159 protein-coding genes, 4 tRNA genes and 3 pseudogenes are annotated in these 181526 nt (G+C 41.0%); 95 read left to right on the forward strand and 71 right to left on the reverse strand.

What is annotated here, in order from left to right; all coding sequences use genetic code 11:
* The 7 genes and pseudogenes from BP549_RS09925 to BP549_RS09955 form a co-directional block, all read right to left on the reverse strand.
* Positions 1-703, reverse strand: a pseudogene (locus tag BP549_RS09925) (hypothetical protein); the annotation flags it as partial.
* Between the two features lie 48 nt (positions 704-751).
* Positions 752-1618: an ABC transporter ATP-binding protein gene (locus tag BP549_RS09930; protein ID WP_292376084.1), complete on the reverse strand. Its 867-nt coding sequence runs from the start codon at positions 1616-1618 to the stop codon at positions 752-754.
* A 272-nt stretch (positions 1619-1890) separates the two neighbouring features.
* On the reverse strand, positions 1891-3105 hold the full coding sequence (locus tag BP549_RS09935; RefSeq protein ID WP_292380268.1) for an ABC transporter permease: 1215 nt from the start codon (positions 3103-3105) through the stop codon (positions 1891-1893).
* 42 nt (positions 3106-3147) lie between these two features.
* Positions 3148-4389 carry a COG1361 S-layer family protein gene (locus tag BP549_RS09940; protein WP_292380270.1) on the reverse strand — a complete coding sequence of 414 codons (1242 nt, stop codon included), beginning with the start codon at positions 4387-4389 and terminating at the stop codon, positions 3148-3150.
* Positions 4390-4541: 152 nt separating this feature from the next.
* Positions 4542-5108 carry an ATP-binding cassette domain-containing protein gene (locus BP549_RS09945; RefSeq protein WP_292380272.1) on the reverse strand — a complete coding sequence of 189 codons (567 nt, stop codon included), beginning with the start codon at positions 5106-5108 and terminating at the stop codon, positions 4542-4544.
* Between the two features lie 3620 nt (positions 5109-8728).
* The gene (locus tag BP549_RS09950; protein ID WP_292376312.1) at positions 8729-9562 is read right to left on the reverse strand and encodes an ABC transporter permease; all 834 of its coding nucleotides are present in this window, start codon (positions 9560-9562) and stop codon (positions 8729-8731) included.
* A complete protein-coding gene (locus tag BP549_RS09955; protein WP_292376314.1) occupies positions 9559-10548 on the reverse strand; it encodes an ATP-binding cassette domain-containing protein in 990 nt (329 codons plus the stop codon). The genes BP549_RS09950 and BP549_RS09955 overlap by 4 nt, the downstream gene beginning before the upstream one ends.
* An 834-nt stretch (positions 10549-11382) precedes the next feature.
* Between BP549_RS09955 and BP549_RS09960 the strand changes: the two genes are divergently transcribed.
* Entirely contained in the window at positions 11383-11592 is a 210-nt protein-coding gene (locus BP549_RS09960; RefSeq protein WP_292380275.1) for a DUF1059 domain-containing protein, read from the forward strand.
* 218 nt (positions 11593-11810) lie between these two features.
* On the opposite strand, the gene BP549_RS15795 is transcribed toward BP549_RS09960, so the two are convergent.
* Both BP549_RS15795 and BP549_RS15800 read right to left on the reverse strand, forming a co-directional pair.
* Positions 11811-12029: a tryptophan-rich sensory protein gene (locus BP549_RS15795; RefSeq protein WP_349682379.1), complete on the reverse strand. Its 219-nt coding sequence runs from the start codon at positions 12027-12029 to the stop codon at positions 11811-11813.
* Positions 12014-12079, reverse strand: a complete 66-nt coding sequence (locus BP549_RS15800) for a hypothetical protein (RefSeq protein ID WP_349682380.1) — start codon at positions 12077-12079, stop codon at positions 12014-12016. The genes BP549_RS15795 and BP549_RS15800 overlap by 16 nt, the downstream gene beginning before the upstream one ends.
* 625 nt (positions 12080-12704) lie before the next feature.
* Here BP549_RS15800 and glnA point away from each other — a divergent pair.
* The 5 genes from glnA to BP549_RS09985 all read left to right on the forward strand — a co-directional run bounded on the left by glnA (position 12705) and on the right by BP549_RS09985 (position 19174).
* Complete coding sequence (glnA, locus tag BP549_RS09965; RefSeq protein ID WP_292380276.1) at positions 12705-14048, forward strand: type I glutamate--ammonia ligase; 1344 nt, start codon at positions 12705-12707, stop codon at positions 14046-14048.
* Between the two features lie 775 nt (positions 14049-14823).
* Entirely contained in the window at positions 14824-15876 is a 1053-nt protein-coding gene (locus BP549_RS09970) for a class II glutamine amidotransferase (protein ID WP_292380278.1), read from the forward strand.
* Complete coding sequence (locus tag BP549_RS09975) at positions 15873-17384, forward strand: glutamate synthase-related protein (protein WP_292376320.1); 1512 nt, start codon at positions 15873-15875, stop codon at positions 17382-17384. Before BP549_RS09970 ends, BP549_RS09975 begins: the two co-directional genes overlap by 4 nt.
* A gap of 5 nt (positions 17385-17389) precedes the next feature.
* Positions 17390-18133 carry a hypothetical protein gene (locus tag BP549_RS09980; RefSeq protein WP_292380280.1) on the forward strand — a complete coding sequence of 248 codons (744 nt, stop codon included), beginning with the start codon at positions 17390-17392 and terminating at the stop codon, positions 18131-18133.
* A gap of 6 nt (positions 18134-18139) precedes the next feature.
* Positions 18140-19174, forward strand: a complete 1035-nt coding sequence (locus tag BP549_RS09985) for a Coenzyme F420 hydrogenase/dehydrogenase, beta subunit C-terminal domain (protein ID WP_292376323.1) — start codon at positions 18140-18142, stop codon at positions 19172-19174.
* A 746-nt stretch (positions 19175-19920) separates the two neighbouring features.
* On the opposite strand, the gene BP549_RS09990 is transcribed toward BP549_RS09985, so the two are convergent.
* Positions 19921-20517, reverse strand: coding sequence for a hypothetical protein (locus tag BP549_RS09990; RefSeq protein ID WP_292380283.1), 597 nt, complete (start codon positions 20515-20517; stop codon positions 19921-19923).
* A 328-nt stretch (positions 20518-20845) separates the two neighbouring features.
* On the opposite strand from BP549_RS09990, the gene BP549_RS09995 reads away from it, so the two are divergent.
* Both BP549_RS09995 and BP549_RS10000 read left to right on the forward strand, forming a co-directional pair.
* Positions 20846-21307: a peptidase domain-containing protein gene (locus tag BP549_RS09995; protein ID WP_292380286.1), complete on the forward strand. Its 462-nt coding sequence runs from the start codon at positions 20846-20848 to the stop codon at positions 21305-21307.
* A gap of 63 nt (positions 21308-21370) precedes the next feature.
* Positions 21371-22072 carry a winged helix-turn-helix transcriptional regulator gene (locus BP549_RS10000; protein WP_292380289.1) on the forward strand — a complete coding sequence of 234 codons (702 nt, stop codon included), beginning with the start codon at positions 21371-21373 and terminating at the stop codon, positions 22070-22072.
* 241 nt (positions 22073-22313) lie between these two features.
* Here BP549_RS10000 and BP549_RS10005 read toward each other — a convergent pair whose 3' ends face one another.
* The 5 genes and pseudogenes from BP549_RS10005 to BP549_RS10020 all read right to left on the reverse strand — a co-directional run bounded on the left by BP549_RS10005 (position 22314) and on the right by BP549_RS10020 (position 25716).
* The gene (locus BP549_RS10005) at positions 22314-23120 is read right to left on the reverse strand and encodes a M24 family metallopeptidase (RefSeq protein WP_349681029.1); all 807 of its coding nucleotides are present in this window, start codon (positions 23118-23120) and stop codon (positions 22314-22316) included.
* 295 nt (positions 23121-23415) lie between these two features.
* Positions 23416-23793 (reverse strand): UPF0228 family protein, encoded by a 378-nt coding sequence (locus BP549_RS15885; protein WP_349681030.1) that lies wholly within the window; start codon positions 23791-23793, stop codon positions 23416-23418.
* A gap of 69 nt (positions 23794-23862) precedes the next feature.
* Positions 23863-24471, reverse strand: a pseudogene (locus BP549_RS15890) (UPF0228 family protein); the annotation flags it as partial.
* Between the two features lie 30 nt (positions 24472-24501).
* A complete protein-coding gene (locus BP549_RS10015; protein WP_292380293.1) occupies positions 24502-24954 on the reverse strand; it encodes a C39 family peptidase in 453 nt (150 codons plus the stop codon).
* A 117-nt stretch (positions 24955-25071) separates the two neighbouring features.
* Positions 25072-25716 carry a hypothetical protein gene (locus tag BP549_RS10020; protein WP_292380297.1) on the reverse strand — a complete coding sequence of 215 codons (645 nt, stop codon included), beginning with the start codon at positions 25714-25716 and terminating at the stop codon, positions 25072-25074.
* Positions 25717-26049: 333 nt separating this feature from the next.
* On the opposite strand from BP549_RS10020, the gene BP549_RS10025 reads away from it, so the two are divergent.
* On the forward strand, positions 26050-27810 hold the full coding sequence (locus BP549_RS10025; RefSeq protein WP_292380299.1) for a M28 family metallopeptidase: 1761 nt from the start codon (positions 26050-26052) through the stop codon (positions 27808-27810).
* A 246-nt stretch (positions 27811-28056) separates the two neighbouring features.
* Positions 28057-28806: a winged helix-turn-helix transcriptional regulator gene (locus tag BP549_RS10030; protein WP_292380301.1), complete on the forward strand. Its 750-nt coding sequence runs from the start codon at positions 28057-28059 to the stop codon at positions 28804-28806.
* A 179-nt stretch (positions 28807-28985) separates the two neighbouring features.
* Here BP549_RS10030 and BP549_RS10035 read toward each other — a convergent pair whose 3' ends face one another.
* Entirely contained in the window at positions 28986-29750 is a 765-nt protein-coding gene (locus BP549_RS10035; protein WP_292380792.1) for a M24 family metallopeptidase, read from the reverse strand.
* A gap of 6 nt (positions 29751-29756) precedes the next feature.
* Positions 29757-30119 carry an aminopeptidase P family N-terminal domain-containing protein gene (locus tag BP549_RS10040; protein ID WP_292380304.1) on the reverse strand — a complete coding sequence of 121 codons (363 nt, stop codon included), beginning with the start codon at positions 30117-30119 and terminating at the stop codon, positions 29757-29759.
* A gap of 389 nt (positions 30120-30508) precedes the next feature.
* Between BP549_RS10040 and BP549_RS10045 the strand changes: the two genes are divergently transcribed.
* From BP549_RS10045 to hdrB, 4 genes are all read left to right on the forward strand, one after another.
* Positions 30509-31048 carry a DUF2284 domain-containing protein gene (locus BP549_RS10045; RefSeq protein WP_292380306.1) on the forward strand — a complete coding sequence of 180 codons (540 nt, stop codon included), beginning with the start codon at positions 30509-30511 and terminating at the stop codon, positions 31046-31048.
* Positions 31049-31360: 312 nt separating this feature from the next.
* Positions 31361-32068 (forward strand): NADPH-dependent F420 reductase, encoded by a 708-nt coding sequence (gene npdG, locus BP549_RS10050; RefSeq protein WP_292380309.1) that lies wholly within the window; start codon positions 31361-31363, stop codon positions 32066-32068.
* Positions 32069-32560: 492 nt separating this feature from the next.
* Entirely contained in the window at positions 32561-33046 is a 486-nt protein-coding gene (gene hdrC, locus BP549_RS10055; protein WP_292376345.1) for a CoB--CoM heterodisulfide reductase subunit C, read from the forward strand.
* An 11-nt stretch (positions 33047-33057) separates the two neighbouring features.
* Positions 33058-33960 (forward strand): CoB--CoM heterodisulfide reductase subunit B, encoded by a 903-nt coding sequence (gene hdrB / locus BP549_RS10060; RefSeq protein WP_292380311.1) that lies wholly within the window; start codon positions 33058-33060, stop codon positions 33958-33960.
* 117 nt (positions 33961-34077) lie between these two features.
* On the opposite strand, the gene BP549_RS10065 is transcribed toward hdrB, so the two are convergent.
* Together BP549_RS10065 and BP549_RS10070 are read right to left on the reverse strand one after the other, a co-directional pair.
* Entirely contained in the window at positions 34078-34527 is a 450-nt protein-coding gene (locus tag BP549_RS10065) for a DUF1284 domain-containing protein (RefSeq protein WP_292376350.1), read from the reverse strand.
* A gap of 38 nt (positions 34528-34565) precedes the next feature.
* Positions 34566-35099 carry a DUF1847 domain-containing protein gene (locus tag BP549_RS10070; RefSeq protein ID WP_292376352.1) on the reverse strand — a complete coding sequence of 178 codons (534 nt, stop codon included), beginning with the start codon at positions 35097-35099 and terminating at the stop codon, positions 34566-34568.
* Positions 35100-35336: 237 nt separating this feature from the next.
* Here BP549_RS10070 and BP549_RS10075 point away from each other — a divergent pair, with 237 nt between their 5' ends.
* From BP549_RS10075 to BP549_RS10090, 4 genes are all read left to right on the forward strand, one after another.
* Entirely contained in the window at positions 35337-35675 is a 339-nt protein-coding gene (locus tag BP549_RS10075) for a DUF134 domain-containing protein (RefSeq protein WP_292376354.1), read from the forward strand.
* A 55-nt stretch (positions 35676-35730) separates the two neighbouring features.
* The gene (locus BP549_RS10080; RefSeq protein ID WP_292376356.1) at positions 35731-36573 is read left to right on the forward strand and encodes an Mrp/NBP35 family ATP-binding protein; all 843 of its coding nucleotides are present in this window, start codon (positions 35731-35733) and stop codon (positions 36571-36573) included.
* A gap of 451 nt (positions 36574-37024) precedes the next feature.
* Positions 37025-37594 (forward strand): thioredoxin domain-containing protein, encoded by a 570-nt coding sequence (locus BP549_RS10085; protein ID WP_292376358.1) that lies wholly within the window; start codon positions 37025-37027, stop codon positions 37592-37594.
* A 118-nt stretch (positions 37595-37712) separates the two neighbouring features.
* Positions 37713-38363: a cytochrome c biogenesis CcdA family protein gene (locus tag BP549_RS10090; protein WP_292376360.1), complete on the forward strand. Its 651-nt coding sequence runs from the start codon at positions 37713-37715 to the stop codon at positions 38361-38363.
* Positions 38364-38454: 91 nt separating this feature from the next.
* On the opposite strand, the gene BP549_RS10095 is transcribed toward BP549_RS10090, so the two are convergent.
* The 9 genes from BP549_RS10095 to cbiT all read right to left on the reverse strand — a co-directional run bounded on the left by BP549_RS10095 (position 38455) and on the right by cbiT (position 45129).
* Positions 38455-39072, reverse strand: a complete 618-nt coding sequence (locus BP549_RS10095; RefSeq protein ID WP_292376362.1) for a methyltransferase family protein — start codon at positions 39070-39072, stop codon at positions 38455-38457.
* A gap of 708 nt (positions 39073-39780) precedes the next feature.
* Entirely contained in the window at positions 39781-40353 is a 573-nt protein-coding gene (locus BP549_RS10100; RefSeq protein WP_292380314.1) for a hypothetical protein, read from the reverse strand.
* Positions 40354-40644: 291 nt separating this feature from the next.
* Entirely contained in the window at positions 40645-41370 is a 726-nt protein-coding gene (locus BP549_RS10105) for a precorrin-8X methylmutase (RefSeq protein WP_292380317.1), read from the reverse strand.
* The gene (cobJ, locus tag BP549_RS10110) at positions 41360-42160 is read right to left on the reverse strand and encodes a precorrin-3B C(17)-methyltransferase (protein ID WP_292380320.1); all 801 of its coding nucleotides are present in this window, start codon (positions 42158-42160) and stop codon (positions 41360-41362) included. The genes BP549_RS10105 and cobJ overlap by 11 nt, the downstream gene beginning before the upstream one ends.
* A complete protein-coding gene (locus BP549_RS10115) occupies positions 42129-42482 on the reverse strand; it encodes a cobalamin biosynthesis protein (RefSeq protein WP_292380321.1) in 354 nt (117 codons plus the stop codon). Before BP549_RS10115 ends, cobJ begins: the two co-directional genes overlap by 32 nt.
* Before the next feature lie 78 nt (positions 42483-42560).
* Positions 42561-43055 carry a cobalamin biosynthesis protein CbiG gene (locus BP549_RS10120; RefSeq protein ID WP_292380323.1) on the reverse strand — a complete coding sequence of 165 codons (495 nt, stop codon included), beginning with the start codon at positions 43053-43055 and terminating at the stop codon, positions 42561-42563.
* Between the two features lie 47 nt (positions 43056-43102).
* Entirely contained in the window at positions 43103-43831 is a 729-nt protein-coding gene (locus BP549_RS10125; protein ID WP_292380326.1) for a cobalt-precorrin-4/precorrin-4 C(11)-methyltransferase, read from the reverse strand.
* Positions 43832-43905: 74 nt separating this feature from the next.
* A complete protein-coding gene (locus BP549_RS10130) occupies positions 43906-44514 on the reverse strand; it encodes a cobalt-factor II C(20)-methyltransferase (RefSeq protein WP_292376376.1) in 609 nt (202 codons plus the stop codon).
* Positions 44515-44574: 60 nt separating this feature from the next.
* Entirely contained in the window at positions 44575-45129 is a 555-nt protein-coding gene (gene cbiT / locus BP549_RS10135) for a precorrin-6Y C5,15-methyltransferase (decarboxylating) subunit CbiT (protein WP_292380328.1), read from the reverse strand.
* Between the two features lie 761 nt (positions 45130-45890).
* Here cbiT and BP549_RS10140 point away from each other — a divergent pair.
* Positions 45891-47219 carry a homocitrate synthase/isopropylmalate synthase family protein gene (locus tag BP549_RS10140; protein ID WP_292380795.1) on the forward strand — a complete coding sequence of 443 codons (1329 nt, stop codon included), beginning with the start codon at positions 45891-45893 and terminating at the stop codon, positions 47217-47219.
* Positions 47220-47242: 23 nt separating this feature from the next.
* Here BP549_RS10140 and BP549_RS10145 read toward each other — a convergent pair whose 3' ends face one another.
* Positions 47243-48271, reverse strand: coding sequence for an isocitrate/isopropylmalate dehydrogenase family protein (locus tag BP549_RS10145; protein WP_292376379.1), 1029 nt, complete (start codon positions 48269-48271; stop codon positions 47243-47245).
* 386 nt (positions 48272-48657) lie between these two features.
* On the opposite strand from BP549_RS10145, the gene BP549_RS10150 reads away from it, so the two are divergent.
* On the forward strand, positions 48658-49500 hold the full coding sequence (locus BP549_RS10150; protein ID WP_292380329.1) for a TatD family hydrolase: 843 nt from the start codon (positions 48658-48660) through the stop codon (positions 49498-49500).
* A gap of 329 nt (positions 49501-49829) precedes the next feature.
* On the opposite strand, the gene BP549_RS10155 is transcribed toward BP549_RS10150, so the two are convergent.
* The gene (locus BP549_RS10155) at positions 49830-50315 is read right to left on the reverse strand and encodes a multiprotein bridging factor aMBF1 (protein WP_292380331.1); all 486 of its coding nucleotides are present in this window, start codon (positions 50313-50315) and stop codon (positions 49830-49832) included.
* A 57-nt stretch (positions 50316-50372) separates the two neighbouring features.
* Here BP549_RS10155 and BP549_RS10160 point away from each other — a divergent pair, with 57 nt between their 5' ends.
* The 12 genes from BP549_RS10160 (at position 50373) to BP549_RS10215 (ending at position 61290) form a co-directional block, all read left to right on the forward strand.
* A complete protein-coding gene (locus BP549_RS10160) occupies positions 50373-51668 on the forward strand; it encodes a proteasome-activating nucleotidase (protein ID WP_292376385.1) in 1296 nt (431 codons plus the stop codon).
* A 190-nt stretch (positions 51669-51858) separates the two neighbouring features.
* The gene (locus tag BP549_RS10165; protein ID WP_292380334.1) at positions 51859-52443 is read left to right on the forward strand and encodes a DUF99 family protein; all 585 of its coding nucleotides are present in this window, start codon (positions 51859-51861) and stop codon (positions 52441-52443) included.
* Positions 52444-52790: 347 nt separating this feature from the next.
* On the forward strand, positions 52791-53918 hold the full coding sequence (ftsZ, locus tag BP549_RS10170; RefSeq protein WP_292376389.1) for a cell division protein FtsZ: 1128 nt from the start codon (positions 52791-52793) through the stop codon (positions 53916-53918).
* A 416-nt stretch (positions 53919-54334) separates the two neighbouring features.
* Positions 54335-54550, forward strand: coding sequence for a protein translocase SEC61 complex subunit gamma (locus tag BP549_RS10175; protein WP_292376391.1), 216 nt, complete (start codon positions 54335-54337; stop codon positions 54548-54550).
* Positions 54547-55005 (forward strand): transcription elongation factor Spt5, encoded by a 459-nt coding sequence (locus BP549_RS10180; RefSeq protein WP_292376393.1) that lies wholly within the window; start codon positions 54547-54549, stop codon positions 55003-55005. The genes BP549_RS10175 and BP549_RS10180 overlap by 4 nt, the downstream gene beginning before the upstream one ends.
* A 121-nt stretch (positions 55006-55126) precedes the next feature.
* Entirely contained in the window at positions 55127-55612 is a 486-nt protein-coding gene (locus tag BP549_RS10185; RefSeq protein WP_292376394.1) for a 50S ribosomal protein L11, read from the forward strand.
* Positions 55613-55855: 243 nt separating this feature from the next.
* Entirely contained in the window at positions 55856-56497 is a 642-nt protein-coding gene (locus BP549_RS10190; RefSeq protein WP_292376396.1) for a 50S ribosomal protein L1, read from the forward strand.
* Positions 56498-57535, forward strand: a complete 1038-nt coding sequence (locus tag BP549_RS10195) for a 50S ribosomal protein L10 (RefSeq protein ID WP_292380337.1) — start codon at positions 56498-56500, stop codon at positions 57533-57535.
* A gap of 36 nt (positions 57536-57571) precedes the next feature.
* Positions 57572-57886 (forward strand): 50S ribosomal protein P1, encoded by a 315-nt coding sequence (rpl12p, locus tag BP549_RS10200; protein ID WP_292376787.1) that lies wholly within the window; start codon positions 57572-57574, stop codon positions 57884-57886.
* Positions 57887-58952: 1066 nt separating this feature from the next.
* Positions 58953-59279: a hypothetical protein gene (locus BP549_RS10205; RefSeq protein ID WP_292380339.1), complete on the forward strand. Its 327-nt coding sequence runs from the start codon at positions 58953-58955 to the stop codon at positions 59277-59279.
* 282 nt (positions 59280-59561) lie between these two features.
* On the forward strand, positions 59562-60554 hold the full coding sequence (locus BP549_RS10210) for a radical SAM protein (protein WP_292380341.1): 993 nt from the start codon (positions 59562-59564) through the stop codon (positions 60552-60554).
* Positions 60555-61101: 547 nt separating this feature from the next.
* On the forward strand, positions 61102-61290 hold the full coding sequence (locus BP549_RS10215; RefSeq protein WP_292380344.1) for a YHS domain-containing protein: 189 nt from the start codon (positions 61102-61104) through the stop codon (positions 61288-61290).
* A 15-nt stretch (positions 61291-61305) separates the two neighbouring features.
* Here BP549_RS10215 and BP549_RS15895 read toward each other — a convergent pair whose 3' ends face one another.
* Both BP549_RS15895 and BP549_RS10220 read right to left on the reverse strand, forming a co-directional pair.
* Positions 61306-61413, reverse strand: coding sequence for a HEAT repeat domain-containing protein (locus BP549_RS15895; protein WP_394339077.1), 108 nt, complete (start codon positions 61411-61413; stop codon positions 61306-61308).
* Between the two features lie 113 nt (positions 61414-61526).
* Complete coding sequence (locus tag BP549_RS10220) at positions 61527-62315, reverse strand: SAM hydrolase/SAM-dependent halogenase family protein (protein WP_292380346.1); 789 nt, start codon at positions 62313-62315, stop codon at positions 61527-61529.
* Between the two features lie 89 nt (positions 62316-62404).
* On the opposite strand from BP549_RS10220, the gene BP549_RS10225 reads away from it, so the two are divergent.
* Complete coding sequence (locus BP549_RS10225) at positions 62405-62950, forward strand: DUF1616 domain-containing protein (RefSeq protein WP_292380797.1); 546 nt, start codon at positions 62405-62407, stop codon at positions 62948-62950.
* 347 nt (positions 62951-63297) lie between these two features.
* Here BP549_RS10225 and BP549_RS10230 read toward each other — a convergent pair whose 3' ends face one another.
* The 17 genes from BP549_RS10230 to BP549_RS10310 form a co-directional block, all read right to left on the reverse strand.
* Positions 63298-63792 (reverse strand): methylated-DNA--[protein]-cysteine S-methyltransferase, encoded by a 495-nt coding sequence (locus BP549_RS10230; protein ID WP_292380800.1) that lies wholly within the window; start codon positions 63790-63792, stop codon positions 63298-63300.
* A 240-nt stretch (positions 63793-64032) separates the two neighbouring features.
* Entirely contained in the window at positions 64033-64671 is a 639-nt protein-coding gene (locus tag BP549_RS10235) for a M3 family metallopeptidase (RefSeq protein WP_292380348.1), read from the reverse strand.
* Positions 64672-64974: 303 nt separating this feature from the next.
* Positions 64975-66261 (reverse strand): phosphomethylpyrimidine synthase ThiC, encoded by a 1287-nt coding sequence (gene thiC, locus BP549_RS10240; RefSeq protein ID WP_292376413.1) that lies wholly within the window; start codon positions 66259-66261, stop codon positions 64975-64977.
* A 641-nt stretch (positions 66262-66902) separates the two neighbouring features.
* Complete coding sequence (locus BP549_RS10245; RefSeq protein ID WP_292380350.1) at positions 66903-67712, reverse strand: hypothetical protein; 810 nt, start codon at positions 67710-67712, stop codon at positions 66903-66905.
* 13 nt (positions 67713-67725) lie between these two features.
* The gene (locus tag BP549_RS10250; RefSeq protein ID WP_292380353.1) at positions 67726-68019 is read right to left on the reverse strand and encodes a hypothetical protein; all 294 of its coding nucleotides are present in this window, start codon (positions 68017-68019) and stop codon (positions 67726-67728) included.
* A 407-nt stretch (positions 68020-68426) separates the two neighbouring features.
* Entirely contained in the window at positions 68427-68741 is a 315-nt protein-coding gene (locus tag BP549_RS10255; RefSeq protein ID WP_292376419.1) for a hypothetical protein, read from the reverse strand.
* 464 nt (positions 68742-69205) lie between these two features.
* Complete coding sequence (gene aglJ / locus BP549_RS10260; protein ID WP_292380801.1) at positions 69206-70123, reverse strand: S-layer glycoprotein N-glycosyltransferase AglJ; 918 nt, start codon at positions 70121-70123, stop codon at positions 69206-69208.
* 111 nt (positions 70124-70234) lie between these two features.
* Entirely contained in the window at positions 70235-70786 is a 552-nt protein-coding gene (locus tag BP549_RS10265; protein WP_292380354.1) for a TATA-box-binding protein, read from the reverse strand.
* Between the two features lie 185 nt (positions 70787-70971).
* Complete coding sequence (scpB, locus tag BP549_RS10270) at positions 70972-72096, reverse strand: SMC-Scp complex subunit ScpB (RefSeq protein ID WP_292380358.1); 1125 nt, start codon at positions 72094-72096, stop codon at positions 70972-70974.
* 123 nt (positions 72097-72219) lie between these two features.
* Positions 72220-73239: a segregation and condensation protein A gene (locus BP549_RS10275; protein WP_292380360.1), complete on the reverse strand. Its 1020-nt coding sequence runs from the start codon at positions 73237-73239 to the stop codon at positions 72220-72222.
* Complete coding sequence (gene smc / locus BP549_RS10280; RefSeq protein ID WP_292380363.1) at positions 73232-76759, reverse strand: chromosome segregation protein SMC; 3528 nt, start codon at positions 76757-76759, stop codon at positions 73232-73234. The genes BP549_RS10275 and smc overlap by 8 nt, the downstream gene beginning before the upstream one ends.
* 54 nt (positions 76760-76813) lie before the next feature.
* Positions 76814-77812 carry a hypothetical protein gene (locus tag BP549_RS10285; RefSeq protein WP_292380365.1) on the reverse strand — a complete coding sequence of 333 codons (999 nt, stop codon included), beginning with the start codon at positions 77810-77812 and terminating at the stop codon, positions 76814-76816.
* 643 nt (positions 77813-78455) lie between these two features.
* Positions 78456-78662: a hypothetical protein gene (locus tag BP549_RS10290; protein WP_292380804.1), complete on the reverse strand. Its 207-nt coding sequence runs from the start codon at positions 78660-78662 to the stop codon at positions 78456-78458.
* 224 nt (positions 78663-78886) lie between these two features.
* Positions 78887-80872, reverse strand: coding sequence for a ferrous iron transport protein B (gene feoB, locus BP549_RS10295; protein WP_292376433.1), 1986 nt, complete (start codon positions 80870-80872; stop codon positions 78887-78889).
* Positions 80873-80920: 48 nt separating this feature from the next.
* Complete coding sequence (locus tag BP549_RS10300; RefSeq protein WP_292380366.1) at positions 80921-81586, reverse strand: DtxR family transcriptional regulator; 666 nt, start codon at positions 81584-81586, stop codon at positions 80921-80923.
* 202 nt (positions 81587-81788) lie between these two features.
* Positions 81789-82268, reverse strand: a complete 480-nt coding sequence (locus BP549_RS10305) for an N-acetyltransferase (protein WP_292380367.1) — start codon at positions 82266-82268, stop codon at positions 81789-81791.
* A 239-nt stretch (positions 82269-82507) separates the two neighbouring features.
* Positions 82508-82582 (reverse strand) — tRNA-Arg (locus tag BP549_RS10310).
* Positions 82583-82812: 230 nt separating this feature from the next.
* On the opposite strand from BP549_RS10310, the gene bioB reads away from it, so the two are divergent.
* The 8 genes from bioB (at position 82813) to BP549_RS10350 (ending at position 90110) form a co-directional block, all read left to right on the forward strand.
* Positions 82813-83820, forward strand: coding sequence for a biotin synthase BioB (gene bioB, locus BP549_RS10315; RefSeq protein WP_292380370.1), 1008 nt, complete (start codon positions 82813-82815; stop codon positions 83818-83820).
* Entirely contained in the window at positions 83817-84371 is a 555-nt protein-coding gene (locus tag BP549_RS10320) for a biotin transporter BioY (RefSeq protein WP_292380372.1), read from the forward strand. Before bioB ends, BP549_RS10320 begins: the two co-directional genes overlap by 4 nt.
* Positions 84372-84412: 41 nt before the next feature.
* Positions 84413-85237 carry an energy-coupling factor transporter ATPase gene (locus BP549_RS10325; RefSeq protein ID WP_292380373.1) on the forward strand — a complete coding sequence of 275 codons (825 nt, stop codon included), beginning with the start codon at positions 84413-84415 and terminating at the stop codon, positions 85235-85237.
* Positions 85213-86076: an ATP-binding cassette domain-containing protein gene (locus BP549_RS10330; protein WP_292380374.1), complete on the forward strand. Its 864-nt coding sequence runs from the start codon at positions 85213-85215 to the stop codon at positions 86074-86076. The genes BP549_RS10325 and BP549_RS10330 overlap by 25 nt, the downstream gene beginning before the upstream one ends.
* On the forward strand, positions 86069-86842 hold the full coding sequence (locus BP549_RS10335) for an energy-coupling factor transporter transmembrane component T family protein (protein WP_292380378.1): 774 nt from the start codon (positions 86069-86071) through the stop codon (positions 86840-86842). The genes BP549_RS10330 and BP549_RS10335 overlap by 8 nt, the downstream gene beginning before the upstream one ends.
* 163 nt (positions 86843-87005) lie before the next feature.
* Positions 87006-87734: a PspC domain-containing protein gene (locus tag BP549_RS10340; RefSeq protein WP_292380379.1), complete on the forward strand. Its 729-nt coding sequence runs from the start codon at positions 87006-87008 to the stop codon at positions 87732-87734.
* A 456-nt stretch (positions 87735-88190) separates the two neighbouring features.
* On the forward strand, positions 88191-89354 hold the full coding sequence (locus BP549_RS10345) for a 4Fe-4S binding protein (RefSeq protein WP_292380381.1): 1164 nt from the start codon (positions 88191-88193) through the stop codon (positions 89352-89354).
* A gap of 147 nt (positions 89355-89501) precedes the next feature.
* A complete protein-coding gene (locus BP549_RS10350; protein WP_292376452.1) occupies positions 89502-90110 on the forward strand; it encodes a sulfite exporter TauE/SafE family protein in 609 nt (202 codons plus the stop codon).
* Between the two features lie 325 nt (positions 90111-90435).
* Here BP549_RS10350 and BP549_RS10355 read toward each other — a convergent pair.
* Positions 90436-90510: transfer RNA gene (locus tag BP549_RS10355), tRNA-Arg, on the reverse strand.
* Positions 90511-90861: 351 nt separating this feature from the next.
* Between BP549_RS10355 and ilvE the strand changes: the two genes are divergently transcribed.
* The 3 genes from ilvE (at position 90862) to BP549_RS10370 (ending at position 95582) form a co-directional block, all read left to right on the forward strand.
* Positions 90862-91740 (forward strand): branched-chain-amino-acid transaminase, encoded by an 879-nt coding sequence (ilvE, locus tag BP549_RS10360; RefSeq protein ID WP_292380383.1) that lies wholly within the window; start codon positions 90862-90864, stop codon positions 91738-91740.
* Positions 91741-92167: 427 nt separating this feature from the next.
* A complete protein-coding gene (locus tag BP549_RS10365; RefSeq protein WP_292380385.1) occupies positions 92168-94096 on the forward strand; it encodes a molybdopterin biosynthesis protein in 1929 nt (642 codons plus the stop codon).
* 391 nt (positions 94097-94487) lie between these two features.
* On the forward strand, positions 94488-95582 hold the full coding sequence (locus BP549_RS10370; RefSeq protein ID WP_292380388.1) for an OBG GTPase family GTP-binding protein: 1095 nt from the start codon (positions 94488-94490) through the stop codon (positions 95580-95582).
* Between the two features lie 59 nt (positions 95583-95641).
* Here BP549_RS10370 and BP549_RS10375 read toward each other — a convergent pair whose 3' ends face one another.
* Positions 95642-97753: a methyltransferase domain-containing protein gene (locus tag BP549_RS10375; RefSeq protein ID WP_292380391.1), complete on the reverse strand. Its 2112-nt coding sequence runs from the start codon at positions 97751-97753 to the stop codon at positions 95642-95644.
* A 189-nt stretch (positions 97754-97942) separates the two neighbouring features.
* Complete coding sequence (locus BP549_RS10380; protein ID WP_292380393.1) at positions 97943-99205, reverse strand: anion transporter; 1263 nt, start codon at positions 99203-99205, stop codon at positions 97943-97945.
* A 152-nt stretch (positions 99206-99357) separates the two neighbouring features.
* On the opposite strand from BP549_RS10380, the gene BP549_RS10385 reads away from it, so the two are divergent.
* From BP549_RS10385 to BP549_RS10395, 3 genes are all read left to right on the forward strand, one after another.
* Entirely contained in the window at positions 99358-99549 is a 192-nt protein-coding gene (locus BP549_RS10385; RefSeq protein ID WP_292376463.1) for a hypothetical protein, read from the forward strand.
* 1589 nt (positions 99550-101138) lie between these two features.
* Positions 101139-101211: transfer RNA gene (locus BP549_RS10390), tRNA-Gln, on the forward strand.
* A gap of 61 nt (positions 101212-101272) precedes the next feature.
* Positions 101273-101464 carry a hypothetical protein gene (locus BP549_RS10395; protein ID WP_292380395.1) on the forward strand — a complete coding sequence of 64 codons (192 nt, stop codon included), beginning with the start codon at positions 101273-101275 and terminating at the stop codon, positions 101462-101464.
* Positions 101465-101949: 485 nt separating this feature from the next.
* On the opposite strand, the gene BP549_RS10400 is transcribed toward BP549_RS10395, so the two are convergent.
* The 5 genes from BP549_RS10400 to BP549_RS10420 form a co-directional block, all read right to left on the reverse strand.
* The gene (locus tag BP549_RS10400; RefSeq protein ID WP_292376467.1) at positions 101950-102582 is read right to left on the reverse strand and encodes a class I SAM-dependent methyltransferase; all 633 of its coding nucleotides are present in this window, start codon (positions 102580-102582) and stop codon (positions 101950-101952) included.
* A 30-nt stretch (positions 102583-102612) separates the two neighbouring features.
* Complete coding sequence (locus BP549_RS10405) at positions 102613-103458, reverse strand: AAA family ATPase (protein WP_292376470.1); 846 nt, start codon at positions 103456-103458, stop codon at positions 102613-102615.
* Between the two features lie 7 nt (positions 103459-103465).
* Positions 103466-104824 (reverse strand): nitrogenase component 1, encoded by a 1359-nt coding sequence (locus tag BP549_RS10410; protein ID WP_292380396.1) that lies wholly within the window; start codon positions 104822-104824, stop codon positions 103466-103468.
* Complete coding sequence (locus BP549_RS10415) at positions 104805-106232, reverse strand: nitrogenase component 1 (protein WP_292380397.1); 1428 nt, start codon at positions 106230-106232, stop codon at positions 104805-104807. Before BP549_RS10415 ends, BP549_RS10410 begins: the two co-directional genes overlap by 20 nt.
* Positions 106233-106919: 687 nt before the next feature.
* On the reverse strand, positions 106920-107162 hold the full coding sequence (locus BP549_RS10420) for a hypothetical protein (RefSeq protein ID WP_292376476.1): 243 nt from the start codon (positions 107160-107162) through the stop codon (positions 106920-106922).
* Positions 107163-108340: 1178 nt separating this feature from the next.
* On the opposite strand from BP549_RS10420, the gene BP549_RS10425 reads away from it, so the two are divergent.
* Entirely contained in the window at positions 108341-109912 is a 1572-nt protein-coding gene (locus BP549_RS10425; protein ID WP_292380399.1) for a PAS domain-containing protein, read from the forward strand.
* 64 nt (positions 109913-109976) lie between these two features.
* Complete coding sequence (locus tag BP549_RS10430) at positions 109977-110111, forward strand: hypothetical protein (RefSeq protein ID WP_292376480.1); 135 nt, start codon at positions 109977-109979, stop codon at positions 110109-110111.
* A gap of 448 nt (positions 110112-110559) precedes the next feature.
* Here BP549_RS10430 and BP549_RS10435 read toward each other — a convergent pair whose 3' ends face one another.
* Positions 110560-111813, reverse strand: coding sequence for an ABC transporter permease (locus BP549_RS10435; RefSeq protein WP_292380400.1), 1254 nt, complete (start codon positions 111811-111813; stop codon positions 110560-110562).
* Entirely contained in the window at positions 111806-112717 is a 912-nt protein-coding gene (locus BP549_RS10440; protein ID WP_292380403.1) for an ABC transporter ATP-binding protein, read from the reverse strand. The genes BP549_RS10435 and BP549_RS10440 overlap by 8 nt, the downstream gene beginning before the upstream one ends.
* 156 nt (positions 112718-112873) lie before the next feature.
* On the opposite strand from BP549_RS10440, the gene BP549_RS10445 reads away from it, so the two are divergent.
* A complete protein-coding gene (locus BP549_RS10445; RefSeq protein ID WP_292380407.1) occupies positions 112874-113545 on the forward strand; it encodes a RibD family protein in 672 nt (223 codons plus the stop codon).
* A 38-nt stretch (positions 113546-113583) separates the two neighbouring features.
* Here the strand turns inward: BP549_RS10445 and BP549_RS10450 are convergent, their stop codons facing one another.
* Both BP549_RS10450 and BP549_RS10455 read right to left on the reverse strand, forming a co-directional pair.
* A complete protein-coding gene (locus BP549_RS10450) occupies positions 113584-114126 on the reverse strand; it encodes a DUF6448 family protein (RefSeq protein WP_292376488.1) in 543 nt (180 codons plus the stop codon).
* 77 nt (positions 114127-114203) lie between these two features.
* Positions 114204-114842 carry a DUF6448 family protein gene (locus BP549_RS10455; RefSeq protein ID WP_292380408.1) on the reverse strand — a complete coding sequence of 213 codons (639 nt, stop codon included), beginning with the start codon at positions 114840-114842 and terminating at the stop codon, positions 114204-114206.
* Between the two features lie 442 nt (positions 114843-115284).
* Between BP549_RS10455 and BP549_RS10460 the strand changes: the two genes are divergently transcribed.
* The 6 genes from BP549_RS10460 (at position 115285) to BP549_RS10485 (ending at position 121470) form a co-directional block, all read left to right on the forward strand.
* Positions 115285-116106, forward strand: coding sequence for a TrmB family transcriptional regulator (locus BP549_RS10460; RefSeq protein WP_292376492.1), 822 nt, complete (start codon positions 115285-115287; stop codon positions 116104-116106).
* A gap of 564 nt (positions 116107-116670) precedes the next feature.
* The gene (locus tag BP549_RS10465; protein WP_292376494.1) at positions 116671-117009 is read left to right on the forward strand and encodes a cupin domain-containing protein; all 339 of its coding nucleotides are present in this window, start codon (positions 116671-116673) and stop codon (positions 117007-117009) included.
* A 125-nt stretch (positions 117010-117134) separates the two neighbouring features.
* Positions 117135-117557, forward strand: a complete 423-nt coding sequence (locus tag BP549_RS10470) for an ester cyclase (RefSeq protein ID WP_292380411.1) — start codon at positions 117135-117137, stop codon at positions 117555-117557.
* 575 nt (positions 117558-118132) lie between these two features.
* Complete coding sequence (locus BP549_RS10475; protein ID WP_292380413.1) at positions 118133-119557, forward strand: COG1361 S-layer family protein; 1425 nt, start codon at positions 118133-118135, stop codon at positions 119555-119557.
* A gap of 92 nt (positions 119558-119649) precedes the next feature.
* Positions 119650-120759, forward strand: a complete 1110-nt coding sequence (locus BP549_RS10480; protein ID WP_292380415.1) for an ABC transporter permease — start codon at positions 119650-119652, stop codon at positions 120757-120759.
* A gap of 21 nt (positions 120760-120780) precedes the next feature.
* Positions 120781-121470: an ABC transporter ATP-binding protein gene (locus BP549_RS10485; protein ID WP_292380417.1), complete on the forward strand. Its 690-nt coding sequence runs from the start codon at positions 120781-120783 to the stop codon at positions 121468-121470.
* A gap of 55 nt (positions 121471-121525) precedes the next feature.
* Here the strand turns inward: BP549_RS10485 and BP549_RS10490 are convergent.
* Positions 121526-122007, reverse strand: a pseudogene (locus BP549_RS10490) (hydroxylamine reductase); the annotation flags it as partial.
* A gap of 511 nt (positions 122008-122518) precedes the next feature.
* Here BP549_RS10490 and BP549_RS10495 point away from each other — a divergent pair.
* The 10 genes from BP549_RS10495 to BP549_RS10540 all read left to right on the forward strand — a co-directional run bounded on the left by BP549_RS10495 (position 122519) and on the right by BP549_RS10540 (position 131667).
* Positions 122519-124453 carry a proton-conducting transporter membrane subunit gene (locus tag BP549_RS10495; protein WP_292380419.1) on the forward strand — a complete coding sequence of 645 codons (1935 nt, stop codon included), beginning with the start codon at positions 122519-122521 and terminating at the stop codon, positions 124451-124453.
* The gene (locus BP549_RS10500) at positions 124450-125391 is read left to right on the forward strand and encodes a respiratory chain complex I subunit 1 family protein (RefSeq protein ID WP_292380422.1); all 942 of its coding nucleotides are present in this window, start codon (positions 124450-124452) and stop codon (positions 125389-125391) included. Before BP549_RS10495 ends, BP549_RS10500 begins: the two co-directional genes overlap by 4 nt.
* Complete coding sequence (locus BP549_RS10505; protein WP_292376507.1) at positions 125388-126086, forward strand: hydrogenase subunit; 699 nt, start codon at positions 125388-125390, stop codon at positions 126084-126086. Before BP549_RS10500 ends, BP549_RS10505 begins: the two co-directional genes overlap by 4 nt.
* Positions 126086-127561 (forward strand): proton-conducting transporter membrane subunit, encoded by a 1476-nt coding sequence (locus BP549_RS10510; protein WP_292380425.1) that lies wholly within the window; start codon positions 126086-126088, stop codon positions 127559-127561. The genes BP549_RS10505 and BP549_RS10510 overlap by 1 nt, the downstream gene beginning before the upstream one ends.
* Positions 127562-127576: 15 nt before the next feature.
* The gene (locus BP549_RS10515) at positions 127577-129253 is read left to right on the forward strand and encodes an NADH-quinone oxidoreductase subunit C (RefSeq protein WP_292380428.1); all 1677 of its coding nucleotides are present in this window, start codon (positions 127577-127579) and stop codon (positions 129251-129253) included.
* A 10-nt stretch (positions 129254-129263) separates the two neighbouring features.
* Complete coding sequence (locus BP549_RS10520) at positions 129264-129782, forward strand: NADH-quinone oxidoreductase subunit B family protein (RefSeq protein ID WP_292380430.1); 519 nt, start codon at positions 129264-129266, stop codon at positions 129780-129782.
* Between the two features lie 17 nt (positions 129783-129799).
* Complete coding sequence (locus BP549_RS10525; RefSeq protein ID WP_292380433.1) at positions 129800-130006, forward strand: hypothetical protein; 207 nt, start codon at positions 129800-129802, stop codon at positions 130004-130006.
* Positions 130006-130302 (forward strand): class I SAM-dependent methyltransferase, encoded by a 297-nt coding sequence (locus BP549_RS10530; protein WP_292380435.1) that lies wholly within the window; start codon positions 130006-130008, stop codon positions 130300-130302. The genes BP549_RS10525 and BP549_RS10530 overlap by 1 nt, the downstream gene beginning before the upstream one ends.
* Entirely contained in the window at positions 130303-130698 is a 396-nt protein-coding gene (locus tag BP549_RS10535; RefSeq protein WP_292380438.1) for a hypothetical protein, read from the forward strand.
* A 183-nt stretch (positions 130699-130881) separates the two neighbouring features.
* A complete protein-coding gene (locus BP549_RS10540) occupies positions 130882-131667 on the forward strand; it encodes a helix-turn-helix transcriptional regulator (RefSeq protein ID WP_292380440.1) in 786 nt (261 codons plus the stop codon).
* 46 nt (positions 131668-131713) lie between these two features.
* Here BP549_RS10540 and BP549_RS10545 read toward each other — a convergent pair whose 3' ends face one another.
* The 3 genes from BP549_RS10545 to BP549_RS10555 all read right to left on the reverse strand — a co-directional run bounded on the left by BP549_RS10545 (position 131714) and on the right by BP549_RS10555 (position 138427).
* Positions 131714-132088, reverse strand: coding sequence for a response regulator (locus tag BP549_RS10545; protein ID WP_292380806.1), 375 nt, complete (start codon positions 132086-132088; stop codon positions 131714-131716).
* A complete protein-coding gene (locus BP549_RS10550) occupies positions 132060-135152 on the reverse strand; it encodes a response regulator (RefSeq protein WP_292380443.1) in 3093 nt (1030 codons plus the stop codon). Before BP549_RS10550 ends, BP549_RS10545 begins: the two co-directional genes overlap by 29 nt.
* A 428-nt stretch (positions 135153-135580) precedes the next feature.
* Positions 135581-138427 carry a cation-translocating P-type ATPase gene (locus BP549_RS10555; RefSeq protein ID WP_292380445.1) on the reverse strand — a complete coding sequence of 949 codons (2847 nt, stop codon included), beginning with the start codon at positions 138425-138427 and terminating at the stop codon, positions 135581-135583.
* 709 nt (positions 138428-139136) lie between these two features.
* On the opposite strand from BP549_RS10555, the gene mtaA reads away from it, so the two are divergent.
* The 13 genes from mtaA (at position 139137) to BP549_RS10625 (ending at position 155690) form a co-directional block, all read left to right on the forward strand.
* Positions 139137-140156 (forward strand): methylcobamide:CoM methyltransferase MtaA, encoded by a 1020-nt coding sequence (gene mtaA, locus BP549_RS10560; protein WP_292380448.1) that lies wholly within the window; start codon positions 139137-139139, stop codon positions 140154-140156.
* Positions 140157-140467: 311 nt separating this feature from the next.
* Positions 140468-142087, forward strand: a complete 1620-nt coding sequence (locus tag BP549_RS10565; RefSeq protein WP_292380451.1) for a methylamine methyltransferase corrinoid protein reductive activase — start codon at positions 140468-140470, stop codon at positions 142085-142087.
* A 146-nt stretch (positions 142088-142233) separates the two neighbouring features.
* Complete coding sequence (locus BP549_RS10570; RefSeq protein WP_292376529.1) at positions 142234-143418, forward strand: GTP-binding protein; 1185 nt, start codon at positions 142234-142236, stop codon at positions 143416-143418.
* A 390-nt stretch (positions 143419-143808) separates the two neighbouring features.
* A complete protein-coding gene (locus BP549_RS10580; RefSeq protein WP_292376531.1) occupies positions 143809-144363 on the forward strand; it encodes a TATA-box-binding protein in 555 nt (184 codons plus the stop codon).
* Between the two features lie 747 nt (positions 144364-145110).
* Entirely contained in the window at positions 145111-145245 is a 135-nt protein-coding gene (locus BP549_RS10585; RefSeq protein WP_292376533.1) for a hypothetical protein, read from the forward strand.
* A 264-nt stretch (positions 145246-145509) separates the two neighbouring features.
* Positions 145510-146286, forward strand: coding sequence for a methanol--corrinoid protein MtaC (gene mtaC, locus BP549_RS10590; RefSeq protein ID WP_292380453.1), 777 nt, complete (start codon positions 145510-145512; stop codon positions 146284-146286).
* A gap of 13 nt (positions 146287-146299) precedes the next feature.
* Entirely contained in the window at positions 146300-147685 is a 1386-nt protein-coding gene (mtaB, locus tag BP549_RS10595; protein ID WP_292376536.1) for a methanol--corrinoid protein co-methyltransferase MtaB, read from the forward strand.
* Positions 147686-147739: 54 nt separating this feature from the next.
* Positions 147740-148324, forward strand: a complete 585-nt coding sequence (locus tag BP549_RS10600) for an acetate uptake transporter (RefSeq protein WP_292380455.1) — start codon at positions 147740-147742, stop codon at positions 148322-148324.
* A 459-nt stretch (positions 148325-148783) separates the two neighbouring features.
* Positions 148784-149116: a cation transporter gene (locus tag BP549_RS10605; protein WP_292380456.1), complete on the forward strand. Its 333-nt coding sequence runs from the start codon at positions 148784-148786 to the stop codon at positions 149114-149116.
* A 436-nt stretch (positions 149117-149552) separates the two neighbouring features.
* Positions 149553-151565 (forward strand): hydantoinase/oxoprolinase family protein, encoded by a 2013-nt coding sequence (locus tag BP549_RS10610; RefSeq protein ID WP_292380459.1) that lies wholly within the window; start codon positions 149553-149555, stop codon positions 151563-151565.
* Between the two features lie 153 nt (positions 151566-151718).
* A complete protein-coding gene (locus BP549_RS10615; protein ID WP_292380461.1) occupies positions 151719-153644 on the forward strand; it encodes a hydantoinase/oxoprolinase family protein in 1926 nt (641 codons plus the stop codon).
* Positions 153645-153781: 137 nt separating this feature from the next.
* The gene (locus tag BP549_RS10620) at positions 153782-154567 is read left to right on the forward strand and encodes a helix-turn-helix transcriptional regulator (protein ID WP_292376546.1); all 786 of its coding nucleotides are present in this window, start codon (positions 153782-153784) and stop codon (positions 154565-154567) included.
* Between the two features lie 334 nt (positions 154568-154901).
* The gene (locus BP549_RS10625) at positions 154902-155690 is read left to right on the forward strand and encodes a helix-turn-helix transcriptional regulator (protein ID WP_292380463.1); all 789 of its coding nucleotides are present in this window, start codon (positions 154902-154904) and stop codon (positions 155688-155690) included.
* 930 nt (positions 155691-156620) lie between these two features.
* On the opposite strand, the gene BP549_RS10630 is transcribed toward BP549_RS10625, so the two are convergent.
* A tRNA-Arg gene (locus BP549_RS10630) sits at positions 156621-156692 on the reverse strand.
* A 173-nt stretch (positions 156693-156865) separates the two neighbouring features.
* Here BP549_RS10630 and BP549_RS10635 point away from each other — a divergent pair.
* The 10 genes from BP549_RS10635 (at position 156866) to BP549_RS10680 (ending at position 168643) form a co-directional block, all read left to right on the forward strand.
* Complete coding sequence (locus tag BP549_RS10635) at positions 156866-158050, forward strand: redox-regulated ATPase YchF (protein WP_292380466.1); 1185 nt, start codon at positions 156866-156868, stop codon at positions 158048-158050.
* A gap of 136 nt (positions 158051-158186) precedes the next feature.
* Complete coding sequence (locus BP549_RS10640; protein ID WP_292380467.1) at positions 158187-158861, forward strand: undecaprenyl diphosphate synthase family protein; 675 nt, start codon at positions 158187-158189, stop codon at positions 158859-158861.
* A gap of 51 nt (positions 158862-158912) precedes the next feature.
* Positions 158913-159407 (forward strand): DUF5817 domain-containing protein, encoded by a 495-nt coding sequence (locus BP549_RS10645; protein ID WP_292376554.1) that lies wholly within the window; start codon positions 158913-158915, stop codon positions 159405-159407.
* Between the two features lie 465 nt (positions 159408-159872).
* Positions 159873-160844, forward strand: a complete 972-nt coding sequence (locus BP549_RS10650) for a DUF128 domain-containing protein (RefSeq protein ID WP_292376555.1) — start codon at positions 159873-159875, stop codon at positions 160842-160844.
* A gap of 9 nt (positions 160845-160853) precedes the next feature.
* Positions 160854-161516 (forward strand): MBL fold metallo-hydrolase, encoded by a 663-nt coding sequence (locus BP549_RS10655; protein ID WP_292376557.1) that lies wholly within the window; start codon positions 160854-160856, stop codon positions 161514-161516.
* Positions 161517-161853: 337 nt separating this feature from the next.
* Positions 161854-162597, forward strand: coding sequence for an ABC transporter ATP-binding protein (locus BP549_RS10660; RefSeq protein ID WP_292376559.1), 744 nt, complete (start codon positions 161854-161856; stop codon positions 162595-162597).
* Positions 162579-163802: a SufB/SufD family protein gene (locus BP549_RS10665; RefSeq protein ID WP_292380468.1), complete on the forward strand. Its 1224-nt coding sequence runs from the start codon at positions 162579-162581 to the stop codon at positions 163800-163802. Before BP549_RS10660 ends, BP549_RS10665 begins: the two co-directional genes overlap by 19 nt.
* A gap of 593 nt (positions 163803-164395) precedes the next feature.
* Positions 164396-164755 (forward strand): helix-turn-helix domain-containing protein, encoded by a 360-nt coding sequence (locus BP549_RS10670; RefSeq protein WP_292376563.1) that lies wholly within the window; start codon positions 164396-164398, stop codon positions 164753-164755.
* Positions 164756-164761: 6 nt separating this feature from the next.
* Positions 164762-165379 carry a 4Fe-4S binding protein gene (locus tag BP549_RS10675; protein WP_292376565.1) on the forward strand — a complete coding sequence of 206 codons (618 nt, stop codon included), beginning with the start codon at positions 164762-164764 and terminating at the stop codon, positions 165377-165379.
* 216 nt (positions 165380-165595) lie between these two features.
* Positions 165596-168643 (forward strand): FAD-binding and (Fe-S)-binding domain-containing protein, encoded by a 3048-nt coding sequence (locus BP549_RS10680; RefSeq protein WP_292380469.1) that lies wholly within the window; start codon positions 165596-165598, stop codon positions 168641-168643.
* A gap of 313 nt (positions 168644-168956) precedes the next feature.
* On the opposite strand, the gene BP549_RS10685 is transcribed toward BP549_RS10680, so the two are convergent.
* Complete coding sequence (locus BP549_RS10685; RefSeq protein ID WP_292380472.1) at positions 168957-169739, reverse strand: hypothetical protein; 783 nt, start codon at positions 169737-169739, stop codon at positions 168957-168959.
* Positions 169740-170002: 263 nt separating this feature from the next.
* On the opposite strand from BP549_RS10685, the gene BP549_RS10690 reads away from it, so the two are divergent.
* Entirely contained in the window at positions 170003-170584 is a 582-nt protein-coding gene (locus BP549_RS10690; protein WP_292376572.1) for a hypothetical protein, read from the forward strand.
* Positions 170585-170994: 410 nt separating this feature from the next.
* Here the strand turns inward: BP549_RS10690 and BP549_RS10695 are convergent, their stop codons facing one another.
* Positions 170995-172221: an MFS transporter gene (locus BP549_RS10695; protein WP_292380474.1), complete on the reverse strand. Its 1227-nt coding sequence runs from the start codon at positions 172219-172221 to the stop codon at positions 170995-170997.
* 432 nt (positions 172222-172653) lie between these two features.
* On the opposite strand from BP549_RS10695, the gene thsB reads away from it, so the two are divergent.
* The gene (gene thsB / locus BP549_RS10700; protein ID WP_292380477.1) at positions 172654-174282 is read left to right on the forward strand and encodes a thermosome subunit beta; all 1629 of its coding nucleotides are present in this window, start codon (positions 172654-172656) and stop codon (positions 174280-174282) included.
* A 293-nt stretch (positions 174283-174575) separates the two neighbouring features.
* On the opposite strand, the gene BP549_RS10705 is transcribed toward thsB, so the two are convergent.
* Positions 174576-174965, reverse strand: a complete 390-nt coding sequence (locus BP549_RS10705) for a DUF473 domain-containing protein (RefSeq protein ID WP_292376578.1) — start codon at positions 174963-174965, stop codon at positions 174576-174578.
* 4 nt (positions 174966-174969) lie between these two features.
* Positions 174970-175716, reverse strand: a complete 747-nt coding sequence (locus BP549_RS10710; protein WP_292380479.1) for a proteasome assembly chaperone family protein — start codon at positions 175714-175716, stop codon at positions 174970-174972.
* Between the two features lie 373 nt (positions 175717-176089).
* Between BP549_RS10710 and BP549_RS10715 the strand changes: the two genes are divergently transcribed.
* Positions 176090-176677: a pyruvate kinase alpha/beta domain-containing protein gene (locus tag BP549_RS10715; protein ID WP_292380480.1), complete on the forward strand. Its 588-nt coding sequence runs from the start codon at positions 176090-176092 to the stop codon at positions 176675-176677.
* A 396-nt stretch (positions 176678-177073) separates the two neighbouring features.
* Here BP549_RS10715 and BP549_RS10720 read toward each other — a convergent pair whose 3' ends face one another.
* Positions 177074-177481: a carboxymuconolactone decarboxylase family protein gene (locus tag BP549_RS10720; RefSeq protein ID WP_292380482.1), complete on the reverse strand. Its 408-nt coding sequence runs from the start codon at positions 177479-177481 to the stop codon at positions 177074-177076.
* Between the two features lie 249 nt (positions 177482-177730).
* On the opposite strand from BP549_RS10720, the gene tgtA reads away from it, so the two are divergent.
* From tgtA to BP549_RS10735, 3 genes are all read left to right on the forward strand, one after another.
* A complete protein-coding gene (gene tgtA / locus BP549_RS10725; RefSeq protein WP_292380484.1) occupies positions 177731-179203 on the forward strand; it encodes a tRNA guanosine(15) transglycosylase TgtA in 1473 nt (490 codons plus the stop codon).
* A 255-nt stretch (positions 179204-179458) separates the two neighbouring features.
* Entirely contained in the window at positions 179459-180400 is a 942-nt protein-coding gene (locus BP549_RS10730) for a UbiA prenyltransferase family protein (RefSeq protein ID WP_292380811.1), read from the forward strand.
* 15 nt (positions 180401-180415) lie between these two features.
* Positions 180416-181526: NAD(P)/FAD-dependent oxidoreductase (locus tag BP549_RS10735; RefSeq protein ID WP_292380487.1), on the forward strand; the 1111-nt coding region annotated here is incomplete at its 3' end.

Here is a 181526-nt window from a genome sequence, read left to right on the forward strand (position 1 = left end):
CATTGAAAGTAAGTTTGATGCTACCTCCAGGCCCCAGAAGACCCATATCTTCGTAAGGAGCGTCAAGAACAATTATTCCGTCAGATAAAGGTCTTAAAACAGCAGCCTGGATTCGGGCATTGGTATCAAAGTCACTCTCCCCAATAGTGACAGTAGGATTACTTGCAGTGTTCATGAGAGTTACAGTGATAGTGCCCCGGTCTCCGGGCATGAAAACTTCAGGGTCAGAAGTAACCTCCTTAAGCTCAACCGTACCTTTGCTGTCAAATGTTTCAGTACCTATTCGTATGTCAAAGCTTTTCTCACTCCAGGGACTATCTTTACCTGTTTTTGTCCGGATGTCAATGGAGCGGACCCCCTTCTGCGCACTTTTGTCTACAAAAAGGAAAAATTCCTTCGTAGCAGTTCTGCCAGGGGTGAGGACTCCGATATTTTTCACGGCATTTGCCTCGGAATCAAGAGAGAAGGGATATTGAGGTACAATTTGGATGTCGACATTGTCAGCTTTATCCCCTCCAATGTTCTCCACCTGGACAGTCAGGTTCAGATATTCTCCTATTTTTGCAGGGTAAGGATTTGTTTCGACTATTGTAACTTTCAGATTGGCACCCCCTACAGATGCAGAGGTAGGAGATGTAAACATCGAGGAAACCAAAAACAAAGATAATACAAGAGAGACAAGTGAACATTTGATTTTTGTCATTCTAATTCCACACCCCAATTTGCTTAAGTTCTAAAATACAAAAATGAGTTATTCCGTATTCTGAATGATCCCATCTTTTACGAGCACTATCCTGTCTGCGTGTCCTGCAATTTCAGGATCGTGAGTAATCATCACAATGGTTCTTCCTTTTTCGTTGAGTTTTCTAAACATATTTAGAATTTCACAGCCTGTCTTCGAATCCAGATTTCCAGTTGGCTCATCTGCAAGGAGGATTGCAGGGTCATTGATAAGAGCTCTGGCAATAGCAACTCTCTGAGATTGGCCACCTGAAAGCTCACCCGGCTTGTGGTGCATCCGATCTTCCAGACCCACGAGTTTAAGTAACGCCTTTGCTCTTTCATGAGCATCGACTCCGCTCCTTGTATTGGCATAGGTAGGAAGCTCGACATTTTCAAGAGCTGTAAGTCTGGGGATCAGGTTGAATGTCTGAAAAACAAAACCGATTTCTAACCCTCTGAGCCTAGCAACCTCCTTATCAGATAGTTTATTAATATCCAGACCTTTAATTATGATTCTCCCTTCCGTAGGCCTATCAAGAAAACCTATAAGATTCATAAGTGTGCTCTTCCCTGAGCCAGAGGGTCCCATTATAGCGAGGAATTCTCCCTCGCGCACTTTTAGATTGATATCATGAAGAATTGGGACCTCCAGATCTCCAAGAAAATAACTCTTTTTGAGATCAAGAACTTCAATAACGGGAGCTGATGTCCTATGTGTTTCATCACTCTGCAGATATCTAGAACGGCTCAACTCACATTTAAACGGCTCTTCGTTTGAATTAACTAGGTATTCTCCAGAGGGAAGTTCTCCTTCATGTCTGGAATTTTCGGTTCCGTTCTCCAAAATTGAATCTCTGGGAGCAGAAACATCTGCAATCGAAATCTTCATTTCCATATCCACCCCTCCGTTTTTCATAATACTCAGATTAATTCACAGTATCTGGTTACCATAAGATACAACCTATTCTGATTTTTATACTTAAATCACAACATTAGAGTGATTTTCCAGTGCACTAAATTCGATAAATAAATTTGTAGAGTTATTTATTAAGAAGTTACTTTGAAACTCTTTTCATCCAATCAATATCCAATTGAACTGGTAGAAGAAAGGATTGAAAAAGAAAAGGGTATTCTCCAGAGAGAATAGCCCTTTTACGAGACAAACTCTTATTCATATCTCAAGGCGTCCACAGGATTCATGCGTGCCGCTTTTCTTGCAGGGTATAAGCCAGCAGTTATCCCAACAAGAACCGAAACTGCAATCCCTATTTCAATTAATGTTAAGGGAAAAACCGGAGGAAGTTTAAGGGCGACTTCAAGAGCGTAAGCTCCCAGACCACCGATTGTAGTACCTACTATTCCCCCAAAGAAGCTGACCATTATAGACTCCAGTAAAAAAAGGAATAAAATATTGGAATTGTTATAACCTACAGATTTCATTATTCCAATTTCTCTGGTTCTTTCAGTTACGGTCACAAGCATAATATTCATGATTCCTATCGAGCCCACAAAGAGAGAGATTAGAGCGAGAGCAAGTAGAAAAGAACTCAAAGCGTCTCCTATTTTTCCAGTCTGCTCAAGAACTTCTTCCTGATTAAAGACGTAATAAGGTTTTAAGTCCTCATCGTCAATATCTCTTTCCGGAACCCCGAAATTCCTGGCTAATCTGCTATCAACGTCATCGGAAATGTCACGAATTTTTTCAGGGCTGTCTGCCATTGCAAGGAAAGCTCCGTAGTCATTTTCCCCGATCATCTCATTCATAGTGGAAACGGGAATGAAAACTGTCAAATCATAGTCACTGTCTTCACTCACAACAGTTGGCTTGGAATTTTTCAAGATTCCTTTTACTTTAAAACTCTTCTTCACAACCGTACCGTTTTCCTGTCGAAAAGCGATCTCTACATTGCTTCGATGGGAAATATTCTTACTGAATTCATCATTTGCAATATCGTATCCAAGAACAGCCGCAGCGCTATCTTTATCTGTCAGGAAAGTGCCCTCTTCCATCTGCAGACCCTGAATTTCCTGAAAATCTTTGTTAATTCCTGCAACATTGACGTTTTTAGTTTCAGAAAGATATGTGAGATCTCCACTCATTAATTTTCTTGGAGATACACCAGAAATTCCAGGCGTATTCTTAATGAGATTGTACTCATTATCAAAGAAAAGGTTTGGCTGCTCGCTGGCTGCAATAATAAAATTAGAGCCTACAGAAGAGATCTCATTAGTAAAAAACTGGTTAAAACTAGCACCAAGAGATACGTTAACAACTACTGCAGCTATCCCGATTACTATTCCCAATGTAGTGAGCGCAGATCTGAGCTTAGCACTTCCTATACTCCCTGACGCTATACGGGCTGCCTGTGCAAATTTTATCATATTTTACCCCCATAAATATGATATTAGTTGACTCTTTTCTGATTATTGCTTTCTTCTTCTGTAGAACAAGAAGGCTGCTGGAACAGCAATTACAATAAATCCACCTGTCAGCAAAGTTTTTGAGTTAGATTCATTAGAGCCCGAAGAACTTGCAAAGTTCAGGTTTCCGATAGTGTTTGCATGTCTATTGATTCCGTTATTGTAGTTTGCAGTGAGGCTCATGTTTATCCCTTCTTCCCTACTAACACTCCACGAATTTTCTTCCACAGCATTGAATTCGATGGTAAAAAGCTCGTCTGGATCCATTGGCCCTATGAAATATTCTGCAGGGTAAAATGTGATGCCTTCAGCTTCAGGTTTTATGCTTACCGAGTTAAAATCATTAGGATGGGTATTGGCTACATCAAATTCAATCGTAGATTTTCCATCCACCATTCTAAGTTCTTTGGAAGGGATTACCATTATGTTTGAAGAGTCGACCTTGAGAGGAATGTTCTTTCTGCTGTTGTAATCAAAGGAGTTACCCTCTATTGCAAGTTCAAGGTTATGAGTTCCCTCTGGAGCATCCTCTGTAACCTTAACATTGAAAGTAAGTTTGATGCTATCTCCAGGTCCCAGAAGACCCATATCTTCGTAAGGAGCATCAAGAACAACTATCCCATCAGATAAAGGTCTTAAAACAGCAGCCTGAATTCGGGCATTGGTATCAAAGTCACTCTCCCCAATAGTGACAGTAGGATTACTTGCAGTGTTCTTGAGAGTTACGGTGATAGTGCCCCGGTCTCCGGGCATGAAAACTTCGGGTTCAAAAGTAACCTCCTTAAGCTCAACCGTACCTTTGCTGTTAAATGTTTCAGTACCTATTCGTATGTCAAAGCTTTTCTCACTCCAGGGACTATCTTTACCTGTTTTTGTCCGGATGTCAATGGAACGGACCCCCTTCTGCGCACTTTTGTCTACGAAGAGGTGAAACTCTTTTGTAGCTGTCCTGCCAGGGGTGAGGACTCCGATATTTTTCACGGCATTTGCCTCGGAATCAAGAGAGAAGGGATATTGAGGCGCAATTTGGATGTCGACATTGTCAGCTTTATCCCCTCCGATGTTTTCCACCTGAACAGTCAGAGTTAGATATTCTCCTATTTTTGCAGGGTAAGGATTTGTTTCGACTATTGTAACTTTCAGATTGGCACCTCCAACAGATGCTGAAGCAGGAGTTACAAAAATCAAGGAAACAAAAAGTAAGGAAAAAAGAATTGTGATATTATTCCTCTTAATTATTTGCATATACTTCCACCTTCAATTGTATTGAATTATTTCATCTTTTACTGGGACAACTCTACCAGCATATTTCGCAATTTCAAGATCGTGCGTAACGATTACTACCATTCTTCCGTCTATATTCAAATTAAAAAGCATTCGAAAGATTTCATTTCCTGTTAAGCAGCAAGGTTTCTGGTTGGCCCATCCACAAGAAGGATCTCAAAGTCATTAATAAGTGTACACGCGATTGAGAACCTCTTGGACTGGACTCCTAAAAGTTCACTAGGTTTGTAACACATGCAGTTATGAAGTCTCATTATCTCAAGAAGCTCACTTACATGCCTCCTTGGATCAATACTGATTCTTGAATTAGCGAAGGTTGGGAGCAAAAAATTCTCAACGTCAGTTAGGTGAGAAAAATGATAGAAAGTCTGAAAAACAAAACGTATTTCAAGTCCCCGAAGGCAGACAAGCTCTTGATCTGACATTCTATTGAAATCCATTTTCCTTACAAGAATCTGCCCTTCAGTTATCCCGCCAAGTAAGCCTATAAGGTTCACAAGAGTATTTTTTCCAGAATCTAGTGAACCCATAGCAGCAAGAAATTCCCCGCTATCAATTTTAAAGTTGACATCTGAGAGAACGGGAATTCCCAGACTCTTAGATACATAGCTTTTCCTGACATTGAAAAACCCTATAATAGGAAATCTGTCCTCAGGTAAACTATTTTTGTTAATATCCATATCCCCCTTTCCCAAAGTTAATGAAATGTGATAGAAGGATTACATTGAATAATCCTAATGTTTTTATCATTATGTAAGACAGTCCATTTTAACTTATGCTTTGTTAATTTTCGACAAAAGATCCAATTTGAGGGCATATAATTATTGATTCCTGATTTTGGAGTAGGTATTTGAAATTCAATTTTCGGAGTTGACGCTCTACACACTGTTTTCAACTCTTCTATGGATTTACTACTTATAGAAAGTCATTCTTTTCCAAAAATTACTGTAAATATAGTCCACTAAAATATAGGCAGTAAAAACAGATAGCTATAGTAATTTTATGAGAGAAAAGCCATTTTTCAGAAAATTTATAATCTCACTCCGGGATTTATCTTCATAAATGTATACTGTTTTCTATATACAAATTTTCATGAAAGCTAATGGTAGACTTAAAATAGATGTACTAATCATTTTCAAAAATTTTTAAATTAAATAGGGATCTACTTTTGAATATTGATATTATAGTTAAAACAAGTTTTGAACTTTCACACGGAATGCAAGTCTAAAAAATATACATCTGTTTACGAAATCCTTACTCTAAACATTTAGGGACTATTATTCATAAGGATATGAAATTCTATTGAGCTTATATAATTTGGTATATATAGGTATATACAGTCACTGTTAGCTAAAATTTCAAACGGTAGATCTCGAAATAAGAAAAACACGATATATTAATCTTATGAAGTGGCTGACAGGGATAGTGAAAAATGTACCACATACATAAGAAAAAATTGGTTGAAAAATTATAAAATATGGAGGAAATAAACATGAGCTTTCCCAACATAGGCTTTACATTCAACTTTGGTCAGATGTTCACATTCATGAATAACATCTGCTTCTCATTCAGATTATGGTAAATGAGTATTCTAAAGTAGAAGTGCAAGAGGTTTCTGCAGGAAATGATTATAATTTCTATATTTCCCGATTGCAGAAGACCGGGGTATAACGGAAGACGAATAAACTCAGAAAAAGAATGGGGGAAACGATATGTTCTACAGCATTTACTACTCAAAGGTCTGCAGTTACTATGCGGCCGAATGCTTCAAATTCTTCTTCTACTGCTAATTAAGTGTAAGTAAAAGGTTTCTGTAGGGAATTGGCCATAAGGCCTTATATTTCCCGACTGCTGAAAGCCGAGGTATAAAGGAAGACGAATAAACTCAGAAAAAGAATGGGGGAAACGATATGTTCTACAGCATTTTCTACGAAAAGGTCTGCAGTTACTATGTGGCCGAATGCTTCAAATTCTTCTACTACTGCTAATTAAGTGTAAGTAAAAGGTTTCTGTAGGGAACTGGCCATAAGGCCTTATATTTCCCAACTACAGAAGACCGGGGTATAACGGGGGATGAATAAACTCAGAAAAAGAATGGAGGAAATGATATGTTCTACAGCATTTTCTACGAAAAAGTCTGCAAATACTATGCGGCTGAGTGCTTCAAATTCTTCTATTACTGCGATTAAGCAGTAATGCTGATGAAAAGATAACAATAACATACGAAGTTGCCTGAATTTCAGGCAACTTCATCTTTACAAAAGAAATACAAAATATTCACTTTTCTACTTCTTTTTTTATTTTCTTTATGTTTATTATGTTGAAGAGTTTTATAATTTTAAATATACTTTTTGAAATATGAGGAAAGGAACTGCGTAAAATTTAAAATTAGATCTAAAAAGCCCAAAGTTGAGATAATATAATATTTTTTTAAGCATTATGAATTCTCTGAAGGGATATTTACGCCATATAGATTAAAGTGGAAATTAAGAAACGAGATGTTTGAACATCTCATAAGATGTTGCAGCGAAAGATACTACTTCAAAATACTAAAAAACTATGATTTGTAAGGAGTTGTCGTTCTTTACATTATTTGTAAATTCATAATATAAGTTAATATTGATACTCCTATAAGACTTAATGTTGGAACATGTAGTTGCATATGTCGGTAGATAGTTTAATATAGTCTAATGTGATTATAAATATTCCAGTGGTCTGATTTAAAATCTTTAATATTCCTAAATCTTTTAGCTGGAAATCTTCAATATTGTTTACACTTACCTGCAGTTCCAAAGATAAATCTCTGAGAGTATAAAACTTGGGAGTATGATATAAGAAAGGATATCGCAGGGGGTTTGGCGAAAGCACATAATATTCGGAGTAATCCGTAAACCAACTTTAATTGTAGAGACTACATCAATTTGAATTTAAGAAATAGGAATTAAATAATAAAAATTTTGAAAGTAGAAGTAGAGAAGTGGAGGGACTTACAATGTATTACTATTTAAGTTATACAAAAATCACTATATTTATACAAATAATAAAGTTTAAGCTAATATATATTAGCGGCCAGGGTTTTGACGGCTTTAGAAGGTTCTATTGAAATAAATGTTATATATTAACTAGTAGGCCAGCATTTTGAGTGATATATTTATACAGGTCAGACTGCATGTTTAGGCAGCAGTGAACCTGTATATTTTTTTGCTAGCAAAAGTGGCTTGACTCATGCTATTTCTAGAGAAACTACTACAAAGATTAATCATACAAGTATAGAATTTCCGCCTAATAACTCCTTTATACGTCAACTTATCTCTTTTATCTGATATACAATAAAAGAGATAACGCCGGAAGAACAGAACTTTATGAATATTTAAAGGGATAATGAGTTATAAAGAATATGGAAAAACTTGAATTTCTAGGAGAAAGAGGCTCAAATCTCTGAAATGAAAAAGGTTAAGTTTTCAAATGAAAAAAGTTAATTTTTTGAAATAAAAAGAATTTTAAGATTTTAATAAAAGAAAATTACTGCTTCTAGAAGATTGTGTAGATAATCAGCAGGCTGAAAAAACAACTCGTGGCTATCTAAATATCGCGGCTATCTAACCGCGGGAAATGCTGAATACACGGATATCTTACCCATACACTCTTTCATTTTTTCGGTCTATAGATGTTTCCAGATTACTTCATGCTTTTACAACAACAAAGGCATAGAAAAGATCAATATAATCTCTAAAAAAGAAAAGGTTTAGGCCAAAAACTACTGTCTTCCTCCTTTTTCCGAGTTTTCCATGTCCCCAGTGATTTATCTGCCTTTTGACGTATAAGTAAAAGAATTCTGGTTTGAACTAGAGCTATAGTTTTGAAAAATGAATAACTATAACCAAAAGCTTTTTACTCCTATTTAGAAGGAAGGGGGAGTTAATGACTTATAAAAACAAAACAAGGATAAAAGGAGTCTTAAGTCCATGGTAGGTGGCTAAGGCTTACATCATATTTCCACTATATAAGTTGAAAAATAAGATTCAAAGCTCCATACATAGAAAACCGTTATTCACGTAGAATATAATATATTTAATAGAGTATTAATCGAGGAGTGAGCTCATAAAAAACCAAGACTATAAGCCAGAAGACTTTTTAAAATTGAAATTCAAGCATAAATATTTCAAGCTTTTTTATATTTACAAAAATAGAAGTTAAAAAAATAGGAAATTTGCCTGTAATAGGAAATTTACCTGTTAGACAGACGATCATAGTAATTACAGGACAAAAATTAAAAAGAAATAAGCAAAACTGAGCGTGCTTATATATCCACTTTATTAAACCTCCACAACGCAGTAGATAGCATTGCAAGGGCGAAGATAGTTAGACCCAAGAAACAGAAACCTATGTCGGCCGTTGTGTAAATATAATGAATTCCCATTACAGAGAAATCAGTCCCTAAAGCAAAATAGCGAATACCATTTGCTAGCAGGGTCAGCGGGTTAAACATTGAGAGAAACCTGAGGATGGAAGGGAAAGAGTTGATAGGATAAAGGGCACTACTTATAAAGAAAATGGGCATACTAAGCAAGGTAAGAATCGACTGCATTCCTTCAGGATTTTCAATGGTAATTGCAATAGAGCCTGATAGAAAAAGGAAGCCAAGAGTAAAGGTTGCTACCAGTAGCATGATGCCCACTATTGAGAAAAGAGTTTGAGTAAGAGTATATCCATTGAAGAAATCCATTCCTAGAAGTTTTCCGAACCCGATTATTATAAAAGTTTGAATAAAAGCCTTAGTCACAGCTGAAAGTCCAATCCCAAGAATGATATGAAACCTGGGAACCGGACTTGCAAGAGTTTCCCTCAATAAGCTGAATTTTTTATCAAACATAAGGGTAGTGCCCCCAAACAGACTGCTGAATAGCACATCCATTGCAATTATTCCCGCACCCATATAAGAGAAGTAGTTGACTACAGGGACACCAGATACGTTTGGAATAAGTGAAGTTAGTTGATCAAAACTGTCTGACATAGCAAGCCCGAAAAATGCTAGCCACATAATAGGTTGGACTAGTGAAGTGAAGAGAACAGATTTGAATCTAAAGAATTTAACCATCTCTCTCCAGTATATTGCACGAAACTCGAAGTTCATTTCGAGACCACCTCTAATTCCACTTCTTTTTCTTTTTCGATTTCATCTCCTTCTCTTAACCCATGCCCGGTGTAATGAACAAAAACGTCATCCATAGATGGTTTTTTAATATTTACGATTATAATTTCTATTCCCTCTCTTCGAATTATCTCCATAATTTGAGGAAGTACGTGAGTGACATCTTCATTAATCATGACTCTCAAGGACTTTGTATCTTCTGTGATGCTTTTTACCGAGCTGAGTGACTTTAAAACCTCCGCAGCAAGCTTATTGTCACTAGTTTCCAGATAAATAAGGTCTTTACCAAGTTTATTCTTTAATTCATCCGAGTTTCCAGTTACGATTATTTTTCCATGATCAATTATGCTTATTCTGTCACTCAATTGGTCTGCTTCTTCCATATAGTGTGTTGTCAGAAATATAGTAGTGCCTTCTCTCTTAATCTCTCTAAGGTACTCCCACATTCTCATTCTCGTCTGAATATCGAATCCTACAGTTGGCTCATCAAGGAAGAGGACAGCTGGTTTTGTCATCAATCCTCTTGCAAGCTCAAGTCTTCGCTTCATACCACCGCTCAGATTTTTTACCAGAGTATCCCTTTTACTTTCCAGATCTGTCAGTTTTAAGAGTTCATTGATTCGTTCTTTTCTTTCTTTTTTTGACATGGAATATATTTTACCATGATACTCCAGATTTTCGGATACGGTCATTTCATGATCAATACAAAGCATCTGGAAAACAATACCTATTGATCTTCTTACGGAATCTGATTCTTTTGCGACATCATATCCATTAACTCTGGCTTCGCCTCTCTGTATCTTCTTCAGTGTAGTAAGAATATTAATTACAGTACTCTTCCCAGCTCCATTTGGGCCAAGAAATGAGAAAATTTCTCCCTGTTTTACAGTAAAACTGATATTGTCAACAGCTTTTATAGAACCATATGAATGCTCAAGATTATTTACTTCTATGACGTTTCCGGTCATTCGTAAATCAACCCCTCTCCTCTACCGTATCGGATCACTCCCATGTACTAGATCCCAATATTAAACCCCTATATTGAAAGAGTATGGATTTAGTAAGTAATATGTTGAAAACTATTAAGTTTGGATAAATATCTTGATAGTTTTACACAAGTAGTTATGCCTCAGATGCTTTATATAAATAGGAAATAAAGTTTCTAAACTAACCTATGAGAACTCTTTATTTTTAGTTTAAAGATATTTAAAATGCTTGACAAATTGTACAATTTAATCTTGAATAATGAGTGGGAATTATTGAAAAAATATACACATACTTTTTCTATATTTTCCTCGAATAAGAAGGATGTACTTGCTTTTTCAGAATTGATCAATAGCTCATGTACATGCCCCGGTCTCGATTATTGAATATATCCCCAATAGCTTCTCTTTCTTTTGCAGTTATAATAATAACTTTTTATTACATAGAGAATAAAAGATAAAAGAATATAAAAAAGATATCTTTATATTATGGTATTTACTTTGAAATAATCGTAAATTAAACTAAAACTAGACCTAGTAGAAAAGATATAAAACTCTTGGTTGATGTCGTTTCTTTAAGGAGAAGATTTCTCATTATAGGAATTATTTGTCCATTTTAAGGGCTAATAGCATTTTTTCACATAAATATTTCTACCTCAAATACTTTCTATTGAGATTTTAATTAATAACAGATAGAAGAATGATTTACCGCAAAATAATTCTGAAAAACTTAAATTTATATCCTATTAATCTTTATTATAGTTTATTTAAATTAATAAAGACTATTTTTATTGAGATTTTTTGCGCAAAGGAGATACTATGAAGATAATAAAATGTGGCGATCTGGGGTTTAAGTGTAACTTTATGGCTGCTGGAAATGAACTAGAAGAAGTTGAAAATGCTATATTCGATCATATAGAAAAAGAGCATAAAAAAGAGTTTCAGAGTATGTCTGAAGATGACATTCTTCATCTGAAACACCGAATATCAACTCTTCTGGGAAGAAGTTGTGGCTGTGGAGCTCTGTGATACGAATAACACACGAGATTATACTTTGAAAAACGGAAGTTTATCCGTGGTCTCTAGGTAAACTTTCTTTACATCTTTTTTATTAATTAAGAATTTTACTCTAAAGAAAGTTAATTAGAAAGAGTGAAATAGGAGTTGATTGAGACAAAACAGTTTGAATAAATCATTTTTGAATAGTTCAAGGATTCAATAATGAATTAATTTCAAATCTTATGTCATTAACTCAAAATCCAGATATAGTAATTAAGCAGCGCAGCGAAGCTTTCGATAAAAGCATAATAAGGAGATTTTAGTTCAAAGAAGAGAAAAGACCAGAGAGCATTAAGGACTAACTGAATTCGAAAATAAGCATCCCTACTTTGACTTCCTATTCTTGCAGCCCTTTCACCCAGACCAGATAAAATGAAATTCCCATAAGTGTCTAGAGTATAACCCAGATCGGAAAGAAAACCTGAGAGGAAGGGTTAAAGACCGGCTTTTCCAGCAAAAGATACCAGTCCTTAAGAGACGATACTGTAAATATCGAACCTATTTCCCCTGCAAACTAGCAGAGCAATACAGAAACCAGGAGCTTGAACAGATTAACTCTTTGAACCATACCACAGACCCAGAAAATTATCCTTTACTCCAATTGTTATTAATATTGAGCCTATCCCAAAACTTAAAATTTGCTTCTTCGGTTTCCACATTTTAAGTGATCAATCGAGCTTCAAATCATGGAAGTAATCCAGGATAATTCTGATAATTGAGAATGAAAATGGGTTTTGGGATGAGCTCATTAAGTATTAATATTAAGGTTGAAAAAACTTAAAATCTTTATTCCTATATTTTATAACATTTTTGCATATACACACTGCCGGAAAGAAAAGACTCAAATTGTATTAACAAATCTACTCCTTTTGGAATTAGCTAATGAGCTTTATATGCATGAGATTAGAAATATACTCAACAACTTGGGAAGGGGCCCAAAATATTTATAAAGTTGGTGCAATTTACTAGATTAATTAACATTATTTAAAGAACAATTTTCAGAATGTACATACTGTTTGCGAAGCTATATATAATATTAAATAGGTAAAAGGATACCTAGTGCTCGATAGGATGGGAATCAAATGGTGCAGATAAAGAAGTGTATAACCAAAGAAGATGTAATAGAAACTGTAAATGAGAGAGACGTAAAGTTTATCCGGACTCAGTTTACGGATACACTAGGCATCATCAAAAGTTGGGCAATTCCTGTTGAACAGTTGGAAGAAGCTTTCGAAAGCGGGGTAATGTTTGACGGATCTTCGATCCAAGGCTTTACAAAGATTGAAGAATCGGACATGAAACTTGTGCTTGACCCGTCTACTTTCAGGATTCTTCCCTGGAGACCTGCAGCCGGTGCAGTAGCCAGGATCCTTGGAGACGTGTATCTTCCAGACGGCCGGCCGTTTGAAGGAGACCCCAGATACGTTCTTAAGAGCGCAATCAGAGAGGCCGAAAAAATGGGGTACTCAATGAATGTAGGTCCGGAACTAGAATTTTTCCTCTTCAAACTTGACGCAAACGGAAATCCGACCACAGAACTTACGGATCAGGGAGGATACTTCGATTTCTCACCCCTTGACCGTGCCCAGGATGTACGTAGAGATATTGACTATGCTCTCGAGCATATGGGATTCCAGATAGAAGCCTCTCACCATGAGGTCGCACCTTCTCAGCATGAGATTGACTTTAGATTCGGGGATGTACTGAGTACTGCAGACAATGTTATAACTTTCAAATATGTGGTAAAATCAATTGCATATCACAAAGGATATTATGCCACCTTTATGCCGAAACCCCTCTTCGGGGTAAACGGCTCAGGCATGCATACAAATCAGTCTCTTTTCAAGGATGGCAAGAATGCATTCTATGATCCAGATACTACAAATCAGCTTTCTCAAGAAGCAATGTACTATATTGGTGGCCTGTTGAAACATATTAAGGAATTTGCAGCCATTACAAATCCGGTTGTTAACTCCTATAAAAGAATTGTACCAGGGTATGAGGCACCAGTTTACCTCACATGGTCTGCAAAGAACAGAAGTTCATTGATCCGCATTCCTGCAACCCGTGGTAATGGGACAAGAGTTGAACTAAGATGCCCAGACCCGGCATGTAACCCTTATCTTGCCTTTGCCCTGATGCTCAGAGCTGGACTTGATGGGATAAAGAACAAGATTGATCCTGGAGGGCAGACTAACATGAACATATTCCATCTTACGGAGAAAGAGCGAGAGGAAAAAGGTATTTGTTCCTTGCCCGCAGACCTTAAAGCGGCAATTGATGAAATGAGAGGCAGCAAATTCGTAAAAGAAGTGCTTGGAGAACACGTTTTTAATCATTACCTCTGTGCCAAAGAGATGGAATGGAACGAATACAAAGCAATCGTTCATCCGTGGGAACTTGAGAAATATCTGCATATGCTGTAAGCATACAAAAAATCTTAAAACCTACACAAATATGGAAAAATCTACTTTGATAAAATTAAAAAGTAGATTCGTTCAGAAGACACGCCTTTTCCTGAGGCGTGTCCAGATTTTAGAAAAAGAACCCAGTAAATTAAATAAGAACTTTCTGATTCAAGCTGTTAATTCCGTAGAAATTTCTTTATTTTCTCTCAAAATTGACGCCTAAAGATTATTAATGTAAAAATACTTTCCTTGTCAATTCCAATATTCAATAGCATTACTTTTTTTCAAAAGGATTTACTGGATAGATATTGCAAGGAAATATCAAAGAAGGCCTGAAGGGGACAAAGGAGTAATCTGTTAAAAGTTAATGTCAAAAAATGTAGAAGAAAAGAGAAAAAATTAAAAGGTTAAAACGTCATGCTTAGAAAAATTATCTAAAGAACTCTTAACCGGATAAAAGAAACGTATATATATTGTCAAATAGGTACTAAATTACTTATTTCCCTTAGTGACGACCCTCTCAATGTATGTAAATAAAATAAAACCATGTATGGAAGCGTTCTATTCACTCACATTAATTAGATAATATAGATGAGACAAATTCGGATAAAGATTCTTAAATTATAGAAATTGATAAAGATTACCCCTTAAACCCAGTATATCAGCTGGCAAGTTTTTTGACCTAATTCTCAAAAATGAGCCACGGAAGTAATCCAGAAAATACCGATGGATACAGGAAATTACTGATTAAATTATATTACATTCATTCCTATCCGTTTTTAGAGTGATCAAAATGTGTGGAATAATAGGCTTTATAGACCGAACAAAGTCCAAAATGGACGGGTCGAGCATAAAAGCCGCCCTCAGCCTCATGAATGAAAGAGGTAGTGGAGACGGGGCAGGCTATGCTGCATACGGAATTTATCCAGAGTATGCAGATTACTATGCTCTTCATGTTTTCTTTGACAATCTAGGTGAACCAAAAAAGAAGGTTGATGAACTTCTCCAGCAAATGGGAGAAATTGTTCACCAGGAAGAAATCCCCACAACCCCGCAGCCTGGCATAAAGAAAGTACACATCCCATGGAGATATTTCTTTAAGCCTTCAGAAGACCTGATGGCAGGAAGAATGGCTTCTGAAAACGATGTTGTCACTTACATAGTCATGGAAGTAAATGCCAATGTAAAAGGGGCTACAATCTTTTCTTCCGGGAAAAATATGGGAGTCTTCAAAGCTTCTGGCTGGCCCGAAGATGTGGCAAACTTCTACAGGATTGAAGATTACAAGGGATACATCTGGCTTGGTCACAACCGTTATCCCACAAATACCCCGGGTTGGTGGGGAGGCGCTCATCCTTTCAACCTGCTTAACTGGTCAGTAGTACATAATGGAGAAATAACCTCATATGGTACAAACCAGCGTTATGTCGAAGGATACGGATACAATTGCTCCCTGTTCACTGATACCGAGGTTGTAGCCTATTTGTTTGACTTACTTGGTAGACAGCATGGACTTTCGCATGAAATGGTTGTCAAGGCTCTTGCTCCGCCTTTCTGGGATGAAATAGACAGGATGCCTGCAAAAGAAGCAGAGTTGAACAAGGCAGTTCGCCTTACCTACGGACCCGCTCTAATGAATGGACCCTTTGCAATTGTAGTCGGGACAGAGAATGGTATTGTTGGCTTTACTGACAGGATTAAACTTCGTCCTCTGGTAGTTGGTGAGAACGGGAACCGGCTCTACATATCCAGCGAAGAAGCCGCAATAAGAGTATATGACCCCGAAGTCAAGACCATATACACCCCTAGGGCAGGAGAACCAATTATAGGGAGGTTTATTGAATGACGCTTGGAAGTGTGCCCCCAAAATTTAAGGTCGATATCGATCGCTACCAGTGTATGGACTGCGGACGCTGTATTGAAAACTGTTCCTACGGTGTGTACAGAAGGGAAGGCAACAAAATCCTCATAGAATCAAGGAAATGTACAGGCTGCCTTCGCTGTGTTTCCATGTGTCCCAGGGACGCAATCATGCTTACGGAAAAACCTGTAGATTACCGTAGCCACCCTCTCTGGACCAGAGAGGCAAGAGAGGATATTATTAAACAGGCCCGCAGTGGAAAAATTATCCTTTCAGGAATGGGAAACGCCAGGGATTTGCCAGTTGTCTATGACCACCTTCTTCTTGACGCCTGTCAGGTCACAAACCCAAGCATTGACCCCCTGAGAGAACCTATGGAACTCAGGACTTACATAGGAAAGAAGCCATCCAAGCTCAAATTCAAGAAGACTGAGAGTGGAGACGTAGAACTGGAAACAAAACTCGCTCCAAACCTCAAGCTTAATACTCCGATAATGATTGGGCATATGAGTTTCGGAGCTATTAGCCTCAACGCCCAACTCAGTATGGCAAAGGCCGTAACAGAACTCGGAACTTATATGGGAACAGGAGAGGGAGGGCTCCATGAAGCTCTTTATCCTTATCAGGACCACATGATTGTCCAGGTTGCATCAGGCCGGTTTGGTGTAAACATTGATTATCTTGAAAGAGGCGCTGCCATTGAAATCAAGATTGGCCAGGGGGCAAAACCAGGTATAGGTGGACATCTGCCTGGAGAGAAAGTAAGTGAAGAAGTCTCAAAGACTCGCATGATCCCTGTTGGCAGTGATGCGATTAGTCCAGCACCTCATCATGATATTTACAGTATTGAAGACCTTGTTCAGCTCATTAGAAGCCTGAAAGAAGCAACCGAATGGAAGAAACCGGTCTTCGTTAAGATTGCAGCCGTGCATAACGTGGCTCCAATTGCTGCTGGTATTGCCCGCTCTTCTGCAGATGCGGTAGTGATTGATGGATTCCGCGGCGGGACTGGCGCAGCTCCCAAGGTCTTTAGGGACAATGTGGGAATTCCGATTGAAGTTGCAATCGCAAGCGTTGATCAGAAACTCAGAGAACAGGGCGTAAGAAATGAAATATCAATTATTGCAAGTGGCGGAATAAGGAACAGTGCAGACCTTGCCAAGTCAATTGCTCTCGGAGCAGATGCTGTTAATATCGGGACTGCTGCCCTTGTTGCTCTGGGCTGTAGAGTCTGCGGCAATTGCTACAGAAACCTTTGCCCGTGGGGTATTGCTACCCAGCGTCCAGATCTTGTGAGCAGGCTTGATCCTGAGAGAGGAGCAGTTCAGGTCTCAAATCTTATTAAGGGCTGGACTTACGAACTCAGTGAACTTATGGGTGCTGCGGGAATCAATAGTATAGAAAGTCTGCGTGGCAATAGAGACCGCCTGCGTGGATATATGCTGGATGAAGGAATGCTTAAAATCCTGGATGTACTGCCAGCAGGAGCCTGATTGAGATGAAGATGGTAAGAATTGATGCAAGAGGTATGCACTACACACCCTTAAACCAGAAAATCAGGGCTGCGGTTGCGGACGGAGCAGAGGAAATCGTACTCGACAACATACTCGGACAGCGCTTTATAGGAGACGGATTAAGAGGCAATGTCCGCATTATAATCAATGGGGTTCCCGGAGGAGATCTGGGAATGTTCATGAGCGGGCCAACCTGCATTGTACACGGAAATGCCGAACATGCTCCGGGCAATACAATGGACAGAGGAATGCTCGTAATTCACGGAAGCGCAGGAGATGCCGTTGCCCACAGCATGCGTGGAGGAAAAGTCTTTGTAAAGAATAACATTGGTTATCGGGGCGGCATCCACATGAAACAGTATGAAGTGGAAGCCAGACCTATACTCGTTGTGGGAGGCACAGCCCATTCCTTCCTTGGAGAATATATGGCAGGTGGTCTCGTACTCGTGTTCGGTATCGGCAAAGATAAAGCCATGACAGACAGGGGTATAGGAAGCGGAATCCATGGTGGAGAAATTATCATCCGTGGGGAAGTGGATGATTACCTACTTGGAATAGGAGCCAAGAAATTCAAGTTTACTGAAAGTGATCTTGAACGCATTGCTCCAATTATAAAGAGCTTCTGCGAGCAGTTTGGGTATGACGCCACAGATTTCCTGAACACCAACTACACAAAGATCGGACCTGCAAGCAGCCGGCCTTTCGCAAGCAAATACGTCTGGGAGTGATCAGAAATGGCAGAACAGAAACCAATCAGCAAAAGTTACCTTGACCTTAAGTCAAAAGTCTGGGACGAAGGCCTTTGCTCAGGCTGCGGGGCCTGCATTGCAGTCTGCCCTGCTGATGCCCTGTACTTCGAAACCGGCGGCGATTCCACACACCCGAAAAGCAATAATTACTGTAAAGCCGCTGTTGATGATGTGCCCTGCGGAGCCTGTTATGAGGTTTGCCCGAGACTTGACGAACAATCCTCAAGCCTGCTAGGAGACTACCTGGAGATTACTGCTGGGAAAGCCGAGTTTGAGATTCCTAGAAAGCAGAGTGGAGGAGCAGTCACAGCGATTCTTGCAAACGCCCTTGATACAGGCCTTGTAGATGCTGTAGTTACGGTTACGGAAGATCCCTGGACCCTTAAGCCACATTCAATGGTAATAACCAAAAGTGAAGCCCTTATAGGCCAGGCAGGAAGCCGTTACAACTGGTGGGTCCCTCTTGTTTCTTCTCTTAAGGAAGCAGTTGTAAACAGGAAGTACAGGAACATTGCAGTCGTTGGAGTTCCTTGCGTAGTTCAGGCAGTTCGCAAAATGCTTGAAACCGACCACCAGCTTGTGCAGCCATACAAGAAGTCTATTCGTTTCGTTTTAGGCCTTTTCTGTACGGAAAGCTTTGACTACGAAAAACTTATCGCAGGCAAGCTAAAAAGCGAATACGCCCTCGAACCCATGAAAGTTTGCCGCATTGATGTTAAGGGCAAGCTAGAAATCACCCTCAATGACGGAACGCAGTACATAATTCCCCTTACCGAACTTGAGGATACTATCCGTCCGGGCTGTGGTGTCTGTACGGACTTTACCGCCCTCAAAGCCGATATCTCGGCAGGTTCGGTCGGAAGCCCAGACGGATACACAACCCTTGTCATCCGTACCCTTGTTGGACAGCACCTTCTTGAAAGCGCGGTTGCCAACGGGAAACTGAGCGTAGGCGGGGAGGTCAGCCTTGGGATTATTGAAAAGCTTGCAAAGAAGAAGATGGCAAGAAAGCAGGAATAAGTCCGATAGGAATTTAAAGGATGAAACCCGAGTTTCATCTTTATTTATTCTTTTTTGTTAAGTGTGGTTTGAGGACTATTTAGTCCCAACTTATTAAATATTCTTCTGAACATGAATTTAACTCTGCGTTATTTCATTTGGAGTCACTAATCAGCAGAGTAATAACATATCCAATTTTATTGCTTTTTTGACGTAGGGATATTTCTCGATATTTGCTAAACTGAATTCAACGTATTTCTCTGGAGGGTCTGAAGTTTATTTGCATGAACATACACCAGGTTGATGAATCATTAAGAAGGAAATCAGACCTATTGCTAAAATTACAAAAGAAAAGTAAATTAAAAATTTTATAATCATTTTCATTTAAATATTCTTTTCACTTACATTATGAAAATAAATGTAGACAGTCGGCATCATTTTTCGTTAATTACATCATAAATCTTTTTTAACATCAATGCAATATAGAAAAGCAAAATAATATTAAGGATTGGGAATACAAACGATATGATCTCTTTAAAAATGTAAAGAAATGAAGTAGATGAAATCATTTACTCACTTCTCCTTTTAATCATCGTATGCAGTATTTGTACCGGAATAACCTGTCCCATCACTATCTAGGAACTCTCCCCAATATTGCCACTGCCATTTACCACTAACTCCGTTAGTATTTGATTGTACATAAAGTCCATTATATTCATACGTATCTTGGGCTTTGAAGTTCAAGTTAGGATCATAGAGTGTAAGGTCTACGTCACAGTTAACCCAATCATATAGATTGGAATCGATTTTATTCTATCTTCATTAGATCTTATGCTCCAGCTCCACCAATCATCACAGTCATTAGGAGGAGATATCCCACCAGCAAAGTTATAGGTCCGATATGTTGACGTTGGCGATAAATCTTCTGATTTATTGGTTTTGTTTATAGAGTTTTCAGAAGTTTCAGGCACTTCAACTATTAGGTTTATTTTGTTATGCTCTCCATCTAATTTATTTTTAAGAATTTCCTCCAAAACTTTTCCTTCCGCGTTGATAATATATCTGTTGTTAGATCTTTCTATCACATCTATATTTTGTAATTTATCGATTGCCTTATTATCCCATACCTGAACCATAACTCTATATACTTTATCAGGATTTTGCGTCACTTTTTCCAAGAGTCTGTTCATTATTTTTTGCTTAACTACTGCAGCCTCCTCATCAGACAATTTCCTTGGCGAGTCTTCATTACTTGTGATTTCAATATTCGTATCTACTTGCGCATTCACAGCTGGCACAAAAGCTATTCCCACCAGAAACATTACCAAGAGCAATGTTCCTATTCCTAACTTCTTAACTATCATTGTTTCACTCCTATTTATTTTCTAGGAGGCATAAACAGAAAAGCCTTAAGCACCCTTAAAACTAATATTTTCCTGCCTCCGGGCAATGTGGAGTTCGAATAAACCTTCCAGAGAGAATTTGAGCTCCACTGAACATCTTTTTAAATGTTCATATTTTTCTAGGAACTTACTTTTATAATTAATTTGTGACCAAATCATCCAACTGAAAGTATAATCAATTTAAATTTGGGTTTTTTAAAATTTAAGAAGTTATTTGCTACATAATTGGACAGTTTTGCCATAAAATTTAAGTAAGCTCTTTTGATACGTGTTAACAGGAGAGGTGAAAATGTCAAGAAAGATATTATTTATTGTATTGGCAACCTTGCTTTTTTTATCTGCCACTACAGCGACAGCAGCTGAAAATGTGGAAAAAGTGAAAGCTTCAAGCAACTATATCGTAACACCTTCACCTAGCATCGAAGTTGGAGTCATTGACAAAGATATAGGTATTCTGACAGTTTATGATACCATCAGTCAGGGAGAAATAAATATACATGAGAAAACAGTTGGCAGTGGTTTAAATCTCCTAATTGTGGATCTTAACTGGGGAGATTCAACTGACTCTCTTCGGCTTAAAATATATACCCCTAGTGGCAATGTATTGGGTACCTACTATGATAATGCAGATGGTACAACTGACGGTAGGATCCACCTGTATATTCAAAATTCAAATGGAATTGAAGCGGGGAATTGGAAGTATCAGGTATATGGGTATAAAGTCGCCGGAACAGAAAATTATACAATCTAAATTTGATCATGGAATTACTCAAATTATGCACCATCTATGTGGAAGATGAAATTACTTTTTATCTTGGTACTGAGTACCGCAGTAGGTACTACGAGTGCAGACACCGGAGGATATACCGTTGGTCCCTGCCCACCCGATGAAGAGCTCAAAAAATTGGGTGATGCTGTTGATATTAGCGGGGCAGACAGGACTCTTACTTTCTGGGAATTTCCATTGTCATTCAAAATAGCTTATATATTAGGATACCTGGTTGCTTTCGTTTCTTTTTTTAAATTAGTTCCTATAATTCTTGGTCAGATAAAGGGCCTAAATAAAGATGCCAATAAAAAGAAAATTATTAATTATGTGCTGAATGAGCCAGGGTGTACTCCATCTGAAATTTCAAGAAACCTGGAGATTAGCCTGGGATCTATAAGATATCAGATCAAAACACTCAAAGCTGAAGAGAGATTGACATTAACGAAGGAAGGAAAGTTCACAAGAGCCTTTCAAAATTCCAATGCTTTCACAAAAAACGATAAAATAATAATATCACATCTTAAAGGTAGTACAAGAAAACAGATACTACTTAACATTCTGGAAAATCCTGAGATTACGAATCAGGATATCTCAGAAAAGCTGAACTTAGACAAAAGCACTACTCACTGGCATATAAAAAAATTAAGGGAAGATGATGTTATTTTCTCTGAAGTAGAAGGCAAGTTTACTAAATATTTTGTGAATCCAGCTGTGGAGCCGGAGTTGCTGAAATGGCTCAAGATATAAGCGTTAAGCAGCCTTCTCTCAATGTTTGAAGAAAAAGAAAACTAGTAGCTGCAAGGGATACATTAATCTAGTGTCGCGTCAACAGTAAAATATCGTATAGAATCAATTTCATCTATTCAGACTAGTCAAATCTTTGAGGATTGACAAGACACTAGTCTATATTTATTCGTAAAGAGTTTGATTCCTCACTTTGCCAGTTTTCTATAACGGTTAAACATTGGCTTTATACAGGTTTAAATATTCAAAACACAGGAATCAAGCCAGGATTGTCACCGGTAATACACTCTCCGCCTTTAGAAGTTACTATAAAAGTGTTTTCAATACCTACCATTCCTATATTTTCAATTCCTTTTTTAGGTTCGAGAGCAAATACCATTCCTTCCTGGAGGGGCTCATCAAATCCTTCAGCAATCACAGATGTTTCATCGATTAGTAACCCAACCGCATGGCCTATGAATTTAACTTTGCGGTTGCCAAAACCCATGAAGTTCTGAAGAAATTCCGAATCGAGCTTATTCATTATGGTGGTGTAGATTTCCGAGGGGATCGCGCCGGGTTTTAACATTGAGACAGCTTCGTTTTGTATTTCCACACATTTATTATGGGCATCTATGGCATATTGTGGAAGCGAAGAACCAAACATATATGTGGTAGTTTTATCCGTGTTATAACCTTCAACCCCGCATCCGATATCAATGAATACCAGATCTCCTTTTTTCAGTTTTCTGTCACGGCTTCCGATAAGGGGAACCGCAGGGCTCATCCCGTAAATTCCGCCAGGCCCGTTAAAATAAGAAGGATAGATCGAGCTTTCACCGAAGCAGATATTTTCCAGGAACATCTCGGTATCGAACATGCCAAAGCGGCACAATCCGTAATGGCCTTCTTCGACCATAAATGAAAATAGTTCTATTGCCAGATCCGTTTCACTCATTCCTTCTCGCAGCATTTCAGGTACGAGATCTTCCAGCACATGCTGATGAATCCTGCCAGCTTCTCTTGTCAGCGAAAGCTCATATTCGCTTTTAATTGCTCGGACCGCGCAAATTAAGCAAAAACACTAAAGACAGAATATCAACCAGCTACTAATATACTATTAAAAAATTGAATACTATTAAAAAATTGAGATCATAAGACATTACAACTTGAATTCAGATTTTTTAAGCACATAAACTTCTATTGATGCCAAAATATACGCTTAACCTTAAACACACAAAACCGAGGCTTTAATTTTTAAAACCATGGTCGTTTGTTAAAGGTTTATTCCAGTAGTATTAAAAAATGTGTCTTCTATATATCAGAATCGAAGTATCAGTTTACAATGTTTTTCGGATAGGCTCTTATTAGGTACTACCGGAAGATATTATGGTCAATATCTTTTCATTCTTTTTAACCTCGTTTTCTATTCTTCTTTCATCGCTCTCCCAAATCCACTTCTTAGATCCATCCCCAAGAGTAATACAACACAGGACAGAGTTTTTCACTTGAAGATTATTTTTTTCCAGTATTTCAAGGAAATTTTCATCCTGAATAGCTTGTTCAGTTACCGTAATTATATAACTATTTCCTTTTTTGATATCATGGTTAAAATATATAGGATCAGTCCAATTTTCATCTTTTCTCAATTCATCTCTTACATCCATTCTTTTATCTGCGTCTACCGTTAGGTAGTACCTTTCTGGCTGAAGGTCAGAATTATATTCTATGGTGTTCATAGTCATGTTGTATTTTTCAAGAATGGCTTTAACTTCAGGCTCAGTGGTTCCATCTTCAAATTCAATCAATAAATGATATACTTTCGTATCTGGAGATGCAGTCAGCACCTTTTCATTCCTTTCAAGCTCATTTGCAATTTGGTATGCATCTTTCTCTGGAATACCACCACTCTTAGATTCATCTTCTAAACCAATATAACAATAGACGGATTTTTTCACTGGAAGATTGTTTTTTTCCAGTATTGCAAGGAAATTTTTATCCTGAATAGCTTGTTCCGTTACAGTCAATATATAATTACTTCCTTTTCTTACAGGGCTAGTCAAGTTTATATCATCTACCAATTCCTCTATATCTATTGTTTTATCTCTATCTAATATCATGTAGTACCTACTTGGCATAATATCAGAATTGTAATCTATGGTGTTTATAGTCATGTTGTAGTTTTCAAGAATGGCTTTAACTTCAGGCTCAGTAGTCCCCTCTTCAAATTCGATAAAAAAGCCAGCTACTTGTTTTTCTTGGAATGGCGTTTTTGCATCAACCGGTACCTTTGTGTCAACTGGTATTTTTGTATCAACAGGTGTTTTCATATTATCAGATGATGCGTCTACAAATAATCCCACGAGTATGACAAGAGCTAGAAATACAATAAAAACAGCAATTTCTTTGCTGATTTTACTCAAACTACCACCTTCTAAAAAAGATAAGGAGTTTTAATTCCTCACATATATACGATAATCTTCTGAACCAAAACCTTCCATAAAATAATAGCCATAATTTTCAGGTAGTGGATCATCGATTGCCAAATATCTATCCGGATAATCATTTAAATATCCACTACAAACTCTAGAGTGACTATCTTTTATACTTACAAATGGTCTATTATTATCAATTTCAGAAACCGCTTGATCAAACGTAAAAATTGTAACATATTTTGAATTAGGTTTATTTAATCCATTGGATGGTTTATAATAATTTAACTGGTTATTATTAATGACATTCCCGCCAGTAGTATAACCTGGGCCCATCTTCTGATATATATAATCTTGGGTATGAGTTACTCCATAGTATTTAGCAATCATTTGACCGCATGCTGGAGCGCAGTAATGATCATTTTCTTGCCCATACAAAGTAGTATCGAGATATTTACTTGTGCTTGTTGCCACTACTGTTAAGTCGTCACTAAGTTTCTTGATATCTTCTTCAGTGACTGGCAGATTAATATTAACTCCCTTATTAGTTGCTGCTTGTTCTATAGATTTAGTAAGCTCATTACTTTTTTGTCACTCTATTAAATTTTTGTCTATTTCATTTTCCGTAATCTGTTCATAGATTGAGCAAACTCCAGGTTTTGTTTCAGTTGCAGGTTCATCTGGTACCACATTAAGAGTATATGCATCTATAAATATCCTATATTCATCTCCTGTAGTCTTGTTTTTTACTACAGTCATTGCTCCTATTTTGGGATAGCTATATACAACCATTTTAGTTGATTCGATTTCTCCAGTTGGATATTTGTTTTTAGCAGTTTCTATTGACTTTTCCATAACTTCAGTCATGTTAAAGGGTATCGGGTTAAATTCGATAACTTGGATTGGCTGCCCCAGTGTTTTATTGGCACCAACGTCGATTTTACCTATTGTTTTATTATTTTCATGTACTGAAAATTGATAATACAATTTTTGACCATTTATATCATAAAGCTCCAGTGGTTTGGGATCAATAGATGCCCCTTTCCAGCTTCCAAACTTTTCTGTATCGGTTGCTATAAACCTTACCATTCGCGTATTTGCATGCTTAAAGGCTTCCTCTGCAGTTACGCTCTGACTGTTTTCTTCCTGTGCGTTAACAGTTGGTACTAACACCATACCAACCAGCAGTATTGCTAAAATTAGCATACCTATTCCTGAGTCATTTCTTGTTCTCATGCCTTTACCTCGTGTATTTTTACCCAGGAGGCAGGATCAGGCAAGCCTTAAATATTCACAAAGCTAATACTAAATCATGCCTCCGGGCAATGTGGAGTTCGAATAAACCTTCCAGAGAGAATTTGAGCTCCACCAAACATTAATTTTAATGTTCATATTTTGTTAGGAACTTACTTTTATAATTAATTTGTGACCAAATCATCCAACTGAAAGTATACGCAAATTTAAATTTAGATTGTTTTAAGATTTACAAAGCTATTACTCTGATAGTTAGATGATCTGGCCATAAAATTTAAGTGGACTCTTTTAATATGTGTTAATTGAGAATTAATAATGACAATCAGGACACTTTTTATCATATTGACAATTTTGTTTTTTCTATCTTCCTTCACGACAGCAACAACTGAAAATATAGACAAAGGAGAAACATCAAGCAACTATACCGTAACACCGTCATTTGATACTGAAATTGGACTAGCTAAAAAGAATGTAGACGCTCTGGCAGCCTACAGTTTTGATTCCAACATGCAATATAACAACACATCTATACCTTTTGATGTTTCTCAAACTAGACTTGAAAACTCAACTCGAACTATATCTTCTTTTGGAGAACGAAAAATTGGAAGTCAGAATGCTGCTGAAGCTTCCCTATTTATAAAAGATGAAATGGAAAAAGCAGGCCTGCAGGTTTCTCTGGACAATTTTTCCGCGAGGATACGTACACGGGACTTCAATTACTGGAACGTAAGCGGCACAAACGTAGTGGGAATTAAAGAAGGAAAAGCTCTTAAAGATGAGATTATTCTCGTAACCGCACATTATGATTCAAGAATAATTGTACCTCCAGAGTCAGGTTTGAAGGATATTTTTGATTCTGAGATAAGAAAGCCCTATCTCTGGCCAGTCTGGTCCGACACCTATGTTTGCGAATCGGCCAACGGAACCGGAGCGGATGACAATGCCGGAGGGGTTGCCTGCATGCTTGAACTTGCAAGGGTCTTGCAGAATGAATCATTTGACAGAACAATATATTTCATTGCTTTTTCTGGAGAAGAATACAATCTTCTTGGCAGCCAGGCCTGGGTAGAAGCCCATCCTGAGTTGAAAGATGATATTATTGCGGTTGTTAACGTGGATTGCGTGGGAAACGAACCTCTCTACGTGTGTTATCTCCCCCAGTATGCCTGGCTTAAAGATATTTTTGAAAACGAAGCAAAAAACTCAGAAATCAAAATTCAATCTGCGCTTATAGAAAGAGGAGATCATGAAATCTTTTGGGAAAACCACATCCCTGCAGTAGTCCTATGCCATCATAACTACGAAGGTCATGATAATTTCCACAAATTGAGTGATACAGTTGACAATATCGATTTTTCGGTTATCAGGAATGCAAGTACTCTGGCTGCCAGAAGTGTTATTTATCTTGCAGATCCAGATGAGAGTCAGGCTCCTCTCGTTAATGTTTCCAATCTGGAGGTTTCAGAAGCTTCATTTGAACTAACCTATAACGTCTCCGACCCCGAGAGTACTGTGGAAGTCTTTTTTGATAATCAGAGCCTGGGAAATCTCCGATCAGGCAGAACCTTTTCGCTTCCGGAAGGAGAACATACCATCAAAGTTCTGGCAACCGACCATTATGGGAATAGAGGTACTGAGAGCATAAATGTTGTAAATAAGGAAAATCAAAACAGAAGTTCTGAGCCTCATCATCAGGAAATAGAGAGCTCTGAGAACGAGGTAAATTATATAATTGGATATTCTCCAGAAAATTCCATGGACTCAAACAGGACTCTTTATTATTATCTGGATAATTTCGGGCCTCTGTACCCAGGGAATCTTTTGATTCTTACTCCCGGCAGTCATAATCTAAAAATATGGTCAGAAAATGAAAATGGAACTGTGTTTATGGAGAATAAAACTTCTGATTTTAGAAAATATTCCATTGAACGAGTCCAGATAGATAACCCATTCATGGATCGTAAAAATCCTCTTATCTTCATCTCAGGTGTATTTGTAAGTTTGACTATTATTGCGTTTTATGGGAAGCGGGTAAAAAGAAAATTATTGAATCTAAAAGGTTCTAAAGATGAATAAAAATAAAGGCTCCGTTCATACCAAAAAATTTTATTTATTCAACTTTTATAATGATATTTTTATTCTCAAAATCATGTTTTTAAGTCCTCTTACTTCAAATATTATCTTAAAACACTAATGGATTAACCTGTATATTCAAAATTCGAACGGGTTATATGGGAAATCTGGACTTATAAGAAGGTCTATGGGTACAGAGTGACTGGAACAGAAGCTTATATGATTTTAGAATTTAAACTTATAATAAAATTGTCAAAGTATGAGCCAGCTATGTGGAAGATAAATTTATTTTTTGTTTTGATCCTGAGTACTGTCACAGGTATAACCGGTGCAGACACCGGAGAATATACCGTTGGTCCCTGCCCATCCGATGAAGAACTTGAAAAACTGGGCGACGCTGTTGACATGAGCGGTGCTGACGTGACGTACTCATTCTGGGAATTTCCTTTGTCAATCAAAATCGCTTACATAATCGGGTATTTGACTGTTTTCTTTTCCTTTTTCAAACTGGCTCCCATAATTCTTGGTCAGATAAGGAGCCTAAGTAAAAATGTCAACAAAAAGAGAATTATTAATTATGTGCTGAATAAGCCAGGGTGTACTCCATCAGAAATTTCAAGAAACCTGGAAATTAGCCTGGGATCTATAAGATATCAGATCAAAACACTCAAAGCTGAAGATAAATTGATCTTAACGAGGGAAGGAAAGTTCACAAGAGCCTTTCAAAATTCCAACGCCTTCACAAAAAACGATAAAATAATTGTATCACATCTTAAAGGCAGTACAAGAAAACAGATACTACTTAACATTCTGGAAAATCCTGATATTACAAATCAGGAAATCTCAGAAAAGCTGAACTTAGACAAAAGCACTACTCACTGGCATATACAAAAATTAAGGGAAGACAATGTTATTTTCTCTGAAGTAGAAGGCAAGTTCACAAAATGTTTTGTGAATCCAGCTGTGGAGCCGGAGTTGCTGAAATGGCTCAAGTACTGAAACGGCTCAAATATAAACTTTGAGCAGCCTTTTCTTAATGTTTGAAAAAAAGAAAACTAGATAGCTGCAAGGGATACATTAATTATCTAGTCCATGTTTATTCGTAAAGAGTGTGACGCTTCATTTTGTCAGTTTTCTATGAATCAATTAAACCTTGGCTTTATACAGTATTTTAATAATTAAAACACAGGAATCAATCCCGGATTATCTCCTGTAATACACTCTCCGCCTTTAGAAGTTACTATAAAAGTATTTTCAATTCCTACTATTCCTACATTTTCAATTTCTTTTTTATGTGCGAGGACAAATACCATTCCTTCCTGAAGGGGTTCATCAAAGCCTTCTGCAATCACAGGCAGCTCATCAATTAGCAGTCCGACTCCATGTCCCAGGAATTTTACTTTACGATTTCCAAAACCCATAAAGCTCTGTAGGAATTCCGAATCGAGCTTATTCGTTATGTTAGTATAGATTTCCGAGGGAATCGCACCGGGTTTCAGCATTGATGCAGCTTCGTTCTGTATGTCCACGCATTTATTATGGGCATCTATGGCAGATTGCGGAAGTGAAGAACCAAACATGTATGTTGTTGTTTTATCCGTGTTATAGCCTTCAACCCCGCATCCGACGTCAATGAATACCAGATCTCCTTTCTTCAGCTTTCTGTCCCGGCTTCCAATCAAGGGAACCGCAGGACTCATTCCGTAAATTCCGCCAGGCCCGTTAAAATAAGAAGGATAAATAGAGCTTTCACCAAAACAGACATTTCCCAGGAACATCTCGGTATCGAACATTCCGAAACGACATAATCCGTCATGACCTTCTTCGACCATAACTGAAAATAGTTCGGTTGCCAGGTCTGTCTCACTCATTCCTTCCTGCAGCATTTCAGGTACAAGATCTTCCAGCACATGCTGATGAATCCTGCCGGCTTCTCTTGTCAGTGAAAGCTAATATTCGCTTTTAATTGCTCGGACCGCGCAAAATTGGGGATCTATCGGCTTGAAACTTTGAAAAGGAAAGTGTTTTCGAAATCTCTGGTATAAAGCCAGGGGAACAACCTCAGTTTCCAGATATACTGTATCCGGAAGCCCGCTTATGCTCTTTGCGGCATCACGAAAACTGTTCATAGATTCTATATTTGGAAATAAGGATTCATCCAAGGCTCTTTCATAGCTGCGGCGTACCCAGAGGGTTGTTTCTCCGTGTTTAGGGATGATCAGCATTCCATCCTGCATCGTCCCCGTAAAATAATAAAGATTAATTTTGCTGAAAACAACAGCCATTTCCCATTCGGGACTCGAAATATCCATTCATTTCCTAAAGTTTCTCATCCGGTTTTTCAGTTCAGTTAAAGGTACTTTTTTGATCATGGGAATCCCTTTACTAAGTTATCTGTTATCAATTATAGAAGTGTAACCTATAATAGAAAACTTGGCATGAATTTATGGACAGATGTACATGATAAATAGATGTACATAGTAAACGTATATAATAATTTTATTTTTTCACAACGAAAATAACATTTTTCGCAGTGATTTGTTAAAAAACGATATTTTTTGCAGAGATTTTGTAAAAAGATAAAAAGTGACTCTTAGTAATGAAATCTAAGTTCATATCTCAAAAAGGAAGAAATAATTAGAAAGGAAACAAATTGAAAAGGAAAAAGTAAAAACAAAAGGCTTTTTGAAAAGGGGATATCATGTTAGGAAAATTCGAGGATCTTATCGAAAAGGCATCAGGAATGGGGCTCAAGGCTTATTTTGTGGATGCAGGAGATATTCCGGTTGAGAACAGGATTGCTCTAAAATGCGCTTACGGCTGTAGGGGTTACGGAAAGAGATTGAGCTGTCCGCCTAATGTTATGTCGGTTGAGGAGTTTAGAAAAATCATTGAAGAATATAATAGTGCGCTTCTACTTGTCGATGAACGTGATACTTCACAGGTGTCGGATGTCCTTGAAGCCTGGGGAGAAATTCGCAAGGACTCTTTCCATAAGATGTTAGAGCTTGAACAGGAAGCTTTCAGAGAAGGTTTCACTTTTGCACATCTCCTTAGACCCGGCTCATGCAACGAATGCTATACTTGTAATCTTGAAAAGTGCATAAAGCCGGAGTTGAGACGTTTTGCACCTGAAGCTGTAGGAATAAACCTTCAGAAAGCAATGGAAAAGGCAGGACTCGTACTTGAATTCTGCAATCCTGAGAAAACTGTATGTGTCGGAGTTTTACTTCTTGAATGAAATTCTAGTAAGGGTTCAGGTATGAAAAAACAAAACCAAAGAGAGAAAAAGATTAAAATTTTACCTTTTAATTTGGGGAAATACTCAAAGTAATTGTAAGAATTCTGAATAGAAATTTCGGACTGCCATAAATAATATCACAATTTAATTCGTTATCGTCGCCTAGTTCATTATCGTATTTAGTTTATTATCGTATTTAGTTTATTATGACCGTTCAATTCGCTATCCTAATTTAATTGCTGAAGACAGAAGTTATATTAACTCTTGGACAGATTTTATGGAAGATATAGAAAACTGGAGGTTTTGTTTAAATTGAATTCTGAAAAATTAAAAATAGCTGTTCTTGGAGGAACCGGAAACATAGGGGAGGGAATGGTGCTCAGACTAGCCCTTCAAAACCTTATGCCTGAAGGTGTAAAGAACGAAGTAATTATAGGTTCCAGATCCAAGGAAACTGCCAAAGAAGCCGCAAAACAAGCTTTATCCGAGCTTGAGAACTGCGGGTTTGATACATCTGGGATAACCATTACAGGAAACAGTAACCTTGAAGCTGCACAAGCAGCCAAAATAATAATTCCTACAATTCGTTTTGACTACGTTTTACCTCTGCTGAACGATATTCGTGAGGCTCTTGAAAACAAGATTTTGATCACTCCTGTAGTCCCGATGGTAAAAGAAGGAGACCTTTTTGTATATAAACCTCCGGAAGAAGGTTCAGCCGCTCTTGCAATTCAGAAAAATGTTCCGGCTTCTACAAAAGTTGTTGCAGCCTTCCACAATATCCCGGCAGGAAAATTGAGAGATGTTGTCAAGTGTAAGGCCGTACACCATGCACTGGTGTGCAGTGATGATGCTGAAGCAAAGAAGCTGGTAATTAAACTTACAGAGCATATGGGATGCCTTAAACCCCTGGATGGAGGCTCCCTTAAACAAGCAAGTACTATGGAATCACTTACACCACTACTGATTAATCTTGCAAAACTCAATGGACTTAAAGACCTCGGAATAAACTTCTCCTGATAAAACCTTGTAAAATAGCGACAGAAATAAAAGAAGAAGCAGCGAAGGGAAGATTTGGAATTTGGGAAAAGGAATATCCTTTTGAAAACTTATTTTTATATAATAGTAGGAATAATATATGTAAGCACAGATGGCACAGATTTTAAGGAAAAATGTGAAACAAGAATCTCTGCCTGAATGCAAAAAAAGAAACCTGAGAACTAATGCTTGCCTATCTGGATCCAAATTCTTTACCCCTGCTATTGAACTCTAGCAAATTTAGCTTATGTTAAATATTATGAGATTAATAGTCAACATGAGAAAAATCTGGAAGAAAAAAGCTGATTGAAGAATCTAGAAAAGGACTAATTACGGGAGAATTTGTCAGGAAATACCTGTTTATCGTAAAATCCAAAAATCGCTTTCAATTGCAGAGTTTTCTCTTGATTTCATTATTTTTGTTACCTTTCTTTTCTAAAAATGATGATCAACTAAATCAGACAGTGAACCTGTATGAATGAAAAATTGCCAAAAGTGTTAAAGGCTGCGGGACTTGACATACTTTCCTGCATGCAGTGTGGCACATGCACAGGTAGTTGTCCTTCAGGAAGGCAGACCGCGCTTAATACGCGAAGAATTCTTAGAGATGCACGCAAAAATAGGGTAGCAATTCTCTCCGATGATGCCCTCTGGCTCTGTACTACCTGTTATACCTGCCAAGAACGCTGCCCGCGTAATATACCAATTACCGAGGCCCTCCTGGAGCTCAGGAGACTTGCAATAAAAGAAGGTTTCATGCTTCCAGAACACAGGAAAATATCGGAAATGGTCGTGGAGTTCGGGCATGCAGTCCCTCTAGACAAAGAAACAAAGCAAAAGAGGGAAGAACTCGGGCTTGACCCAATACCTGAGACTGTCCAGAAGTATCCTGAAGCCCTACAAGAGCTAAGGAATCTTCTCAAAGCATGTAAATTTGACGAGATCGTGGCTCAAAAATAAGGAGGCAGAATATGGAAAAACTATCGCTATTTCTTGGATGCATTGTACCCAACCGATACCCAGGAATTGAAAAAGCAACTAAATTCTGCCTGGAGAAGCTTGATATAGACGTATCCGACCTGCCAGAAGCTTCATGCTGTCCTGCTCCAGGAGTCTTTAAGTCCTTTGATAAAGCAACCTGGCTTGCCCTTGCCAGTCGGAACATAGTTCTTTCGGAAAAACTAGAAAGGGATATTCTCACAGTCTGCAACGGTTGCTATGGCTCCCTGGCAGATGCTAATTTGGAGCTGAAAAAGGACCCTGAGTTAATGGCGTGCACAAACAGGTGCCTTAAAGAGATCGGCATGGAGTTCAAAGGTACTGTCGAAGTAAGACACATAATTGAATTCCTATATAAAGAAGTTGGGCCTGAAGAACTCAAGGAATATATCACAACCCCACTTGACCTTAATGTGGCACTGCATTACGGATGTCACCTAATTAAGCCTTCAAGAGATCGAAAACTTGGAGAAACAGAGGCTCCAGTTTTTTTTGATGAACTTGTTGAAGCTACAGGTGCAAAAAGCGTAGACTATACCGACAAAATGATGTGCTGCGGAGCAGGAGGAGGAGTACGCTCAGGCCATGCCGTCGAGTCCCTTAAGATGCTCGAGCATAAACTAGCCTGTATTAGGCAAGCAGGCGTTGACTGTATTGTTAATGCATGTCCTTTCTGCCACCTGCAATTTGACAGAGGACAGCTCGCAGTCAATGAAAAATTTGGAACAGATTACTCGATCCCTGTCCTTCACTATTCTCAGCTACTGGGCCTTGCTCTTGGTTTTTCCCCATACGAACTGGGAATAGAACAGAATGCAATTCAGAACATTGAGTTTCTTGCAAAGATATACGAGATCAGCGCAGGTTTAAGATAAAAGTCAGGTAAAAAAGTCTGAAATAAAAAATCTCGAGTAAAAATTAAAGATAAAAATAGTAAAAAGGAATTTACTTATTCATAAATCTGGAATTAAAGATATATATCTATCATTAATTTATCTGTTATCCTGCATATACCAGAGACACTTCTGTCTCCATTTGCAGGTTCCACAGACATCTTCAATGTCAGATGTGTTATTAAGTAGTGAATTGACTAACCTGAAGGCTTCATATGCCTTCATAATTGTTCCTTCTTTTATCTTTAATTTCTCCATAACAACAAGATCCATATTCCTGATCTCGCGAGAGCTATTTGACTCCTGCGCAGCGCATTCTCTTTTGCCTGGGCAGGAAGCACAGATTACATCACATTCAGATACCAGTTCCAGAAGTCTTGAAGGAAAAGCCTTTATGTCTGAAATTATGGCCCGCAGATTGGCCACAAAAACCGGGCTGTATCCATATCCTTGAAAACCCTGTATGCAGCAAAGGTGATGAGCTCTAATCTTCAGGCATTTAGATTCGGTTTTAGCATGAGACCCAGAGGTGTTCGATTTTTTGAGCATGTATTTCTCCAAGACTTGAACTCAAAGAGCAAAAGAATTCATTCAATAACATCGATTTTTGAATCAGCTAGCTGTGGTAATTCTTCAACAGGCAGTGCTATAGAAGGAGCTTCAGAGTATTTTGCAAAGAGGATGTCATAGCCTGTTTTAAGCCCCAGCATGATGTTGAGGTTCGTAAGGTCATCATTCAGGAGAAGAGCCTGGCCTATAGGATTGCAGACTGCTTCAAATTCCAGATTCTCGGATTTTTTAATTCCAAGACTAGCTTTTTCAAAACTGCAGACTTTACAGCAAACCGAAAATACCTCAAAATATCTAGAGAGAATATCATAAACCAGCCTGGCTTCTCGCTCATACTCAATACAGAAAGCGACGCCTATTTTTGTATACCCAAGCCTTTTTGCATAAATAGCTATCTCTTCTAGTTTTGTTCTTTTTACATTATCGGATTCAAGCCAAGCAGAAGTCTGGATTGATTTCAGATTGTCGCCTGTATACTCAAGCCCAGATTTAATGACAGAACAGTTTTTGCCTCTTGTACATTCCTTAATCCGGCATAACGCGCACTGCACACTTTTTTCTCCCGGGTTTTTAACATGAATAAGAAATTATAGTCACAGATAAGCTGTGAAGGTATAAATAATTCTACGAGGATTTTTGAAGAGACTTGCGCCTCAGGAAGCAAGCCTTTTTAAAAAAAGGCTTAACAGACAGTGACAGTTTTACTCATTTGTACATAAATATATATATCTTTCTGTTTAGAAAGAGAAATTGTTATATATTTATTCGGCAATGTGCATAAGTAACCCATGAAAAAATGCAGAGGAAGACCAAAGTGCCCGAGGCGTGTTGAGCAAACACCCGATATTACATATTTCAAGCCCAGAGGAGTCCCGCTGGCTGATCTTGAGGTTGTATCCATCACAGTAGAAGAGCTTGAGGCCCTGAGACTTGTAGATGTTGAAGGGCTCAAGCAGGAAGATGCAGCCATAAGGGTAGGAATATCAAGGAGAGCTTTCTGGGAAGATCTGAAAGCTGCAAGAATGAAAATCGCTTTTGCCCTTAGCACAGGAAAAGCGATAGAGATAAAGGGCGGTAACTATATCAGCGCTGAGATCCCTGACATTAATGAAGATGCTGACACATAAAAAAGAAATTTGAAAATCGGGAAAAAAATACGGAAATTTTACACAGGCGATAAAAATGACAGATAAGGTTCAACCACTTGAGAGCTTGTCGAAAAAGCCAGAAGAGCCAAAAATAGTAGTCAATCTCAGGCGCATCAAACGCAAGATCATGATAATGAGCGGGAAAGGAGGAGTAGGGAAAAGTACAGTCGCAGCAAATCTGGCTGCTGGGCTGGCTCTGCGCGGATACAGAGTTGGACTTCTGGACTGCGATATCCACGGCCCGACAATTCCTACAATTTTCGGAATAGAGTCTCAAAGACCTGATGTTAATGAAGAGGGCATTCTTCCAATCTCGGTACTTCCTAACCTTTCTATGATGTCTGTTGGCTTTCTTCTTGGAGACAAAGATTCTCCTATAATTTGGAGAGGCCCTGCCAAAATGGGAGCAATCAAACAATTCTTGGAAGAAGTTAGTTGGGGAGCACTTGATTTCCTGATTATAGACTTGCCCCCGGGAACAGGAGACGAACCCCTGAGTGTGGCCCAGCTGATTCCCAATTGTGACGGCTCAGTACTTGTTACAACCCCCCAGGACGTAGCCCTGATTAGCGTCCGAAAGTCAATTAAATTCTCTGAAAAACTCAAAGTGCCTATAATAGGGCTTGTTGACAATATGCATGGGCTTGTCTGCCCTCACTGCGGCAAGTCAATCGAGGTATTCGGAACTGGAGGCGTGGAAAAAGCTTCAAAAGACTTCAATATTCCGATTCTTGCCAGACTTCCTATTGAGCCCAAAGTCGCAGAAATGGAAGATAAAGGCACTGTTGTCCAGGGCCTACTTGACCACAGTACGGAATGGCAGAAGAACTTCGAAGCTGTTGTTACCGCAGTAGAAAAAACTCTGGGAGAGGATTAAGGAAAAATAAAAGGAAGAAAAGGTTTGAAAAATTCAAACGCTTCCTTGAGTATATAATTTTTCTTGATTGGTTAGCCAGTTTAGAGGCTAGCCTTTCTTTAATCAGTTAACCCTAGTAATTAATAATTGCTTGTTTTGAGATTTGTTCTTGTTTTATGTATTTTTCTATTATTTCTGTATTTACTTTCATTACCAGGTCATTAAGTATATATAATATATTTTTGACAGACCAAAAGTCTCTTAAACTAGATACATATTTTCTTTTCTTACAGTTAATTATTTGAGGTTTATAAGGAATTCTACTTTAGAATTCGGATTTTACAATCAACAGAAAACAAAGGTTATCTGTAAAAATAGAGGTTATTTGTGAGAAAAGAAAATTATTGCCACGTAACATAATTACTAAATAATATGCAAGATACTATAAAACAAAAAAATTAACGTTGAGAACATGAAGAAATTAGTTATACTATTGATTCTGCTTGCAGCTGTAATCTTTGCTGCGGGCTGTACTGAAGAAAGCCAGGGAAATTTCACAGATACCCAGGCAGTTCAGGAGAATTATAGCGTTGTCGAAGCAAATGAGTCTGAGCAGAACACAACCATCCAGGAAACCCAGCAAGAAAGTAATGTGGTTGAGGTGATCTCCCTTGAACAGATAAACGCATCCCTCGCGCAGGGGCCGGTTCTTTTGAAAATAGGGTCTAAACATTGTGGACCATGCCAGGCCATGAAGCCCATGCTTGAAGAACTTGCAACAGAATACGCAGGACGAGCCACCATTACGTCTATAGATATAACTGAGAGCCCTGATCTTGAAGCTTATTTTGAGATAGGATACGTCCCTGACACCTCTTTGGTCGTGGGTATCGAAGATGGTGATTATGTATACTTGCAAGAAAACGGAACAGTCACTAAGGATAGATTCCAGGCTAGAATTCAAGGACAAATGGAAAAAGAGGTGTATGAAAATCGTATAAACCTTGCCCTTCTCCAGGAAGGGAAAAAAACATCCAATTAAGGATTAATGGATAGAACTAACTTTTAAACTCATTAAGATTAAAGTTCAAATTTACAGTAAATCCCAGAGTTCTGGGAAAAAACTATAATAAATAAACTAAAAAAAGAAATTGAAAACCATGTATTATGAAGTTATTTCCCCTGTGGCTGCATTCGGAGCAGGAATTATCAGTGTCCTGTCCCCCTGCATCCTTCCCCTTCTGCCTGCTGTCCTGGCAACATCCGCAGGAAAAAACAGGTATAGACCCCTTGCAATAGTACTTGGAGTCTCAATATCCTTCACCATAATGGGAGTTGCAACCTCTGCCTTTGGGGCAGTATTCAATGCATATACAGATCAACTGAAGATTCTCGCAGAGATCTTGATTCTCATAATGGGCTTTGCACTACTCTTTGACATAAGCCTATTCAATTCATTTTCAAAATTTCCCCTTTTAGGAAAAATGAATGATGAAGGACCTGTTTCAGGCTTCTTGCTCGGCCTTTCCCTCGGGGTTCTCTGGATCCCTTGTGTAGGACCAATGCTAGGCTCGATCTTGACCATGGTAGCTTTAGAAGGGAATACTATTACGGGAGCACTTACCCTTTCAATTTATTCGCTTGGATTTGCGGTGCCAATGCTCTTGCTTGCGTACTCAGCGCACTTTTCCTCCTCAAAAATCCGGCTTATTTCAAAGTGGGATGTTATTTTCAAAAAAGGAGTGGGAATAGTACTCGTCTTGGTTGGATTATGGATGATTTACCAGAACCATTATCAGTGGTTTATTTAAAAAAGTCCATATACATAAGATTCGAAAATTAGGGCATAGATGCCAAAGTGTATTGATCTATGTCCCTAAAGACGCTAATTTATATTTGGAATCAGAGAATATAAGGAATAAACATCTTCGTCTTCTTTTTATATTCTAGATATTCATTACCGAACTCTTTTTCTATGTCAATTTCTTCTTTTTTTGCAAGCCTGTAATAAAGGACAAGAAGCAAAGAATAGAGTATTATAAGAGGCAAAGTCGCCCATTCCAACATCATTCCCAGGGTTATCATGAAAAATCCAGTATATTGAGGATGGCGAATATATTTATAAATGCCAGTTGTAACAAGCTTTCCCTGTCCTTCTTCCTTACTCCAGTAATTCTTATGAATTTGGTTCCAGCCTGACACGACCAGTGCAGCTCCGGTCAGTGATATGAGTATTCCTAAGTACATTCCCCAGAAGCCTATATACTGCACAAGCGTATGGCCCCATAAAACACCTTCTGGAAGCGTAATGCCAAAGAGCCATCCTATCGCGAACATGCTGAAAGGCACACCGAACATTTCAAGCGCAAATGCGACAACAAACGCTGCATAGACCCCAGCAGGCTTTATCTGGCTCTTTTTATAGAACGGTACAAATAAAAGAAACACCCCGTAGATGATTATCCACAGGCCAACTGCCCACCACATTCCAAAATGGGACCAGACATTTTCTGTTACCATTTTTCCACCTCTATTTATATTCAGAAGACTGCAGTAACATTTTCGAAGTGAAATTTACAGGTCAAGTTTATCTTTTTTTTAAAATCATGGCTCTCCTTTTAGATACCTTATTAGAAGTCGTATTGAGAATACTCTGGATAACAGAAGCCCATAAAATAGTGAATTTGCATCTGGAGAAAGAGGTATTCCGGCTTACACCATTGATATCATTTGTGTTACCTCTCTTTTTCCTTTTACGTCAACGTTTCATATGCCGTTTGCTTTCTTTGTATTTGTATGCCATAATTATAGGAGCGCAATTAGATGACATTATCTTACTTTGCTTACACTACATCATAATTTATAAATATTTTTGTTTTGTTTGAAAATAGCCATGAGATTGCAAATGAACTTACTAATCGTTTAGACATCCGAAAGGAGAATAAACCAAACTAAGAAGACTAATAGCCAACTAATGTTCATGAAAAAAGGAAGCGTGAAGGATTTTTAGCCCCATAGTAGTCAATTCATTAAACGTGAAGACTTTTGACGGCAGGTTAATTTCTTAATCCCCAGAGCTTTCGAAATACTTTAAAAAGTATATAAACAGACCATGACTTTAAAATAAAATTATTACAAAAAATTGTAGATGGAAATAAAAATATAAAAAAATTGATAGTAAAAGTAAAAGCCAAAGAGTTTAATTTTTTAATAATAATCATCATGTACTTATTTTTCCATACTCATATAGGCAGACTTGAAGTTAGATAGACTGGCAGAGGAACTTGTTTCAAGGCTCAAGCCGTCTATACTGGCTGTAGCTGAAGCCTCCCTAGAAGTTGAACTGTCACTACCCTTCCATATATAGTTTCCATTCCTTGAACTGTATGAAGAAGACCCTCTTGATATATCGCCCACACCAATCCAGTTAGCTTTGACAGCCAAAGTATCGGTTTCACCTGTATACCAGTTATTGACATCAATCTCTACCTCAGACAGGCTTGCAGAGTTGAGTTTTTTATCTATGCTGAAAACATCATCCTCTGTAAACATGTATCCCCATTGCTCGGACCAATAATCTGGTCCGTAAGTATAAGTTGATACATAGATATCAGTGCCATCATTGGTTTCAGTTACAGATAAGTATGTATAAGTAGTTGCATTGTCGTGTGTCTCATACCATTCTGCATATGCAGACGCACCATTATGTCTTTCTAGTGTCTTAGATTCCAGAGCTTCTACGCTCGTAGTCGTCGATAGTAAGACTACAAGAGTAAGTAACATTGAGAATAATTTTTTCATATAATCCCACCACAATTAATTTAATTTACACCTGTTTTAATTTTAATTGACATTTGGCTATTAAGATTCAAATTGGACTTTTTAAAGTTGTAATAAAAATAATGTTAAAGTACAAAAACACATAAGAAATTATTTTTAGAATTTGAAATACAAGTTAGTGAGAGGTGAGAAATTTATAGAAAAAGTATAGAATGAAAAAGATACTGGAAAATAAACCAGTTAACTGAAAAAACTCAAAATAAAAGATCAGGCAAAAAAATGTAAATGAAAAAATGAGAGAAAGTATTATTTTTAACTTTCTCTTGCGATTGCAACAAGCTCATTTACGCATGCAACCGCCATAGGAGTTCCGCCTCTTGTCCCGACACAGCTAATAGAAGGTACAGGAATTTTCAGATCTCGTACCATTTCCTTGGATTCAGCTGCATTTACAAAACCTACTGGCAGCCCGATAATAAGAGCTGGCCTCACACCTTTTTCTATGAGTTTGCAGACCATAATAAGCGCAGAAGGCGCATTTCCAATTGCAATAATACTCCCATCAAGCCGTTCCCGGGCAGCGAGGAAACCTGCTGATGTACGCGTAATTCCATATTTATTAGCGATTTCGGCATTTGGGTCTTCATCAAGCACGCAAATAATTTCAGATTTATGCCCTGCCTTTGTAATCCCGGCTTTTACCATATTAATATCCACAAAAATTGGGGCGCCCTTTTTAATCGCTTCCACGCCTGCAGGAATGGGATCATTCATGAAACGCATAATATCCGCCACAGAAGGATCTCCAGTAGCAATAACACAGCGCTGGCGGAAACGATCTTCAGGAGTTTTGTTACCGATGAGGTCCTGGATCATTGTCCGGCTTTTCATGTAAATGGCTTTGGCTTCTTCAGTTCTTGCCCCGGAATCCTTACAAATGCTTACAAGTTCGGGATCTACCTCAACCGTAAGCTCGGTAAACTCTTCAAGGTTATCGAGGCTTCCGGCCTTTTCATTAGCACTCTGTTCAATAGTCATACTTTTTGTGATACCCCCTGGGAGTGATTATGAAGTCCTTCTTTTGAGAGCTCCAGATTCTGGAATCTCCGTTTCCGATAAGGATCGTGGTGCTCATATCTACCCAATCTTCGTAGTCCATTACTTTTCCAAGAGTGGTTACGATTCTGTCCTCACCTTCTCCTCTCAGAGCGTTCTTCACAAGTCCCACAGGCACGGAATCGGCCTTGTAATGGCGGATAATTTCAATAGCTCTGGAAAAGTTAGACTGTCTCTTACGGCTCTTTGGGTTGTAGAGCGCCATAACAAAATCGGCTTCTGCAGCAAGATTAAGCCGTTTTTCAATGACATCCCAGGGAGTCAAGAGGTCGCTCAGGCTGATAACTGCAAAATCCGTTACAACAGGCGCGCCGAGCATACTTGCCCCAGCTAAAATTGCCGTGACTCCCGGAAGAACCTCTATATCAACTTCAAGCCCTTCATGTTCAGCAACCTCGAGCACGATGCCTGCCATGCCGTAGACATTAGTATCACCACCGCTGACCATGGCAACATTTGCAATTTTTGCAAGTTCTACCGCCTTTCTTGCTCTGTCTACTTCTTTACCCATATAGCTGCGGATTACTTCCTGGGTTCCGAGGAGGGTTGCTATCTGGTCCAGGTAAGTACCGTTTCCGAGCACATAATCGGCGTTAAGGATTACATCCCTGGCTCTGATCGTCATCTGTTCTACAGACCCCGGTCCGATCCCTACGATGTAAAGTTTTCCCTTAGTTGCCTTATCTTGCGATTGCGATTGTGACTCTGCCATAGATTTTCTTCCTGCAAATCAATTGTTTTTCTTCAGAAAGGGCCAGAGCAGCAGGTTCTGCAACCCCTTTTAACCCAAAACGGGAAGCCTGAGAGGCTGAAGGAGGATTGTAGCTGTTTAACATCTCGTCTGGCAAAAAATTCACCCGAATGCCGAGTGTCTCTCCCGCTTCCAGAAGCCCTTGTTCATTTTCTTTAAGTTTCGCAGAGGCTAAAGCCGTAATTTCTTCCAAACTCAGGCCGCACTCATCGAGAGCCTGTTTTACGGCTTCAATAACCTCTTCTTTTGTAACGCCCCTGCGAGTCCCGATTCCTATAATCATCCGTTATCTTCTCTGGTTATTAACGCAGTTCCTTGCCAGTAAATTCGCGTAAGTGCAGACCAGTAAACTCAAGCTCAATTACTGTTTACCTTCATTGTTGTCTTTGACTTCTACATTTTCCTGACATTTTCTTATCAGTACGGATACATCTTCATTTACAACAACAATTCTGGGCCCCTTAACCTCAAGAACCTCTATTTCCTTATCAAGGAGGGCACAGTTTACGGCTACAGTGGATTCTTTGTTGAAGATCTCGCAGCCTAACCTGTCAGCGATACTCTCGACTGAAGGTTTACCGTGAACTTCGGTCGCCGTAGTAAGCACAGGAACCGCTCCGAGTTCAGAAAGCTTTCGGGCAATTTCATTTGCGCCATGATGCCCCCCTAACAGAGGGATTGCGAAATTCAGGTTTGAATCAACTACGACCACAGCAGGGTCAGACCACTTATTATCGAGAAGGGGAGCAATATCCCTTACAACAATGCCTGTGGCAAAAACCGCAATTATTGCCCCATAGCTTTTAAAAGCCTTTTCGAATATGCCCTTTTCGTAAAGAAGCAGGTCTGCGTTCAAATGCTCTGCTATCCTTGCTGCAATCTTCCGATTCCGTTCAAAAGTGATTACAGCGGTTCCTGGGCTACTCCGTATAGGTAGGACCTCCTGTAGTTTTTAGGGTCAACAACCCCGCCGATAATTATCATTGCTGAACGCGTAATTCCTGCGTCTTTTACCTTATCTGCGATATCTTCCACAGTTCCGGTGATAACTTCTTCATCTTCCCAAGATGCATGAAATACTACTGCAACAGGCGTATCCTTGGGGCAGCGAACTTTTTCCATAATTTCCCTAATTTTCTGCGTACCAAGGAAAATTGCCATCGTAGTATTGTAAGCAGAAAGCTCGGGGATAAGGTCTTTTTCTAGGGTTTTTCCGGCAGGACGGGTAATAATGAGAGTGTCTGAAACTCCGTTAAGAGTCAACTGTGTACCGAGAGCGGCAGCGCTTGCAAAAACCGAGGAAACTCCAGCAACTCTTTCGACTTCAATATTGTACTTTCTAAGTTCTTCCATCTGCTCTATGACAGAGCCGTAAAGAGACGGATCTCCGCTGTGGAGACGAACAACGAACTTTCCTGCATCTACAGCATCTGCAATTATTTTAGTGGTCTCTTCGAGAGTTAACCCATAGCTGTCCACTGTTTCTCCCTTAGTGTAATTAAGAACCTCGGGGTTTACCAGAGATCCTGCATACATCACAAGGTCGGCTTTTTTGAGCATTTCACACCCGAGTACGGTAATTAGTTTTGGGTTTCCGGGTCCTGCTCCCACAAAATATACTTTCCTTTCCATCTGACCATTCCCTTTGCTTTCGTGTTTTATTCCAAATTATGTACTGAGTTCCGCAAATATTACATAGGGTAATTTTACTTCTTTCCGTAAATGATACTGAAATAGTTCCCCTTTTCCGGAATTTCGTCTTTGTTCCGGATTATAAGCTCGTTTTCAGAAAAGAGTCTTTCTGCAAAGATAAACTCCGTATATCCTTCAGTTTCAAGCTGTTTAACTATAGATTTCGGTTGCGTAGCCTTCAGGTGAATCTTATATCCGATCTCAGAACCGTCGCTGACCTCAAAAGAACTCTCAACCGCAACATCGGTTCTGGCAGCAAAGGAAGTGATCGAACTTATACCAGGAATGGTTGCAAGCTCAACGTCCGGATAATGTTTGCGCATAACCTTTTTGAGATGAGAAAACGTAGAGAAAAAGTTTGGATCACCTATAAGCCCGAAAGCTACAGTTCCCTTTCTTGCTTCTTCCGCCACTTTATCAGCATTTTCCTTCCAGAGAGAATTGAGAACTTCAATATCTCTTATCATGGGAAACTCAAGGATTTCGGCATCTGCGTAAGGAGCCACGAGATCTTTTGCCAGGCGGCCTGGTACATATACCTTATCGCTGTTTTTCAAAACGTTCACTGCTTTGAGGGTCAGAAGTTCAGGGTCTCCGGGACCAAGTCCTACTCCAATTAACATGCTATCGCTCCGTAGATTATAAAAATAAATATAAAGCAGATTTAAATTATAAGATTATTTTCATTTTTGCTTTTTTCCGACAACGATGTATACAGGGTTTTCAGGTTTGAACATTGTTTCTCCTGCAATTGGTGCACTTCTCGAAACCGAAATATGAACTACTTCATCAAAAATTCCGAGTTTTTTCATCGCCTCAATTGTCCTGACAACCGTTTCTATTCGGACGGCATTTACCACGATACTTCGAGCTTTTTTCTTGACAAGAGCCTCAAGAATGAAACCAATATTTTTTGTTCCGCCGACAAAAGCACAATCAATAAAATCAGTAAAATTTTCAGAATTTAGGATATCCGAGGCTTCTCCAGCTAAAATCGTGGCATTTTCTATATTGAAATTTTTAAAATTTGTTTCGGTAGCTCTCAGAGCTTCGTTTCGAGCATCTATAGCATAGATAGTCAAGTTTCGGGCAATCTTTGCTGCTTCAATCGAGACTGATCCCGTACCGCAACCTACATCTGCAAATCGATCTCCTTCCCGCAGCCCGAGTTTGGAAAGAGATACGGCAATGATTTCGGGTTTTGTCGGACCGCCGCTAACACTTACTATTTCGGACATGTTTTTCCTCGCGAATAAAGTAAGGTAAATAAACAATTTAAATTAAATATACACCGATATAATTTTAGTTTTATATTTAGGCCGCTTTAACAAAAGGCCAGAAGATACGGGTCATTAAATATCATTAAATAAGTTATGTACAAAGAATTGAAATTAGATTTTTTAGATTAACTCGATTATAAATATAACTTGTTGTAGATATACCTTATTACCGGCAAGAAGGGCAGGATAGGAAAGTAAACTTTCATGAAACTGTAAAAAAGCAAGTAAAACTTCTACAAGAAAACCTTAGACCAATTTCGTACACTAATTTTAAAAACCCTTTTTAGGAAGTATCCAGGAATTTTACAAAAGGAAAAGATAGCAATGTGTCCTGTCACTCTTGATACAGAATATAACAGATTATACATATAGCATAAATAACTCACATAATGAGTATTATATACATTGTATATATAAGAAGATACATTGGCTATTTTGAAAGAAAGAGATTTTAACTATAACGACATATAATAACCTAAATATCGGCATATAAAGTAAGATACAACTCTCAGTATAGAATGTAAGATGCCGCTTGAGGAACAGTCGTAAGTGCTCCCCAAAAGAGAGTTTTTAAACGAGAATTTAGAGTTCTTAGGTAAAGTATAACTTATTTTCTGACCTGTGTACCTGAAAGATATCTTTTTCACATAGAAACCCCGCAGTGAAAGCCCGCTCTCTCGATGCAGGGCCCTGCCGCCTGAAAGAAAGGAGGAAAAATGATGAAAGTTTACGAATCATATGAAGATCTGCCCAAATTAAAGCTGCCATATGGAAATGATATATACATAAGTGACAGCACTATCCGTGATGGTTCCCAGATGCCTGGGATTGTCCTGAGCAGAGAACACAAGCTTCAAATCTATGAGTATCTGCACGAGATAGGAATCGAAAAACTTGAAGCCTTCGTATTCAATAAAAGGGATAGAGATGCTGTAGATCGAATGCTTGATATAGGGTATGAGTTTCCCGAAGTCACAGGTTGGGCAAGAGCTTCAAGAACCGATATAGACAAAGTTCTCGAAGTAGACGGAATTAAAGAAACCGGTATTCTGATGTCTGTATCGGACACGCATATTTATTCTAAAATGAAGCTTTCAGGCAGAGCAGAAGCTGAAGAGAAATACCTGGACGCTCTACAGTATGCAGTGGATCATGGACTTCGCACACGGGCTCATCTTGAGGATATGACAAGAGCAGATAATTATGGTTTTGTTTTTCCTCTAGTTGAAAAAATTACGGAAATTGATCCTGATTGTATTATCCGGGTCTGCGACACTGTTGGATACGGAATGCCCTTCATTAGTATAGATGAGCCTTACGGAATCCCGAAAATTGTGCAGCACCTCAAAAAAGAAATCGGGGTAAAAAATATAGAAACTCACATTCACGATGATTATGGATTTGGGTCAGCAAGTTCTATTGCAGGTTTTTGGCATGGAGCTAACTGGACAAGTGTAACTTTCCTGGGTATAGGAGAGCGTGCAGGGAATAGCGAGATGGAAAAAATCCTGCTTTTCCTGGAAGATAGAGTAGAAGGCTTTAATAAGTATAACCTTGAACCGGTTACACGTTTTGCAGCATTCATGGAAAAAGAACTTGGCCTACGGGTTCCGAGAAACAAAGCTGTTGTAGGGAAGAATATTTTTGCCCATGAATCAGGAATACACGCCGCAGGCGTCCTCAAAAATCCCTTTAACTATGAACCTTATCCTCCAGAACTAGTAGGAGGAAAGCGGTTCCTGCTCATAGGTGACTCTTCAGGTCTGGAGGTTATCCGCTATAAAGTTCAAGAGACCTTAAATGATCTTCTTGATGTTGAAACTATTGTGGAAAAAGACGACCGCAGGCTTCTGCAAATCCAGAATGAAATCCAGAAACTTTATGATAATGAAGAAAGAGTTTCCTGTATATCGGATGAAGAGCTCCTTGCTTATGTGGAAAAATACTTCCTTTACCAGCCAATCTGCAACCTAACACATGCAGGTAGAGGAAAACTGAAAAATAAAGGAAAAATAGCTGATTCCGAGGAAGAAAAATTGAAGGAATGAAAAAGATTTCCTTCAATACGTTCTTATTTTAGAATTTCTGCCGTATACTTTGCAATCTCACCAGCCATCTGACTGAGTTTTGCATTGCCTCCGAGATCATAAGTTACATACTTACCTTCAGAGATTACGCGGTTTGTAGCCTTAAATATCGCTTCGGACTTTTCCTTTTCGCCAAGATAATCAAGCATCCATGCTCCTGCAAGTACGGTTGCGACAGGATTAACCTTGTCCTGGCCTGCATACTTTGGAGCTGAACCGTGAGCAGGCTCAAACATTGCGAAGGAATCACCTATATTGGCAGAGTAGATTAACCCAATGCTGCCTACGAGTGCCGAGCATTCCTCACTGATTACATCCATAAAGAGGTTTGTAGAAAGGAGAACCTTTTTATTGAAAATCTGTGGGTTCTTAATTAGCTGCTGGGCAATATTGTCAATGTGATAGGGCCAGATCTCAATGTCTGGATAGTTCTGCCCAACCTTTTCTACTTCTTCTAAGAAAGAACCACAGGTCAGTTTCAGAATATTGCTCTTATGGATTGGCACAACAGCGTCATAGCCTCTTCTTTTTGCTTCCTCAAAAGCATAGCTGGCAATCTTGCTGGATGCAGTGCGTGTAATTTTACGGATTGCAATTGAGACATCGTCTGTGAGCTGGATTTCCTCTCCAATGTAGAGGCCTTCTGTACCCTCGCGCACACAAACCATTTCCACATCTCCGAGAGGGGCACTTGTGTTAGGGAAAGTCTTGATTGGCCTGACATTTGCATAAAGATCATATTTTGTTCTTATAGATACGGCCACACTTCTTGGAGAGCCTATTCCTCCGGGCGTGGTTGTCGGCCCTTTAAAGCAGGCATCTGAACTGTCAAGGATTTCCCAGGTTTCATTCGGAACAAGGGAATTTCCTCCATGCTTTTCCCACCAACCGGCTCCTGCCTCACACATAACAAATTCGACATCTGTGCCAGCGGCTTCTGTAACTTTAAGCATTGCGTCTACAAGCTCGGGGCCTACCCCGTCACCTTTGATTACTGCTGCGGTTTTGCTCATAATTATCACCAGATCTTAGGGTTCGTATTTAAAGAACCGTAGCGACTGAAAATATAAAAGGGGAACTTTTCGAAAATTCGGTAAGAATAACTGGATCTTCCAGCGTACTCAACGTAAGGCTATATATTTCAAGTTTTGGGTAATTAATACTATGCCGAGCAATTCTAACGCGAGGTTGGGTATAAGACACAGATGCCTGCACACATGTATAAAAAATTGGATTCCATTTTCAGGAAGTATCATTCAAAAAGTGTTATTCTAAAAGTATCATTCCATACTTATCCGTAACTTTCGATAAAGAAATGCAAATCTGAGTCAAAACCGGAGACACTTCAAAGAATGTGAGCTTTGATCAAAACCGGAACTTTAACCTTTGAGGAGTGAAAATGCCTGCCAAAATTCCGATTACCGATAATCATATGCATATCGACCTTAGAGCTAGAGGACTTGAAGCAATAAAGGATTTCAAGAACTCCGGAGGAACTCATATAATTTTGGTCACCAAACCCAGTTGGTCGCTTGGAATAACGGTCAAAAAACCTGAAGATTACCTGAAGGTTTTTGATGAAACCATAGAAATCGCGTCAAAAATCAGGGAACTGGGAGTTGGAGCTTTTCCTGTACTTGGAGTCCATCCGGCAGAGATCTCAAGGCTTACCGAGTATATGGATCTGCAGAAAGCTACAGAGATCATGAAGACAGGTCTCGAACTTGCTTCAGGTTATGTGGAAAAAGGGCTCGCCGTAGGAATAAAGTCAGGGCGCCCTCATTACCCTGTGTCTACGGAAGTCTGGGAAGCTTCGAATGAGATAATGGAGTACGCTTTTTCCCTGGGAAAAGAACAGGATTGTGCGGTCCAGCTTCATACCGAAAGCGTAGGAGAGCCTGAACTCCAGGACATAGCAGAGAGAGCCAGAAAAACAGGAATTAAAATGTACAAAGTTGTCAAACATTACTCTCCACCTCTGGTAAAAACCTGTGAAGAACTTGGGCTTTTTCCGGGAGTGATATCGGCCAAAGGAGCAATCGAACAAGCGCTTGAGGAAGGTACACGGTTTATGATGGAAACAGATTACATCGATGATCCTGACAGACCAGGCGCAGTACTCGGCCCGAAAACAATTCCCAGAAGAACCATAAAGCTGATGGAAACGTACGGTGAAGAGCCTTTTTGGATAATTCATAAAGAAAATCCTGAAAAGGTATATGAAGTCGAAATTGATATTTAAAGGCGCCTTTCGGGGAAAATAAATCAGATGAAAAGAAATAGCATATGTTTAAAAAATAATAACTGAAAAAAGGTTTAAAACAAAGAGAAGGCTTAAAACAAAAAAGACCTAAAGCCGGAAAAAAGCACGTAAAAGTAGAGGGTGAAGGGATTAAGAAGACACCTTCGAATTAAACCCTCTGTCGTTTCCAGAAGGAGAGAACTGCCAGAAACCAGATGTTACTGCCGGAACATAACCTGCAGTTAAAATTCACCTTTTCGTATTCTACTTTGAAATTTGCTTCGTTATATCTGCTTTGAAATTTACTTTCTCGGCATCTACTTTGAAATTTACTTTCTTTTTATTTTCACTATATCTCCAAGGGTAGTATCTTTCTTAAGATGAGAAACTTCCTGTCCTGAGACCTCCACACGTTCAGTAAGTTTGATGTTAAGAGCATGTTCGAGTTTCTTTCGGACGGATTCCTCTGGTACGATTTCGCTGCGTTCGATCTTTTTGATCAAAGATACTTTTTCTTTGATACTTTCAGCTAGGTCTTCCTGAGACCAGCCTTTGGCTTCTCTGGCATCCCGGATAATCTGATCATAGTTATCCAGGAGTTCGTCTTTCAAAATATCGAAAAAATCCTTTTTTGGCCTATTTTCGGCTCGCGTTACCGTCCGAACCACCGGAGAGACTTTTCTTGATACGGGAGTCCGTTTATCAACGGGTTTACCGTAAGAGGCACATTTTTGGCAAACTTGGAGCTCGCTGTTATCAATTGTAATGCATATAGGCTTTCCGCGGATCTCTGCACCACATATTTCGCACTGCATATTGATCACTTCGAAAACGCTATATACGGTATGAACTTAAATATTATTCGGAGCTCCATGACGGAAAGTACCAGAAGTAAGGATGAAAGCATGCGCAGTCACCTTGGTAAGCCCGGACCTGTGTATGACGGAATCGAGCCTGGAGAGCTGGGGGAAGTAACTGAAAGCGTCCAGGACCGAATGAGGCAACTTGAAAGCCGAAACAGTTATCTGGAAGAGCAGTGCAGCCAGATTGAATCCGAAAAACGTTATCTGGAAAACCAGAAGATAAAATATGAACGGGAAATAAGAAAGCTGCAGTCTGAACTCGATCGGATGAAGACCTCTCCGCTCATCATTGGTACGGTCATTGATGTGATTAAGAATGATAGAATAATTGTCCGGAGCAGCAACGGACCTCAGTTTTTGGTTAACGTCTCACAATATATTGATGAGAAAAAACTGCTGCCAGGGGCAAAGGTTGCCCTTAACCAGCATACGCTTGCCATTGCCGAGGTTATTCCTTCAACGGAAGAGCCTTTTGTTGCTGCAATGGAAGTCCTCGAAAGCGTAGAAGTGGACTATGACCAGATCGGCGGTCTCGATGAGCAGATTCAGGAACTTCAGGAAGCAGTCGAGCTTCCTCTCATCGAGCCGGAAAGATTTGCCCGGATAGGTATTGAGCCTCCGAAGGGAGTGCTTCTTTATGGGCTTCCGGGAACAGGAAAAACTCTGCTTGCGAAAGCTGTGGCTCACAGAACTAATGCAACCTTTATTAGAGTTGTAGGTTCTGAGCTCGTGCAGAAATATATTGGGGACGGTTCCAAACTCGTAAGAGAAATCTTCGAGATGGCCCGGAAAAAAGCTCCGAGTATTATTTTCATTGATGAGTTGGACTCGATTGCTGCAAGGCGTTTGAATGAAACGACTGGAGCAGACCGTGAGGTTCAGAGGACGCTCATGCAGTTGCTGGCAGAGATGGATGGCTTTGATAAAAGAAGAAATATCAGGATTATTGCAGCAACAAACCGTCCTGATGTCCTTGATCCGGCAATTCTGAGACCAGGTCGTTTTGACAGGCTTGTCCATGTCCCAATGCCCGGGGTAGAAGCCAGAGGAAAGATTTTCAAAATCCACTGTGAGAGAATGACTCTTGCAGGAGACATCGACTTTAAAAGGCTTGCAAAAGCTACCGAAGGAATGAGTGGAGCAGACCTGAAGGCAATCGCCACTGAAGCAGGTATGTTTGCGGTGAGGAAAGACAAGGAACTGGTTGAGATGGAAGATTTCCTCGAGGCGGTCGAGAAGGTATCTATAGCTGCAGATACACAGAAGATGATGCCTGCCAGTCTTCCTGAAACTATGTTTGTGTAAAAAAATCACTGTTAAACCTAATGAAAAGCCCTTCAGGGGCTCATTTTTATCTTCGGCTTTTTTTACTTTGACTTGAGAGCTCAAGTTTTTTGCAGGAAAATTGAGGATTTTTTGGGAAAGGGGCTTTCATTGGAAAGCCTGTAAGGTAAACCCGACAAACTATTTTTGTAATCCAGACGTAAAAAGTACCGTGGATTCAGATTTTCATATCAAGCCAGAAATTCGAATTCTAGGTATAGATGATTCTGCGCTCCTCAGTGAAAAGGTGATGATAGTAGGGACTGTTTTTCGAGGAGGAGACTGGATTGACGGTGTCCTTCGTTCAGAGATTACAAAAGACGGGCTTGATGCTACTGATGTTATCTGCAAAATGATAAAGAAAAGTAAACATTACGGCCAAATAAGAGTAGTTATTCTCAACGGAATCACCTATGGAGGCTTTAACGTCGTCAATATACAGATGCTTTACAGGGAAACCGGAATCCCTGTAGTTGTAGTTATGCGGACCTATCCGGATTTTGAGAAAATCAAATCCGCCCTTAAATATTTTCCGGATGGAGAAGAGCGCTGGGCAATAATAAAGAGAGCAGGGAAAGTAGAAAAAATCTCAGGTGAAAAAAGTCCCATTTATGTCCAGAGAGCAGGCATAGGCCTGGAGACTGTAAAAAAGATTATCCGGCTCACATCGATCAGAAGCAATATTCCTGAACCTTTGAGGGTTGCGCATCTGATTGCGACAGGTATTATCCTGGGAGAGTCTAAAGGAAAAGCATAATTGTGCTCTAATAAAGAGAAAGGTAAAAATACAGAGACGGCTTCAGAAAAATAAAATAATAAAAAATAAACATTTTAGTTAAAGAAAATAAAAAAGATAAAGAATAAGTATAGTAATAAAACCGGATCATAATTATCTATAGAAAACCTAAGGCTAAGTAGGAAAATAGAAAAATTTGATAAAATTATTAAATAAATACAGTATAAGTTTAAAGACTGGAACAGGAAAACTATTAAATTGAAAACTGTATATGTGATGGTTAAAATACATGTGTTCCCTCTAAAAATACATTTATTCTTTACTACTAGTCATAAAAATTACCCCATAGAATGGAGGAAAACAGTAGCATGAGATCCATTGTGGAAGAAGCCCTTGCTCGATCTGCCCTGGAAGGACGCGCCGGGCAGAGAGAGTACTCAAATTTAGATTACTCTAACGTAATAGATTCAGATGTTGATTCTGAACTCGAAGAGATCCTCAGAAGCCTTAAAACAACTATCAAAGTGGTAGGTTGCGGAGGCGGTGGCTCAAACAGCATCCAGCGCATGATGGGTGAAGGAATACAGGGAGCGGACCTCGTTGCCTTGAATACCGATGCCCAGCACCTTCTTCATATCCGCTCCGGTAAAAAGATTCTTATCGGGAAAAAGAAAACCCGTGGACTTGGAGCTGGCAGTCTCCCCCAGATCGGAGAAGATGCTGCAGTCGAGAGTATCGATGAAATTAATAAAGTTGTCGAAGGCTCTGACATGGTCTTTATTACCGCAGGCCTCGGAGGAGGAACAGGCACGGGATCAGCACCTATAGTCGCTGAGGCCGCTAGAGATGCAGGAGCCCTTACAATCGCAGTCGTTACCCTACCCTTCAGTGTGGAAGGTCATGTACGCAGAACCAATGCAGAAGCCGGACTTGAACGCCTGAGAGATGTCGCAGACACAGTGATAGTAGTTCCCAACGATAAGTTGATCGAAGTAGTTCCGAGACTCCCGCTCCAGGCCGCCTTTAAAGTCTCAGATGAAGTTCTTATGAGAGCCGTAAAGGGCATAACCGAGCTGATCACAAAACCCGGACTTGTAAACCTCGACTTTGCAGATATTCGAACTGTTATGCAGAACGGAGGCGTTGCAATGATAGGGCTTGGAGAGTCCGACGGAGAAAACAAAGCTGTCGAATCCGTACAAAAAGCACTGCGTAGCCCTCTTCTTGATGTAGATATATCAGGTGCGACCTCTGCTCTTGTTAATGTGGTTGGAGGCCCTGACATGACAATTTCGGAAGCTGAGTCTGTCGTTCAGGAAGTTTACAGCCGGATAGACGCAAACGCCCGCCTGATCTGGGGTGCACAGGTTGATCCTGACCTCGAACAGACCGTACGTACCATGATCGTGGTTACAGGAGTAACATCTGCCCAGATTTATGGTCATGGAAATGACAAAGATATTACCTATAAATATGGAATTGATTTTGTAGAGTGATTATACCTGAGACAAAAGGGATTGAAATCATCGATTGGAGAAAAGTACTGTTTTCCTCTCTTTAAAATAAAAAAAGAGATAGGAATAAAAACCAATCGAAAACTATTTTTATGGTAAATGCCGTATGGTGCCGATACAATTCGACATCAAAAAAGAAATATTTCTACTGACGCGATTAACGCTTTGGAACAAATAGAAATCCAGCATCGAAATCTTTTTACGTTTTAAGAGTCGTGTCAGTGATATCTTCATATAATAGGAATTAATAATATAAACCGCCCGTTCCTTCCTTAAAATAAATCCAGAAATTCTATGTTTAAGAAGTATGAATTTCGGAAATGGAAAACCCATAGGAAGAACTCTAGGCAAAAATTAAAGAAAGATGAATAAAATAAAGAAAACCTGGATGTGAATTGATGGTAGAATCCACGTTTGAACCGAAAATAACTGCAGAAAGCGTTGGTCAGGTAATCCGGGCACACCTGAGAGTCCTGAAACTTACTAAAAAACCGTCCAGGGAAGAGTTCTTGACCATTGCCAAAGTTGCAGGTATTGGCATTCTGGCTGTGGGAGCAATAGGATTTATAGTATATGTACTGTTGACAATGTTGCCCCAGTGGGTGGCTCAATGAGTGAGGATTCCCAGATATTTGTAATCAAAACCACGGCAAACCAAGAAAGATCGGTTGCAACAGCCCTTGCCAGGGTTTCGAAAAAAGAGAAGCTGGATATAAGGGCAATTCTGGCTCCTGATGAGCTAAAAGGATATGTCCTAGTCGAAGCTCCTAAATCCGGAATCGTAGAACTGGCAATCCAGACTATTCCCCATGCGAGAGCTCTTGTGAAAGGGAGCTCTTCAATTGCTGAAATAGAGCATTTCCTTAAACCCAAACCAACAGTGACAGGGATCAAGGAAGGAGCAATAATTGAAGTCACTTCGGGACCCTTTAAAGGCGAGAAAGCCCGGGTTAAAAGGGTTGATGAAAGCCATGAGGAAATTACTGTAGAGCTGTTTGATGCTGTGGTTCCGATTCCCATCACGATTCGTGGCGATACTGTAAGGATACTGAAAAAAGAGAATGAGTGAAGTCACAGCGAGATGGAAAATACCGAAAATTCCAGCTTATTAATAAATACAATCACCAGTACTCAAAGTGGATCTAAACAGATCTGCAAACATTATACTTATTAAAACCGGTGAGACTCAGATGACAAGTATTGTTGAAGCACTTGTCCCCGGAGGAAAAGCAAATCCTGGACCACCTTTAGGTCCTGCGCTTGGTCCGCTTGGGGTCAATATAAAAGAAGTGGTCGAAAAGATCAATGAAAAAACCAGGGACTATAACGGTATGCAGGTTCCTGTAAAAGTAATTGTTGACGACAAGAAAAATGTCGAGATCGAAGTAGGTACTCCACCTACCGCGTCCCTGATCATGAAAGAGTTGGGGATTCAAAAAGGGTCAGGAAATGCAGGAAGCGAAGTTGTTGGAAACCTCAACGTTTCGCAAGTTGCAAAGATTGCCCGCATGAAAAAGGAAGATGTACTTTCCTATGATCTCAAGGCAACAATGAAAGAAGTAATGGGCACCTGTGTCCCTATGGGCGTGACCGTAGAGGGGGTTAAGGCTAAAGACAGCCAGAAGGCACTCGATCAGGGCAAGTTCGATGATGTGCTTGCCGGTGAGGAGTGGTAAACCTTCTCATCCCTTTACTGATTAATCCGAGATTTTTCTTATCACCAATAGTTTTAAATTGGATAGGACTAATAGCTCAAGAACCTTGCATATATCATTGCAATAAATAAAAAAAGGCAGTTATTAGTGGCTTATTATTAAGAATAACAGAATTCGGATTAATGGGAAAGCCCTAAGACCAACCGTAGTAAGCCGAAAAGGCTGCTTGGACATGTAAGTTCAAACACTACGGGGAGGAACAAGATGGCAGAAAAAAGCATACTGGAAGCTGTCAAGAAAGTACTTGAAGAGTCACCAAAGCGCAATTTCTCGGAAAGCGTAGACTTGGCGATTAACTTAAAGAATCTTGACATGAACCAACCAAAGAACAGAGTCGATGAAGAAGTAATTCTTCCTCACGGGCTCGGAAAAGAACTGAAGATCGGTGTTTTTGCAAAAGGTGATGTGGGCCTGAGAGCAAAGGCTGCCGGTGCTGCGTATGTTATTTCTGATGTTGAGCTCGATGAACTGGCGGCTGACAAAAACCAAGCCAGGACTCTTGCAAACGAATATGACCTTTTTATCGCAGAAACCCAGTTTATGCCAATAATTGGTAAGAATCTGGGTATTGTTCTTGGACCAAGAGGGAAAATGCCTATTCCGCTTTTACCTAACAAAGACATAGGCGAACTTATCCAGAGCAAACAAAATGCGGTTAGGTTGAGGTCAAAAGACAAGCTCACTTTCCACGTGCCTGTAGGCCGAAGGAATATGAATCCCGACGACCTTGCCGAAAACATTGAGACTATAGTGTCCAGACTGGAGCGTGTTCTGGACAAGGGCAGGCACAACCTGAGAACAGTCTATGTCACGACAACTATGGGAAAATCCGAAAGGGTGGTGTAAATGGCAGCGGAGAAACATCACACGGAGCACGTCCCAGAATGGAAAAAAGATGAGATAGAGAATATAAAAGAGCTCATCCGGTCCCATAAGGTCTTCGGAATGGTTGCGATTGAAGGCATTCTTGCAACCAAGATCCAGAAGATTCGCCGGGACCTTAAAGACGTTGCAGTGCTCAAGGTCTCAAGGAACACCCTTACTGAGCGGGCTTTAAACCAGCTTGGAGAAAGCATTCCCGAGATGAATAAATACCTTGACAAGCAGACTGCTCTGGTATTTACTAACGAAAGTCCCTTCAAGCTTTACAAAGTGCTCGAACAGACAAAAACCCCTTCTCCAATTAAAGGAGGCGCAATAGCTCCTGTGGATATAATTGTTCAGAAGGGACCTACCAGTTTCCCACCTGGTCCGATTCTCGGAGAACTCCAGAGTGCAGGAATTCCCGCTGCAATAGAAGCAGGGAAAGTTGCAGTAAGGGAAACGAAGGTTGTCTGTAAAGCAGGTGAGGCAGTCCCGCAAAAGCTCGCAACCATGCTTTCAAAGCTGGAGATATACCCTCTCATTGTAGGGCTGGACTTAAGAGCCGCCTATGACGATGGGACAATTTACGAGCCGGAACTCCTTGCAATTGACGAAAGCCAATACTTCTCTGATATTATCAGAGCAGCTCAGAACGCTTTCAATCTCTCTGTCAACACTGCATACCCGACAAGCGCAACAATCGGCACCCTGCTGGCAAAAGCCTTTGCAGAATCAAAGAACCTTGGTGTCAATGCTGTCGTGTTTGATTCCGGAGTCATGGACGCCTTGCTGGCAAAAGCCCATGTCCAAATGACATCCGTTGCATCCAAAGCCGCAGACAAAGATGCAAATGCCGTGGATGACCAACTGAGGGAAGTTCTCGGAGCAGCCGCAAGCTCAGCAGCCGCAGCAGCCAAGGCACCCGAGAAGAAAGAAGAAGTAAAGGAAGAAGAGGAAGAAGAGGAAGAAGACCACTCCGAAGAAGACGGAATGGCTGGTCTCGGTGCCCTTTTCGGATAAACAAATTTACGATAATTGAAACTTAGGTGATTAATGATGGAATATATATATGCAGCTCTCTTATTGCACAACGCTGGTAAAGCAATTACCGAAGAAGCAATCACTGCCGTTCTCCAGGCAGCAGGTATCGAAGTTAACGAAGCTAGAGTAAAGGCCCTTGTCGCAGCCCTTGAAGGCGTAGACATCGAAGAAGCAATTGCAAAGGCAGCATTTGCAGCTCCAGCAGCCGCAGCAGCCCCAGCAGCCGCAGCCCCAGCAGCAGAAGAAGCTCCTGCTGAAGAAGAGAAAGAAGAGGAAGAGGACCACTCTGAAGAAGACGGAATGGCCGGCCTCGGTGCTCTCTTCGGATAAACACAAATAAAACTTTGATACCTACAGCTCGCCCTACGGCGAGCATTCTTTTTTTCAATAGAAACTTTAGCAGTAGTTTAATAACGTAGAATTAGCTGATTTTAATATAGAATTCTTTATCTTTTCTAGTCAATTCTCTGTTATAATGTCCAATTTGTTTGGATTATAAAAACACAATCTGCTCAGGCTAAAAGCGATAATAGAGCCATTAGAGAATCGATACCAAAACTCATATTATTACAAATCATTAAAATTTTTTGAGTCATTTTCCTAATTAAAATAAGATTGATTTTCTAAAATCCAATATTCAAAGAAACTAATAAAGAGCTAATAAGGTATGCTTTTCAAAAGATTATAAGCTTAAATTTTGAAACTAACCTGTTATTTTTATTTATTGAATTGAACCCAGGCAGTAGAAAAAAATTTATATTCTGAAGTTAATACTGTCTCAAGTATATGTAAGATTTACGTATACTTTGGGAAACTTTTGAAATTAATAATTTTTTAAAGAAGTATGGATAGGCCGGTGGGACCCATCATCATCCACGTACTTAGAAAAGAAGATATGGGACCATCAGGGAGGAAGTAACCTCCAGCTTACAGTACACGTGAAAGGCCTCCAGAATGTGCACAACTGGCGGCTGAGGGTTGTAGATAGTGCAGCAGGAGACGAAGGATCGATAACCGAATTCTATGACCTGATAGGGTGAACAATTTTCACACGATTTTTATATTTTATGGCGATGATTTAATGAGGATAAAAATCGCACTGGCATTGATGTCTGCTATCTTTATGATGTACTGGGCTCTAATGTTAATAAGCTATATACGCTACTTATTGATAACAACATTAAATCTGTCTTTTATTGGTTTTATAAATTTAATGAGCATTATTTCATTTTTGGGTTCCGTTCTTTTTTTGGTGGAAACAAGAAAAGTACTACCCAGATGGTATCTGGCAGTCCCATTATGTATTTCTCTATTTATACTGGTTATCGTAAATCTTTGGATTATTTATAGTGGTAGAGAACTTCTTAGTGACCAGATCGGCATCGCAGAAACACTCGTGATGCTATTTATGGCGTTACTATCTCCGTTCTCGGCACTGGTCTTCTTATCTATGGATAGACATCCTGACTCGATGAATGTATATCTTGCAGTTTCATATGTAGCAAGTATGCTTTCGATGCTACTCCTTTTCTTCACGCTCAGTGGACTTTCACATTCACTTTCAAGAGGAGGGCCGACTTTTGATGCTGTTGTCGCTTTTCAGGCATTTTATTGGTGCTTTGTGATGCCGGTTATAGGAATGTGTTTTTTAGTTAGAGCAATAACATACAGGAATCCTGGAAACGTTTTAAGTCCGGTAACTGTTAAGCTCACTCAAAATTAGTTATGAATAAATTAGCAGTTAACTCAGTTTTTATTTATTTACAAGGAATTTTTCACACGATTCTTGGCAAATAACTTTGACTTAGCTTACTTTGATATCATATCTGGTCACTCTCTAGGTATTAAATGGTTTACAAATTATCCGCGAGCTTTGGCTCATAAGTCAGTAAGCTAGATGGAGTTGAAAAAATGTGTTACAAACTATCTCTCCAAAAAAAGGTTATAATAGAAAAGATAATGAATAATAAGCAGTCTTCTGCAAAAAAATAGATAAGAGATTTCTATGTCCCGATTTGACCCCATCCTGGCTTCGAGAGCGCTCTGGCAGATCCGAGTAAGAAAGCGTCCTTTTGTTCTCTCCCACGGTGTAAATGCCCGCTGCAATATGCGCTGCAAATTCTGTGAGTACTGGAAGAAAACCGGAGAAGAGCCAACTAGAGAAGAGATTTTCAAATTATTAGATGATGCGAGAGAATTCGGAATCGGAGTTTATAATGCCTGGACCGTAGAGCCACTCCTTCGGAAAGATCTGCCCCAGATTATGGCACATGCCAAAAAAATCGGACTAATCACTTCTATGGTCACAAATGGAAAACTGCTCTACGAGAGGGCAGAAGAACTAAGAGATGTGGACTATCTTTCAGTTTCCGTGGACGGGGTAGAGAGTTATAAAGAAATCCGCAAGATGGACTTCGAAACCCTGCTGAAGGGTTTAAAAAGAGCTATAGAGGTTAGAAAACTCCAGAAAAAGAAGAACCCAATCCTGATGAACTGCGTACTTACAGGGAAAAACCTGGACGACATCGAGACCCTTATTTTGCTTGCAAAAAAACTACGTGTAAAGGTTTCCTTCGAGCCTGTCCACGAGTTTCCAGGAATCAGTGAGGAGATCTGGAACGAAATCGGAATCCGTGATATGGAAAAATTCCGCAATACCGTTGACCGAATAATCGAGCTTAAGAAGCAACGCTACCCGATAATTAATTCAATAACGTACCTCAAAATGGTCAGGGACGAGGAAATGGACTACAGGTGCAGAGCCAGCGGGATTATTATGAATGTGACGCATGACGGCACCCTCGAAACCTGTCGTGTGCAGAATGAACCCCTTGGAAACGTTATCTGGGATGGCTTTCAGAGCGTCTGGGAAAACTCGGAAGAGCATAGAAAGGAAATTGTCAAAAATTGCCAGGGATGTCTCTTTTTTGGATATGCGGAAAACAGTTTAATGCAAAGCTTTAACCCTGAAGTTCTGATGCATTATGAGTGGATGTAACGCCCGAGTTCCGCCACCCGAGTCCCGTCCGGGGGGATGGTGCCCTTTTCGCTCGTTTCGTTCGCTCAAGTGGACTAAACCTTTGTAGGCATACTTTTTGTGAAAACTGGGCAAATCAAAATGCCTACAAAACGTTTTTTAATTTTATGGTTTCAAGACCTTCGTGCCTTGAATCTAGAGGCTTATGGGAGCATGAAAAGGAACGCTACCAAAAAGAATTATATAAAAATTGCTAAATATTATAGTAATAATCAGTTATTTGGGTTTATTTGCAGCAACTAGTGAAAAACACAGTTCTGGGAGAGTGTGAAGAGCTACCGGTCTTTCGGCTTTGAGAGAATCAAAATACCTTCGCAGCTATAAAGATACAAATATTCAAGAAAGATAAGAATTCTCCTTTGGGAAAAATCCATAAGGCATAAAACTTCTTTTGCTGTGAACTAATTTGGTTCTATCCTCCCGTTATTACTCTTTCCCTATTTGCTGACAGGAACCTTACCTTGTATCAGGAGAAAATTAATAGAATCGGACCAATGGAGGAAAAATCATGAAAATGAAAGGGAGTGGAACACGGTTAGATCCTATATGTAATATGGATGTTACAGAAAGAGATGTTACATACAAAAGTGACTACAAGGGAAGAACTTATTATTTTTGTTCGTATGAATGCATGAAGAGATTCCAAGATGACCCGGAAAAGTACGTCAGCTTTCATAGCAAGGAAGCTAAGGTATAAAGGCTTCTCTTTTACCTAGTTCTGTTTATTCAGCATCCTTAAAGCTTCAACCGTAGCCCACCTGACTTCAGGATCAGGATCATTTATGTTTTTGACAAGGGAGAGTTGTTGCTTTTTGATCACCTATTTTTGAGACAGTCTTTTCAGCATATCGTTTGACCTGGGGTTACTATTACCCACTGCCTGAATGAAAAGATGAAGACTTCTACATCTTCCAGAAGTGATCTGCAAGCTTTTTACATTATTTTTATTGCAACCTCATCCCCATTTTTAAGCCCGAACTGACGTGAAGCATTTCCTTTATTTACTGCAATTTCCAGAAAGCCATGACTGCCTATAAGGGCAAGGGGTTCCTCTGGCTTGACAAAACCATAGGTCTGAACAAAAGAAATCCTTCTGCCATTTACTTCTATCTGCGAGCCAAAAGTAGAGAATTTTAAAACCACTTCTTCCGGGATATTAGTGATTATATTTCCGAAGTTGTCTGCAAAAATAACCTCACCTACAAGGAAGGGACCATCAATTCCGAAATTTTCGAAATCAAGGTCAACAAAATCCGAGATTTCCGGGCCTACAGCCTTGATAGGCGTGCCTTTTGAAAGGTGAGCTCCTGTAGGCGCAAAAATATCCCTGCCATGGAAAGTTGCGGAAATTCCTGATTTGAGCATAAGTTCAGAATTTGTGATTTCGTAGACTTCCATTTCGCCAAGGCAGCGAGCTGCAGGGATCAGGAGCCCGTTGTCAGGGCCGATAAAAAACTGTTCTTCTCCTGCACGGCCTGCTTTTATGGCAAGAGCACGGCGAGAAGTCCCGACTCCGGGATCGATAACGCCAATATGCACGGTTCCCTGTGGGAAATACCGAACAAGAGAATAGAGCGCAAAAGCCCCTTCCCGGATTCCGGCCTGCCGGATGGAATGGGTTATATCGATAATCTGTACCGTCGGGTTTATTCCCAGAATAACGGCTTTCATGGCTGCGGGATAAAGGTCTCCAAAATCGGTAGTCAAGGAAATTAAGGGCATAACTATCACTAGGCTTTTTTCTATTTTATAATATACAAGGTTGGGAAATTATATTAAGATGTGAGAGAGTACATGTTGACATTGGAAATATAGAGAAAAATAGAAGAAGCATGAAGAAAATGAAATATAATAAAATATTATTCATACTAATTATCTTAAGCCTAGCTCTTCTTGCATTAGGATGCGAGGAAAAAATGAACGCTGGACCGATAGTAAAGTCTCTACAGGAACCTTCTACCGAATTCTATATTTTGGGACCTGAAGGGAGAGCTGAGAACTATCCTACTGAATATATACTCGGGGAGAATGGAACCCTAATTGTGGGAATTGTAAACCATGAGCAGAAGCCCGTAAACTATACGATGGAAGTCACGCTCGAAGAAACGCCTCTGCCTTTGCCGGCTGATTGGAAAAACGTATACCTCGAAAACAACGAGACACTGGAGAAAACTGTTACTATAACTCCTCCCTTTAAGGGAACGGACATGAGGCTTGCATTTTTGCTCTATAATGAAGACGAAAAGAACACATTTGAAGATAATATCAGCGTACCTTACAGGAACCTGAATCTATGGATAAATGTAACAACGCAGAATCTCTCGAAGAATACTTCAACTCCGTTAACGGCGACATAAGCAACTGAGCTGAGATTCAGCATCGAACTCTGCCTTCTCAAGAAAGCTGAAATTTAAAACTTCGAAATCCATAAAAAAGAAAGGTTAGCTTCTTGTTTCAGCGAAATCGGAGGACACATAGCCCTGTTCCACATTTTACGCAGGCAAAGAGATTGATTTCGGGAAAAGACATGATATTTCCTGAAACAGCCCTGAACAGCCTGAAAAAACCTGAAAAACCTTTTATCATGCGCTATTTTATGAGAATAATATGGTTTGAGAATAATAGATAGGTTACAGAAAAATGACAATAAGCGATGAAAATAACATCATTGAGATCTCAGGATATGGTCAATTTAAGTCACTTTTTAGGTCACTTGCCACTTATTTTCTTCAATTTTTTCTTCAAGTTTTAATAAAAATTCCTTTATATCCAGTCCACTGGCATAACCCGTAAGCTTTCCATCTGTGCCTATGACCCTGTGGCAGGGAATAATTATCGCGATTGGATTTCGGTTATTTGCAAGCCCTACAGCTCTATAAGCCCTGGGCTTTCCGATAGATACAGCTATTTCTTTATAAGTTCTGGTCTCCCCATAAGGGATTTCGCATAAAGCCTTCCAGACAGACTTTTGAAAATCCGTTCCCTCGGGAGCCAGCTTAAGATCAAAGGATTCGAGTTCCCCAGAAAAATAAGCTTCAAGCTGCCTGGCAGCCTCCCTGAAGAACTCTTTATTTTCTATCCAGTCTTCAGGGATTTTCACTTTCTTCTCGCCTTTCAGGAAAATAAGATGTTTTAGTCCTTCTTTATTCCCTGCCAGAAGAATGGGCCCAATTGGGGATTCTATTATATCGTAGTACATCTTATCCATCTCCAGTAGCGTTGCATGTAGTTTTATCTTTTCTGGTAGAAATGCCTATTCAATTCCAGCAAAAGGAAGCCTGCTGGGCAGGATAGAATTGTAATAACTGGAAAACAGCTGGAGATAAATGTTCTCCCGAAAAAAGAAAAGAAATTGAAGGTTAAGGGCACTTAAGTGCCCGTGAACACCATCAAGCGTTTTATCTGAACATTAAAAGTGTTTTACCTAAAGTATTCAAGTTCATTTGTTTTTAGATTCACCTATCCAGAAAAATCCAGAAGTATTTAGATTTTTTGCAGCAGAATAAGAATCATTTGCACTCATCTCTGCTTCCAGTTCATTGAGTTCCTGAATCCTCAACTCAACAACGTCCATTGCATCTTCAAAAAGCTGCCTGTTAATTTCAATTCCGAAATATTTCTTGAGTTTTTCTTCAGGCGGAATCGTTGTACATGCAGAGAGGTACGCAATGTAGTTTTTGTTGAAAATTTCGGGATCTTCCCTGTACTGTTTGAAAAGGGAGAGAGTTATTGCCTTTGAGACCGCGTAGTTGAAGGTATAGTAATTGTTTGTTAAGTAAATATGGTTAATATAAGCCCATTCCGCAGAATCCTCATCGTAGAATTCAATTGAGTCGCCCCCATACTCTTTAGAGAGGTTTGTCCAGATTAAATTGAGGTCTGCTCCGCTGGCTGTTCCGTTTTCAGCGCAGAATTGATGTGCTTTATATTCAAATTCCGTAATCATAGGCTGGCGAGTAGAGTAGTTCTGGTATTCTCCTATATGCTGGGAGAGAACATTAATTGCGGTTTCTTTATCGGAATTTTGAACCACGTAATCAACAAAAAGTTCTTCGTTGAAAGTGGAAGGGATCTCCATTTCATAAATCGGGCCTGAACAGTTAACGAATAAAAATAATTTTTGACATTTTTAAGGCAATAATGTAAAAAGATATCGATTTAATCTGCCAGAGTTACAAAAACTTACATTAGAGAATAACAGTTAAAATATATAAATAATACGAAAAATATGTTACTGAAAAAGAAAGTAAAAAGAAATGGAGAAAAAAAATCAAATGAAGAAAGAAAAAGCCACACGAGTGAGAAAAAGCACGAAAAGTGGTTTAAAAAGAATTAGATAAGTAAAGCCTGAGGGCCTTACTCTGTGATTTACTATACCTGCTTATTTTGCGAGGTTGTAATTCTGGTTGACGATCTTCAGAGCGCAGAAGTTACCGCACATTGTGCAGGCGTCAGAATCTTCGGGAGATCTGCTGTTCCTGACTTCTCTTGCATGTTCAGGGTCGATTGCAAGGGAGTACATCTTTTCCCAGTCAAGTTCTCTTCTAGCTCTACCCATAGCAAGATCCTGTTCTCTTGCCCTGTCTGGGTACTTTATCATGTCTCCTACGTGAGCTGCAATCTTTGAGGTTTTGACTCCTGTGATGACATCTTCAAGGTTTGGAAGAGCGAGGTGTTCCGCAGGAGTTACATAGCAGAGGAAGTCACAGCCATATGAGGCAGAAACCGATGCTCCGATTGCAGTTACGATATGGTCGTAACCTGGTGCGATGTCAGTTACAAGTGGACCGAGCATGTAGAAGGGCTTGTGACCGCTCATTTCTTTCATGAGCTTTACGTTGGTTGAAATCTGGTCTAATGGGACGTGACCAGGACCTTCGACAATTACCTGTAAACCCTGCTTATGGGCTTTCTCAGCCAGTTCGGAGTTAATAATTAATTCCTGGATCTGGGCACGGTCAGTTGCATCGTGGATTGCACCTGCACGCATTCCGTTTCCGGTGGAGAGGACTACTTCATGTTCCTTGAGGATTTCAATGAGGTAATCAAAGTGCTCATAAAGAGGATTTTCCTTTTCGTTGTGAAGCATCCAAGAAGTCATGAATGCGCCACCACGGGAGCAGAGACCGCCGTACCTGCCGTGGGCTTTAAGCCGGTCCATAGTGATATTATTGATTCCGGTGTGGATTGCCATGAAGTTGGTTCCAAGTTTTGCCTGGTCTTCAGTTGCCTTGAAGAGCTCCTCTTCGGTCATGTCTACAATTGAACCGTATTTTCTTGCAGCTTCAATGAAAGCTTGGTAAAGAGGCACTGAACCAACTGAAAGAGAAATGCTGTCAATAACTTTTTTCCTGATTGCAAGGAAGTCTCCACCGGTTCCGAGCTCCATAAGGGTGTCTGCACCTGCGGCTTCGGCAGCCTGTGCTTTTTTAACTTCCATGTCTGCATCAACAATGTCTGAAGATACACCGATGGATGCATTGACCTTAGTCCTGAGCCCTTCTCCTATACCGCAGATCTTTACCTGTCTGTATGGAGAGGTTGGAATAACAATTCTTCCGGCTGCTACACCACGACGGATGAATTCAGGGTCAAGTCCTTCATCCTTTGCAACGATCTTCATTTCTTCAGTAATAATCCCTTTCTGTGCATCTTCCACTATTGTCATATTACTAACCTCAAACTTTATGTTACCTGTAAATATGTCTGTAAGATCAATCTGGAACTAAGGCAAGTGTGAGTTAGATCATAAAAGGCGCGTAATTATATATAACACTTTTTAAAAAATTAACTTTAACCTTACTCAAGTTTACTTTACTTCAACGCCCATAGATATCGAAAAAATATGAAACATATGATTAAAATAAATATATTATAAATTGATGCCAAACTCCTTTTGAGTAAAAGACAAGAAAAATTGTTTTAAATTGAAAATTGAAGAAGGCAGATTTATAGTAAAATCAGGCATAATATAGATTCTAACGGGAGAAAAACAAGACCTCAATTTTCTATATTCAAAAATTAGTTTACTCTTTTGAACTATTATCTATTGGCAAATCCATTGACAAACGTCGTCATAACTAAATTTGCATAGTTTCTATGCATATTTAATACTTGTATCATCCCAAAAAATCATTTATTTACTCCTAGTTGTGGAGTTCAAATGGTCTGGAAAGTTTGCTTGAACTCCACAAAAACATTTAATTAATATTATAAATTTTATTAATGAAGTATAAGGAACACCCAGTTTTGTTACTGTTAAGAAGTTTCATTAACATAATTAGGAATTTTATAGTTAATATTCTAGACTTATTTAGGTATTGCCATAAAATAAAATTCCTGTCCCAGAGTGCCCTTTACTTTTAAAAAGCCTGTGCCACTAGTAGTTTTTTTTATTTCGTTCAGGTACTGGCCCCTGTATTCTTTGGGCCACTCCCCAGGGTCATTATTTGCTTCCAAACGGATGTGGAAATATATCGGTGCTCCTTGTCTACATTCACTTACATAGACATAACTGTCATAAGTCGGATTTGAGGCATACCTGGTGTATTCTCCATAAGGGATTACAGAAATATTCGAAATATTTTCAACTGGGAATAATATTGGACTTTTGTTACTTATAGGATCAAAAATATCAAAATAGTCTGCAACAAAATTTGCACTAAAAGAAATATCCTGGAGCACGGATTCATTTGTCCTGAATCCAAGCATATATCCTTTCTCAGTTTCTGCAATGAAGGTTGTCCACCCTTCTGGTGTTGTTTTGTTGTCAAAGATTTCAGTTGCATTTTCAAAATAGGGACCTTTGCGGTATTGTTCAGGCCAATTGTTGATTTCGTGCATCAGCTTCTGAGTAAAACAAGGGTCTTTTTGAGCTGGGGGAGTAAAAAATCTGCCTTCTTTTGTTGCAGGAATCGGAACCATTATTATGGTGGGTCCCAGTACATCTCTTCCGGAAAGGCCCCCTACACTGACACTATATCCACAATTATATCGTTGACCTCTGTCTCTCCAATCTATTAAATCCATATAACCTGAGTGAAGAAAAATGCTCACGGGAATGATTCCCACAAGAATAATAAAAAATATAGCAATAAAATAGCGATCTTTTTTCGTCATGTTTATTACTCCCTCAAAAGAACAAAATCGGCAAGGCTTTTTCATACTCACTCGAATGTTGTGATACAATCTTTGCTTTTTGACTATTTTCTTTTAGTGGATACTTATTCAACCATTCTACAAATGCATCGGAACGAAAAATCAAACCATACTTCTTGCCGTCTTTATAAAACCAGTATGAATGGTTGACAGCCTTGTTGGAAAGCCATTTGTGAAATTGATCTTGATAATGTCCAGCATTTTCTATTATTGTTTGCGGAACATCTATAATATCCGCGTCAATGTCAAATTGTATGACTAGTAGCATTTTATTTACCTCTCAGAATTACGGTACAATTTCGACACTTGCAAGTGGATACTGTAATGACATTGAATTATTCCAAAGTACTTCATATTCGTTGGCATACATGAAAATCTCCTATTCCAAAGCCGCTATTTGATTATGTTTCATATCATTAGACCTCAAAATAGAGTCTGCCAAATGACGACTTTTTATATGCCATTCAAAACAGCCGCGTCCCGCCATAGTTCCTGTAAATCCATCCCTTTGCAAATCTTCGCAAATCTTCGCAAGCTTTTTGAGCCTTAATGACACTGATATGTAATGATTTGGTCAACTCTCGCATGGATGAAAGCGGATCACCTGTTTGAAGTTCACCGCCGTTGCCGTAATTACTTGCAGTTTGAGATTGTCTTTTTCATTTTATTTTTTCTTCATTGGAAACATAGCAATTGCCAATATAACCAAAGAAAATTTTTTGCTGACTTTTCATCTGCCTTGAGTAAGTACCAATAAGGAAATTTAAGTATTATATTCAGTGTTATAATCGGTTCTGGCTCTGGGACACTATAGTCTATTTCATCAACCGCTGTATCATTTGTCTTTTCAGTTAATTTTTCGGCACTCGCTGCTGGCACAAACGCTATGCTTACCAGCAGCATTGCCAAAATCAATACTCTTAGTCCAAGTTTCTTCTTTATTATCATATCTTTACCTAGTTTCTTTACTCCAGAAGCAGGATCAAGCAAGCCTTAAGTACTTACAAGTCTATGATTTTCTTGCGTCCGGGCATATGGAGTTCAGATCGGCTTTGAAAGGTTATGTTTTGACCAAACTCTCTAACAATCTTAGAGAGAAGGAAATTTACAGACCTGAAATAGGAAAACAAAAATCGATTAGAATTTTAGACAGAACTTACTTATAGGATAATCACTGCCGGCTGTTTCTTACCTAAGCTTTAGATTTCGAGTTAACCTATTGAAAGTGTAAGCTGTACGCTTTCTAAAAGAGGAAAACAGGAAGCAAATTTATAAATCACACAATATATAGATTAAACAATAATTTTGAAACTAGCATAATACATATCATATTTTCAGAAAGTAATAGAGAAATCATTAGTACAATTGATACTATAGGCTATTATAATAGTTTCTAAATTCTAAAGAAGTAACTAAGAATTTAAAAAAATATAGGTTGAAAGAATAAAATTCTCTTATTTTTTCTGTTTATTCATTTCCATAATTAACTGGACTGTTTGCCTATGGAGAGTTAATACGAAATCACTCAAAGTCCCGAAGATAAACATCTGAAGGCCGAATATGATCAGCAGAGTTGTAAGAATGGTAAGCGGGATATGATCGATTCCCCGGAACCACTCGACTACAACAAAGGTTCCTGTGAACAAACCTGCCATGATTAAGATGAACCCTATAATTCCAAAGTAAAACATTGGATTATGTAATTTTGCAAGATTGTAGATTGTAGACCCAATCCTAAATCCGTCTTTTACCGGATTTAGTTTGGTTGCACCTTTTTTACTTCTCGGCAGGTAAGTAATAGGGACTTCTTCGACCCTCTGCTTTTTAAGAATACATTCCACAGAGATTTCGGTCTCGATTTCGAAACCTGTCTTATTAAGTTCGAGTTCCTTTACACTCTCGAGCGTGAATGCACGGTAACCTGAGAGAATATCTTTTAATTTCACGCCATATGCAACGTCAAAAAACATATTTATCAGACGGTTGCCCACAAGATTGAGCTTCGTAAAAGCTCCAGGGGAGTAATTCTCCAGCCGGTTGCCTATAACGTGGTCTACTCGGCCTTCCAGCACAGGCTTGAGAAGGGAACGTGCCTCTCGGGCAAGATATGTGCCATCGCCATCTACCATTACTACATATGGGCTTTCTATAAGTCTGAAAGCCTGAATCATTGCCTGCCCTTTACCTTTTCCGGTCTGCATGACAACTTTTGTGCCTTCAGCTGCTGCAATTTGCCCTGTACCATCCTTACTATTCCCATCAATTACCAGAATGTTGGAAAAGCCTTCTTGCCTGAAGTCCTTGATAAGCTGCCCTATTGTTGCAGCTTCGTTCAGGGTGGGAATAAGAATACAAACATCTGCACTGTTCACGCTTCCACATATCCTTGCCGGGACCTCTACTCGCGTCACAGAATCCATTTTATTGTAAAATCGTATAAATCATTTATTTCCAGAAAAGGGTATAAAATATATTGAGGGTTATTATAAAAGCCCCATGTTGTCAAGCTGCTGACGGACGACTTCGACACCCCTTTCACAATCTTCAGGGGTCTTGCCGCCTGTAACTACCAGTTTTCCGGAGCTGAAAATAAGCACAACTACTTTGGGTTCATCAATTCTGTATACAAGGCCAGGGAATTGCTCAGGCTCATATTCAATGTTTTCGAGTCCAAGCCCTATTGCAATTGCATTAAGGTTCAAAATAGTATGCAGATCTGCGGAAGCAACAATGTTCTGGACAGTAATCTGGGGGTTCTCAATGGTCTTAATCCCGATACTGTTCAGCTTTTTAGCCATATTACCTATGACTGTATGTACATCGTTAACATTTTTGGCCCCAGTACAGACAACCTTACCGGAAGTAAAGACCAGGAATGCAGCTTTAGGATCTGAAACCCTGTAAACGAGTCCGGGGAACTTCTGCTTGTTATACTCGGCCCCTTCGAACTTGGATTCGATATCATTTAAGTCGAATTCTTCAGCGAGTTTGGTGGATGCAACCACATTTTCGATCTTGATGCTAGATTCGCTCATTAGTCAACCCTCAGTATATAAAGCAAAGGTAATATTCTCTAACCAGTATATAAGGCTATAGTTAAATACCCAGTATCCTATATAAATACACTATATATAGGATATAAATACGACAGAAAAACTTAAATTAAAGGCGCCCGTGATTCAAAAAAAATTAAATATATAAAAGGAAGCTATTTATCATTTCAGGAACCAGAGTTTTCGAACTTCTTGAGACCTTCAAGAATAGAATCATACTTTACACAGACTCTCTGGAGAAGGTCACCCTCAACACTACGGTGAGTGGGTATCAGGATCTGAGCTCCTTTTTCGATTTTAACCCCGCTTTTTGAAATACCATAGTCAGGTGCGATAAGGACTCCATCTGCGGAAATTCCAAGAGAAAGGTCGTTTACGATTCTTGAAACCATTTCAGTTGCCGGTTTTACCTTTTTCTCAATAAGAACAGCAGAAGAAGTATATCTCTCCCTAGTATCGTTAATTTTCTTAATACTGTTCTCCACTATTTTGAGGTCCACTTCATCAGGAAGTTCTTCAGCGAGTAGGGCGATTGCTTCTATGAGGTCTTCAAAAGTTGTTGAATGCATCTCAAGGATTTCTCCATCGCAATAATGCCGTACATTATCGGCGTACCCGGCTGAAATCACGACCACATCTGCCTCAAGCAGGTGGGAGATTTCTTCCTTTGAGGGTGAGTAGGCATTTACTACGAAGTATTCCCTGATCCCGCACATATTCATAAGAGATTCGTACATGGGAGTTACTGCAATGGTCTTCTTTCCTATCCAGAGATTGATTTCACTCTGCTCGCCCTGAGATTTCAAAAGTTCAAGGATTTTCTCTTTTATGGCACTCGGATCATTTCTTTTAAGTCCGAAATAATCTGCAAAAAGAGGGGTTGTGGAAAGCTGCCTGCTTCTCCCACAAGGCACGGATTCTACAAAGCCTCGTTCTATAAGGTCCTTTATATGGTCGTAAGCTCCGCTTCCTCTCATATCAATAAGGTCTGACTGGAGCAGGGGCTGGTGATAGGCAATCATAGAAAGAGTACGAAGTTTCGGGGCTGAAAGCTCTTTTGGAGCAACTTCCCGCATAAGCTCAGAGTATTCAGGCTTGACCTGCATGACATATCGCTCCCCAAGATCAAGAATCTCTATACTGGATCCTCGGGAAGAATAAGCCTCTGTCAATATCTGTATTGCCGAAAGAACGGCTTTCTTGGGTTTTCCTGTGATTTTCGTAAGCTTTTCGAGGCTTACTGCCCTACCAGCAGCAAAAAGCGCGGCTTCGATGATCTCAAGCTCACTCATAAATCTCACTTCCAGAAAAAGAATAAAAGTATTCTTTATTCAGATTAATTAGTAATAGGATGGATTTAATCAATAATTTATACATTTTTTAAATAAGATGGTGTTCCAAAGTTTAAATAATATTCAAGGTGCGGTTAACTTAGGCTCTTCATCCAGATTTTCGTGTGTATAGATTTCCACTGTAGACTCCTGTCCCGAAGAGCCTTCAATTTCAGTTTTTGGGAGTTCGGCTCTTGATTGTGTCACCATCTTATGAAAAAGAGGTGGATTTGCTTCAGTGGAGAAGCCGGATTCCTCTCCCGGATAGATATATAACTCCTCGAAAAATTCTTTCTGGAAAAGCCAGATCTTCCTGCTTGAGGCAAGGAAAAGAAGAGAAAGATAATCCATAATCCGGTCTTCGCTTATTTCCAGAAAACTGGAAAAGGCTACTACAGACTGCTTCTTAAATAATTCGGTAAGCTTTTCCCACATCAGGGACAGCCGAGAGCTAATAGCCTCGTCATGAGCAATGCCCAATACATCCCCTGTAGTGAGCTGAGGACGAAGATTGGATTCTTCTGAAACCTTGCTGGCTTTTTTTTCTTTTTTTCTTGAGAGGCTTTTTTCGGCTTTTTTGAGTTCAAGAATTAGTTCATTGAGTGTTACTGGCCTTGTGGAAATACGCCGGACAGGAAGCTTCGGAATAGGAAACTCCTCAGGCTCAGGGGAATCGAAATCGTCAGGAAAATCAGACTCAAATTCATCGATCTCTTCCTCCTCGACCTCAAGGATTCCCAAAGATTTCATGCGAAGAAGAATAGCAGAATAAAGAAGTGTCCTTGAAGAAATTCTAAGGTCCATCTTCTTGAGCTCTTCCACTCTTCCCAGGAAACTGTCAGTAAGCTGTACGATATCAATATCCCAAGGATCGATCTTTCCGCCTCTTGCAAGCTCAACCAGTATACCCAAGGGTTCGTATGTCTCAAACTCCGAAATATCAAGCAAGTTCCAATCAATTCCAAGGCACGAAAGAGTACCTGGCAGCCCATAAGTTTCTGGATCCGCAAAAAGATAGTCGTTTTCCCCGGATTCACTAACCTTACGAGCTTGGAGTTGAGGAAGTTCAAACGCTGCCCCAGCATTATTCATAAGTTCAGCCATTAAGCTTCACCCCGGTAATGCTGGTAAGGTTATTTTCCTGCATTGTAACTCCTATCGTCCTGGAAGCGGCCTGAATCATAGGTTTTCTTAAGGAAACAACAATAAACTGGACTTTTGATCCAGAGGTTTTAACACGCCTTGAAACCCTTTCCACATTCCAGCCGTCCAGAAACATATCAATTTCATCAAAAGCATAGAAAGGAGCAGGACGGTATTGCTGGATGGCAAAAATGAAAGCAAGTGCGGTAAGACTTTTTTCTCCTCCAGACATTGCCTCGATTCTTTGGAGAGTTTTTTCCTTGGGCTGCGCCCGAAGAGTCATACCCCCTGCAAAAGGGTCATCAGGGTCATCGAGCAAGAGTTCACCCATGCCGTCAGAAAGCTCATGGAAAATCTCCTTGAAATTGGAATTAATGCCCGTGTAAGCTTCCATAAACGCATCCCGCTTTAACTGCTCATATTGGTCGATGCGCTCAAGGAGCTGCTCTCTCTCGGTAAAGAGAATATCCCGTTTTTCCTGTAAATCCGAAAGCCTTAATTCTACCTCATTGTACTCGTCAATTGCTCGCATGTTTACGGGCTCAAGCCGCCGGAGAGCTTCATCTATTGCCTGAATCCGCATGTAAACGGTCTCGTAATTCGGAACTTCATCAGTTTCCTCTATGCCTCTTTTGAGAATTTCTTCAAGAAACTGCTTTTCCTGGTCAAAAAGAGCATTTCTCGTAGCTGTGAGCGTAAGTACCTGCTGCTTTGCTTTTTCAAGCGTAGTCGACGCAATACTTACCCTACGCTTGACCGCATTGTATTCGGCCTGAACTTTCTCCCGTTCTTGCTGGAGCCCTAGAAGTTCATCCGAAAGTTCAACTTCCCTGGCTTTCTTTTCCTCGAGCTTTGCCTCAAATTCCTTTATTTTTATTTTAAGAGAGTGAACTTTCTCCAGTTTTGAAGCTTTCTTCTCATCAAGCTCTCTGATAAGTTCCTTCGCTTCGGCAATCTTCTGTTCAGCATATTCTTTTTCAAGCTGCAAGGCATTTAGAGTAGCTTCGGTATCCCGGATGCGCCCCTCAAGCCTGCGCAGTTCCTCGTCAACGAATTCTAGCTTTTTATTAATTTCAGGTAGAGGAGAATCCGCAAGTTTTGCTTCAAGTTCGGAGATCTGCGTCTCAAGTTCGAAGACAACCTTTTCCTTGTCGGCTTTTTCCGCAATTACCCTTTCCATTTCAGCCCCTAATTCGGTTCTTGATTCCTCAATTGCTTTAAGGTCAGCTTGTTTGGATTCAAGAAGTTCAGCAAGTTTTGTCTCCCTGCCTGCGATCTCCTCAAGCTGGTGCTCCTTTCTTGAAATTGTAGCCTCACAATCCCGAATTTTCCGGCTCAACTCGAAAAGATGGCTTTCGATGTTGTCCTGCTTGCTTATGGCTGCATTTCGGCTCGCATCCAAGGACTTAATTTCCTCTGCAAGTTCAAGCAGTTTATCTTTTTCTGCAGCCGCAAAAGAAATTCCCGATTTAGAGGAGACTGACCCTCCTACCATTGCTCCACTTTTCTCCAGAAGTTCACCTTCAAGGGTTACCATTCTTGCCTTTCCCATGAGGCGGCGGGCACTTGCAAGGTTTTCCATAACAAGAGTGTCCTGGAAAACATACCAGAAAGCAGGCTCAAAATGGGAATCAAATTCGATAAGGTCAATTGCGTACCCTATTACTCCGTTTTCATAACTGAGATTTTCAAGCGGTCTAGGTGCTTTCATTTTGTTGAGAGGAAGGAAAGTAGCTCGCCCTTCTTTTCTGCGCTTGAGATATTCGATTGCTTCAGCAGCATCTGCATCTGTATCCACTACAATAGCCTGCATCCGGTTTCCTGCAGCAATCTCCAGAGCTGTGGAGTATTGCCTGTCCACTCTTCCAAGCTGGGCAATAGTTCCATGAATTCCGAAAAGGTCTTCCTGCCTTGCAGCTAGTATCACACTCTCCACAGCCCTGGAAAAGCCTCTGCCCTGTTCAGAAGCACGCACTCTTGCTTCCGTAATCGTGTATTCCTGCTGTAGACTATGAAGCCGGCTCTCAAGTTTCCTGATATCTTCCTTTATCCTGAAATGGCTGCTTTCGATATCATCACGATCACGAATAAGGGATTCCAGATTTTCGGAAAGCTTTTCAAGCTCGTACCTGACAGAAAGCGTATCACTGTCAGAAGTAGCAACAGCTGCTTCGGCGTCCCTTATCTGGTTTTCAATCTCCCGGAGTTCCGAAGATTTTCTCCGGAGGGTATCAAGAAGCCTATCCTCGGTTCGGATTAGCTCGTTTTTCTCGTTTTTTACATCCTCAAGCTTCTTCCTGGCAGTCATGAGTTCGTCCCGTGTAGCAGCAAATTTTGCGTCTACATCCGCAATCCTACTCTGGAGCAGCATGCGCTCGGTTTTGCGCTCGGAAAGTTCGGAAGAAATGCTATCTTTTCTAAGGTTTTCGGCTTCAATTTTTTCTTCGAGTTCCCCGACCTTGCCCTTGGTGGAATCGATATCTACAAAGGCTTTCCTGCGCCTGGAGTCAGCTTCCTCAAGTTCAGATTCCGAAAGCTCGATACTATCTACACAGCGAGAAATTTCTCCCTTAGTCTCTTCGATATCCTTCTTTATCTGAAGCTGTTCATCCTCTCCTTTTTTCCGAATCTCAAGAGAAAGACTTTCCAGGGCTTCTTCAAGGGCCTGAAGCTCCTGCATTCTTTCGTTCAGAAGGAGCTGGACTTTTTCGAGATGTTCTTCCTTTCCTGCAAGTTCCTTATCCACATTCTGCAGTTCAGCCCTTGCGTCCTTGAGTTTAGACAGAAGGACATATCCTTCAAATTTGACTTTTTCAGCCTTAAGTGCCTGGTATTTTAAAGCCTGGTCGCGTTCCCCTGCCAGTTTTTCTAACTGAGTGCGTACCTCTTCAAGGATTATATCCACACGCTCAATTTGCTGTCTTACAACTTCCAGTTCCCCAAGCGCCTTTTGCTTACGTTCATCAAATTCTGCAACCCCTGCGATTTCATCGATAATCTTTCTTCTTTCTACAGAGGACATGGAGATAATCTGCGTAACATCTCCCTGCATAACCACATTGTAACCTTCAGGCGTTATTCCAGCTTTTGCAAGCTGGGAATGGATTTCTCCAAGACTTACGGCTTTCCCATTAAAATAAAAATAGCTATAGTATCCGCTTTTCGTCCGCCGGATCTTTCTTGAGACTTCAACCTCATCAAGTTCCAGAGGTAACTTATGGTCAGAGTTGTCAAAACGGATCGTGACCTGAGCAAAGTCAGGCTTTTTTGATGTATCACCGTTGTAAATCAGATCGGTAAGTTTTTCAGCCCGAAGAGTCCTTGAACTGGTGAGCCCCAGTGCAAAAAGAATCCCGTCTATTATGTTAGACTTCCCACTCCCATTTGGGCCCGAAATTGTAGTAAAGTCATTATAAAAGGGAATCTTTACTTTTTTTCCGAAAGACTTAAAATTAACAAATTCAATCTCTTTTATATACACAGAATGCCTCTGCAATTTTACGTTTTTGAGAAAGTTTCTGTCTTTTAAGCTTTATTACGCACGAGAACTTTTCCTGCTACATGTAATAAGTTCAGCATCCTCGTTTTCCCGTACGTCCACGGACTCCTCTATCAAATGCTTTTTTGAAGGCCTCTCGGCGATTATATATTCACATTTATAATCATCTGCAGATTGAGTTTTCGCAGGATCTGTCCTAACAGCAGAAGGCTGCCTTTCAGGGAACGATGATCTAGGAGCTTGCTGTCTGAACTGTGTTCTAATCGATGGTTGTTGCCTGGCAGGTTCTCTAATCGGAGGCCCCTGTCTCATAGTGCCTCTAAGCCCTCTTTTATCACCGCTTTCTGCAATAATATATTCACATTTGGTTTCGGCTTCTTCTCTATCAAGCTCTGTTGGCTCGACCTCCCTGAACTTCAGCTGAACCTTTGCACCTGTACCTGGTAGGAAGGCAGGAGCTTCCTTGAATTGACCCCGTCTGTATGCCGGGTTTTCTTTTCTGAGCTCAGAATTTTGTTTGGATTTTCTGGAAAGAGGTGGAAGGTCCAAAGGATCTTCAGGGAGAGCTAGAGTAATAGAAGATGGAACAACGGAAGGTGGAGCAACGGGAGTGGTCTTTTTCGCATCCTCCAGCTGTTTAGCGAGATCTCCGATCTGCGTTTCTAATTTTTTAATAAGCGTTTTCTGGTCGAGCAGTTCACGGACGAGCCCATCCTGAATGCCTGCAAGTTCCCTCAGCTTCCGGTCAACTGTTCCCGAGTCATTTTCCCCTGGTGCTTTCAGTTCAGTTTTTAATTCATTGAGGATTGAAGCTTTGAGTAAAGCAGGGTTAGGGATTCCCATAAGCTCTGTCCTGATTTCGGAGAGAACAAGATCCTTGATGGAGTCCGGATCGGAATCATTTTCCATTTCGGCCCGCAGTTCATTGAGAACCGAAACCTTAATCGATTTCTTGAGAGTCTCGAGCTCCTCATAGGTTATCGATAGTCGCCTTTTAAGCGGTGTATTATGCACGTCCCTCTGTCCAGTTCTCATAAAAGTACCTCTTATGATAAATTCGGGTTCCGAGTTCCTGACTGCCTGGAATTTTCTGGTGACAAGGCAGATCAGCACAATATAATTAAATTGATTAGATCATAGGAATTTAAATAATATGTACAAAGTACATGTAATCTTACTTTAAATATATATGGTAATCGATAGTTTTTCCGGCCCTATAGCACGTAATAACAAGAAGATCATTTTATTAATTTTTGTCGAAATATTTCACAGAAACTAACTGGAGACGCAGGAAAGCCGAGAGAAAAAATTTCCAGAAATGAAATACATGTTTTTAAGGAAATAATAGAAGGACAATAAAGGAAAATAACAGAGAACTAGGAATAAAAAAGTCATGAAATAAAAGAGAATAATAAACCGAATAAGAATTTAGATAAATAATTTTCGACATATCCTTTGTAAAAAAAACAATAAATAGGAAATACCGGTTTACATCCCGCATCCTTGCGCAAATCGAGCGAGAATAATATTCAAATATAAGAGATTCATGGACAAATCCTAAGAGAAAAGGTTGATAATATCGCGAAAATAGGGAATGAAACCCAAGCTTAACTTTAAAATATAAGGAGTTAAAGAGTTGGATTTCAATAAGGGGATGAAAATTTTTTAAGGGGAAGTGTTAGTTAATGGATGAAAAGGAGCCCTCAAAATCGACCAGTACATTCTCCCTTGATTGAATTCTGGAAGAGGTGCAGTCCATTTCCGCAGCAGTTTCATTAACAATAGAACCGTGGGTTCCGATGCTTTCAAGGAAAAATTGAACCTCCTCAAGCTCTGGCTCACGAAAATGATCCATTTCAATTATATCCATAATAACACTCAACACGTTTTTGTGTAAGTGATTGGTAATTCTGGTCATCGGAAATAAACACGATGTATCAAATATAAATAATTTGTGTTAAAAGCAAAATACCCCGAAATAGAGGGAACAACCTTATTAACATATAAATGTTGTGCCCGGCATTGAGAACCTTTCCTTTTAAAAAATAACCGATTTAGCCAATAAGAAAATAAAGCTGCTTTTCGAGGCTAAGGTAAGTAAGAAAATATTTAAGTTAGTAAAAAATAAGGCCCAATAATTCGGATCAGAATACCCACCCCAAGAGCCAGGAATACAGTGAAAAGGACTATCAAAGCCGTATCCTTCATTCCAAGCTCATGCTTCAGTACTGCAATCGTTGCCACGCATGGGACATAAATGGTCGTAATTACAGCAAACTGATACATCTGGACAGGTGTCATTACGGCTGCAAAGTTGGCTGTACCTGCAAGTACGGCAAGGATTTGGAGGGCCATTTCCTTTCGAAGTATCCCAAAAACCAGAGCTGTTGCTGCAAATGCTGGGAGACCCAGCAGGCCAACGGATATGGGCTCTACAAAGTCCTGGAAGATCGAAAGAAGGCCTAAGGCATCGGCAACACCGAGAAAAGCACTTCCAACGAGCAGAAGTGGAAAAGCGATATATAAAAATTCCCGGCTTTTCATCCATGTTTTCCTGAGAGTTGATTTTAACTCCGGCTTTCTAAGAGGAGTCATTTCCATAATAAAGCCGCTTTTTTGACCAGGCAGGCCCTTTCCAAGAATCCAGCCCACGACAGCAATGATAAGGACCTCCAGAACATAGATTGAAACTGCAGGCCAGAACCCTACAAAAGTTCCCACAAGCCCCAAGATAATAACAGTTCTTGCAGAGCAGGGAATGAGAGATATAAGTAGGGAAGCTATCCTCTTTTCCCGCCGCGTGCCAAGGGCATGCACTGCCATAATCGCAGGGACGTTGCATCCAAAGCCAAGAACCAGCGGGATCACAGCTCTTCCATGGAGCCCAAGCTTATGCGCAAGATTGTCCAGCAGAAAAGCTGCTCTAGTAAGATAACCCGAATCCTCGAATATGGAAAGAATGGCATAAAAAACTGCAATATAAGGAATTGCAATTGCGAATCCTGCCTCTACTCCGCGAAGAGAATACACGATTAAGTTTCTCAGGATAGGCGACATGCCTGAAGTTGCGGCCTCTGCAGGCAGAATCACATGAGGCTCAAAGATCTCATTCACAATCCAGGTCTCAAGGAAACCTCCTACACGGAAAACAAGGAGGAAGGTAATAAGCAGGGCAGATACGAGCACTGCAATTCCAAAGTTAGGGGAGGTAAGAATGGCATCCACTCGATCTCTCAAACTTTTTTTAGGCTCAAACCTTGAAACCACACTGTCCACAATATATCCGGCTTCCCCATAGAGATCTCTTGCAACCGTATCAGGTACCGAAATTCCATGTTGCATCTCCAGATTCTGCCTTAATCGCCTGGCAGAAGAAAGAAGGGCATTAGCCTCAGGCGGCATACAGCAGAGTTCTACAAACTCGGCATCATTTAATAGAGCTGCAGTTTTTACTCTTGGAGGAATATCGGGAAAAGCATAGTCTAGGCTGGAAAGAGCCTGCCTGATCCATTGGCTATACCTTACATGGTGATGCTCCTGAGTTTTACCTTGTTCTGCAAGGGCTACAAGCATTACCTCATCTAGCCCTACTCCCCAGGTCGCGACCGTTGGCACTACAGGCAAACCAAGCAGCTCAGAGAGTTCGTCCGCATCAACGAGAAAACCGAGGTCTGCAGCCAGATCCACTTGATTTAGCGCAACAACCATAGGGATATTGAGTTCCAGAAGTTGCAGGGTCAGGTACAGATTTCTCTCAAGTCTACTTGCATCAAGGACATTGATGATGATATCAGGTTTGTCCTCAATAAGAAATCTTTTTGTTACCTTCTCATCTTCGTTTGTGACTCCAAGGGAATAAATCCCTGGCAGGTCAACCACTTCAATAGTTTTTCCCCGGGCCTTTACAATTCCCCTCTTAAGTGCAACTGTCGTACCAGGATAATTCGATACCTCTACACCTACCCCGGTGAGTCTGCTGAAGAAAACACTTTTCCCAACGCTTGGGTTCCCTATGAAAGCGATTGTCAGATCATAAGGAGTTTCGCTCTTACTTTCGCTTCCGGAAGTACAGCATGAGCTGGAAATTCCCATCACGTCTCCGGTTATCTTACTCCACGCCAGTTTTATGCCTTCTTTGCCCTTTTACAAGCTTTTGCTTTTCGGAGCTATGAAAATCTTTTTTGCGATATCTTTTCCGAGGGCAATTTCGGACCCCACTGCTATAACCGAAATACAGCCCTGTTTCTGCTTGCGCCTGACCTCAATATCTTCCCCCGTAAGAATACCAAGGGAGGTAAGGCGCTCTTTCGTCTCTCTTGGAAGGGTTACCCGGGCAACTTTGCCTGAACTCCCCTCTTCCATTTCATCAAGTGGGATGACTTTTTCCTCTAGCCTGATATTATTTTTATCAACGTTGATAGGATTCCCGTCAGGACAATATTCGGGACATCCCAGAAATTCGTAGATCTTTTCAAGTACAGCATCAGAAACAGCATGCTCAAGCTCGCAGGCTTCTTTATGGGCTTCCTTTCGATCGAAATCAAGGACATCAACCAGAAAAGTTTCAAGCACTTGATGTTTCCTTTTGATCCGGAGAGCCTGATCAGTTCCTTTTTCTGTCAATTCAACTCCCTGATAGGGTGTATACTCTACAAGACCCGAAGAGTATAACTTTTTTATCATTTCTGTTACACTTGGCGGAGATACGTTGAGTTCTTCAGAGATCTGTTTGGTCTTTGCAGGGCTCTGGTTCTTTCTAATGAGGTAAAGAATAGTTTCAAGATATTCTTCAAATCGATCTATATTCATTGATATCATCTCATGCCTGACTCCAGACCCAATAATTAGGATACCCTAAAAATGAAACTGCCTGAATAAATAATTTTTGATTTTTAGTTATTTGTATATATTTTAAACATTGTAAATCGAGATTATATAGTTTCGAGTTAAAAGTCTTGAATTCGGAAAAAAATAGAAAATAAAGATTTAAGGAAAGGATTTCAGAAGCGATTTAAGAATTAATCGATTTAAGAACAGCAATTTCATTACAGTCCGGAAACTTGGGGCATCGCAAACAGCCGGACCAGATTTTTCTGGGAAGGCTGTTCTTGTCCACAACTTTAAAGCCAAGAGTTTCGAAAAAGCCAGGCACGTAAGTAAGTGCGAAAACTTCCTTCATACCAAGGTTTTCAGCGTCTTCAAGGCAGGCTGAGACAAGCTTTGTACCAATTCCTTTTCTTGCAAATACTGGATTAACGGCAAGGGCAAGTATTTCTGCAAGGTCTTCCCACACCACGTGCAGGGCACAGCAGCCCACAACTTCCCCATCAATCTCGCAGACATAATAATCTCTGATGTTCTCGTACATTTCACTCAGCGAACGGGCGAGCATTAGCTCTTCCTTCGAATAAGTATTGATGATTTGCTTCATTACAACAACGTCATCTACCCTGGCTTTCCGGATCAATTTGTGTTTCCTCTGAGGTGGCATTTTGTTTTCTTATAGAATAGACTGCACTGGCTTATGATTTATAAAACTTTACTGCGTAATGCTAGGGGAATACTCACTTTCCAGATAAGAAATTTTCCATAGTTTATATGGATATATCCTGGTATTCAGGAAGCTCGGATTCTTCTTCTGAGTGAGCAGAATATCCAGAAAAAACTATAGTTTGAAAATAGACTTTTATCTCCGGAGAAAACTGAGAAAAGCAGATTAAATGAAATTAGCGGGCGCGAAGGGATTTGAACCCCCGATTTACAGCTTAGGAGGCTGCCGCCATATCCGGGCTAGGCCACGCGCCCATGATGAACTTCCTGAACACAGCATGAAACAGATAGTAAAACTGTATTTCAGGTGAAGTATCCATAATACCCGCATAAGTTATATATTTAATTATCGCCCGGAAAAGAGAAAAAGCTTCTGGATCCTGGCAAAAAGGAGAACATAGGTTGTCTTTCATTAGAGTTGAGAGAAAACTTTAATAAGCAAGTCCCGGATTTATAGTTAACCGACGGATGGAAAGAGGTTAACAATGAAAGAGACTGCTAGGATAATCCCTACGATAAGACACAAACTCGATAAGGAACTCCCTATTGAAGAGGAGGAACTTATGAAGCTTGTGGCACTTACCGGGCTCGATCTCTTCGACCTCTTTTCCATCGCAAACCGCTTGAGATCAAAGCTCGGAAACAATGTAGACCTCTGTGCAATTACAAACGCAAAAAGCGGGCGCTGCCCCGAAGACTGCAAGTTCTGTGCCCAATCAGCTCACCATTGTGCGAAAACCGGGGAATATCCACTGCTAAGCCCCGAAAAGCTACTTGAAGATGCAAAAAACGCTGAAAAATCCGGAGTACACCGATTTTCTATAGTCACAAGTGGAAACCACCTGAAGTTAGAGGAACTTGAAAGCATCCTGGATGCCGTGAGGCTGATAAAAAGCGGGACGAGACTTGAAGTCTGTGCGTCAATCGGAGCCCTGAGCCCGGAATCGGCGGGGAAGCTGAAAGAAGCCGGGGTTTCAAGAATTCATCACAATTTAGAAAGCTCGGAAAGCTTTTTCAGGCGCATCTGTAGCACACATACGTATGCCGACCGGATACGGACAATCAGGACTGCAAAGGAAACCGGGCTTGAAGTCTGTTCAGGAGGGATTTTGGGGCTTGGGGAGAGCGTGCAAGACCGGATAAAGCTGGCACTTACCCTGAAAGAACTGGACGTAGACTCAGTGCCAATCAACATCTTAAACCCAATTCCGGGAACTCCGATGGAAAATGCAACACCTCTGCCCCCGATGGAGATCCTTAAAAGTATAGCTCTTTTCAGGCTCGCTCTACCGGAGAAAAATATCAGGCTTGCCGGAGGAAGAGAAAAGAATCTCAGGGATCTGCAGTCCCTTGCCCTTTTTTGCGGGGCCAACGGGTTGATGCTCGGGAACTACCTGACCACTGCAGGTAGAAGTCCAGAAAATGATCTGAAGATGATACGGGATGCGGGACTAAACTTTGAAAAGATAGAAACAGGAGAGACAAAAGAATGAAAGGGAAAAATGAAACATACGGCATTACCCAATCCTCGGAACTTAGAAAATTAGTGTTTTCATCCCTTTTCGCTGCAATGATTGCAGTGGGGGCGTACATTAAAATCCCACTTCCCTTTTCTCCGGTACCAGTTACCATGCAGTCCCTTTTTGTCTTCCTGGCAGGGAGCATGCTTAAGAGCAAATGGGGGACTCTCAGCGTGCTGATATACGCTCTGCTGGGAATTGCCGGGCTGCCCGTCTTTGCAGGAGGTGCCTCAGGACTCGGCGTGATCCTGGGACCCACAGGCGGGTACATAATAGGTTTCATAGTTGCGGCGTTTGTAATAGGATATCTTAGTGAGAAGAGTGGAAAAAACGACTACTTTTCAAATGCTCTTTATATGGGCATAGGGCTCGTAATCGACTATGCCCTGGGGATGACCCAGCTGGCAATTGTAGCCAAACTTGACCTCCTACAAGCAATAACCCTGGGAGTGTTTCCATTTATTCTTGGTGACCTTCTGAAACTGGCTATTGCTGCCTATATAGCTTCCAGGTACAGGATCTGAAAAAGTAAGTAAAAAGCCAAAATAGCAAAGAGTCAAAAATAATGATCAGGATAGAGGATCTTAGCTACAATTTTCCTGATGGGACACAGGGCTTGAAAAAGATAAATCTCGAAATAGAAAGAGGAGAATTTCTTGGGATAGTTGGCAGGAACGGTTCGGGGAAGTCAACCCTTGTCCGGCACCTGAATGGGCTTTTGAAGCCGATGGAAGGGAAAGTATCCATAAATGGCATGGACACGGCAGATCCTTCAAATCTCCTCAAAATTCGGCAGACCGTTAGTATGGTCTTCCAGAACCCGTACACCCAGTTTGTGGGCACCACCCTGGAAGAAGACGTGGCTTTCGGGCCCGAAAACCTTGCCCTGCCCCCAAAAGAAATCCGGGAAAGGGTGGACAGAGCTCTGGAAGTAGTGGGACTTGATAACTTCAAAAACCATTCCCCAAAAACCCTGAGTGGAGGGCAGAGCCAGTGCGCAGCTATTGCCTCGGCACTTGCAATGAAATCCGAGTGTATTGTTTTTGACGAAATAACTTCCATGCTAGACTCAAAATCCAGGGAACAGATCCGGGAAATCATTCAAAAGCTGAGGGGAGAAGCCCGAACTATCGTGTATGTGACGCACAGGCTCGAAGAAATCCTGTATGCTGACAGGATAATCGTAATGGACAGGGGGGAAATAGTGCGGGAAGGGAAACCAAAAACTGTTTTCAAAGACCCTGACACGGAGAAATTTGGTCTGGAAATCCCCCCGGTAGTGGAGTTGCTGAACAGCCTGGAATCCCGCGGCTTTTCATTTGACTGGACACGGCTGTATTCAATAGAAAATCTTGCGGAGGAGATATGGGAATCAAGGTGGAAAATCTGAGCTATTCCTATCCCGGGAACCAAAAAAGGAAGCCTGCCCTTGAAAACGTCTCCCTGGAGATCGCAAGAGGGGAATTTGCTGTCATCTCCGGAACCTCAGGGGCAGGAAAATCAACACTAATCAAACATTTCAACGGGATCCTCACCCCCGAAAGCGGTAGGGTAACTGTGGACGGCCTGGACACCACTAGCCGGGAAGTGCGCAGAAAAGTGGGTATGCTTTTCCAGCATTCTCAAGACCAGCTCTTCGAAGAAACCATATACAAGGAAATTGCCTTCGGCCCTTCGAATTTTGGGATCCGGGGAGAAGAACTTAAAGAAAGGGTGCATGATGCCCTGTCTTTCGTACATCTTGATACCCGGATCCTGAACCGCTCTCCGTTCAGCCTGAGCGGGGGGGAGAAACGCAGAGTTGCGCTTGCGGGAATTATGGCGCTTCGCCCGACCTACCTTGTGCTTGACGAACCCACTGCGGGTCTAGACCCCGAAAGCCGGACCAAGTTGCTCGGAAGGCTTCAAAATATTCATAAAAAGGGAGTTGGAATCATTGTTGTATCCCATAACATGGAAGAAATCCTGCCCTTCGCCCAGAAGGTCATTTCGATGGAAGAGGGCAAGATCGTGTTTACAGGCAGCCCTGAAGAATACCTTCGGGTAGGGCATTCCCCTGTGTCCCTGCTTACCAGGCTTATTAAAGAACTGAACAGGAAGGGAGCCAACCTCAGGGAGGATATCTTTACGGCAGAAGAGGCCTTGAAAGAACTTCAAAAGCTTAGACCGGAAAAAGAGAGGGAAATATCAGAAAAAATAGATGGGACGGTGATGCAGGAAAATGTATGAAATTACGTTCAACTACGTCTACGGGAATTCCCTCCTGCACAGGCTGGACCCCAGGACCAAGCTTGGGGCAGTGATGTGCCTGAGCATCCTCATCTTCAGGGAAGGGAGTTTTGCCGGGATGGGATTACTTATTGCTTTTTTCCTCCTGCTCACCGGGATTTCGGGAGTACGCCTTTCCTTTTTGCTCAGATCGGTCCGCCCCCTATTCTTCGTTATTATCATCATCTTTTGTTTTCAGCTTTTTGAAACTAAAGGAACTCCCATTGTCACCTTGCCGGTGTTTACTCCTACTTATGAAGGGCTGAGGCTAGGAGCACTGCTTTCCTTACGCTTTGAGCTGCTCCTGCTTTATGCTACTCTCTTTACGGCAAGTACCCTCCCGAGCCAGATTACCAACGGGATCGAGCGCTTGCTCCGTCCCTTGCCGCTCCGTTACCTAGGAGTGACTTCCTTCGACCTAGCCACCATGATGTCACTTTCTATCCGCTTCCTCCCAAGTTTTCTGGAAAACGCAGCAACTATCAGGTCAGCCCAGCTCGCTCGGGGCCTTGACTTCAGGCACGACCTGCGCCGGGGAACCACGGCAATTGTAGTGCCCCTTATAAGGAGGTCGATCCTCCTGGCCGAAGAAGTGACAGAAGCCATGGAGAGCAGGTGTTACCAGGGAAGTCGAAGGACATCGATACATGAGCTTTCAATGCAGAAAAGTGACTGGAAAGCCCTTTTTATCCTAGCACTTTTTATAATCCTTATTTTGACTCTCTGAAAAAGCAGCACAAAGAAGTTGATAGGACCGAATTCAGACAGTATCACGAGGATGGATGCGGCTTTTCAGGCACTCAAAAGTTCGATAGAAGGAAAACGAAGATAGTAAAGAAGATAGAAAAGGTACCAGTATAATATAAATCCTAAAAAATAGAATAAACAATATGCAGGAAAATCCCGAATCTCAAGAAAAAAAGGTAACTAAAGGAAACTTTTTTGAAGCGCCAGGGGTACCTAAAGCCGAATCTAAAGAGGAACCAGGTGCGAGACCTGAGGGAAAAAACGCAGAGGAAATCGGCGGAAGTACTGCACCTCTGGAAAGAGAAGAACCGAAAAAAAGTGAATTCAAACCTCAAGGGGAACTTGAAACTGGCTATACCGAGGAATCCTGGGCAAAACCTGAGAGAGACATGGAAAAACAGGAAGCCACAGGAAGCCCCATATTTGAAGAGAGAAAAATCCCAAAAGAAAGCGAATTCAAGGCTCCGGGAGAACTTGAAACTGGTTATACCAAAGAATCCTGGACAAAGCCTATAGATATGGAAGAGAGAGTCATTATAGAACCTGGGGAGAAAAAAGAAGAGGAAGCCGCCAGAGAGGCTAGAGAGAAAGTCAGGGAAGAAACCGGGGAAGAAGCCAGAGAAGAGGCCAGAGAAGAGGCCAGAGAAGAAAAACGCACTACTTACACTATGAAAAAGCGCCTGACTAAAAGCAAGAAAAACCGTATGCTCCTTGGAGTCTGTGGAGGGTTGGGAGAATATTTTGGCATTGACCCGACTTTTATAAGACTTGCTTTTGCAGCTCTTGCTCTGGAAGGAATTGGTATTGTCCTTTATATTATCCTAGCAATAATTATGCCCTCGGGAGAGAGATTTGAAATGGTTCCCAGCTGAGCGGTGATTTCCAGCGATGGAATTTTACAAAGTTTTATTTTTTAGATTTTCATTCTCTTAGCTTCCGATTTTTCAGCTTTTAAGCCTATCTATAGGAAGTGTATCAACTTTTCTGTAAACTGAAATCAAATGTTTGGATATTTTGTCATGCAATACATGTTGTTTAACTGCACTCTTTTCTTAACTTACCTGCATTCAGAGAATCCTGATCAGTACCGTGTGAAAACGATACTCAAATCGCAAGTATGTGACCTTTCTGAGCAAACATTAACTTATTAATTTTTAAGTCAGTCAGTTTCTAAAGCCTCAGAAAACAACAGTAGTAACTTCTAGCTGGCGCTGAAATGGTCAGAACATGTTGCCAAAAAATTTCGATAAGTTTTTATATAATTGACAGGGAAAATTCTTTTTATTATTTAACAGGCCCAATATTTTGGTTCCAGATGAGGTAAACAAGTGTGTCAATTAAACAAAAGCGATAATAAAGGAGCCAAATACGGTACAGACCGTTTAAAGTATTCTTTCGCGGTCAGTTTTACTGCGGCAGTTATCACTGGTTTAATCTTATTTTTTCTTGTAGGACAGGGGGATTCTTCTTCAGCTCGCCTGGCAATCACCGCGTTTATTGTCATAGTAGGTACAGCACTGACTTTTTTCATCCTGTGGACTGGTAGAGTCAACCTTTTCCGCATGGTAACTTTTGTTGTAATGGATGGTTTAATTTTCACTATAGCACTCTCTCTGGAACATGAAGTGCATAGGGGCAGCATTCTGCTGACCGATCAAATCCTGAACAGTACTAGCGCTCCCATCTGTCCGATCACTATCCCGTTCGTAGCGGTACCATACTTTACCGAGGGAAAAATGGTCTTTCCATCCCCGGTCTCATCTCTGTTTGCCGTTCTCTTTATGTGGCTTGGTCTTGTACTTATCCTGGGACGAGGGTGGTGCGGCTGGATATGTTTCTTCGGATGGATGGATCAGTTTTCCGCATCTCTATTAAAGAAGCCTATCATACCTCTTGAAAACCCGCCAAAATGGACAAAGCTGTTTCCTTATGCATTGATGCTGTTCCTGGTCCTGGTCAGTGCTGTCTTTCTGATACCTGTCTTCTGTGCTTTCATGTGCCCACTCCGGATAATATATGATCCGCCTGGCGTGACGACTACTTTCCAGTGGATTACAGCATTGATATTCGTGACTGGTGGACTAATTTTCCTAGTGATAGGCCCGTTGCTCACAAAGAAAAGGTTGTTCTGTAGCTTTATATGTCCACTTATGCCTGCCAATACTATAATTGGGGTCATCAATCCGTTTAAGGTAAAAATCGACACAGGCCTCTGCAAAAAATGTGGCTTGTGCGTAAAAAGTTGTGAGCTGTTCGCGATTACCAAAGAATCGCTTGCGAAGGGAAAAACGACAATCGAGTGTGCCAAGTGCGGAAAGTGCATGGATAAATGTCCTGCAGGTGCGATCGATTACAAGCTGATGTTTACTGACCAGAGAATTAGATTATGTTTTATTCCGCTGGCAGTTATCTTTAACTTGCTTATTGTGTCAGGCTTCATATGGATGATTGTACACTACCTGATGACCGGTGAGATAGGGAGTTTCGGATAATTGCATTTAATTATTGACTGGTAATAATGGAAGTTTCTGAAATGGCTATTGACAAAAAGAATATCAGGATATGGGTAATGTATCTGTACACGGTCCTCATCGTTGTCGCTGGTTTTGCATTGCTGGCGAAGTCATGAGCGGTGGTTAATGATCATAGAGGCGATTTCCCAGGGCATGCTGCTAGGACTGTCCACGGGCATTTTCTGCCTGGTCACCTGCGCCCCTGTATATGTGCCATTTGTCCTATCGGAAGATCGAAAGCTGCGGCAGAATATACTATCCATTGGAGAGCTTGCAATGGGTAGACTAATTGCCTACCTATTTTTCGGCTTGATCCTGGGAATTCTCGGCAAGCAGATAGACGGTCCATGGCTCAACAGAGCCGTAGGGACTGCTATGATTATGCTGTCCATCTTGATGCTAACCTTCGTGGTGGTAAAAAAATGGCCTCATTTCGGGTTGTGCAAGCTGAGTAAAAAATACGTGAATTATCCTGCTTTCTTTGGCTTCTTGACAGGAATCAATGTGTGTCCTCCATTCCTTCTGGCGATGTCCGCAGCTCTGTCTTATACCAATGTTACAGGCAGCATACTGCTATTTGGAGGATTTTTTATTGGAACCTCATATTATCTCATATTGCTGGTGCCACTGGGCCTCGCAGCTAAAGTGGAAAGTATCAGGCAGATCGGCCTGATTACATCAGTAATGTCAGGAGTAATGTTTTTCGCACTGGGACTGAGGTACTTGTTATTATGAGAATAAATCTGGTTAAGTGACTTTTTGAGCTTCCGATTTTACAGAACGTTTGTAATTACTCTATCTATATCTCCTATGTTTTTGAAATGAGATTTTCCAAAGCAAAAGCTGCGCGTACTCTGGTAAAGCTGCAGCTATGTTAAAGCTCTTTACTCCAGAATAAACAGAAAAACAGAGGGGAGGTAGAAAATGTAAAGCTCTACAGAAAGAGGGCAAGCATATCAGAAGAGAAGAGAGCGAAAACAGTTTACGCAGGTGAATCTGAAGTAAGAAAAGAATTGAAAATGACTTTCAAAGACTATTTAGAAAAAGGTAAAGAATTAAGCGGGCTCGAAGGGATTTGAACCCCCGACGTCTGGGTTAGAAGCCCAGCGCTATATCCTGGCTAAGCCACGAGCCCTTTTTGCTTTTTCTACTGCGGAATACGAAATGCGCGTTTTAGCATAAAAGCTTTTTGTATGGATACGTTAATTGGGGCTGTAAAAGCCTTAAAATGTTTGAATAGAAGCGGAATTGTAATATATATTTAGTATATACTCACTTACTCGGCATTTTACTTAGGAATTTGCCAGTATGGAAACTTCCCTGAGGCTTTGAGTATTTAAAACCCCGCGCAGAGCTTACATACTGTCAATGAGTGAAAAAAGTAAATGGTTTATAGGGTTTGTGTATTAAAACCACATTTAATTGACATTCTCAAGAAAATAGGTAAACCCTATAAAGTAGTAAGATTGCAGAGGATTGTTCGCAAATGAGTGAGTTACTGATCTACTTGGATGGGAAGTTTGTTCCCAAATCCGAAGCCAAAGTTTCGGTCTATGACCATGGTTTCCTCTATGGCGATGGTGTTTTTGAAGGCATAAGAGCATACAATGGACGTGTTTTTAAGTTAAAAGAGCATGTTGATAGGCTTTATGACTCAGCAAAGGCAATTGCAATGGATATCCCCCTTACAAAGGAAGAGATGAGTGAAGCAATACTTGAAACCCTGAGGAAAAATAACCTCAAAGATGCATATATCCGTCCGGTTGTTTCGAGGGGAGTTGGAGATCTAGGGCTTGATCCCCGCAGCTGTGAGAAGCCCTGCGTTGTTGTCATAGCCCAGGGTTGGGGAGCCATGTATGGTGATCTGTATGAAGTCGGGCTCAAAGCCGTCAGTGTCTGTGTCCGGAGAAATGCCCCTGATGCCATATCCCCGAATATCAAGTCCCTGAACTACCTGAACAATATCCTGGCAAAGATAGAAGCCAATGAGAAAGGAGGAGACGAAGCCATTTTCCTTGATCAGAATGGTTTTGTCTGTGAGGGCTCAGGAGATAATATTTTCATAGTCAAGAACAACAAGGTTCTTACTCCCCATACAATCAGCAACTTAAAAGGGGTTACCAGAGCCACAGCCATCGAACTTCTGAATGAGATGGGATGTCCCACCATTGAAGCAAATCTCGGCCTGTTTGACCTTTATACAGCCGATGAGATTTTCGTCACAGGTACCGCCGCTGAAGCTGCCCCAATAACCAAACTTGATGGAAGAATCATAGGTACAGGCAAGCCCGGGCCCATGACAATGAAGATGGTTGAAGCCTTTGAGAAAATAACCAAGAGCACAGGCACCCCAATTTATGATTAAAAGGGCAGCCTGAAAAATGAAAGAAACAAAAAAATATAAAATCATGCGAGAATTTTCTCGCCATGATTCTTTTTTATCAGTTTTTTAGGATTGAAATTTCCATTTGGAACTTCATTTTAAACTCCTTTTGAAATCCCTTTTAAAATCACTTTTGAACTTCATTTTGTAATCCTTTTTGTACTTTTGTTTTGAATTTTCCTTAGCTCCTCCCATTTAAGTTTCCACTAACAGATTCCTTTCATGCAGTCTTTGAAAAATGATTTCTTCCAGGCTGGTCTCTCTGTGATGGCCTTTCTTGAAAAGGGGCGCCTTTGCGTTAACTGCTTGCAATATATTCCCTCAAAGGGAAAAATAAGTATAAAACAGGTCAGGTAATGCTATTAAACTAAAAACCCATCTGAAAGCCGTAGGTCAGGATTTGATATTTATGAAGCGCAAAGAGTTTAGGAAACTTATCTCAGTGGATAAGGCTCGAGAAATAATAAACAGTTTGCAGGTGCTTCCCAGAAAGGAAGCCTCTCCCCTTGAAAGCGCGTACGGTAAAATCCTTGCAGAGGATATCATTACCGAAATTAATGTCCCTCCTTTTCCAAGGGCTGTAATGGATGGTTATGCAGTCAGGGCAGAAGATACGTATGCCTGCAGCGAAACCGAACCTGTAGAATTCAGGCTGCTTGGAAACATCCCTGCAGGCTCGGATGCAAAATTTAAGGTTTCGGCAGGGGAAGCCGTTGAAATCGCTACAGGAGCCCCGATTCCAGAAGGCGCTAACGCAGTGGTCATGGTTGAGTACAGCTCTGAAGAAGGTGGAACCGTAGCGATTTACAGGCCTGTAACTGTGGGAGAAAATATCATGAAAGCCGGTTCGGACATCCGGAAGGGAGAACGTGTGCTCAGGGCAGGACGGAAGCTTGGGACCAGAGAAATCGGAGTGCTTGCTTCTATCGGAAAAAAGGATGTTCCTGTCCTTAAATTAAAAGTTGGAATAATCTCAACAGGAGACGAGCTTGTGCGTCCCGGAGAAAAACTTACCTCCGGAAAGATATACGACGCAAACTCTTATACATTATATGCCGGCATACATGAATGCGGAGCTTTCCCCCTGCTTTACGGGATTGTAGAAGATAACGAGGCAGCCATGAAAGAGGCACTTGAAACTGCGGTTTCGGAATGTGTCCTGATTCTGACTTCTGGGAGTACGTCATCAGGGGCCGGAGACGTGATGTACAGGCTCATAGATGAAATAGGAGAAACTCTTGCCCATGGCATAAATATAAAACCTGGAAAACCTGTGGTTATTGGAATAATAAAAGGCGTTCCCATAATAGGGCTGCCCGGAAACCCTACATCTGCATTAATGATTTTTAACGAATTCGTTATCCCCCTACTCAGAAAAGCCCTTGGAGAAGATAAAGAACTCAAAAAAATGGAAAAAGGAATTATGGGCACCTGTTTCCGTTCAGAAGGACGACAGCAGCTTCTTCCTGTAGGCCTGATCCGGGGAAAGGTTTATCCTGCAGATAGAGGCTCAGGTGCCATAACCTCTCTTTCCGGAGCAGATGGCTTTATTGAAATCCCGTCCAGTACAGAGTTTATTGAAGCGGGAACCCCTGTAGAAGTGACCATTTTCGGCGAGGTTGAAAAACCTGACCTCCTGATAGCAGGCGGCTCCTGTCCTGGCCTTGACCTGCTTGAAGATCTCAGCGGACTTCGTTTCAGAACCCTTTACACAAGCTCAAGCGGGGGCTTCAGCGCAATTGCCGCAAATACGGCAGATATTGCAGGCGTGAATATGCCTTCACGAGATTCAAGAGGACAGGATGGAATCCTGTATAATATCCCTACAATTGAGAATATGGGACTTTCAGGCGTTGTCCTTGTGAAAGGGTACAGGCGGGAAGTAGGGCTTCTTGTCAGGCAGAATAGACCGATTTCCGGGCTTTCGGACCTCCCGGGAAAAAACCTGATTAACCGGAACCTGGGTTCAGGCACAAGAGCTCTTTTAGACCTGAAAATTGAAGAATTTGTAGCTGGAAAGGTAATTAGTAAGAAGGAGTTTACGGATTCAATTTCCGGATATGACTCAGGAGTAAAATCGGAAGTAGCTGTCTGTGAGGCAGTCGCCTCAGGAAAGGCTGAGGTAGGCATAGGAAAGAAAGCCTGTACCGAAAAGAATGGTCTCCAATTTATAAAATTTGCAGAGGAAGAGTATGATTTCCTAATAAGAAAGGAAATTATGGAAACTCCTGAAGTCCGCAGGTTTCTGGAAATTCTTAATTCCGCAGAATTCGCTTCAAAGCTTTCCGACGGGCTACACGTGTATGAGAGGACAGGAGAAATAATCTTCTTTGAATAAAAATTAGTATTTCGAATAGGAGAGAAAACCCCTTTGAGATAGTTTCTCCCTTGAATAAGAGAGTTAAATAAAAGAGACACTCTTTTTGAAGGAGAGGTTCTTCTTTAAACAAGCTTCTGGTGATGAAATTTTCACCGGCAGCAGTTTTCGATAAACTTTAAGTATTATTATAATTATTATGAGATATAAATATTCTGAGTAGCCCTATTATTAAGAACCAGTAAATAAAACCATTCCATAGGTATATATATTTCATTCAACTATTCAGGATAAAATATCCAGATACGGATCTCTTTTGGATCAAAAAGGCTTGTAGAAACCGTTTGGACGCGGTTTCTTTTTCCTATAATATGAAAATCATTTCTTTAGTCCCGAAATCGGCAGGTTCCAGATGAGCAGCATACAGGAGCAAATACAGGAAGTCGAAGACGAACTTCGAAAGACCGTGTACAATAAGGCAACTTCCCACCATATAGGCCGCCTCAAAGCCAAGTTAGCCCGCCTGCGAGACGAGGTGGAAAAGAAAGCCTCGGCAAAAGGAGGAGGGGATGGGTACTCGGTCAGAAAATCAGGAGATGGAACCGTAACCCTTGTAGGTTTTCCATCAGTAGGAAAATCTACGCTTCTGAACAAAATCACGGGTGCCAAGTCCGCAGTGGCAGCATATGAGTTTACTACCCTTACAGTTGTGCCAGGCGTAATGGAATATAAAGGGGCAACAATCCAGTTCCTTGACGTCCCGGGACTTGTAAAAGGCGCATCTTCGGGGCGTGGGCGCGGGAAGGAAGTCATATCAGTTATCAGGAACTCTGATATGGTTATATTTTTGCTTGATGTCTTCCAGCCCAAGCACTACGAAGTACTCATGGACGAACTCTATCAGGCTGGTATTCGCATAGACCAGGAGCCCCCTGATGTTGTAATCAAGAAGAAAGAGAGGGGTGGGATAGAGATCAACTCAACCATTGATCTTGACCTGGATGAAGAAACTATCAAGGCTGTGCTGGATGAGTACAAGATCCATAACGCCAGCGTACTTATAAGGGAAAACATAACGGTTGATCAGCTTATTGACATTGTCCTGAACAACCGCAGTTATGTAAGGTCTCTTATCGCTGTTAACAAGGTTGACCTGGCCTATCCCCAGTTGATTGAAGACTGTAGAGAGCTATACCCGAACTCGATCTTTATTTCAGCCCATGAAGGCATTAATATCGAGACTCTCAAAGATGCTATCTATGACAGATTGGGTTTCATTCGAGTCTACTTAAAACCACAAGGTCAGCCCGCAGACATGGAAGAACCCCTGATAGTGATGAGCGGAACCAACATAGGTCAGATTTGTGACCGTCTACACAGGGATTTTCGAAGGAAATTCCGCTATGCCCAGATATGGGGTACATCTGCAAAACATCCAGGACAGAGAGTAGGTATAGACCATAGAATGCAGGACCAAGATATCCTTACAATTATCATCCAAAAGTAAAAAAGCAGAGAGGCGAAAGAGAAAGATTAGATCCTTTCGCATCTCAGATTTTTTCTAATTTATACGCTCTCAAAGGCATGTACTGTTTTGGAAGGATTTGAGAAAACATTTTTCTTCCGATTATTTCCGGATTCCATACAGTTGCTAGCTTCGATTTCTTCCTCAAACTCGGCAGCATATTCAGCTGGACTTTTTCGGGGAGTGGCTTCCGGCATTTTCCTGGAAAGCTCAACTTTTCCGTCATTTCCAAGGCCATATCTTTCCTTTGCAGCTTCGATAATGGCTGCAAGCATTCCGGAATAGGAAATATTGGCATAAGCTGCCATCTTTGCCAGATGGCCGTCCCAGCACCAGCCAGGGTTTGGATTTACTTCCAGAAGCCTTGGTTTGCCTTCGGCATCAAGCCTCCAATCAAAGCGAGCATAATCCCGGCAGCCAAGCCTGGTAAAAAGAGTAAGACAAGATATTACAATCTCTTTTCTGGTTTTTTCCGTAAGATCGGCAGGTACGGATTTGATATTCCAGTAAGGAGAGTCCGGAAGCCATTTTGCTTCATAACCGCAGATTTTTGGAAGTTCGTCCGGCACTCTCGAGTAATCTTCTTCCGTGATAGGAAGTATAGTGCATGCAGGCGGATTTCCAATAATCCCAACACTGATGTCTTTCCCGGAGAGGAATTCTTCCAGTAAAAAAGGCCTGCCAGAACCCATTTTTTCCCGGGTTGCCGCAAGAATTTCAAGAAGCTCCTCAAGGTTGTGGGCAATGCTATTCTGTGTAATCCCAAAACTTGAATCCCCTGAATTAGGCTTTACAAGCAAGGGGAAAGATAGAGAGAGCTTTGAAAGATCTGAGTCTTCGGTTACAAGCATTCCCTTTGCTACAGGAATGTTCATTTCTCTGGCAACGCCCCTTATAATGGACTTATCGTAGCAAAAGGCAAGACATTGAGGGCCTGCTCCTGTATACGGGAGATTGAGCTGTTCAAGCAAAGCCGGTACATGAAGCTCTTTTGTGGGATCGTTATAGAACCCTTCATCACAAAGATTAAGTACAAGATCAACTTTTGCTGCCTTTTTTTTCAAGTCCTCCAGCAGTGTTTCATGCCTATCAAGGAAAGTAAATCTCATGAGAGGGATTTCTGCAAGTGCCTTTTTCATTCTCTCAAGTGTATCGAAATCATCATCATCAAACACACATGCAGGCTTTACCTGATCTTCTTTTCTCGGGTCTCCGAGTACAACTGCAATATTCATTGGCTTTTTGTTCCTGGCTTCCTGAAGAGAAGGAGGCCAGGGTTTTTCGACAGAGGCTGAGACCAAGATTCTCTGCTCCATCATACCCGCATCCTGAGTGCTTGAGGATACTGGGCTGAAAGTAGTATGAAAAGCTGGACTGCTAAATCCTGATGCGGTAAGTAACTCAAAAAGGCTTTCTTTATTGTACAATCTCTCAGCGTAAAACTGGTCTGCAATTACCCCCCTGTCAATACGACTTATTACTTCCCTGCAGATTAGCCTATCCCCATCGGCTGAAAGAGCTCTTTCCCTGCAGACAAAATACTTTCTATCCAGCCATTCCCATGATCTTGGCTGGAAGCTCTTTTTCATATGATCTCCGTCAACAGCATCAATGAAAACTCTGCCTCCTGGCTTCAAAACTCTGAAGATTTCTTCAAGAACCTTTCTATCCTGGAGTGTTGAATCGAAGTAGCCAAAACTGTTGCCCAAAATAGTGACTACATCAAAAGTATCAGAGGGATACGAAAGCTTTCTTGCATCTCCTTCTCTAAACCGGACCTGCAGATTATCTTTTTGTGCTCTGTTTCTGGCTTTCCTTATAAGGTACTGGGATCTGTCATATCCCTCAATATTCAAAAAACCCCTTCTTGCCAGTTCCAGTACATGTCTCCCCTGTCCACAGCAAAGATCAAGAATTTTTTCTTCAGGAGACACCCCCAAAATGGAAACAATGAGATCTACCTCTTTCTTGGTAACCTCCATATCGTCTAGAAGATCGGCATCGGTCTTAAGGTAAAGTGAGTTAAAAAGAGTCTGCCACCAGTCGGACCGGACATGAATCTCAAGGTCTTCAACAGGCCCAAAGGTTTTCATCTGTACAGTACCCCTGGCGCGTTTGCGCCTGGTATTTGGATCTGTATTATTCTGGGTCATGATATTAGATCTTCCACAAAAAAGTGTATGTGCTTTGAGTATATCAAGTTTATTGGAGGGTTAAGCCTCATTTATATACCCGTAAAAAGAAAAAAAGAGCATATTAAGGACAAATAAATCTTTAAATTTAATATAAAGAGTGATTAAGCCCTTAAAGTATAAAATAAGAGAATTAATAACTTTTGAGCTTTAGAGAAAGATAAAGTAAGTAATGGCATCTAAAAGCGTTATTAAGATCCCAATTTTGGAGAATTCGGCAAATGAGAGGGTTTTTCCCTCTTTTTCCGCGTTTTGAATAATTATAACGTTGCTTGCCGCTCCCAGGATAAGAAGGTTTCCTGCAATTGTACTTCCCGCAGCAAGCGCCATCAACTGTCCTTGAGAAGCTGTACTACCTATGGCAGGCAGATAGAGCGCAACAAAGGGAACGTTAGAGATAAGTTGGCTAAGCCCGATGCTGAGTGCTAGAATCATTGACACAGAGCCTAACTGAGGAGACATCCTGGCAAGCAATTCCTGGCATGTTCCGGAAATCCATACGCTTTGCATTAGTATAAACATTGAAACGAAAAAAACCAGAGTTGCCCAGTCAATATTTCTCAGGATCTCAACGCGCTTTCTACTAAGCAGGACAGGAGACGCGGAGAAAAGAGCAATCCAGCTAAGACTAAAATCCCAGGCAGGCAAAAACTCCACCAGGAAAATCTTACAGGCTATGAGAATCAGCAAAAGGGAAAGAGCCATTTTTGAGACACTGGCAAGTTCAGGGTCGGTAATGACTTCTTCAGAATGAGTAAGGGTTGATTTTCCAAATTCTTCCCGAAAAAAAAGTTTTAGCACGGCATAAGCAATTAAAAGGCATATAAGGGTTGGCAGGGCAAGTGAACGCAAAAATGTTACAAATGGAGAATCCAGATTTCCACCAATTGCTATGAGGAGATTCTGCGGGTTTCCGATAGGGCTCATAACGCTTCCTGTAGTTACCCCAAATGCCAAGGAAAAGAGCATGAGTTTGGGAGAGATATTGTACTTTCTAGAAAAACCCAGAACAAGCGGAGTACCCATGATAGCCAAGGTATCGTTCATGAGAATTGCGGAAAGAATTCCTGTAGAAAAGAGCACAAGCAAAACAAGTTGATCAGTGTCTCTTGCCCTGGAGACTATCCGGTTCCCTAGCCAAGCAAGATACCCACTCCTGTTAAGTGCCTCGCCCACACAAAAAGCCCCAAAAAGGAAGATGAGCACATCCATATTAATTGCGGCAAGAGCTTCTTGCGGGGAAATCTCACCAAGCAATACCACCAGTATCGCTCCAAATGTCATGATCTGCCAGATCTGTAGTCTTAAAGATCCTACCTGCCTGAGAGCAGTGAGTATAAAGACACCCAGAAGAATAAGCACTGAAAGATCAGGTAAAGGTACAGGAGAGGACAGTATAAATTCTGCTAACATAGGCCCCACAAACTTGACAATATATATTTAGAATGTGGTACTGGCTTTAGTATAAAAGTCCTGCGCTCATAGGGGGATTTTTCTGCAAAAAACGATTTAAATGTACAAGAAGGTACGAAATCCTTAACATAAACTGATAGATATTTTAAAGTATGACAATCTTGTTTCCTTTTTCTGCTACTATCCTTCAAGAAAACGGTTTTTATATCTCAATCTGCCCTGAAGCTGATATAATTTGCAAGGGAACCACTATTGAAGAAGCTATTGAAAACCTGAAAGAAGAAGTGGAAAATTTTCTAGGAGAAGAGCTGTCTCAAGGATTTTCGAAAATTGAATTTTACTGAAATACTACTGAATTTGAAATTTATGGTTCTCTTCCTTAGACTTAAATACACTACCCTGAAAACCTGAGAAATCAGGATAGGTATCAATGGTTCATCGATACCTTCATCATACCTTCATCATAAACGAGTTATGAGTAAAAGTACCTTGAGTGAAAGTATCTTATCAGGAATATAGACCTTATCCGTTATAGAAAAATAGGAAAAAATATCCTTTATTGAAGAATAAGAAAAAGCCCGAAAGCTTTTTGTTCCTTTTACCATAGCCCCCGATACGGTTGGTCTGAAGATATACTCCCCCAAGCATATGATTCAGAACAGGATCAAAAGCTTCCGGGCAATTCTTTATTTTACTTATTTACTATTCATACCCGTTACTTACTCGTTCTGTTATCTCCATCCAAGTACGATATAGAATAATCCCTGTAATTATTTTAAATTAATTATACCAAAAATTAGTCTCGAACGAAAAATGCTTTCGAATAAAAAGTTTTAAAATCGAATTATAATTTCATATTAAACGAGTTTTTAGCGTTAACCAAGGATTAAAAAGCCTTAAAAAGGAAATATATTAAAAAAGGTATAATCATGAGTGAATCTATGATTCATAATCTGGCGGAAGCTATTAATAAAAGTTTACGGTGTATTTTCAATACTTCAAGCTCTTAAAAAGTAGTAAGATAATAAAAAGGTAGAAAAGAACGAAAAACTTGGTAAACTCGGAAAAAAAGTAGGAAAACAGTAAGAAAATACCTGGAGGCCCTGAATTCGTTTGCTGTATCCCCCAATAAAGTCTCTTCGAATATTACGCTCCCCCAAGCATACTGATTCGAAGAAGAATCACCAGCCTCCAGGTTACTTTCTTATCTATTGTGGTAAGCCCACCTCACTTCTTAACTCCATAATATACTAAGAGCATAAATTATTTTAAATTAATTATATGAAAATTTGTTTTTAATCAAAAAGTAGTTTGAGATAAAAGATTTCAATATCAGCATAGAATCGGATGTGGAACAAGATTTTTTGGTCAATAGCAGTTTAATAGTCTAGATCAAAAAAGTTTGTGAGATGAAAAAGCTGTTGGCAAATCTGAGCACGTGGTAAATAACAGAATCAGCAGATAAATAATTGAATATATAGGAAAAGGCAGAAAGGTAATAGTATTAATAAAATACCAAAAAATAGAAAAGAACATTAAAGTTAAGTAAGAAGAAGCCCGAGAGCAACTCAGTTCCTTTACCGTATCCCCCATACAGCCGCTTCCGATATGCTCCCATCTTAACATATCCTGAAGCAAGAACTTCCAGCTCCCGGGCAGTTCTGTCACAACCCGCTACTTAGCTATTCAATCGTATGTATCCTCTTCCAACTCCACAATATAGTAATGAAATAAATTATTTTAAATTAATTATCTGAAAAATTGCCTGTAAGCGAAAAATCATTCAATAAGAAATATTTTAAAGCCGTAAAAGAACTGTATAAATAAATGAAGGTATAGAAAGATTTTGATGGATAAATTAACACAAAATAGTCTTGATCTGGCACAAAAATTAAGTACATGAATTAATCTATAAGTAAAAGCTTTAATGTGCAGTCCTGTAGGGTAGTGGTCAATCCTTCGGGCCTTTGGAGCCCGGGACAGCGGTTCGAATCCGCTCAGGACTATAAAATCATTTTTAATAATTCTAATTAATACTACTATTTTTCGAACTTCTTTTTACACTAATTGTACTTTTGGGAAGAAGGTAATAGTCAGAGCCTTTCTTGCTCGATATTTGTCCTTGAAGACGATGATGTGAGGTTAGGTTATATGCTCGAAGGCTCTAACGATTACAGCCCGGCAAAGACGGGAGAAAAGAAGAAAACGAAAAAGGCAGAGGGAAAAGCAGTAAAAGATGAAAAAATATCTACAAGCTAAGTGTTGAGTAAAAAAGTTGGTTGTAAGGTGGTTCACAAGGTTTGACCTTCACCAATGAAGTATACTACGGGATCAGATTTCAAGCTGTCCTGAATTTGCTTCATTTTACAGATACGCGTTAATGAAGTATATTACGGGATCAGTTTTTAAGCTGTCCTGAATTTGCTCCATTTTACAGATACGCGCAATGAAGTATATTGCGGGATCAGATTTCAAGCTGTCCTGAATTTACTCCACAGATTACTCCCTCATGAACCAATTTATATTATGTAAATACTATTATAAAAAACTAGTTATTTCATTAAATTTATTTAACCAGTTTATATATTTAATGGGCTCATTCCAAAACTTGGTCGCCTACAGTTACCTGGTTGATTTTATTTTTCAGAATTGTCAGATCAAGGAGTTCTTCTATTAACCTGCACAATGTCAATACAAAAGGTAAATCTAATGCGTTGGCAATTAGTTTGAGAAACTTAACGAAATCAGCGCCGCTCAGAGAACGAATAAATTACATAATGCGATGCAAATTTAGCGTTAATTTCTATCGTTTTTAGTTCTTTTATGACAAAGTAAGGTGAAAAAAGATCCCTTATTTCGGATTCCGAAGAGAAATACAATGTTGTTCCCAATTGGGTTTTCCGGAATTTACCCATGCCGCCAAACTGTGGGTCCTTCTCAGAAAAACAGACAGAAAGATACTGTGCTCCTGGTTTCAGGAGATTATACACATTTTTTACATATTTTACCCGGTCTTCCGGAAATATATGGTGCAAAAATTCCCAGTCATATCCAAAGTCAAAAGTCTCTTTTACTTCATGCAAGTCCCCGAGGAGATCAGCGACAATAAACCTACACTTGACTCCCCTTTTTTGTGCGTTTTCAGTAGCGATCTTTATTGCAGTCGGGGAACTATCGACACCTGTTACCTCAAATCCCTGGCCTGCGAGGTATACTGCATAGTTGCCGGCACCACAACCGAGATCAATGGTTTTGCAAGGCCGGACCTTCCCACTCTGTACCAGCTCGACAAGCGCTTCTGGAGGTGTCTCGCTATTCCAGGGAATTTTATCAAGCGGTGTCTCCTTGTAAATCTTGTCGACGTCGACATATTTCATACATGTTACCTCCGTGAAATGATTTGCTTCTCATCTCTTTACCAGACATTGCCTGTACATCGTTTCAAGCTCGGCAAGGTCGCTTATCGGTGTTGGGATCACCCGTGAGTCATTTTCCATAATCGCTTTTGAAAGGTTCCGGAAGATCTCTGCTTCTCGTGAATCAGGGGCATACTCCACAAGGGGTCTTCCTTCTAGTTCACAAGCCTGAATCAAAGGACTTCTGGGGACAAACTGGACAAACGAGGTTCCCAGTTTTTTTGCAAATGCAGGAATAAACGCATGCTCAAATGCCTCGTCGCCGTTGCTGTTGCAAATAATTCCGGCAAGCCCTACGTCTCCTCGCTTTGCAAGGCGTTGTACGGCCCGTGCAATGTTGTTTGCAGCGTATATACTCATGAACCCCCCAGAACAGATAAGATAGATTTCTTCTGCAAATCCTTCGCGAATCGGCATTGAAAATCCACCGCATACGACATCACCGAGTACGTCATAGATTGCCACGTCAATATTGTAAGTCGAAAACGCCCTGAGGTCTTTTAAGATCTGCAGTGCGGTCAGCACGCCTCGACCAGCACACCCTATACCTGGTTCCGGTCCTCCAGCTTCGACAAGGTAAACCCCGCCGGGTGACTTAAACACTATGTTATCCAGATTGATCGCGTACTCGTCTTTTCCTACCCTCAGCTGTTCCCGGTGCTCTTCCAGTACTGCGGGAATGAACTTTCCCTCTGCAAGGATCCTCGTCGAATCTCTCTTGGGATCACAACCAACCTGCATGACAGTATGCCCCATCTCGTTTAATGCGGCGGACAGGTTCGAGGAGATAGTGCTCTTCCCGATTCCACCTTTGCCGTAGATCGCGATCTGTCTCATAGTTCCTTCACCACTTTGCTCCATATCTCTTTTCTTTCGAACGCCATCCCATCGTCCACTCGTTCTGGACGCACTCTAATAGGTTAAGGATGCCGTTATACCCAAAGTATTCCCGGTTGATCATCCTGAACTGGCGAATCATCCTGACTACTTCCACAACATAGGCAACGGAAAGTCCCTCGCTGGCGTGCCTTTCGATTGTACTGCCGAACACGACCTGAGGCCTGACCTCCTGGAGACTCTTTCGTGTTTTATACACGTCTGTTCCGTACACAACCTTAGGATTAAGCCCGAGAGTCTGGAGTTCTCGCTCCAGCAATTCCCGCACTGGCCGTTGCGAAGTGTATAGAGCAACTAATTCCGGAGTCATCTCCATCTCCTCGGTGACAAAACGAACAAGCGGTATCCCTACTGTAGCATCGGCAACAATTGCTGCTGGGGTTCGGTATAGGAATCTTGCCATCGGCCATTTGCGCCTGCAAGTTGCCATCACCATGCGTTCGCCTTCAGCAACCATTTCCTCTGCCGTTATCAGTGAATTAAATCTCTCTCCCAAAGCGGTCAGCCAGCGTTTCGTGTTTGTCATTCCTATAGGCAGGGGTATTCCTTTGCAGACCTGCTCGATGCCATATGTTGCAGAAAGGTAATCCGCTGCTTTTTGTCCGGCATCATGACTCAACAGGAGGGATGCCTCAGCAGATGCAATATTCTTGATTTCAGCAATAGGGGTTCGGTGTGTGAGCGTGGCTATAACCTTAACACCCATCCGGGAGAGAACCTGCTTCACCCACGCAAGGTCTGCTGGCCATGTGGGATTGGCATTTGCATGAGGAGCAATAAGGCAGACTGAATTCGGGATTTTCTCAACGTCCTCTTTTACCAGCTTTTTGAGGATTGTATCAAGTGCGATATCGATGCCGTCATACTGCGACCCTCTAAATCCGGCACATTCAATAGGAATGAGTCGAAAATTCACTTCAGGCTGCAAGGTTTCGCACACTCCCACGATATCATCTCCCACTATCTCAGGTCCACATGCACTGAGTACAAACAGGGCCGAGATCGGAAGATCTTTTACCTCCCGGATTGTGCGGGCAAGTATATCCTCTCCGCCATGTACGATCTCATCCACACAGAGCTTCGTACATAAGGTCATCGTCTCCATGTAGTCGCACTCCTGTGAGGCGAAGGCATTGTTGACAAGGTACTCACATCCTTGCGGAGAATGGGCTAACAAGGCAGAATTAGATATTCCCAATGCTGTAAGGGCAGCGCCATTGAAAGCACAGCGGAGGTAGGGGTCAGTACAATTCTCCGAAGATGAGGCTAACGGCGCAGCTGGTTCCTTAATTGGTTCTTGTTCCATAGAGCATCCCCCTAAATAAGCGTGAACGTGGAAGGTCTTTGTTCTCAAGGGCTTGCCTGACGAGAGCTGCAATGTTCTTTATCCCTCTGAAGCCGTACTGGGGCTGGAATGCCGGATTCATGAGCGTTAAGTTTACTACCGGACAGGGAGGGAACCGACCGGAGTTCCCGAAAAAGATTGGATTGTCATACCCCTTCACGATCTCCTCGAGTTCGTCCTCGGTCTCTTTTGACGACCTAAAACTCCCCAGACGGAAGAGCCCTTTTGTCAGAATAATCTCCGGATTAACCCCACTTTCCAGGAGAAACTTGATGCTTGGCATACGTTCCTTGATAGTGTATGGGTGGACGTTGATTACGACAGGATGGACGCCAAACTCTGCTGCCATCCGTGCAAGTGAAAGTGCTCGTATCGGCCCTGGAAACTCTGAGATTTCGATAATGGCTGTTTTCCCGGAAAGAGCCTTTCTCAGGTATTCAATTTCCGGTTTCACTTCCTTTAACTCTCTTTCAATTACCTTAATGGCTTCAGCTTCCATTCCAAGAGGTGTTGCAACTCCAAGCAGCCATTCCTTTGTGGCTTCAGGCCCATAGGGTTGCCCGGTTTTGCTATAAGGGATGCCGAACCTTTCCTGCATCAGGTCGCCCAATTTTTGTCCCCAATCAAAACACCATGAGGCGTTCAGTTCAACCTCTCTAGCATGCCTGATTTGTTCGACTGTGCATCCTCCAGCGATGATGGCGTTAATCTTTATTCCGACTTCACCAAGGAGTCTTTCTATTTCATCCATGTCCCAGTTGAACTCTGTGGGGGTAGGGCCCCAACGGGCTCCAAGGATGTTAATTGTTCCTTTCATTTTTGTTTTAGGAGGCTCCATCAAATCCATGATGAGCTTGAAAGCATCCTCATAGCCACTTCGGAAATCACCGCCAAATCCTTCGCTGCGGAGGGCCAATACCCGGCAGCCCACTAGCTTCTCTGCCTCGCGGGCAATGCTTTCAACGTCATCGCCGATAATCCCGGAGCAGCAACAAGAGAGGATGACAATGAGATCTGGGTGATACTTGGCGTATGCTTCCTTTACTGCTTCCAGGAGTTTCCCCTCGCCACCATAAATGATGTTGCTCTCATTAAGAGCAGTGCAGGCTGTTGGTTCGAGCGGAACTCCACGGATCTCACAGCACTCCCGTGTCCTGACAAAATCCGACATGTACAGCGGACATCCGGTAGGACCATGGACAAGAGGTACAACATGCCGAATACCGCTGATGACGTAGTATGAAGTAAAAAATTTACACATGGGAGCATGCGAAGCCTGCAGCTTGGGGATCATCTCGCCCGTTTCTACTTTTTTCAATAATTGCTGCAGGTCACCGTGAAAAACTATAGAATTGTTTCCCGGATTCACACATTCTCCAATGTTGTATGGAGATAAATATATTTCCAAGTTTTATCGTGGAGAATAATGAGGAGTTCAAAGACTTGTAGAAACAGCAAGCTAGGAGCCTGTCAAGCCAGCCAAGTCACTAGAGCCAGGTAGTTAATAGGGCGCCCAGGACTATAAAAATATTTTTAATAATTTTAACCAAATATTATTTTTAAACTCTGTTGTTTATGCTTGTTCAGATAGGATTTATCAATCTTCATTGTATCTTCCTTGCCTGGACTGGTCTCTAAGCATTTCACGGTTTCACAAATTGATTTTTAATTCATTTTAAGCTCTTTCAAAACTCTGGTCGCGTCCTGAAGTCATTATTTATAGAGATCTATAAATTTTATTACTTTTAGAGAAATGATTGAGATCGCATTCGAAATGAAGTTTTCACAATGTTATCTCCAGCGCCGGATGCAATAAGCCTTTGTCCCTGCACTGTAGAAATTCAAGCGTTGCCACGTCCCTTAAAAAAGAGGACTTGAAGGGAGAAGAAGTAGAGTACAAATAGTGACAGCGCCCATCCCAACCAGGCTTAGAGATCGATTTTACGAAATAAATAGAGAAGTGAGAGAATAAGATAAAGAAATCTGTTTTATTGAAGGAATAAAGTGAGGAAGTGGATAGGAAAGTAAGATAAAGACACCTACATCTCAGCAATCATCAGCTATACCCATTGTTCCTATCACAACCGCCCCGCCAGTCACAGCCGTGTCCATCATGTCCATCGTGTCCATCAGATCCAGTTCCATCTTGCCCACTAGATATAGCTCTATCTTGTCCACCAGATCCTGTTCCATCGTGTCCATCAGCGGCGCTTGCTGATGCAGCTGTCAGAGATGCTACAAAAAAGACAACCAGCAAGATGACCAGCGTCTTTTTTATGATAGATGCTTGTTCCCCCATATTTGTCTATACCCCTAACATTTGTTAAAATTGATACAATTCAAAGCTATCGCTTTATAATCATTTTTCACAGGCAGATGTCTTGAGCAAATACTACTTAATTTATTAATTAATCGTCCAGGTTTATTTTTTGAAGAGTATGTTGATCATTCTTTCTTTATTTTATGTTTCATGTACTTTTTTTTATTTTATGCTTGATGTATTATGTGCCTATGAAAGCGATTTCAAATTGTATCACTACGAGATTATCATTGAGAAAATATAATATCAATAGAAATATAAATACGAAACCAATAAATATTAAAAATCTGAAATAATTGTATCAGATTGCCATAGATATGTCTTCAGTAATGATATTTATCACAATTTATTCTCATTTATTGTATAACATTACAAGAATATTACTCACTTACTAAGAATTGAAATAAGATCAAAGTTAATATCGACTTACATAATATAAAAATAAGTGAATCGAGAAATATATTGAGCCTGTCTCAAAAGCCACCTTATTCTTAATCGTTGGGAATATTCAAAGTTGTCTTCATGATCTTGAGCTTGATTGATTATTCGAAATACAAGGTCTAAGAAGCAAATTTCAAGTTTTGGGATGAGCTCATTATAAATATATATTTTCTAAGAGCGTAGACTCTTTTTCATTAAGCATGTCCTTTTCCTCAATTCCGTAAGACTTACAAAATTGGACTGAAAAGCAAGTAGCTTGAGACTTCAGGTGATTAGATCATGATATATGACATATTTCTCATTATATGACATATTTCTCATTTTCTACGTTGCCCTTCAGGTTCATAAGCCCTACCAAGGATCCAAATCGTTAATATCTCAATTACTGCAGAACTAATCTTTCAATCGCTAATAATAGTAGTCCCAAGCATTCCAGCAGTAACCGAGGAAAAAAATGCCGACCCCGGAATTTTAACAGGGATGGAGATTAGAAAAGAACCATCTAAAAGGTAATTGGAATCTCGAAATTTGAGGAAAATCTTAATTATATAAATTAAGAATCATTACATAACCACTAAAAATGTATTAAAATAAGGAAAAATAAGGAAAAAACAACGTATAAAGGGTTCAGCTCTTAGCTTCTTCCTGCTGAAACTCTCCTATCTTTTACTTTTAAGAATTTTCAGAATCTCTCTGGGGGTGAGAAGATTACTTCTTTGATATCTGAAAATGCAGGACCTGAGGAACTTGAGTCGATAGCGGTCGCGGTGCACTCCCTTGTCGGGCTTCCAACCACTATCCGCAGCCTCAATCGAAAGGGACTTCGCCTTGAGAATGGTAAAATCCTTGACAGAGATTATACAGGCCCTATACTTGAAGAGGTGCTCAGGATCGGCAAAACCATACGCGGAGTGCCCAAAGAAGGTACGTATCTGGGTAGGAACGTGGCTGTTTCTCCAATCTTCTCAGAGGATGGAAAGGTTATTGCGGCAATAGGAATCGTGGATTTACTTTCAATCCTTGAGATGCAGGAAATAATCAGGACAGTTGTAAATAACAGTCATGCAGTAGTATTTCTCTGGAAAAATGAAGAAAAATGGCCTTCAGAGTTTGTTTCTGAGAACGTGGTCCAGTTTGGATATACAGTTGAGGATTTTATTTCAGGCAGGGTCCTCTATGGAGATGTTATCCATCCCGATGACCTGAAGAGGGTTAAGGATTCACTTAAAGAGCGTATCCGGAGAGGTGAAGTCGACTTCAATATAGAGTATAGAATCTTTACAAAAGCCGGAGACCTCCATTGGGTAAATGAGAGGACATTTATCCAGCGGAGTCCTGACGGAGAAGTGACTCACCTGCAAGGGCTTGTGCTGGATGTAACTGAGAGGAAGAAGAGCGAAGAAGCCCTCAGAAAGTCTTTAGAAACTCAGAAGATGTTGAGAACCATAATAAACAATAGCCAAGCAGTAGCTTTTCTATGGGAGAACAAAGAAAACCTGCCAACAGTGTACGTTTCCGAAAATGTAACTCAGTTCGGGTATAAGGTAGAAGACTTTACCTCAGGGAAAATTCCTTACGAAAGCACTATTCACAGAGATGATATAGGTTCAGTTATTAAAACCCTCAAACGCAACATCGAAGAGAAACAGGATTCCTTCGACGTAGAATACAGGATTTTTACCGGGGACGGAAAAATGCTCTGGGTAGATGAGAAAACCTTTATCCAGAGAAATGAAGATGGAAAAGCAACCCATTTCCAGGGCCTTGTAGTTGATATTACAGAAAGAAAAGAAGCCCAGAAAATGCTTGAAATCCAGCGAGAACTCGGGACGAAACTGAGCACTACCTGGAATTTCCAGACAATGCTCAACTTGGTTCTTGATGCCTGCCTGCAAATAAACGGACTCGATGCAGGAGCTATATATCTTAAGGATGAACTCCTGGATCAGATAAACCTGGTAGCATCTAGGGGAATTTCCCCCGAGTTTAGAGAAAATATTTCCAGATATAAGGCAGATTCTCTGGAGGCAAAGCAAATCCAGATTGGAAAGCCCATATATTCACTGGAGTTCTACTCCGATGAAATGGCTGACGCAATAAAGAGAGAAAGAATAAAGGCTGTTGCTATAATCCCTCTGAAATACAGAGGGGAAATTGTAGGCAGCCTGAACTACACCTCCCATACCTTGGATAGAATTCCCTTGAATATTCGAAACTTCCTAGAGAGTACTGCTCTCCAGGTGGTAAACTATATCGCTCCAGTCTGCATTCAAGCGGAACTCTCATAAGGAACTACTATAAGCCTCAAAACCCTCCAAACCCTCATAAAGATCCTATGAAGAAGGTAGTTTGATGCCGAAAAAATTGCTGTCAGGACGAGCAAACCACAACATCCCAATGGACATTCTGGATTACTTAGGGCAAAGCAACGAAATAGCTGCTGTAGAAATCGAGAGACTGCTGGATTCACAACAGAAAATGAAATGAAAAGCTGAGGATAGAACTGAAAAAAGCCTGGGAAAAGAAGTTAAAGATTAAAGAGTAGAATTAAAAGGTCATCTAGAAAAGGTGAGTTAGGTGGTTCACAAGGTTTGTTCTATGTCAATGAAGTTCATGACTGGGTCAGTTTTGAAGCTGCCCGGCATTTTCCTCCATTTCACAGTTACTCCCTTATGAACCAATAATTAGTATGTAAATAATATTATAAAATACTAACGATAGAAGTGTAATATATTTAACAAGTTTTTATATTAATCAATTGAGCACCTTTGTTTACCTAAAAAAGGGTCTTATTATTCTGGCATTTTAACAAGTTAGCCTTAGGAGGCAACTTTACTATTTGCCTCCCTTAAAGATCAGGTACTCAAAAACCCTTTTAATCGAATAAAGAGTTTAAGAGTTTTATACGACAATTAAAAGCATCGTTTTGTTTCCTTTATCTTGATCCTGTCCAGATATTCTTCCAGATTTCTTTTACTTTCGGTCTTTTTCCATACATGAGCAGATAAGTCCTGAAAAGCCGACTGGAAAGCAAGATCACAACATAAACTGAAATCAACAGAATGAAGATGCTGGCAAGAATCTGGTAAAGAGGAACAGATGTAGTTCCCATCCTGGCAAGCATGGCTACAGGCGAACTGATGGGAAAGAGAGAAAGAAAGACTGAAAATAAGCTGTCCGGGTTTGTAACAATCATCTGCATGAATATGAGGGGAAATGCGGCTACAAACGTGAAAAATCCTGCAATTTGCTGGCTCTCCTGAAGGGAACTGGTGACAGCCCCGATTCCTGCCATTACGCTGGCAAAAAAGAGGAAACCAAATATGAAATAAATGATAGCAAGGAAGAGAGTGACAGGTTCGATTTTTACAGTAAGGGCATACCCGCTCCCGAGCGTTATTGCCGCAAGCCAGATTACAACCTGCAGAAGGCCGACTGCGCCAAGACCAAAGATCTTGCCTGTAAGGATTTCGGAAGGAGTTACGGAAGACAGCAGGATCTCTATTATCCTGTTCTCTTTTTCCTCGGCAACACCGCGAAGCAGAAAGCCAGATGATGAAAAAATGCTGAAGAAGAGGAGAAAAGCTGTAAGAAAAGGAAGGCCAAAGCTGGCAAAGATATCAGCAATACCCTGCTCGGAAGACTCTCCACTCTCTCCTACATTATAAAACCTTATGTTAACCGGATCTCGGATCCTGTTGAGCGTTAGCTCATCCACTTTGTCTTTAAGGAGGGAAGTAATAACGATATTAGAGAGTTCGGCGGACAGTTCAAAATTTTGCATAGACGCTTCTTTTTCAAGGCTATACAGTTCTATTGTTCCGGTTTTAAGAAAGTCTTCATGAATAACGAGGTAGGAAGAAATCTGTCCTGCCTGTAAGGCCTGCCTTGCATCGGAAATATCCTTGTATATTACAAATTCTACAACTGAGGTTTTTGCCTCTGAGGGCTCTAGAGAAAAGCCTTTGCTCTGGATTGATTCTGGAAATCCAAGAGAGCCAGTCATATCAATATAACCTACTTTCTGGTCTTCTGCCTGGTTCATACCTGAAAGCACTGCCGGAAGAATAGTGATTCCTGCAAATAGGAGGGGGAAGAGGAAGGTCATAAAAATAAATTCTTTACGCTTTATTGTTTTCAGGAACTCGTGCCTTGCAACAATAAAGGTTTTCCCGGGAAAATTATTCATTTGAGGCACTCTCCAGAGTTTGAATAAAGATTTCATTCAGGGAGGGAAGTGTTTTTTCAAAACGTATAAGGTTTGCTTTCTGGACAAGCTCTTCAAGAAGGATCTGGGCGCTTATTCCTTCTTCAGGGAAAATCTCAACCAATTTTCCATGTTCTATTACTTTCTTTATTCCAGAAATTTCCCTAATTGCTTTCAAATCTCCTTTTTCTGCAAATTCTACAATCAGAGAGTTATTTCCACGTTCCTTCCTGATATCGTCTACAGGGCCGTAAAGTACCCTCCTGCCTTTATTAAGCATAAGAATCCTGTCACAAAGTGACTGGGCCTGCTCCATCATATGTGTAGAAAGGATTATTGTTTTTCCTGCTGCCCTGAGTCCCAGGATTCTGGTCATAACCGTCTTCGTATTTACAGGGTCAAGCCCGGAAAAGGGTTCATCAAGGATTAAAAGCTTAGGTTCATGGATAATTGCGGAAAGGAACTGGACCTTCTGTTGCATTCCTTTGGAAAGCTCTTCAACTTTTTTATTTCTATATTGGTCTAATTCAAGGGATTTGAGAAGGGATTCGGCATTTAAATGAGCCTGTTTTTTTGGTATGCCTTTAAGCTGTGCAAGATAGACCAGCATATCAAGAAGTCTTGTTTTCTTATACAGTCCCCGTTCTTCGGGAAGGTATCCTATCCTGTTTTTTGCAGCAGGGCTCAGGAAATCCCCAAAGATGCGTATTTCCCCGGAGTCCGGTCTTATAATGTCAAGAAGAAGTCTTATAAGTGTTGTCTTTCCTGCTCCGTTTGGCCCGAGAAGCCCAAATATCTCGCCCTGCCTGACTGAAAACGATATATCCTCGAGAACACTCTTTTCTGAGAAAGACTTTGATACGTTTTCAAATTCTATAGTATGCATTAAAATTAAATACATTCCAATACAGATAACTTCTTCGATATATTATAGAAACTTCAAATTAATTAAAAACTGATTAGGCGTTTAAAAGTAATTTTTCAGCATTAAAAGAGTTAGTGGGAGTTCAACAGGATAAGTAAGGAAAATCCAGGGGATAGTATGATACCGAAAGTAGTTATTCACAACAGTATAAGTCTCGACGGCTCTACTACTGGCTTCGAAGCAAATATTGAAGTTCACTATAAAATCCTGAGCAGTTATCAGCCCGATGCCATGATAGTAGGCTCAAACACTGCAAAAACTGGAACTCAGTTCTTCTGCGAAAAAATTCCACCTGAAGAGGAATCGGACTTCAAAAAACCTGAAATCCAACCCGACGATCCCAGGGCATACTGGCTAATTGCTGACTCAAGAGGAATCCTTGAAGGGTTAATGCATGTTTTCAGGCGTTCCGAGTTCAGCAAAGATGTAATTGTTCTTGTTTCGGAAAAGACTCCTGAAGCTTATATAAATTACCTTAAAGAAAGAAATTATGATTTCATTCAGACCGGAGCAGATCGTGTAAACATCAGACAGGCACTGGAGATTGCAAACGAAAAGTACGGTTTTGAACTTGTAGTTTCGGATAGCGGTGGGATACTGAATAGCATTTTACTCGAACAGGATCTCGTCGAGGAAATCAGCCTGATTCTTACCCCTGAGATTGTAGGGAAAAATGGGACAAACCTTTTCAGGAATCTTGAGAAAAGCGGGATTCAGCTTGGACTTTTAAAAAATGAAATTGTGGAAAAGAAATATGTACGTCTGGTTTACAGGGTTTTGAAGAAGTGAAAGAGCTGGAAACTGTAGTTCTGAATACAGACAAATAATCAATCCTTGTGCCCTTGAGCTCCTTCTGCGTCATGTTCTCCTACGTCTTTTACATATGCATACAGGTGGTGCGAATATAGGACAAAACCAAGCATCGCTTGTATGTATTCTCTTGCCGCATCCACATCATTGTCATCGTAATTCTTCTTAGCTATTGCGTTTCTGAATCTTTTTTGCAGTTCTTCTTCAACTGTATGCAACAATAAGTCAATTACTTCTTTTGCATCTCCTTCTTCAATAGCTTTTTCCGCTTTTGGAACTACTGGACCCCAATCAAGCCCTGCGGGCTTCAGTCCCGTATAAGGCGCCCTTTCCCCTGCTCTATGCAGACGCACAACAGTTTCAAAGAACCAATAATCTGCAAGCTCCGCAGCTTCCTTGCCAAGTTTTCTTACATTCAGAGTTTTCTCAAAAGCATTCTTAATATCGTCCTCGGCTTCTTTCGGTGCCCAGGGAAGTATAAGATTGATATTCCCTGTTTCCAAAGCCATTTTTGCTGCCTTAACAACAGGCCCATCCATTGTATCACAATGTGGTGGCAAACCCTTTCCTCCTGGAAATTTTTATTTATCCTTACTCAGCATAATATTTATGCAAGAGCCTCGTAGAACTACTTTATTCATTTAGCAGAGGCCATCTTTGTCTCTTCAGCATGGATCTGTATTTCTCCACTCTCGTTATCTGCTTCTATATAGTGGCCTTCTGCAGGAGCTGTAGCAGCTTCGTAGACTCTTTCCACATAGTGAATGAACGGGACATAGGTCTCAACATATTCTCTGCCGGCACTGACGTTATCTGCGCTGAAATTCTTCTTTTCCATTACTTTACTGAATTCTTCGCGAGTTCCATTCTCCGTTGCATCGGTTAAGAGCTTTACAAGCTTATCAGGCGAACCGGTTTCAAGAGCTTCATCGGCGGCAGGAATTGCAGGTCCCATATCAAGCCCTGCAGGTTTCAAGCCGGTATAAGGCGCTCCTTCTCCTGCTCTATGCACACGTACCAGAGTTTCGAAGAAATACATGTCTGCAAGCTTCTTAGCTTCCGGACTCAGTTTCCTGACAGCGATGGTGTTGTTAAAGGCTTCTTTAATCTGGGCTTCGTCCTTCTCTGGAACCCAGATTAAGACCAAGTTTACATTTCCCGTTTCCAACGCTTCCTGGGCCGCCTTGACAACCGGGCCGTCCATAGTATCACAATGTGCGCTTACAGGCGTCGTAACTGCAATTCCCAAGATAACCAAAAATGCTGTAAATAGCATAGTATATGCTCTTATAGCATTACCCCCTCTTGACAAACTTACTATAGTTTTTATGTGAGAATCCAAACTAAAATTCCAAATTATACAGTCTGGAATTAATAGTTTTATATAACCAATTGAATAAATAATTTTTGACTCTTACTTATTTCGGAAGACTCCTGAAACATCTTACAAAGAAGAGCTTTATCATAGAAGAAATACTGTATACCTTACTGTACCTGTGTAGCTTTTGCTGTTATAAAAAGTACATTCTACGTGCTTTGCAATATCATCAAGATAGAAAATTGGATTTCATAGTTACTGCCCCAGGATTTTGCATAAGATGAAAATCTATTTTTGCATAACATGAGGGTATTTTTGATAATGTTTGTGGGTTTTCACACTATATAATTTATGCTTTCCCTTAGAAACTACTTTAAGGAATCAAGATTTAAATTTCAATATGCAAAAGACTAAGCTTCTGAAGGAAATTGGCCTAAGTGCTTATGAATCGGCTATCTATCTTTCTCTTCTGAAATTAGGCGTTTCCGAAGCAAGTACTATCTATAAGGATGCAGAGGTACCCTATGGGAAAGTCTACAGCGCCCTTGATTCCTTGGTAGAAAAGGGTTTTGTTGAAGTCCAGCGTTCAAGACCCAAAAAGTTCAGGGGAGTCAAGCCAGACATTGCTTTAGATAGAGTTATTAAAAAAAAGGAATCTGAAGTCGAAAAAGAACTGGAGGCTTTGAAGCTTAAGACTGATGAATTAAAAAAGATACTAATGACTACCTCATCTCTTAAAACAAAAGATGAGATATTCTGGGCAACTGCGGTCACTGAAACCGATATTAAAAAAGTTGTAATTTCTCTCTTCAGCGAAGCAAGAGAGTCGTCATGTGTAGTTCCTCACTCTCTAGGAATGCCAGTATTGACTGTAATATTTGATGAATTTGTAAGATCCCTTGAACGAGGGGTCAAAGTCAAAATGTTGGTTTCCCCACAGTTTAATAACTTTGTTTCTTTTCTTTCCAGAAAAGATGAAAAAACTTTAGAAGTATTGAAAAAAAACTTGGAAATCAGAGCCGTCAGAAGTACCAATTCGCATTTTGGGATCATTGACAATAATCTGGTGATATTACTTCAACCTCATCCCCTAGATAAAGACCGGCTCATTTCAGTTGTGAAAATCTGGGATGCTGATCTTGCCAAAAGCCTACGGAAAGAGTTCGATATAATGTGGAAAGTAGGGAAGATATTTGAGCTGGAAGAAAAGGCTACGGAATGAATAATTAATTTGGATTTCACATATGTCTCTTTCAGACTATACAATAACCTGTTGAACTCCTCATGCTTAAATGTCTCCATTTCTCAAAACCCTACAATTTCAAAGGGCTTCAGTTAACCCCCTCAACCCTCTGAGTTAGACGAGCATTAGCTATTGGAAAAAAGTCGTTATCCTCTTTCTCTATATGCCGGTAAAAAGTTGGACACACTCTTGAACTCTTAACTATCGTTGATAGTGCCTCAGAATCTCATATTCTGGAAACGGCCTCATCTATCTTCTTTACGTACTTCCCTGTTCATTTACCTACAATCTACAGCAATGAATGCCATGAATTGCCCGAAAACCTGAATACCTCTTTTTGAAGAACGACCATATCCCCAGATTCCAAAATTTAATACTAATACACTAGATGCGAGTTACAAACCGAGTATAATGGCTATATACCAAGTTTCAGAATGGAATCTGGGATATAAAGGATAGCCAAAAAAATAATTTTCAAAGTCACTTACATGACCGGCATAATGCTGAAAAACACAAAAATTGTTGTCAAAAGGAGTAAATGAAATGAAAGTTGTTGAAATGAAATCCGCACCTGAAAAGCCGAACCCTAACAATGTAAGCGTCCGGGTGCTCTATGATACGGAACATGCTCAGGCAGCACATATAGAACTCAAGCCAGGGGAGTCCTTAAGAAAACACATCACTCCCACAGACGTCTTTTTCTATATTCTTGAGGGAAAAGGTGTTGTTGAGATTGGTGACGAACAACAGGAAGTCAGCAAGGACATGTTAATAGATAGTCCTGCAAATATCCCCCACCGCCTCCTGAACCCCGGAGATGATATCTTCCGGGTGCTGGTCGTAAAAGCACCAAGGCAAACTGCATCTACACGGCTGCTGTAAAGTGTATAGCAAGTGGGAGAACAGTTATAAAAAAGCTCAAAAATATGGGTTATTTACTCTGAGAAGATACAGATCGCAAACAAAGAAACTAAAAACAGGACAGATAAGACACAAATGGGGTAAACATGTCTACAGAAGAAAACAAAGCAATAGTTCGCCAATTCTTTGAAGAAGGCCCTTCTAAAGGAAATCTAAGCATCGCTGACATATTGTTATCACCTGATTTCTCTATACATGGTCCTCTTCCTGCATCTCCTGGAATCGAAGGAATGAAAGAAATAATTACCACATGCAGGGCAGCCTTTGAGCACCTTAATGTTACAATTGAGGATATGATTGCCGAGGGTAATAAAGTGGCTGTTCGTTTCACAGCTCGCGGCGTACATAAAGGTGATTTTATGGATTTGTCGGCTACAGGCAAGCCAATAACCATGACTGGTATAGAGATCTTCCGCATTAAGGGCGGTAAGATTACTGAGATATGGGGCGAGGCTAACCTTTTTGGGCTGATGCAACAGCTAGGGATTATTCCTGCACCTAGGAACTAAGATAAAAAATAGATACACGTTCGTAGCAGGTTTTAAAGTAGATTTTAGGGTATAAGGATAGGCAGATGATGATGTTGAGAATTTGTAGAGCTTCAGGATAGCAGCAATGCCTCAAAGATATCAGAAATTTGCATTAAGGTTATCCAAAACCCCTTTTATTTAATTAAAAAGGAATCATTTTAAGCGTTTACATGTATAAGAATTTCTGGGGCAGAAATTAAAGATTTAATGTTATTGATTTTTGATTCCAACAGTGTAAGTTCTATATTATTGAATGGTGATTTAGAATCCTTCTTTCTGAAAACTGCTTTTCTGTCTTCCTTACAGAAGTCTTCCCCTATAAACATCCACATATTTTTTATAATTAATAACAACTTCCAAGAAGAATCCAAATATGGCCCTTATCTTTGATATTTAGTCACAACCATAAATGCCATAATTACCTGACACTAGACATTTCTTTTTGGAATCACTATCCTGTCCTTCAATTCCGATATTTGTGATGAGTAATACCCCCAATGTGAGTTGCAAACTGAGTATAACGGCTATATACCAAACTCAGGTTCGATAGTAATATGAAATCAATTAATCCAAATAAAAAACAACGGGTCATAAAACAAAATACAGATTTCTCATTAGCCTCCCGTTTCCTGATCTCTTTATTGATGATAGTCATCCTTTTGACAAACCTAACTTCTGCAATTGTAGTTTCAGGAAACACTCATCTTGGAGTGGAAGTCTCTGAAATCTCCCCTAACCCTGCCAGACCGGGCGAAGATTTACTTATAAAAATTAATGTGGAGAATATTGGAGATGATCCCGCAAAAAACGTGATAGTCGGAATTGAGGAAATTTCCCCTTTTATTTTTAAGTATAGTACCTCAGAGATTTATGGTTCCGGGACGAACACAGAACGCTTCTTTCAAATTGATCAGATCCGGCAGCGTTCAAAGGTAGAACTAAATTTCTATTTCAGAGTGGATGCAAATGCTGAATCTGGAGACTACCAGCTTGAATTTACTATAAAAGACGATAACGGAACAAGTTTTTCTAAAATAATTCCGATTCGGGTGGATGGAAACCCGGACCTTGTACTTACAGGCACTGAAATTCTTCCTGTAAACGAGGATAATTCGTCATCAGGAGCCATAGTTCCAGGACAGGAATTTTACCTCAGGACAGCAGTTAAGAACGCAGGAAACGGGGACGCAAAAAATGTCAGGGTAATGCTTGGCCTTAATGAGTCCTCACCTTTAATCCCATTGGAAGATAATGTTCACTTCGTTGAAAACCTGAGTACAGATAGCTCCGAAAATATATCATTCAAACTCCTTCTAGGCAGCAATGCACCTGTTCAGCCTTACAAGATACCCTTAAGGATAACGGCCTCAAATGACGCTGAAACCTTCCAGATAGACAAAATCCAGGAGATTGGAATTAACGTCCTTAACCGGGCAAAGATCGACATTTCAAGTCTAAAGTTTGATCAAGGGATGCCTGTAAAGGGGCAGCAGGTATCCATGATCTTGCGGCTTGAAAATGTAGGAGAAGGGGAAGCCCGCGCCGTTAAAGCCAGGCTTGAAGGGCTTGAAGGCGACGGAAGCACAAGCGCCTTCCTTGGGCGCCTGGAAAAGAATGATGATGCCCCTGCAGTCTTCACTTTTGTCCCTGAAAAAGCGGGCGAGCAGGAAGTGACCCTCCTAATAGAATATGAGGATGATTTTGGAGAGCACCAGCTTAACGAAGACCTTAACCTCAACGTGCTCGGGAATAACTCAAAAATTCCTTCCGTGAAAGTTCCTTTCTTTATCCTTGTTATACCGGTTATTATAATATTTTTAGTAATAAGGAAAAGGAAGGTCTGTCCCAATTGGAAAAACTGCTCTCATGGAAAAGTCTGTCCGTGGGGACGTATGGGTTCTCTTGCCATTCGTTTTGGAAAGATAAAGGGAAAAGTGAAGGGAAAAAAATCAGATAAACAAACTGAAAGAGGTGTCTGATTATTCTTGAAAAAGAGAAAGTCTCCTTTTTCCTTGCAAGCCGCTCCATTATAAGAGGCAACAAAGGGATCACGACGTTTACGATTCTAGTCATGACCCTTATCTTTTTGCAGATTGTACTCTTTTCAAGTATTCTTGGCGGAGTTACGATTCAGTTCAATAAACTGATGGTGGATTACCAAACAGGAAACCTGGTCATAGAGCCCTCGGAAGAAGAAAAATATATCGAAAATACCTCATCCCTCCAGAAAAAAATAGAAGGACTTCCAGAAGTTATTGGGTCTTCAGCTCGTTTGAGAAATTCAGGAGTCATCAGTTATCAGGGAAAAGAAGTGGGAACTGCTATTTACGGTATTGATGCCGGGGACGAATCTCTGGTTACCCATCTGGAATCAGCCATGATCGACGGGGAATTTATAAGCCGCCTTGACCGGGGAGAGATAATACTTGGGCGGGAAGTTTCTGGAGGGTATGGAGCTCTTATGGAATCCAAATCCCTTGGTGGGGTAGAGGTAGGAGATACTGTAGACGTCAAAATTGAAGGCATAAATCGCGAATTTCGAGTAAAGGGCATCTATAGCACTCTCTATTCCAATACCGACTCTTCGGCTTATGTTAACAAGGCAGATATGGAAGAAATCATCGGCGTAAAGAACCGGGCGAATGAAATTGCCGTAAAAACTACTTCAGATATCAATGAAGGAGATGCTCGGATGAAGCTGCTTTCCCTGGGGATAAAGGAAGAGGTTCGGACTTGGCATGAGTTTGCAGGTATGCTGAAGACGATAGAAAATACCCTTACAATGCTCCGAAATGTTTTCAGTGCAATTGGCCTCCTGATCGCATTCGTGATCATCTTTGTTGTGATCTACGTAAACATTGTAAACAAAAAACGTCAGATTGGAGTCCAGAAAGCCATAGGAATTGATCAAAAAGTTATCGTTAACTCCTTTGTTATCCAGGCTATGCTCTATGCCTTCATTGGAATTATGCTGGGTTATCTCATCATGCATTACATCATAAGCCCTTATACTATCACTCATCCCATCCAGATCGCCGTAGGCCCTATCAGCCTGATACTAGAAAATTTCGAAGCCTTAAGTCGAGCGGTTCTCCTCTTCCTGGCAGCTGTGATAGGTTCTTTCATTCCTGCCTATAAATTGTCTAAAAAAGGTCTTCTTGAATTAATATGGGGCAAATAAAAATCAGGGATAGTGAATCAAATGGAGAATAATACAGAAAGTAATGTGATTATCGAAGCGCAGAATGTCACAAGGACATTTTGGATGGGAGAAGTTGAAGTTCGCGCCCTCCGCGATGTGAGCCTCAAGATCAAACGCGGAGAATTCGTAGCCATAATGGGGTCAAGTGGTAGTGGTAAATCTACGTTCTTAAATCAGCTAGGTCTCCTTGACATCCCTACCTCAGGAACCATTATTATCGATTCTGTTGACACTTCCAGAATGTCCGAAAAAGAAAAAGGAGAATTTCGTCTACGCAACCTTGGCTATGTCTTCCAGGACTATGCCCTGCTGCCCGAACTTTCCGCAATTGAAAATGTATATCTGTCCCTAATGATGCAGGGTAAGAACAAAGAGGAATGCCAAAAGGCAGCCTCTGCGATGCTGATTGCCGTTGGGCTTGAAGACAGATTGAAGCAGTTACCCTCCAAAATGAGTGGAGGCCAGCAGCAACGAGTTTCGATTGCCAGGGCGCTTGCCCACAAACCAAGAGTTCTTTTCGCAGACGAGCCCTGTGCGAACCTGGACAGTACGGCTTCAAAGCAGGTTCTTGAGCTATTCAGGAAGTTCAATAAAGAGGAGGAGCAGACGATTGTAATGGTCACGCATGAGGACTGGCATGTGGAGTACGTTGACCGGATAATAAGGTTGAAGGATGGTGTGTTAGAGTAATAAAAAGATGGGAAGGGAGAAACATTAAATGCATCTTCCCATCTTTTTCAGGGAGTCCTGCGGTTATAGTTCCGCTTTCGATCGGCTCGGGAGGCTTGCTTGTTTTTGCCTGCTCGATGAGAGGAGTGAAATCCTTTGTGCCGTCTTCTTTTTCGTAGATATGGGTGAGCCCTTCAAATCCAACGGCCCCTGTAGTATAGATCCGATTTTTATATGATCCTCTTGGAGGAATTATGCAGTTTGTAGTCATGAGGATTGGGCCGTTGAACTTCTCGAATTCCTTGTTCTGTTTCCACCAGGCATCCCCGTAATTACCTGCGAAGTTATCATACTTCTTGAAGGCAGGATAGGCATTTGCTGGCAGCATTTCTCCATGCGTATAAATGTCAATTCCTGTGCCCTTTGTCTGCTCAAGAAGTTGTTCCAGATCCCGAAGGTCGTGTCCGCGGATCAGGATTCCTGGCCTGTTTCTCACACCTATATTAACAACTGTAGCTTAGGGTTTCCATAGGTTTCAGTGTTTGCCTTATCGAGAATCGGGCCGAAAAGTCAAATCCATCTCTTTTTCTCAGTGGTGTAGGTTTTTAATTAGTTTAAATGTGTAATAGACATTATCAGGTAGAGTTGTACAAACATAAGTAGTATAAAAATAGAGAGATAAAATAAAAATGTAAATGTATTCCTTTTAGAATAGGAAAAAAGCTTTTTTATTAAATATTGGGAAGCTCGACTAGCCTCATTTTTTAGAAAGTGAATGTCATGAATGAGAAGTCAAATATTTACAAAAAAGTTTATAAAGTAAATCTGTATAATGATAGGAAATATTGGGCCAAAAATTACCGGGAAAAACCCTTGAAATAGAGGTTTACGGGGGAATGCTAACACGACTTATGGAATTATTTCCATTATCTCTTATAGGAAGGAAAGTTTCAAAAATCTCGCTTTAAGCGGTATATGGGATGAAGAGTTTCAACGCTCGGTTCGGACTGAAATACAATTTTCAGATTTCGTTTTAACCGCCACAACCCGGTTTAAGGAGTGAAGCAATTTGCTTGAAGCCTTCATTTACGTCTCTTTTATAGCCTTCATTTCCGGAACTGTCCTGCCTCTTCTGTGTCGCAGTAAGAATGCAAGAAAGGCCTCCTTTGGCCTATCACTTCTTTCTTCAATCTTGCTTCTGGTTTTTGCAGGCACGGTCCTTTATACAGGAAAAGGGCCTACTTTTCCAGTTTTCAGATTTCTGCCAGGACTGGATTTCACCTTAGTTGCAGACAGACTTTCGGCAGGCTTTATTCTGCTGATTGCAGCCGTTGTGTCAGGTGTTTCGATATATTCTATTGAATATGTGGAACACGCTAAAAGTGAAGCCAGAAAAAGTCTTCAGGCATCACTTACAAACCTGTTTATTCTTGCCATGCTCATGGTCGTGCTTGCAGGAAACATGGTAGGTTTCCTTGTTTTCTGGGAAATAATGTCTCTTTCTTCCTTAATGCTTGTACTCCACGACTATTCCTCGGAAGAGAACAAAAAAGCAGGGCTCTTCTACTTCATAATGACAAGCCTGAGTACAGCTTTTCTTTTCATGGGCTTTATAAGTCTGTTCAGGCTGACGGACTCTGCCGAATTCGGACCGCTGGATTACTCGACAAACGATTTGACTTTGCCTTTCCTCTGCCTTTTTACAGGTTTTGGAATTAAAGCAGGACTTGTTCCATTCCACAAATGGCTGCCCTATGCTCATCCTGCAGCCCCTTCGAGCATTTCAGCTCTAATGTCAGGCGTCATGCTGAAAGTTGCAATCTACGGTTTCCTGCGATTTTTACTCTCGGTCTCCGCCCCAGAACTCTGGTGGGGTACCCTAATCCTTATGGTAGGAAGTCTCTCAGCCGTATTAGGGGTAATCTACGCCCTTAAAGAAAGCGATATAAAAAGGCTGCTTGCTTACAGCAGTATCGAAAATATCGGCATCATATTTACAGGAATTGGCCTGTATTTGATATTTAAACTGGAAGGACTTCAGTACCTTGCCCTGTTAAGCCTTGCAGGAGCCTGTTTCCATGCATTTAACCACGCTCTTTTCAAAAGTTTGCTTTTCCTTTGCGCAGGTTCAGTGGTCCATGCCACCGGCACACGGAATATCGAGGCCTTAGGAGGCCTTGTAAAAAGTATGCCCCATACTGCCGCTCTTTTTCTGATAGGTTCGGTCTCAATTGTCGGCCTTCCTCCAACAAGCGGTTTTGTAAGTGAGATGATGCTTTTTCAGGCTTATTTCTACTCTTCAGCAGTTCCGGACCCTCTTCTAAAGGTTCTTCTAATTATTACACTTTCAGTCTTTGCCCTTACAAGTGCGCTTGCAGCAACTCTTTTTGTAAAGATTTTTGGAATTACCTTCCTTGCCCTTCCGAGGACGAAATGTGCACAGGAAGCCGCCGAAGTCCCAAAACCCATGTTGTTAGGGGAAGCTGTGCCTGCAGCTTTCTGTATCCTTTCAGGGCTGTTTTCATCCCAAATTCTGAATCTGCTCGGCTTTGACCTTGGGATCCCGGACATGCTGCCTCTTGGGCTGATTCTTGCAGGCGCCTGCGGGATTGTATGGCTTGTGGTTCGCAATTCCGGCCCTACGAAAGCGAGGATAAGCAAAGAAACCTGGGGCTGTGGAATCCTGGCCCAGCACCCGACAATGGAGTATAGCTCTGCAGGTTTTTCGGAGCCTCTTGTGGTTATTTTCAAAAAGATTTACAGGACTGAGATCTCCAGTACGAGAACATATTCAGATACCAGAGAAAGCATTTTTAAAAACGGGACTGCCAGAATGTATTTAATAAAAGTCTTTGAAAAGCGCCTTTATCTTCCTGTAGCCTCTGCGGTCAGCCATGTCTCTTCCCAGGTTTCCAGAATGCAGAGTGGGAAGCTGGATACCTATGTACTCTACGTTTTCATTGCAGTACTAACACTGATGACATTTACGAGGTATTTTGCATGAATGCTTCATTCCTCTTATTCGCCCTGTTAAATACGGGCTTTATTTTATTGGTCTCACCATTCTTTATGAGCCTGATTAAAAAGGTTAAGGCATCTGCCCAGGGAAGAAAAGGCCCGAGGCTCCTGCAGAGTTATTTCGATTTGCGCAAGCTTCTGCAAAAAGAGGTTGTGTACTCGCCTAACTCTTCCGGAATTATGAGAATTACTCCTTACCTCAACCTGGCAGTCCTTCTCCTAGCCTCACTCTTTGTCCCGATTGTCTTTATCCCTGATGCCCCTGCAGGAATCGGAAACATAATAGTTTTCCTTTACCTGCTCGCAATAGAACGCTTTTTTATGGCGCTCTGCGGGCTTGATGCAGGTAGCACTTTCGGAGGTATGGGCAGTTCCCGCTTAATGAGCCTCTCGGCCGTGATTGAACCTACAATGGTTATAGCTTTTGCTGCGCTTGCATATGTCTTAAGAACCATGAATTTTCATGAAATGTTTGCAATAACTGCCGGATCCACAATCCCGGAAAGCCCAACCCTGCCTCTTATTTCGATTTCCCTTTTCATTATTATTATAGTGGAGACCGGAAGGATTCCCGTGGACAACCCGGCAACACATCTTGAACTTACCATGATGAACGAAGCGATGATTCTGGAGCAATCCGGAAAAAACCTAGCTTTAATAGAGCTTGCCCATGCTGTTAAACAGACAATTTTGATGGCAGTCCTGATAAATATCCTGGCTCCCTGGGGGCTTGCAACCGAGCTTACTCTCGCAGGCTTTGTGGTCTCATGCCTATATTTCCTTGTAAAAGCCAGCTTGCTTGCAGGAATAATAGGCCTTTTTGAATCTTCCATTGCAAAAATGCGGCTTTTCAGGCTACCCAGCTTCTATATGATGGCGTTTTTCTTTTCCGCACTTACCATCCTAATGGAGGTGTTCGCATGATATTTTCCTTCCTTGCAGATCCGGAATTTCTCGAAGGCATAATTAGAATCCTTTTTGTCTTTGTACTGATCACTGCAGCTTTTACCCTTTCCACAAGGAATATCGCCTCGTTACTGACCGTATATGCTGTCCAATCCCTGCTACTGGTCCTGATCGCCTCTTTCCTTTACATGATTGAGGGAAACCAAACGCTACTTGCGATTGCAGCCCTTACGCTTGTGAGCAAGGTGCTACTAATTCCCCTTTTTATAAACCTCATAGGGGAAAAAATCAAAATCAGCCGTGACCTGAAGTTTAATTATCTGGAGCCGACAGCTTCCCTCCTTGTTAGTATAGGCCTGATCCTGCTTGCCTATGTCTTCCTCTCAGGCTTTTTCAGTGAGTATATCCTAGGGAAGTTGTTTTTCATCGGGGCTGTTATAGGCTTATCCCTAACTCTCATGGGTATGCTTGTGATATTCAGCCGGAAAAAGGTGATTACAAAAGTCATAGGATACCTGACAATGGAAAATGGAGTACTCCTCTTTGGAATCTTTGTTGCGGATCTTCCCTTTATCATAGAAATCCTGATCGTAATAGACCTTATGATTCTCGTATTGTTGACAACTATCCTGGCGATTGGTCTCGATTCTACGAGGGAGGAATATCACCAGCGCCTCCAGACACTTAAAATTTGGTCAGGGAGGGAAGATTAATGATAATACTCAGTTATCTGGCAGTGGGAGCCATAGTTCTTGCCCTTATCACACTTTCAAAGTCCCACAAGACAATGAATGCCTTCTTCATCCTTCACACCCTTACATTTCTTGCAATCGGGATTTATGCACTGTTCACCACCACTGTCCCGTTTGAGACCGGAAGCGAATATTTCTATGTGGATCATCTCAGCCTCTATGAAGTTCTGATTGCGGCCTTACTGTTCTTCCTGGCTTCTGTCTATGCAAATGGTTATGTAGAGAGCCTAATGCAGGCCCAGGAACTGCACAGGAATAACTTGAAAATTTTTTATATGGATTTCAGCCTCCTGCTTACGATAGTAACCCTGGCTTTCTTTTCGGATAACCTTGCTCTATTCTGGATCTTTGCCGAGCTGACAACAATTTTTTCAGCTGCACTCGTGGCAATCCTGTCTGCCAGAGAAAACATCGACGCTGCCATCAAATACATTTTCATAGCCTCGGGAGCCATGCTCTTTTCATTTATAGGGCTGATCTTTTTATACACGCTTTCCGGGGAAGTCCTGGGCAGCGGAACTCTGAACTGGACCCTACTGCTTGAAAATGCAGCTCTTCTGTCCCCTAAAATGCTGACTGCAAGTTTTGTGTTTCTGTTTATTGGCTTTGCAGCGAAATCCGGGATTTTCCCCTTCCATACCTGGCTTCCGGACGCCCACTCTAAAGCCCCTTCAGCAGTAAGCGCCATCTTATCCGGAGTCCTGTTGAATATAGGCATGTACGGAATTCTGCGGATGTACGCAATTGTCAGGCAGACCCAGGCCGAAGATATGATCTCTCAGTTCCTTCTAGGCTTTGGGCTGCTTACGGTAGCAATTGCAGTCCTGAATATGCTTTTGCAGAAAAACCTGAAAATGCTGATCGCTTTTTCAAGTGTGGAACATATGGGTATTCTCCTCCTCGGAATAGGTATTGGAACGCCTCTTGCTCTCTTCTGGGCGCTTTTTTACATCCTTGCTCACTCGTTGACCAAGGCCTCACTCTTCTTTTCGGCAGGCATTCTGCACAGGCAGTATGAAAGTAATATGATTCAGGATATCAGAGACGTTTTTTCACTCCAGCCAATTGCAGGCTGGGGCTTCGTTATTGGGAGCTTTGCAATCATAGGCATGCCTCCTTTCCCGATTTTTTCGGCCAAATTCTTTATCCTGCTGGAAGCCTTCGGGTTTTCTAAATCTCTTGTCTTTGCAGTTCTTCTTCTTCTGGTCATTGCATCAGCTGCATTTGCAAGATTTTTAATCGAAGCCTTTACCCGGAGCTCAAAAGAAACCGGAACCGAAAGTCTGGAAACTCCACTTCTTCCCTATACAGTCCGAAGTGGTATGAAATTTCCAATATTATCCATTCTTTTAATGATTCTGGCCCTTGGAGTCTTCTTTCCGGAACCTCTGGAAAACCTGTTGAACGTAATCGTGTATGAACTTGGATACCTGTAAATGGGAGGCAAAGAGATGATGAATTCAAACAAAAACACAGTAAGTTCCCTAATCCCGGCAGGCCTGCAATTAAGAGAGGATTACCAGATTCCAGTGAATTCTACACTTCTGGCGACTCAGTACGCTACGGATTTAATCGTCAACATTGCAGGCAAAAAGCCACAAATCAGGAGGGGAAAAAACAATGAATATTATATTCCTCTTGGAGAAGAAGAGTTTTTAAAAACCGTACTTTCGCTTCCCGAGAAGGGTTTTGTGCTGATAAGCCTGTTCTGTGTCCAGGATTTTGAGGAAAGCCCTGATTTTACTCTTTTTTATGTTTTCAGGCTTAATGGTTTTACTGACGTATTTGCTTTTATGCGGTGTGTCAGGATGGAAACTACTTCTATTGCCACGGTTTTCCCTTCAGCCTGCTGGTACGAGCGTGAGGTCCGGGATGGATTTGGGATAGAATTTACGGATGCTTTTGACAAAAGAAGACTCTTTTTACATGAGGCATATCCAGAAGGCTTTCACCCTCTCCTGAAATCCTTTAAAAATGAAAAAATCCAGAGTGTCGAAAACCCGGAGGAAGCATATACTTTCAAACAAGTAGAGGGTGAAGGCGTGTACCAGATCCCGGTCGGGCCTGTTCATGCAGGAATTATTGAGCCTGGGCATTTCAGGTTCAGCGCGATTGGAGAGCATATTTTTAATCTTGAAATCCGGCTCTTTTACAAACACCGGGGAATAGAAAAACTTGCCGAGGGAAAAAGCCCTTCTGCCTGTGTCCCGATTGCTGAAGTCATAAGTGGGGATGAAACCGTTGCCAATGCAGTTGCCTTTTGCACGGCCGTCGAAAAAATTGCGGGAATCGAGATTCCGACCAGAGCGAGCTATTTACGGGCTATTCTTCTGGAAATGGAACGTATTTACTCGCATATGAGTGATCTCTCGGGCATGATTACCGATATAGGGTTCCCGACAATGACAACGCCTTTCCTAATCTTCCGTGAAAATATTTTCAGGCAAAACGAGTTTCTTACAGGTTCCCGATTTATGAGAAACGCCATAGATCTAGGAGGTGTAAAAAAAGAGATCTCAGGCGAGGCTCTTTCAAAACTCAACCTTTATTTGAAAATATTCGTACCGCAATTTGAATCCGCGATTACAGCTGTCCATGCTTCCTCGTCCCTTATTGACAGGTTTTCAACAACCGGAATTTTGAAAAAGAAACTGATTGCTCCGCTTAATCTTACAGGCCCTATTGCCCGGGCGGCTGGGGCTTCTTATGATGTCCGGCTTGACCATCCATATGGCATATACAAAGACATACCTCCGGAAAGATCGATTAAAACCGCAGGCGATGTCCTTTCCAGGTTTGAGGTTAAAGCTGAAGAAATTCTGAACTCAGTTACCCTGATCCAGAAGTTTATAGCGTTAATTCCGAAAGGCGCAATTACCGCCGAAAATACAGGGTTTGCGATTTTAAATATCCCTAATGGGTACGCCCTTTCAATGGTTGAAGCTGCACGGGGACAGAACCTGCACTGGGTCTATGTCAGAAACGGGCTAATTGACCGCTACAAGGTGAGAACTGCCTCTTTCTGCAACTGGCAGGCCATAGAACATGCAGTGCTCGGGAATATTGTTCCTGATTTTCCCTTGATCAATAAGAGCCTTAATCTTTCCTATGCAGGAACCGACCTCTGAGGTGAAATGAATGGTAAATCCTCTGATGTATGTTTTCCGCCCAAAAGTAACGGAAGAATTTGAGTTTTCAGACACTGAACTTGACGCTCTCGGCTCCGAAACGAAAGCGAAAATTAACAAAGTTTTCGGGCACAGCCTTGCAATCCGCGAACTGGATTCAGGCAGTGACAATTCAACCGAGCTTGAGATTTCAAACCTCGGAGCCCCGCATTATGATGTTGAAAGATTCGGGATCTCTTTTGTGGCTTCTCCAAGGCATGCTGATGTCCTGCTGGTTACAGGTGCAGTCACCCTGAATATGGCCAAAGCCGTTCTAAAAACTTATGAAGCCATGCCCTCCCCGAAATTCGTGATCGCAGTCGGAGACGATGCCTGCAATGGCGGGATTTACAAAGGCTCTTATGCCGTACTTGGAGGAGTTGACAAAATCCTGCCTGTGGATATAAAAATTCCTGGGAACCCTCCCTCTCCGAAAGAAATTCTGCGTGGGATCTTTGCCCTAGTAAAAAATAAGGAAAATGAAAACTGAAATCATTAGAATATTAAATGATTTTTGAAAATGGCAGATTGGATATGCAGGCCGAGAGAGACATTTCACACCGAGAACTAAAACTTTCAGTTAAACAGGTTGAATCTCTGGGATATTACGACTTTATGAGTTATCTGGGAGTGCCCTATTATCATGTAGGTGACCTTACCTCTACCAAAAAACTTGCTGAATTGTGTAGGATTGATTCTGTAAAAAAGTCCTGATGGTTGGATGTGGGACCGGTTTTTCTGCCTGTTACCTTGCCAGAGAAATCGGCTGTGAGGTATTAGTAATTGATATTGAGGAACTTTCGATTGAGAAAGCAAAAGAAAAGGCAAAAAGACAGAAAGTTTCAGATAAAGCAAAATTCAGAGTAGGGGATGCTCATGCCCTCCCCTTTGAAGCAGAAACTTTCGACGCCTTGAGAACAGAGTTTGTGTCCCAGTTTTTGGATAGGGAAAGAGCTTTCAAAGAATTCGCAAGGGTTCTGAGGCCGAGGGCTTATGTAGGGATAAACTAAATGTATAGAGAAAAGGAGATTCCTGCTAAAGCCGCCAAAGAAATCGCTCAAGCCGAAAAAATAATTGGAGGAATAACAGGGCTTCCTTTTTCCCTGTTGTCACCTGAAAAATGGAAAGAAGAACTTGAAAGAGCAGGCCTGAAAGATGTTAATGTAAGAATGTACAAACATATCCGGTACCTTCAAGAGACAAAATACATGGCAGAAGCGATGGGTGGAACCTGGAGCTTTGTAGGGTACCTTATAGACACGATCTTGAAAATGACGAAGTACTACCTATTAAGCAAAAAGATTCGATGCCGGTTCAAAAGGCTGGAAGAAGGCAAAAAAATCCTCCTCCGAAAAAAATCAACCTCAAAATATGTGGGTTATGTATTATCTACGGGAAAAAAATAAGTTTTTTTTTGGAAAAAAATATAAAGGATCAATTAAAAAGTAGCGCAGTAATGTTGAGAGAAATTCCTTTAAAGTTCTTCTGGAGAGAAAAAGAATTTTTGCTAACTCAGACCGCTTTCTGAAAAGAAATAAAGGGGAAATATATCTTCTAAAATTAAAAGTTTCCCGGGGAGATGGAACAAAATGAAAATATCACTTATTGATCTGGCGTTTCTTTCAGAAAAAAGAAAGGATGTATTACTTCTGCTAGAAGAAGGGCCAAAGACCGGAGATGAAATAAAAACCGCCCTCAACGTCAACTCGACATCAATCATGCCCCAGATCAAGAAATTAAAAGAGGGACGCCTGATAGTACAGGACGATAGAAACACCTATAGGCTCTCGGAGATGGGAGAGATAGTAGTTGAAAAGATGGAGCCTTTGCTGGATACTGTCAGGGTTTTTGAGGAGAATTACGATTATTGGATAAACCATGACTTTACCGCAATTCCCGAATCACTCCTTAACAGGATTGATGAATTAGGGAACTATTTCATGCTTGAACCAGACCTTAACCGGCTTTTTGAAATACCTGAAGATTTTAGAAGTAACCTTCTTGAGTCAAGGCGCATAAAGATGTTTCTTTCATATTTCAATCCTCTCCATGTTGAAATGTACTTGGAACTTGCAAAAAAAGGAGCTGAAATATGTCTTATCCTCACAGAACCCGTTTTTGAGAGGATGAAAGCGGATTACTATCAGGACCTGAAATTTCTTGTAGAATCAAAAAATGTTGAAATTTATATTTGTGACAAAAACGTAACCCTCAAAGACGTAGTGACAGAACGTTTCTGCTCACTTGTGCTTTTCGACAAAAAGGGAAAATTTGACCATCAACGCCTGATGAGTTTTGACGAGAGCGCACTTAAATGGTGTGAAGAACTTTTTTTGTACTATAAAGACCGATCCATACAATTGGAGAAATTATAAAGAGAAACTATAACCAGCCCTTCTGAAGTTAATTATCCTTCTGAAGTTAAGATGAGTCTTCTCCCAGATATTTATCGATCATCGCCCTGAACTTATGGATATCTATGGGTTTGGAGACATAATCCACGCAGCCCATTTCTATGAAATGTTCTTCACTGCCTTTCATGGCATGAGCTGTAACTGCTATGACGGGGATATCTGCAGTCGCAGGATTTTTCTTAATTTGATCGAGAACCTCAAGCCCATCCATCTTCGGAAGCTGCATATCCAGCAGAATAATATCGAATTTTTTTTCAGCAAGGCGTTCTAGAGCCTTTATCCCGTCTTCGGCTTTAGTTATGTTATATCCAGAGAATTCCAGAAGGTCCAGAATTAGTTCCATATTCATGGGATTATCTTCGACAATCAGGATCTTTTTCATCATTACGCCTCTTCAGCATAACTAATTGTTTTATTCTATTAATTAACTCTTTTCTTCCGAAAGTGCCTTTTTTCAGAATAGAAATAAGGTGCCCTTTCAGCTCACTGTTCAATTCTTCGAGATTCTTTTCGGTAAGCTCTCCGGAAGTGCATACAATAAGAGGAATATCTTTTGTGCGTACATCGGCCCTCATGCTGGATATAACATCAAATCCGTTAATTTCCGGCATCATGAGGTCAAGAATCAGAATATCAGGCTGCGGCTCAGAGAAAAGCTTTTGCAGTCCTTCTCTTCCGCTGTAAGCTTTTATAGCCTCGAAGCCCTCAGGCTCAATCATCGAACTTAGCAGTTCTACAGTATTTTCATCATCATCTACTATAAGAACTTTAGGATATTCGAACCGAAACTTCCCTGTAATTTCTCGGAGAGAATTTACCAGTTCAATTCTTTTTACCGGCTTTGCAAAGGAGTAGGTTGCTCCGAGGGCAATTCCAAACTCGTTATTGTTGGTCATGGAAATAATAAGCACAGGTATGGAAGCCGTGTAAGGGTCATTCTTTAGCTGCCTCAGGACAAGCCAGCCATTAGTATCCGGTAGGAAGACGTCCAGGGTAATAATATCGGGTTTCAGGCTCTTTGCAACCTCTAAAACTCTTTTTCCACTATAAAGGAGAGCTATACTATATCCTGCGTCTTTAAGGATAACGGAGAGGAGTTCACTGGAACTTTTGTCATCATCAATTATCAGAATAAGTTCTTGCTTAGTATCTCCCTTTTCAGGAAGACAGATTTCGGGAAGCTCTATTTCTTCCTGTAAATCCTCTATATTTTCTTTTACGGAAAGGGCGGCTGCTTTGCTCATCTCAAATTCTATGATTACATCTTCGAGTCCAATCTCGCTGGCTTTCCTGAGCTCCAATGGTTTCCTGAGAGGAAGTGCAAAGGTAAAGTTACTGCCCTTTCCAGGATCGCTCTCAACCCAGATATTTCCTTGATGCAAGTCCACGATTTTCTTTACAAGTGCAAGCCCAAGCCCTGTGCCGCAATACTGACGTGTTGTTGACGCATCGAGCTGGGTAAAAGGCTGGAAAAGCTTTACCTGGTCTTCAGCAGAAATGCCTATACCGGTATCGAGGACTGAAATAAGTGCCCTGTTCCCGCTTTTTTTGCAATATATCGAGACCTTTCCACCGTTTGGAGTAAATTTTATTGCATTGCTTACAAGGTTGTAAAGAATCTGAATTAAGCGTCCTCTATCGGCCTCAAGAGTTTTAAAATTGGACTCGACATTAAAAGTTACTTCAAGAGATTTTACCTGTATAAGAGGAGAGAGAACGGCTTTGACTTCTTCGAAAACAGAATCGATCGAAAATTCACTGTAGTGAAGCTCCATTTTCCCGGCTTCCACTTTTGAGAGATCGAGAATGTCATTTATAAGTACCAGCAAATGTTTCCCACTGGTAGAGATGTTGCTTACGTATCGGAATTGCTTTTCGTTAAGCTCTCCGAAAACCTTCTCAAGAAGAATATCCGAAAAGCCTATAATGGAATTCAGAGGGGTTCTCAACTCATGGCTCACGTTTGCAAGGAATTCGCTCTTAGAGTTATTCGCTTCTTCAGCTTCTAATTTTGCCTGAATTAATTTTTCTTCCGAATGCCTGTGTGCGGTAATATCAAGCCCTGTTTTCAGAATTCCGGTAATCTTGCCGTCTTCGTTCTTTATAGGAATTGCAGTTACCATCCAGACCTTCCCGTCCTGTGTAACTACTTCCCCAAACTCTTCATTCCCGGATTCTAGTACTTTCAGTACAGGAGATTTGCTCAAGTTTTCTTTATATAAAATATGCAGATCTTGATAATGGCACCCGAGAACGTTATCCATATTCATCATGCCCATGTGGTCAAGAGCTGCTTTATTTAACCAGATAATTTCCAATTCAGAATTCATAAAGATTACAATTTCACTGAGAGAATCAAGGATTAGCTTTTTTTCATGTTCCTGGACTTTAAACTCATCAGAAGTGGTTCTCAGGCGGTCAAGGGTCTGGTTTATTCCTTCAGACAGCCTTGAGAGCTCATCATCCCCATCCATAGAAAATCTTCCGGAGAAATTCTCATTCAGTCTTACTTTCTCCACAAAATTATTAATTGCAACGATTCGAGATGAGACTTCCCTATCAAGGAGAAACTTGCAACTTGCCCCAATAATAAGGCCTGCGAACAAAAGGAAAAACACTATGTATCGAAGAGCCTTCTGACTCTCAGCATAGATATTGCTGCATGCATCAGTCTGGATTACAATAGCCTGGCTTCCAGAAAGATCCTCAAGCATGGAATAACAGGTAACACGTTCTCCGGTTATCGTATATATAAAGTTCGGGCCAGGGTTTTCAAAAAAAGCCTGCTGAAAATCCAATGGTGCATTATTAAAATTGTAAAACGTAAATGTAATTCCTGTATTTTCTTGGTCAGATTCTATAAATCTTGAATCAAGATATTTTCCAAGAATGATTGTACCTGAACTTTCTTTATTCTCGGGTGTAGCGAGCACAGGCTGGCTGGAGATTACTATAGGGCCGTTTTCCAGTAGGAACAGACCTTTTAAAGAAGTTTCAGCCTCTTTACAGAGGAAACTGCCGTCATTAATTCTCTGATGGACTTCGAGAAGAGGGGAAACGTTAAGAGTGGAAGCATTAGTAGAGGGCTCAGAGTCCGAAATTTCAGAATATACAATATATCCTGAATTATTTACAAGGAAAATAAAATCACACCCACTAATGGAAAAAATGTCACCGAATGTAGTTCCATTGAGATTCTGAGGCTGTTGATTGAACATTAAAGCCCTAACATCATCTCTTGAAGAGAGAGCAGAATTGACCTCCTCAAGCTGTAGAATCTGAAAGTCAATTATGTCCTTTACTTTTTCTACATTGTCAGCTGCCTCTTTTTCCTGCATGTCGGAAAAACTGGAATCAAGAATGCTCTGGGACGCAAAAATAACAACTGAAATGAGAAGAGCAAAGATGATATAGATAATAACAAGGATCTTTCTACTAACGTTCATTCTTTAAGCTCGTTGCAAAGTCTCAGGTCAATTAAGCCTGGAGATAGGATGGGTCAGGATGTAGGTTAGGATCTTGATTAGGGTCTGCAGGGAAGTGTATAAGATAATAGTAACAGATGAAATTAAATTGGAATCTATATAAAAGTATTCAATGAGTATTCATAATAAATTATATTTCTGAACTTAAAATAAGGGGTTAATAGTCACTATTTTCTCAATTAAAAACTTATAATTCACTTTATTAAAAGAATTAGATATTAAAAGTAATTAATAACAAAATAATACTGAATTTAGAAAGCAAAAATAAGATTCATGGTTAAATATTTTCATATAGAAGAAAATATTTTAGTGCCTATTTGATTTAGCAATTAGAACTGGATGATCAGATTTAGTTTACTGTTTAAGGAATCTGGTAATTCACCTTTAATTTACCATTTAAGGTATCTGGTTGCCCAGCTTACATTTCTTCTCAGTAGATATTTTCTTAACTCATCGATTCCGAGCAATAAAATTGCAAAGGGAATAGCAAAGAGCAAATATCTGAGATCAAGGGGATGAGTATTGAAAATAAGGTTTGCCGACGGATTCCAGATAATTAATGTGAGAATTATGAGTTCAGTTGCAATTCCTACCAGAACCGTACGATTGCTAAATAAACCCATTGTGAAGACTGACTGGAACCGGGTTCGGGAAGCGAAAACATTAGCAATCTGGCATATAATTACTGCTGAAAAGAAAGCAGTTATTGACTGCATGTAAAGGGGATTGTTGTTTGCAAGCTGCTCGCCAAAATTCCATCCCCCTTCAAAAAGTACGGCAAAGTAACAAAAGAAGCCCGCAATAGCTTCGATAGGTCCTTTTATCCCATAAGCTGTAAGGAGCACCTGAGGAGTTAATAGTTTTTCAGTTCTGGGCCTTGGAGGTCTTTTCATAATATCCTCTTCTCCTTTTTCCTCCCCAAGAGCAAGCGCAGGCAGCATATCTGTACCAAGATCAATTGCCAGAATAAGCTGTACTGGCATAGGAAGAGGTAGGGCAAAAAGGATGAAAGCTATATAAGGTAGAACTTCAGGAATTGTGTGGGTAATAATATACACAATGAACTTTTTTATATTATCAAAAACAGTTCTGCCCTCCTCTATAGCGTTCACAATAGTAGCAAAATTATCATCAAGCAGTATCATATCCGCAGCTTCGCGAGCAACATCTGTGCCGCTGCCCATAGCGACTCCCATATCCGCATTCTTGATTGCAGGAGCATCGTTGACTCCATCACCTGTCATGGTAACGATTTCCCCTTCGGCCTGGAAAAGCTGTACGATTTTCAGCTTTTGTATAGGAGAAGTACGGGCAAACACAATGCTCGGATTTTTTAATCTTGAAGCAAGGTCTGCGTTTGAGAGCGTAGCCAGCTCGTCTCCGGTAATAATCTCAAGGTTTCCAGCATTTGCAAGTCCTACATCCTTTGCTATTGACTCTGCAGTAACCGGGTGATCACCTGTGATCATGACAACTTTGATCCCGGCTGTATGACATTTTGCAATAGCTTCTCTGGCTTCAGGGCGTGGAGGATCTACAATTCCTACAAATCCCAAGAAAATAAAATCCTCTGTATATTCCTTTAGCTCTTCTATCTGCCTGTACGCAAGGGCAATAACCCGTTCTCCTTTTTTTGCAAGGCTAAGATGCTGATCAAGAAGCTCTTGTTGCTTATTTTCATCCAATTTCCTGATTTCGGAATCTAAGGATAAACTGCACATTTTCACAACTACTTCCGGGGCACCCTTGAGATAAACTTCAAGTTTTCCTTCAGGAGTCCGGCAGATAACTTCCATTCTTTTGGTACGCGAATCAAAAGGGAACTCTTCTAACCTTGGATAATCACTCTGGAGTTTTTTTATATCTTCTATACTATTTGCAAAAACAAGAAGTGCTCCTTCAGTCGGGTCACCGGTATACCCTGGAGGTGACTCACTAAGTTCCGCATTATTGCAAAGGCCTGCAACTCTTATGAAAACAGATGACAATTTTTCAGGATCCCATACAGGTTTTTCTGTAATGCAAACTCCTTCTGTTCCTAAATCTGCAATTTCTTCAGCAGCAACCTTGTTTTTACTTTCTTCTGTCTCCTGCGTTGCAGTTTTTTTCAGAGAACTGAGAGAGTATTGAAGAACAAGGCATTGAAAACCGATCATAAGAGTATTAACTGCCATCCTGTTCTGAGTTAGAGTCCCAGTTTTGTCAGCGCAGATGACAGTAGTCGAACCTAGAGTTTCTACTGATTCCAGCTGTTTTATGAGAGCATTCTGCGAAGCCATTCTTCTGGAAGCAAGGCTCAAGGCAAGAGTAACTGTGGGTAAAAGTCCTTCGGGAACATTGGCAACTATAATTCCAATGGCAAAAATAAGGCTTGCAAGAAATACATTCTGAAGAAAAAATGCAAGTATAAAAAAGATTACTCCCATAATCACAGCAATCGCGGATATAACCTTTATGAAATGGTTGAGTTCTTTTCGGATAGGAGTATCCACGCCTGAGGTCTGTTGTGTGAGAGTTGCAAGGCTTCCAATCTGGGTATTATGTCCTATTCCAAAAATGATTGCCTTCCCGTTTCCACTCTGTACCAGAGTCCCTGAGAAAACCATGTTTCTGGATTCTAACATATTTGGATGAGTGTACTCCAAAGATCGAAGTTGAGGTTCTGATTCGCCGGTAATGGCTGAGTTATCAACTTTTAGAGCGTTAGTCTCAATCAAGCGTCCATCGGCAGGAACCTTATCTCCTTCCTCAAGAAGGATGATGTCCCCTACAACAAGCTCTGATGCCAGGATATCCCTTACCTTACCTTCCCTCAGAACTCTGGCATGGGGTGGAAGAAGCTGCCGAAAGCTTTCCATTGTTTTTTCAGCCTGGTATTCCTGTATAAATGTAAAAGTTCCATTGAGAATTACAACGCCTACGAGAGCAATTCCTATATACAAATTTCCCTGCCCGGGATCAAGGTATTCTCCGATGAGAGATAGAATGGCTCCTACAGTCAACAGGATGGAGAATAAATTCCGGAATTGCCGAAGATATTTCTTTATTATGCTCTCTTTTCCTGTTTCTTCGAGAATATTGGCTCCACATTCTTTGAGCCTACTGGAAGCTTCCTGCTCGCTAAGCCCGTTTTCGTCAACGTTTAGTTCTTCAAAAAATTCTGTAATCGGAATACTATGTTCGTTCCCCTGGGGAGAACAAATCTTGCCGTTGCCGCCAGTTAGATTCTTCCCCATTGAATCCCTGTGTGATTCAATGTAATATAAGAATAAGAAGCTTGACATGGGAGCTGAAAACCATTTTGAAATCTAAAGTAAGAGAGGAAATGACGTTTGATACATACCAGATCAGATGTGATCTATTACCGTGATAAAGTGAAAAAAGGTAGGCAACTAGATTAGCACAAAAATATAGAACAATGAAGTCAAAAATTATGACCAGGTTTATTAAAAAAATATTAAAAAAAAATTCCTGACAAATAGCTTTTATAAGTTGTTAGCTAAAAGAAATATCTACATTTTAATATAAGTGTAAGGAGCCTGAGAATGTTTTTGCTACCAGGATCTTCACATCTGCTCGGGAGAGGCAGAAAAAAGAATAAAAAATATTATTAATTCTTAGGCTAGACCTATGATTTTTAACTGTGTTTCTAGGCTAGACCTATGATTTTTAACTGTGTTTCAAGACTCTGGAATTCCTTTCCAGAGAGTGAAACATTTTGAATTGAAAAGGTCTATATAATATTGACAAGTAGATATTAAAATAATAATAATAAAAATAGATGTAAATCGAGCTTTGTAGAAAACCCTATCTAAATCAGCTACAATAGGCTGAAAATAAGAAAGTAAAAACAGGTAAAGCTATTCAGTTCAAATTAATTAAAATTCTTTATTTCAGAGAATTTCTACAGAGCCATAAATCGAGAAAATAAAAAAGGTATAACTTATGAGCGAATTTACACTTAAAACGAGACTATTAGCTGCCCTTGAAGGCAAGCCTGTTGACAAAGTACCTGTTTGTTCCGTGACCCAGACAGGAATTGTAGAACTTATGGATGAAGTTGGCGCTGCCTGGCCTGAAGCCCACACCAACCCTGAACTTATAGCAAAACTGGCAATTGCCAACTATGAGCTCAGCGGACTTGAAGCTGTAAGACTTCCCTACTGTCTTACCGTGCTCGTTGAAGCAATGGGCTGTGAAATCAACATGGGTACCAAGAACAGGCAGCCTTCTGTCGTAGCCCACCCTTACCCCAAGAGTCTAGATGACGCAGCCATCCCCGCAGACCTCCTGCAGAGAGGCAGAATTCCAGCAGTACTTGAAGCCATTAAGATTGTCAGGGAAAAAGTAGGTCCTGATGTGCCAATTATCGGAGGTATGGAAGGCCCGATTACAATCGCTTCTGACCTGGTAAGTGTAAAATCTTTCATGAAATGGTCCATTAAGAAAACTGACCTCTTCGAACAGGCTCTTGATCTCTCCACAGAAGCTGCAATCATTTATGCAAACGCAATGGTTGAAGCCGGTGCAGATGTTATCGCGATTGCAGACCCTGTAGCTTCCCCTGACCTCATGAGCCCGGACAGTTTCAGACAGTTCCTCCAATCAAGGTTACAGAAGTTTTCCGCCAGCGTTAACTCCGTGACTGTACTTCACATCTGTGGAAAAGTTAACGCAATCCTCAGTGATATGGCAGACTGCGGTTTTGAAGGGCTCAGCGTAGAAGAAAAGATCGGCACCGCAAAAGTAGGAAAGGAACTCATTGGAGACAGAGCAAGGTTAGTAGGAAATATTTCCAGTCCTTTCACTCTGCTGCCTGGACCTATTGACAAGATAAAAGCTGAAGCAAAAGAAGCTCTTGAGGGTGGAGTCGATGTACTCGCACCAGGCTGTGGTATTGCACCCATGACCCCTCTCGAGAATATTAAAGCCATGGTCGCAGCAAGAGACGAATTCTACGCCTGAAAAGGCAATAAAATCCTTTATTTTTTTCACGAGCACATTCCGGAACTCTAAATCATTTAGGTCTTCTGCAGATTGTGTTCGATTTTCATATTTTTTTAATTTTAGTAGCCGGAGTGTATACTCTAGAGCCACCTTAAAGGTTGTGAGTTGAGGAGCATCAATCCGAAAAAGGATTCAGGATAAATAGCTTCATAATTTATTTAGCAGAGACTTATTTAAAGTTATTAAATATTCAAATTTATTAAATATTCAAAATATATCTAAGGTATATCAGTTAAGGAATCTTAAACTTTTTTGGAGGAGGTTAAGATATGAGAACAGGAGTTGCAATTGACTTGGGAACCAGCGGTTTTAGAGCCCAAAAAATTGACTTAGAGACCGGTGAGATTAAGAAAACCGTCATAACGCTGAGAAACCCCCTGCCCGGAGCAAATGTAATGGACCATCTTGACTTTGCAATCCATTATGGGCTTGATAAAGCTCACGGGCTCTCAGCAACCGCAGTAAAGAACATTCTTGATGAACTTGGAGTGAGTCTTGCAGAAATGGAAAAATTCGCAATCTGCGGAAATCCAATTCAGCTTTCCATCTTTCAGGGTATTCCAATCGAGGATCTGGCATACGCCGGGGAGCGTAAAAAGCAAAAATACCACATAGAAGAGCAAAACAGGGATGCCCGCATAATACCTCTGGCCGAGATAGAGGGATTTGAAGAAGCTACAAACTGTAAACTAGTTGTACCCCCGGCAATTAAACACGAAGTCGGAGCCGACGCGCTTGCTCTTATTGTAAAGGCCGGCATGATTGAGAGTAATGAGATCGCGATTGCAACTGACTACGGAACAAATGCCGAAATGGCTCTTAAAGCAAATGGCGTTATATACACAGGTTCGGCTGCCGCAGGTCCCGCTCTCGAAGGTCAGGAGATAGAATACGGGTCCATTGCTTCCCCCCATACAATCTCTGATGTGGAATTTGAGGGAGAAAACCTGCGCTGCTACGTACTTGATCGTGACATGAAAGCTACCAGGGGAGACCTTGTAAATCCTAAAACAGGGGAAGTCGTGGAAAAAGGGGAACTCACTGCAAAAGGCATCACAGGTACTGGAGTTATTGCCCTTATAGAGGCAGGCATAAGAAATAAATTAATCACGCTGCCAAAGATTCAGACCCCGGGTGGCGTTATCCACCTCCAGGACGGAATAAAATTCACGAATAAAGACCTTATTGAAGCAGGGAGAGCCATAGGAGCAATTCGAGCCGGGCATATTACACTCTGTGCCGCTGCAGGCATAGACATAGAAGAACTGCAAACCGCTCACATGTCAGGTGCGGCAGGCACTTATATGGATGCTGCAAAGGCACATAAAGTGGGAATGATCCCTTACAATGTGAGTTATGTTTCCCAGATAGGAAATACTTCCCTGACCGTTGCCAAAGAAATCCTGCTCTCTGAAGACAGGCTCTGGGAACTACAGGCAATTTCAAAGGAAATAGTGGGCACTCATGTAATGTTTGCAACCTCCGAAGCTTTTAAGGAAGCTTATATGCTGGAACTTGCTTACTGGAACGAAGGCATGGCTTTCAAGATGCTTCAGAAGTTCCTGAAAAAGAAAAAACTACCTATAATTGGCGAACCGTCTGCTATTATCAAAATTGACCGCCAGGTTGAAAGGGATATTCCAGAACTCGGAGAAGAAGGGCTTGAAGTGCTTGAAAGGGTCGGGACTTACCTTACCATGATAATTAAGGAATGTGAAGGCTGCCATAAGTGCGTAAAGGTCTGCCCTAACGGAGCCCTGAGAATGGAAGAAAATGGAGCCGTGAAAATAAGGACTGACCTCTGTGATGGGGCAAATTGTCAGCGCTGTCTGCACGCCTGCCCTGATGACAGATTTAAATGGGAAAATTTGACAGTTTCAGGAAAGTAAAAAGGGTAAGCTTATTGAGACTAAAAACGAATAAAGAAGAAATAAGCAATAACCGATAGCAATAAGCAAGCAGCAGTAACTAATAAGCAAGTAGCAGTTAATAAGCAGTAATCAATAAGCAAGAAGATACCAAGGGAGGAAAAAACGTGCAGGTCGTTGTGGTGGGGGGATTTCTGGGAAGCGGGAAAACCACCACTATTATTAATATGGGCAAATACCTGGCCGAGAAAGGTAAAAAAGTTGCCATTATCGTGAACGAGATCGGGGAAGTCGGCATCGACGGAGATGTAATAAAGAAGTTTGGATTCGATACGAAAGAGATCACAAGCGGATGCATCTGCTGTTCCCTGAAAGTAGGGTTAAGGACAACAATGAACCTCCTTGTAAAAGAATATAAGCCAGACATTATAATGATCGAGCCCACAGGAATTGCTTTTCCACATGTTATCAGGAACGAAGTCGAGCTTATGAACCTAGGCGAAGAAGTGAGAATCGCTCCTCTTGTGACCCTGATTGACGGCAGTCGTTTCAAGCACCTGATGAAAGAAGTAAAAGAATTTGCCATGAGGCAGATCATTGATGCGGAAATTCTCGGAATAAATAAGATAGACCTGATAGAACCTATCCGACTTTCAATCCTCGAAGCCTCGGTCCAGCAACTGAATCCAAAAGCCAAGGTAGTCTTGCTTTCAGGAAAGGACACAGGCGAAAGCTTTGAGAATTTCATGCGAATAGTGCTTCCGGATCTTGAAGAATTATCAGAAAGAGCTCCAAGAGCTGAAATAACTAAAAAAACTGAACCCTTTGAAGCAAAATCTTCTAAAACCGAACCTTCTGCACCACAGGAGACCGAAAGTTCGATCGAAGCCTCAAAAGTAGGCAGTTATTCTGCAGAGTTTGCGGTTGAAAACGGGGATTTCAGTACCGAAGCTGCCAGGGAATTGACAACCGAACTGATGAACACAATAAAAGCTAAGGTACTTCAACTAAATCCTGAATTCGTAGGACACATTAAACTTTTCCTGGACAACGGATCAGAAACCGTGAAACAGAGCGTTACAGTATATTACGAAGAACCCCAGGAAGATGTAATTAAATCAAAGGAAGGAGCTGCCCCTACCCTCAAAATACTTTCAGCAGTCTCAAACGTTGACAAGGAAGCTGTTAAAGCTGCTGTAAATAGTTCGGTACAGGAAGTCTTTGAGAGAAAGCAAATAAATGTTAATAAAATCGAGCCGGAACATAACCACGAACATGAGCACCATGAAAAGCATAAGCATGGGGATCAGGCGCACGTACAGAGAGTTTCGAATATCAAGAGCAAAGACTAAGAGAAAGAAATTTCCTAATTTAGTTAACCTTTATAGTTTTTAGTGAGGCAAATTTATTTTCCTCACTTTTTTAATTAATCTTCCTAATTTAATTAACCGTTGTAGTTATAATTGATCTTCGTAAAACTACCTATATAGTACTGAACCAACTTGTTGCTCCATTCCAGGGCACTTGGAGTACAACTCGTAATCTTCCTGTGATCGAATTCTCCGTCTTTTCCGAAATCAAAGTCATTTTTCAGTCTGTTAGGTTGAAATCAATATAAATAGACCGATTTTTCAATGATTATAACGTTTGATTTATACATTTTGTTTAATACACACCGCTTTTAAACCATTTTCTGTCTTAACCGACAATCACATCTATAGTACATTTAAGATATGTGTTGCATGGAGTCCACAGTAACTATAGAGAATGTGGTGGCATCCACCACCTTGGCAGAAGAGTTCGATCTGGAAAAAATAGAGGCTGAGCTAGAGAGAGCAGAATATAACAAAGTGAAGTTTCCCGGCTTAGTCTACAGAATTGATAATCCTAAGGCTGCCTTTCTAATATTCACTTCTGGTAAAGTAGTCTGCACCGGAGCCAAGAACATTGAAAATGCTTGTACGGCTATAATCAATCTGGCTGACACGCTCAAAATTATAGGTTGCGAGAAGATAGATCCAGAACCCAAGATTCATATTCAGAACATTGTAGCCTCAGCCGATCTGAAGACAAATGTGAACCTGAACGCTCTTGTTATAGCCCTTGGAATGGAGAATGTCGAGTACGAGCCAGAAGTATTTCCTGGGCTTGTTTACAGGCTTGAAGCTCCTAAGGTAGTAGTGCTCATATTCAGCTCTGGAAAGCTGGTAATCACAGGTGGCAAATCTCCTGAAGACTGCGAGGAAGGCCGGAGGGTCATAAAGACAGAGCTTGAGAATCTAGGACTTCTTTATTGAACCTTTGGGGAACTAGAAAACAAGAACGATCTATACCACGATCCTTCGGGAAGGATTAAACTCTGGAAGGAAGAGAGTTTCCAGTATAGGACAATCGTGACCTAACATGCGAAAAGATTATATATAATAAAAAGGTCAACGGCCCTTGTCTTGAAGGGAAACTTCAGAGAAAGAGAAAAATTACCCTTTTCAGCCATTTGAAGAAACCGGAATCTAGATTAGCAGCAGAATTTTGAACAGTTACAAAGAAATCTGCTTAGGAAGAAAGTAAAGACAGAGACAGAATAAACTGTAAGGGAAATAGTTCGCCTCTGTTTAAAAAAAAGTTGAAAAACGGCAAAAAAATCGAGTATGAATGAACTTAAGGGCTATTAAAAGCTCTGAGATCCGGAAGTTCTCACGTCTTTCTCACAGGAAGAAAATAGGAAAATTTGTGGGAATAACTGAAAAGGACGTTAATTTCACTTGTGTTCCCTAAAAAATGAACTTTAATCACTTCATTTTGCCTGTTTCAAATTTCCAATAAAAACAAATCTACTTGATAACCTCTGCACTTAAAATAAAAACCTCCATATCTTCACTCTCTGCAATCAAAAATCTCCTTAAAGGGGGAACAATCAACCAATAAATTTTGATCCCATTGTTTAAATTAATGAGGATTAAAAAAAACTTCTCTTTTATAAAATCACTTGCAGGGAAAATTGGGATGAGAATTATAAAATTATAGTAATTCAAAAATTAGCATAGGTGAAGGTATATGTAATAAAATCTAAATGTGATTTGCAAGTGCATCCCGGAATAATAAAGGAAGTACACCTGTCAGAATTAACTGGAAAAAAAGATTCTTTTAGCCAGGAAACAGAAAAAATAGAAGAGCTTTGAACCTGGAAACTTAAAATCCCATTGAAAAGAGCTTGAAAAATGGGAGAAAAGGATTAAAGTCCAGTCTATTGAATGACCAGTACACTACAAGGAAGTTATCCAAACCCCTCAATGAAAGGGATTCGATCTTGGAGGTTTCGAATTCCTTGACATTGTATTCAAAAAGTGTCCGGTAAAAAACGCATAAAAACTTCAGGGAGATGTAACTTGCAGGGTCAACGATCTGAGCAATCCGAGATCCTATTACTAAATGGAGGTTAAAATATGTTGGATTTGAAACTGGAAGACATCGATGGCATATTAGTACGCTACAACGTCGCCCTTGAAAAAGAAATGACCCCCGACGAAGCAGCAGAAGAGCTTTATCCCAAAGATGAACTCATCTACACGGTTGCAAAAGCAATCTATGAAGGTGAAGAAGATGATGTGGTTGACGCACTCCAAGCCGCAATCGATGCAGGCAAGAAGCCAATCGACCTTATCGATGATGCCCTGATGGTAGGAATGGGAGTTGTAACCCAACTCTACGACGATGGTATCATTTTCCTGCCAAACGTTATGATGTCCGCTGATGCGATGCTGGCAGGTATCGATTTTTGTAAGAGCCAGACCACCGAAGTTCCTGAGCCAAAGGGCAAGGTTGTATGCCATGTTGCAGAAGGTGACGTCCATGACATCGGAAAGAACATTGTTGCTGCCCTTCTGAGAGCAAACGGCTACGAGGTAATTGACCTTGGAAGAGATGTTCCTGTAGACGAAGTAATCGCTGCAGTTACAAAAGAGAAGCCGATGATGCTCACAGGTACTGCCCTCATGACAACCACCATGTATGCATTTAAGGAAGTTAATGACAAGCTCCTTGAAAAGGGAATAAAGATCCCATTTGCATGTGGTGGCGGTGCTGTGAACCAGGACTTCGTGTCCCAGTATGAACTTGGAGTTTATGGTGAAGAAGCTGCAGATGCCCCCAAGATTGCTGATGCAATTGTTGCAGGTACTACAGATATAACAGCATTAAGAGAGGAATTCCACAAACACTGAGGAGGGAGCAAAAATGGTAAAAAAATACACTTCAATGGCTTACGCTAACGCAGATGAACTTATTTTCGGAAATTCAAAGTTCCCTGTAAAAGCAGGGCTTGGCCTTGAGATCGGTGGAGGTTACACATCCCCCGAAGTCAACTATGCCCCAAGACCTGGAGCCGGCGCATCCAAAGAAAAGCTCATAAAAGAGTACGAGAGGATCACCACCGACATTATGTCAAGGATGGTTCAAATCGGAGCTCCCTCTGTTGTGCTTGAAACTGAACACGTTCAGCAGATGTCCAACAACCCTGAATGGGGAGGAGCTGTTGCACATGCCCAGAAGACCATTATGGAAGAGTATCATGATGAATATGGCATAAAATGTGCACTCCGCCACACGATTGGTGATATCCGTGAAGACCGTGACTACCTTCAGCTCAGAGGAGACAAGTACAGCACCTTTATGGAAGCTTTTGAAGAAGCTGCCAAGAATGGTGCCGACCTGCTTTCTGTTGAGAGCATGGGTGGTAAGGAAATCTTCGACTACTCTATCCTAAGAAACGACACTGCAGGTATTCTCTTCGGAATAGGTGTACTCGGTAGCATGGATATGGAAATGGTCTGGAAAGACATTTCAGACATTGCAAAGAAGACCGGAACTGTTTCTGCTGGTGACACTGACTGTGCACAGGCAAACACTGCAATGTTCATTGCAGGCGGCCTGCTTGACAAGAACCTTGCCCATACAACTGCAATCGTTGCAAGGGCAATCTCTGCAGCAAGATCCCTCTGTGCATATGAAGCTGGTGCCATCGGCCCTGGAAAGGACTGCGGTTACGAGAACAGCATCATAAAGGCCATTGCAGGTGTTCCAATAACTCAGGAAGGTAAGACCTCAACCTGTGCCCACTCTGATCTGATGGGTAACCTGGTCATGCAATGCTGTGACCTCTGGTCAAATGAGTCTGTAGAGTACCACGGTGAATTCGGCGGTACAACTGTCCAGTGCTGGTCCGAAACTCTAGCATACGACTGTTCCATGATGAACGTTGCCCTTCAAACCGGAAAAGCAAAGGATCTCAGAGATATTCTTGTGCTCTCTGACAAATACAGGGACCCACAGGGCTATGTGCTCGCTTACGACAACGCCTACAAGATAGGACAGGCTATCGCAAAGGATGGAGAAAACAACTACCTCCGGGCAAAGAATGCAGCAATCGAATGTTGCAATATCGTCGAAGAAGGAGCCAGCTCCGGCAAGCTCAGACTTACAAGATTCGAAACAAATGCTCTTTCAAAGGTTAAAGCCGACCTTGAAGCCCTCACCGACGATGCTGACCAGTTCATGAGTGATAACCTGACCAAGTTTAAACAAGAAGTTGCAGTTTTCAAACCAGAAAACTATGGGCTCTAAGCCCTAAACTTCTTTTTTTAATTTTTTTAGAAAAAACTGGCTTCAGGTGAAACCATGAGCGAAAACGTAGGAACTGCTACCGTAATAGTTGACAAGACTGCAAATGCTGCCCCCCTTGGTTTTACCGGCCTGGGCCTTGCAGCAGTCCTGTTGAGTCTTAGCTACATAGGGGTATACCCTGTAGAGTCAATGATCGTTTCCATGGCAATATTTCTGGGTGGGTTCGCCCAGGTGTTTGCAGGAATTATGTCCTGGAAAAAAGGAGATATTTTTGCAGGGACTGCATTCTCCGCTTTCGGCCTTTTCTGGTTCTCACTGGCAGGATTGCTTGTTATGCCTGCAATCGGCTGGGCTGAGGCTTCGTCCGGAACTGCTATGGCCGCGTATCTCTTTATCTGGGGTGTTTATACCTTTGTTATGCTGATCGTTACTATGAGTATCGGAGTCCGTGCCCTCCAGTTTGTATTTGTTACATTATTTTTGTTATTTATGTTGCTTGCTGTTGTAAACGCAACCGGCAGTACAGGGTTGCTTGTAATAGCTGGCTATGTAGGACTTGTTATGGGCCTTGGAGCTCTTTATACAGCTCTTGGCATGGTAATGAATGAAATCCACGGAAAAACCGTAATCCCACTCTAATAGTAAACAATCAGAGTAAAAAAATCAGCATTTACTGAGTAAAACCCTCAGACACCTGAGGAAAAAACCTGTACCAACCTCAATATATAGGAAATCCTGAAATTGCAGGAAAAACAGAAAAACAGCTAAAAGCGGTTCTTCAGGTAAGCACAGGTCTTAAGCCTGTGCTTGCCAATCCTCCCAATCAATCTTCCCAATATTATTGCATGAATGGCTAAATTCTGTATTGTGACCGCGTTAGAAAGATACAGGCATCCGAGGGCCTGTTCAATTTTTAGAAATAATATTTGTTTTAACCAAGCCTTTTTAAAAAAAGGCTTGAGCGAAAACTATTGCTAAATCTAAAACGTCATGACGACGTGATTACAAGCCTTTTTAAAAAAAGGCTTGAGCGAAAATCCCTACTGATCGAGACCCGCTCGAAAGAAGATTGGAATATTAATTAACGGTGAACTTCGAATGCAAGCGGATAAAAAGCTTGACGAAACCCACAACAAAACCCGCAATAGATCTTATACAGGACTTGCTTTGAGTTTGATACTGACACTTTTCAAGCTGCTAGCCGGGATTTTGGGAAACAGTACTTTGCTTCTTGCCGATGGAGTTCGTTCCTTCTCCGAATTCATCAGTGAGTGTATAAAACTCCTGGATTTTTCAATTGGAAGCAAACCGAGGGATGAAAGTCACAACTATGGACATGGAAAAATCATAACTCTCTGTATGGGAGCAGGGGCTTTTATTCTGCTTTTTGCAAGTTTTCATACCGTTTTCCTAAGTATACATATGTATTGATAAAATTGAGCCTGTTTTGGAAAAAAACAAAAATTTTGAAAGCAAAGGCAGGTTCTCTGATGAAAAGAAAAGGAAAAAGGCAAGTTTATTTTAACAAGATAAAAACGTAGAAAAAATAAAATAATATGGTAATAATGGTGTGAAAAAACCAATGTGAAAATCGAAAGCTCGGAAGACAGCAAACCCGCCACTATTAATTTTAGTAGATATCCATTTAGCTACTACAAGATTTAACAAGTATCCAGGCTTTACGTATATAAGGTCTAAGTAGCCACCTGGATTCAGAGATATCTGAATCTTATCGCTTGCTAAAGAAAACTTAATTACCCGAATTTAAAAATGATCTGGATTAAAAGTAGTCTGGATTAAGAACGATTTCGATTAAAAAATGGGCTGGAAATCCAGGAAGTTATATAATTCCCAAAAGAGGTTGAAAATGCACTTCAGTCTTGGAATCGATGCTGGAGGCACTTATACTGATGCCGTTATCATAAGAGATTCGGACGGATCCGTGATAGAATCCAGTAAAGCGCTGACTACCTACCCCGATCCCCTTCCCGGAATGAAAAACGCTATTGATGCGCTGAGTCCGGAGTATCTTAAAGATATTAAACTGGTATCCGTATCTACAACACTGTCAACGAATACCATCCTAGAAAGTACCGGGTTTCCTGTAGGACTAATCATGGTAGGGGATTATGTGATACCTGAGAAACTTCCTACGGACTACTGGGTAACGGTCTCTGGCGGGCATAACAGTGATGGGGAAGAACTGAAGGCTCTTGGCCTCGATTCCGTAAAAGACTTTGCCCTTAAAGTAAAAGATAAAGTTTCGGCTTTTGCAGTTTCTTCATATTTCAGTAACCGCAACCCGGAACACGAGCTTGCTGTCAAAAAAACCGTAAAGGAACTTACAGGGCACCCTGTGGTTTGCGGACACGAACTTTCCCAAGATCTTGGAGCCTATGAAAGGGCTATAACCGCATTCCTTAACGCCCAGCTAATTCCTATTACTCACAAGTTTATCCAGGCAATAGCTGAAGAGTTCGAAATCCGAGGTATAAATGCGAACCTATTGATGCTGAAATGTGACGGATCAGTTGTGGGAATAGAAGAGGCTCTGGAAAAACCCATTGAGACAATATTCTCAGGGCCTGCCGCAAGCCTTGTTGGGGCATCTCATCTTTCAGGACTGGACACATGTGCTATGATCGATGTTGGCGGCACTAGTACAGATGTAGCTATGATGGAGAACGGTCTTCCTCAACTCAGCAATTCGGGTGCCGTTGTTGGAGGCTGGCAAACCCGCGTAAAAGCAATCCGTATGGAAACCTCTGCAACTGGAGGAGACAGCCATGTCTGGGTAAAAGGCGACCGAATATATATAGGCCCTCGGCGGGTAACTCCACTCTGCCGGGCTTCAGTCATATACCCAGGTTTCAGAGAAAAATTGAAACGGAACAAGGTCGCAAAAGGATATCTTTGCGAGAGCATCCAAGTAACAAAATTTTATGTTAGAACCGGCTTCAGGCCTATAGAATTGAAAGCAGGAGAGCGAGAAATCTACAGGCATATTGGAAAAGAGCCTGTTTCTTTTGGGGACCTGCTCATAGCCCTGAAAAAACGTCCTTCTCCGTCAATGCTGGACTCATTAATCCAGAAAAGGTTAATCCAGGCAATTGGCTTTACTCCTACTGATGCCCTGCATGTGCTTGGAGAATATACCGAATGGGATGTAGAAGCTGCAACAATCGGAGCTTCCATGCTTGGTAGAATACTGAAGCAAAGCCCAGAGGCTTTTAGTGCGGAAGTAAAACGCAGGGTTGCGCGGAATATTGCCGAAGACCTTATTGCCTACCTTATAGAGGGAATGCCAAGAAACGAGATTGATAGGGTTCTTCTAGGAAGGAACTTTACCCGTTTTAGAGTTGAAATTCCTGTGGTGCTTCTAGGAGGACCCGTTAAAGCATATATTGAGGATCTGAAAATCCTGATTAATGCTGATATTATAGTTCCCGAGCACGCTGAGGTAGGCAACGCTGTCGGAGCCCTTGTTGGGAAAGGAATTAAAAGAGTAGAAATTCTTATAAAAACAAAAGTTATTCCCAAGTCTCTTGAAGGTGAGGCTGGGGATATAATAGATTATGAAGCTCACGAGAAGTGTACTGCAGAAGGCATCATGCAGTATGAAACAAAAAACGAGTTCATCGTCTTTTCTCCATCTGAAAGAAAGAAATTTGAGATTTATAGTGAAGCCGTTGAGTATGCAGAAAAGCTTGGAAGGCAACTCGTTATAGATTATATGGTGAACGCAGGACTTCAAAAAGAGAACATAAAAATAGATGTAAGCCGTAGGCATCTGGCGCCAAGTGGTTGGACTGATGTGCCCTTGGAAACAAAACTTGTTTTCGTAGGAGTAGGGATCCCGAGAACTACGACGACAGCCTGAGATGATAAAAATAATCAGGATATCAACAGCCGGATATTATAAACAAGGATATGCCTTGAGAAATAATTTTACGAATCCGGATAAAAAGGATGGTATACAGCTAAAAAAGGACATGAATTATGTATTATAAAGAAAAAATGGGGCTGTTTTTACATGCAATATAGTCTGGGTATTGACGCAGGCGGAACCTACACCGATACTGTAATTTTAAGAGATTCGGACAGCCGGATACTTGATTCCAGTAAGGCAATTACTACCTATCCGGACCTTATGATCGGAATTCGAAATGCAATTGATAAACTAAATCCGGAGTACCTCAGCAAAGTAAAACTAGTATCAGTTTCCACAACCCTGTCTACAAATACGATTTTAGAAAAAACAGGATATCCTGTTGGCCTGATCCTAGTAGGAGATTATACAGTCCCAAGGGAACTCCCGGCAGATTACTGTATTACTGTAAGAGGAGGACATGATAGCAATGGAGATGAGCTTGAGCCTCTGGATCTTGCTGCCGTAGAACAGTTTGCAGTAAGCCTCAAAAAGAAAGTCTCTGCATTTGCTGTGTCTTCATACTTCAGCACAAGAAATCCGGAACATGAGCTTAAAGTAAAGGAGGTAATCCTTAAACTGACAGGGCATCCTGTGGTTTGTGGATATGAACTTTCTCAGGAACTTGGAGCTTACGAGCGGGCATCCACAGCTGTCTTAAATGCCCAGCTAATTCCTATAACCTATCAGTTTATCCATTCCATCACAGCCGAAATAAAGGAAAGAAACCTTGATGCGAAAGTCCTTATGCTGAAGTGTGACGGCTCGGTTATAGATATAAAGGGTGCAAAACTGCGCCCCATTGAAACCATATTCTCAGGCCCTGCTGCAAGTATTAAGGGAGCATCTCATCTCTCAGGACTGGACACATGTGCCGTAATTGATGTAGGAGGAACAAGTACAGATGTCTCCATGATTAAAAATGGAGTCCCTGAACTTTGTGAGAAAGGAGCAGTTGTCGGAGGCTGGCAAACTCGCGTAAAAGCAATAAGAATGGAGACTTCGGCAAATGGGGGAGATAGCCATGTGTGGTTCAAGAAATGCGTCAGAATAGGTCCGAGGAGAGTTATGCCCCTTTGCGTTGCTGCTGTACAATACCCCAACTTTAAGGAAAAACTGGAAAAGAATCCCGTGCCCTTGAGAACCATGCTCAGTGAGCATATTCAGCCCACTAAATTTTTTATCAGGACTGGAGCAGAGCCTCTTAATCTCACAGAAAGCGAGAAAAAATTACTTGATGTTATAAAAGACGAACCTCTTTCTATCCACGAAATATTAAATAAAATGAAGCGATTCCCTTCTCCAGCAGTCCTTGATTCACTGATTCAGCAGCGTGCAATCCAAGCTATAGGCTTCACACCAACTGATGCCCTTCATGTGCTAGGGGAATATAACGAATGGGATGTAGAAGCTTCAACAATCGGGGCCAAAAAGCTTTCGCGTTTTACTCAAATGGGAGTTCATGCTTTTTGCAGAAAAATAAAGCATCAAGTTGCAAAAAATATGGTTTATATCCTGATGTCCTTTATCATGGAAGGCAAGGGCAAAGAAGGAATAAAGAAAATGCTGGAAGGAGAAATTCCTGTCCAGTACAAATTAAATATTCCTATAGTCTTGATAGGAGGTCCTGTAAAAGCTTACTATGAAGAGATCAAGGCCCTCATTGATGCAGAGATTATAGTTCCTGAACAGGCCCAGGTAGGAAATGCAGTTGGAGCCCTCGTAGGAAAAGGAATTAAAAGAATTGAGATAATTATCAGGCCGTCCTCAATGGAAAATCCAGACGAGAATTTTCTGGTATTTACTCCTACAGGAAGGAAAAAGTTTGAGCAATATGGAATGGCAGTAGAGTACTCCCATAAAACTGGTGAAGAATTTATTCTGAATTCAATGAAAGATTTTGGACTTCCGGAAGGCTCAATAAAAGTAAACACAAGTATGGAATACCTTTCTCCACCTGGCTGGAAACATACGCCAATGGAAACAAAAATCATTTTTGTAGGAACCTGTATCCCCGGTATTTTTAATTAATTAAAAATAATATTGTTTACAATAAAGTTAATTAAAAAAGCCGAAAAAATGCTCAATATAGAGATGAACAGCCAATGAGCCAGCCTGTCGGAAAGGAGGACCGGCTAAAGCTACTGAATAACAGGAAGTAAAAGAAAATGGATTCTTCACTTATCGATCTTGTTTTCCGCTCTGATAAGAGAAAAAACCTTCTTATATTGCTGGATAGTGGCTCAAAAAATATTGATGATATTAAGAATACACTTGATGTTACAGCCACCTCAATCCTTCCCCAGATAAAGAAATTGATAGATCAAGATCTTATTGTCCAAGAAGATAAGATGTATAAACTTACAGTCTTGGGAGAGTTCATAATCAAGAAGATAAAACCCCTAATAAGTGCTCTTGAGGTAGTGGAGAAAAACAACTCTTACTGGACAGGTCACGACCTTAATGCAATCCCGCGTCACCTGCTGGAGCGTATAGCCGAGCTGGGAGATTGCACCTTTATAGAGCCCGACCTGAATCATATCTATGAACCTTCCCAAGAAATAATTGACAGCATGGCCAATGCAAAGCATGCTTCGACCTTTGCTTCATATTTCAACCCTGCCTATCTCTCCCTTTACGTTGAGCTTGGTAGAAAAGATGCCGAACTTTGTCTGAATTTTACTCAGTCTGTCTGGGATCATTTATCAAACGAACACTCAAATATGATAAATGAATTAATGGGCATGGATAATGTAAGTCTGTATGTTTCCAAAGAAGGAATAAAGCTTACTGAGGTTACTGTAACTGATAAGACAATGATGCTGGGTCTTTTTGATAAAAAAGGAAAATTCGACCAGCAATTCATTATTAGCTCTGAACCTAGCGCCCTTTTATGGGGTCAGGAGCTGTTCGATTATTTCAAGAGGCTTTCCAGACTGGTAAATAAGATATGAATGAAAAAATACAGATCTAGATAAACCTCAGCTAATTACAAGGGCAATGATAGTACTTAAAAATCAAGAAAGAAACGTTTTGAAAGAACTACTGTTTGGAAATTGTTATGATGTATATAAAAGCGTAATGAAAAGTAATTATAACATTTAGCAGTAATACTCTGATGATAAAAAAGGGTAGTTTTCTTTATATCCCCGGTGTAGATTCCAAGGAGCCTTTGTCTAATCATAAACTACAATGGCAAGGGATAAAGGCACAGGAAGCTCAGAGTCTTCTGGTATAGAGATATACAATGTAAGATATAATAGGATGAGACCTAAGAGAGGGAATTAGATGGAGTCATCATTATTGGATGTTCTCTTTCTTTCAGAAAAAAGGAAAAATCTACTTTTGTTGCTTCTGGACGGACCCAAGAACATTGAAGAGATTAAAAGTACACTTGATGTCCGCTCAAGCCCGATAATGACCCAGATAAAGATATTGATGAAGCAGGATCTTGTTGTTGAGAGTAACAGGCTCTATAAACTTTCCAGTATCGGAGAGATTCTAGTCCCGAAGATGAAGACAATCCTTGAAACATTTAGCGTTTTCGATAAAAACCACGATTACTGGATAAACCAGGATATGACATCAATTCCTCCTGAATTTCTGGACGATATAGGAAAGCTCGGAAACTACATCGAAGTAAATCCGGACCGGAATCATGTATTTGAATATCCTAAAGAAGTTGTAGAGCATCTTTCAGAATCAGAAAAAGTTAGGATTTCATCCTCCTTTTTCCTGCCTATATATCCATCCCTGTGCATAGAGCTTGCCGCAAAAGGTACGGATATAACATTGGTATTTACGGAATACGTTTATGACAGAATGCTCAACGACTATAAAAAGGAACTTGAGCATTTCCTGAACTTGAGACATACCAAACTGTATGTCTGCAACAATAATAATATGAAGATTGCTTCAAGCATCGTCACGGAAAAGTTCATGGCACTTTCTCTTTTTTGCAACAGTGGGATTTACTACAATCATAACCTGGTAAGTTTTGATGAAAGCGCACTTAAATGGGGAAAAGAACTTTTCGATCACTACAAAGGTATAGCAAGACCTATTACTAAAGTCTGAAAATCGCTTCCGAGTCCCTAAACCCAAACCGTCAGCCAGTTTTGAATAAAGAGAAAAAAGCTCGATTTAGAGGCAAGTGCCGCTCTTCTTCCGAGCATAAAATTGACTTCTTTCTGGACAGAAAATTCAGTACAGAATGTAAGGCAAGAAAGTATAGGTCAAGAAAGCAGAAGTTTCATTTTACCTTGATCGTGGCGTTCATTTCAGGAAAACCTTGGACAACAAAGCGGTAAATTCCAGCTTCATTAAAAATGTGCGTGAAAGGCACTTTGTATGAAAGTTTTTCATCCAGAAATAGCCCATCTTCACTAACAAGAATGTAATTACCCTGTCTTTTGTTGCTCCACCAGGAAACGGCATCATCTTTTGAGATATACAGTTCCGGAGGTCTGACTGCTCCGTAATTCTCAAGACGGACAATGTAGAATTCTCTAATTTTGAAGACGTGTCATCTTCCGGCTGTATTGTCGCCCTTGCTTCCGGCATTGAAGAATAGAATCGTCAGGTGCAGGCTCATTGTCTTCAGCACAACCTGCGGCTATAAGAATATCAATACCATATCACAAGTAACATCAGAATTTTCCTTTTAATAAATACCTCTCTTTTTACTTAGATACTAGAAAGTTTAGATCATATTCATTACCTTTTTGATATTGAGGAACCGGAATAAGAGTAAAGTAAAAAGAATATCTTGGAAAAAAGAAACAAAAAAAGAAGCAATAATAGATAGGAAAGATAGAAAAAAGGACGGAAGAAGCATGTGAGGGAAAAAAGAAGAGAAAAAGAAGAAAGCGGTGAGAAAAAAGAAGGAAAATTGAGGAAGATAGATGGAAAGTGAAACCGAAATGTAAAAAGTAATAGAAGCAAAATAAAAATCAAGCAAAAGTAAAACGAAAATTTATTGAAAAAATAAGATAAAGATAAGATTTACGTCCCGACTGAGACTTGAACTCAGGTCTAAGGCTCCGCAGGCCTCAAGGATATCCACTACCCTATCGGGACACAAGCGAGCAACACTCATAAGCACATTCAAGGATATAAACTTTATTCCTGAAGCGACGGCTCAACCCCTGATTTGCAGTTTTGACCTTGGCCTGAAAGTTGAGAAAAAAATCCTGCTTCTCCGACATCACTATCAATAAAGATTAAATGCAACAAGTTCGTTTTTATAATTTATGTCGATGACTATAGGACTTGCAGGAAAACCCAATGCGGGGAAATCCACTTTTTTCAAAGCTGCTACACTTGCAGACGTTGAAATTGCAAATTATCCTTTTACAACTATCAATGCAAATCATGGAGTTACTTATGTGCGGGTCGAATGCCCCTGCAAAGAGAAGGAAAAGAGATGCGGGAAATGTGTGGATGGTGTCAGGCTCGTCCCAATTGATATAATTGACGTTGCCGGACTTGTCCCTGATGCGTACAAAGGAAGGGGACTTGGGAATACTTTTCTGGATGAGCTCAGGCAGGCTCAGGCAATAATTCATGTAGTAGATGCCTCAGGTGGGACTGACGCCGAGGGCAACCCTGTAGATATAGGAGATCACGACCCTCTTGATGATGTAGCTTTCCTGAACAGGGAGATTACGATGTGGCTCTATGGAATTCTGGAAAGAAATTGGTTCAAGCTTGCTAGAAAAATCCAGGCCGAAGGACTCAAGCTCGAAGTCGTAATTGCAGAACAGCTTGCCGGAGCAGGAATAAGAGAGTCCCATGTAAATGCAGCTTTGATGGAAACAGGGCTTGCAAGGCTGGACCATGTTAAATGGAGTGAAGAGGATATGATCCGGCTCTGCGACGCAATGAGAGAGATCAGCAAGCCTCTGCTTATCGCCGCAAATAAAGCCGACATCGCCCCAAGAGAAAACTTGGATAAGCTTAGAGATCTTGATAGAATAGTAGTGCCTGCAAGTGCAGCAGCCGAACTTGCACTTAAGTCTGCAGCAAAGAACGGGCTTATCAAGTACAGTCCCGGAGAAGGAAAGTTTGAAATTCTTGGAGGGGACCTTACAAAAGCCCAGAAAAAAGGTCTCGAAGCTATTCAGAAAGTGATCGAGAGGCTTGGAAGTACAGGTGTCCAAGAGTGTATAAACAGGACTGTCTTCGAGCTTCTGGATCTTATTGTTGTATATCCCGTAGAAGACGAAGGAAAATGGTCCGATAAAAGCGGGAATATGCTTCCTGATGCGTATCTTATGAAAAGAGGCTCTACCTGCCATGACCTTGCTTATCAGATTCACACTGAAATAGGGGACCGATTTTTGTATGCGGTAGACGCAAGGACAAGGCTCAGGCTTGGGGAAAAGCATGAAATGCAAAATGGGGATGTAATCAAGATCGTATCCACTGCAAAGTAAATACCCAATAATAACCCGATAAAATCGAGAAAACTATCATCAGGAACAGACCTGGAAAGAACTATGAAGTTGCGATGAACAACGGAAAAGATGAAATAGTGGATTGCTTTAGCTTGTCAGGGAGGATATCTACCAGATGGATTTACTTTCTTTTGCATATCCGGTCTATGAGAAGTACCTGACCTGGCAAATAGCCAGAGAATCTTCAAATATTCCCAGGCATGTAGCAATCATACTCAAGGAGACTGACCTCTTTGACCCTAAAGGAATGGAGAGGCTCATAACCGCACTCTACCTTTTTAGGAAATCCAGAGTAGAGATTGTGAGTGTCTATGTAGATATCCTGAAAACTGATCCGGCTTTAAAAGCTGAAATCGCATCAACGCTCAAAGCCAGGTTGGAAAAGAGCTTTTCTAACCTTCCTGCCAGTACGGGTTATAGAATTCACGGTGTTGACGGAGAGGTAAATAGCACTGTCCCTGGAAAGGATTTCTTTGTTTATGTATCACTGGGATTTGGAGGAAGAGATGAGATTACGAGGGCTGTACTGACTATCCTTGACGAGGTTAAAGCAGGAACTGTCAAGCCTGAAGAGGTGGACGAAAAAATGCTCGAATCCCATCTCCTTGTTAATCATGAGCCTGATATCATGATCCGCTCGGGAGGGCAGAAGCTTTCGGACTTCCTGGTGTGGCAGTCCGTGTATTCTGAACTTTATTTTACAGATGTCAACTGGAAAGATGTACGAAAGGTTGACTTGATGAGAGCTATTAGGGATTTTCAGAAAAGAAAGAGAAGATACGGAAGGTGAGGTGAACTGGAATTCGGACAAGAACGCAAAAATCTCCGATATGCAGTTATCGTGTGCCCGAAATGTCGACAGCATGCCCAGATCACAGAAACCGGAAAAAATACCCTGAAATGCCAGCATTGCGGCGCTCTCCTGCAAACTAGAAAATTGAGAGTATTCCATTCATCAGAGGATCTCGAAGACGCAGTGCTTTTTCGGACTCGCCTGCAAGCTGAAATCTCCGGAAAAGGTAACGAAACCTTTTCACTGACTTCGCTCCCAAAAGAGTCTCAATCCGAAACCCCCAAAACCGAGAGCCCAGCAAAAGAATTTAAATTTCCAGAAAGAAGCCCTTCCAACCCCAGCCCCAGCCCCCCAAAAAAAGACCCAAAATTAGCTATCCTTGAAATTCTGAAAACTGCTGATGGAAAAATAGAAAAAGAAGAACTTCAACAGAAAGCTCTCGAAAAAGGAATAACTCAAGAAAAATTCAAAAAAATTCTCAAAACCCTCCTGGAAACAGGAGAACTTTACTCTCCCCAATCTGGGATTATAAAAATTGTATGAAACATAATTTATTATATAATCCCAACCCAAGCCTGGCACATAATCAGTAAGTAACTAATCAGAATTCCATACCCATAGCCGGCAAGGAAAAACTAATCCAGGTTAAATCTCCAGAAAAAAGCTCAGAGAATATCATTTATAAATTTGCCCTTCTGAGAAAGCGAAATAATGCTCGTAATCCAAAGTCATCTTTCCTTAACAAATTGAAACGGTTTCTCTTACCCATAAATTAGCCTTTCTGAGCGAAGGACCTTCCTCCCGATAAGGGACTCGGGTGATGGAACTTGGGAGACAAAAATATATTAACTACGAAAAGATTTACTATAATTGAATTAAATAAGAATTGAATCCGTTTTGGGCAAGCTGAAAGACATAAGTTTTACTCAAAGAGTATTTAAAAGTTATTAAACTTTTGTCGCGATCACGAGCAATTCATTTTGATCATAAGGTATAACGGTGTTAAATATGATGGATCCACAAATTGAGCGAAAACTCATTGAAATTATGAGGGTGATTCACGAAAGTGACAAGCCTATAGGTGCTCGGGCAATAGCTGATGAACTTAATAACCGAGGCTATGACATAGGAGAGCGGGCTGTCCGCTACCATCTAAGGATCCTAGATGAGAGAGGGTTTACACATAAACATGGGTATGCAGGTCGTACACTTACAGAGCTCGGAGAAAAGGAGATGAGCGACGCCCTCATCGCGGACCGTTTTGGCTTTGTAATATCCCGGATAGAAGAAATGGCTTTCAGAACCACATATAATCCTGAAACCAATGAAGGAGTAGTACCCGTAAATATTTCATATTTTGATAAGGACGATTTAGAGACTGTAATTGATGTGGTCTCATATACCGCACACGAAGGGTATATGATAAGCCCCAGAGTAAGAATTATTGAAGAAGATGAGGAGCTTGTTTCCCTGCCTCCTGGAAAAATAGGAATAGCTACGGTATGTAGCGTTGCTTTCGATGGGCTCCTTCTCAAAGCAGGCATCCCTGTGGAACCTGCCTACGGCGGAATTCTTAAGATAGAAGATCGAAAACCTGCACGGTTTTTAGATTTAATTTCCTACAGTGGGACATCAATCGATCCCATACAGATTTTCATGAGCAGGAAGACCACTTCTGTCCTTGAAGTGCTTGAAAAAGGAGAAGGTAGAATCCTTGCCAATATGCGGCAGATTAATTCCTCGGCTTATGAGAGGGCCAGAGAAGTTCTTAAAACGGTAGAAAAAGCAGGGCTTGCAGGGTATTTCCCTCCTGGAGAGATTGATGAAACCTTACTTGGAGCACCTGTTGAAACCGGGAAGTTCGGAATTGCAATCGTAGGAGGTATTAACGGCATCTGCGCCCTTGAAGAGACTGGAATTGAAATCAAAACGAATCCTGTCTCTGCTGTTATGGAATATAAAACCATGACAGAAATCTGAGGAAATCCGATGTTCAGGCTTACTGTCATTTATGACAACAAAGCCAGCCAGGGTTTCACAGAAAGCTGGGGTTTTGCAGCTCTTATTGAAACCAGTAGTGAAACCCTTCTTTTTGACACCGGATGGGATGGACCTCTCCTTCTGAGGCATATGAAAAGTCTCAACATTGACCCGGTGAACATCAGAAAATTAATCATATCTCACCAGCACTGGGACCACATAGGAGGCCTTCCCGAGGTTCTTCAGGTAAATCCAGGGCTTGAAGTCTATGTCCCTGCGTCTCTTTCGGAGAATCTGAAAAAAGAAATTGAGAAAAGGGCGAGTCTTATTGAAATAAAAGAGCCTATAGAAATCTCTCAGGGTATCAATAGTACAGGGGAACTCGGAGACAAGGTAAAAGAACAGGCACTTGTTCTGGATACGGGAAATGGATGTTATGTGCTTACAGGCTGTGCTCACCCCGGGCTTGCCGAAATACTTGATACTGTCAGCCGTTACGGGAAAGTAAAGGGAATTATCGGAGGACTTCACGATAACGAGGAATTTGAAAGGCTCAGAAGGATGGAACTTATAGCAGCAGGGCATTGTACCACTCACAGAGAAAGAATAAAACAGATTTTTCCAACGAAATTCATAGAAATCGAAGTAGGTCTGCGCCTAGAGCTGAAATAAATTGATAATCTAAATAATTAAAAAACTTCTATTTTAGAGATTTTGTATATAATCGTGTATTTGAAGTAATCTAAAAAGTTTTGTATTTTAACGCCTTAATTTTAAAGAAAAGATAAAATTTACAGAGAAGGTATAATTAGAAATAGAATGTCTTCTTAAAAGAATAAAAGATCGGTGGCAAATAACGGAAATTAGGTACCGGGATTTTTCGGCTTTTGACTTTTCCCGCCATATAAGACGCACTTGAATAAATACACTTTCAATTATTATTTTTTTAGAAAAGGTAAAAAATAGAGGGGAACCCATATCAAAAATGAAATAAAGGGAGAAAATATTGATGCTCAAAATAGAAGATCTGACTGTAGAGGTCAACGGAAAAACTTTGCTTCATGACGTGAACCTCGAAGTCCAAAAAGGGTATACTAATGTACTTTTTGGGCCAAACGGAGCCGGGAAGTCAGCTCTGATGAGGACGATTATGGGCTTTAGTGAATACAGAGTTGTAAAAGGCAGGATTCTATTTAATGGGGAAGATATTACCGGCCTGTCTGTGGATGAGAGAGCCCGCCGTGGATTGGGAATTATGATGCAACGCCCTCCAGATATGTCCGGGATTAAACTGAAAGATCTTATAAAAGTGTTATCAAAAGGAAAGAAAAATCCAGAGGTTCTTGCCGAGAATCTTGATATGACACGTTTTATGGACAGGGATGTGAATGTGGGTTTTTCTGGAGGAGAAATCAAACGTTCAGAGCTTCTGCAGCTTGCAGCCCAGAACCCGAGTCTTTACCTGCTTGATGAGCCTGAATCTGGAGTTGACCTTGTAAGCATAGAACAGGTAGGAATGACAATAAAGGGACTGCTTGAAGAAGGAGTGAACTGCCCTGGCGAAAGCTGTGAGAAAGGTAAATCTGCCCTTATAATTACCCACACAGGCCAAATTCTGGATTATGTAAAGGCAGATAGAGGATACATCCTTTGTAATGGAACGATCATGTGCTCAGGAAACCCCTTGAAGATGCTGGAAGAAATAAAGAACAGAGGATATGAGGAGTGTATAAAATGCAGACTGATGAAGTGAACCTGAAAAGTCGGGCTGAAAGCGCGGCCGAGAAGAAGGCAGCCTTCGGGGAGGATTTTGAGCTGGGGAAGTTTGAGGAAGGTTCCAAGATTAGCAAACCTATAGAAGATCTCGAGACCCTTGATGAGGAAAGCAAAAGAACCCTGCTTCAGGTAGGAGTAGTACCTAGCGAAGAGGGCCGATCCGGCAGTCTGCTGGTACTTGACAATGCAGTTTCCCACTCTTCCCTGAAAGATAAAAACGTAGAACTTATGTCCACCCAGAAAGCCCTGGGAAAATACGAATGGCTTAAAGAATACTCCTGGAAGCTTGTATCTGTTGATACCGACAAATACACAGCAAAAACCTACCTTGAAAATGCGGATGGGTACTTTGTCCGGGTACCTGCAGGTAAGAAATCCTCAATGCCTGTTCAGACCTGCCTTATGCTGAATAGTAAAAAGGTGTACCAGACCGTACATAATATCATAATCGTCGAAGAAGGCGCCAGCCTTGATATTATCACAGGCTGTACCTCCAAAAAAGGAGTGGAAGAAGGACTGCATCTGGGAATCTCCGAGATGTACGTAAAAAAAGGCGCCACCCTGAATTTTACAATGATCCACAACTGGGCCGAGCAGATCGGAGTTCGCCCGAGAACAGTTGTTCGCGTGGAAGAAGGTGGAACTTACGTAAGCAACTACATTTGCCTGAAACCTGTTCGTTCGGTCCAAACTTATCCGACTGTAAAACTTGAAGGAGAAGGAGCAGTGACAAGGCTAAATACTATAGCTATTGCCCATTCAGGCTCTGAGCTGGATCTAGGAAGTAGGGCAATTTTCAATGCACCTGGCACGAAGGCCGAACTTATATCGAGGACAATCACAATCGGTGGAAGAATAATTGCAAGAGGAGAAATGATAGGCAATGCAAAGGGAGCAAAAGGGCATCTTGAATGCAAAGGGCTTGTTCTTACCGACAAAGGAAGCCAGCTTGCAATCCCTATCCTTGAAGCAAACGTAGATGACGTCGAACTTACTCATGAAGCCGCTGTGGGAAAAATTGCTAAAGACCAGGTGGAATACCTGATGGCCAGAGGCCTTACCGAAGATGAGGCTGTAGGTATGATTGTGCGCGGATTCCTGGATGTAGGAATAAGGGGAATTCCAGAGGAGCTAAGAAACGAAATAGAGAATACAATTACACAGACTGCCTTTGGAATGTAATCCAAAACAAACACAATTAAAAATGAATATAATAAAAATAATACAATTCAAGATAAAAAGGCTTGAAAAATAATTTGGCTTAAGGGGAAATGGGAGGAACAGAAAAAAACCGAAGCTGGATACAGCTTCTCCGAATAAAGGTAGTCTAAGAAAAGGGTGTGTGAATCCGGCAGGGAAAAGGAGAAACCTGCCGGCTTTTGTGGAGTGTTTGTGGATTTTAATGAGCTAAATGCAAAGAGAATAGGTTTTCCTGTGAAAAGAAAGCCTTAAAGTTTAAGGCTGCTCATTAAACCGCAATTTGCAGATTAAAAAGGAAGTATAAAAATATTTCCGTACAGACCATAAAAATCATATATAAAAGCTGTCAGATAAATATCGCATTTTTAAGTTACAACAAAGAGACTTTACTTGTTCTCTCCTTTTAATTTCCGTTTGGAATATTTATTCTTCTGCATGCATGTAGGTAGGGTTAGAGGATGCCATTAAAAAATGCAGTACTTCCTATTTTTGGCTGGAGTGTACAGTACTTGGTATCGTATATATAATACTGCGGTAAGAATATTACAGTACTGTAATACTCTAGAGGGATGGTAATGATAGACTTTGCATGTAAAGAGTTCAAAATCGAAGATGTGATCAAGTGTGCCCTTAACCTTACAAAGGCAGACCTCAATGTTTTGAAGTATTTCTTAAATGAGAAAGACCAGTGGGTTGATACGGATTACCTTTCAAAAGCTCTGAAGCTAGATATATCCACAATCCAGCGCTCCGTCAAAAAACTGCATGAAAAAGAAATTTTGCAAAGGTTGCAGCAGAACCTGGACGGAGGAGGCTATGTTTTCAAGTATAAGGTCAACTCAAGGGCTAAAATAAAAAATATTATAATGAGTGTGGTGAATTCCTGGGCTGACCGGCTCGGACAGGAACTTGATAAATGGGATAATGGAGGATGATCTAATTTGCTTAAAATAACGCCTTACCTGGGGATTCTTGTTCTTATCGTTTCCATAGGAGGGCTCTGGTATCCGGCACTCGGGTATTTCATGCTGCTGGTTTTTGCAGCAATCTTCCTGATTAGTCCTTTCAGAGGCCGATGGTTCTGCGGAAACCTCTGTCCCAGGGGAAGTTTTGTTGATTTCTGGGTCAGTAAGATTTCAAGGAAAAAGAAGATACCTGCCACCCTGCGTTCCCTATGGATCCGCCTGCCAATTTTCTTACTGCTAATGGGCTTTATGGGATACAGGATAGCAAACACTATCGGGAGTCTTAATACTTTCGAGAAAATAGGCATGGTATTTGTAATGATGTGTCTGGTGACAACTGCAATCGCAACCCTTTTGGGCAGTTACCTGAGCCCGAGAACCTGGTGCTCCTTCTGTCCTATGGGAACAGCTCAGCGCCTGATTGGTGGAAAGAGGTATCCTCTGAAACTCACAAAAGAAAAATGTATTAACTGCAAAAAATGCGAAAAGATCTGCCCAATGCAGCTCAAAATCCGCCAGGACGACACAAAACTTGATTGTATTAAGTGCGGACGCTGTGTGAGTGCCTGTCCGAAAGATGCCCTGAAGTTTTGAGATTTTACTTATCAGGTTTTAATTCATATCATTTAAAAACTAGGAACGGCCCCAGCAGTAAATATTTTATTTTATAGCATATAGTAAGACATCGGGGACCCAAAAAACACTTCCGGAGTTTGAATTTAGCATAACAGAACGCGAATACTGGAAAGTATCTACAAATTACAATACTGGATTAGGAAAAAGGATTAGAAAGAAAATGGAGAATAAATTATGACAAGCTGCGTATCAGAACTTTCTGAAATTCAGGAAAAAGAAATCTCCGAACTCTTTGGGGAATATGTCAATATTGACAAACGCGAACGTCACTATTACAACCACGATATGGGAGCTTTACCTCCGCTTGTTAAAAAGGTAATTGGAAATACTGACCCTGCAGCTGTTGTAAAAATTCGTACCGAAGAAGACGCAGTAAAGCTTCTTAAATTTGCAAACCGGCATATAATCCCAGTGACACCCCGCGCAGGAGCCTCATCAGGCTACGGAGGGGTAATTCCGACAAAGGGAGGAATAGTTGCCGATGTTACACCACTTAATAAGATCATAAGTATCGATCCCGAAGGGCAAAAAGCGGTTGTGCAAAGCGGGATAATCTGGGAAAAACTGGAGAGAAAACTGAAAGAAAAAGGGCTTTCGGTAAGAGCAATTCCTTCAAGCGCTCCTTCTTCAACAGTTGGAGGCTGGCTGTCCCAGAGCGGAGCCGGTTACGGAAGCTATGAGTTTGGCTGGGGCTACGAGAGCATGGAAAAAGCTAGGGTCGTGCTTCCAACAGGAGAAATTCGGGAGTTTTCAGGCCCTGAACTGAAAAAGTTAATCGGGACAATGGGAACCATAGGCATTATCACCGAGATAACTCTGAAAGTTCAGAAGTTCGAAGAGAGAAAAGCTGTTTCTGCCAGTTTCCCGAGTGCTTCAGCCCTGAAGAAAGCGATAGAAGGTATAAAAAGAAAAAATATCCCTCTCTGGTCAATTTCCTTCCTGAACCCCGAATGGGCAGATATGAAGAATAAAGCGCCCAGAAAACTCCATTATGGAGAAGTCGTGGATAAAGACAGGCCTATACTACCGGTTTCTTATGTCTCGACTTTCATGTATCCTGCCTCCAGGGACGTTTCCGGTCTGAAAGAAGCAATCGAAAGTGCCGGCGGGACAATCCTTCCTGAAGAAATTGCAAAACATGAGACCGACGAATGGTTCAAGTCCATGAAAGTAAAGCGGCTGGGTCCTTCGTTTATTCCTGCAGAGATCCTGGTGCCACTTGAGAAAATGGACAGAGCTTTTGAAGAGATTGGAAAGAAAATCAAATTGCCTATGCTTACCGAAGGCATGGTTATAAATGATGGGTATGTGGTTCTCCTCTGTTTCATGCGCCACTCGGAACGCTCCGTGCTCTTTAATACAGCATTTGCTCTTTCCCTGAGCATTTTGAAGATCGCAGAAGAAAACGGCGGAAGGGCTTATTCCTCAGGGCTTTTCTTCGCCTCAAAGAGGAAAAATGTCTTTGGGGGCAGACTTGCTGAAATCGAAGCCCTGAGAAAAGAAATCGACCCCAATGGGATCATGAACCCTGAAACCCTGGAGGGAAAGGGACTCCTGAATACTGCTGTATCAATGGGTTCTGCCTTCGAACCTTTTGGCAGGATAGCCGGAAACATGTCAGGAATTGGGGAGGTTTCTTTCAAGGACGAAAAAGAGATTCCGGCAGAAGTGGCAGAACTTGCCTATTCCTGTTCCCAGTGCGGGTACTGTGTGAGCGAATGCGACCAGTATTACGGCAGGGGATGGGAATCCCAATCACCTCGCGGAAAATGGTTCTTTATCAAGGAGTACCTGGCAGGCCGGGAAAAACTTGACCAGAGGCAGACAAATACTTTCCTTGGCTGCACCACCTGTCAGATGTGTGACTCCCGCTGTGAACTGGATATGCCGATTGAAGATGCCTGGATGACGATGCGCAAAAAGTTGGTTGTAGAAGAGAAAAAGATGACCTTCCCTCCCTTTGAGATCATGGCTGCAAGCCTCCTTAAAGAGCGGAATATCTGGGCAAACTACAGAAAAGACCGGGATAAATGGATTCCGGAAGACATCAGGGCAAAAATGAAGGATAAAGCCGAATATGCCTATTTTGCGGGCTGTACGGCGTCCTTTGTTGAAAATGACGTGGCTGTAGGGGCTGTCCGCATGCTTGATGATGCAGGAGTGGAGTTTACAGGGCTCTTTGACAAAGAATCCTGCTGTGGAATTCCCATGCTTGTTGCCGGAAGGTGGGATGTTTTTGAAAAGACAATGAGAATGAATGTCGCAAACATGAAAAAGAAGGGTGTGAAAACCGTAATAACTTCCTGCCCTGCCTGCTGGCTAATGTGGCATACGGTCTATCCCCAATGGGCAAAAAAACTGGGAATCGACTATGGGCTTGAAGCAAAACATTACTCTGAAGTGCTCGCGGATCGTCTCGATGTCCTGAAGCCTAAGTTCAAGCAACCGCTAGATAAAGTGGTAACCTGGCACGATTCCTGCCACATTGGAAGGGCAGGGGGCAAAGTCTACGAGCCGCCCAGAGAACTGTTGAAATCGATTCCCGGAATTCAGTTCAGGGAGCTTGAATACAATCGGGAAAGAGCTCACTGCTGTGGTTCGGTTGTAAGCCTTATTGCCGAGCCCCCTGTTGCATACAAGCTGGGAGATATGAGACTCCAGGAAGCCCTTGATGTTAAAGCCGACATCGTTGCAGCGCTTTGCCCGTGCTGTATTTTCCAGTTCCGTGTGGCAGCAAAGGAAAATAATCTTAATATCGATGTTCAAGATCTTGGCGCCCTGGTGGCAAGAAGTCTTGGGTACAACCTCCCTGACTCTACTGCCTATACCCTGGAATCATGGGTTCCCTTTGAAAAGATGATCTCTCTCATGCAGCCTAAGAATATGACCGAACTGATGGTTGAACTCATGCCCCAGATGATGGCAGCGATGCCAGCCCCACTTCAGACAATGATGAAAATGGTCAAGTACGTGCCTGGTATGGATGCCATGATGAAATCCATGATGCCGGTTATGATGCCCCGGCTTATGCCGATGGTTATGCCGAAAGTCATGCCTGACATGCTTAAAGCCGTAGAAAGGAGAGTTCCTATGCCCGATTACATGAGGGAACAGCTCCCGGACCTTATGCCGAAAGCTATGGAGAACTTGATGCCTAATATGCTTCCGGAGCTCATTCCTCTGCTGACTCCACGGATGATCGAGTATATAAAGACGCATTAATGATGAGTAAATGAAATTCACTAACTGAAAACTCACTAACAATTAGTACGTGAGATCTCACTAACGATTAGTATATGATAAAGGCTCGTACATGAGATCTCTCGTTAAAATTCTTTTTATAAATCTTGAAGTAGTTTAATTAGTTTTCTAGTTTCATTTTTAAGCGTTAGTTTTCTTTCCAATGAATGTATTAACTAAGGGCTATAATAATTCCATAGATCACAGATTACAGATTATATACATGCATATAGAGTTCCCCAGTAAAATACATTTTAGAAATCAATTTTTAAAATAAGCAATCTATATTACTGTTTTATTGTTTATTCAAGCACGCTTCTATAATTTCAACTCTATCTTCAAGATTGTTTATCCGGTTTGATATTTTTAACTCATATGGTAATAAGGCAGGTTGATTAAATGTCGGGGAGTTGATTAAATAATCTTTAAGGACATCATTAGCTTTAATAACCTGTGTTCCGTCACTGCTATCAGGTTTCCACACTCCATTGTCATCATAGAGAATTGTACGATTATGTTTTTGTGTTAAGTCCACCAAGATTCCATCGGCCATTGATCTTACAATTACCGATCCAACCACTTTGGAGGCTGTGGCAAATATTACTGCTATTTTTTGAGTGGGAGTAAACTCACCTAGTGCCTGTTGAATAAGTATAGAAGCACATAATGCACTAAACGTATTTTTTGCCGAATCGAATTCACTAATCCCAGCAGTGTGTATTTTTGATCCTGTATTATGGATTGATATAGCATCTGCACTGGGACCGTCAATAATCTCAACATGGGTATTGTCATCAACAGTCATTTCCTGACCTAAATTAATTTCTCTACTGGTTGAACCAGGTATATACGTTTGGTCTTCTGGGCCAATAAAAGCTCCATATCGAACTGTTAATGGAATTGGTATTGTCTCGTACAGATCATCTAATCTTTTCCAAATAACTGGTTGTGCATTTTGTCCTTTAACGTCTACTCCTCGAAATGCAAAAAGATGAAAACCGTTATTTGCTAGCTGATCTCTCTTTGAACTACTCAGATTGATTGTTAAGCTATAATCAGTACTATCCAAACTTGACATTTTAATCGCTCCTTATTGGTTTTATCAAATTAAAAATTACGCAGTTGATTAAAACGTAACCATTTTCCCGTTTTTTGGAATATTTTTTCATTTATTTTTATAATTATTTTATAAATTATTTACATTAACTGTGCAAATCTCACAGCAATTTTTTGCTGTTATTGTCATAACATAAAATACACATGTAAAAATAGATTATCTGCGTATCGTATGTTCAGCATGTACATTAAAAAACAAGTGGAGCAGATAAGAGGAGGAGAATCATGAGCTATAATATGAAAAGACACCGCATTGCCACCACCATTTCAGGGAGGCATTGGGAATTATTAAAAAAACATGCTGAAAAATTTGAAACGCAACAAAAAGTCCTGGAACTAGCATTGGAATGTCTGGAAAATAATTCAAAGCAGTATCCGGAATTAACTACTGAACAAAAATTCTGGCTGGCGTGTGAATCAATAAATTCGGTTTGTTGTGTCCAAAGAGGGGCTTTAAAAATACTAATGGAAACTGTTAATCTTGAGCGATTTGATGAGTATGTGACTAAAAATAAACCCATTGAATGTGTAGTACAGTTTTTTCTTCAGAAGCCTCTTAACGAGTGCAGTCTAAAAGAAGTTGTAGATGGACTAACGATTGTTTTTGGAACATCACACATGTTTGATACGGTAGACTATAAAGACAACAGTGACTACTATTTGCTGGCACTAACTCATAGTCTGGGCCTTAATAATTCTAAATTAAATTTAACAACATTTGAAAGTTTATTTAAAACATATGGGGCCAACGTCGAGAGTAAAATCTCCGAAAATACGATTTTTATGAAGGTGTTTAAAGATAAATAGTTCCATGACTTACGCACTTGAACTACAAAATCAAGAACAATCAGCGTTGCGATTGGTTCAATGTTTTAGACAGTTGAGGGTTTAATTCTACTGATTTCTCAGTCCAACTGCGTAAGTCCTATAGTTCGTAACTGGCGGTGTTCGAAAATCCAGTAAGGTTCGTAGATATTAAGCCTGATAATACTGGTCTTGACTACGAATTATTGAGAAAAACTTACTAATAAACTACTCACTAATATTTACTAAAAAAGATTTCACTAACGATTAATACATGAGATCACATTAAATATTTTCCGTATAAGTCCTTGATAGATTATTTATCTCATAAATTCATAAGTTAATGGTTTTTCATTGACCAATGAATTCATTTAAAAGCTTATTTTTGTGAGCGTATTTTAGAATCTAAAGCATTAGTCAGTTGATTTTCCCAGTTCGGTTGCGTGCAAAAGCTCTGGAAACAGCTTCATCCATAGAACTGCAATGATTATTGAACCAATTCCACCAAGTAACACAGCAGGTACGACTCCAAACAGGGAAGCAGTTAACCCTGATTCAAATTCACCAAGTTGATTAGATGTACCTATAAACATTGAATTTACGGCATTTACTCTGCCTCTCATATTATCTGGAGTTTCCAATTGTATCAATGTTAAACGGACGACTACGCTTACCACATCAGATGCTCCTAACAGCACAAGTGATGCGAGTGATATAAGAAAAGAAGTTGATACAGCGAAAATTATGGTAAAAATCCCAAAAAAGATTACTGCAATAAACATTATAAGCCCTTCGTTGTTCTTTAGAGGCTTTTTTGCCAAAAAAGCAGACATTATCAATGCACCTACGGCGGGTGCTGAACGCAGTAATCCCAAACCTAAAGGTCCAATTTTTAAAATGTCACTGGCATAAACAGGCAATAACGCTGTCGAACCGCCAAATAACACTGCAAAAAGGTCAAGGGAAATTGCCCCGAGTATAGCAGGCTTGCTTCTAATGAAAGCTATTCCTCCGAATATCGAATTTCTGGTTACTGGTTCAGAGTTTTGAGATCCCATCCTTATTGAAACAAAGAGAATAATCACACTTGTTGCCAGTGTTAACATACCAGCTACAGAATATACAACTTCGGGATTTAACGTATAAAGAATTCCTCCAATTGCTGGACCTATAATGAATGCAAACTGAGCTGTAGATGCTGATAAAGCAGCTACCTCCGGAAAAACTTCCCTACTGACAATATTAGGTAGCAAAGATTGCATTGACGGCCCTTGAAAAGCATTGGCGGTACTTACAAAAAAGATAGTGATGAGAATTCCTTCTTCGGTAATTGATCCAACATAGCTTTCGTAAGCAAGCAGGAAAATCCCTATACTTTCTGCAATTTGACTGGAAGAAATTATCAACTTTCGATCATAGCGGTCTGCTAAATAACCGACTACAAGAGTAAGTAAAACCATAGGCAAAAACTGGACTAATCCAACAAGCCCTAGATAAATAGGCATTTGAGTAATTGAGTAAATTTGCCACCCCACAGCAACGGTTAACATTTGAAAAGCAATTGCAGTTGATATACGGGCAGCTAATAAGAGTACTAAGGATCTGTTATGTAATATCGGCGGAATTTTAAGCAAAGACATTACATGTTAGCTCCTTTTTCGACTATTTTTATTATTATTGATTACAAAACGGTAGCGTGATGGCAGACCCAAACAGAGAGCGAAAAATTACATAGATGAAAGATTAATGAAAAACGATGCGAATTTTTGTTCGATAAAATTGTGTTTCAATACATCCCAATAATGGATGTAGTCCTCCAGGTTCATAAATCCCAACATAAGGAGTGAGATAGGAATAACACTGCAAACTTAGTCTACCTGAAAAAATAGCTCGGAGAAGGCATTAAAAGGTTCAGGAGGCTCCGTTTTCCGAATTCAGGACATAAGATACAGAGAAATTCTTATATAGAAGTGCTTGCATTAAGAATAGGAAATTACGCACAAAGCTAACGTGCTCAATAATACAATTAATAAAAATTCATAGAAATTCATATCATAAAAGGAGATTAAAGCTTGGCAGCACAACCGATCTTTATTTTAAAGGAAGGCAGCAAGAGAACTCATGGTTCCGATGCCCAGCATAACAATATTATGGCCGCAAAAGCGGTTGCTGAAGCGGTAAGAACCACTCTTGGACCCAAGGGTATGGACAAGATGCTTGTAGACTCCATGGGTGATGTTGTTATCACCAACGATGGAGCAACAATCCTCAAAGAAATGGACATCGAGCACCCAGGTGCAAAGATGATCGTAGAAGTAGCCAAGACCCAGGATGCCGAAGTAGGAGACGGAACCACCACCGCAGCCGTACTTGCAGGAGAATTCCTGACAAAGGCAGAGGACCTGCTGGAAAGTGGCGTCCACCCAACAGTAATTGCAAGCGGCTACAGACTTGCAGCAGACCAGGCTACAAAAATAATCGATACCATTACTATCAGTGCCGCTCCCGAAGATACCGAAACTCTCCAAAAGATTGCAGCTACAGCCATAACAGGAAAAGGAGCAGAGGCTCAAAAGGACCACCTTTCCAAGCTTGCAGTAAAGGCCGTAAAATCAGTTGCTGAGAGAAGCGAAGATGGAAAGATCACTGTAGACATCGAGGACATCAAGGTAGAGAAGAGACCCGGCGGAAGTATCAAGGATTCCGAGATTATCGATGGTGTAATTGTCGATAAAGAGCGTGTCCACCCAGCCATGCCCGAAGTAGTAGAGGATGCAAAAGTCCTGCTCTTAAGTGTACCCATAGAACTCAAGAAGACTGAGACTAAAGCCGAAATAAAGATCACCACTCCTGACCAGATGCAGCTCTTTTTAGACCAGGAAGAAGCAATGCTCAAGGAAATTGTGGATAAGGTAATCAACACAGGCGCAAATGTTGTCTTCTGCCAGAAGGGAATTGATGACCTTGCCCAGTATTACCTGACAAAAGCAGGAATCTTTGGCATGCGCAGGGTAAAGAAGAGCGATATGGACAAACTTTCCCGCGCAACAGGTGCAAGAATTATCACCAACCTTGATGAAATCGAGGAATCTGACCTTGGTTATGCCGGGCTTGTAGAGGAGAAAGACGTTACAGGCTCAAGAATGACCTTCGTTACAGGCTGCAAGGACAGCAAAGCTACATCAATCCTTCTTCGCGGCGGAACCGAGCATGTGGTAGAAGGAATTGAAAGAGCCCTCGAAGACGCTCTCAGAGTAGTGGGCGTTGCTCTCGAAGACCAAAAAATCGTTGTGGGTGGAGGCTCCCCCGAAATAGAACTGTCACTCAGGCTCAAGGAATACGCAGCAACCCTTAAAGGCAGGGAGCAGCTTGCTGTAATGAAATTCGCCGAGTCCCTTGAGGTTATTCCTAGCACCCTTGCAGAGAATGCAGGACTTGACCCAATCGACATGCTTGTGGAAATGCGCTCCCAGCACGAGAAAGGTAACAAGCGTGCCGGACTCAATGTTTACACCGGCAAGATCGAGGACATGTTCGAAGACAATGTTGTCGAACCTCTCAGGATCAAGACCCAGGCAATCAATGCAGCTACCGAAGCCGCAATTATGGTTCTCAGGATCGATGATGTAATTGCCTCATCCAGTCCAGCCAAATTAGGTGGTCCTGGAGCAGGCGGCGAAATGCCTGAAGATATGATGTAAAATTTAAAGTATAAATCCAGGATTGCTGGCAGTCTCCAGCATTCCGGAACCTTTCTTTTTTAATTTCAGGATAATTATTCAGGAAATATTCCAAAAATACTCCAAAAATCTTATTAAGACAGTCTTTCTAGAATTTTTAGCGGTTAATCTGTAACTAGAATTTTCGCACATTAGAATATATACAAAAATATTGAAAATTTAAAAAAGAAAATTAAAATTTAAAAAAGAGATTTTTTTGATTTTTAACAAATTACTGTTAAATTTCTAAAAAGAACGATTATCAGTAAAAATTGTTATCTGGCTTCATAGCAAGAAATTTCTCTGGCATCCACCCGGACCGGTTTTCCAAGCTCACTTGAAATAACATTTCTTACCCTTGCCATACACCTGCACTGAAGCTGAATACGGGCTGACATAGCTTCTCGTTCTTCAATGTAGAAATCGTTCGAACTGACAATGGAATGAACCGAAATTTGCTTCTGTACAACCTTTGCTATGAGACCCTGAGTTCCATCCGTGAGATCCTGAAGGCTGGTAGATGTCAGGAGAACGTTATCTCCTACATTGAGCCCGAGTACTCCTACGAAATTTTGAGGACTCCGAATCTCAAGAGTCCTGAGATGGTGTTTCTTCAGGACCTCGATAAGAGAATCAGCAATTCCTGTTAACGCGATGTACTCCATTGGATCACCCGTACATTGGGAACTCCTTCTTTACTTCTCCTTTCTGCTCCGCAGTCTGAACATCTTCAGCAAGCCTCTGGAGTTCGATCTCTATACGTTCAGCCTGCTCTATAAGCCGAACTGTACTTATTGAAAGCCCATAGAGCTCATTTAAAACTTCAATAACAGCAGAAGCAGCTCTTGGGTCAGGATTCTGGGTTCTGGTAGCACCAAGCAGGCTAAAAGCAGGGATTTCACGCAGCAGACATTCAGCCATTACGCTGCCCGAAATTCCGGAGATAGTTCCCATCTGGAAAACCTCTACCTTTTCCTTGATTCTATTCAGCATCTCCGGAGTGGTGGCTGCCCCGAATACTTTATGTCCCCCGTCCATTATAGCAATTCCTGCAATGGAAGCAATTTCTCTTACATTAATAGACTCAGCCCAATCCACCAGAGCGTTACTGACGTCATAGGAGACAGTGTGACTAATAGGAATGTCGGAGATTACAATAATCAGGTTGTGTTCTACGCTCTCGTAAATCCTCACAGGCATATTTATAAGTCCCTCATAAAGCACTGCAATCGAGGGGAAATACCTCGAGTCAATAGAGCCGATATATTCCATTTTCAATTCTTCTATCATATGCTGACTTGCAATATTCCCCACGAGCCCGATTCCGGGAAAACCTTCAATCAAAACAGGATTTTTTGATTGCACAGGTTTGGTAATAATCTTAACGTCATTGTTGTCATAATCTGTATTTGACAAATAACCACCTCAGCAAAATACGACCCCTATGATTATATATCTGAGCTAATCCTAGATAAACAAGTTTCTCGGCGGCCCGAATTTACGCTACTTCCTGAACATACACCAATAAATAACATACAATGTACCCAAGCTTCCGACCACCATACCCTCTTTCTGATAAAAAGAGAATCTTTTTAATATATATCTTTTCTCCTGACAGGGAAAAATAATTCCTATAAAGAAATTACAATGGATTTTAAGTTGTCTCTCCGGTGGAGAGCTTAACTGAGACCAGATTCTATTGATATAGCAATAGGAAAAGCATAATAGACAAAGGAAACCGTAAAAAGAGCTCATAGAAAGAAAAAAATCCGAACACAGGAGAAAAATTATGGAAAAATCTATTCTCTATTTCGACAACGTAGGAGAGTCAAATACACAAGCCGTTATTGAAGCGGCAGCTAAAAGGGCGGCTGAACTTAAAATATCACATATTGTGGTGGCAAGCACCAGTGGAAAAACCGCGCTAAAAATGGCAGAGGCTGTGAAGGGCAGCAACATAAAAGTTATCGGAATAAGCCACCAGTATGGACAGAAAGAGAAAGGCGAATGGGAAGTGGAAGAGGAATATAAAAAGAAGCTTGAAGAGCTTGGGGCGATAATAACCACTCAGTCCCATATATTCTCAGGAGTCGAACGCTCAATTACAAAGAAATTCGGAGGATATTCCAGACTAGAAGTGATTTCGGATACTCTCAGGTCTCTCTTCGGAAAAGGCTTCAAGGTAGCCATTGAGGTCGCAATTATGGCAGCAGATTCAGGCCATATCCCTGTTTCTGATAACACGGAGATTATAGCAATAGGAGGCACAAGGCAGGGTGCAGATGTAGCCCTCGTGCTCAGGCCGGCCCACAGTGGAGATTTCTTTTCCCTTCAGGTTAGGGAAATTATTGCTATGCCGCGAGCTAAAGAAGATTAAGGCAAGAAAACAGAGAAAATTCGTGAAATGAAAGTTTCTTACCTAAAAACATTTTTGATTCTTATATCAAAGTCTAAAAAACAGAAGACGAGAGACTTTTTACTTTTCTCGTCTTTCTGCAAATATTTAAAAATAAGACTCCGATGCTCATTATTTGATACTGCGATTTTTAATTGATCTTAAATTATTCATTAAGAAGTAAAGTATCTCTATTAACAGAGAGAGTTTTCTAATACAAAAAAATCTGTATTTATTATGAGATTTTCAGCTTATTTACAGAATCAAATGAACAAAAATGTACAAAGATTACTTTGACTCCAACTTGAAGAAAGATATTCATGACCTTTATATTCATGACCTTTCGTGGTTTCAAAATAATAAAGAGAAAAAGATTGTTCAGGCCATACCAAGCCTTTTGAGAATTTCCATTCGGTCTTCCTCAGTAAAGGACTCTCCCTGGAAGGTCTCAACAGCTTTCTTCAGAAGAGTGACTGCAAAGGACATTGAAGGCCCGCCGCCAAAGGCAACTGCAACCATGGATGCCTGCATAATTTCTTCTTTTGTAGCTCCGGCTTCAAGGGCGTTGAAGGCATGAAGAGAAATGCAATAGGGACAACGATGATATAGGGCAACACCGATTGCGATAAGTTCCTTGGTTTTAAAGTCAAGAACCGAGGTTTCAAAACTTGCCCCGACCATACCCATAAACGCTGCAGCCTGCTGTCCCTGAGCTTCAGTTTCGGAAGCAAAATCTCTGAGTCCGGCCGTAAAGTCAAATAACAGTTCTTTCGGATCTTCAGTCATATTTTCACCTGTATATTTTCAGTCATGATGCGTTTGATTATTAATAATATATAAAAATGATGAATAAAAATCACAAGATTGTGTAAAAGAGAAATGCCACTGTATTCGAAAAAATAAAATATTCAAGGACTTCCAAGATATTGAAAGAAACCAGGAATAAGGGTAAAAATCCAGTTTGATCTGCACTTCCCCAGCATTCCTTTCAGTCCCCAAAAATAGATATATCTGAGAGGCATCTATACCCCCGGCATGTCAGCAATATTTGAAATTCTAGATAAGGATGCAGGCGGCAGAATAGGAAGGCTCAGAACTCCCCATGGGACTGTTGAGACACCTACTGTTATGCCTGTGATTAATCCAAATATTCAGCTTATCCCCCCGAAAGAAATGCGAAACTTCGGGGCAGAGATCCTGATTACCAATTCCTATATTATTTACCGTAAGGAAGAACTGAAAAGCGTCGCCTTGGAAAAAGGGCTGCATGGGCTCCTGGATTTTGACGGGCCCATTATGACGGATTCAGGTTCTTTCCAGCTTTCCGTATACGGCTCCGTGGAAGTTACGAATGAGGAAATCCTCGGGTTCCAGCAAAAGATAGGAAGCGATATTATTGTCCCGCTGGATATCCCTACACCCCCTGATGTTCATTACAGGAGGGCTGAAGAGGAACTAACAGTCACAGCCGAACGCCTGGAAGCGGCACGAAAGTTTATCCAGGGCGAACAGCTTCTTGCAGGGCCGGTTCAGGGTTCGACCTATCCAGAATTAAGGGAAAAAGCCGCTTCTCACCTTAGAGACCTCAATTTTGAAGTCTATCCCCTTGGAGCAGTTGTTCCGCTCATGGAAGCCTATCGCTACGGAGAACTTGTTGATGTAATTGCCGCATCCAAAAAAGGTCTTTCTCCAGCGTCGCCGGTTCACCTCTTCGGGGCAGGACACCCCATGATGTTCGCCCTTGCAGTAGCCTTGGGCTGTGACCTTTTTGATTCGGCAGCTTATGCCCTTTACGCCAAGGACGGACGTTATATTACTGTAAATGGAACTTACCATGTTGAAAAACTGAATTATCTGCCCTGTTCCTGTCCGATCTGTTCAAGATACACGGCAGAAGAATTGAAAAAAGCCGACAACCGGGAAGAACTTCTGGGGAAGCACAACCTTTACGCGACCTTTGCTGAGATCAGGCTGATTAAACAGTGCATAAAGGATGGAAAACTGCTTGAGCTTGTAGAGCAGCGCTGTCGTGCCCACCCGAAACTTCTTGAGGGGTTAAAAAAACTTTATACCCACTCATCCTGGCTTGAGCAACTTGATCCCGCTACAAAGGGCACTTATTTCTATTGCGGGCCAGAGTCTTCCTCCCGTCCCGAAGTCTTACGCTTTGGAAAAAGACTGGATAGGTTCAGCCTGCAAGGCTCAGCAATCATTAGGACAGGTCCTGTAAAAGGAGAGAAAGAGTACGACCAGGTCCTTACTTTCAAAGCGCCTTTCGGGGCATTTCCCGCCGAAATGGAAGAAGTCTATCCATTCAATGCCGAAGTCCCGAAACTTCCGGATTACGAAGCCCTTAATACCGCTCTTTCAAACACTCTTAAACTGATGGATCTGAACCCGGAAGCTGAATTTACTTTTATCTGCGAGGAGGAGTTCAGGCACCCTCTAATTGAGGAGATCAGCAAAAAAGCAAAACTGGTATACAGGAAAGATTGGAAAAAAGAATAAATTAGAGGGAAGATTGAGAAAAATAAATTTTGAGGAACCAATTAGCAGTCCCAGCTGCCCTGTAATTCCTGATACCTTGAATCCTTAGAGTTACTGGCAATCAAAACCTGTCCCAAAAAAGATAAAAAGAAAACTTTTTGAGGTGCAAACCTTTATAGAATTACCTGCAAAGAACCCCCTAAAAAGGGAAAGAGCTGAAATATAAAGCTCTATACAAAAACTTTCGTATAAACCAGAAAAGTATAGGTGAAACTATTGTCCCTCACAGCAAGAATTGGTGAACTCAGTCCATATCTGCGTCTGATGAGACCCGAACTCTACTACATGGACCTTACCCTACCTGCCTCGAGTGCAATCCTTGCTTCTTATTTGGCGACCGGAGGGCTTCCTGAACTTCTTCCCTTCCTTATTGCAGTAATAGGTGGCTTTGCAGCCATTACAAGTTCATACGTATTCAATGACTGCTGCGATATAGATATCGATACGATCAACCTGCCTGGACGTCCATTGCCCTCGTCTAAAGTGTCAAAGAACTCTGCGCTTGCATATGCTGTTTTTTTAGTAGTGATCGCAGGCGCAGCAGCCGCTTATCTGAATCCTGAATCTCTTCTTATACTCATCGTTGCGGCAGCTACTATCACAATTTATTCAATCTTTGCAAAAAGAAATACTTTCCTCAGCTTTTTGCCAGTGGGTATCTCCTATGGACTTGTACCTGTGGGTATTTGGCTTGCCTTTGACCCTGCGGGACTTCTGAAAGGCAGCGACGGGGTAATTCTTCCTTTGCCGGCTATTTGCTTCGGGCTAATGATTTGCGTTACAGACTGGGCCTTTACTCTTGGAGGGGTTTCCAGAGATGTAGAAGGGGACAGAATGAAAGGTGCTCCAACAATGCCCGTAACCTTTGGAATCCCCTTTACTGCAAGATTCGTAACATTTTGGTGGATTGTCGGGGTTATCGCTTCACTGACCATAGGCTGGTCGGCCCATCTCGGACCTGTATACTTTGCAGGAGCCCTTGTTTCAGGTCTCTGGATGCTCACTCAATGTTTTGATTTTATCAAACACCCTACTCCGGAGAGAGGTGGCAGGCTTTTTCTTAATGGCTCAAACTATAGAGCGATTATGTTCGGATCAATGATTCTTGACGTGGTGCTGTGCATTTATGCAGGGGCTTATACCTCCATTCTCTGGTAAAAAAGGTAGAGAAAAATGGATGCGGATATTATTGTAATAGGGGCATCTCCTGCAGGGCTGATGGCTGCAAGGAACGCCTGTGAAAAAGGGGCGGCGGTCCTTTTACTGGAAAAAAAAGAAGACATAGGGCATCCTCCCCATCCTGCAAACTCCTTTTTTAAGGGAATGCTAGATAAATGCGGAGAAAAGGCAGACCCTTCTTATGTTCTGCATTATCTCAAAGGCATGAAGATTATTTCACCATCAGGAAGGACAGTCGAAGTTGAGGCGACCGGATACGCTATTGATAAAACTGCATTCGACAGGTTTTATGCAAATAAAATAATGAAAACCGGCGTAGAACTTCGGACAGGAGTAAAAGTGCAGGATATCCAGAAAGAAGGAGAGAGATTTACTGTCAACACTTCTGCCGGGACATTTACCTCAAAACTGGTTATTATCTCCGACGGTATAAATTCAAAGATGGCTTCCCTTGTGGGCCTTAAGACAATGAAACATCCTGAAGATATTGCCTGGGGAATCGAATTGGACATAAAAAGTCCTGGACTTGGGAAACCGAAGATGTTTGAGTATTATGTAGGAAATCATGCCCCTGGCTGGAAAACTACATACTCCCCAAGAGGAGGAGACAATGCCGCAATCGGGGCCTACGTGCGCAGATGTGGAACCGATGCAACGCCTTATCTTAATGCCTGGGTTGAGAATTTCAAAAAACTTAAAGGACTCGAAGAGTTTGAAGTTGTAAGAAAACTTTCCGGCGGAGATCCTATAGTGACAATTCCAGGTGAATACATAACTGATGGGATAATGGTTGCTGGTGGGGCAGCAGGTCAGTCGGGAATAGGATATGCAATGAGAGCAGGCCAGATATGTGGAGATGTCGCTGCAGATGCCATAAGCAAAGGAGATGTCTCAAAATCTGCCCTATCAGAATACCGGAAGATCTGGGATAAAGAGTTTCTGGCCGAGCATTATGTGGGTCGGATAGGACTTGAGACTCTCAGGAAAATGACGGATAGGGAAATCGATGAGATGGCAAAGGTCTTTGAAAAGGAAGATCTCTCATTCATTCATGGAAGTTCAATTGAGCAGACTATGCAAGTTTTTGCGTTCATGCTAAAGAAAA

Origin of the sequence: Methanosarcina sp. UBA289 (genome assembly GCA_002496565.1) — an archaeon.
Taxonomy (GTDB): Archaea; Halobacteriota; Methanosarcinia; order Methanosarcinales; family Methanosarcinaceae; genus Methanosarcina.

What these genes read in the sequence shown, in the direction of transcription:
- BP549_RS09975 (WP_292376320.1), top strand. Translation starts at nt 15,873, where the DNA reads ATGACGCTTGGAAGTGTGCCCCCAAAATTTAAGGTCGATATCGATCGC.
- BP549_RS10105 (WP_292380317.1), bottom strand. Translation starts at nt 41,370, where the DNA reads ATGACTATTGAACAGAGTGCTAATGAAAAGGCCGGAAGCCTCGATAAC.
- BP549_RS09950 (WP_292376312.1), bottom strand. Translation starts at nt 9,562, where the DNA reads ATGAACTTCGAGTTTCGTGCAATATACTGGAGAGAGATGGTTAAATTC.
- BP549_RS10150 (WP_292380329.1), top strand. Translation starts at nt 48,658, where the DNA reads ATGCCTGCCAAAATTCCGATTACCGATAATCATATGCATATCGACCTT.
- BP549_RS10400 (WP_292376467.1), bottom strand. Translation starts at nt 102,582, where the DNA reads ATGAAATATGTCGACGTCGACAAGATTTACAAGGAGACACCGCTTGAT.
- BP549_RS10470 (WP_292380411.1), top strand. Translation starts at nt 117,135, where the DNA reads ATGTCTACAGAAGAAAACAAAGCAATAGTTCGCCAATTCTTTGAAGAA.
- BP549_RS10365 (WP_292380385.1), top strand. Translation starts at nt 92,168, where the DNA reads ATGAAGCGCAAAGAGTTTAGGAAACTTATCTCAGTGGATAAGGCTCGA.
- BP549_RS10690 (WP_292376572.1), top strand. Translation starts at nt 170,003, where the DNA reads ATGAGCTATAATATGAAAAGACACCGCATTGCCACCACCATTTCAGGG.
- BP549_RS10600 (WP_292380455.1), top strand. Translation starts at nt 147,740, where the DNA reads ATGAGCGAAAACGTAGGAACTGCTACCGTAATAGTTGACAAGACTGCA.
- BP549_RS10370 (WP_292380388.1), top strand. Translation starts at nt 94,488, where the DNA reads ATGAGCAGCATACAGGAGCAAATACAGGAAGTCGAAGACGAACTTCGA.
- BP549_RS10250 (WP_292380353.1), bottom strand. Translation starts at nt 68,019, where the DNA reads ATGCTACTAGTCATACAATTTGACATTGACGCGGATATTATAGATGTT.
- BP549_RS10640 (WP_292380467.1), top strand. Translation starts at nt 158,187, where the DNA reads ATGGATTTACTTTCTTTTGCATATCCGGTCTATGAGAAGTACCTGACC.
- BP549_RS10215 (WP_292380344.1), top strand. Translation starts at nt 61,102, where the DNA reads ATGAAAATGAAAGGGAGTGGAACACGGTTAGATCCTATATGTAATATG.
- BP549_RS10665 (WP_292380468.1), top strand. Translation starts at nt 162,579, where the DNA reads ATGCAGACTGATGAAGTGAACCTGAAAAGTCGGGCTGAAAGCGCGGCC.
- BP549_RS10385 (WP_292376463.1), top strand. Translation starts at nt 99,358, where the DNA reads ATGACAATCTTGTTTCCTTTTTCTGCTACTATCCTTCAAGAAAACGGT.
- BP549_RS09970 (WP_292380278.1), top strand. Translation starts at nt 14,824, where the DNA reads ATGTGTGGAATAATAGGCTTTATAGACCGAACAAAGTCCAAAATGGAC.
- BP549_RS10130 (WP_292376376.1), bottom strand. Translation starts at nt 44,514, where the DNA reads ATGTTAATTGGAGTAGGACTTGGTCCCGGAGACCCTGAACTTCTGACC.
- BP549_RS10650 (WP_292376555.1), top strand. Translation starts at nt 159,873, where the DNA reads ATGATGGATCCACAAATTGAGCGAAAACTCATTGAAATTATGAGGGTG.
- cbiT (WP_292380328.1), bottom strand. Translation starts at nt 45,129, where the DNA reads ATGTCCGAAATAGTAAGTGTTAGCGGCGGTCCGACAAAACCCGAAATC.
- BP549_RS10620 (WP_292376546.1), top strand. Translation starts at nt 153,782, where the DNA reads ATGGATTCTTCACTTATCGATCTTGTTTTCCGCTCTGATAAGAGAAAA.
- BP549_RS10500 (WP_292380422.1), top strand. Translation starts at nt 124,450, where the DNA reads ATGAATGCTTCATTCCTCTTATTCGCCCTGTTAAATACGGGCTTTATT.
- mtaC (WP_292380453.1), top strand. Translation starts at nt 145,510, where the DNA reads ATGTTGGATTTGAAACTGGAAGACATCGATGGCATATTAGTACGCTAC.
- BP549_RS10090 (WP_292376360.1), top strand. Translation starts at nt 37,713, where the DNA reads ATGTATTATGAAGTTATTTCCCCTGTGGCTGCATTCGGAGCAGGAATT.
- BP549_RS10715 (WP_292380480.1), top strand. Translation starts at nt 176,090, where the DNA reads ATGGAAAAATCTATTCTCTATTTCGACAACGTAGGAGAGTCAAATACA.
- BP549_RS10520 (WP_292380430.1), top strand. Translation starts at nt 129,264, where the DNA reads ATGGTAAATCCTCTGATGTATGTTTTCCGCCCAAAAGTAACGGAAGAA.
- BP549_RS10565 (WP_292380451.1), top strand. Translation starts at nt 140,468, where the DNA reads ATGAGAACAGGAGTTGCAATTGACTTGGGAACCAGCGGTTTTAGAGCC.
- BP549_RS09990 (WP_292380283.1), bottom strand. Translation starts at nt 20,517, where the DNA reads ATGATAGTTAAGAAGTTAGGAATAGGAACATTGCTCTTGGTAATGTTT.
- thiC (WP_292376413.1), bottom strand. Translation starts at nt 66,261, where the DNA reads ATGACAATAGTGGAAGATGCACAGAAAGGGATTATTACTGAAGAAATG.
- BP549_RS09930 (WP_292376084.1), bottom strand. Translation starts at nt 1,618, where the DNA reads ATGGAAATGAAGATTTCGATTGCAGATGTTTCTGCTCCCAGAGATTCA.
- BP549_RS10335 (WP_292380378.1), top strand. Translation starts at nt 86,069, where the DNA reads ATGTATGAAATTACGTTCAACTACGTCTACGGGAATTCCCTCCTGCAC.
- BP549_RS10340 (WP_292380379.1), top strand. Translation starts at nt 87,006, where the DNA reads ATGCAGGAAAATCCCGAATCTCAAGAAAAAAAGGTAACTAAAGGAAAC.
- BP549_RS10660 (WP_292376559.1), top strand. Translation starts at nt 161,854, where the DNA reads ATGCTCAAAATAGAAGATCTGACTGTAGAGGTCAACGGAAAAACTTTG.
- BP549_RS10025 (WP_292380299.1), top strand. Translation starts at nt 26,050, where the DNA reads ATGACAATCAGGACACTTTTTATCATATTGACAATTTTGTTTTTTCTA.
- BP549_RS10610 (WP_292380459.1), top strand. Translation starts at nt 149,553, where the DNA reads ATGCACTTCAGTCTTGGAATCGATGCTGGAGGCACTTATACTGATGCC.
- BP549_RS10100 (WP_292380314.1), bottom strand. Translation starts at nt 40,353, where the DNA reads ATGAAAAAATTATTCTCAATGTTACTTACTCTTGTAGTCTTACTATCG.
- BP549_RS10545 (WP_292380806.1), bottom strand. Translation starts at nt 132,088, where the DNA reads ATGAAAAAGATCCTGATTGTCGAAGATAATCCCATGAATATGGAACTA.
- BP549_RS10160 (WP_292376385.1), top strand. Translation starts at nt 50,373, where the DNA reads ATGACGGAAAGTACCAGAAGTAAGGATGAAAGCATGCGCAGTCACCTT.
- BP549_RS09980 (WP_292380280.1), top strand. Translation starts at nt 17,390, where the DNA reads ATGAAGATGGTAAGAATTGATGCAAGAGGTATGCACTACACACCCTTA.
- BP549_RS10305 (WP_292380367.1), bottom strand. Translation starts at nt 82,268, where the DNA reads ATGCCACCTCAGAGGAAACACAAATTGATCCGGAAAGCCAGGGTAGAT.
- BP549_RS10350 (WP_292376452.1), top strand. Translation starts at nt 89,502, where the DNA reads ATGATCATAGAGGCGATTTCCCAGGGCATGCTGCTAGGACTGTCCACG.
- BP549_RS10680 (WP_292380469.1), top strand. Translation starts at nt 165,596, where the DNA reads ATGACAAGCTGCGTATCAGAACTTTCTGAAATTCAGGAAAAAGAAATC.
- BP549_RS10410 (WP_292380396.1), bottom strand. Translation starts at nt 104,824, where the DNA reads ATGGAACAAGAACCAATTAAGGAACCAGCTGCGCCGTTAGCCTCATCT.
- BP549_RS10085 (WP_292376358.1), top strand. Translation starts at nt 37,025, where the DNA reads ATGAAGAAATTAGTTATACTATTGATTCTGCTTGCAGCTGTAATCTTT.
- BP549_RS10180 (WP_292376393.1), top strand. Translation starts at nt 54,547, where the DNA reads ATGAGTGAGGATTCCCAGATATTTGTAATCAAAACCACGGCAAACCAA.
- BP549_RS10065 (WP_292376350.1), bottom strand. Translation starts at nt 34,527, where the DNA reads ATGCTCAAAAAATCGAACACCTCTGGGTCTCATGCTAAAACCGAATCT.
- glnA (WP_292380276.1), top strand. Translation starts at nt 12,705, where the DNA reads ATGGTGCAGATAAAGAAGTGTATAACCAAAGAAGATGTAATAGAAACT.
- BP549_RS10075 (WP_292376354.1), top strand. Translation starts at nt 35,337, where the DNA reads ATGAAAAAATGCAGAGGAAGACCAAAGTGCCCGAGGCGTGTTGAGCAA.
- BP549_RS10245 (WP_292380350.1), bottom strand. Translation starts at nt 67,712, where the DNA reads ATGACGAAAAAAGATCGCTATTTTATTGCTATATTTTTTATTATTCTT.
- BP549_RS10185 (WP_292376394.1), top strand. Translation starts at nt 55,127, where the DNA reads ATGACAAGTATTGTTGAAGCACTTGTCCCCGGAGGAAAAGCAAATCCT.
- BP549_RS10695 (WP_292380474.1), bottom strand. Translation starts at nt 172,221, where the DNA reads ATGTCTTTGCTTAAAATTCCGCCGATATTACATAACAGATCCTTAGTA.
- BP549_RS10095 (WP_292376362.1), bottom strand. Translation starts at nt 39,072, where the DNA reads ATGGTAACAGAAAATGTCTGGTCCCATTTTGGAATGTGGTGGGCAGTT.
- BP549_RS09935 (WP_292380268.1), bottom strand. Translation starts at nt 3,105, where the DNA reads ATGATAAAATTTGCACAGGCAGCCCGTATAGCGTCAGGGAGTATAGGA.
- BP549_RS10685 (WP_292380472.1), bottom strand. Translation starts at nt 169,739, where the DNA reads ATGTCAAGTTTGGATAGTACTGATTATAGCTTAACAATCAATCTGAGT.
- BP549_RS10210 (WP_292380341.1), top strand. Translation starts at nt 59,562, where the DNA reads ATGTCCCGATTTGACCCCATCCTGGCTTCGAGAGCGCTCTGGCAGATC.
- BP549_RS10420 (WP_292376476.1), bottom strand. Translation starts at nt 107,162, where the DNA reads ATGGGGGAACAAGCATCTATCATAAAAAAGACGCTGGTCATCTTGCTG.
- ftsZ (WP_292376389.1), top strand. Translation starts at nt 52,791, where the DNA reads ATGAGATCCATTGTGGAAGAAGCCCTTGCTCGATCTGCCCTGGAAGGA.
- BP549_RS09995 (WP_292380286.1), top strand. Translation starts at nt 20,846, where the DNA reads ATGTCAAGAAAGATATTATTTATTGTATTGGCAACCTTGCTTTTTTTA.
- tgtA (WP_292380484.1), top strand. Translation starts at nt 177,731, where the DNA reads ATGTCAGCAATATTTGAAATTCTAGATAAGGATGCAGGCGGCAGAATA.
- BP549_RS10115 (WP_292380321.1), bottom strand. Translation starts at nt 42,482, where the DNA reads ATGATTATAGGAATCGGGACTCGCAGGGGCGTTACAAAAGAAGAGGTT.
- mtaA (WP_292380448.1), top strand. Translation starts at nt 139,137, where the DNA reads ATGAGCGAATTTACACTTAAAACGAGACTATTAGCTGCCCTTGAAGGC.
- BP549_RS09955 (WP_292376314.1), bottom strand. Translation starts at nt 10,548, where the DNA reads ATGACCGGAAACGTCATAGAAGTAAATAATCTTGAGCATTCATATGGT.
- BP549_RS10330 (WP_292380374.1), top strand. Translation starts at nt 85,213, where the DNA reads ATGGGAATCAAGGTGGAAAATCTGAGCTATTCCTATCCCGGGAACCAA.
- BP549_RS10455 (WP_292380408.1), bottom strand. Translation starts at nt 114,842, where the DNA reads ATGCTATTTACAGCATTTTTGGTTATCTTGGGAATTGCAGTTACGACG.
- BP549_RS10475 (WP_292380413.1), top strand. Translation starts at nt 118,133, where the DNA reads ATGAAATCAATTAATCCAAATAAAAAACAACGGGTCATAAAACAAAAT.
- hdrB (WP_292380311.1), top strand. Translation starts at nt 33,058, where the DNA reads ATGGAAAAACTATCGCTATTTCTTGGATGCATTGTACCCAACCGATAC.
- BP549_RS10145 (WP_292376379.1), bottom strand. Translation starts at nt 48,271, where the DNA reads ATGAGCAAAACCGCAGCAGTAATCAAAGGTGACGGGGTAGGCCCCGAG.
- BP549_RS10230 (WP_292380800.1), bottom strand. Translation starts at nt 63,792, where the DNA reads ATGTACTACGATATAATAGAATCCCCAATTGGGCCCATTCTTCTGGCA.
- BP549_RS10140 (WP_292380795.1), top strand. Translation starts at nt 45,891, where the DNA reads ATGAAAGTTTACGAATCATATGAAGATCTGCCCAAATTAAAGCTGCCA.
- BP549_RS10320 (WP_292380372.1), top strand. Translation starts at nt 83,817, where the DNA reads ATGAAAGGGAAAAATGAAACATACGGCATTACCCAATCCTCGGAACTT.
- BP549_RS10550 (WP_292380443.1), bottom strand. Translation starts at nt 135,152, where the DNA reads ATGAACGTTAGTAGAAAGATCCTTGTTATTATCTATATCATCTTTGCT.
- BP549_RS09940 (WP_292380270.1), bottom strand. Translation starts at nt 4,389, where the DNA reads ATGCAAATAATTAAGAGGAATAATATCACAATTCTTTTTTCCTTACTT.
- cobJ (WP_292380320.1), bottom strand. Translation starts at nt 42,160, where the DNA reads ATGGCAGAGTCACAATCGCAATCGCAAGATAAGGCAACTAAGGGAAAA.
- ilvE (WP_292380383.1), top strand. Translation starts at nt 90,862, where the DNA reads ATGAGTGAGTTACTGATCTACTTGGATGGGAAGTTTGTTCCCAAATCC.
- BP549_RS10375 (WP_292380391.1), bottom strand. Translation starts at nt 97,753, where the DNA reads ATGACCCAGAATAATACAGATCCAAATACCAGGCGCAAACGCGCCAGG.
- mtaB (WP_292376536.1), top strand. Translation starts at nt 146,300, where the DNA reads ATGGTAAAAAAATACACTTCAATGGCTTACGCTAACGCAGATGAACTT.
- BP549_RS10380 (WP_292380393.1), bottom strand. Translation starts at nt 99,205, where the DNA reads ATGTTAGCAGAATTTATACTGTCCTCTCCTGTACCTTTACCTGATCTT.
- BP549_RS10405 (WP_292376470.1), bottom strand. Translation starts at nt 103,458, where the DNA reads ATGAGACAGATCGCGATCTACGGCAAAGGTGGAATCGGGAAGAGCACT.
- BP549_RS10325 (WP_292380373.1), top strand. Translation starts at nt 84,413, where the DNA reads ATGATCAGGATAGAGGATCTTAGCTACAATTTTCCTGATGGGACACAG.
- BP549_RS10045 (WP_292380306.1), top strand. Translation starts at nt 30,509, where the DNA reads ATGTTAGGAAAATTCGAGGATCTTATCGAAAAGGCATCAGGAATGGGG.
- BP549_RS10125 (WP_292380326.1), bottom strand. Translation starts at nt 43,831, where the DNA reads ATGGAAAGGAAAGTATATTTTGTGGGAGCAGGACCCGGAAACCCAAAA.
- BP549_RS10480 (WP_292380415.1), top strand. Translation starts at nt 119,650, where the DNA reads ATGACCCTTATCTTTTTGCAGATTGTACTCTTTTCAAGTATTCTTGGC.
- BP549_RS10615 (WP_292380461.1), top strand. Translation starts at nt 151,719, where the DNA reads ATGCAATATAGTCTGGGTATTGACGCAGGCGGAACCTACACCGATACT.
- BP549_RS10530 (WP_292380435.1), top strand. Translation starts at nt 130,006, where the DNA reads ATGGTTGGATGTGGGACCGGTTTTTCTGCCTGTTACCTTGCCAGAGAA.
- BP549_RS10445 (WP_292380407.1), top strand. Translation starts at nt 112,874, where the DNA reads ATGATACCGAAAGTAGTTATTCACAACAGTATAAGTCTCGACGGCTCT.
- BP549_RS10195 (WP_292380337.1), top strand. Translation starts at nt 56,498, where the DNA reads ATGGCAGCGGAGAAACATCACACGGAGCACGTCCCAGAATGGAAAAAA.
- BP549_RS09960 (WP_292380275.1), top strand. Translation starts at nt 11,383, where the DNA reads ATGAAGATAATAAAATGTGGCGATCTGGGGTTTAAGTGTAACTTTATG.
- BP549_RS10275 (WP_292380360.1), bottom strand. Translation starts at nt 73,239, where the DNA reads ATGGCTGAACTTATGAATAATGCTGGGGCAGCGTTTGAACTTCCTCAA.
- BP549_RS10720 (WP_292380482.1), bottom strand. Translation starts at nt 177,481, where the DNA reads ATGACTGAAGATCCGAAAGAACTGTTATTTGACTTTACGGCCGGACTC.
- BP549_RS10670 (WP_292376563.1), top strand. Translation starts at nt 164,396, where the DNA reads ATGATAGACTTTGCATGTAAAGAGTTCAAAATCGAAGATGTGATCAAG.
- BP549_RS10430 (WP_292376480.1), top strand. Translation starts at nt 109,977, where the DNA reads ATGCCGAAAAAATTGCTGTCAGGACGAGCAAACCACAACATCCCAATG.
- bioB (WP_292380370.1), top strand. Translation starts at nt 82,813, where the DNA reads ATGAAAGAGACTGCTAGGATAATCCCTACGATAAGACACAAACTCGAT.
- BP549_RS10655 (WP_292376557.1), top strand. Translation starts at nt 160,854, where the DNA reads ATGTTCAGGCTTACTGTCATTTATGACAACAAAGCCAGCCAGGGTTTC.
- BP549_RS10190 (WP_292376396.1), top strand. Translation starts at nt 55,856, where the DNA reads ATGGCAGAAAAAAGCATACTGGAAGCTGTCAAGAAAGTACTTGAAGAG.
- BP549_RS10535 (WP_292380438.1), top strand. Translation starts at nt 130,303, where the DNA reads ATGTATAGAGAAAAGGAGATTCCTGCTAAAGCCGCCAAAGAAATCGCT.
- rpl12p (WP_292376787.1), top strand. Translation starts at nt 57,572, where the DNA reads ATGGAATATATATATGCAGCTCTCTTATTGCACAACGCTGGTAAAGCA.
- BP549_RS10440 (WP_292380403.1), bottom strand. Translation starts at nt 112,717, where the DNA reads ATGCATACTATAGAATTTGAAAACGTATCAAAGTCTTTCTCAGAAAAG.
- scpB (WP_292380358.1), bottom strand. Translation starts at nt 72,096, where the DNA reads ATGAGTGAGCTTGAGATCATCGAAGCCGCGCTTTTTGCTGCTGGTAGG.
- BP549_RS10220 (WP_292380346.1), bottom strand. Translation starts at nt 62,315, where the DNA reads ATGCCCTTAATTTCCTTGACTACCGATTTTGGAGACCTTTATCCCGCA.
- BP549_RS10235 (WP_292380348.1), bottom strand. Translation starts at nt 64,671, where the DNA reads ATGGAGATCCCTTCCACTTTCAACGAAGAACTTTTTGTTGATTACGTG.
- BP549_RS10080 (WP_292376356.1), top strand. Translation starts at nt 35,731, where the DNA reads ATGACAGATAAGGTTCAACCACTTGAGAGCTTGTCGAAAAAGCCAGAA.
- hdrC (WP_292376345.1), top strand. Translation starts at nt 32,561, where the DNA reads ATGAATGAAAAATTGCCAAAAGTGTTAAAGGCTGCGGGACTTGACATA.
- BP549_RS10705 (WP_292376578.1), bottom strand. Translation starts at nt 174,965, where the DNA reads ATGGAGTACATCGCGTTAACAGGAATTGCTGATTCTCTTATCGAGGTC.
- BP549_RS15885 (WP_349681030.1), bottom strand. Translation starts at nt 23,793, where the DNA reads ATGACTATGAACACCATAGAATATAATTCTGACCTTCAGCCAGAAAGG.
- BP549_RS10525 (WP_292380433.1), top strand. Translation starts at nt 129,800, where the DNA reads ATGATTTTTGAAAATGGCAGATTGGATATGCAGGCCGAGAGAGACATT.
- BP549_RS10460 (WP_292376492.1), top strand. Translation starts at nt 115,285, where the DNA reads ATGCAAAAGACTAAGCTTCTGAAGGAAATTGGCCTAAGTGCTTATGAA.
- BP549_RS09945 (WP_292380272.1), bottom strand. Translation starts at nt 5,108, where the DNA reads ATGGATATTAACAAAAATAGTTTACCTGAGGACAGATTTCCTATTATA.
- BP549_RS10540 (WP_292380440.1), top strand. Translation starts at nt 130,882, where the DNA reads ATGAAAATATCACTTATTGATCTGGCGTTTCTTTCAGAAAAAAGAAAG.
- BP549_RS10580 (WP_292376531.1), top strand. Translation starts at nt 143,809, where the DNA reads ATGGAGTCCACAGTAACTATAGAGAATGTGGTGGCATCCACCACCTTG.
- BP549_RS10265 (WP_292380354.1), bottom strand. Translation starts at nt 70,786, where the DNA reads ATGAGCGAATCTAGCATCAAGATCGAAAATGTGGTTGCATCCACCAAA.
- BP549_RS10485 (WP_292380417.1), top strand. Translation starts at nt 120,781, where the DNA reads ATGGAGAATAATACAGAAAGTAATGTGATTATCGAAGCGCAGAATGTC.
- BP549_RS10020 (WP_292380297.1), bottom strand. Translation starts at nt 25,716, where the DNA reads ATGAGAACAAGAAATGACTCAGGAATAGGTATGCTAATTTTAGCAATA.
- BP549_RS10175 (WP_292376391.1), top strand. Translation starts at nt 54,335, where the DNA reads ATGGTAGAATCCACGTTTGAACCGAAAATAACTGCAGAAAGCGTTGGT.
- BP549_RS10510 (WP_292380425.1), top strand. Translation starts at nt 126,086, where the DNA reads ATGATAATACTCAGTTATCTGGCAGTGGGAGCCATAGTTCTTGCCCTT.
- BP549_RS10285 (WP_292380365.1), bottom strand. Translation starts at nt 77,812, where the DNA reads ATGAGAACTGGACAGAGGGACGTGCATAATACACCGCTTAAAAGGCGA.
- BP549_RS10435 (WP_292380400.1), bottom strand. Translation starts at nt 111,813, where the DNA reads ATGAATAATTTTCCCGGGAAAACCTTTATTGTTGCAAGGCACGAGTTC.
- BP549_RS10635 (WP_292380466.1), top strand. Translation starts at nt 156,866, where the DNA reads ATGTCGATGACTATAGGACTTGCAGGAAAACCCAATGCGGGGAAATCC.
- BP549_RS10300 (WP_292380366.1), bottom strand. Translation starts at nt 81,586, where the DNA reads ATGAATATAGATCGATTTGAAGAATATCTTGAAACTATTCTTTACCTC.
- BP549_RS10625 (WP_292380463.1), top strand. Translation starts at nt 154,902, where the DNA reads ATGGAGTCATCATTATTGGATGTTCTCTTTCTTTCAGAAAAAAGGAAA.
- BP549_RS10040 (WP_292380304.1), bottom strand. Translation starts at nt 30,119, where the DNA reads ATGGATATTTCGAGTCCCGAATGGGAAATGGCTGTTGTTTTCAGCAAA.
- BP549_RS10555 (WP_292380445.1), bottom strand. Translation starts at nt 138,427, where the DNA reads ATGGGGAAGAATCTAACTGGCGGCAACGGCAAGATTTGTTCTCCCCAG.
- BP549_RS10515 (WP_292380428.1), top strand. Translation starts at nt 127,577, where the DNA reads ATGATGAATTCAAACAAAAACACAGTAAGTTCCCTAATCCCGGCAGGC.
- BP549_RS10505 (WP_292376507.1), top strand. Translation starts at nt 125,388, where the DNA reads ATGATATTTTCCTTCCTTGCAGATCCGGAATTTCTCGAAGGCATAATT.
- BP549_RS09985 (WP_292376323.1), top strand. Translation starts at nt 18,140, where the DNA reads ATGGCAGAACAGAAACCAATCAGCAAAAGTTACCTTGACCTTAAGTCA.
- BP549_RS10605 (WP_292380456.1), top strand. Translation starts at nt 148,784, where the DNA reads ATGCAAGCGGATAAAAAGCTTGACGAAACCCACAACAAAACCCGCAAT.
- BP549_RS10155 (WP_292380331.1), bottom strand. Translation starts at nt 50,315, where the DNA reads ATGCAGTGCGAAATATGTGGTGCAGAGATCCGCGGAAAGCCTATATGC.
- BP549_RS10465 (WP_292376494.1), top strand. Translation starts at nt 116,671, where the DNA reads ATGAAAGTTGTTGAAATGAAATCCGCACCTGAAAAGCCGAACCCTAAC.